This is a genomic window from Caldalkalibacillus uzonensis (genome assembly GCF_030814135.1).
Lineage (GTDB): Bacteria > Bacillota > Bacilli > Caldalkalibacillales > Caldalkalibacillaceae > Caldalkalibacillus > Caldalkalibacillus uzonensis.
The window spans coordinates 115,214-345,899 of sequence record NZ_JAUSUQ010000001.1 but is presented as its reverse complement, the minus strand read 5'-3'; the positions used below and the strand labels follow the sequence as shown (position 1 = coordinate 345,899).

The following is a 230,686-nucleotide window of genomic DNA, read 5'->3' as shown; positions in this document are numbered from 1 at the left end:
CAACTCCCCGTGTGGCCGAAACCCCGGCCGGCATGTTAAATGCCATCGGCCTGCAAAATCCGGGACTGGAGGCTGTGTTGGAGCAAGAGCTGCCCTGGCTGGCCCAGTTTGATGTCCCGGTCATCGCTAACATCGCTGGCTCAACAGTAGATGATTATGTTTATGTGGCTGAGAAGATCAGTACTGCTCCCAATGTGGCCGCCTTGGAGCTGAATATCTCTTGTCCCAATGTGAAGTGCGGGGGAATCGCCTTTGGCACTGACCCACACATTGCCGCCCAACTGACCAAGGCCGTAAAAGGAGTGTCCCAGGTGCCAGTTTTCGTGAAGTTGTCCCCTAATGTGAGCAACATTGTGGCCATCGCCACAGCTGTGGAAGAGGCAGGTGCCGATGGGCTGAGCATGATCAATACGCTGTTGGGCATGCGCATTGATTTAAAAACAAAACAGCCTATTCTGGCCAATGGGAGCGGCGGATTATCCGGGCCGGCGATTAAACCGGTAGCCATCCGCATGATTTATGAAGTCAGCCAGCATGTGTCAATTCCCATTATCGGCATGGGCGGCATCCAATCGGCCGAAGATGTCGTTGAATTTTTCCTGGCCGGGGCCTCCGCTGTGGCGATTGGCACAGCCAACTTTGTTGACCCGTATATTTGTCCCAAAATTATAGATGAGCTGCAGTCCTTGCTTGACCGGATGGGAGTTGAGTATATTCATGATTTAACGGGAATGGGGTGGAAACATGGGAGCGCGAAAGCTTAACCCGCTCATCGTGGCCTTAGATGTTGCTACTGGCGATCAGGCCCTTGATTTGGTTAAACGGATTAATGCCCCTGACATGTTTGTTAAAGTGGGCATGCAACTGTTTTATGCAGAAGGACCTGAACTGGTTCAAAAATTGAGAGAACGAGGGATCAACGTCTTTGTGGACCTAAAACTGCATGATATCCCCAACACAGTAAAAGGGGCTGCCCAATCTCTAGCCAAACTGGGGGTTAGCATGCTGACCGTCCACTGTGCCGGCGGACGGGCCATGCTGGAGGCGGTACAGGAAGGCGTGGAAGCAGGGTCTTCGGCAGCTGAACGACCGCTCATAGTTGGTGTAACCCAATTAACAAGCACCTCCGAGCAAATCCTGAATGAAGAGATTGGCATACCTGGAACTGTTGAAAAAGCGGTGCTCCATTATGCTATCTTAGCCCAATCATCCGGCATGGACGGTGTGGTCTGCGCAGCCAAAGAAGTGCCGCTTATTAAATCTACCTGTGGCACCTCATTTATCACGGTGACACCAGGTATTCGCCCGTTCGGCTGCGATAACCATGACCAGGCCAGAGTGGCCACACCGCGGGATGCACTGAGAATAGGCAGTGATTTCTTGGTTGTGGGAAGAGCCATCATCCAGGCTGAAGATCCAGTGGCAGCTTACCATAATATAATCAAAGAGATGAATGAGGTGAACTAACATGAAAGAAAAAATCGCCAGAGAGTTACTATCCATCGGTGCTGTCGAACTGAGTCCCCGCAAGCCCTTTATCTGGTCCTCCGGCATTGAATCGCCCATCTATTGCGATAATCGGTTGACGCTTTCTTATCCTAACTTAAGACAAGAGATCGCTGACGGTCTGGTTACGCTGATCAATGAACATTACAGCCAGCCTACTGCTATTGTAGGAACAGCCACAGCAGGCATTCCCCATGCTGCCTGGGTGGCTGAGCGAATGAACTTACCCATGGCATATGTCCGTTCCAAGGCTAAAAGCCACGGTAAACAAAATCAAATTGAGGGTGTAATTTCCCCTCAGGACAAAGTGGTTGTGGTGGAAGACTTAATCTCCACTGGCGGGAGTGCCTTGCGGGTGACTGAAGCGATCAGTCAGATTGGAGCGAAAGTACTGGGCGTGGTGGCCATTTTCTCCTATGAGTTGACACAGGCCAAACAAGCTTTCCAACAAGCAAATATTCCCTATGTCAGCTTAAGTGATTACCAAACCTTGCTTAAGGTGGCCAACGAAGAAGGGTTATTAACAGAATATGAATTATGTAAACTTAAAGAATGGAATCCACAGCTGCCCGTGTCACAAGGATCATGTTAAGATCCCGTTGACACGGGTTTCTGTATAAATTATGGACAGATTCTGCTATGATAAGAGAGAGAACAATCTGCTTATGGGAGTTAAATATTATGCGCTTGAAATGGTTTATTATTGCTTTCTGCATGGTTGTTTTGGCAACGGGGTGTTCCTTGTTTGAGCAAGAGAATACTCCTGGTGCCGAACAGCATGTTCAAGGGGAAACAGCAGAGCAAACCGGACAAATCCCAGCTGAACAACAGGCAGATGGTGCTGATGGGATTAATGAAAGCCCATCTGTCCCTCGAGAGCGGGAAGCACGATCAGTAGAGGAACTGCAGCTGATGGTTGTAGGGGATATTATGATGCATATGCCCCAAATCGAAGCGGGCAAAACGGCGGAGGGATACGACTTTTCTCCTTTTTTTGAAAAGGTTCAACCCGTTTTTGAGCAAGCTGACCTTGTTTTGGGCAATCTTGAAACCACCTTTGGGGGGCCTGAACGGGGCTACAGTGGTTATCCTTTATTCAGCGCCCCCGATGAGTTGGCTGAAGCCCTGAAACAGGCCGGTTTTGATGTGATCACCACGGCCAACAATCATTCCCTGGACAGTGGTCCACAAGGTCTCATTCGCACCATTGATACATTGGAAGCTGCCGGATTGCACGCTACTGGGACGTTTCGCTCCACAGAAGAACGGGCAGATGTCCTTGTCGTTGAGCACAATAATATCTCTGTGGCCGTTTTGGCTTACACTTACGGTACAAACGGCATTCCTCTTCCCGAGGGGAAAGAGTATCTGGTTAATTTGCTGAACGAGGAGGAAATGAAAACAGACATTAAGCGGGCTAAGCAGGAGGCAGATTTTGTCGCTGTCTGTATTCATTTTGGAGCTGAATATCAGTCTGATCCCAATGAAGAACAAATACAGTGGGTGGACAAACTGTTTGATTGGGGAGCCGATTTGATTTTTGGCAGCCATCCCCATGTTCTGCAACCTTATGAATTTCGGGAGTGGGTTCAAGACGGAACGTTCAGGCAAGGGGTGGTGATTTACTCCTTAGGCAACTTTATCTCCAATCAGAGGGAACATCCGCGGGATATCGGTGGTATATTGTCAGTTAATCTCACTAAAGTGGGGGATCAAGCACGGATAGAGGATGTTGATTTTATCCCCACCTATGTCCATCGTTATTGGCAGGACGGACAGCGGGCTTACCAGGTGCTGCCCATGAAGACCTTGGTGGAAGAACGCGCCTATCCCCAAATAAGTGAGGAGGATTACAACCAGCTGCACAACCGCTACCAACAAACGTTGGAACATGTCACACCTGCTGAAAAGATCATTAGAAGTGGCCCTGCCGAGTATTTAGAACATTAACGTCCTAGGCTGGGGAGAGCAGAACGATGATTGAGCACCCTTTACATATGGCTGTAGGCACCATATCCTCCAAAAAACTTGAATATCTTAACCTGACCCTGGGTCACCTCGGTTTGGAAGCTGAGCTTTACCCGGTCAATGTGAACAGCGGCGTATCTGAACAGCCCCTTTCCTCAGCAGAAACAAAAAAAGGCTCCCTTCTGCGAGCCAGACATGCCTTACAAGTTGTGAACAGGGCGAGTTGTGCCATTGGCATTGAGATCGGCTATGAACGAGACGAGCAAGGGCGCTACCATATTTTAGGATGGGCAACTATAATTGACCGTAAGGATAGACAAGTTGCTGCCCAGTCCCAGCCGTTCCTGCTGCCTCGTTACCACCACCAGATCTTAACTAAAGGGCTTCCCCTAGGGGAATTTGTGGATGACTATGTGCGCCAGAGCATGCCACACACTCAGCAGCAGTATATGGCCGCAATCATTCGTGACCGTAGACCGTTTATTAAGCAAGCCATTGAGGCTGCCCTGCTCCAATATGTAAACTATGGTCAATTTTTTGACAAATAAAAAACGATTAATGGCGGAGGAGGGGGGATTCGAACCCCCGCGACGCCATTCGGCGCCCTAGCGGTTTTCGAGACCGCCCCCTTCGGCCACTTGGGTACTCCTCCACTATCAATCAGTTTGCCTTGTGACAATCTATTATTATAGAGGATGAAGGCACATCTGGCAAGAGGGAATGAGTGACAACAGCCCTTTTTTAAACAGGCTCCCTCTTAAACAGGCTACCTCACCAGGGCAGGCATGATGAAGGAGCAAAGGTAAGCCAATGCCTGGATAACCGCTGCCAGTGGAAAAAAACCACTGGCACCAATAAATAGTGACATGGATAACCGGTTACTTCACACGTTGCTTGTTTGTTACAACTGATAGACTTTGCTGTATTTTTCTTCAAAGTAATCAATCAGGTATTTGGCGTTTAACTCTTCTCCGGTTACTTTTTTAATCAGCTCATTGGGCGTATACAGTTTGCCATACTGATGAATGTTCTCCCTTAACCACTCCCTGATGGGGAGAAACTCTCCGTTCTGCACCTTCTCATAAAAATCCGGCATGTCTTGGCGGATGGTGTGCAGGATTTGGGCTGCATACAGGTTGCCAAGAGAATAGGAAGGAAAATAACCAAAGCCGCCAAAAGACCAGTGCACGTCCTGGAGGACGCCCTGGGCATCATCGGGAGGAGTGATGCCTAGATATTCTTCCATCTTTTGATTCCAGACGGCGGGCAAGTCATCCACTTCAAGCTCACCCGCCATCAGCTCCTTTTCGATTTCATAGCGGATCATAATATGTAAGTTATACGTTAACTCATCTGCTTCCACGCGAATCAAGGATGGTTCCACTGTGTTGACAGCCCGGCCAAAATCCTCCACAGAAACATCTTGGAACTGCTCAGGGAAGAAGCGCTTTAAATCATCAAAGAAATAGGTCCAGAATTCAAAGCTGCGTCCCACCATGTTTTCCAGGAAGCGGGATTGAGACTCATGAATGCCCATCGAAGTGCCGCCGCACAAAATGGTTCCTTCAAACTCGGGGTTAACCCCCTGTTCATACAAGGCATGTCCGCATTCGTGGATGGTGCCGAATATCGCACTGCGCATATCGTTTTCCATATAGCGGGTGGTAATGCGCACATCGCCTGTGTTAAGACCAGTGGCAAAGGGATGGGCGCTCACATCCAGCCGTCCGGCTTCTAAATCATAACCCAGTTTGGGCAGGACAAATAAACTGAATGCTTCTTGTTGTTTAATATCAAACCGTTGGTGAAAGATCTCCGTACGCGGATGATTGCCTGAACTTTGAATGCGCTCCAATAAGTCTATCGTTTTTGTCCGCAAATCACCGAACAGTTGATCCAGTGTCTGAACCGTGAGACCAGGCTCATATTCATCAAGCAGCGCGTCATACGGATGATCTTTATAACCGTAATAATCAATAAACTTCTTATTAAAGTCAACGATTTTTTTGAGGGTCTCACGGAAAATAGAAAAATCTTTTTTTGTCTTGGCCTCTATCCAGACGTCTTGTGCTTGAGAGGTTAAGACCACATATGCCTGATACTCCTCTGGAGGTATTTGCTTTGACTTGTTGTAATGGCGTTTATATAACCTCACCTTGGCCCGCACTACTTCATCCAACTGAGCTTGGATGTCAGGATCACTTAATGTGTCTAAACATTTTCCCATCTCTGTGGATAACGAAAGTTGGAAAACTTCGGATGATAAGGTGCCGATCGCTTTGGACCGTAATGAGCGTCCTTTTTTGGGAGCGCCTGTATGCAAATCCCAGTTGGCCAGCGACAGCAGTTCCTTAAAGTGAGAAATTTTCTGATCCAGTTGCCCAAATGTTTCCAACGCTTTTTGCACATCGCCTTGACTCACGGCCAATTACCCCTTTCCTTCCAGGATATAGTTTCGGTTGTCAAAAGGTCACCTGTTCTAGTATAGCAAAAGGTGGAATCTGTTCTCAATTTATTGTACATTAGAAACGTCATCATATTTTCGGGGGAGTGGACATGTTGTCAGCTGCTCTAGTAGGGATTGGAGACGCCATAGTATTGTTGTTGTTTGTGTTTTTAGGTGGCATGGAGCACGGTATGACCGTGACCACCGGTTATGTACTCAGCACTGCCTGGCCTTTTCTCGTCACCTGGTTTGTGGTTGGTGGCGCTCTTGGGGTTTTCGGCCCCACTGTATTAAACCAGCCTAAACAAGCGTTTAAGACAGTGTCCTTGGCCTGGCTCTTGGCTGGTGTACTTGGTTTGGTCATCAGAGGTTTCTTAGAACAGGCTGTGCCGTCTTTGCCATTCATTCTGGTCACACTTGGCTTTAATTATGTTTTGTTGACTGGTTGGAGGGTGGCGCTGGCCTTTGTCCGCCATAAATGGAGCCACTAAATCTTGTACAAGGGAGCTTTGGGGGAAGTGATGAACAAAACGTTGTTAACTGATCTTTACCAGATCAATATGATGTATGCACACTTTAAAAATGGAAAGTTGAATCAACAAACGGTCTTTGACCTTTATTTCCGCAAGAACCCCAGTCAAAGCGGCTATGCCATCGCGGCAGGATTGGAGCAGGTTGTGGAATATATCTGCCAGCTGCGGTTTACTGACGAGGACATCGCCTATTTAAGGTCAGTGGAGCGTTATGATGAGGATTTTCTACAGTATTTAAAGCAATTAAGGTTTACGGGAGATCTCTATGCGGTGCCTGAAGGAACGGTTGTCTTTCCCCACGAGCCGCTGTTAAGGGTCAGGGCACCTATAGGGGAAGCCCAGCTCATTGAAACTGCCATTCTGAACATGATTAATCACCAGACCTTGATTGCCACCAAAGCCTCCCGGATTGTGGAGGCGGCCGGAGGGGGGCTGGTGATGGAATTCGGTTTGCGCCGGGCGCAAGGGCCTGATGCCGGGGTGTACGGTGCAAGGGCAGCATTTGTGGGAGGGGTCAAGGCCACGTCCAATGTGTTAGCGGGGAAAAAATTTGGCATTCCCATCAAAGGCACTCATTCCCATGCTTATGTACAAAGTTATCCGTCCGAGTATGACGCATTTCTAGATTTTGCCCGAACCTTTCCCCATAACTGCATTTTGCTGGTGGATACGTATGATACGTTAAACAGCGGGGTGCCCAATGCTATTAAAGTCTTTAAGAAAATGAAGGACGAGCTGGGGGATCAGTTCGTCCAGTTCGGCATCCGATTGGACAGCGGCGACCTGGCCTATTTGTCCAAAGCAGCCCGGAAAATGCTGGATGAGGCCGGTTTTGAAGAAGCACTGATTGTGGCTTCCAGCGACCTTGATGAATATTTGATCAGGGATTTGAGAGCGCAAGGCGCTCAAATTGATGCCTGGGGTGTAGGTACCAATTTAATCACATCCAAGGACTGCCCCGCCCTTGGTGGAGTGTATAAGCTGGTCGCTGAGGAAGAAGATGGCCGGTTGGTACCTAAAATTAAGGTAAGTGAAAACCCGCAAAAAATCACCAATCCTGGCTACAAAAAAGTAGTGCGTTTTTACGACCGGGATTCCAAACGGGCCCTGGTGGATTTAATCATGCTGGAAGAAGAGCCGATCCCAAGGAAAGCATTTATCGCTTTTGACCCTGTTAACACTTGGAAACGAAAAAAAGTGGAAAACTTTGAAACTAGGGAACTGCTTGTCCCCATTTTCAAAAATGGTGAACTTGTTTATGAGTTGCCTAAGTTAACCGAAATACAACGTTACGCCCAGCAAGAGAAAGAACGCTTTGCTCCTGAAATCAGGCGTTTGATCAATCCGCATGGTTACCACGTCGACCTCTCTCAAAAATTGTGGGAATTGAAGCATCGTCTGCTTTCAGAGGCTAAATAAACCGCAGCTCTTTTTCACCCTGTTCTTACTAGGGTCAATTCTAGAGGAGGGATAAGCGATGTCCGTCAAAGAGGTCTTGACTCGGTTAGTGGACAAAGCAAACGACAGTCCGGATAAGATTAAAAACATTAATGAAGTATTTCAATTTGAAATTAATGGACAACAGGTAGGCACCTTCCAAGTTAAAGTTAATGATGACAAAGTGGAAGTTGTGGAAGGAACACCATATGAAGCGGCCTGTGTGTTTGCCTTATCTGACGAACATTTTATCAGTTTGGCGGAGGGTAAGCTTAACCCCGCCATGGCTGTCATGACGGGGAAAGTAAAAATTAAGGGGGATATGTCCAAAGCACTTAAACTGCAAAACCTATTAAAGTGAACGGAGTCATATGTGAAAATGACCAAATACAAGGGATGAATCGTTCCTACACTTTTTGATGCGTATTGATCCACTCCAAAATGACATCAAACGGTTGGTTGTCCCGGGCCTTGTCAAAGGATTCAAAGGGGCAACCTTGTTTTTTAAGCCGGGTGGGGATGTTTTTCAGGGAAAATTGTTCGGGTCTTAAGCGGCTATCCACTTCATCCCAGTATAAAGGGGTGGCGACTAACGCTTCCGGATTGGCGCGGGGGGAATAAGGGGCAATAATGGTTTTGCCTGGCGCATGCTGAACATAGTCCACATACAGGCGGCCGCGCCGTTTTTTCTTTAAGCGTTCAATGGTGAACAGTCCCGGTTGCTCTGAGACCAGATAACGGGCCACAAACGAGGTGAACAAGCGCGTTTGGCCATAGGTGTAGGTTTTTTTTGGAATGGGAATGTACACTTGCAATCCTTTGTTGCCCGACGTTTTGATAAAAGAAGTAAGACCCAGTTTATCAAACAGCTTCTTCATGATCAATGCGGCCTTCACAGCGACATGAAACTGCTCCCTGTCAGGGGGATCCAAGTCAAACACAATTTCCGAGGGCTTGTCAGTCTCCACATGTTGAAAAGGAATGTGAAACTCCAGGGCCAGTTGATTGCCCAGCCAGATCAGGGTGGCTAAATTAGAACAAACAATGTAGTTTATCCCTTCATGGGTATCTGTCTGGATGAACTCAGGCGCATAAGCAGGGCAATTTTTTTGATAAAAGGATTCGCCTGTAATCCCGTGGGGATAACGGATGACGGTCAGGTGCCTGCCTCTCAGCCAGGGGAGCATATACTCTGCTGTATGTGATAAATAATACAGGTACGCCGATTTGTTTATGTCTCTGTCTGGCCAGACCAATTTATCCAGGCTGGTCAAATCAACTAAATAACCATCTAGGTTGACCGTCTGGCGCTGTTGATCAGCTTTAGCCATGTGCACTCCTCCCACTGAACATCCGTACGAAAACCGGCAAAACGGGGTTCCCGCAGCTGCTGTTTATAAACCTGTAAAAACTTGATATCCACGCATAGACTGGGCTCCATTGTGATCATGGACCGGGATTCGCCTGCTTTGTTCTGTTTGACGATCTCTACCAAAGCCCGGCGTTCAGTGTCACTTAAACCATGGGAAAATAAGCCCACCGGCTGTACCTCTTTATCCCGTAAGACGCCCACATGAAAATAGGCATTCTGTTTGTCGTAAGCGGTGATAAAGCAGGTGGCCAGTTTATAGTTTTTTACTTTGATCCAGTCGGTGGTGCGCTTTCCGCTCTGCCAGACGCTACAGCCCAGCTTGGCCACAATGCCTTCAGCATCTTCGGCCAGGACCAGTTCCCACAAGTGATCAGGCTGTTCATACACCTCTATCAAACGGAGAGAGGCATCTCTCGCACCGGGCTGGGACGGCAACAGAGGACCCAGCACCTGTTTCAGGTGTTCTTTTCTCTCAAGGTAGGGGCGGAAGCGGAGATCTTGATCTTGGTAATGCAGCAAATCAAAACAGATCAAGGTGGCCGGGTGTTTTTTTGCTGCACTGGCAATTTTTGGGAGAGAGCGGAAGCGGCCGCGCTGCTGGATTAAGCTGAAGTCCGCTCTGGCTGGGGAGGCCAGAATACACAACTCACCGTCCACAATGAGGGGAAGCTGATCTTTAAGTTGCGGAGTGAAGCGTAAGCAAGCATCCACAACCTCGGGAAAAAGCTCATTGTACAGCTTGCCGTTGCGGCTGACAATATGGATGCTGTCCACCGTCCAATACACCAGCGCCCGGTAACCGTCAAATTTAAGTTCGTACCGCCACTCTTCCCCGCGGGGAATGGTTGAGGATAACGCGGGCAGCATGGGCGAGAGGGAGGGAAGTGTGTGGGTGGAGGTGTTCATGATGTTTTAGCCTTCTTTTTGGTGGTGCGGCGGCGTTTGGTCTTTTTCTTGGTCTGCTCAATGCTTTCCTGCAGGGCATCCATCAAGCTCTTAATATCCGTTTCAGGCACTTCTTTGGCAATTTTGATTTCATCTCCGGTAATCTTGTTCTCAATGATCTCTTTTAGTTTGCTCCGGTATTCATCGGTGTACTGTTCAGGTTCAAACTCTGTTGTCAACTGGTCAATCAATTGTTTAGCCATGTTTAACTCTTTATCCTCAAGCTCCATTTCTGCTAGACCCGGAATATGCTCCACAGAGCGGATCTCATCAGGGTAATGGAGGGTTTCAATCACCAGTGCCCGCTGGTAGACCCGGATGGCGGCCAATTGTTCTTTGGCCCGTAAAATAAATTTGGCGATAGCCACCTTTTCTGTGTCCTCCATGGCCTGTTTTAAAAGGGCATAGGCTTTTTCTCCGTTTTCGGTGGGCCCCAGGTAATAGGAACGGTTAAAGTAAATGGGATCAATCTCTTTTAACTGGATGAAATCAATAATGTCAATCGTTTTGCTTTTGATGGCCGCTATGGCCTCCAGTTCTTCGTCACCGAGGACGACAAAGTGACCTTTATCATATTCATACCCTTTGACAATCTCTTCCTGGCTCACTTTTTCTTCGCAAACCGGACACACTTTATCATACTTGATGGGTGTATGGCATTCCTGATGCAACTGGCGCAGTTGGATTTGTTTATTATCCGTGGCTGCATAAAGTTTAATGGGAATATGCACCAAGCCGAAACTGATGGACCCCTTCCAGATAGTGTGCATGATCAAACGCTCCTTAACAGTTGTGGTTATCATTAGGGTCCCACTTGGTGTGCCGATCAATAAGTGTCAGGTTTTGGTTTTCAATTTCCTGACCAGTTCCTCTTGCGGGGTGACAAAAATGGTTTTGTGCTGGTCATAGATGACAAAACCGGGTTTGGCTCCTTTAGGTTTGCGCACATGTTTAACCAAGGTGTAGTCCACAGGAACCTGGCTCGAATCACGCGCTTTGCTAAAATAAGCGGCCAGGCTGGCAGCTTCTAAGAGCGTTGTTTCATTAAACTGCTGGCGGCGGATGATCACATGGGAACCGGGAATATCTTTGGTATGCAGCCAGGTGTCATGGGACGAAGCCAAGCGCGTCGTCAGATAATCATTCTGTTTGTTGTTCCGTCCCACCAGAATGGGGATGCCCTCAGAGGAGTAAAACGTCTCCGGCTTGGGCAGCTCCTGTTTGCGTTTTTTGCGGTGTTTGCCCCGTTCGCGGATATACCCCTGTTCAACCATCTCTTCCCTGATTTCCTCGATATCAGACCAGGATGCTTGTTCCAACTGGTGAAGGAGCGTTTCCAAATAAGCGATTTCTTCCTTGGTTTTAGTGAGCTGTTCCGCTGCCATTTCTCTGGCTGCTTTGGCTTTGTTATATTTTTTGAAGTAGCGCTGGGCATTTTCATTGGGAGCAAGCTCAGGGTCTAAAGGGATGGTGACGGTTTTGCCCTGTTCATCGTAATAATTGACCACTTCCACTTCGGTGGTTCCCCGTTCCACCTGGTGCATATAGGCGGTCAGCAGTTCGCCAAACAATCGGTATGTGTCGGCCTGTTCACTTTCCTCTAGTGTTTGTTCCAACTTGGCTTGCTTCTTTTGGTTTTTGGTGATTTCTGTTTTAAGGCGTTTGATCAGATCGTTGGCTGTCTGTTTAAGGCGGTCTTTCCTGGCTTTTTCTGTAAAATAAGCATCCAGCATTCTGCTTATTGTTTGGTAATGGGTCACTTGGCCCTTAACATGGGTCAAAGGAAACAGGTAAAAAAAGGTTTTTTGGTCGGTATCCACGATGACGGGGTCATAATGTCCCGTTTTAATTCGCTTGATCAGCCTGTTGAAACTTTCCCACAGTTGGTCCTGTCTGGGCAATCCGGCCTGATATACGATTTCTTTCGCTAAAAGGGGACTGATGCCGTTAAAGTGCTGGACAATCTGCCGGTCTATCTTACCTTGATTAAAATCCAACTTCCGTAAAAATAGCTCTTTGGTTACCTTAAAAGGGTTTTCTTTATCTTGCTCAGGCGGAGATACATAGGGCCGGCCGGGCAAAACGACCCGGTACTGGTTCACGGAGGGAGACAGGTGATTGATGCTGTCAATGATTTTGCCGGTTTCCGGGTCCATCAGGATGAGATTGCTGTGACGTCCCATCACTTCAATAATCAGCCGCTTCATATAGGTATCCCCAATTTCGTTCTTGGAACGGACATCGATCCAGACGATCCGCTCTGCTTCCGGCTGATGGATGCGCTCAATGATGCCCCCTTCCAAATACTTGCGCAACACCATGCAAAACATAGGGGCCTGCTCCGGATTGGGCAGTTGTTCAGCTGTTAAATGGAGTCGAGGATAAGTAGGATTGGCCGAAAGCAACAAGCGGTGGTTGGTGCCTTGGGCACGGATATACAGCACGATATCACGCTCAAAAGGTTGATAAATTTTGGTAATCCGGCCACTTTCCAATGATCTCATTTCTTGCAACAGGGCGTAAATCATCATTCCGTCAAATGCCATATGTTTTTTCCTCCCTGTTAATAATCCATTTCTTTATGGTAACATGCGACATGAGTCGAGGGCAATCCGGTACCAATGAAGGTTACAGACGGCTTGTTCCAACTTTTTATCATGTTTCGCCTCTTAGCCGAATAAAGTTAGCTTAGGACAAACTTAACAAGCTGTGGGGTGAAACGTTTGAAATGGTATGATCAGGATGAACGGGCGGTGGAACGGACATTACAAACCAGTTTGGAAGAGGGGCTGACTCAGAAAGAAGCAGAAAAAAGGCTGCATAAAGTGGGCTATAATCAACTGGAAGATGGGCAGCGCATTTCCGCCTTCGCCCTTTTGCTTGGCCAATTTAAGGACTTTATGGTGCTGGTGTTACTCATTGCTACACTTATTTCAGGATTGTTGGGGGAGTATACAGATGCGATCACGATCATCGCCATTGTGATCCTCAATGCCATTTTAGGTTTCATTCAGGAATTTAGGGCAGAAAAGTCATTACAAGCATTGAAAGAGCTGACAGCACCATCGGCGCACGTGATCCGTGACGGGGAACTGACCGAGATCCCGGCCAGAGAGCTGGTACCAGGTGATATTGTCTATTTTGAAGCTGGAGACCGTATTCCCGCCGACCTGAGGCTGTTTGAGACCAAGGGCGTTTATGTGGAAGAATCAGCCTTAACGGGAGAATCGGTTCCTGTCCACAAAGATGAACATATGATTGAGGGAGAAGAGGAGGTCAGCTTGGGGGACCAGCATAATATGGCTTTTATGGGTACACTGGTCACCCGCGGCTCAGGTCAGGGCATTGTGGTGGCCACGGGGATGGCCACGCAAATGGGCCAAATTGCCTCCTTGATTTCAACCACCGATTCGGTGCAAACCCCCCTTCAGCTGCGCTTAGAACAACTGGGTAAAGTGCTCATCTCTGTAGCCTTGTTATTGACTGCTGTTGTCGTGATTACAGGTATCTGGCACGGACATGATGCCTACAAAATGTTCCTGGCCGGGGTCAGCCTGGCAGTGGCTGCCATCCCGGAAGGATTGCCTGCCATTGTGACCATCGCCTTGGCACTTGGGGTTCAACGTATGATCAGGCGCAAGGCCATTGTGCGCAAGCTGCCCTCGGTGGAAACACTTGGCTGTGCCTCGGTCATTTGCTCGGATAAAACAGGGACGTTGACCCAGAACAAAATGACAGTGACTCACCTGTGGACAAACAATGAATTGATAGAAGTCACGGGAACGGGTTTTGACCCCTATGGCGAGTTTAAGTTGAACGGCAATCCATTATCCTTTGACAGCAAACCATATGTGAAACAGATGCTGGAGATGGGTGTGTTATGCAACAACGCCTTGCTGGAAAAGATGGAAGAGTCCGAAGGGGTGTTTAAGAAAAAGAACAGTTTCTGGGATATCACCGGTGACCCGACGGAAGGAGCTTTGGTGGTGGCTGGGGCGAAGGCCAATGTGTGGCGCGATGAGCTGGATCATGTCTATCCCAGGTTGGAAGAGTTTCCTTTTGACTCATCCCGGAAAATGATGTCCGTGCTCATCCGCTATAAGGGTGATGAACGCTATGTCATTACCAAAGGTGCGCCGGATGTCCTGATCGAGCGCTGCAATCATGTGTTATGGAACGGACGAATCACGGCTCTGACGCCAACGCTCAAAAAAGAGATTTTACAAGCTAACGAAAAGCTGGCTGAAATGGCGCTGCGCAATTTGGCCATTGCTTACAGGACGGTGTCAGCAGGTGAAACGGTCTCAACTGAGAAGGATGCTGAACAGCAGCTGATCTTTGTTGGTTTGTTTGGCATGATTGATCCGCCCAGGCAGGAAGTGAAAGAGGCAATTAAAGAATGCAAACGGGCGGGCATCAAAACGATAATGATTACAGGTGACCACCAAAAAACAGCGGAAGCGATCGCTTTTCAACTTGGCATTTTAAACCGGGGGCAGCGCTCTTTAACCGGCAGTCAGCTGGAGAGATTGAATGATGACCAGTTCCGTAAGATTGCCGAGGAGGTCACCGTCTATGCCCGTGTGTCTCCGGAACATAAGCTGCGCATTGTCAGAATGCTGCAGGACAGAGGTCATGTGGTGGCTATGACAGGAGACGGGGTGAATGATGCACCGGCCATTAAAGCGGCAGACATTGGCATAGCTATGGGGATTACGGGAACGGACGTGGCCAAGGAAGCATCGTCATTGATTTTAAGTGATGATAATTTTGCCACGATCAAAGCAGCCATTGAGGAAGGACGCAACATTTACGAAAACATCCGCAAATTTATCCGCTATATGTTAGCTTCCAATGTAGGAGAGATTCTGGTCATGTTTTTTGCCATGCTGATGGCGATGCCCTTGCCTCTGGTACCGATCCAGATTTTATGGGTCAATCTGGTCACAGACGGGCTGCCAGCCATGGCCCTTGGAGTGGACAGAGCGGAAGGCAATGTGATGCAACGCCCGCCCCGGGACAGGCGGGAAAGTATTTTTGCTAAGGGATTAGGCTGGAAAATTATTTCCCGTGGTTTTTTGATCGGGGTGACCACCCTGGTTGCCTTCTGGTACACGCTCGAGCAGCAGCCTGATGATCTGACCAAAGCCCAAACTATTGCCTTTGCCACGCTGGTCATGGCCCAGCTGATCCATGTTTTTGACTGCCGCAGCGAAAAATCCATTTTCAGCCGCAATCCGTTGGAAAATAAATGGCTGCTTTTGGCTGTGGGTATGTCCACCCTGATGCTAGTCGGCGTGATTCATATTGAGGTGATGCAACCGATTTTTAAAACGACAGCACTGTCTTTCGTGGAATGGGGATTCGTACTGGCTATGGCCGCTATTCCTTCAGTTATCTTGGGCTTTTCACACTTGTTTAGAAAACGGTAATCTCTTGTCAGGATAACATTAACTTTACAGAACCTCTCCTTTCTCACACTAACAGGCTGCTGGACGGCAAGCAGGCAGGAAGGGGAGGTTCCTTTTTTCACACTTGTAACCTTTTCTAAAATTGATTAGAATGTTGATTGGAAGTGATGTTAATATGAGAAGCATGACAGGATACGGGAGGCAGGAAGCGGTTATCGGGGACCTCAGGTTGACGATCGAGGTGAAGTCTGTCAACCACCGCTTCTGTGAAGTTTCCGTCCGCACACCTAAAGTCTTAAGCCAATTTGAAGAAGCCATTAAAAAGTGTGTCACCCGTCACATTCAAAGGGGTCGGGTTGAAGTGTACATTCACCTGCACACCGAGCAGTGGTCCGGGCGCCAGGTGAATGTGGACTGGGGATTGGCGGAAGCCTACTACCAAGCCCTGTGTGGCTTGAAAGAACGCTATGGACTTGCCGGGTCTTTATCCCTGAATGAGATGTTGCAGCTGCCTGATTTGATTACGATGGAAGAGAGCGGCGATATGGAGTCCTATAAGGAAGGGATTCTGGCCCGTGTCAGCCAGGCTGTTGACAAGTTAGTGGCCATGCGGGAAAAAGAGGGAGAAGCACTGGCCAGAGATTTGGAGCAAAGAAATCACACCGTCCTGGTTACGGTCGAGAAAATAGAAGCGTTCGCTCCGCAGGTCAAAGCCCGTTATCAAGAACGCATAGAGCAAAGGGTCAAGGAATTTCTTGATAACAGAGCTGAAGTGGATGAAAACCGTCTGTTAACGGAAGTGGCCATATTTGCAGATAAAGCGGATATCAGTGAAGAATGTACCCGACTTAAAAGTCACTGTCAGCAGTTTAAGCAGTTACTTGCCAGTGAGGGACCTGTAGGAAGAAAGTTGGAGTTTCTGGTTCAAGAGATGAACAGAGAAGTGAATACCATCGGTTCCAAAGCACAAGCCATTGAAATTAGCCAATGGGTAATCGAACTGAAAAGTGAACTTGAAAAAATACGGGAACAAATTCAAAACATCGAATAAAAAGGCTCGACTGTGAGCCGCAGGGGGTTAGTGGATGTCCATCCAATTAATTAATATCGGTTTCGGGAACATTGTTAATGCTAATCGCATTATCTCAATTGTCAGCCCAGAGTCACAACCAATCAAGCGTTTTATTAATCAAGCAAGGGAACGTCAGGCATTAATTGATGCCACTTACGGCAGGAGAACACGAGCGGTGATTATTATGGACAGTGATCATGTCATTCTCTCTGCCGTGCAGCCGGAAACTGTGGCTCAGCGCCTCAACACTACCCGTGAAGACATTGATGAAGAATAAATGTTGTTGGAGGTTATCATGAAAGAGAAAGAACAGGGACTGCTGATTGTCTTATCCGGCCCATCCGGAGTCGGGAAAGGCACGGTGTGTGCCGCATTAAGGAAGAGAGACATTCCTTTTGTCTATTCCGTTTCAGCCACCACCCGCCCTCCCCGGGAAGGAGAAGTGGATGGAGTCAATTATTTCTTTACAACCAAGGAAAAATTTGAAGAGATGATCAAACGGGACGAGCTTTTGGAATGGGCTCAGTATGTCAATCATTATTATGGCACACCGCGGCGGTATGTGGAGGAACAACTGAGTGCAGGGCGTGATGTGCTTCTGGAAATAGAGGTGCAAGGAGCCTTGCAAGTGAAAAAAAAGTTCCCTCATGGGATTTTTATTTTCCTTATGCCGCCTAGCCTGAAGGAGTTGGAACACAGAATTGTCTCCCGCGGGACCGAATCCCGTGACGTCATCCAAAACCGGATGGTTATGGCCCGGGAGGAATTGGAAATGATGAAGTACTATGATTATGTGGTGGTCAACGATAAAGTTGAATTGGCCTGCGACCGTATTGAAGCGATCATTTTGGCCGAACATTGTAAAAGGGAGCGCATGATGAAACATTACATCACGGCTTTAGAGGAGGAGAAATAAGATGCTGTACCCGTCCATTGATGATTTGATGAAAAAATTGGACTCCAAATACACGCTGGTCACGCTGGCTGCCAAAAGAGCCAGAGAACTGCGAGACAAAGGTAATGCTTACATAAAAAATCCAAAGTCTCACAAATATGTGGGAATCGCCCTGGAAGAAATTGTGGCTGATTACATTACCTATGAAAACAGTCACAATGAAAGTAAAAAATAAGTGTGCCGACAGCCGTAACAACCGTTAAGGTTGTTATTTTTTTAAGAAGAAATGGGGGATTCGTGTGGGAATCACAGGTAAAACCATCGTTCTCGGGGTGACAGGCGGTATAGCCGCTTATAAAGCATGTACCGTCTGCAGTCAATTACAGCAGAAAGGGGCCCGCATGCGGGTGCTTATGACCAAATCAGCCACCCGCTTTGTCCAACCCTTAACCTTTCAAACTTTATCCCATCATCATGTGTATATTGACACATTTGAAGAGCATGACCCGTCCGGTGTGGCCCATATTGACCTAGCCGATGAGGCGGATCTGTTTGTGGTTGCCCCGGCAACGGCCAATTTGATTGGCAAGCTGGCCAATGGCTTGGCTGATGATATGCTCTCCACCACGCTGCTGGCGACCCGGGCACCTGTGTGGCTGGCCCCGGCCATGAATGGCCATATGTACCAACATCCTGCAGTTCAAGCCAACTTGAACAAACTGAAGGAGAGGGGGGTTCAATTAATAGAACCTGGATCCGGATTGCTGGCCTGCGGCTATGTGGGCCAGGGGCGCATGGCCGAGCCGGAGGAGATCATTGCTGCCGTGGAACAGTATTTTATAAGTGGAGAGACGCCGGGGAAAAAACCTTATGAGGAGACGGTCAAACGCTGGTGGCAAGGCAAGCGGGTACTGGTCACAGCGGGACCAACCCAGGAACCGCTAGATCCGGTGCGCTATGTGTCCAACCATTCTTCTGGCAAAATGGGCTATGCTTTGGCCAACGTGCTAAGAAGAGTGGGGGCTCATGTGATTCTCGTCTCCGGCCCGACAGCCTTGGAGGTCCCGCCTGGTATCACTTGCATCCCTGTTGTTACAGCCCAGGACATGTATGAACAAGTGCTTCGCCACTATCCGTCAGTAGATGTGGTGATTAAAGCGGCGGCCGTGGCCGATTACCAGCCCCTTACCAGGGCCGATCAAAAGATAAAAAAAGATGCAGATGAGATGACAATCACCTTCAAGAAAACGAAGGATATCCTGAAAACCTTGGGAGAGAAAAAAGACGGACAAATCTTGATCGGTTTTGCTGCTGAAACCCATGATGTGGACGTTTATGCCCGTTCTAAACTGGAAAAGAAGAATTTAGATTACATCGTCGCTAACAATGTGTCTTCTGAAGGGGCAGGCTTTGGCTCAGACACCAATACAGTTACCATCTATGACCGTTGGGGCGGCAAGGTGGATGTTCCCCTGCTGCCCAAAGAAGAGGTGGCTTATCAGATTTTAAAGGTGGTGGCCGACCGGCATGGATCACCAAGGGAATGAAAAGCCGGCTGCGAACGGGGCTGTGGCCGAGGTGATTGTGGACGTGCCTGTTCTGGCTACTGACAAGCCTTATCATTACCGCATTCCCCCTATTCTGTCCGGCCGGGTCCAGACCGGGTCAAGAGTCGTTATCTCTTTCGGCCCACGGAAAGTGCAGGGCTACGTGATCGGGATAAAAACGGCCGAAACCGATCTGGATTCTTTAAAAGAGATTGAAGAAGTTTTGGATGAGAAGCCCCCTTTAACCAGTGAATTGTTGGCTCTTGCTGAGTGGATGAGCAAGAGATATGTCTGCTTCAGAAGTACAGCCATACAGGCGATGCTGCCAGGTGCTTTAAAAGCCAAGCCCACCAAGCAGGTGATTTACACTGCAAGCGGAGAAAAACGGGTGGTATACGGCTTGGAGGACCACAATAAGACCAAACATATCTCCTATGTCACCCTTTTACAACAAGAAGAGAAGCTCTTGCAGTTGTTGGAGGAGCTTCCCAAACAGGCCAGCAAACAACGGGCTGTGATTCATTATCTTGTGGGGCACAAGCATAAAATGAGATTGGATGAGCTCCTTAAGGCGTGCCAAACGACCAGAGCCACAGTCCAATCATTACAGGACAAAGGGATTGTCAAGATCACCAAGGAAGAAGAGATACGCGATCCGTACCGCGGGCGAGCGTTTGTCAAAACCGCCCCTTTGCCCCTGACTCCGGCCCAGGAACAGGTGTACCACCGCATTGTGCAAGCGATTGAGGAAGAACAGCACCAAACATTTTTATTACACGGCGTGACGGGAAGCGGTAAAACAGAGGTTTATCTGCAGGCTATTGCCCGCGTGCTAGAAAAAGGAAGAGAAGTGATTGTACTTGTTCCGGAGATTTCACTGACCCCTCAAATGGTGGAGCGTTTTAAAGGGCGTTTTGGCGAGCAGGTGGTCGTGGTGCACAGCCGTCTGTCTGCAGGGGAGCGGTACGATGCCTGGCGGAAGATCAGAGACGGCAAGGCCCGGGTGGTGATAGGTGCCCGTTCCGCCCTGTTTGCGCCTGTGGAAAGACTGGGCTTAATCATTATTGACGAAGAGCATGAAAGCTCCTACAAGCAAGAGGAAAGTCCCAGATATCATGCCAGGGACGTGGCTATTTTCAGAGCCCAGTATCACCAGGCACCTGTTATTTTGGGCAGTGCCACCCCCAGTTTGGAAAGCTACGCCCGGGCCCGGAAAAATATATATACCTTGCTGCCGCTCAAACAACGGGTGCACGGCCAAGGGCTGCCGCCAGTGGAAGTAGTGGATATGCGCCAGGAATTAGAGTCTGGCAACCGGACCTTGTTCAGCCGCTATCTGTATCATAAGATTGAAGAGCGTCTCCAACGGAACGAGCAGATTGTCCTGTTTCTCAACCGCAGAGGATTTTCAACTTTTGTCATGTGCCGGGATTGTGGGTTTGTCCTGCAATGTCCCCACTGTGAAATCTCCCTGACCTATCATAAAGTAAATCATACCTGCCGTTGTCATTATTGCGGTTATACGGAACAAACACTTTCGTACTGTCCCCACTGTCAGAGCAAACACATTCGTTTTTTTGGTACGGGCACGCAGAAGGTTGAGGAAGCATTGTCCCAGGCATTTCCGGGTATTCGCGTGATCAGGATGGATGTGGATACAACCAGGCGCAAAGGGGCGCACGAAAAACTGTTGAACGCCTTCCGCGAGCACCAAGCAGACTGTCTCTTGGGCACCCAAATGATTGCCAAGGGCTTGGACTTTGACAATGTGACTTTGGTGGGGGTCATTGCTGCTGATTCTTTGCTGCACTTGCCCGATTTCAGGGCAGCGGAACGGACGTTTCAGTTACTGACCCAAGTGAGCGGACGGGCCGGCCGGTACCACAAACCAGGAGAAGTTGTGGTCCAGACCTATACACCTGATCATTACAGCATCCGCTGTGCCAGCCAGCACGACTACCACACTTTTTATGAACAGGAGATGCGCTATCGCTATCAAAAGGGGTACCCTCCCTTTTATTATCTTAGTTTACTGTTGTTTACCCACGAGGACTTAACCTATTGCATCAAAAGCGCTGAGGAAGCTGCCAGCTGGCTTAAAGCAAGGTTGTCTAAAGAAAGTATTGTTTTGGGCCCTGTTGCTGCACCAATTCCCAGGATTAAAGATAGATATCGGTACCAGTGCATGATAAAATATAGAAACGAGCCAAAACTAAGTCAGCTGTTAATGGAACTGATGAATCAGATGCAACCACAAATTATTAAAAATCACTTGCAGCTTCAGATCGATATGGAGCCCCAGGCGATTCTGTAACCATAAGGAGTGAACAAAACTTGGCGGTACGTGCAATTGTGAAATATCCTGATCCCGTTTTACGTGAGAAAGCGGCTCTTGTGAAACGAATTGATGAGCGTCTGCATCGTTTACTGGACGATATGGCCGAGACGATGTATGATGCGGAGGGCGTTGGTTTAGCTGCCCCCCAAGTGGGCATTTCCAAGCGGATTTTTGTTGTGGACGTAGGCGATGAACATGGACTGCTTGAATTTATCAATCCTGAAATTATTGTGAAGGAAGGGGAACAGCTCGGCCCGGAAGGCTGCCTGAGCATCCCCGGTGTCAACGGTGAGGTGCGCCGGGCCCACAAGGTCAAAGTGCGCGCCTTAAACCGGAATGGGGAGAGCTTTGAATTGGAAGCTGAAGGTTTGTTGGCCAGGGCCATCCAACATGAATTGGACCATTTAAACGGAGTCTTGTTTATCGATATTGCCGAAAAAATTTATGATAAAAAGGATGATCAATCTTCCTCATAACCCTTTGCACAAGTGTGGTGATGAAAGGAGCAGCTGTAATGAGAATTGTGTTTATGGGCACACCTGATTTTGCTGTGCCCTCTCTCTCCATGTTAATTGAAGAAGGTTATGACGTAGCGGGTGTGGTGACCCAGCCGGACCGTCCCAAAGGACGGAAGCGCGTGCTGACCCCTCCTCCTGTTAAACAGGTGACTATCCGTCACCATTTGCCTGTACTGCAGCCGAAGACAATGAAAGAAAGCGGTGTACTGCAACAATTGAGGGAGTGGGCACCTGATTTAATTGTGACTGCCGCTTTCGGCCAGCTCTTGCCCACCGAGGTTCTACAGCTGCCCCCCATGGGCTGCATCAATGTCCATGCCTCGCTGCTACCCAAGTACAGGGGCGGCGCACCTATTCACCGCGCCATTATGAACGGGGAAGTGGAAACCGGCGTAACGATTATGTACATGGTGGAAAAGCTGGATGCAGGAGATATCCTCACCCAGGTCCGCGTTCCCATCCAGGATGACGATGATGTGGGTACTCTGCATGATAAGCTGAGTGTGGCAGGAGCTGAATTATTGGAGCAAACCCTGCCCCGCCTGGAAAAAGGGGAGCTCATCCCCATTCCACAAAATGAGGCTGAAGCCACGTTCGCACCGGTCATTAAAAGGGAAGATGAACGGATCGACTGGTCCCGACCCCAGCAAGTGGTTTATAATCATATTCGCGGTTTACGCCCCTTTCCGGTGGCCTTCACCACGTTGAACGGACAACCTCTCAAAGTTTGGAAAGCCGTTAAAACCAATGATGTTAAACCCGATATGGCACCGGGCACTATTTACCGCTTGGCCGAAAAAGGCATTGGTGTGGTGTGCGGAGACGGCGGTGGACTGTGCTTAACTGAGATTCAGCCCTCTGGAAAAAAAAGAATGACTGCCGCTGACTTTTTGCGGGGAGCAGGGGCTGAATGGCGTATTGGCCAACAACTGGGTAGTTAGACGCAGAAAAGTCCGATACATAGAACGGGGAGCCAAAATCATGGGAAATGCAAGAGCATTGGCTTTAGAGGCCTTAATCAAAGTGGAAAAACAAAAAGCATACAGCCATTTGGTGTTAAATCAGCTTTTAAGCCGGCATCCCCAGCTTGACCTTCGTGACCGCCAGCTGTTAACGGAGTTGGTCTATGGCACCATTCAACATCAGCGGCTTTTAGATTTCTATTTAGAACCTTTTTTGAAACAAGGGATTGCCAAGCTGGAGGGATGGGTGAAACAATTATTAAGGCTCAGCGTTTACCAACTTTATTTTTTAAACCGTATCCCCTCCCATGCTGTGGTCAATGAAGCTGTCAAGCTGGCCAAAAAACGGGGGCACCGTGGCATCCAGGGACTGGTTAATGGCGTATTACGCAATATGCTGCGGCAGCCGAAGCGTTCCCTTGATACTATTGTTGAACCTGTGGAACGCATCGCCATTGAAACGTCCCATCCTACCTGGCTGGTGGCGCGCTGGGTCCGGCAATACGGATTGGATACAGCCCGAGTCATATGCCGGGCGAACAATGAGCGTCCCGCCATGACTATCCGGGTTAACCTGTTGAAAGCGTCTAAGCAGGATGTGCTAAGCCGCTTAACGGCATCCGGTTACCGCGTCAGCGAAACATCTGAGGCTGAACAGGGGTTAAAAGTGGAGAATCCGGCCAAGTTAATGGACTCTCCCCTGTTTAAGGAAGGCTATTTTACCATCCAGTCAGAAAGTTCCATGCTGGTTGCTCCCCTTCTTAGTCCCCAACCTGGCATGAAAGTGTTGGATTTGTGTGCTGCGCCGGGTGGAAAAACCACCCATCTGGCCGAGCTGATGGCTAACCAGGGACGGATTGTGGCCAATGATGTGCATAAACACAAGCTGAGATTAATTGAAACAGCGGCCCGGCGGCTGGGTATCACGATCATTGAGGTGACAGCCCGAGATGGAACAGCTGTATCACCTGAAGAGTGGGGTACGTTTGACTGCATTTTGGTTGACGCTCCGTGCAGCGGTTTTGGTGTCATCAAACATAAACCTGACCTGAAATGGAATAAACGGCTTGAAGATATTGAGCAAATTAAAGAACTGCAGTTGCATTTATTGTCCAATGCGGCCAAACTGTTAAAGTCTGGCGGCCAGTTGGTGTACAGTACGTGCACCATTGACAAGGAGGAAAATGAAGGAGTAATTGAACGCTTTCTGGAGTATCATCCTCACTTTGAATTAGCTGGCGACATGCGGCAGATTTTACCCCAGGATTTTGGTTCAGATGGATTTTTTATGGTGAAATTGAGCAAAGCATGATAGAGTAACGGTAAAGCAGAAGGAAAAATTGAGGTGACCCCAGTGGAAGTAGCAATCAAGACACATGTTGGCAACATGAGAGAAGTGAATGAGGATAGTGCGGGTGTTTTCAAGCATGATCAGGGTGTCCTGCTGGCTGTTGTGGCCGATGGCATGGGAGGGCACCAGGCAGGAGATGTAGCCAGTAAAATGGCTTTAGATAAATTGCAAGAATTATTTCACCGTGCCGAACACGGTCAGGATGAGGAAGCTTGGAAACAGTGGTTAAGGGAGAGCATTGAAGCGGCTAACGCTCACATTTTCAACTATGCCCGGCAAAACCCGACTCACTTGGGGATGGGGACAACGCTCGTGGCGGCACTGTTGCTCAAAGATTGTTTTTTAATCGCCCATGTGGGAGACAGCCGTGCCTATCGCTATGTGAATACACAGTTGGAGATGTTAACGGAGGACCATTCTCTGGTCAATGAGCTGGTCCGTTCCGGTCAATTGGCACCGGAAGAAGCAGAATTTCATCCCCAACGACATGTGATTACCAGGGCGCTGGGTACTGCATCAGATGTTTGTGTTGATCTGGGGCGTTTTGATTATGTAGGGCAGGAACAGATTATGTTATGCTCTGACGGGCTGTCCGGTATGGTTGCCGAGCAGGAGATGAAAGAGATCCTGGACAGTTCCCGCTCTCTCGACGAGAAAGCCTCCCTGTTGTTACAAGCGGCCCTTGATGCAGGGGGAGATGATAATATCACTTTGATATTAGTCAGTCATCACGATGAAGCAGGCAGGGCAAAGTGAGGTGAAGGCAGGTGATTGGCAAAAAATTAGTCGGCCGTTACGAGCTGATCGAGCGGGTGGGCGGCGGAGGAATGGCAGTTGTTTACAAAGCACGGGACAGCCTGCTCAACCGGATTGTAGCGGTAAAAATCTTACGGCCGCAATTTTCAGGAGATGATGATTTCGTTGACCGATTCCGGCGTGAAGCTCAAGCAGCTGCCAGTCTTTCTCATGCCAATATTGTCAATATCTATGATGTGGGTATCGAGGATGATGTCCATTTTATCGTCATGGAGTATATTGATGGGCCGACACTGAAAGAGTATATTGACCAAAAGGGTCCGCTGCCGGTAGAGGAAGCGATTCATATCACCAAGCAGATCGCCGAAGCATTGGAGCACGCCCATCAAAACAATATTATTCATCGGGATATCAAACCCCACAACATCTTAATCGGCCCGTACAAACGGGTGAAGGTGACCGATTTTGGCATTGCCAGGGCAGCCACATCATCGACCATTACACATACCGGTTCGGTCATTGGCTCTGTTCATTATTTTTCACCTGAACAAGCCCGCGGAGGGGTGGCCGATCTAAAATCAGATATTTATTCCCTAGGGATTGTTTTATATGAGATGGTGACGGGGGAGTTGCCTTTTTCCGGTGACTCACCCATTAGCGTGGCGCTGAAGCATTTGCAGGAGCCGTTTACCGAGCCTCGCCAGCTTAATCCTCATATTCCCCAGAGTGTGGAGAATATTATTTTGCGCTCATTAGCCAAAGATCCCAGTCAGCGCTATGATTCCGCAGCGGAACTCATTCATGATCTGAACACATGTCTGAACCCGGAGCGTCTGAACGAACCCAAATGGGTCCCTGAACAAATAGATGTTGAGGATGAAGCGACCAAAATTGTACCGGCTATTAATGATGATCTGTTTGAGACCAAGGTCATGGAAAAACCGCTAAAAGAGGCCGGCGGAGAAAACGGTGATAAGCGGGGAGAAGAAAAAGAGGCCCCAAAGCGCAAAAAGAAACGGCGCTTATGGCTGAAGGTGGCCATGGCCACACTGATCATCTTACTGCTTGTTTTTGGAATTTATCAAGGGATGAAAATGTATCTGGCTGCCCAGCAAGTTGAGGTGCCCGATGTCTACAACCTCCCTGTTGAAGAAGCAACGGAACAGCTGGAGGCATTGGGTCTGGTGGTGGATGCTTCAGCGCAACGTTACCATGATGAAGTGGAAGAAGGGCATGTGTTACGTCAAAATCCTGTCGTAGGGACGGTCGTTAAAAAGGGGTCAACCGTTCGTTTAACGATCAGCCAGGGCAAACCCAAGATTGAAATGCCCTCAGTCATTAACCTGAATGAGCAGCAAGCCCGCAACATATTAAGAAATTTTACGGTTTATACAGAACAGGAACACCATGACGAGGTTCCCCAGGGCCACGTCATTTCCCAGGACCCTGAACCAGGGGAAATGGTGGTGGAAGGCGAAACAGACGTGCGTCTCGTGATCAGTAAGGGTAAACGTACCATTGAAATGCCTAGCTTGAAAGGTAAGAGTTTGGAGGAGGCCAAGGCCATTGCGCAAGACTATAAACTGATCATTAACGAGGTGCGTCAAGGTTATTCAGCTGATTATGCGGAGGGTCAAATCTATCAACAATATCCTTACGACCCAGGAATGGAAGTGGAAGAAGGCGCTAAAATAGATGTTTGGGTTAGCCAGGGACCAGAGGTCAGGCAAAAATCCCGTCAAATTACCGTTGCTCTCGATGACTCCGGGGACGATGATAAACCCGGACGTGGCAAGGGAAGAAAGAAAGATGAGGTCAAAGTGGAAATCCGGGTTCGTGATCATGAGGGAGAACGCAAGGCCTACGAGGAAAAAATCAAAGAGACCAAGACATATACCGTTGATGTTGTTGTTGCCCCCCGCCAATCAGCCTTAATTCAAGTCTATGTTGACGACGAACTTTACCATGAGGAACAGGTGGGATTTGACGATTAACACCAAGTCAATCACAGTAAAGAGCCAAGTAAGGGAAGGGAGGTTCTTGGCATGCTGGAAGGTCGCATCATTAAGGCACTGGCAGGCTATTATTATGTTCTTGATCAAAATAGAAATGTATGGCAATGCCGGGCCAGAGGCGTTTTCAAGAAAAAAGGCCTGCAGCCATTGGTGGGGGATGTCGTTCACTTCGAACCGGTTTCAGACCACGAAGGCTGGGTAACCCAACTTATTGATAGAAAAAATCAGCTCGTCCGCCCACCGATTGCCAACGTAGACCAGGCCCTGCTTGTTTTTTCAGTGAAAGAACCTTCATTCAGCCCCTATTTATTGGACCGGATGCTGGTCAGTGTGGAAAAAGAGCATATCAGGCCGCTGATCTGCTTTACGAAACTGGACTTGTCTGGGGATAAAGACGACATTGTGGATGAGATCAGTGTTTATCAAAAAATGGGCTATCCGGTCTGTCAAACGAGTAGTAAGACCGGTGAAGGGATGGAAGAGGTGTTAACCCTTCTCCGGGGAAAGATAACAGTCTTGGCTGGCCAGTCTGGCGTAGGCAAGTCCACCCTGCTAAACCAGTTATGTCCCCAAGCCCAGTTGGAAACGGGAACTATTTCGGACAAACTGGGGCGGGGACGCCATACCACCCGCCATGTAGAACTTCTGGAGCTGCCTGGCGGGGGGTTGGTTGCCGATACACCTGGTTTTAGCCAACTGGACTTCTCTGCAATCGAGCCAGAAGATCTGGGCACTTACTTTATAGAAATCAGGGCACATATGGACGCTTGTAAATTCAGAGGCTGCTTACACCATAATGAACCGGGCTGTGCTGTTAAACGTGCTGTAGAACAAGGGGAGATCGATTCCCGAAGATATGCCCATTATGTTCAGTTTCTGAAGGAAATTGAAGCGAATCAATACAGAAAGAGGTATTAACCATGATTAAGGTGGCACCTTCTATCTTATCTGCTGATTTCGCCAAGCTTGGTCACGAAATTGCCGATGTGGTTCAAGGGGGGGCAGACTGGATCCACATCGATGTCATGGACGGTCACTTTGTGCCCAATATTACCATGGGTCCGCTGGTGGTTGAGGCTGTTCGACCCTTAACCGCGCTTCCTCTCGATGTTCATCTCATGATTGAACAGCCGGAGAAGTATATCCAAGATTTTGTTAAAAGCGGAGCGGATGTGATTACCGTTCATCAAGAAGCTTGTCCTCACCTTCACCGCACCGTTCACCAAATCAAGGAGGCGGGCGTGAAGGCTGGGGTAGCTATCAATCCTGCTACACCGGTGGAAATGATAAAAGAAATCCTGGCTGATGTTGACCTGGTCTTGTTTATGACAGTCAATCCAGGCTTTGGAGGCCAGTCATTTATTTCTTCTGTTTTATCCAAAATTAAAACATGTTCCAAGTGGGCTGAAGAACGGGGGCTCAACAGCCTGTTTATTGAAGTAGATGGAGGTGTGAACAGAAAGACGGCTGCCTTGTGCCGTCAGGCCGGTGCTAATGTGCTTGTGGCCGGTTCTGCTGTTTTTGGTACAGACAACCGGCGGGAAGCGATTGACAGCATCCGTGGATCATCTCTTTGAAAAAGAACCTGTTCTAACTTTGGCAAGCATACATAAAAATAATCATAAGAGAAAAAGGCAACCTGTGACCGTGTAAAAGGTTGCTTTTTCAGTGGGGTGATGGGCAATACAGAGCGGCTGTCAACTTAGGCAGGGGGATTGAATATACTATGGGTGAATGGAGTAAGGAGGGGGAATGATGAAGTTCTATACCATTAAATTGCCTCGGTTTTTGGGTTCGATTGTTCGCGCGGTGATTGGTGTTTTCAAAAGGTAAAAAAGCACCTGAACGGTGCTTTTTTTCATGGGTTGATCATCAATAAGGACATCTGTTAAGCGCGCTGCACTTTGCCTGATTTTAAGGCTCTGGCACTGACATAGACACGCTTGGGTTTCCCATCAACCAGGATTCTGACTTTTTGAACATTGACGCCCCATTTGCGTCTCGTTTTGTTTTCGGCATGGCTTCGTTGGTTGCCAGAACCAGGTTTTTTCCCTGTAACATAACATTTGCGAGCCATATTTGCCACCTCCTCATGCTGTGCATCATCAATCAGCATTTTCATACTAGGTTATCTTAGCATAACCATGCTGCCTTTGGCAACTCGTGGACATGGTCCGGCAAGAATGGGATATTTCTGTGTGGGGAAGCTTTTAAAAAGGAGGGACATATAGTAAAATTGGAATAGCCGTTTGCACTGCATGACCGGCACTTTATCAATAAGGAGGCATTCTTCATGACTGTTGAAATTTCCACGCCATTAGGCCAGATCGATGTGGCTGTCGAAGTGATTGAGACCATTGCCGGTGGAGCGGCAATGGAGTGCTATGGACTGGTCGGCATGGCTTCTCAAAAATATATTAAGGATGGTTTGGCCGAATTATTACGGCGTGAAAACTTAAAAAAAGGTGTCGTCGTACGAGAAGAGGAAGATGGCGTCCATATTGATATGTACGTCATTGTCAGTTACGGCACCAAAATTTCCGAAGTGGCCCACAATGTGCAGTCCAAAGTCAAATACACTCTGGAAGAGATGTTGGGGCTTAAGGTTGAAAGTGTCAATATCTATGTGCAAGGTGTGCGCGTGATTAACGATTGAGGATACAGGCAGTGATGAAGTTAGGAGGATCATAGTGAAACAGTACAAGATTGACGGATATTTATTTGCTTATATGATTCGCCAGGGGGCAAAAAATCTTGAAAAGCATGCCAAGCAAGTGGATGCGTTAAATGTGTTCCCGGTCCCTGACGGAGATACAGGCACCAATATGAATCTTTCTTTTACAGCAGGTGTCAATGAAATGAACAAAGTTTCCACAGGGAGTGTGGCCCAGGTAGCCAAAGCACTGTCCAAAGGGTTGCTCATGGGAGCAAGGGGGAATTCCGGTGTCATCTTGTCCCAATTGTTCAGAGGATTTGCCAAAGGTGTGGAAGCGCTGGAGCAACTGACCGCCCAAGATTTTGTGGCAGGGCTTAAGCAAGGAGTTGAAACCGCATACAAAGCGGTGATGAAACCTGTGGAAGGCACCATCTTAACTGTGGCCAAAGATGCGGCCAGAGCAGCTGAGGAGAAAGTGAAGCAAACTGAAGATCTGACGGAACTGATGGAAGCTGTTGTGACTGAAGCCAAAGCCTCCCTCAAGCGAACCCCTGATTTACTTCCCATTTTAAAGGAAGTGGGTGTGGTAGACTCCGGTGGTCAAGGATTGGTCTATGTCTATGAAGGATTCTTCAGTGCCCTGAAGGGAGAAACAATTGCAGATGAAGCTGTTCAGGCAGAAGAAGCGGACGCTGCTTTCAGTGAGGACAAGGAAGCTCATGTGCACAATGAAGTGACCGAAATGATAGCCCAAGGTGTCCTGTCTGAAGAGGACATTAAATTCGGTTATTGTACAGAGTTTATAATTCGCCTGGACAACAAAAAAGGGCTAACCTTTAAAGAAAATCAATTTCGCAGCCAGTTAAATACATATGGGGATTCAATCCTGGTGATTGCTGACGATGAACTGGTAAAAGTACATATTCACGCTGAAGAGTTGGGCCATGTCTTGGGATATGCCCAATGCTTCGGTGAACTGCTGAACATTAAAATTGAAAACATGCGTGAACAATTCCGGGCCATGCAGGAGAGCGGTGGACGTGCTGAACCACAGGCCGCTTTCCCAGCAGAGCTCCCTTCTGAAACTGAACCGGCATACGGTATTATTGCTGTTTCAATGGGGGACGGAATTGCTGAGATCTTTAAGAGCCTGGGAGCTGATGAAGTCATTTATGGCGGGCAAACCATGAATCCCAGCACGCAATCGTTTGTGGATGTGATGGAAAGATTGCCAGCCAAACAGCTGATTTTACTGCCCAATAACAGCAATATTATTTTAACCGCCCAGCAGGCTGCCCGGTTGGTGGACAAGCAGGTGGTGGTGGTTCCAAGCAAAAATGTGATGCAAGGGATTGCTGCCCTGTTAGCTTTTAATCCGACCGCTGCCCTGGAGGAGAATGAACAGGGCATGACCGTAGCAATAGATCATGTTGTCTCCGGTCAAGTCACCCATGCCGTCCGTGATACAGAGATCGATGGTCTGAAAATCAAGAAAGGGCATTTTATGGGGATCAAGGACGGTCGCATTGTCGTTACAGCGGAAGAAGCCAGCGAGGCCCTGTGCCGATTGATAGAGCAGATGGTTAGTGATGAAAATGAAATTGTGACGCTGATCTATGGCGAAGATGTGAATGAAGCAGAGATTAAAAGTATTGAGGCCTTTATCGAGGAGCATTACCCTGACATAGAGGTTGAAATTCATGGCGGAGGACAGCCGCTGTATCCGTATTTGGTATCAGTGGAATAGGGTATTGGGCAGACAACCGTTCGACACGTGGGACTCAACACATTGGCTTTGATGATGACCAAAGCTTAGAGATAAACATTCCTATCAATGTGGTAGGAATGTTTCCATGTAGGGGGGATCATGATGAACTACCGGTCCGTGTTTGACATTATCGGTCCTATTATGATCGGGCCATCCAGCTCTCACACGGCTGGTGCGGCCCGTATCGGCCGTGCGGCACGGCGCATTTTTGGCCTTAAACCTGACTCAGCATACATCACATTTTACGGTTCTTTTGCCAAAACATATAAAGGGCATGGTACGGATATTGCAATTGTTGGAGGCCTGTTAGATTTGGATACCTATGACGAGGGCATTGTCCGTTCATTGGAGCTGGCCAAAGCCCAAGGAATTGATGTTCATATCCAGACGAGCGAAGAGGATGCGGATCACCCCAATACGGCTAAAATTGAACTAAGTAATGGAGAACAGTGGCTGGAGATTGTAGGTATTTCCATTGGGGGCGGATCAGTTGAGATTACTTCCGTGAACGGTTTTAAATTGCGTTTGTCAGGGCATCATCCTGCTTTACTTGTGCTTCATGAAGACAAATATGGGATGATTGCCCAGGTGGCCAATGTATTAAGCCGGCACAAACTCAATATCGGCCACATGGAAGTGGCTAGAAAAGCCAAAGGATCTGAAGCCTTAATGGCCATTGAGACTGACCAGTCTATGGGTGAGGATGTGCTGGCCGAAATCAAAGCGATCCCGTCAATCCTAGCGGTCACTAAGCTTGATCCCTGATCTGATTGTACCGTTAACCACGGCCGAACGCTTAAGGGCAGCCTCCATACGGTATTGAAGGTGAGGATAAAGGGGGAGGAAGACATGGCTATCTTTAAAACGGTGGCTGAGCTTGTTGAATTAGCTGAACGGGAAAACAAAAAGATGGCCCAAATCATGATTGAACAGGAAGTACAGATTTCGGGCAAATCAAAACAAGACATTATGGACAATATGGCCAAAGCTTACAGGGTGATGGAAAAGGCTGTTCAACGGGGGATTAATGAAAACATCAAGTCTCACAGCAGCCTGACAGGCGGTGATGCTAAAAAGCTTCATCGTTATATCCAGCAAGGGAATGTGTTGTCCGGCATTCATGTCTTGGAGGCAGTGATGGGAGCCATGGCCACTAACGAGGTCAATGCCGCCATGGGAACCATTTGTGCCACCCCGACGGCCGGGTCGGCCGGCATTGTACCAGGTTGTTTATTTGCTATGGCAGAAAAGTTGCAGCCGTCTTATGAAGATAAACTTTACTTTTTGTTTACAGCCGGGGCTATTGGTTATGTTATTGCCAACAATGCGTTTATTGCCGGAGCAACAGGGGGGTGTCAGGCAGAAACAGGATCAGCCACAGCCATGGCCGCAGCGGCCATTGTGGAAATGGCAGGAGGCACTCCCAGGCAGTCTGCCCATGCCCTTTCCATCGCCCTGCAAAATATGTTGGGGCTGGTCTGTGACCCTGTGGCCGGCTTGGTAGAAGTCCCCTGCGTGAAGCGCAATGCCATTGGTGCTTCGATCGCCATGGTGGCGGCAGATATGGCTTTGGCCGGCATTGAATTTATTATCCCGGCCGACGAAGTGATCGAAGCCATGTACAGAATTGGCAAATCCATGCCCCATGCGCTGAAAGAAACGGCGTTGGGCGGTTTGGCGGCAACCCCGACAGGAAAAGCACTGGAAAGAAAGATTTTTGGTGTGGAGTTGGTCAAAGAGTGAACAAACAAGACTGGACGGAGAAACAGGTTCTAAAACAACCAGTGACAACGCTGAAAGGAGTGGGAGAGGCGACGGCAGAAGACCTCTCCCTTCTTGGTATTGAAACTATAGAAGATCTTTTGTTTCATTTTCCCTATCGGTATGAAGATTATCGCCTCAGGGATCTGGCTGAAGTGGGCCATGAAGAAACCGTCACAGTGGAAGGGACCGTTCACAGTGAACCACTGCTTCGCTTTTACGGCCGCAACAAATCCCGCTGTTCCTTCAAGGTGCTGGTTGACCGTTATCTCATTACGGCTGTGATCTTCAACAGACCCTACGTTAAACGGCAGGTGAAAGTGGGACGGACCATCCGCCTGTCTGGAAAAATGGACAAGCATCGCCTGCAATTAACAGTCCAGCATTACCAGTGGACCAACAGGGCGGGCCAGAACGAGGAGGATGAAGGGCTGCTGCCGGTCTACTCCGTGACCGGCAAGCTTAAAGTGGCTCAGTTCCGCAAATGGATCAAAGCGGCTTTGCGTGATTATGCGGCTTTCATCCCCGAAATCCTTCCCCAATCTCTGCTTGAGCGCTACAAATTGCTATCCCGCTCCGCTGCTTTGCAACAATTGCACTTTCCTAAGGATTGGCAGGAAGGCAAACAAGCCAAGCGCCGTTTCGTGTACGAAGAATTTTTCTTGTTCCAATTAAAGCTGCAAGCTCTGAGAAAACGTCATCGTGAACAGGTCAAAGGTTTGGCCCAACATTATGACCACCAAAAAGTGGAACGGTTTATCCAATCGCTGCCGTTTAAGCTGACCGCTGCCCAGCATAGGGCTCTGGAGCAAATCTTGGACGATTTGCAAGCACCCTATGCCATGAACCGCTTGTTGCAGGGCGATGTTGGTTCAGGAAAGACAGCCGTTGCCGCTATTGCCCTGTATGCCTCTGTCAATGCGGGATATCAAGGTGCGTTTATGGTGCCCACAGAAATTTTAGCTGAACAACATTATTTGTCCTTAAAGCGATTTTTTGCCCAAGATAACATCCAACTGGCCTTATTGACCGGAAGTTCATCTTCCACAGAACGGAGGGAGATTCTGGCCGGTCTGCAACTGGGGACCATTGATGTTGTGGTCGGCACCCATGCGCTGATTCAGGAAGATGTCTTTTTTAAAAACCTGGGTCTCATTATTACCGATGAACAACACCGCTTTGGTGTAGAGCAACGGCGTCGGTTAAGGCGTAAAGGGGCCGCTCCCGACGTTTTGCTTATGACGGCTACACCTATCCCTCGCACCTTGGCCATCACGGCCTTTGGCGATCTGGACGTCACCGTCATTGATGAACTGCCGGCCGGGCGGAAAAAAGTGGAAACGTATTGGGTCAGGGAAGAGATGCTGGATCGGGTGTTCCGTTTTATGCAAAACCAAATTGACCAAGGGCGGCAAGCATATGTTGTCTGCCCCTTAATTGAGGAGTCGGACAAGCTGGATGTACAGAACGTGCTTGACTTTCATGCCGAGTTAAGCCAAGCCTTTCCCCAGTACCGTGTAGGTTTGTTGCACGGACGGCTGGGCTCCAGTGAAAAAGAGGAAACCATGCGCCGCTTTGCAGCAGGAGAGATTCATATTTTGGTCACCACCACGGTTGTTGAGGTGGGGGTTGATGTGCCCAATGCCACGCTGATGATTATTTACGATGCAGAACGGTTTGGCCTGTCCCAGCTGCACCAGCTGCGGGGCAGGGTCGGCCGGGGGGAGCATCAATCGTATTGCATCTTAATTGCTAACCCCAAAACAGAGACCGGCATTCAGCGGATGCAAATCATGCGTTCCACCCACGATGGTTTTGAAGTGGCTAAAAAGGATCTTGCCTTACGCGGTCCAGGTGACTTTTTCGGCACCAAACAAAGTGGCTTGCCCGAGTTTAAGGTGGCGGATATGATCCACGATTACCGAGCCTTGGAAGTAGCCCGTAAAGATGCCGCTGCTTTAATCAATCACCCGTCCTTTTGGGAGAAAGAGGAGTATGCCCCTTTACGTGCCTATTTAGAAGAGCAGCTGAGGGCTGAGGCTAAATTGTTGGACTAAGCAATGGTAAGCTCCAAGATATGCACAGGGAAAGAGAAGGAAAATTAAGGATTGCGATTTTCAGTTCACTACTATATACTACTATTAAGACCAAGTGCTAAATGAGGAGTGGAGTTGTGGTGGTGATAGGGGATGCCCAAACTATCGAAAAAAGAGCGACAAAACCAATTAGTTGAGCTGTTACATAAGAATCCATTTATGACTGATGAAGAATTGGCCCGACATTTTCAGGTCAGTGTTCAAACCATCCGTTTGGATCGCTTGGAAAAATCAATTCCCGAGCTGCGGGAACGAATTAAAAGCGTGGCTGAACAAAATTATGATGAGGTCCGCTCCCTTTTAGTGGATGAAGTGATCGGAGAGATCATCGATTTGCAGTTGGATAAAAGCGCCATTTCTATTTTGGATATCCGGGAAGAGCATGCCTTTACCCGCAATCAAATTGCTCGGGGGCATCACCTATTCGCCCAGGCCAACTCCCTGGCTGTGGCTGTCATTGATGACGAATTGGCGCTGACTGCTTCGGCCAATATCCGCTTTCTCAGGCCTGTGAAAGTGGGTGAAAGAGTTGTGGCCAAGGCCAGGGTGACTGAAACTAAAGCTGACCGGACCAAAGTTCGTGTAGAATCTTTTTGTGGCGAAGAAATGGTATTTTCAGGTCATTTTACTGTGTACCGGTCCACTGTGAATTCAACAAGGGAGGTTAGCCCACAGACATGAAGATTGCCATTGACATCATGGGGGGCGATTATGCACCGGATGAAATTGTCAAAGGTGCCTTACTCGCTCTTGATGCCTTTGACGACATCGAACTGGTCTTGGTCGGCAGGAAAGAAGAGATCACCTCTCGTCTCGGAGGGTGGACGGACCGGATCCAACTGGTCCACACTGATGAAGTGATTGCTGCTGATGAGGAACCTGTGCGCGCAGTGCGGCGTAAAAAGAATGCTTCTTTGGTGACATGCACCCGCTTGGTTAAGGAGCAAAAGGTACATGCTTGTATCTCAGCAGGCAACACCGGTGCTTATATGACGGCGGGTTTGTTGGTGACCGGACGGATTAAAGGTATCGAGCGTCCGGCACTAGCCACAGTGATGCCCACGTCAACCGGCAGTCCGGTTCTGCTACTGGATGTAGGAGCCAACGTAGAAGCCAAGCCGGCTCACTTAGTGCAATACGCTTGGATGGGCCATATCTACGCCAACCGGGTGTTGCATATACCTGAGCCCCGAATCGGGTTATTAAATGTGGGTACTGAGGAAACAAAAGGCAATGAATTGGTGAAATCAGCCTACGGCCGATTAAAAAACGAACCGCTGAACTTCATTGGCAATATTGAAGCGAGGGATATTCCCTCTGGAGGCGCTGATGTTGTCGTGTGTGACGGTTTTACTGGGAATGTAGTCTTGAAACTGACCGAAGGGGTGGCCGGTTCTATCTTCACCATGCTGAAAGAGGTGATGACTGCTACACCGGTACAAAAAATCGGTGCATTGTTGTTAAAACCGGGACTGAAAGGATTCAAAAAGAAAATGGATTACACCGAATACGGCGGTGCGCCGCTGTTGGGATTGGACGGCATTTGCATCAAAGCCCACGGTTCGTCCAACGCCAATGCCGTCAAAAACGCGATTCGGCAGGCAAGGGAATGTATTACACAGGATGTTGCCGGGCTGATTCGACATGAATTAGGGAAAGTGAGTGAGACATATTGAGCAGACAAGGGGTTGGCATTTTAGGAACAGGGTCTTTTCTGCCTGAAAAGGTTTTAACTAACCGTGATTTAGAAAAAATGGTAGATACGAATGATGAATGGATCCGTACCCGGACAGGGATCAGGGAGCGCCGGATTGCTGATGAACACATGGCTTCTTCCGATTTGGCTTACGAAGCAAGTGTCAAAGCATTGCAGCATGCTGGCATCTCTGCCGAAGAGCTGGATATGATCATTGTGGCCACTGTTACACCAGACATGTTTTTTCCATCAACAGCCTGCATTTTGCAACACAAATTGGGCGCACCTAAAATTGCCGCCATGGATCTGTCGGCGGCCTGCAGCGGATTTCTGTATGCTGTCTCCACCGCAACCCAGTTTGTGCAAAGTGGCATGTACCGTTACATTCTGGTTGTCGGAGTGGAGTGTCTGTCCAAAATTACAAATTGGAAGGACCGTAACACTTGTGTGCTGTTTGGTGATGGTGCTGGTGCCGTAGTGATTGGACCAACAGAGGAGGGGTTCGGATTTCTATCTTTCGAATTAGGGTCAGACGGAAGCGGGGCCGACCTGCTTAATCTGCCTGCTGGAGGCTCGCGTCTGCCAGCTTCTGCCCGGACGCTAGAGGAGGAAAAACACTTTATTTATATGAACGGCCAAGAGGTATTCAAGTTTGCAGTCCGTGTGATGGAGCAGGTCTCTGTTTCAGTGATTGAAAAAGCAGGCCTTTCCAAAGAAGATGTCCAGTTTCTGGTTCCCCATCAGGCTAACCTGCGCATAATTGATGCCGCCCGCAAGCGGCTTGGCTTAGGGGAGGAGCGGGTTGTGATTAATCTTGACCGCTACGGGAACATGTCCTCAGCCTCCATACCGGTTGCTTTAGATGAGGCTGTGCAGAACGGACGGATTAAAAAAGGAGATGTTGTTGTTTTTGTCGGTTTCGGAGGAGGACTAACCTGGGGAGGCAGCGTGATGCGCTGGAATATGTAAGTGAATATCATATTGCAATGATCTTCATCACGTTTAATTGTGTTAAAAGGGCTATCCAATTGAAAGATACAGAGAAAGGGGATTCAGTTGTGGGTAAAATCGCCTTTGTGTTCCCCGGGCAAGGGGCACAATATGTAGGTATGGGCAAAACATTGGCTGAACAATATGAAGCGGCTAGGAACATCTTTGCCTTGGCTGATGAAAGTTTGGGTTACTCGCTTTCAACGTTGTGTTTTGAAGGGCCTGAAGAAGAACTCCGTCTTACATACCATACCCAGCCTGCCATTTTAACGACCAGCATAGCCCTGTATGAGGTCTTAAAAACAGAAGCCCCCCGTCCAGATTATGTGGCCGGCCACAGTTTGGGCGAGTATTCCGCTCTGGTTGCAGCGGAGGCGTTGTCATTCGCAGATGCTGTGACCACTGTTCACAAGAGGGGTAAATTTATGGACGAAGCTGTTCCGGCAGGACAAGGAGCCATGGCTGCCGTGATTGGCGGGGACAGGGACGAAGTGCAGCGTATTTGTGAGGAGATCAGCTTGGAAGGAGATGCGGTCCAGCTGGCTAACCTGAACAGTCCTGGCCAAGTCGTGATCTCAGGCACCAAAGAGGGCGTGGAGAAAGCTTCACAGCTGATTAAAGAGCAGAAAAAGGCCAGACGTGTCATTCCCCTGGAGGTGAGCGGTCCCTTTCACTCTGACTTGATGAAACCTGCTGCCAGCCGGCTGGCCCATGCGCTGGAGAAGGTAACTATTCACAATGCTAAAGTGCCGGTGGTGACCAATGTGGAAGCAAGACCGGTTATGCTGGCCGAGGAGATCGAACATGCCTTGATCGAACAGGTATTTTCTCCCGTATTATGGGAAGACTCTGTGAGATGGATGATTGAGGCCGGTGTGGACACCTTTGTAGAAATTGGACCAGGGCAGGTTTTGGCTGGTTTAATTAAGAAAACGAGCCGTGATGTTTCGGTTTGCTCCGTGTATGATGAAGTTTCCTTGAAGCAAACATTGGAGGTGATCAAGTGAGTTTGTCTGGTAAAGTCGCACTGGTGACAGGCGGTGCCAGGGGGATTGGCCGGGCTATAGTCCTGGCTTTGGCCAAGGCAGGAGCTGATGTGGCCATCAATTATGCCGGCAGTGAGCAGGCGGCGAGCCAACTGGTTCAGGAAGTGGAACATCTGGGACAAAAGGCCATCGCGGTCAAAGCCAACGTGGCTGAGCAAGCGGCCGTCAACGATATGGTCAAACAAGTGATTGAAACCTTTGGCCGGCTGGATATTCTGGTCAATAACGCCGGCATTACCCGGGACAATTTGCTGATGCGCATGAAAGAAGAAGAATGGGATGCCGTCATCAATGTCAACTTAAAAGGCGTGTTTAACTGCACCAAGGCTGTCACCCGGCAAATGATGAAGCAGAAGTCGGGGCGGATTATTAACATCTCTTCCGTTGTAGGTGTGATGGGCAACGCCGGCCAGGCCAATTATGTGGCGGCCAAGGCTGGAGTAATTGGCCTGACCAAAACAACGGCCCGGGAACTGGCGGCCAGGGGAATTACGGTCAATGCCGTTGCTCCTGGTTTTATCCAGACTGATATGACTGATGTCCTGGGTGAAGAGATTAAAGAGCAGCTCTTAACCCAAATTCCCCTCGGACGCTTGGGAGACCCCGATGACATTGCCCGTGTCGTCAAGTTTCTGGCCTCTGATGATGCGGCCTATATCACAGGCCAGACGATCCATGTAGATGGCGGCATGGTCATGTAATTTTCGACACACATAGCCAGCTTTGATATGATATAATCACCTGGGGCAAACCCTTGAGAGGAGGTGAGAGAAGATGGCAGACACATTTGAACGGGTGAAAAAAATTATTGTTGACCGTTTGGAAGTGGATGAGTCTCAGGTTACGCCTGAAGCTTCCTTCAAGGATGACTTAGGCGCAGATTCTCTTGATGTGGTTGAATTGGTGATGGAATTGGAAGATGAATTTGACATGGAAATCTCCGATGAGGATGCAGAGAAAATCACCACTGTGGGAGAAGCTGTCGCCTACATAGAGTCACAACTGTAAAAGCTGAACCGGCTGATGTGATGATAAGTCCCGTTCTACAACGGGACTTCCCTTTCATTACGCACGGAACAGTTTGACCCTGTTGATATAGAGGTGAAAATAAAATGAATCGACGTGTAGTGATCACCGGGTGTGGTGTGATCACCTCCCTTGGTCAAGATATTAACAGTTTTTGGGATAATATCGTAAAAGGGAAATCCGGCGTTTCCAAAATTGAATCTTTTGACGCCAGCGAACATGCCACTAAAATTGCGGCCGAAGTGAAAGATTTTAACCCTGAGGATTATATGGACCGCCGGGATATTAAGCGGACGGACCGTTTTGTTCAGTTTGGTGTTGCCGCTGCCAAGCTGGCTTTAAAACATGCTGAGCTCACGATTACGGAAGAGAACGCTCATGATGTGGGTGTCTATGTGGGATCCGGCATCGGCGGATTAAAGACATGGGAAGAGCAGCATAAAGTGATGCTGAACAAGGGACCGAAAAGGGTCAGCCCGTTTTTTATCCCCATGATGATTGCCAATATGGCTTCCGGTGTAATTTCTATCGAAACAGGAGCCAAAGGCCCGAACAGCGCCTCCATGAGCGCCTGCGCCACGGGGACCCACGCCGTTGGAGATGCATTCAACATTATTCGCCGCGGCCAGGCCGAAGTGATGATAGCAGGAGGTACAGAAGCCACCATCACCCCACTTGCTTTTGCTGGTTTTAATGCTAACAAGGCGCTGTCTACCCGTAATGACGAACCGGAAAAAGCAAGTCGGCCATTTGATAAAGACAGGGACGGTTTTGTGATGGGAGAAGGGGCCGGGATTGTTATTCTAGAATCTCTTGATCACGCCCTAAAACGGGGTGCTTCCATTATCGCTGAAGTGGTGGGCTATGGCATGACGGGAGATGCCTACCATATTACCAGCCCGGCACCTGAAGGAGAAGGTGCCGCACGGGCCATGGCCATGGCCTTGAAAGATGCCCGGCTCAATCCGGAAGAGGTGGACTACATTAATGCCCATGGCACCTCTACACCTTATAACGATAAGTTTGAAACTATTGCTATCAAAACGGTCTTTGGTGAGCATGCTTACAAGCTGGCAGTCAGTTCCAGCAAATCGATGACCGGTCACTTACTGGGTGCTGCCGGCGGCGTGGAAGCAATTGTAACTGCTCTAGCAATCAGAGATCAAATTTTGCCTCCGACGATTAACTATGAAACACCTGATCCGGATTGTGATCTGGATTATGTGCCCAATGAAGCACGCCAAAGCAAGGTGAATGTGGCCCTTTCCAATTCTTTAGGATTTGGTGGACACAACGCCACCATCATTCTCAAGCAATACGAAGCCTGAGCAGTGAGGGAAAGGTATGGCGAAAAAAGAACAATTTGAAGCGTTCCAAAAGCGAATCGGGATTGCGTTTCAGGATGAGACACTGTTGGTGCAAGCCTTTACTCACTCTTCTTACGTCAATGAACATAAAAACAAAGCATACAAGGATAATGAGCGACTGGAGTTTTTGGGGGATGCGGTATTGGAACTGACCGTTTCCCAGTATTTGTACACCCACTATCAGACGATGAGCGAAGGGGAAATGACCAAACTGCGGGCGGCCATTGTTTGTGAGCCTTCTTTGGTCCAACTGGCCAATGAGCTCGAGTTCAGTAAACTGGTCCGCCTGGGCAGAGGCGAAGAGATGGCGGGAGGGCGGGAGCGTCCCGCCCTGCTGGCCGATGTGTTTGAAGCCTTTGTTGGCGCCTTGTACCTGGACCAGGGCCTTGAGGCAGTGGACGCCTTTTTGGCCAAATATGTCTACCCAAAAATTGATGCTGGCGCGTTCTTTAAAATTGTGGATTACAAGAGCCAGCTGCAGGAGTATGTTCAACACGATAACTTGGGTGAGCTCACTTACCAGATTGTCAGTGAAAAGGGACCGGCCCACAACCGTGAATTTGTGGCCAAGGTTTGTTTAAGCGGCAAAGATCTGGGCATGGGCACAGGCCGGTCTAAAAAAGAGGCTGAACAGCGTGCGGCCGAGCAGGCCTTAAAAAAATTAGGTGTTTGTTTTCAGTGAAAGAAGCGTTAAAATGTGTTTGACGCTTCTTTTTTCCGCTTTTATGTTATGTAAAGGAGGTCAGCCCATGTACCTCAAACGTTTGGAATTATACGGGTTTAAATCTTTTGCCGACCGGACCGAATTAGAATTCGTGCCTGGGATCACCGCCGTGGTCGGTCCCAACGGCAGTGGGAAAAGCAATGTTTCCGATGCCGTACGCTGGGTTTTGGGGGAACAGTCGGCCAAAACGCTGCGAGGTTCCAAAATGGAAGATATTATTTTTGCCGGAAGTGACACCCGCAAACCGATCAACTATGCGGAGGTTTCCCTCACCCTGGACAATACGGACCACAGTCTGGATATTGACTATTCTGAAGTGACGGTCACCCGCCGGGTTTACCGTTCCGGTGAAAGTGAATACCTTATCAATAAACAGCCCTGCCGTTTGAAGGATATCACTGAGCTGTTTATGGATACCGGCTTGGGCAAGGAAGCCTATTCCATTATCGGGCAGGGCCGGATTGAAGAAATATTAAGCACCAAAGCCGAGGACCGCCGCGGCATTTTTGAAGAAGCGGCCGGTGTGGTGAAATATAAAAACCGCAAAAAGGAAGCAGAACGAAAACTGGAAGAAACAGAAGCCAATTTAACCCGCATCCAGGACATTATTGCTGAAGTGGAAGACCAACTAGGCCCTCTGGAGGAACAAGCGGCTAAAGCCAGCAAATACAAAACCTTGAAGAGTGAGCTGACTGAAAAGGAAATTGCCTGCTATGTCTACTTAATCGAAACCTTGTATCAAGAATGGGAAGAGGCAAATAAACAACTTGAAGCCCTCAAGGCCGATGAACAAGTCCATACGGCCCAAGTGAACCAGCAGGAAGCGGTGTTTGAGCAACTGAAGTGGGAACTGAATCAAACGGAAGCTGATCTGGACAAGCTGCAGCAACTCTTGCTCACCGTGACAGAGGATGTGGAAAAGCTGGAGGCTCAAAGGGAAGTGCTCAGGGAACGGAAGAAAAACTTCTCTTCCAACAAGCAGGATATCTTAGATAAAATGAAACAGCTTAAAAAACGTCAGCAAGAGAGCGCTAGTGAATGGGAGAGAGAAAAGGAAAAGCTGGGGCTACTGGAAAAGGAAGTTCAGGCACTGGAAGAAAAGGTGCGGGAGCAGGAGGAGCAAGTTCACCAGCTGGCTGAACATGTGGAAGAGCGTCTGGAACAACTGAAAGGGGATTATATTCAGCATTTAAATGAGCATGCCTCGCTCAAAAACGAATACCGCCATCTGGAACGTACCATTGAGCAATACCAGCAGCGCCTGAGACGTTTGGAAGAGGAAAACAAACGTGACCTGAATGAGCGGGAAGCATTGTACGAGGCTTTCCAGGAGAAAGAGGACCAGCGCCAGGCCGTCCAAAATAAACTTGAACAGCTGAGAGAACGGTATCAAGCCTTACAGACCAATAAAAAAGATTTACAGGACAAGCTGAAAGAGGAGGAAGAAGTGTACCGCGGGCAGCTTTCCCGTCTGGAGCAGCTTCAAGCCCGTAAGCAATTTCTCCATGAGCTAAAAGAAGATTTCAGCGGCTATTTTCAAGGGGTTAAAGAGATTCTGAAAGCAAGGGACACCCGTTTGTCAGGCATTGACGGAGCGGTGGCGGAGCTGATTACGGTTCCCAAGAACTATGAGCTGGCCATTGAAGCCGCTTTGGGTGCCGCTCTGCAGCACATTGTGGTTCGGGATGAAGCCAGCGCCCGGGAAGCTATTGCCTACTTAAAAAAGCACCAACTGGGACGAGCCACGTTTTTACCCCGCAGTGTGATTCAAGGGCGTTTGATGCCCCGCCATCACCGCCAAGTGGTTGAACAAGGCCAAGGGGTCATCGGCTTGGCCAATGAACTGATTACAGTGGATGACACATACCGGTCTGTCATTGATTACCTGCTTGGACAGGTGATCGTCACCGGTACATTAAAAGAAGCTAATGAGCTGGCCAATCGGCTGGAGTACCGTTACCGGTTGGTCACCCTGGACGGTGACATCGTCAATCCTGGCGGTTCCATGACAGGGGGCAGTGTGAAAAAAAATAAAAGTAACCTCATAGGCCGGGAAAGGGAAATTGAGACACTGGAAGAGACGATTAACAAGTTGAAACAAACCTTACAGCAGGAAAAACAACACCTGGATAACACCTACAAAAAACTGCAAGAGATCGACGCTCAGCTTGAAGCTGTGCAGCAGGAAGGGGAACAACTGAAGGAGGAAGAGCAACAGTATAAGGAGACTCTCGCCCAGCTGGAATTTCAGAAAAAGCGGCTGGATGAAAAATTGGAGCTGTATGACCAGGAAAGTGCCGAGTATCAGCGCCAGCTGAGTGAAGCCAAAGCGCAGAAACAACAGACAGCCCGTAAATTGAGTGATCACCAGGAACAATCCAACTCCATAGAGGTGGAAATCAAAAAGCTGGAACAGCTCAAGAAGGAGAATGAACAAACCAAAGCGGCAACAAACGAGGAATTGACCCGTTTAAAGGTACAGTTGGCCGGCAAACAGCAAGAATATGAAGGGCTGTTGCGCCATGTCCAGCGTCTCGCTGTGGCTAAACAAGAAGTAGAAGATGAACTGGCTTTGGTCCAGGACAATCTGCTGCAGCTGGAAGGCAATCTTGGGGCCCAGCATACTAAGGAAGACGAACTGGAGCAGCTGGTTAAGGCCAAAAAGGAAGAGAAAGAAACTTTAAACCAACAAATTGAGTCATGCCGTCAGAAACGCAAAGAAAAGCAGCAAGCTTTAGAAGAGCTTGAAATTGAAATCAGGGAGCTGCGTAAAGTTTTAAAGCAGACGGAAGCTGGCATTCACCGTCTGGAAGTGAAGGCCAACCGGCTGGATGTGGAACTGGAAAACTATTTCACCATTTTACGGGAAGAATATGAGTTAAGTTATGAATTGGCCAAAGAACAATATGCCTTGCAGGCTGACTATCAGCAAGTGAAACAAGAAGTAGATCACCTAAAGGGGGAGATTCAGAGACTGGGAACAGTGAACTTGGGCGCTATAGAGGAGTATGAGCGCCTCTCAGAACGGCATTCCTTCCTCAAAAAGCAGGAGGTTGATTTACTGCAGGCCAAGGACACGTTGTATGGCGTGATTGAGGAAATGGATGGGGAAATGAGCAGGCGGTTTGAAGCGACTTTTAAACAGACACGGGAACATTTCTTGCAGGTTTTTCAACAGTTATTTGGCGGAGGACGGGCCGACCTGATTCTGACCAATCCTGAGGATTTGCTTTCCACCGGGGTTGATATTGTGGCCCAGCCCCCGGGGAAAAAACTGCAACACCTCAGCCTTTTATCCGGTGGAGAACGGGCTTTAACCGCCATTGCCCTGTTGTTTGCCATTCTGCGGGTCAAGCCGGTTCCTTTCTGCGTGCTGGATGAAGTGGAAGCGGCTTTGGATGAAGCCAACGTTTATCGTTTTGCCCAGTATTTAAGGGAATTCTCCCAGCAAACCCAGTTTATTGTCATTACCCACCGTAAAGGGACGATGGAAGGGGCTGACGTCTTGTACGGCATTACCATGCAGGAATCTGGGGTTTCCAAACTGGTTTCAGTGAAGTTGGAAGAACAAAAACAGATGGTAACCGCCTAGGGGCCCTCCCACCTGAATACTTCCGCTATCTAAAGCAAGACGTTTCAGTGCCACGTGCTTTTGGAACCACATGCTTCTTTCGAACAGGAGGATGACGATGAGTTTCATTAAAAAATTAAAAGAAAAAATTACCCAGCAAACAGAAAGTGTGACTAACAAGTTTAAAGAGGGGTTGTCCAAAACCAGAGATTCGTTCGCCGATAAAATTAACGACCTGTTAAGCCGCTACCGCAAAGTGGACGAAGAGTTTTTTGAGGAGTTGGAAGAAGTTCTGATCCAGGCTGATGTAGGTGTACAAACCGTGCTAGATTTGGTCGATGATCTCAAGATGGAGGCCAAACGGCAAAAAATTGAAGACAGCGAGGCTTTAAAACCGTTGATCATCGAAAAGTTTGTGGAGCTGCTGCAGCCCTCTGCCGAAAATCAGGAACTGAACGTCCAGGATGGCAGTCTGACGGTCATTCTTTTTGTCGGGGTGAACGGCGTAGGCAAAACCACCACCATCGGCAAAATGGCGCATATGTTTAAACAACAAGGAAAAAAGGTGCTGCTGGCCGCAGGGGATACATTCCGGGCCGGGGCTATTGAGCAGCTGGAAATTTGGGGAGAGCGGGCTGGTGTGGACGTCATCAAGCATCATGCTGGCAGCGACCCGGCCGCTGTAGTATATGATGCCATCCAAGCAGCCCGAAAACGGGAGATTGACGTGCTCCTTTGTGACACGGCTGGCCGCTTGCAAAACAAAGTGAACCTGATGCAGGAATTAAACAAAATTTACCGGGTTATTCAGCGGGAGATTCCTGAAGCCCCTCACGAGACACTGCTTGTTTTAGACGCCACAACAGGTCAAAACGCGCTGTCCCAGGCGAAGACGTTTAATGAGGCTACAGGTATCTCCGGCATTGTACTAACCAAACTGGACGGTACAGCGAAGGGCGGTATTGTCATCGCAATCCGCAATGAATTGGGCATCCCCGTTAAATATGTTGGCCTGGGAGAGAAACTGGATGACCTGCAACCCTTTGACGTTGAGCAGTATGTGTACGCCCTGTTCTCTGAGCTGTTTGAAGAAAGAGAGCAGCAGCCCGCAGAATGAGCATCACCTGGGACGCTAAGCAGGGCCTTGGTGCGGCTAAGATAAAGATGTGACAAGAAAAATACCTTGACAGAGAATGTCATATCAAGTATGATAAGATACTGTTAAGGTTACAAACTTGTCACCCCTTAACACTCCCTTTGGAGGGCCAAAAGAGGAGTTTGCTCATGCTGGAGAAGAAGACGCATCTGAACCTGCTGTATGATTTTTACCATCCACTGCTGACAGACAAGCAACGGCAGTATATGGAGCTGTACTACTATGACGACCTGTCCCTGAGCGAAATTGCCGAGCAGTTTCAAGTGAGCCGTCAGGCTGTCTATGAACACCTGAAACGGGCTGAAGAACTGCTCACAAAATACGAAGCCCAGTTGCAGCTGGCTGCAAAGTATGCACAGCGCCAACAACTGCTGGAACGAATGACAGGTTTGCTGGAGGAAAGCTCACCGGATAGGGAAGAACTGAAACGTCTGGTGTCCGCATTGAAAAACGTGGATTAGGAGGCGGCGCGTATGGCCTTTGAAGGATTAGCCGACCGACTGCAAGAAACGTTGCGCAAGATCAGGGGAAAAGGTAAGGTGACCGAAGCGGACGTTAAAGAGATGATGCGGGAAGTGCGTCTGGCCCTGCTGGAGGCGGACGTCAACTTTAAAGTGGTGCGTGACTTTGTCAATCGTGTCAAAGAAAGGGCTGTCGGTCAAGAGGTGTTAAAAAGCCTCACCCCTGGCCAACAGGTGATCAAAGTCGTTAACGAGGAACTGACTGCTTTGATGGGCGGGGAAAACGCCAAACTAGCTGTCAGCCAGCGCCCGCCGACCGTGATTATGATGGTCGGTTTGCAGGGGGCCGGTAAAACGACCACAACCGGAAAGCTGGCCAAATACTTGCAAAAGCAAAACCGTAACCCGCTCTTGGTCGCCGCCGATATTTACCGTCCTGCCGCCATAAAACAGCTGGAAGTGTTGGGTGAGCGGCTCAATGTCCCCGTTTTCTCTCTGGGCGACAAGGAAAGCCCGGTGGAGATTGCTAAAAAGGCGATTGAACAAGCCAAAGAACAGCACAACGATTATGTTTTGATTGATACGGCTGGCCGCTTGCATATTGATGAAACCTTGATGGGTGAATTGAATCAAATCAAGGAAGCGGTCAATCCTGAAGAAATTCTGCTGGTTGTGGATGCCATGACCGGTCAGGATGCCGTCAATGTTGCCCAAAGCTTTAACGACCAGCTGGATATCACCGGTGTTATTTTAACCAAGCTGGACGGTGATACGCGCGGTGGTGCAGCCTTGTCGGTCAAGGCTGTTACAGGGCAGCCTATTAAGTTTGTGGGGATGGGCGAGAAGCTTGAGGCTTTGGAACCCTTCCATCCCGACCGGATGGCGTCTCGTATTTTGGGCATGGGTGATGTGCTCACCCTGATTGAAAAAGCCCAGCAGGAAGTGGATAAGGAAAAAGCGAAAGAGCTGGAACGCAAGATTCGCAAGATGGAATTTACCTTTGATGACTTCCTGGAACAGCTGGAGCAGGTGCGCAACATGGGGCCGCTGGATGAACTCTTAGGCATGCTGCCCGGTGCAGGCAAAGTGAAGGGCTTAAAAGATCTTAAAGTGGACGAGAAAAAATTAAAACAAGTGGAAGCGATTGTGCGCTCCATGACCAAAGAAGAGAAACAAAACCCTGAGATTATCAATGCCAGCCGTCGCAAACGGATTGCCCAAGGCAGCGGCACCTCCGTTCAGGATGTGAACCGTCTGCTCAAACAGTTTCAGGACATGAAAAAAATGATGAAGCAGATGGCCAACATGGCCGGGAAAAAGAAAAAAAGGAAGGGCTTCAAGTTTCCCTTTAGCCCGTTTTAATTAATACTGCTTATCAAACTTGTAGTTTGTTAAATGATTAACTCTAATAACGCTAAAAATAATCATTAAGGAGGACATGAACATGGCAGTCAAAATCCGTCTGAAACGCATGGGTGCTAAAAAGAAACCATTTTATCGTGTGGTGGTGGCTGATTCCCGCTCTCCCCGAGATGGCCGTTTTATTGAAGAGATCGGCACCTACAATCCGGTCAGCCAGCCCGCTGAAGTGAAAATCGATGAGGAGAAAGCATTGAAGTGGCTGCAAAACGGAGCCAAGCCGTCAGATACGGTACGCAGCTTACTAAGCAAAGCAGGCGTCCTAGCCAAGTTTCACGAACTGAAACTAAAATAAGGCCGGTTTGAGGGGGCTAGAGCCGTGAAAACACTCATTGAAACGATCGCCCGCTCCCTTGTTGACCATCCCCAAGAAGTGCAAGTCACCGAAAAACAGCATGAGCAGGCAATTGTTTATCAATTAAGCGTTCATCCGGATGATATGGGCAAAGTGATTGGCAAACAGGGCAAAATTGCCAATGCACTGCGGACAGTGGTTAACGGGGCAGGCAGCAAACAGGGCAAACGCATCTATATTGACATTGAGTAGATCATGATGAGGACTCACAGGAAAGAAAGCAGGGTGAGTGATGACCAAGTACTACACAGTTGGCAAAATTGTAAATACTCATGGCATCCGCGGCGAAGTGCGTGTCATCACCGTTTCCGATTTTAAAGAGCAGCGCTATCAGCCTGGGAATACCCTGTACTATTTCGTCAATCACCAACAAGTTGATGGTAAGCCGCTCACGGTGGCCAGTCACCGCACACACAAGCAATTTGATTTGCTCACTTTCGAAGGTCACCACACCATTAATGATGTGGAACAGTATAAAGGGGGCTTGCTCAAAGTCCCGGAAGATGAACGGGAGCCCCTTCCTGAGGGAGAATATTACTTTGATCAAATCATTGGCTGCCAGGTGGTGACCGATGCAGGTGAGACGCTGGGCACAGTGGAGACCATCTTAACCCCCGGGGCCAATGATGTGTGGGTGGTTAAAGCACCGGGACGGAAGAGGGAGATCCTGATTCCCTATATAGAGGATGTGGTCAAAGAGGTGGATGTGGACCGGAAGCAGATTACCATCCATGTGATCGAGGGGTTACTAGATGAGTAAGCTCTCCATCGACATCCTGACCCTGTTCCCCGAGATGTTCAGCGGTGTCTTAAACAGCAGCATCCTGGGTAAAGCACAGGAAAAAGAATTGGTCCGCTTCCAGTTGATTAACTTCCGGGACTATGCCTCCAACAAGCATCATCAAGTGGATGATTACCCTTATGGGGGTGGCGGTGGCATGGTGTTGAAGCCGGAACCCCTTTTTTATGCAGTAGAAGATCGTTTGAGCCAGCTCCCGGCTCAGGTGAAACCGCGCATCTTGCTCATGTCCCCGCAGGGAGAACCTTACACACAAAGGAAAGCAGAGGAATTGGCCTGTGAGGATCATCTGATGTTTATCTGTGGCCATTATGAGGGTTATGATGAGCGCATTCGCCAATACTTAGTGACCGATGAGCTGTCTATTGGTGACTATGTCTTAACCGGCGGCGAGCTGGCGGCCATGGTGATCATTGACAGCATTGTCCGGCTGCGTGAAGGCGTACTTGGCAATGAATCCTCACCTAAGGATGACTCATTCAGCACTGGTTTGTTGGAATATCCCCAATATACCCGTCCCGCTGATTTTAGAGGCATGAAAGTACCTGAAGTTCTCTTGTCAGGCCATCATGAACGCATTAAGGAATGGCGCCACCGTCAGTCCTTGTACCGGACCTGGCAGCGCCGTCCCGATCTATTAGAGCACTATCCGTTATCCGAACAGGAAAAAGCTTGGCTTGCTGAATGGGAAAAAGAGAAAAAGCATTGAGTTCAAACGCTGTATATGCTAATATTATCCTTGTGGTGTTTTGCCCTGAACAAAGGCGGTCCGCTGCTAGCACACCTAGCATGAACGTCTGTTGAGGAAGGAGGGAATTGCAAATGCATCCTGTGATCCGTGAACTTGAAAAGGAACAGCTTAGGGAGGACATCCCTCAATTTCGGGCAGGTGATACCGTCCGCGTTCACGTTAAAGTTGTAGAAGGCCAGCGTGAACGTATTCAGGTTTTTGAAGGGGTTGTCATCCGCCGCCGGGGAACCGGCATCAGTGAAACATTTACTGTACGGAAAATTTCCAATGGCGTCGGGGTTGAACGTACTTTCCCGTTACATTCTCCGAAAATCGAGACGATTGAAGTTGTACGCCGTGGTAAAGTGCGCCGCGCCAAGCTTTACTACTTGCGCAAATTACAAGGTAAAGCTGCTCGAATTAAAGAAATTCGATAAGATCAGCAAAGGAGCTTGGTTGACAAGCTCCTTTTTTCGAACCGAAAAGAGCAAGGGGAGAATAAGATTGAGCCAATCATACGATGCTTTCAAGCAAGATGTGGAGGAGCATAACCCGAACTCCGGTACAAACTCAAGTGACGGGTTGTGGGAATGGGTAAAAGCGATCATATTGGCAGTGGGCCTTGCCCTGATCATCCGTCTGCTGTTATTTGCCCCTATCGTAGTAGATGGGGAATCGATGCTGCCCACTTTGCATGATAAAGAACGCCTGATTGTCAATAAAGCCGTCTATCTGTGGGGTGAGCCGAAGCGGGGTGATATTATCGTCTTTCACGCCACTCATGATAAGGATTGGATCAAACGGGTGATCGGCGAATCTGGCGATGTGGTGGAAGTGAAAAACGGGGTTTTATACATAAATGGCGAACAAATAGAAGAACCTTATCTTGACCCGTCAGCGGGCTTTATGATGCATGATTTTCGCGAGGTGGTCCCCGAGGGAGAATTGTTTGTTATGGGTGATAACCGTCCCAACAGCCGGGATAGCCGCAATATCGGGACAATCCCTATCAGTTCGGTTGTTGGCCGGGCCGAATTGGTGTTCTGGCCTTTGCAGGATATTCGTCTGGTCAAATAAGAGGTGAACAATGTGACTATTCAGTGGTTCCCAGGTCATATGGCCAAAGCCAAAAGACAGGTAACGGAAAAATTGAAACTGATTGATGTGGTTATTGAGTTACTGGATGCCCGTTTGCCCTACTCTTCACAAAATCCAATGATGGACGAGCTGGTTAAGGATAAACCACGGCTTGTTCTGCTAAACAAAGAAGACTTGGCTGATCAGTCCATCACCAAAGAATGGCTTCGTTTCTTTGAACAAAAGGAGTTTAAAGCGTTGGCCGTTGATGCCCAATCCGGTAAAGGTATTAGTGCTATTCCTCCAGCCTGTCAAGAGCTGGCTAGCCATATCATTAGGAAAATGAAAGACAAGGGGATGAAACCGCGCCCTATTCGTGCGCTGATCGTAGGTATTCCCAATGTAGGCAAATCTTCGTTGATTAATCGGTTGGCCAAGCGACACGTCGCTAAAACAGGGGACAGGCCTGGGGTGACGAAAGCCCAGCAATGGATCAAAACAGGAGGAGGGTTGGAACTGTTGGACACCCCTGGTATACTCTGGCCGAAATTTGACGACCAGTTGGTAGGATTTAAACTGGCTGCCAGCGGAGCGATACGGGATGAAATTTTGCCCAAGGATGAGGTGGCTTTGTTCGCTGTGGACTTTTTGCGCCGTGCTTATCCCCAACGCTTGGAAGAGAGGTATGCCTTAACAGAGCTGGGTGACGGTGAAACCGTTCAACTAATGGAGGAAATCGGGCGAAAAAGGGGCTGTCTCAAAGGCGGAGGCAGTGTGGACTTTGAACGAACCAGTGACCTCATTTTAAATGATCTCCGCTCCGGGAAGTTTGGCCCTGTTAGTTTTGAGACACCGCAAGATTTTGAGACCGAATGATATGTCCGCAGTGTTAGTGAAAATTGAAAGAGCGCCCTGCCCCTATGTACCAAAAGGGGAGGGCGCTAAATTAATGCTTAGGCCCGGCGAAAGACATACAAGACAACATAAGTTAGGAACCCAAACATGAGCGTAATAAAGAAGGCGTGTAGAATGGTGGCATATAGATCAAGACCAGAAAAAATGACAATTGCCCCGGTCACAATTTGTGCCACTAGTAGCCAAAACATGGCTACCGTAGAGTTAAACAACAACCGGTTATGGCGCCAGTTGCGGCGAACCAGGTACATAAACCAGCTAAATGCCAACAACAAGCCAAACGCGGCCACCCGGTGCAGATACTGTACTCCAGTTTGTCCGCTGAGATCTGCAGGGATCAGCTGACCATTACATAACGGCCATCCCTGACAGCCCATACTTGAGCCCGTATGCGTCACAAAGGCACCTAAGTAAACCACGATATAACTGAACACGAATAAAAATAACGCTCCGTATTTAACGGCCGGAGAAAAGCGGGCTGAAGGCAGACGGTCCCGTTTGCCTAAATGAAAAACATAACACAGTAAGACGTACAACGTGGCATAGGACAATAGAGAAAAACCGAAATGCAAAGCCATGACTGCTGATGACTGCCCGTAGACAACAGCAAGGGCCCCCAGAACTGACTGTAAAAGCAAAAAGAAAATGGCTGCCGCTGCTACCAATAAAACTTCCTTGTGCTTACGGTAAACAACAGCAGTTAAAATGGTAAAAATAAAAATAGTGATTCCCGCAATGCCTGTGACTAAACGGTGCGTATATTCCACAACAGTCTCAAAGGTTGGTTCTGAGGGAAAAAGTTGTCCATGACAAAGCGGCCAGTTTGGCCCACATCCATCACCGGAACCGGTCTTGGTCACAACAACCCCTGCTAAAATCACAAGGATAATACCTACGGTTGCTAAAATGCCAAGGATTTTTAATAGCTTGTTCATCACTGAATCACCTGTTCTCTGTCTTTATGAGCCTGTATCCGGTACAGAATCCCGATTGATGTTTACTGCCAGGTCATAATGGTGTAAACTTAGGGCATAGTGCTAAACACATTATAAAGCAAAAGTGGATAAATGTTAGAGCTTCACTTTTTAATTCACCTGATTGTCACAATTTGTAGAGGAATGACTGCTATTCCTTATTTTATAATAATCTTAGCAATAACGAAAATGTCTAACGTATATCAATCAGATCACGTTAATTCGGATTTGGAGGATTTATCATGGATAAAGCTGTAAAAAGTGTAAAAAAAGAGTATATCTCTCGCCATGTGATGGAGCCGGGTCCTCTAGCGGATCGCAAATTATCCGGTACATGGAAAGATTATGTGACGGTAACCAAGGTAGGGATCATTTTGGGCAACCTGCTGACCGTCCTGACGGGCATGTGGCTGGCTGCAGGCGGATTTGTGGGGTTCAGTCAGCTTTCACTGGCCCTCATTTTGCTCACTTTATTGGGAACAGCACTGATTATTGCCTCAGGAACCTGTTTAAACAATTTTATTGACCGTGATATCGACCAAAAAATGTTGCGCACCAAAAACAGAGCATTGGCTGAAGGGCGTCTGGATCCGAAAAATGTGCTGATAATGGGTTACATTCTGGCCGTTTTGGGAACAGTGCTGCTGTTGTTTGTCAACTGGGTAGCGACTATGATGGCCTTAATTGGACTGTTTTTCTATGTCGTTGTCTATACGATGTGGCTTAAACGGACACACCATCTGAACACTGTTGTGGGCGGTGTGGCAGGGGCCATGCCGCCAGTGATCGGCTGGACGGCAGTCACCGGCAGCCTTGATCCCGGTGCATGGGTTTTCTTTGCTTTCATGTTTGTCTGGCAACCACCCCATTTCTTGGCGCTGGCCATGAGACGCTGTGAGGATTACCGGGCAGCAGGCATCCCCATGTTGCCGGTTGTCAAAGGGTTTGGAGTGACGAAACAGCAGATCGTCTTATGGGTGGCAGCCTTGATTCCCACTAGCTTGTATCTTTACCTGGTGACCAACGTTGGCTGGAGTTATGTGTGGCTTGCTTTGGTTCTGGGCTTAGCCTGGTTGGCGCTGGCCCTGGCCGGCTTCTATATTAAAAAGGATATTTTATGGGCCCGGATCAATTTTGTGTACTCTTTAGCCTATTTATCATTGATGTGTATCGGTATCATGCTGTCCACCATTTAACTTTTTGCCATAAATAAATGACTTTTCATTGAAACTGTATTCCCTGTCCCTAAGCGGGCAGGTTTTTTTCTATCCTTGTGGATGTAAGATTTTATTCAAAAAGGCACACCATATGTACAAAGCGGATCAGGGTTTTAGATCAAGTAAAAGGGAGTGCCTTTATGCAAGTGCCAAAACGTTTACTCTATCTTTTGGGCGTGATACTGCTTCTCTCTACCTCCATTGTTTTGTGGCTGGGTGATGATGAAGGCAACCTGGCTGAAGAAGAGATACAACCTCAAATCAAGCAGAGTGAGAGGGATGGCATTTTGGCGGAGGACTTGGCTTTAACATCTTCCTTGTTTATTCAGCAGCTGGCCAAACAACTGGAAGAGTGGGCCAAATTGGATTTTTCCGGACAAACACTGACCAAAGAATTTGAACAGGAAATCAATGATCATCCCCACTTTAATTCCTTTGCTTTAATTAAAGATAATCGTGTTGTCATGCAGACAGCTCATTTTCCAGATGATCCATTTGCTGTGCTTGACTTGAAAACAAAAAAGGATCAATCCTTAATATACTCCGATCCTTACACCTCTGGGGAGAAACCATTCATGCTGATTGCCCGCCAAGATGATGATCACAAGCAATGGTTTGTAGGTGAAGTGGATTTAGCTTTTATTAAGGATTTTATTGGTGACATGGCTTCGGTAGCTGACGCCAATGGACACTTTTTTATTGGCGGGGAACAAACGGACGTTCAAGTGAAAGACAAGCAACAAACGAATATGAAAAACGAGCAGTCGGTACCGGAAGTGGGCTGGACGATTGTTGTTCAATCCCAGGAAAGCGACAGCCAGGACATGGAGGAGCATTATCGGGAAGGGGAAGTGCTTGTCAAATTTGCCAGTAAAGAAGCAGCAGACAATTGGCTCGTTCATCATCAGCAGTTTAATGTCCTGAAACGTTTTGATGCTTATTGTGTGTTGCGGCATCCTGAACAGTCCACAGCTGATCTGATTCAATATTTGCAAACAGACCCCCACGTGCAGAAAGTAGAGCCCAACTATATTTATACCAAGCAAGAACAGGCAGCGGGTAATGTGCCCAATGATGAATTTTTTGCCCCGTATCAATGGAATTTGTCTCAAATTAAGGCTGAGGCCGGCTGGGATATCACTGAGGGGGCAGAAAATGTGACTATTGCTGTACTGGATACCGGAGTTGAGGAACACCATCAGGATTTAGCGGCAAAGCTAGTGGACGGCTTTAATGTGATTGAGGAAAATGATGATTTTCAAGACCAGCATGGCCACGGGACACATGTGGCTGGTATTGCTGCAGCCGTGACCAATAATTTGACCGGTATTGCCGGAGTTTCCTGGCACAATACGATTATGCCCGTTAAAGTGTTGAATGAAAAGGGGGAAGGTGGCCTGTTTGAGCTGATTAACGGGATTATATGGGCCACTGATCACGGGGCAAAAGTGATTAATATGAGTCTGGGTGATGAGGAGCATTCTGATTTGCTTTATGATGCTATCCGCTATGCTTATGAACACGACGTTGTTCTTGTTGCTGCAGCAGGCAATGACAATGTGGATGTTCCCATGTATCCGGCTGCCTATCCGGAGGTATTGGCTGTCTCGGCAGTGGATCATCTAGAGGAAAAAGCTGTTTTCTCCAACTATGGGGATTACATGGATGTTGCTGCACCAGGTGAACACATCCCCAGTACATTTGTTAATGACCAGTATGTGTTTATGTCCGGAACATCGATGGCTGCCCCCCATGTGGCCGGATTAGCCGGCTTGATCCGCTCCCTTCACCCCGAACTTTCCAACCGGGAAGTGATGAATTTAATACGCCAGACGGCGGATGATCTTGGCCCACCTGGTCATGATCCCTATTACGGCTATGGCCAGATCAACGTTTATCAAGCTTTGGATCACCTGAGCAAAGGAAAATCCATTGTGGATCCTGATGCACAACAAAACGGGACACCTGAATCGATTCCACATGGGGAAACGCAGGAGCCCCTTCATCCTGTTCCTTTTGTCATCAAGTGGATTAACCGGTTGATCGAGTGGATCAGAACTTAAGTGACCGGCATTTATGTCATAGGTACTTGGGGGATGATGCGTCCTTCGATTCGTTCAAAGATATCATTCAAATCTCTGCCTGTGATGGTCAGGCCGTGATTTTTGAGGCCGATGACTGTCTGGGCAGGGTTTTCCGATTCCTGCACCAGTTGGGCCACCGTTTTGGCCAGTTCAATCGTCCCGCAGGGGTAATTGATTTCAGTGGCTTTTACCCCATCCATCCAAGCATGGATATGGACAATCGCCCCCACTTCAGGGTGCTGGCGGTAGATCATCCAATGTTCTATCGCATCCACTGAGGCCCGTTTAGGCTGAATCTGGGGAGGTACACTGATGAGCATTCCGTTACGCTCCTGATCATAACCCTTGATCAGCAGAATATCCTGGCCGACCGTTCTCAAATTGGCCTTATTGACCCCGCTGGCACTCATCCAGAAGGTATGTTCATCACGCCTGCTGCTTAAATTGCCGTAACTCAGCCCCCCAATCCCGTACAATTTTTGCAGATGGCGCAGGTCCCGTTCTGAAAGATACTCTTGAATGGGAAAAGGAGTAGGCAGCAAGTTCAGCTCGTCCAGTTTTTTGCCCGCTTCGTATATCTGCTGGGTGACTTGGTCACCATCCCATAACGTTTGAGGCAAATCCGGCTCAAAATAATTGTCAATGACTAGGTTGGAAGAAGCTAAAGGTTCCAGGCGCTGGTAGACCGATTGAAATAATTGTTTTTCTTCACCAAAAGTGTAAGTCAGACAGTAACACCCTTGTTCAGGAGTTATAAAATAGACCTTAATCTGGTCTTGGCCGTGGGCAATGCAAATCAGGTGATTAGCCAGTGTGCGAATCAGATAAGGATAAGCGCTTTTAAACATATCCCCGTTGTGATCTTCTAGTTCCAAAACGGAAACAACAAAGGTGGCCTGGGCCTGGCGGCGGAAAGGACGGGGACGTTCCGGGTCCACCAGGTTGAACACCAGCTTAATATCGTTTAAGGGCAAGTCCAAATATGTATAACCCTTGTGTATAAATTGGGATTTGATACCGTCTTTAAACCAGTCCATAAAATGACTGCGGTAGGTTCCGACAATACTAAAGTTCCTCATGCAGTGACCTCCTAGCTTGGTATAATTTAACATTACTATTAATGTAACCGTCCGGCTGTTAATTATTCATTATTTCACTTTGTGGCATACTAAAGACACATCAAGCAGGAGAAAGGTGATGATATGTATTACTTTATCGTCAACCAGACATCAGGCCACGGACGGGGCGGAAGGGTATGGAAACGTATTGCTGCCAAACTTAATCATGAATCTGTACCCCACAAAGTTTTTTTCACTGAGAAACCGGGACATGCCACCAGCATCGTGCAGCAGCTCATAACAGAATACGAACAACAATTGAAAGAGGAAGCCAAGCAAAGTAAACAAGCGAATATTGATGGCGTTATTGCAGTTGGAGGTGACGGGACGATTCAGGAGGTGGTTAATGGATTGATTGACCATCCCATTCCTTTCGGCTGTATTCCGGCAGGTTCTGGTAACGATTTCTTACGGGGACTTTTGGGAGAAACGAAAGTGGAACTGGCTTTGGAACGCATACTGAAACGCCGCACCCACTCCAGGGAAACACAACAGCAAAGGATTGATATTGTGCGCATCGGCCACAGAACATGCCTCACTGTGGTAGGGATTGGGTTTGACGGGCAAATCGCTAAAACAGCCAACGAGTCCAAGGTGAAAAAATGGCTGAATCGGGTTAAACTTGGCCGACTCTGTTATATTTTTAGTTTACTGCAAGTACTGGGCAAGTATCAACCGGTTGATGTGGAAATTACAATTGATGGAAAAAAACATTGCTTCAGCAATGTCTGGCTGATTGCTGTCGCCAATATGCCATTTTACGCAGGGGGGATGGCCATTTGCCCCCAAGCGAAATATAATGACGGCCGCCTCGATGTGTGCATCGTTCACAACTTGTCCCGCTGGCAGTTGTTGCGCCTGTTGCCATTGGTGTTTAGCGGCAGGCATGTATCCAAACCGGGAATTGATTTTTATTATGGTAAAAAAATAGAGGTAACGTCTGCGTCACCTCTGGTTGTCCATGGGGATGGAGAAATTGTAGGCGAGACACCGATTCAGGTCAGTGTCCAGCCAGATACTTTGCAGTTACTATAGGATGATCAACAAAGCGCTTCCTTATGGACTGGTGTTTGTCAGTCAATCCTATACTCATACTCGTACAGGGCGTAAAGCAAGTCGGCCACTTTTTTGGACATCCGCTTTAACAAGCGTGTCATTTTGTTGTTCTCCTTTCTGTCCGGATATGTTTTCTGAGCTGAAATTGTGCTGTGAAGCTTACAATGATTAGTGTTTACAATCAGCCCTCATCTATACGAGTGGTAAGACATTTTCATCCTGTACATGCTGCTGAGCAAATAAAAATGGCCTTTCCCGTTCAAGGAAAAGCCATTTTGTGCTTAGCTCATTCTGGAACGAAGCTTAATTTGGGATTTCAGAATCAGCAAGGCATCAATCGCAGCCTGGTGATGGACATGTTCTGTCAGTGATGTCATTTTGTCGCGGTCTCTGTGGTAGTTAGAGAGTGATTGGTCAATCAAATCCAATACCTCATCAATATGAAAGAGCTGTTTCATCATTTGATCACCCATCCATTAGGATTAACAACCCAGCCTGGAAAATATACGTCAGAATATTTTCATTTCCTGGGGAAGCGCAAAAAGCGCCTTCACTCTATCTGCTTAGACAATCTTTTCGGCACTTTTTAGCGTTATTTGTCATGTTGTCAGTATTCTATTTTCATGTCTCCCGGTTTAATTAATCCTTTGTGGCGTAAAAATGCGGCAATAACCAGGCTGATCACAGCAGGCCCAATAAAATGAAGCACCATAACTTTAAAGAAGACATCCCAGGTAAAACCCATTGCCGTGAAAGTCATGATTTGACCTACCAGGCCGCTGGTGCCCATCCCGGCCCCTTCCTTGACGTTCTCCATTTCCCACCACAAGGTGGCCACCGGGGCCAAGATAGCACCGGCTAATGTGGGGGGCAGCAGGATAAATGGGTTGCGTATGATGTTGGCAATCTGTAACATGGAGGTGCCTAACCCTTGGGCCAGCCAGCCGCCGATGCCGTTGTCTCTGTAACTGCAGGTGGCAAAGCCAATCATTTGGGCTGCACATCCCACAGTGGCTGCCCCGGCGGCCAATCCTTCCAACCCAAGCATAATGGCAATGGCTGCGCTGGAAATAGGGGCTGTCAACGCCAGGCCCATCAACACAGCCACCAAGATTCCCATCACAAACGGCTGTTGCCCCACAGACCAGTTAATCATTTCTCCAAAGGAACGTAAGGCCAGATCCAAATAGGGGCCGATGTAAAACGCCGTCACATACCCTGCCAGGATAGTGGTTAATGGGGTTATAATAATGTCCAACCGGGTTGACTTAGAGACCAGCTTGCCCAACTCTGTCCCGATGAGCGCTGCCACATAGGCTCCGGCAGGGCCGCCAAGCGGCATGCCGGCTGCGCCGCAGATCGCTGCAGCAAATAAGACCAGGGGAGGGGCGTTTAAACCATAGGCCACCGCCACGCCGATGGCCGGGCCTGTCAGATCCATCGCTAATTGGCCCATGTCTGTCAAAAAGGAAATGCCCAGTTGCTGACCGGCGGTACGGATAATTAATCCGATGATAAGGGAAGAAAAAAGGCCCAGTGCTGTGTAGGATAAACCCGTAATGACGTATGTTTTTAAAGACAGATCAATTCCTTTACGCTGTAAAAAAGAACGCACTAAAAATATCTCCTTCCGTTAAAATTCCTTTGATTTTTACCGAAAAAGTTGACAGAATTATCATATACCATTAAAGTCGAATAATACAATAGGTATTCTATAACTCAGGAGTGGAGGTTGAAAATCTTGATCGAAAATAAAAAAATTTGTTTTGTCGGGGCAGGTGCCATGGCCGAGGCCATCTTAAGCGGCCTGTTAGATCATAAGATTGTCAAGCCCGGACAAATCACGGTCACAAACAAAGAGGACCGGTTCCGTCTTGATGAATTGGTTTATAATTTTGGCGTTGTTGCTGACCGGACACAAACGTACAGCTCAATTCAGCAAGCTGATATCTTAATATTAGCCATGAAGCCAAAAGATATAGAGAAGGCCTTGCTTGATATCAGGGAATGGACCCGTCCTGACCAATTATTTTTGTCTGTAGTGGCCGGTGTTTCAACGGCCACCATATCCCATTTCCTTGGCCATGCTGCTCCTGTTATTCGAACCATGCCCAATACATCTGCTATTGTGGGCTTGTCAGCAACCGGCATGTGCCTGGGGGATCACGTCCGCGATGAACATGTCCGGCTGGCACGCACCATCTTTGAATCCATTGGACTTGTTTTTATAACAGAAGAAGAAAAATTGGATGCGATTACCGGTTTATCCGGCAGTGGCCCGGCTTATGTTTATTATCTGGTTGAAGCGATGATTAAGGGGGGCATGGATGTGGGCTTAAGCTACGAAGATGCCCGCAAGCTCACCTTGCAAACGGTTTTGGGGGCGGCGACCATGCTGAGTGAAACAGGTGAAGATCCTGCAGTTCTGCGGGAAAAAGTGACAAGTCCGAACGGGACGACAGCCAGGGGATTGGACACCCTGAGGAGTTATCAGTTTGAACAAGCGGTGCGTGAATGTATCCGGCAAGCGACTCAGCGCTCAAAAGAATTGGGACAAATGTTTTCCATACAAAAATGAATGATAGCTTATCTCAACTTACTCAAGCTGCGTATGCAGCTTTTTTAATTATGTTGAACCAATTTAGGCGTTAATCATATATTGGTAGAGAGGTATGATTGAGAGGTGAGGCTATGGCGGTTATTCAAGCAAATGCAAATGATGTGAGGCTCTTGGCACGATTGATGCGGGCTGAAGCTGAAGGTGACGGTGAACTGGGGATGTTAATGGTGGGTAACGTAGGTGTCAACCGGGTACGCGTGCGTTGCCTTGACTTTGTGGATATTAACTCAATCGAGAGAATGGTTTGGCAATCCCCCGGCGGATTTGAAGCCGTGCACTACCCATACTTTTACCAGAGAGCCCGGGAAAAGGAGATCCGTTTGGCTCAGCGCTGTATTAATGGCGAGCGTTTCCGTCCTGCAGAATTTTCACTATGGTTTTTCCGGCCAGAGGGTGCCTGTCCCGCGCAATGGTGGGGACAGTGGAATGCCGGCCGCTACAAATCCCATTGTTTTTACAGTCCCACCCAATCCGAATGTCCTGATGTGTATAGAACGTATTAGCGTAGAGGAGGTATGCTGATGTATTATCAAGGTTCACCCTATCACACACCCTATTTCCCTCATCCCACAAGTGCTCACCACAATCCCTATGGTCAAGAACAGTGGGGGAACCCGGCACCTGCAGAAAGCATGAACCGGCAGCAAGTTCCCCAGGTTCCGCAGATAACATGGCCGTTTTTAACCCCTGAAGGATTCCTTCCTTTGGAAGTATCTTACATCGAAAATATTTTGCGCTTTAACCGGGGTAAAATGGCCCGGCTGTACTTCACTTATGAAAACAATCCGGAATGGCCTGCCCAGGTGTACACGGGCCGGATTGAAGAAGCTGGCCGTGACCATATCATTATCAGCGATCCCGAAACCGGCAAAAGTTATTTACTACTGATGGTCAACCTGGATTACGTTGAGTTTGATGAACCGATTGAATATATTCCGCCCATGGTTCCCAGCCCGCCCATTGCCCAGCGCCCTGTTCCGCAAGTGCCGCGGCCCAGGATGTGATGTAGAGTATGATTTCCACCTCTTTTGTTCATCATGCTTAAAAAAGAATAATGTTTGCCATATTGCTGAGAAACCGTCGCTCCGGTTATGGATTGCGGCGGTTTTCATGTTAAGATGAAAATATCACACTTTGCATAAACCTGTTGGGAGGTTTGAAGATGAAAGAAACACTGACCTATCAAGCGAAAGAGAATGGCTTTATCACCGATTTGCCCTATGGCCAGCTGCATGTATCAAGTGATGCCCGCTATGGTTTTCGGCCTTATCAACTGCTGGTTTCAGCTGTGGCCGTCTGTAGCGGAGGTGTTTTACGCAAAATTCTACAGAAACAGCGCATGGAGATTGAGGATATCACTTTATCAGCAGAAGTGACCCGCAAGGAAGATGGTGCACAGGAAATTGAAAAAATTCACATTCATTTTGTGATCAAAGGCAAAAATTTGGATCAGAAAAAAATTGAGAAAGCATTGGCCCTGACCCGTAAAAACTGTTCCATGGTTCAGTCCGTCATAAACAGCATTGAGGTTACTGAAACCTTCGAACTTGTTGATTGAGGCCAAGATTAAACGCTTGTTTAAGGTGAGTGATCCCATCTAAACGGGGGAATGATAAAGAAAGTAAAGATCAGCAAAAGGACTGGCACCCATGGCTAAATATATCGGCTGTCATGTCAGCATCGCTAAAGGGTATCTGGCTGCAGCCAGACAAGCCCTCCATATCGGGGCCCGGGCTTTTCAGTACTTTCCCAAAAATCCACGGCAGCTGTCTGTTAAACACTATGATCAACAGGATGCCCGAGCTTGTGCGGATTATTGCCAGCAGCACAAGCTCAAGTCAATTGCCCATGCCCCTTATCCGCTCAATCTGGCTGCTCCGGATGTCACAAAAAGAAGAATGATCATCAAGTCGGTATTAAATGACCTGGATATTGCCCAGCACTGTGGCTCCATCGGTGTGGTCGTTCATTTTGGATGGTTCAAAGGAGATGATCCCTTAGAGGGTTACCGGCTCATTATAGAAACCTTAAATACTATTCTGGATCAGTGGGAAGGCGACGCGATGCTTCTCTTGGAAAACCAAGCCGGGCAGAAGGGGAAGATGGGAATGACATTGGAGGAGCTGGTCCGTATTAGGTCACTCACCGATTTTCCCCATAAAATCGGTTTTTGCTTTGATACTTGCCACGCCTTTGCCAGCGGGTTATTGACCTCCCATAATTGGCATGACCTGCTCAAACAGGGTGAAGCTCTCGGTTATTTTGAACATCTTTACGCCGTGCACTTTAATGATTCCGTTTATCCCGTGCAATCTTATCGGGACAGACATGCCAATATTGGCCAGGGGAAAATTGGATTGAGCACCATTCAAGCTATCTTGGAAACACCCCTTTTGGAAGACGTGCCTTTTATCTTGGAAACGCCGAAAGGGCCTGATGGCACACACCGCCGGGAGATTAGACGGGTCAAATCATTGAGCGAAAATTAATCAGTTGTTTAAAATCAGTGAGAAAGAGAAATATCTTCATATGTCTGGCAATGGACGCTGAAAGGGAGTGTAGCTGATGGCAAACAACCATTACGAACTGATTTTAATTGGCGGCGGCAGTGTCAGCTTTGACGGTTTGCAAGCGGCCAAACAGCTGGGTGTTGAACGCATCCTGATGGTTGAAAAGGAGAAAATAGGCGGCACCTGCCTTAACTGGGGATGAATGCCCAAAAAGGCTCTGGTTAGAGCCATGGAAGTGTGGGAGACCGTGAATAAAGCTGAAGTTTTTGGAGCAGAGGTGAAGCAAAAGCGGCTTAACTGGCAAAAAGTCATGCAAAGCAAAGATGAGTGGATTGGCAAGTTTGTAGGAGGCAAGGAACCCTATTTGTCCAAACAGGGGGTTGATCTCGTTTATGGAGAGGCCAAATTTATTGATGGCCAAACACTTCAGGTGGGTAGTAAAACATACACAGCCGACAAGATCTTGATCGGTGTCGGCTCTCGGCCTAACATGCCGCCTATTGAGGGCACTGAATATGCCAAAACAAATCGTGAACTGTTAACGTTACCAGAGCTCCCTGAATCACTGGTGATCATTGGCGGAGGGGTAATCGGCCTGGAGTTTGCTCACATCTACCATGCGGCCGGTGTGAAAGTGACAATCCTGCAACGGGGTAATGTGCTCCTGAAAGGACAGGACCGAGACAGCTCCGAGGAGATCCGCAAAATATCCGAAGAAAAAGGCATTGACGTGATGACTAACACCAATGTGCACAAGATCACCAAAGAGAGTGACCATTATGTTGTTCATTTTGAAACAGAGGGGGAAGGCCATACCCTTGAGGCTGACGAGGTGGTCATGGCGGCAGGCCGCAAACCGGACATTGAAGGCCTGGACTTAGACAAGGCCGGAATCGATTATGATGAAAATGGCGTTAAGGTTAACCCCTATTTGCAAACCGTTAATGAACGGGTTTATGCCGCCGGCGATTGCATTGGGGGCTTGATGCTGACGCCTGTTGCATCCTATGAAGCCAAGTTAGCTGTTCGTAACGCTTTCAGGGGCAACCGGGAAAAAGTGGACTACACTGTGATTCCCCACACAGTGTTTACCATCCCCCAGGTGGCCACCGTTGGTTTGACGGAGGATCAGGCCCGGGAAAAAGGAATTGATTATATCGTGCAGAAAACCCCGTTTAAACATAACGGCACAGCCATTTTACTGGGTGAAACAGACGGGTTTATCAAACTGATGTTTGAACGGCAATCTGGCAAAATCATTGGTGCCCATATTGTCGGAGTTGAGGCTGGTGAGCTGATACATCAGATAGCGATTGCCATGAAAGGAAATATGACTGTTTACGATCTGGCCAGTGTGGTCCAAGTGCACCCCACGCTCTCTGAAGGCCTGATTTTACTGGCCCAGAAAGCCGTCCAAGAGATCTCCGCACAATCAGTACGGTGACAGGCTAATGAAACATAACTGTGTTATGTTTGGGAGGGGAGTAAGTGGCAAAAAGAGCGGATTTTCATTGTTGTGCCACATGTATTCATTTTAAAGTGGAAAAAGGGCACAGCCATATCACCTACCGCTGTGCCCGCCTGGGTTATGAAACAAAACCAGCTTATCAATTTAACTGCTGGGAGCCAAAAGAAAATGTAAGACAGCTGATGACTAAGAGAGGGATTCGATAAGCTCAGCATTTCTGAGGCAAACGAACCTTGTTTGGGGCTGTTTAACGTCCTTCTAGAATCGCTTTGGCTGCGTCCAATCCTGAGACAACAGCCCCTTCCATGGTGGCAAAATAAGGTTGTTTGGTGTAATCTCCGGCCAGCTTTAAGCCTTGAACAGGTGTTTGCTGGCCCGGCCGCTGTTGATGATACCCTGTAGGTGAAAAGCTGTAAAAATCAGCGTGATGGGAAATGACTCTGAAATCACGGATGTGCGGTTTGATGTCCATGCCCAGCTTCTTCGCATCCTGGACAACAGTAGCCAACACCTCTTCAGGGCGCATGTTTAAAAATCTTTCTGGTGGCGTGAGGATAATGGATAAGCGCCCGGGCACATGTTTAAAAGTGGTGCGGGACTGTTCAGAGAAACTGGCCAGACATGTCCCCGGTCCGAACGTGGTCCGGTCTGTAGGCAAAGCGGGGCGGTCCAAGTCGATCTGAATCGTCACGGCAGGCATGGTCGGCAAGTTTAAAAACGGCTTAAACCAGCGATGCTCACTGAAAAGGGGCTTGAGCAATTGCTGCGCCTTGTCCATGGAAGTGGCCAGGACCACCTGATTGGCCCGCACTGCTTCATCCTTGAGCATAACGCCCACGACCTGGCCGTTTTCTGCAAGCAAGCGCTGTACCGGCGTCCCTGTGTACACTTTGCCGCCACGTCGTTCAATCGCTCTGGCGATCGGTGCACACATCACTTCTGTCATACCGCCCAGAAAGGCACCAATGCGCATCTTATAAAAGCGTGTCAAACCAGGGGCAAATAACCCGAAAAACGCCAATGCTGAATAATCTTTGACAGGCCGGAAGAAGAGACCGGTGCTGAAAGGAACAAGCAGATAATCGATGGCTGCCCGCCGCACGCCATATTTCTTGGCATAGTCATAAACACTGATATAATCCAGCTTGTTAGGGTTGAGGAAGAAATCTGTGTACCCTGCCACAAAGAACGGAATCAACGAAGCCTTGTCCAGGGGCGAAAGCAGATGGTTATTACCGATGAGACTGGCAATCATTTTCAGAGGCCCGTGAACAGGCGCAATACCGAACAAACCTGGCTCTTCGTGCTGAGGGGTTCGTATTTCCACCCGCTCTTCCCACCAAATAATGTCGTTCAGTTGTACACCTGCCCTGGCCAGAACGTGGGGCAGTGCTTGATAATAACCGATGTAGCGGTGAAATCCGGACTCCACCAGCATCCCATTTTCGTCCCAGGATGCGGTCCGGCCGCCAACCCAGTCACGGGCTTCAAACAGAACCACATCCCGTCCTTTTTCAGCCAGTTCCAAACCACAGCTCAGTCCGGCCAGACCGGCACCGATGATCACCACATCTGTTTTCATGTTCTCCATCCTGCCTGTCGTTTAATGAATTGCATATTTTCAAGCTGCTGCTTCGTTTCCGGTGTGCCCAACTCATAGATTTTTTCATAGATATGGTTAAGCACTTGTTCATATTGCTCGTTATCGGTCATCGCTTCTTCCTGCTGGAAGGGGAAAAAGGCATCAAAAAACGTGTCGCTGTCCTCCTCAGTCAATTCCATAAACAGATTGCGCAGTTCCACCATCTCTTCCTCCGTTGCTTCTATTTCGACTGCAAAGGTAGCCGGGTCCTTCTCATCTAAAATTTCAGCGGTTTTGGGGTGTACATAATACCGCTTTTTTGCCATAAGATTCAACTCCTGTGATATCCTTTTAGTGTGAGTGTCCCATATTTTGAACCAAAATATGCAAGTTAACTGCGGCGGACATCCTGTCGTTTCATCGTTGTTCAAAAGTGAAAAAGGATTTGATTTTCACACTTGATTCAAGTAGAATTAACTTTGTGTCCCAAGCAGAGGAAAGGAGGAACCAGACATGCGTGTTAAAGTCACACTTGCTTGCACGGAAACAGGCGACCGCAATTATATCACCACCAAAAATAAAAGAACCAATCCCGAGCGGTTGGAACTAAAAAAATACAATCCCCGTCTGAAAAGGCATACCTTGCACCGTGAAACGAAGTAAAAGCGGTGATGATGGACTTGGTGAACCCATAAGTTGTGTCCCATGCGACTTGTGGGTTTTTATTATGTTGGTATACACAGTCTGATTAATTGTATTATAATGGATAAGGATTCAGATCAAGTACAGTATGGATGATTAGGAGGTTTAAGATGAAATTGAGAGGGATTGTGATTTTAACCTTGGCTATCTGTTTGGTGGCTGCACCTTGGACAGCAGGAGCTGTTGAGCTGGGCACAGGAGGCCAAGATGCACTGTTACTTGCAGCCGGAGGAGGAAACAGCGGCGGTGAAGAAAGCGCCGGCCTCACGTTTACCGATATCAGCATGATTGTGATGATCATTCTGGCGACCGTCTATTTTGCCGCGCTGTTTGTGCAAGAATGGAGACAGGTGAGATAAGGTCACGGGACCATGGATGATCAACACATACAGCGTAAAGGGGGCGTTAGCGTGAACATTGTCTCAATTGAGCCGACGCCGAGTCCCAATGTGATGAAATTAAACCTGGATAGCTCATTGCCTGACGGGGTGTCCTATGATTTTTCAGTCGATACGAAGAGCCAAGCGCCGGACCATATTGGCCAGTTGCTGGAGATCGACGGGATGAAGGGTGTTTACCAAGTTAAGGACTTTATTGCCATTGAGCGCCATCCCAAAGCTGACTGGCGGGTGATCTTGCCCAAAGTGCGGCAAGTGTTTGGGGATGAGTCCATCGATGTTGAAACGATGATTGAATCAACCCAGCTGAGTGATGATGATACATTTGGAGGGGCTCAAGTCTATATCCAAACAATCAAAGGCATACCCATGCAGGTCAAGTTAACCACGCCCTCCCGTGAAAAACGGTATGCCTTGCCTCAGCGCTTTATGGATGCTGCGTTAAAGGTACAAAAAGCGGTCAGCAACCTTATTACGGACCGCAGGTGGGAAGAACAGGGCGTACGCTATGGGGATCTGGACGAGATTGGTGAGCAAGTGGTGGAAGAAATTAATGCCGCGTATGATGAGGAACGTCTGGAGCGCTTGGTTGAACAAGCAGTGGCGGATAGGGACGGCGGAATAGGAGAACAGACCATCTCTGCTCTAGAAGCGGCAAAGCGTCTGGACGATCCCGATTGGAAAAAGCGTTATGCGGCACTGGAACAGCTGGAGTTAACGGAAGAGGACATTCCGGTCCTGGCTAAGGCCCTTGATGATCCTAACATGTCTATTCGCCGTCTGGCCACTGCCTATTTGGGGGAAATCGGCAGTAAACAGGTTTTGCCCCTGCTTTACCGGGCACTGAAAGACAAATCAGCCGTGGTTCGCCGTACGGCAGGAGATGCCCTGTCTGATATTGGCGATCCTGAGGCGACAGAGCACATGATTGAGGCCTTAAACGACAGTAATAAACTTGTACGGTGGCGGGCTGCCCGCTTTTTGTATGAAGTGGGGGATCAGTCTGCTGTCCCGGCTTTAAGGGAAGCCCTCAATGATCCCGAATTTGAGATCAGTCTGCAGGCTAAGATGGCACTGGAGCGCATTGAGAAGGGTGAAAAAGCCGAAGGCACCGTGTGGCAGCAAATCACCCGCAGCATGGAGGAACAAAATCGCGATTAAAAAGGATTTTGTTCCTTTTCTTTTTTAACGTTTTTGCTATAATAGTAATTATCTAAATTTTAGACGAACATATAGAATAACGACTTTTATACGTTGGGAAAGGAGAAAAGCACAATGACAGACAAAGGATTACAGGACTTAAACACAAAAGATTTGAGACTGCGCAGCAAAGTCATCAGCGATCCGGTTCATCGAGCGCCCAACCGGTCCATGTTGCGTGCCGTCGGATTCAGTGATGAGGATTTTCAAAAACCGATGATAGGCATCGCCAGCACATGGAGCGAGGTCACCCCCTGTAACATCCATATTGATGAATTGGCCAGGAAAGCCAAAGAAGGCGCCAAACAAGCCGGTGGTGCTCCGTTAATTTTTAATACGATTACCGTCTCAGATGGTATTTCCATGGGGACAGAAGGCATGCGCTATTCCCTGCCCAGCCGGGAAGTGATTGCTGACTCCATTGAAACAGTGGTTGGTGCAGAGCATCTGGACGGTTTTGTGGCTATCGGCGGTTGTGACAAGAACATGCCTGGTTGTATGATAGCCATTGGACGTCTAAACTTGCCCAGTGTCTTTGTGTACGGGGGAACCATACAGCCCGGTAAATTAAACGGAAATGATATCGACATCGTCTCGGCCTTTGAAGGGGTAGGCCGATACAACAAAGGTGAGATTGACCGGGACGAGCTCCATCAGGTGGAATGCCACGCCTGTCCCGGTCCAGGCTCTTGCGGTGGCATGTATACGGCCAACACCATGGCTTCTGCCATTGAAGCAATGGGAATGAGTCTGCCTGGCAGCTCCTCTAATCCGGCCATTAGCCCGCAGAAGCGGGAGGACTGTGTCAAGGCTGGACAAGCGGTCATAAATCTGTTGGAAAAGGGTATTTATCCACGAGACATCATGACTAAACGGGCCTTTGAAAATGCGATCACTGTGGTGATGGCCTTGGGCGGCTCCACCAATGCTGTTTTACACTTGTTGGCCATTGCCCATGCCGTGGGTGTGGACCTTAGCCTGGACGATTTTGACCGCATCCGCCGCCGGGTGCCGCATATTGCCGACCTTAAGCCAAGCGGGCGCTTTGTCATGCAAGATTTGAATGATGTGGGCGGCGTTCCCGCTGTGATGAAAGAATTGCTGCAGGCCGGCCTGCTTCATGGAGATTGCTTAACTGTTACTGGTAAGACGCTGGAAGAGAATCTTGCTGAGCAACCCTCGCTTAAAGAAGGCCAAGAGGTTATCCGACCTCTGGAGGATCCCTTCCTTGAAACCGGTCCATTGGTGATTCTAAAAGGCAATTTGGCCCCTGAAGGCGCAGTGGCTAAAGTATCGGGGCTGAAAAAGAAAAAAATTACCGGTCCGGCCCGAGTGTTTGACACAGAGACGGAAGCGACGGAGGCTGTGTTAAACGATCAGATTAAACCGGGAGATGTGATTGTCATCCGTTACGCCGGTCCGAAAGGCGGTCCCGGCATGCCCGAGATGCTGTCCATCTCAGGCATTCTGATCGGAAAAGGCTTGGGCAAGGACGTTGGGTTGTTAACTGATGGCCGCTTTTCCGGCGGCACCCATGGCCTGGTTGTGGGCCATGTTGCGCCAGAGGCACAAGTTGGAGGCCCCATTGCTTTGCTAAAAGAAGGGGATATGATCACAATCGACAGTGAAAAGCAAGAATTGTCCGTGGCCGTATCCGAAGAGGAGTTTGCTGAACGGCGCAAACAGTGGCAAGCACCGCCCTTGAAGCACAGCAAGGGAATTTTGGCCAAATATGCCCGTTTGGTCTCTTCCGCATCCAAAGGGGCGGTCACCGACTAACCCTCGGTACCAACGAGGCTCGTTCTATCACCATAAGTCAAAAAGACCTTCAGGCGGGAGCAGCTGCGCTGAAGGTCTTTTTACTTAAAGCGCTTATTCAAATTAAAACCTGAAACGGTACAAATTTTCATAGAACGATTGCAGAAACTCAAAGAAGATTTTTTCGGAGGGGGCCGGCTCCCGCTTTTTAGGCGTAATCACACCGACGGTTCGAGTTACCTGCGGCTCTGCAATTCTCATTTTGACCGCCTCACGGGGAATGTTGTCCATCAGGGTTACCTCTGGCAGCAAAGCCACCCCCAGACCGGCGGCGACCAGTCCTTTGATGGTATCAATGTCCTCTCCTTCAAAAGCAACATGGGGTTTAAACCCAGCCTGTTGACAAGCATTGACGACAATTTCACGCAAGGTAAATCCGGCACGGAACATGACAAAAGGCTCTTTACGCAACTGGTCCAGGCGAAGAGCATCCTGATCGGTCAAGGGATGATTGGCTGGCAGAATAGCCATCATCTCCTCCGTGAAAAAAATATGGCCATTGACCAATTCATGATCGGTGGGCACGGGGGCGACAAAAGCCAGGTCAATTTCTCCTTTAACCACCGCTTTGATTAGGGTGGACAAAATGCCTTGCCTTAACTGGAAACGGATTTTGGGATGCTTGTCACGAAAAGCAGAGATCACCTTTGGTAAGGTATTGGCTGCCAAACTGTTGGGAAATCCAATGCGGATCACCCCTGATTCCGGATCCAAGAATTCTTTGACCTCCTGCACAGCTTTATCAATCTCTCTCAGGGCTATCTCAATATGTTCCAGGAACAGTTTACCCACTGGCGTTAGTTTCACATTGCGCCCCTCACGGATAAACAACTGAACACCAAGTTCGTCTTCCAAGTTGCTGATTTGCCGGCTGACCGCAGACTGAGCCACATGCAGGGCATCAGCGGCATGGGTGACGTGTTCCCGTTTGGCTACTTCGATAAAATATTTTAACTGACGCAACTCCACGCTCCCATCCACCTCCTCATTCATCTCACATTGAGATGGTTTATATCATTATTATATATTGAAAAGATAAATTGTGGATCTTACAATTTTAACAAACAGGATGGATAGACCAGGCTGTGTTATGCTCTTCTGAACGAGGAGGTGAAAACGATGGGCAAATCAATAGGGTACATAGCATGTACTTTACAAGAAAAGGGCAATGCTTAATAACAATCCATAACGCATATGCAGCTGTGCTGTTGATTTCATTGCTGGCATCATTTCGATTGGTTTTGATTTGCCGATAAATCCGCGAACGGCTTTCACAGCCGTAGGGATACTTAACAAAACCAGCAGAATCCAGAAGGATGCAGGACTAAATAAGACAAGGCCCAAGGCCCAGATATAGGCCAGGACAAACATCAAGCCCAGCAATTGGATGGCCTTCTCCCTGCCGACAATAATGGCTAAAGTGCGCCGTCCAGCAGACCGGTCTCCGTCCAAATCACGAATATTGTTGGCTAACAAGATAGCAGCAACCAAAATAGCAATAGGAATGGAAACCAGAAAGCTATACAGGGTGACTGTGCCAGTCTGGATATAAAAGGCCAGCAATATAATGACAGGACCCATAAACACCCCGGCTGCCAATTCACCAAAGGGTGAGTAGGCAATAGGATAAGGTCCCCCTGTGTAAAAATAACCAATAGCCATGCTGATACTACCGATTACTGCCACCCACCAGCTGCTGTTCATACAAATATAAACTCCTAACAAAACCGAAACGGCAAAGAGAATAATGGCCAGGTTGAGAATAACCTGGGGCCGGATTCCCTCACGCACAATGGCACCGCCAATTCCGACTGATTCCTTTGTATCCAGCCCACGCTTGAAATCATAGTATTCATTAAACATGTTGGTAGCCGATTGAATTAATATAGATGCCAAAAGCATGGCAGCAAACAAGCTCCAGTTGATCGTCGTTACCTCCAACGTTAAGGCAGTACCAATCACCACCGGAATGATGGAGGCTGTCAAGGTATGGGGGCGTAACAGTTTCCACCATACTCTCCAGTGGACAGGCTTGCGGCGCGATGAAAAAGAGGTCGGAGTAGTATGTTCAACACGCGGTTCCACAGTGATTCTCTCCTTAATCTAGCCCTAGTGTCTCTTAAAGTTTAGGAAAACGAATTCATGCTGTCAATACTTTCAACCGGAAAAGATATTGCCAGCTCCCGCCTTGTTGACAATTAAAGATGGGTAGGTGTATTCTGTAGTAAAATAGTTTGCCATGTGTTTACAGATGACAGTGATTATAGATGACAGAGTCGGAATATGGTGAGAGGAGAAGTTGTGGTGATCCGTCTGCAGCTAGATATACATGATCCACATGTGCAGGGGATGAAACATGCGCAAAAGACAAGGCGTCCGGCACTTGTCAGCCAGGTGATGCGCATCGGGCCGCTAGATCCCCTCTCTTTTTATGCCGCCGCCAGTGAATGGTTTCATGGCCAGCGTTTGTACTGGTCGGTGCCTGATGAGGAGCTGACGTTTGTTGGTTTGGGAGCGGCTGCAAAAATTGAATCTGTCGAACACACCCGCTTTAAAGATGTGACCAGAGAATGGGAGCAGCTAACGGCCAACGCCTTTGTACATGCCGAAGCTGAAGTGAGGGGAACAGGGCCTCTTCTCTTGGGAGGATTCTCATTTGATCCCCACAAGCCATCCTCCTCTCTTTGGAAAAACTTCAAAGCGGCTTCTTTCACTCTACCTCAATTTCTGCTGACCCGGATCAAGAATGAGACTTATCTAACTGTCAATTACTGTATTGATCCTGGGGATACATTGTCCGACACATGGGAGCAGCTCAACGGGTTAAAAGAACAGTTGATCCACCGCAGTATGTGTTTCAACCTCTCAACAAAGGACAAGCCGGTGGCAGTGAGCGTTCGTGAACATGGTCGGCAAGCATGGTTAAACAGCGTAGAACAGGCTATTGCTCAGATTGAGCAAGGTCTCTTACAAAAAGTGGTTCTGGCCCGCAGTGTGGAGGTGGAGAGTAAAAGTGCCTTTCACCCCGAACCCATACTTGACCGTTTGCGCCAAAGTCAAACGTCCAGCTATGTTTTCTCCATTGAAAAGGGAGAAAGCTGCTTTGTGGGTGCCACGCCTGAGCGTTTAATCAAAAAGAAAGGGGGTCATGTTTTATCCACATGCTTGGCCGGGTCAATCAAGCGGGGACAAACCCTAGAAGAGGATCTGGCCTTAAGCCATGCTTTGTTACATGATCCCAAAAACCGAATTGAACATCAGATTGTTGTGCAAATGATCAAACAAGCGCTTGGGGATGTATGCACAGTGGTGGATGTGCCTGGGGAACCGGGTATCTATAAAACCAACCAAATTCAGCATTTATATACCCCTGTTTGGGGACAAGCCAAAAAAAATGTCTCCCTGTTAAACATGGTTGAAGCCCTGCACCCCACGCCTGCTCTAGGTGGTTACCCACAAGCAGAAGCCGTCCGGCGCATCCGTGATTTGGAGAATATTGACAGGGGTTGGTATGCAGCTCCTATCGGGTGGATTGATTACCATGGGGACGGTGAATTTGTGGTCGCCATACGTTCCGCTTTAATCAGACATAGAACGGCAACTCTTTTTGCAGGCTGTGGTATAGTGGAAGATTCCGACCCCCAATCTGAATACGAGGAAACACTGATCAAACTGAAGCCCATGTTATTAGCATTGGGAGGGCATTGTGAATGAGGACGAACCAGGAAGCGTCTGTTTATATACATGCTTTTGTTGATCAATTATACCAAAGTGGTGTCCACCATGTGGTGATCAGCCCGGGATCCCGGTCAACACCTTTGGCCATGACTTTAGCGGAGTATGGCAATATGAAGCTGTGGGTTCATGTTGATGAACGCTCCGCCGGATATTTCGCCCTTGGCATGGCTAAGTCCTCAGGACATCCTGTCGCCCTCCTGTGCACATCGGGATCAGCCGCGGCCAATTATTATCCGGCCGTGGTTGAAGCTTTTTATGGGCGTATTCCTTTAATTGTCCTGACAGCAGATCGTCCCCATGAATTAAGGGATGTGGGGGCGCCCCAAACCATTAACCAGTCAGATATGTTTGCTAAGCATGTGAAATGGTTTATGGAAATGGCTGTACCTGAATCGTCACCTTCTCTTGTACGTTATGTACAGACGACTGCCAGACGGGCAGTGGCAGCCGCCTGTTCATCACCTGCGGGACCTGTCCATCTTAATTTTCCCTTCAGGGAGCCTTTGGTTCCCGATTTTTCTGCCCTTTCGGCTGCGGGTGGAGAGCAGGAATTACCGGTTACACCCCAAATTGGAAACGGGGTTGTTAGCTCAAGCCCGGCTGCCCTCTCTCAAGGACATGTGACAGAAGGAGTGAGAATGCTCCCTGAACAGGATGTGGAAGTGCTAGCAGACAAGCTGCTCTCCGCATCAAGGGGTATGATTGTTTGCGGACCGCTCACCAATACTTGTTTCCGTGAGGAAATGATTGCCCTTGCTGAACAGTTATCATATCCTCTTTTGGCCGATCCTTTGTCCAATTTGCGCAGTGGGGAACAGGCATCTCCTGTCGTGATTGATGCCTACGATGCCTTTTTGCGTGACGGCCTGGCGGCAAAAGCATTAAAGCCTGATCTGATTCTGCGTTTTGGGGCCATGCCCGTTTCCAAGCCTTACTTGCAGTTTGTCCAGCTTCATCGGGGCAGCCAGCATCTTGTTGTGGATGACGGCACAGCCTGGCGGGATCCTGCCCATTTGGCAACAGAGATGATTTATGCCGAACCAAAATGGTTATGTGAAGCGCTGTTAAGGGTTGTTAGCCAGCACCGGCCCGCTGGAGAGAAAGGGGGAGATTCCTCCCGTTGGTTATCGAAGTGGCAAGCGGTCAACCGGCTCACAAGACAGGCGATCAGGGAGGAAATGGAGCGGTTTGATGCTCTCTTTGAAGGCCGGGTCTTTGAGGAGTTGGCAAAACTCTTACCTGATCCTTCCCTTTTATATGTGGGCAACAGTATGCCGGTACGTGATTTGGACACATTCTTTCCTTCAGTGACAAAACAGGTGCGTCTCTTGGGCAACCGGGGGACAAACGGGATTGACGGCCTGATCTCTAGCGCCCTTGGGGCCAGCAGTGTGAGCAAAGAGCCGGTTGTGCTTGTGCTTGGTGATTTGTCTTTCTATCATGATTTAAATGGCTTGTTACCTGCCAAGCTTTACGACCTTGATCTGACCATTATCCTTGTCAACAATGATGGGGGAGGCATCTTTTCCTTCCTCCCCCAAGCCGGCCATCCGCGCTACTTTGAAACCTTGTTCGGGACTCCTCTGGGGCTTGAGTACCGCCATGCAGCCACCATGTATGGCGGTTCGTTTACCCGGATTGATTCTTGGCCAGCGTTCAGGGAAGCGTTCTCCTCGGCCGTTAGCAGCAAGGGTTTACACGTCATAGAAATACCCACAGAACGCAAGAGCAATGTCAACATGCACCACCGGATATGGCAAGCGGTCTCTGTCGCCATAGCTGATCGAATACCTAAGGTGGAAGATAAATGAAAATCGAGGTAAACGGCGTTCAGTATGACATTGAAGTGAAGGGTAATGGACCTGCCTTGCTTCTTCTGCACGGTTTTACTGGCAGTAAGCACAGCTGGGACCCTTTTATTCCTACCTGGAGCCGCTTCTTCACGACCATGGCCATTGACTTGCTAGGTCATGGCAAGAGTGATGCCCCTGAAGATGATAACCGTTACAGAATGGCTTATGTTGTTCAGGACTTATATGCTGTCCTGGAACAATTGAAGGTAAGCCAGGCCCATGTCCTGGGTTATTCCATGGGTGGAAGAGTGGCTATTGCCTTTGCGAGCCAATACCAACATAAAGTCAAAAGTATGGTCCTGGAAAGTACCTCACCAGGATTAAAAACAGAAGAGGAGCGGCTGGCCAGAAGGATTCAGGATCATGCTTTGGCCCGGGGAATTGAAGCGGAAGGTCTGGCAGCGTTTGTACACAAATGGGAAAATATTCCCTTGTTTGCCACCCAAAAAACGTTACCAAAAGCTGTTCGCAGGCATGTCCGCGAACAGCGTCTTAGCCAATCTCCGCTGGGCTTGGCCAACACTTTAAGGGGGATGGGAACCGGAGCCCAACCCTCCTATTGGTCCGCGATTAAGCGTTTTCACTTTCCGGTGCTAGTGCTGGCCGGAGCTCTGGACCACAAGTTTTGCCGCATAGCACAAGAAATGTGCCAGCTTATGCCTGAAGCTACACTGTCAATCATTGAGGAAGTGGGACACACAATTCATTTGGAAAAGCCGCATATTTTTGATAAAGTAGTTTTGGAGTATCTTTCTCAGCATCAGTAAGCTTTACATAACTAATAGACTGTGGACAAGGAAGGTGAAGACCATGAGTATTGAGTGGAAGAGACAGGGTGAGTATGAAGACATTATTTATGAAACCTATGAAGGCATTGCCAAAATTACCATTAACCGTCCGGAGGTACGCAACGCGTTCCGGCCGGAAACGGTGAATGAACTGATCCATGCTTTTACGGTGGCCCGCGACGATGCCGACATTGGCGTCATTATTTTGACTGGGGCCGGGGACAAGGCGTTTTGCTCCGGCGGGGATCAGAAAGTACGCGGACATGGGGGTTATGTAGGCGGAGATAAAATTCCACGCCTCAATGTCCTGGACTTGCAGCGCTTGATACGTGTCATTCCTAAACCAGTCATTGCCATGGTGGCTGGTTACGCGATCGGTGGGGGACACGTCCTCCATGTTGTTTGCGATTTAACCATTGCTGCTGACAACGCCATTTTTGGTCAAACCGGTCCCAAAGTGGGCAGCTTTGACGCAGGCTATGGCGCCAATTATCTGGCTCGTATTGTCGGCCACAAAAAAGCACGGGAGATATGGTATTTATGCCGTCAGTATAACGCTCAAGAAGCATTGGAGATGGGGCTAGTTAATGCCGTTGTTCCCCTTGAAAAACTGGAGGAAGAAACGGTTAAGTGGGCCAAGGAGATCCTGGAGAAGAGCCCGACAGCCATCCGCTTCCTGAAAGCTTCCTTCAATGCGGATACAGACGGATTGGCCGGGCTGCAGCAGTTTGCCGGGGATGCCACACTGCTGTATTACACAACTGATGAGGCCAAAGAAGGCAGAGATGCCTTTAAAGAAAAACGTAAGCCGGACTTCTCCAAGTTCCCCCGTTTTCCATAAGCCGATGGTGATGAATAAATGACTGAACAAACCATGCCGTTCTGGTTAAAACAAAGAGCCTTATTAACCCCGGGACGAACTGCTGTCGTAGGTGATGGAGAGCAAGTGACGTTCGGGGAATTAAACCAACGGGCACGCCGTTTGGCTTATTTCTTAGCTGGTTTGGGTGTGAGACGGGGCGACCATGTCGCCCTGTTAATGACTAACCGTCTGCTAACAGTGGAGCTGATTCATGCTATCAGCTATCTTGGTGCGGTCATTGTCCCGTTAAACACCCGTTTAACTCCTGCCGAATTGGCCTGGCAGCTGAATGATGTGGAAGCCTCTCTCCTTATCTATGATACTGCCTATGGTGACAAAGTAGAGCAACTGAAAGATGAAGTCTCTTGCCAGATCTGTGCTGACAGCCAGCTTGATGGCGTCAATGCCGGGCAGGTTGATGATCACCAGGTCAGCCTTGTGGAACACATTGCTCTGGATGATGTGCACACCATTATCTATACTTCAGGAACCACAGGCCGCCCCAAGGGGACTTTACTCACCTTTGGTAATCACTGGTGGAGTGCCATTGGTTCCTCCCTTAACCTGGGTCTTCATGCTGATGACCGCTGGCTGTGCTGCTTGCCACTGTTTCATGTCAGTGGCCTGTCTATTTTAATGCGCAGTGTCATTTGCGGAATGACCGTTGTTTTACATGATAAGTTTGATCCCCAGCGTGTCAATGAGGCCATTGGGCGGGACAAGGTGACGATAATTTCCGTGGTCACTGCTATGTTAACGGCCATGCTGGACACCCTTTCTACTGAGCGCTATCCAGAGCACTTGCGCTGCGTGTTGCTGGGTGGCGGACCGGCCCCTCTGCCCCTCCTTAAGGCGTGTGTCAGCCGCTCGATTCCGGTTTATCAGACGTATGGCCTGACTGAGACAGCCTCTCAAATTGTGACATTGTCCCCGGATGACATACTGGCTAAAGTAGGCTCGGCTGGAAAACCGCTCTTTCCTGCCCAATTGCGCATTGTCAGTGACGGACAAGAGATGGGAGCAGGACAAATCGGGGAGATCATTGTCAAAGGCCCCAATGTGACCAAAGGTTACTATAAGCGGGAGGATGCTACTGCACAAGCCATTCAGGATGGGTGGCTGTACACCGGAGATCTGGGCTATGTGGATGAAGATGGCTTTTTATATGTGGTGGACCGCCGAAACGACCTGATCATCTCCGGTGGTGAAAATGTGTACCCGGCTGAAGTAGAGTCTGCTTTATTGGCCCATCCAGACGTCAAGGAAGCAGGTGTGACAGCAGCCCCTGATCCTAAGTGGGGGGCAGTTCCCGTGGCTTTTATTGTCACAAGGGAGGGGGCCACACTGACAGAAGCAGAGTTGGTTGCTTACTGCACACAACGTTTGGCCCGCTATAAAGTGCCTAAAAAGATTTATTTTGTCAGCCAGCTGCCCCGCAATGCCTCCAACAAATTACTGAGAAGGGAGCTCCGTTCCCTCGTGCAGCAGGAAAGGCAGCCTGGGGCGCAAGGGTAGCTTCTGCCCGTATTTACAGGCCGATGATGATTGGATAAAATAGTTAGTAACCACTCTGGGCGTGATAAATGCCAATGCTTACAAATACCGGCGGGACAGTACGAGGAGGAGAGTCCGATGAAAACCTACCATGTGACTGTTTTTTCAAAAACAGGGGAAAAGCTTCTGGACGACACATTTGAAGCCAATGATGACCAACAAGCCAAGGAAATTGGGGAACAGATTTTAAAAGAAAAAAATTATTGGGAAGAGACCCACCGGGTTGTTTCACCGACAGGAAAGCTGCTCCTCTTCCACAGCTAAAAAGCTGGGTCAAGTCGTTCGTAAAGGAGTTGAAACGAAAATGCCTGCCACCCAAGGAATCCATCACGTTACTGCCATTGCAGGTGATGTGCATAAAAATGTGGCCTTTTACCGTGATATATTAGGGTTGCGGCTGGTCAAACAAACGGTCAACTTTGACATGCCTGATACGTATCATCTCTATTTTGGAGACCGGATTGGAAGTCCGGGCACCATATTAACTTTCTTTCCCTGGCCAATGTCTCCCAAAGGAAGAAAAGGGAACAGGGCAGGTTCACACCATTTATCTTTCTGTTTCTGTGGGAAGCCTGTCTTTTTGGCAGGAGCGACTGCAGTTACACGGCATCCAGGTTAAACGGGATGAACGCTTTGGCCGGGCCATGCTCTTGTTTACCGACTATGACGGCATTGAATTGGCTTTGGTCGAAACGGAACAAATGGTTTCCTTACAGGACTGGGCAGGGCAGGATGTACCCCATAAACATATCATCCGTCATATGTTCGGTGTCAGCATCGGTGTGCAGTCAGCCGACCCAACAGTGCAGGTGTTGCAGGAGGGCGGGCTTGGGCTATGAGCAACAGGACAGAGACGAGGAAGAGGAATTAAGCTGGAAAAGGGAATTGCAAGACCAAGGTCTGCTGGTTACTGATGTGCGTGACAGACAATACTTTAAATCCATTTACTTTCGTGAGCCTGGCGGAACCCTGTTTGAAATCGCCACCGACCCACCGGGCTTTACCTGGGATGAATCCGAAGAGAAGCTGGGGCAAGCCCTTAAATTGATCAATTTCAAATTTTTAACACTCTCATTCATTTGCTGAAAAAGTCAAGTTTTTATATTAAAAAACCCGCCTACAGGCGGGTTTATCTTTAATGTTTAATCGAAGAGATGAGCAATGATTGAAGGAGGAACCAAGAAATCAATTTCTTCATAAACCTCAACCAATTCATCGTGTGGTTCGGCAACCAAGTCGAGATTCATCCATTTTAATTCCTCGCTACAACTTGTTATTTGATTAGCAAGTTTTTCAGCTCTAATGACCGTAATGAAATCTTCTTTAGACGATCCACGATTGTTTTCAGCATACAATCTATCTATTTCTTCTGACGAAAAACCTTGTCTCATTAAGTAGATATCAACAACAAATCTTTTAATTTCATCTAAATAAGTCGTTTCGTTATTGTTAACTTTTTCTTTTAATTCACCAACAGTAAGAATATGAGTGCCTTCGAAAAATTCAATTGGATTAGCGTCTTCGTCAAACTCTTTCACAACAAATACTTCGAGTGCAACAGTATCATCAGAATGTTTTTCTACAAATGAAACCAATCTTGGGTCTTCTTGGATTGTCTCTTCTTCTGGCGTTCCTTCTTCAATTGATTTTTCATTGGTATCTGTTTCATCTACCACGATTTCTTTTTCTTCAGGCGTGTCAACAACTGCCTCTTCTTCATTTCCAGAAATAAAAATAACAGTACCAACGACTAATAAAATTATAGCAATTGAACAACCGATTATAATTGTCTTTTTCATAAAACCACTCCTTTTCAGTATAGCAAGACTCTGATATTTGGAATAGAGATTTTTATTACGCTCAAATAATAAAGTAACGTATCTAAGTATACACTCACACCACATTTTCCCAATATCCCAATTCATTTTTTAAACAGCTATATAATAAATTCAATAGTAAAAAGCCCGTATCAACGTGTGCGTGTGCGCCATTCTGATACGGGTTTTATTTATGCATCACTTATTTAACCTTATTTAATTTTTCAGTTCAGATTCAGAAGCTGGCTGGATGTAATAACCGTGATACTCCTTAACGGATCTGATCAGCATGCAGAAGAGGGTCATGCCAAACCCTGCCGTGGCCACAACGAATTGGTGGAAAATCAGCCCCATACTGCCAATAAAAGCTCCGAGTGACATGAAGAACGGCAGAATGGACGGATCCGGCATGTGGATCTTTCCTGGAGGTTCAGCCGGTATCAGCTGGTGACGGCCTTCCCTTTTTTCAATCCACCAGGCATCCAGTCCCCGAACTTTCGGTATTTGGGTAAAATTATACTCCGGAATAGGAGTGGGCAGAGACCACTCCAGGGTGCGCCCATCCCAAGGATCACTCTTAGCCACAGGTGCCCGTAAGGTGGTATAGATCACATTAATCATAAAGATGATTGTCCCAGCCGTCATCAAAAAGGCTCCAATCGTGCTAATAAAGTTGCCCCAAGCCAGGTTATAACCCTCGAGATAAGTAAAGTAGCGGCGGGGCATGCCCCACAATCCGAGAAAGTGCTGGATAAAAAAGGTGAGATGCAGGCCGATTAAGAACAGCCAGAAATTCCATTTGCCCAATTTCTCATTCAGTTTCCTGTTAAACATTTTCGGCCACCAGTAATACACACCGGCAAACAGGGATAAGGCTACCCCACCAACAATCACATAGTGGAAATGAGCGACAACAAAATAACTGTCGTGATACTGGTAGTCTGCAGACGGTACACTTAGCATCACACCAGTTACACCGCCCATGACAAAGGTAGGGATAAAGGAGAGGGCAAACAGGTTTGCTGTTGTAAATTGTATGCGTCCACCCCATAAAGTGAACAGCCAATTAAAAATTTTGATTCCTGTTGGCACAGCAATGGCCATTGTGGCTAGACCAAAAAAGGTATTTGCAAAGGGGCCCATACCTACCGTAAACATATGGTGCGCCCAAACCAAGAAACCTAAAAAGCCAATCAGTATGGTGGCAAATACCATGGATGCATAGCCAAATAATCGTTTTTTAGCAAATGTGCTCACAACCTCAGAGATAATCCCAAAGCAGGGAAGGATTAAAATATACACCTCAGGGTGGCCAAAAATCCAGAATAGATGCTGCCATATAATTGGATTACCGCCGGCGGCCACATTGAAAAATTGGGATCCAAAAATCCGGTCAAACATGATCAGGAACAAACCAGCTGTTAGCGGAGGGAAAGCAAACAGAATTAAAGCGGACGTGATAAAACTGGACCAGGTAAACAGGGGCATACGCATAAAGGTCATTCCCGGGGCCCGCATGTTAATCACAGTAACAAGGAAGTTTATAGCCCCCATCAACGTTCCTGCCCCTGATAGTTGCAAGCCTAGCACGTAATAATCAATTCCCGAGCCGCTGTACTCAGTGGCCAAGGGCACATAGGACGTCCAGCCAGCGGTTGGTGCACCTCCAATAAACCAGCTCAAGTTTAACATGATACCACCAAACAGAAATAACCAGAAACCTAATGAGTTAAGAAAAGGAAAAGCCACATCTCTGGCGCCAATCTGTAACGGAACGAACACGTTCATCAGGCCGAAGATCAGTGGCATGGCAGCTAGAAAAATCATGGTTGTGCCATGCATCGTCACAAGTTCATTATATGTAGACCCAGCCAGGAAGGTATTTTCCGGATACATGAGCTGAACGCGAATTAAAATTGATTCTAAGCCTCCAATTAAAAAGAAGAACCCTCCGGCACCAAAGTACATGATACCTATCTTTTTATGGTCGACGGTGGTCAGCCACTTCAGCAGCCAATATTTTTCATAGGGATGGGTATGTTCGCTCTGTTCCACATGAGTTTGCTCTTGCACAGTATTTTCCTCCTTCCTTGTACCTTAAGTATTTGGCAAATAGATGACTTTTAAACAAGAAAGCCACAAGCATGTGCCTGTGGCTTTTGAAACCATTCGTATGGAGGGAGAATGGGCAGTATAACAGATTTGCTCAGAATGGATGGAGCTGAATGCTTCCTCCCATTAATCTTCTTCAATTAACGGATAGACGCCATTTTCATCATGCACCTCTTTGCCAGTGACGGGCGGGTTAAAGACGCAAACCATGCGCATATCGGCGGTGGTGGCCCGCAGCAGATGCTTTTCATGGCCATCCAAAGCATATACAGTTCCCGGCATTATGGGATAGATTTCACCTGTTTTTTCACCGTTGTCATCCAAAACTTCCACTTCACCTTCACCTTCAATACAATAGACGGCTTCCAAGTGGTTTTTATACCAAATAAACGTTTCCGTTCCTTTTTTGATAATCGTGTCATGGAGAGAAAAGCCCATGCCGTCTTTCCTCAGCAAAAGACGGCGGCTGATCCAATTGTCGGTGGACACTTCCTGGTCAGTACCTATAATATCTTCCAGTCGCTTTACAATCATAGTCGTCGCTCCTATCTGTTTAGTGGTATTTGTGCGTTTGATTTCATTCTTTCTTAAGGGTTAACGACGGCTTGGATGCTTTCTTCAAGAATCGCTAAGCCGTGATCCAGTCCTTGGTCGTTGATGGTGAGGGGTGGGAACAGTTTAACCACTTCACCCGCCGGACCGGATGTCTCCATAATCAGTCCGCGTTTAAAGGCTTCCCGGCAAATCCTCTCGGCGAGCCCGTCTGTAGCACAAGCAATGCCCTGCATCAAGCCGCGTCCCCGTACTTCACCCTGCAGCCCGGGATAGTTGCTGACGATGGATTGCAGGAAGTGGTTAACTTTCTCGCTTTTTTGCTTGATCTTTTGTTCAAATGCAGGTGTCTTCCAGTAAGTAAGGGCTTCAGTGGCGGCAATAAAGGCCAAGTTGTTGCCTCGAAACGTGCCGTTGTGTTCACCTGGTGCCCAAACGTCTAACTCCGGTTTGAACAAGGTCAGAGCCAATGGCAAACCGTAACCGCCAATGGATTTGGACAGGCAGACAATGTCCGGCTCAATGCCGGCCGGTTCAAAACTGAAAAACGTGCCTGTCCGGCCACATCCAGCCTGCACATCGTCCACGATCAGCAGGATATTCCATTTGCGGCAGATCTCTTCAATTTTTTGCAGCCATTCAAAGCGGGCCGCATTAAGACCACCTTCCCCTTGCACGGTTTCCAAGATGATGGCTGCCGGAAGATCCAGACCGCTGCCGTTATCTTCTAACAAGCGTTTGAGATACTTAATGGTATCAAATTCAGCGCCAAAATAGTTGTCATAAGGCATAGTCACAGTGTAATTTAAGGGCACACCGGCACCCCGGCGTTTGAAAGTATTGCCGGTGACAGCCAAAGAACCAATGGTCATGCCGTGAAAAGAATTGGTAAAGCTGATTACGTTTTCGCGTCCGGTAACCTTGCGGGCCAATTTTAAGGCACTTTCAACGCTATTGGTGCCGGTTGGTCCGGGGAACATGACTTTATAGTTTAGAGTACGGGGTTTTAGAATCACATCGTGAAACTTTTTTAAAAAGGCTTCTTTGGCCTCGGTGGCCATATCCAGACTATGGGTAATACCATCATTTGCTAAATAATCGATCAATTTCTTTTTCATGCGCTCTTCATTGTGTCCGTAGTTTAAGGCACCGGCACCGGAAAAGAAATCGATGTACTCCTTTCCGTCCCGGCCCCATAATTTATGTCCTTTGGCTTTGGTGAAGACAGCAGGAAAACTGCGACAGTAACTGCGCACTTCAGATTCCAATGTTTCAAACACATGTAAAACTGAGCGATCCTTTTTAGTTTGCATAAAAGGTAAAAACCTCCTAATTGGTATTTAATTCAGTTTTTTTAAATGGTCCGATCTTAAACAACAGTTCACTTTCATGATCATCAGGGAATTGGTCTGTCTGAAAGCACATGGATACAGCGCAATAGGCATCAAAATCACGGGCTAATTTCCGGAATAAAGCTTGTGAGGCCTTATTAGAAGGGGAAATAGTGGTCTCTAAATAGCGAATATTCAGGCAAGACTGGCGCTGAAGGAGCGCCTGCAACATCTTTGTAGCCAAACCCTGTCCCCGTTGTGACTCACTTACCCCGACCTGCCAGACAAAGAGAGTATCTGGCTGTTTAGGATGGATATAAGCTGACACAAATCCAACAACGCTGTTGTCCATTTCAGCAACCACACACGTATCCTGAAAATTGCGACACAGCATCAGGTAGGTATAGGCTGCGTTGACATCAAGGACACCGGTCTCTTTAACCAATGACCACAGATCCGCTCCATCCTCGAGGCGGGGTTTGCGGAGAGTCGGCGTTAACACATCGGTTTGTACACTCATTCATTTATCACCATCTTGATTATTTTTAAATGATGGCCATCATTTGCGAACTTCGCCTTTCATGATACCCTGAAACGAAACAGCCGTCAAAAGCGGTAAGGAGACGTATGGCAGGATTATCTATCCTGAGCAGCTGTTTGAGAAGATTGGAAAAGGTTTCGTTTATATTCCCTTTAAATCGTCTTATTTCCTCTTGATTTTGGCCTGGTATATATTGGACTCATGAAGTAAACTTGTCGGCAACGGAACTGGCACCATAAGATTCAGGCTTGATTTTGGCCACATAGCCAACGGAGGTTACCCAGCCAACAACCTCTTGAATCAGTTGCCTGGTTTCCCCTTGCTTGCCAATATCAATGTGCACTTCTAAAGGCCAATCGCTCAGCAAAAAGAACAATCCACAGGCTTTCAGGGAATCGATCAGCTGTAAGCTTAGTTGCGTTTCCAGGTAAATGCGATGGCGAAGATCTGTCATTTTTTTCATGTTTCGTTTTTGATAGTAAAACCGGGCTCCCTTGCCTAAACGGTGAATGATCAGTGCTGTGACAAACAGGGTGGATGTTTGGTCCGTGTGGGAATCGGTGCCGATCACAACCTTATACTTCTCTTTTGGCTCTTCGTTTATAAAAGAAGAGATGTTTCGAACCATTTCCTCCAGAGACAAGGAACCTAATGATGGACTGATAAAGGACAACAGTGCGCACTCCCTTTCACTGCTTAGTCTAGTTTATGATTATTTTTTCCAAGCTGAGATTCCTCATGCTATTAAGGACATTCAGGATAAAAGGATCTTTGACAATAAGTTTACCATGTTTATGTTAAACAATTGTAAATCATGTGTGAAATTTTGACGCTCAGGGGCATAAAGTAGAGCAAGAACCGCTTAAATTGTCGAGGTGTGCAACAATGAAGATTGGTGTGGTCTCGGATACTCATGTGCCCAAGCGGGCCAAAGCATTGCCGAGTGCCTTGCTGAAGGGTCTGCAAGGGGTGGATTTTATCATCCATGCTGGTGACTGGCAGTCTTTGGAAGTCTATGAACGGCTAAGGCGAATCGCCCCTGTTGATGGTGTAGCAGGCAATGTAGATGGCGAAGAGATTGTCAGGCGTTTTGGACTTAAAAAAATATTAACTTTTGGTCCCTATCGGATTGGAGTGATTCATGGACATGGGGGAAAGAGAAAAGAGACAGCCAAACGGGCTTACGAGACATTTGCAGAGGACAGGGTCGATATCATTATTTTTGGTCACTCCCACATTCCTTATCTAAAAAAACGCCGGGGAATTCTGTTGTTTAACCCTGGTTCACCAACGGACAAGAGGCGACAGAAACTGTACTCCTTTGGCTATTTAGAGTTGCAAGATAAGATTGAAGCCAAGCACATTTTTTTCGCAGACCGTTCTTAGACTTTTCATATCAAGGGCAGGTTTCATAAAAAGGGATGGCCAACCGCGGCAAAGCGTATTATAATAGGACGGGCAAATATTTGACGGGGGTAATGCAGAAGTTCTGCCATTGCCGTGTAATATTTAATATAGTAAGGAGTAGGTTTTAATGGAACCAACAGCGTTATCTTTAGTGCCACCCATTCTTGCCTTGGCGATGGTGATTTTAACACGCCGGGTGCTGTTGTCTCTGGGTTTGGGGATTGTGGTTGGGGCACTAATGATTAATGACTATGCCGTATTGGCCAGTTTAAGTCAAATTGGTCACATTGTACTGAACATCTTTTATGTGGACGGTGGGTTAAACGACTGGGAACTTTATATTATTTTCTTTTTGTTTTTGTTGGGGATGATGGCCGCCTTAATCTCCTTATCTGGAGGAAGCAAAGCTTTTGGGGCATGGGCGATGGAGCGGGTAAAGACAAGGGTCGGCGCCCAGTTAACCACGGTTGTGATGGGGATTATTATTTTTATCGATGATTACTTCAACAGCCTGGCTGTGGGGCAGATCAGCCGTCCCTTAACGGACCGCCACCGCGTGTCACGGGCCAAATTGGCTTATCTGATCGATTCTACTGCTGCGCCTATCTGTATTTTGGCCCCGGTCTCCAGCTGGGGGGCTTATATCATTACCATTATTGGAGGCATTCTGGCTGCCCACAGCGTTGTGCAGTATGAAGCTTTGCAAGCGTTCATGATGATGATCCCCATGAATTTCTATGCCTTATTTGCCATCTTGTTGATTTTTGCTGTGGCTTTGTTCTCCCTTGATATTGGAGCTATGAAGCAGCACGAGACCAGGGCCATCGAAAAAGGTGAACTCATTGATCCGAACAAGGGCGATGTCCCCGGAGAACAGTCCGATCTTCCAGCCAGTGAGAAAGGAAGAGTCAGAGACCTGATTTGGCCGATTGGCGCTCTTGTTGTTGGAACTGTCTTTTTCATGATCTACACAGGGATTAAGCGGTCTGAAGGGGATGTCAGCCTGCTTTCTATTTTTGAAAACACGGATGTGGCCGCTGCTTTAGTGTCTGGGGGACTGATTGGGCTCATCGTTGCAGTCGTTTTAAATGTTACTAAACAGATTTCTGTCCGTCTCATTGGATCAGGCTTGTGGGCTGGAATAAAATCGATGCTACCGGCAGTGTATATTTTGATTTTTGCCTGGACCATTATTGAAATTATAGGAGAATTGGGGACCGGAACGTATTTGGCCGGATTGGTTGATGCCCATCTTAGCATCAGTCTCTTACCAGCTCTGTTATTTATTACCGCAGGAATTATGGCCTTTTCTACGGGCACGTCATGGGGAACATTTGGTATAATGCTGCCTATTGCAGGGGAGATTGCAGTTGTAACAGATGTGTCCATGTTATTGCCTTCACTGGCAGCCGTGCTTGCCGGGTCCGTTTTTGGCGACCATTGTTCTCCCATTTCAGACACCACCATTTTATCCTCTACAGGAGCAGGAAGCCATCACATTGACCATGTCATCACCCAGTTGCCCTACGCCCTGATAGTGGCAGGCATTGCGGTAGTGGGTTATCTGGTACTGGGTTTCACCGGCAGCACATTTTTCGGTTTGCTGTCTGCTTTGGCCGCTTTTGGTGTTGCGGTATTCATCCTGAAACAAACAACGGTCAAAACGGTTCGTACTTAGTGAGTTGAAATAATAATCATTATGTAAACTGACGATTTTTAAGCTGACATATAGCGGACAAAGCGCTATACTTTGGATAGATAGAGAGACCAGTTGAGAAAGGTTGAGTTTGCTTTGTCCGTTGATGTCACATCTGGTACGTGGTTACGCTATAAAGGCATTGCCATGGTGATCTTGGCTGCCAGTTTATGGGGGCTGTCTGGGACGGTCGCCCAGTTTCTTTTTCAACAGCAAGGAATTGATGTCAATTGGCTGGTTACTGTCCGTTTAGTCGTCTCCGGTGTGCTGTTGCTCCTGTTTGCCGCATGGCGCGGGACGGGGGAAGACATCTGGGTGGTGTGGAGGGAGCGGACTACAAGGATGCGGCTGATCATCTTCGGTCTGGTGGGCATGCTGGGGGTCCAATACACCTATTTTGCGGCCATCGAAGCTGGAAATGCAGCGATGGCCACGTTGCTTCAATATTTGGGACCCTTTTTCATATTTGTTTATGTGGCCCTGCGTTTATTCAGACTTCCTTCGCAGGCTGAAAGCATGGCTCTGATCTTGGCCATTGCGGGCATTTTTTTACTGGTGACCAATGGTAAAATAGGCCAATTAACCGTACCAGGCATTGCTGTTCTGTGGGGGGTGGCTTCTGCTTTAGCTCTGGCTTTTTACACGTTATACCCTGCAAAGCTGCTGGAGCGTTTTGGCTCTGCTGTAACTGTCGGATGGGGGATGGTTATTGGCGGGGTTGGAATTGGGCTGTTGAAGCCGGTGTGGCATGTCTCTGTCGGGGAATGGTCGCTGATGACTGTGGGTATGATACTCTTCGTCATCTTTTTTGGCACCTTGTTACCCTTCTTTCTGTATTTGGACAGTTTGCGTTTTATCAAGCCTACAGAGACAAGCTTGCTGGCCAGTGCAGAGCCTTTGGCTGCAGCTGTCTCATCCATTATCTGGATGAAAACTCCTTTCGGCCCGATCCAAGCTGTTGGCGGCTTGTTCATTATGGTGACTGTGATCATTCTTTCAGCCAGAACGGAAGGGGAGGTACAGAAAGATGAGCTCAATGCCTGACACGCCGCAATCTGGTTTAGAGAGCATCATTCACATTGGAGTGACAGGCTGGGGGGACCATGAGCTGCTCTACCCGGCAGGGACGAGAGAGAAGGATAAATTGAAAGTGTATGCCAGCCATTTTCCTGTGGTAGAAGTAGACTCCTCTTTTTATGCCATTCAGCCTCCGAAGAACTTTGAAAAGTGGGTTAATGACACCCCAGACCGTTTCGGTTTTGTGGTTAAGGCTTATCAGGGCATGACCGGCCATGCCAGGGGGGAGATCCCATTCTCCAGTATGAAAGAGATGTTTGCTGCCTTTAAAGAGTCGTTGAAGCCGCTTCTAGAAGCAGGAAAATTAAAGGCCGTTCTGTTCCAGTATCCGCCCTGGTTTGAGTGCAAACGGGAAAGTGTGGCCATTTTACGTGCTACAAAAGAACTGATGGAAGATATTCCTGTCGCCTTGGAATTTCGCCATCAAAGCTGGTTTACTCGCCAAATGGAAGCCAAAACACTGTCCTTTATGGAGCGGGAGGGCTGGATCCACGCTATTTGTGATGAACCGCAGGCGGGAGAGGGTTCAGTGCCGGTGATTCTGCGGCCGACCCATCCCCGGCTGACCCTGGTCCGTTTCCATGGCCGCAATGTGCAGGGCTGGAACAACAAGGGACAGCCCAATTGGCGGGATGTTCGTTATCTGTATCGGTACAGCCGGGAGGAGCTGCTGGAATGGAAAGCGAAGTTATTAAGGCTCGCCGCCCGGTCGGAAGAAGTGATTGTTCTGTTCAACAACAATTCGGGTGGTGACGCTGCACCAAACGCCAAAGAGATGATTGATTTGCTCGGCATTACTTATGCAGGCCTGGCTCCCAGGCAATTGGAGCTGTTCTGATCCTGCCATGCATAATCTCAGGCGGAGTGCAAACATTATTAGCACTGAGATGATGCAGGAGGAGTGATCAGCATGTACCGGGAAACCTTTGGTTTTCCATTCCCCTTTGGACAATACAATCCTGATGATGAACAGATCAAACAGCCCTATGATAGCTACGACATCTACGTTAACAAAGACTTTGTAGGCCGGAAAATGTTACTGAACCCCAATGACGATCTGTCGCTGATTGATGATCATTTGCGGGAAAATGGCTTTCAGCACTTTACGACTGAGTTGGACGGGGACCATTACTACATTAACGTTGAGAATGATGCAGAGGCTATGAAAATGAAGGAAAATTTAAATGTTTATTTGCAAATCCGCTAAAAAAAGTTTCTCTTCCTCTGGCACTTAAAAGGTCTATAATGGAATAGACTTGTTTCATGAGAAAGGGAGGTTAAGTATGGTTAAGGTACTGTTCGTCTGTCTGGGGAATATTTGCCGTTCTCCCATGGCTGAAGCTGTTTTTCGCCATAAAGTGAAAGAGGCAGAACTGGAGGATAAAATTTCTGTAGATTCGGCCGGAACCGGTCACTGGCATGTAGGCCAGCCGCCCCATGAAGGCACCCGCCGAATTCTGAGTGAGAACAAGATTAACCACACTGGCATTAAAGCCCGTCAGATCAGCACGAAGGATCTGGAAGAGTTTGATTACATCATCGCCATGGATGAGGAAAATGTCAGCCATTTGAAGCAGTTGGCTTTCCAGGAGCAGCATCCTAAAATCGTCCGTTTGCTGGAATTCCTCCCTGACAGTGACACCTTGAATGTCCCGGACCCGTACTTTACAGGAAACTTTGAGTATGTATATCAGCTGATTAATGAGAGTTGTGATCATTTGCTGCGCTATATCCGCCAGCGTGAGCAATTATGATACATACCATAAAGACTATTTTGCATGAGATGGGAGACACATCTCACCTGATTGATGTGCAGCCCGTTCCCGGTGGGGATATCAGTCAGGCCTTTGAAGTACGTACGGAGAATAACCACTGTTTTATAAAAATCAATAGGAATGCTGTCCCTGACTTTTTCCAAAAAGAAGCCTACGGACTGCAACAATTGCGCCAGGCAGGTGCGTTGTCTGTTCCCCAGGTGTATCATGTAAGTCCCTCATCAGCCGATCATGGATATATCGTCATGGAATGGGTCCCTACAGAGCCGGCAGCTGATAGTGAAACAAAGCTGGGGCGGGGACTTGCCCGTTTGCACCAGTACACCCATACCTACTATGGCTTGGCTGAAAATAACTATATTGGCAAGCTGCCACAACCTAATGGGTGGGAAAAAAGCTGGATTCGTTTTTTAAGTGAACAGCGTTTAGGATTTCAAACAAAATTAGCAGATGAACAGGGGATGCTCCCTGCTAAAAGGAAAGCAAGGCTGGAAAAGCTCTTAGACAGACTTGGGCAATGGGTTCCTGATGAGCGCCGGCCTGTTTTGCTTCATGGCGATTTGTGGAGTGGCAACTGGCTGGCAGGCCCTCGGGGAACACCTTATCTGATTGACCCGGCTGTCTTTTATGGGCAGCGGGAGTTTGAACTGGCCTTCACCGAACTGTTTGGGGGCTTTTCCCCACGCTTTTATGCTGCCTATCAGGAGGTACAGCCCCTTTCAGAACATTATGAGGATGTTCGCCCGCTTTATCAGTTGTATTACTTGCTTGTGCACCTGAATCTGTTTGGTGAAACCTACGGTCCGGCTGTGGATCGCATTTTAAGGCACTATGTGGGCTAGAGGAGGAGAGAGTGAGATGAAATATGTGATCATTACAGGCGCATCAAGAGGTTTGGGGGAAGCATTAACCAGACAACTGCTGCAGGAAGGGCATCATCTGTTTTGCATTTCCCGCCGTAAAAATGAAACCTTACTGGAAGAGGCACAAAAAAAGAATGTTGCCCTAGAATATTTTGAATATGATTTACAAAACCTGGATGGTTTAGAGAAACTGATGGAGCATATCTTTGACCAGATCGATTTGTCCCGGGCCAAAACCATCGCTTTGATTAACAATGCGGGGATCGTTGAGCCGGTTAAGCCCATTGAAAAATGTCCAACAGATGAGTTAACAGCCAACATACATGTCAACTTACTGGCTCCTATGGTGTTGACTTCTCTGTTTGTGAAACTGGCGGACCGGTTCAATGGGGATAAGCGCATTATGAACATCTCTTCCGGTGCAGGAAAGCGGGCTGTCCACGGCTGGAGCGCCTATTGCACGTCAAAGGCTGGTTTAGATCTGTTTACACGCTGCGTCGGCCTTGAACAGGAAGGACAGACCAATCCGGTTAAAGTATTGTCCGTTGCACCTGGCATTATCGATACTGACATGCAAACGAACATCCGTTCAACTCAGCAAGAGGACTTTCCAGATGTGGAAAGATTTATTGAGTACAAAGTCCAAGGACAGCTGATGTCACCTGCTTTTGTTGCTGAAAAGCTGATCTGTCTGTTCTTTGAGGAGCAGTGGCCTCAAGGAGGTGTCGTCGATATTCGGGATTACCTTTAGCTGACTGATAACAAAACGGTACTCGTCCTGCCAAAAGGATTCTAATGGAAATCTTGCAGTCTGGCCATAGGTATGGTACAATCTCCATGGACATTGGATAACCAATCGTAATCAAATAGAACTATGTGACTGACTCGATCAGGCATGAGTGAAAGCAGGTTGGAATGTGCAGACTAGAATCGATTCCAACTTTTTTCCTCATGCCTTTTTTATTGTTTATAACCTGTTAAAATCTCAAATGAGAGTCGTCATATCAGAGAGCTATTCTGAAAAGGAGAGGGATGTAAATGATGGCAGAAAGAAAATTTAAAGTGACGAGTGAGTCGGGGATCCATGCCCGTCCGGCCACTATCCTGGTTCAAACTGCGGGCAAATTTAACTCTGATATTAACTTGGAACACAATGGAAAAATGGTCAATTTGAAATCGATCATGGGTGTGATGTCCCTAGGCATTCAACAAGGGGCCGAAATTAAAATCACGGCACAAGGAGACGATGCAGAAGAGGCCATTCAAGCCATTGAAGAAATGATGAAAAACGAAGGGCTGGGGGCGTAATGTCACAAACAATTGAGGGAATTGCAGCATCTGCGGGTATTGCTATCGCCAAAGCCTTCCGTTTAGACAGTCCTGATCTTGCTGTAGAAAAGAGATTTGTTGATGATCCGCAAGCGGAAATTGACCGTCTTACAGCAGCCATTGACAGCGCCAGGACTGAGCTTGAGCAGATTAAAGCGCATACAGAGCAGGAAATGGGCAAGGATAAGGCTGCGATTTTTGATGCCCATCTGCTTGTGCTTGCTGATCCTGAGCTGATCGACGCTGTCAAAGGCAAAATCTCAACTGAACGGGTCAATGCAGAATTTGCCTTACACGATGTCGCGCACATGTTCATCGGCATGTTTGAACAAATGGACAACGATTACATGCGGGAACGGGCTGCGGATATCCGTGATGTAACCCAGCGGGTTTTGGGTCATTTACTGGGTGTTACCATCCCCAATCCCAGTTTGATCAATGAAGAAGTGGTGATTATTGCCCATGACCTGACTCCGTCTGACACGGCACAGCTGAACCGTCGTTACGTCAAAGGGTTTGCCACCGACATTGGCGGGCGTACTTCCCATTCAGCCATCATGGCTCGTTCACTTGAAATCCCTGCCGTTGTCGGCACCAAGGGAGCCACTGAGAAAATTGAAAACGGTATAACCGTCATCGTAGATGGCTTTGAGGGCAGGGTGATTATCGACCCCTCGCCCGAACAACTTCAAATCTATGAGCAGAAATGGCAAGACTATCTCAGGCAGAAGGCAGCGTGGGCCAAACTGGTCAATCAGCCCACCTTGACGGCTGACGGACATCAAGTGGAGCTGGCAGCCAATATCGGCACCCCTGATGACCTTTCCTCTGTCCTGGACAATGGGGCAGAAGGGATTGGGTTGTATCGCACCGAGTTTCTTTACATGGGCAGGGATCAACTGCCGACAGAAGAGGAACAATTTGAGGCGTATAAAACAGTTTTGGAGAAAATGAAGGACAAGCCGGTGGTCGTACGTACCCTGGATATTGGCGGAGACAAGGAATTGCCCTATCTTGATTTGCCCCAGGAATTGAATCCATTTCTTGGTTTCAGGGCTATCCGGCTCTGTCTGCATCAACAGGATTTGTTTCGTACCCAATTGCGGGCCTTGCTCAGGGCAAGCATCTATGGCAATTTAAAAATCATGTTTCCCATGATTGCTACCCTTGAGGAGTACAGACAGGCCAAAGCCATCTTAGAGGAAGAAAAACACAAGCTGGTTGAGGCAGGTGAGCAGGTGGCCGGGAACATTGAGGTGGGGATTATGGTGGAAGTCCCCTCAACGGCTGTCTTGGCCGACCGCTTTGCTCAAGAGGTTGACTTCTTCAGTATCGGCACCAACGACCTGATTCAGTACACCCTGGCTGCGGACCGCATGAATGAACAGGTTTCCTATCTCTATCAACCGTTCCATCCCGCTCTCTTGCGGCTGATTCACAACGTTATCCAGGCCGCTCATCAACAAGGAAAATGGGTTGGCATGTGCGGTGAAATGGCTGGTGATCCACTGGCCATCCCTATTTTACTAGGACTGGGATTAGATGAGTTTAGTATGAGTGCCACTTCCATTTTGCCTGCCCGAAATCAAATCAGCCAGTTAAGCAAGTCGCAGGTGGAAAACATGATAGAGCAAGTGCTTAATATGAATACCACTGAAGAAGTTGTCAGCTACGTAAAGGACAAATTTAAAATTTCCTGATTCCAATGCGTTCTGGGAAGGTGATTGACAATGTTTAAAAAATGGTTTGGCATTAAAAGCAAGCCCAGCGAAGAAACTTTAGTTGCTCCCTTAAGTGGACAAGTGGTTAGGTTGGAAGAGGTGCCTGATCCCACATTTTCACAAAAAATGATGGGCGACGGCATCGCCATTCAGCCGGATGAGGGAAAAGCCGTCGCTCCAGTTGACGGTGAGGTTGTGCAAGTGTTTCACACCAAACACGCTGTGGGCATCCGCTCCAAGGCTGGTGTGGAAATACTGATTCATATCGGGCTTGACACGGTCAATATGCAGGGAGAAGGTTTTGAGGCCCATGTCAAACAGGGGGATAAAGTGAAAGCCGGTGACCTGCTGATCACCTTTGATCTCGGTCTGGTTGAAGAGAAAGCGGCAAGTACGGTTACACCGGTGGTCATAACAAATGGAGGTCACGTTGAAAATGTGCAGCAAATCCACCATAATAAAGTTACAGCCGGACAACATGATTTGATCAAGCTCAAAATCAAGGAATAGCCATACGCCAATGGGGCTGCCTGCTTGGATAAGTGCGTCAGTCCGGCCAGGCGGGCAGGTCTCAAAAGGTAATTACAGCCCTCAATTGGACAGTCCGGTTGTCTCTTATAAGGAGAGGTGGAAGTGCGCAGATGCGGTCCAGATCTAACCCCCTAAAGATTAAAAAAATCCTCAATAACAATGCCGTTGTGGTCAAAGATGGTCATGAAGAAAAAATCGTCATGGGTGCAGGCATTGGTTTTCAAAAGCGGAAAAATGATATTATCAACAAAGAAAAGATTGAAAAAATCTTTGTCATGAAAGAGGAAAATGAAAAGTTTCAGGAACTGTTGCGCACCCTTCCTGAAGAGCACATTGCCCTTGCCGAAGATATTATTTCTTATGCTGAAAAGAAACTGGGAACCAAACTGAACAATCATATTCATATTGCCCTGACTGATCACTTGTCATTTGCTATTGACCGGATTGAAAACGGCATCAAGATAGAGAACAAGTTACTGAACGAGATCAAGGTCTTATACAAAAAAGAGTTTGAAATTGGCATGTGGGCCATAAGATACGTGAAAGATAAACTGAATGTCAACATGCCCCCGGATGAAGCAGGGTATATTGCCCTTCACATCCACACCGCCAAAATTCAGGACAGCAGCATGGAAAATACCCTGAGGCAAACAACCATGATTAATGAGCTAACCAGCATGATTGAACAAGAGCTGGACATTTACCTTGATCAAGAGAGCCTCTCATATCAGGGGTTAATTACCCATCTTCGTTTCGCCTTAATGAGAGCGGAAAGTGACGAACCATTTCACGCCATGGATCAAGACATGCTGGCGCTGATTAAAAATAAATACACACAAGAGTTTCAATGCGCCCAAAAGCTGGCTCAATATCTGGAAAACGAATACGGCATTATCTTTCCCGAGTCGGAAATTGGCTATATTTCCCTGCATTTGCAGCGTGTCGCCGACAAAGCATAATTACCACAGAATGATAAGGGATTGTGACCGGTGATTCCCGGGCAGGACCTGAAATATATAAGGGTAACAGGCCTGATTTTAAGGTGACCTTATATATTTTGGGTCTTTTTTTATTTCAGTTTAATATCCAAGATGTCTAGAGAGGGAGATACAACCATCAAACTGCAAGAACTAGCCAAACAACTATTGCCACTATTTAGAATAAATTTAGAATAAAATAGGCATAACAGGGTGAGACAACTCAACCTTCCGCACATACAATACGGTAGATTGAGAAATGACTGCTTGTGCGGAAGGGGAAGGTAGGGATGGTCAAAAAGAAACTAAAGCGGTTCAACAGGCAGCCGGCAGGCAAGTTTCAACATACGATGAAAATCGTCACTTCGGACAAGTGTGAAACTTGCCGGCAGTGTGAACGCGGCCTGGCCTACTTGGAAAAGATGTCCCAGCCAGGGGCTATAGGCTATGGTGTACCTTGTATCCTCACCAAAGGAAAAGCGTTTAAATAAGGATTTACATCAAGCGATGTTCATTGATGGGCATCGCTCTTTTGTACTTTGGGAGTGTCAGATTGTAACTGTGGCCGCGTTAATCATGTGCCATGAATAGTCCGTGGACCGATGAGTTAAGCTAATTTTAGCACAAAGAAAGGGGATGACCTGGATGGCCAGACGTAATCGGCGGCAAAATGGTAAAGGAAATGATCAAAATGGCTCAGCAACAATTGGCAAACCACCATAATCTCAACAAGAGGTAACTAAGCTCCAAACGATTTTTTGCGGTTCAGTTTTGTTTCCAATTGAACCATGAGTTTGGTTTTTGACAGTGAGTAAAGTGTTAAAGCACTCCAGATAAACATAAAGCTGATCAAATGAATTTTGCTAAACGGTTCATTGAAGACGAAAATGCCCAGACATAGTGTAATGGATGGGGCGATGTATTGGAAAAAACCAAGCATAGATAATGGAATTTTCCTTGCTCCTTGGGCAAACCACAACAAGGGAAGAGCAGTGGCCATGCCGGCCCCCGCCAAAAGCAGAGAGGTGCTGACAGAGCTGGCACCAAAGGAGCTGTTTCCAGCGTTGTGTAGCAACGCCACATATAATAAGGCTACCGGTAAGGTTAACAACGTCTCAAAGGCCAGGCCGATCATGGCATTTAGATTGGCTATTTTTTTGGCCAAGCCGTATAACGCAAAACTGAGGGCTAGTGATAAGGCAATCCACGGAATGGTGCCGTATTTAACAGTGATAATCAGCACGCCAATCGTAGCCAGGACAAATGACCAAGATTGCCAGAAGGTTAATCGCTCCTTAAGGACAACAATACCCAGTAAAACACTAAACAGGGGATTGATATAATAACCCAGACTGGTTTCGATCACCCGGTCATTGTTAACGGCCCAAATATAAATCAACCAGTTGGCGCTGATGACCACAGCGGAGGACATTAATGCAAGGGATTGCTTCCGATTGCGACAGATGGAGAGACATTCTTTCTTCAGTTGTGGCCACTTGGAGCTCACAGCCAGAATGAGGGCGACGAATACAAAGGACCATATGATCCGGTGAGCCAAAATTTCAAGCGCTGGGATGTTTTCTAACAGTTTCCAGTATAAAGGCAGCAATCCCCAAGCCGCATAAGCAGCTATCGCATACCATGCCCCAATGATGACTTGTTTTTGATTCTCCATGGCTAGTTACCTCGATTCACGAAATAATTTCTACCTCTCCATTATAGAGGGTTTCTAAAAAAAATAACAATTATTTTGCTTTAATGGGACTGTTGTATACATAAATTGATTTGTTGGCATTCAGCAGTTATTATTATCTCTTTTACAGTGGGGAGAGCATCATGAATAAATGGCTTTGTTGGCTCGGATTATACGCGTTAGTCTTATATTTGTCATATCATTATCGGGGACCTTTGTTAGCTTGGATTAATCAAGGGGATCTTTCACAGCTCCCCATGGTGTTCGTTCTGGCCACGTTTTTGTCTGTTTTCCCCGTTATCCCATTTACCTTGTTTGCCGGGGTGATGGGCGCCAAATACGGTGTTATCTTGGGAACGCTGATTAACTGGTTTGGGGCTGTCTCATCAGCCGCTATTTTCTTTTTCCTTGCCCGGTCCGCCTTAAGCAGCTACTTTGACAAAACCATTCAGCGATTTAAGAAGCTGGACAAGTTAACAGACATGATTGAAAAGAACGCCTTTGTGGCGGTGCTCTTTGTCCGCTTGGTACCGATTGTACCGACGCCAGTGGTTAACATTTATTCAGGCATCAGCAACATGTCTTTTGTTACCTATTTTGGGGCGACAGCCATTGGTCAGATTCCGGGGATGTTTGTGTATGCCTTGTGCGGTAAGCAAATGTTTTCCTCACCTTCAGTTTTGATGTGGACACTGGGTGGATATTTGCTTTTTATGCTGGCCGTATTTGGGCTTTACAGCTTGTGGTATCGTGGTAGACTGAAGGTAGCGGTAGATTAGGGACCTTGTACAAAAAACAAACTAAGTGGATGCTTTATTAAACGTAGGACCGAAGGCCATTCGGTCCTTTTTGTCTGTACACAACACGTTAAATATGGTAGAATGGAATCAATGGTTCATATAATAGAACTAAGTTTTATATAATGAAACTAAGGAGGGTGCCCATGATAAAAGTTATCAAACTTGATCATGTGCAGATTTGTATACCGGTTGGAGCGGAGGACAGAGCGCGGGCATTTTATACGGATATCTTGGGGTTCAAAGAAATCCCGAAACCCCAGTCATTACTCCCCAACGGGGGGTTGTGGTACAAAGTTGGGGATATTGAGCTGCATATTGGAGTGGAACCTTTTCAAAAAGAGCATTCCAAGCGGCATCCTGCCTTTGAAGTGGCCAATTTGGCAGAAGTTCGCCGTTATTTTGAAAAGCAAGGCGTGAAGACAAGAGATGAAACACCTATTCCCAATGTAGAACGGTTCTCCTGCTTTGACCCCTTTGGCAATCGTATAGAATTTCTTGAACGGAAACCTGGCCGGGTTGAAGAAGGGAAAAGAGATGTACAAAACCAGTTCGGGCGTAGTGCGGAAGCTTATGTCACCAGTGATATTCATGCCAAGGGAAGAGATCTGGCCAAATTAGTAGAGATTGCGGCAGTTACACCGCAGGATGTGGTTCTGGACGTAGGAACAGGGGGCGGTCATGTGGCCAATGCTCTTGCTCCCTTAGCCGCTAAAGTGATAGCAATGGATCTTACCCCTGAAATGCTGGAAGCCGCCCAACGTTTTATTAGTGCAAACGGGTATCAAAACGTCGATTATGTGCAAGGGGATGCTGAACAGATGCCGTTTGGCCCGGAAACTTTTGATGTGGTTGCCTGCCGCATTGCCGCCCATCATTTTCCCAACGTTCAAAAGTTTATAAACGAAGTTTTTCGTGTGCTAAGGCCAAGCGGACGCTTTTTGCTGGTGGATAATGTGGCAGCGGAAGACGATGAAATTGATCAGTTTTATAATGAAATCGAAAAACTCCGGGACTACAGCCATGTCCGGGCTTGGAAAAAGTCAGAATGGGTGCGCATGTTGGAGGAGAACGGTCTTGTCATTGAAGAATGTTACCGTTTTGCTAAAACGTTTGCGTTCGAAGAGTGGTGCAGCCGCATGAATTTGCCGGAGGAAGACAAAAGGGAATTGGCCGCTTTTATCGTGAGGGCGCCAGCACCTGTCCGCCAGAAACTGAAGGTTACAGCCGAAGGAGACCGGGTCACCTCTTTTGAAGGGGAGGCCGTGCTCATCAAGGCAGTTAAGCTGTCATGAGCTATAACAGGAGATATGTTAACGCAGATTATACCAAGGATTTTCTAATGAATACCCCTTCTAAAATTGTCCCCAATGTGTTAAACTGGGTGCAAACATATGTTTGTATTGGAGGATCACGAATGTCTCCTGTTTGTGAACCCCTTACTGCCAAGCAGGTGTTGAACCGGGTGAAGGCCCCTTCGATGCCGTTTGAATGGTCACTTAACCCGTACCGCGGGTGTCAGCATGGCTGCAGCTTTTGCTATGCGCGGGCCACCCACCGTTTTTTGGACTTGGAATGTGATGATACCTTTCAACACTACATTTTATATAAACAGAATGCAGTGGAAGCATTGACGGAGCAACTGAAACGCATGGCCGGTTTCAGCCGTACTTTGAAACATCTCGGCACAGTGGCCATCGGGACAGCGACCGACCCTTACCAGCCATTAGAAGGCAAGTTGCAACTGACCCGCAAGTGTCTGGAAGTTTTAGCCCGTTATCAGGTACCCGTCAGCATTACGACCCGTTCGCCCCTTATTTTGCGTGACATTGATATACTTAAAACCTTACCTGTGGTGTCTATCAATTTCAGTGTCAATACGATGCAGAGACATATTTGGCGCATGCTAGAGCCTGCTTCACCCCATCCCCGGCAGCGTTTGGCCGCAGTACGCCGGTTAAGCCAAGCAGGATTGCCAGCCGGTATTTTCTTGGCCCCGATTGTTCCCTATTTAACGGACCGTCCCCGGGATTTGCGGGAGGTCATTGCCTCTGCAGCGGAGCATGGGGCACGGTTTGTCATGCCTTCCTATCTCAGGCTTACCACTCCCGAGGTTAAAACGTGGTTCTTGCAGGTCCTCAAACAGCGGGAGCCTTCCCTTGTCCAACGTTATGAAGCACTTTACCGGTACGGGCGTCTTCCAGACCGCTACCGGGAGCGTATCGACCGGCAGATTAACCAGTTGCTTGAACACTACGGTTTTTCGCGGGAACGTGCATCAGAAGACACTAGCCGGGAGGCGCTGAACCAAGAACCGCAACAGTTGTCTTTCTCTTTTTAAGTGGATAGCAACCGCCTTAACATCCGAAAGTTTACACAACCTCATCTTGCTGACAAGCAACCATTATAAACATTAATAAAATAATCCCTAGTAATTTTTTAATCATCCTTGTTCACCGTCTTTCCATATTTCTTCATAAACTATTATAAACTACTATACGTTAACCTATAATATGCTTAGAGAGTCTAGCCGAAAGATCAACTGGACTTGTAGAGTTAGTATAGTTTCATGGACACATTTTAGTTAAGTCCCTTACAATGAAAAAGAGAGGATGTGTCCAAAAAACGAACTACGCAGGAACTATTAAAAAATTAAAAAAATACCTTATATATTTGTTCATTATTGAAAAATAATTACTTAGGGGAATTGATTTGTAGTTCGGAAGAAGTTCTAGGATTTGAAAAGATGAGAGTGAAACATTCTCTCCTATTCATCACTGGTAAACTTTGTAACCCATAGAGCGTTTGGAAACTTTATGGCAATTATTTGGTAAATTAAGAAAGTAGACCAAATAGAATGGTACTTGGGTGGCCGTCTTATCGAAATTTATTCATATACAAGTACAAGGAGATGTTCGATATGCCCTTGGTGATTGTAAAAGGTGATCTGCTCCAGTCTGATTGTGATGTGATTGCCCACCAGGCCAATTGTTTTTCTTCCATGGAAGCGGGCATTGCCAAACAGATTAAAAAGTTGTATCCTCAAGCCTATGAAGCTGACCGGGATTTCCCGTATCCCCCAGAGCAGCGCTTGGGAAAAATCTCAGTCGCTAAAGTAGCTGCAGACCGTTATGTGGTCAATTTGTATGGGCAATTCCACTATGACGGGCCTGGTCCTAAAACTGATTATGCCGCACTTGAGTCAGCACTGACCGAGATGTTTCGTTATGCGTATGAGGGTCTAAGCAACCCTAAATTTGGTGTGCCATACAAGATAGGTTGCGGTCTGGCCGGTGGGGCCTGGGCTAATGTTTCTGAGATCTTGGACCGGGTTTCAGATCAATTTAATCAAACCATCTATGCTTACAAATTAGAGTAGGTGATCACCCATGGATATTCTGTCTCAAATTGCGGAAGAAAAAATCCGCGAGGCGATAAAAAAAGGGGAGTTTAACAACCTGTCTGGGCAAGGCAAACCGTTAAATCTGGAAGACTTATCCCGGGTTCCGGAAGATCTCCGGGCGGGTTATAAGCTGCTGAAAAATGCGGGTGTCCTGCCTGAAGAGCTGCAACTGAAAAAAGAGCTGGTTAATCTGGAAAGTTTGATCGAATGTTGCTATGATGATGAGCAAAAAGCGAAGCTGAAAAAAGAACTGAACGAGAAGATGCTCAGATTCAACCTGCTCATGGAAAAAAGGAACAAAACCGGCTCAACTGCTCTGCAAGCCTATCAAGGCAAGATCGACAACCGTCTTAAATAGAAAAAGGGAAGACGGCCACGATCCAATAGGGCTAGATGGTGTGACTGACAAAAGTTCAAAAGGTACTGGCCTGGAAACAACAGTTGAACACACAAATTAATAAAGGGTGATTCAATGTCAACCAATTGGTTAAAGTGGGCCCAGGGGGCTGGGCAGATATCGGTATCATGTGTACAAAATTTTTATTCAGTGTGAGTTGGTCGGCGGGGTGGCTGAGAGCGGTCTGGAAACACAGAATGTCCGTTTTTGTGGGGAACATGAACTGCCCCCATTGTCTGTAGAGCGAACACCCCATCCCAGTTGAATTATTATTTGAATATTATAAGAGCCCTGGCAAACCACCGCTCGTGGAGTAAGAAAGGAGAGTGACCATGTTTTATTACCGGATTGATAAAGAGACCGAGCTGCGCATCCTGGAATTGAGATATGCAGAAGCGCTTTTCCAGCTGACAGACAGCTGCCGGGACTATTTGCGGGAATGGCTTCCCTGGGTGGATGCGACACAGTCTCCTGAGGATACCAAATCTTTCATCCGTTTTAGCCTCAAACAATTTGCTGAAAACAACGGCTTTACAGCAGGCATTTTTTACAACGGTCAGATCGCTGGTACGATTAGTTTTCACAGCTTTGACTGGGTTAACAAGTCCACCAGTATTGGCTACTGGCTAGGAGAATCCTTTCAGGGTAAAGGTATGATGACCAAAGCAGTGAAGGCTTTAGTGGACTATGCCATCCTGGATCTGGGTTTAAACCGGGTTGTGATCAAGGCGGCGGTCAATAACCATAAAAGCAGAGCCATCCCTGAACGTTTGGGTTTTGTCCAGGAAGGCATCGAAAGAGAAGCTGAATGGGTCAATGACCGCTTCCTGGATCTCGTGGTGTACAGCATGCTCGCTAAAGATTGGAGAGAGAAGCAATGACCACTTTGTACCATGTTGGCCGCATCCATTCAGCAAATGCCTGCGTTGGATGGTGTTAATGAAGCCCTCGAAACAGCAGGTTTGAAAAATAACATAACATTTATTATGTAAACTAAAAAGCAAAAAAGCCCTAAAACAAATAGGGGAAAATAAAGCTGCAGATAAAAAACAGAATGGACGCCACAAAAAAAGGGCTGACCGTGATTGTGTATTTTTGTAATCGTTCCTCATATACGCCCCGTGTTTCATGTTGTGTTTCCAGTTCGGCTCTCTTAGAAAAAAAATCTCCGCTGACAGCATAAAAGGCGGCCACACCGATGGCCACTCCGCCAACAAAAAACATGGTGTGAGACCAAGGGAGACCAATCTGGCGGGAAAGGAGAAAGGTGATGAGGGATAAGATCATGAGATGAAGTAATAGAAAAGCAGCATATTTTTTCACAACTTGTTCACCTCATCACTAAGGTATCATGTTCAAGCCCGTTGCTCAACGATTTAAAAAGTTGATGTGATCGGGACATACACCGATGACAGGGGAGAGCCAAAAATCATTTTGGAGAAAAACCTGACTCAGCAATAATCACAAAAAACCATGGTTTTTAGGCCATGGTTTTTCGCTGTCATAGGTACTGGATGAGGACGGGTTAAGCGTATTTTTCAGATCTAAAATGTTCTGCAGGTGCACAGAAAAACGCTACAGTGTCCTGTTTCGGATGATAATAAACGATCAGCAGGGTAGGCTGCAACCTTACTTTACCTGCAGCCAAGTAAAGGCCAAGGTCAAAATCCAGTAACTCCATCATCGTATGCTTGTGCAGCTCCTGTTCAGACAACCCCAGCTGGACAAATTCACGCGAAACCTTTTCCGGCTTGTCTGTCAACAGTTTAATATACGCTTTTCGTGAGCTTTTATCAAGCTTAGGTTCCCACCATGTTGTTCGTGGTTTATGCTTGTGACGGATTAAATAGTCATACTTCATCAGCCCTTCAATGACCTGCAGGCGCCGTGTGCGGCGCTGAGTGAGGAATTCGTAGAGGCGGCGGAACAAATCTTCTAACTGATGTCCAATTTTGGCCCAGCCCCGGCTGTCCCAGTAGTCGCCAAATTCCTGAAAAAAGTCAAATGGAGTGTCAAATTCGTACTGTGTCAGGTATTTCACCGTATGATCCATCCGGTGAGCATTCCAATACTTTTCCAATACATCCTCTACACGTTTAATGCGCACAATATCATCAAAGGGAAGAACATTGTTTTGCAAAATTTCATATGGCGCGTGATCCATATAAACATAACCATGATCGCTGGCCCGTTCACGCAATCCTGTTCCACGCAGCATTTTCAGAAAACCAAGCTGCAATTCATCCGGCTCCAAGGCAAACACGTCATTAAAGGTTTTGCGGAAAGAATTGTAATCTTCCTCAGGGAGACCGGCAATCAGATCAAGGTGCTGGGTGATTTTTCCTCCATCTCGAATCATGTTAACATTCCTGGCTAATTTCTTAAAATTTTGCTTGCGACGGACCAACTCATTGGTGATATCGTTGGTTGACTGTACCCCGATTTCAAAGCGGAAAATGCCTTCCGGGGCATGCTCATTCAAAAACTGGATGACTTCGGGGCGCATGATATCAGCCGTAATCTCGAACTGGAAGACGCATCCCTGGTGGTTATCAATCAAAAATTGAAACATCTCCATGGCATAGTCACGTTTAATATTAAACGTCCGGTCCACAAATTTAATCAGCTTGGCACCGTTCCGGATTAAAAACAGTAACTCTTCTTTCATGCGGTCAATATTGAAATAGCGGACACCAACTTCAATTGATGAGAGACAAAACTGGCAGCTGAACGGGCATCCCCGGCTTGTCTCTACGTAAGTGATTCGTTTGGCCAGATGAGGCAAATCCTCCTCAAACCGGAAAGGAGAGGGGATTGTATTCAGATCTAGCTTGGGCCTAGGTGGATTGATTACCGGACGGCCCTGCTTGTTCCGATAAGCCAGACCAAACACCAAATGATACTTTTGACTGCTGTGGATTTCCTGCAGCAAATGCTTAAAAGTTTCTTCACCTTCTCCGACAACGATGAAATCCACCTCCGGAATACGCTCCAGCCAATAAGCAACGTCATAGGATACCTCTGGACCGCCCAAGACAATCTTCAGCTCTGGTTTTACTTTTTTGAGCATCTTAATCACTGGGATTGTTTGCTCAATGTTCCAGATGTAGCAGCTGAATCCCAGCACATCAGGCGTCTGGGCGTACAGGTCAGTGACAATACTCATGGTCGGCTCTTTAATCGTATATTCTTTTATTTCAACCGGGAATTCCGGTTCGGCAAAGCTTTTTAAATAACGCAAGGCCAGACAAGTGTGGATATATTTGGCATTTAATGTGCTGACGATCACTTTCATGTAAATCCCTCTATTCCCTTCTAGAAATGAGAATGCACCGTCTTCATTAAGTATAAGCCCAATGGCCAGACGGCGCAAATAGAGGGTTCTGTTAGGCATTCGCCTTATGATTGGAGCTGATTGATTTTTCTTTTCATTTCCTCTACGGTTAAGCCGTGAAACGTGGGAAATCCTTCTTCCAACAAAGCGATGGTTCTGCCCTGAGGGTCCAGCGGGTATACCCCTTGCCACACCCCGACCACATAATAATGGCGTGTGGTGTCACATTGTTTCAGAAACAACACATAGTCCACTGAATCAGCCAAAGGGCCAGGATACACTAAGTTTATCGGATCCTCAGGGGGAGGAAGAGGTTCAACACCCGGACGAACAATCTCCACCCTGCGGGAACCTGGACCGTGTATCACCTCTTTAACCTCAAAACTCTGATAGAAGATCACCAATTCGCCATCGTTTACTTTTTGATTTGTGGGTTCTTGTTTCGGCTCTTCCCTGGGTGTGCCGTAAACAATGAGATCAGCTTGATCCACCAATGCTTGTGCATTGGGCACTTTTGCAGTCAATTTCTCAAGATCGATGTTAGCCGGCTGCTGAGCAGCTACTACGCCGATCACAAGACTGGTGATGACCCATACAATCGTGAGCATGCAAGCAACATAACGACTCATAATCAACTTCCCACCTCGTTTAATCATCCCTTGTTCTTTATTCTTACATATCGTTCCTATTCCTGCGTCTTCTTATTCCTTTTCAAATCGAATATGGTAAAGTAGGTATAGAATCATACGGGCAAAGGGTGAAACTAGATGGGTAACGCAGATCGAGTTGATGAACTTTTCACATTAAAAACAATTGCCGAAACGTTAAACCAATGTGTCGACCTGGATGAGATGTTGCCAAGCGTTCTTGAAAAGCTGCTGCAAGTCACTGAACTGAAGACAGGATGGATTTTTCTTGTCAAGGATCGGCCTCATTATTCATGTGTGGCAGATCACTGCCTTCCTCCGGCTCTGGAATAGGAGAACAAAAAGCCCATGCGCCACATGTCTTGTTGGTGTCTGGACAAATTTTGGTCCGGGCAATTGCAGCAGGCTGTCAATATCATGGAATGTAAACGGCTGGAAGATGCGGTGACTTATCAGTGGGGAGATACCCAAAATTTGACTCATCACGCTACGGTCCCATTGATGGCAAGCGGCAAACGCTTTGGCTTGCTCAACGTTGGCTCTCCGGGCAAAGAACACTTTACAGAAAAGGAATTGACGTTATTACAATCGGTTGCGTTTCAAATCGGTACGGCGGTAGAGCGAATTAATTTGTTCGAAGCCCAGAAACAACGGGCGGAATATTTTGCTCAACTTGATGAACTGACCCGGGTCCTCTGGAAAATAAACAATATAAGGGTATTACCTGAAAAAGTGGTACAACATATTGCCCGCCATTTTCAATGGCCTGTGATAAGTTTGTTCCTCATAAAAAACCAACAGCTGCGCTTGGAAAGCCTTTTTTATAAAGGAGAAGCAGTCGTTACAACCAAAATCGATCATAAGCTTTCTCTGACCAATGCTCACGTCATCAAATCAGCTCTGGAGCAACAGAACATCGCCCTTGGGCAGGAAAAGCTTGCTTTTCTGCCAGATGTAAGAGAAAAAAACACGTGGCATGCCGCAGCTGTTCCGCTGATACTGTCGGATAAACCCATCGGCTTGCTGTATGTAGCCCAAACAACGGACAACCCGCTTTCCGAAACGGAAAGAGACGTCCTTAAAGCGTTGGGAGATCATCTTTCTTTGTTGATCGAAACGATCCGTTTGCATGAGCAGAAGCAGGAAATGCTCCTTGTTGAGGAACGAAACCGGTTAGCCCGGGATTTACATGATTCGGTTAATCAGAAGCTTTTTTCGTTATCCCTTATGGCCCGGGGTGCCAAAGAATGCCTGCCTACCGATCCTCAATTAGTGGGCGAGTCACTGGAAGAAATCCAAACATTGTCCAAGGAAGCCTTGGCTGATATGCGCTCTCTCATTTGGCAACTCCGACCTGCCAACGTGGAAGCAGGCATTATGACTACCCTCAAACAGTACGGGCAAAAAATAGGACTAAAGATTAATGATCAAGTAGAAGGGATCGCCCAATTGCCACGCCGTGTAGAAGAAACATTGTGGCGGATTGGTCAGGAAGCACTTAATAACATCAGAAAACATGCCAGAACAAACGTAGCAACCATTAAATTAACGATTGATAAAAAACAAATCAGACTGAGTATCATCGATGATGGATGCGGCTTTAATCCTCATGCTGTTGATGGGAATGGCTATTCGCTGGGCTTAACCAGCATGAAAGAAAGGGCAGAAGAGGCAGGCGGTTCTATTCATATTTACAGCCAGGAAAACAAAGGCACTAGAGTGCATGTGAGCATACCATTAAAGCAGGATGGGGGAAGAGAAACAAATGAAGATTAAAGTGTTGTTGGTAGACGATCATGCCATTGTGCTTAAAGGATTAAAGTTTTTTCTGCAAACCCAAAGGGATATTGAAGTGGTGGGAGAAGCGCGAAACGGAAAAGAAGCTATTGCCAAAGTAGAGAAGTATCAGCCTGACGTTGTGCTGATGGATCTGATTATGCCGGAGATGGATGGGATTGAAGCCACGCGGAAGATTAAGGAGACGTATCCGCAGGTCAAAGTGATTGTCTTAACCAGTTTCTCCGATCAAGAATACGTATTGTCCGGTATTAAAGCGGGAGCAGAAGGATATCAACTTAAAGATGTGGAGCCTGATATCTTGGTAGAAGCGATCAAAAAAACGGTTAGCGGGGAAAAAGCGCTTCATTCTCAAGTGACCCATCAACTGGTGACACATGTCACCTCCCAGGAAGAATCAGCAGTGAAATTTTCAAGTTTAACACCCAGAGAAAAAGATGTGCTGTACCATATCACATTGGGCAAAAGCAATAAAGAGATTGCGGCGGATCTCAATGTAACAGAAAAAACGGTAAAAACACATGTTACACGTATTTTGGCCAAATTGGAGTTGCATGACCGCACGCAGACCGCAGTGTATGCAATTAAGCATAAATGGTTTGGCCATCAACAATGAGGTATTATTGCTAAACTGAGACTATAGTCTGAATCTGACATGAGGAAAGGCCTTACATTGGAGTGAGACCTTTTTTGTATTTTAAAATCAACCGCTTGCCCGACGCTAAAGAATCCCTCCGTTGTTATAATTCCAGTGACAGTAAAAATAGAGGTTAATTGCCGTCAATCACGGAGGGATTAACATGTATAATCCAACAGATCATGAGTGGGTTTTAAAACAGTATATGGACGACGTCCGTTACAATGCGAACCATGCGTGGAAGTATAAACACTTGAGCAAAGGGAGTCAAAATCGTTTCTGGTCTTTGATTAAAATAATCAAGCGTCTGTTTAAAAAATCACCTTAATATGTTAATCATTTGGGGGAAAGCTTTGAATTGTCTTTCTTTATTTAAAGAGGTTGCAAAAATGAAAAAGTCCTGGTATATTATCTCTTGCGTTGATTTTGACAGATTATATTTGTGGCCCGTTAGTGAAGTGGCTTAACAGACCGGCCTTTCACGCCGGCATTCAGGGGTTCGAATCCCGTCAGCTCCGCCATCTAGAATTTGTATATAATTAAATCATTAATAAATTGTGATGGGCTGTAGCCAAGTGGTAAGGCAACGGGTTTTGGCCCCGTGATGCGCTGGTTCGAATCCAGCCAGCCCAGCCAACGAGCGGGTGTAGTTCAGTGGTAGAACTCCAGCCTTCCAAGCTGGTAGCGTGGGTTCGATTCCCATTACCCGCTCCATTTCCTTCCATGGGAGCTATAGCTCAGCTGGTTAGAGCGCACGCCTGATAAGCGTGAAGTCGGTGGTTCAAGTCCACTTAGGCCCGCCATTTTTAGTCGATAATTACCTGTTGAGTTTGTTTTGTTATCCAATTTTGAGGGTGTAAAAAAGGTGTTGCAAAAACAGAATAAACGTTGTATACTAACACTTGTCCTTAATGAGCCGTTAGCTCAGCTGGTAGAGCATCTGACTTTTAATCAGAGGGTCGAAGGTTCGAATCCTTCACGGCTCACCATTATTTACAATGTGCGGGTGTGGCGGAACTGGCAGACGCGCTAGGTTCAGGGTCTAGTGCCCATTACGGGCGTGGGGGTTCAAATCCCTTCACCCGCACCATTTACACTGTTTATCATAAACATGATGAGCGGAAATAGCTCAGGGGTAGAGCACCACCTTGCCAAGGTGGGGGTCGCGGGTTCGAATCCCGTTTTCCGCTCCATTTATCACAAAAATATAACAAGCGCCCTTAGCTCAACTGGATAGAGCGTTTGACTACGAATCAAAAGGTTGGGAGTTCGAGTCTCTCAGGGCGCACCATCTTTCGGGAAGTAGCTCAGCTTGGTAGAGCGCCACGTTCGGGACGTGGAAGTCGCAGGTTCAAATCCTGTCTTCCCGACCATTTTTTTCTTTTCTATTCTATGGTTATTTTTTAAATTTTAATTTGGCGGTGTAGCTCAGCTGGCTAGAGCGTACGGTTCATACCCGTAAGGTCGTGGGTTCGATCCCCGCCGCCGCCACCATTTTACCCATTGATTATCATGATGAAAACGCGGAGGAGTACCCAAGTGGTTGAAGGGAGCGGTCTTGAAAACCGCCAGGGGCTTCGCGGCCCGCGGGGGTTCGAATCCCTCCTCCTCCGCCAGGAAGCATTTATATCCTGATTTAACCATCGTGGCCCGTTGGTGAAGTGGCTTAACACACCGGCCTTTCACGCCGGCATTCAGGGGTTCGAATCCCCTACGGGTCACCATTGTGGAGGGGTAGCGAAGTGGCTAAACGCGGCAGACTGTAAATCTGCTCCCTCTGGGTTCGGCGGTTCGAATCCGTCCCCCTCCACCATAACCTTAAGCTTTACATATTGTCTTAATTGACATGACTCCGTTTTTACTTTGATTAATCCTCTGAACTCTATTCAGAGGGTTTTTTGTTTTTTCAAATATTTTTGTTCTCATGACCTGGGAGTGAGTGATACAATTATTTTCATGATCTTACTTTTTTAACTTATTTTATAGTTCTTGTTCATTAAATAATCGAAACTTTTTTGCTGTTTGAAGCGTCTTATTATTGATAGTAGTGGTATAGAAAAAATCATAAAGTAACGGGGGTTTTCATATATGTATATGTCTGTCAGTCGGATGAGACCCAACACGTTTCGCTGTTTAGTTTGTGCTCTGGTGGCTATTATCGTTGCTTCATTATTACTGACTTCAACCATTTTTGCGGATGAACAAGTGAAATTGGAAGTAAAAGTGGGATTCGGCGGTGTGTACAAGCCTGCCAGCTGGGTTCCTGTCCAAGTGAAAGTGACCAACATGGGTGAAGATATTGAAGGAGAAGTCACCATTGATATCCCTGGTGACTTTGGCGGAGTCTATTACCGGCCTGTGGCCATTTCCCAAGGTACCACCCAAATGGTGTCGTTGTATGTGCCCGGCGACTATTTGTCTGGTGCATCTGTCCGCTTGGTGCAAGAGGGGAAGGAAGTAGCCAAAACCACCTTGAGCGGACCATCTTTGTCAGGTGAAGCCATTTTAATCGGTGTGTTAGCCGAAGATCCGAATACGGGCAGCTTTCTGGAAAGCTTGCCTAAAGACATCTTTCACAGTTCTGTTCGGGTTGTTGCTTTAAATCGCAGTGACATACCTGAAAGGCCCATCTTTCTTGATGGCCTTGATGTGATCGTGATTAATGATTTTTCCCGTGATCAGCTCACTTCTGCCCAAGTTGAATCGATTCAGGAATGGACATTGAATGGCGGCCTGCTTGTCCTGGCTGGAGGGCCACATTACGATAAACTTCCTGATAGGCTTAAAGATATTTCTCCTGTAAAGGTAAATGGGACGGTGTCTTTAAAAGAACTGCCAGGTTTGGACACCGATATAGCTGACAATATACCCCTTCAAAGACCGCTGACGATCAGCCGCACTCGAGAGGTTAAGGGACAAGTTGTGGTTGAGCAAGACGAGAATCCCCTGTTTGTCCTTGGACCAGCTGGGCATGGGCATGTCCTGTATGTTGCTTATGATCTGGCCGGGGAGTTTATCAACGCTGGGGAGGGGCATCAACATGTGTGGGCTGAGCTGCTCAGCAGAACAGTGGTGACGTCTGCTGGATACGATGCAGCGAAGATGGATCCTTATGATCAGTACTGGTCATTGCTGCAGGCTGCTGAACGCATCCCGTCATTGCAGCTGCCTGACTTAAGCACGATCAGTGTTCTGTTTGGACTGTATATCGTCCTGGTCGGTCCAGTCTTATACTGGATCTTAAAGCGTCGGGACAAACGGGGCTGGATGTGGATGATTGTGCCCGGCGTTGCCTGCCTGATTGGCTTGGTTATCTTTTTCTATGGCAGCATGGAGCGTACGCAGAATGTGCTTGTCCATCAAGTCGGCATCCTTGATCTTCAACAAACGGAGCAGGCCCAGCTGACAGCGGTGTCAGCCATCTTTGTTCCCAAGGGCGGCGATTACCATCTGCGCTATAACGAAACGGGAGGCGTAAGGGCTGCCATTGACAGTTATTACCGTTCATATCCGCCTGCGGACACCAACCGTGATGTCTGGATCACCCATCCTCCCCAACAAGCTGACATTGTATTTAAAGATGTTGAATACTGGTCATTGCGAAAAGCCTTGTTTGAAACGTCACTGCCGGATATCGGTCATTTTGAATCCCAGTTTGTCTTTCAGGAAGGGGAAATGAAGGGCACTGTCACCAATCACACATCTTTAACCATTTATGATGCCAAAGTGGTAAGTGGGACCAGGGTGCATGATATTGGCACACTGGAGCCTGGTGAGTCACAAGAAGTGTCTTTTACATATAATCCGGCCCAGTCAGGCAGGGACGTATTTCCGCCAGTCGAGCGTCTGCTGCCAGATAGCATCAAAACAAACGTGCCTCAGCACAACTATTATTCAACCAGAGAATATTTGATTCTGGATATGTTCAATATGCACCGTCCGTTCTCCATGATGACTGACCCATTTATGATTATTGGTTGGACAGATGTTGACGTGATTGACTTGGAAATAGCGGACCATTCCTATCAAACCGATTCCCTGCTGCTCGTCAAAGCGGCTTTAAATGTGCTTCCTGCACCTGATGGGTCTGTGTTTGTTCCCGAAGGCGTCGTTAGTCCCGCTCTGGTCGACAGTGACGACACTGTGGAGCATTCAGGGGATGGTTACGTCATCCGACGAAATGGGGAACTGGTCTTTGACATTAAAGTGGAACATCCCCATATGACCGTAGAGCCAGAGGAGATTTATCTGCGTACCTGGAGTCATGACAACCCACAGTTTACAAGAGAGATTTATAACTGGAAAACAGAAACCTATGAACCATTGGATGAGGTGCTTGATCAGCACACTTTGGTAGTGAAGAAGCAGCCAGATTACCTCTCCGAGGAAAACATGATACGGATCCGTTTATCCAGTTCACAAGATTTCCAACATATTGGGATACCCAGAATCAGCTGGCAGGGACAGGTGGTGGAGTAAATGATTAAACTTGAGCAACTAACCAAACGGTTTGGAAAAACAGAGGCCTTAAAAGGCTTGTCACTGGAGATCCAGGAGGGGACTGTTTTCGGGTTTGTTGGACCCAATGGGGCTGGGAAATCGACCACCCTGTCCATCCTGGCTACTTTATTGGCTCCCACCAGTGGAAAAGCCTTTATCGGCGGATTTGAGGTGACGGAAAATCCCCGGGAAGTCCGCCGGTTGATTGGTTACATGCCTGACTTTTTTGGTGTTTATGACAATCTTAAAGTGGAGGAATACCTCGATTTTTACGGGGCCAATTATGATATTCCCGTACGGGAGAGAAAAGAGATCATCCCCAAACTGCTTGAGCTTGTCAATTTAATCCATAAACGGGAAGCTTATGTAGACAGTTTGTCCCGGGGGATGAAGCAGCGTCTGGGTCTGGCCAGATGCCTGGTGCACAATCCACAGGTCCTGATCTTGGATGAGCCGGCTTCAGGCCTTGATCCCCGGGCCAGGGTGGAGCTGAGGGAGATTTTAAAAGAGTTGCGCAACATGGACAAAACGATTTTAATCAGTTCACACATCCTGCCCGAATTAGCTGAAATGTGTGATCAGATCGGGATTATAGAAGGCGGGGAATTGGTGACGGTAGGAACCATGGAAGAGATTAATCTGAAGATAAATGAACAAAAAATCATCACTATCCGCTTGTTAAACGGGTGGGAGGAAGTGATTCAGATGTTAAGCAGCCATCCCTTGGTCACGTCGGTCAGGCGAGTGGATGATCGTATTGAGGCTGGTTTTAGTGGTTCCGATGCTGAACAGGTCCAGCTTCTTGCCGAGCTGATGAAGAGGGGATACCCTGTTGTGGCTTTTAGTGAAGCCCAGGGAAATCTGGAGGAAATCTTTATGAAAATTACGAAGGGGGTGGGATCATGAATGTCTTTAAGCGATTACACAATCCGATTCTGGTCAACGAGCTGCGCTTAAGAATGCGGTCGGGACGGGCGCCAGTGGCCATTACGCTTTACCTTGCTGTTTTGGGCGGGATTGTTTTTACCTTTATTTATCTGATGACAGGGGATCAAACCTATTTTAATCCCCGGGCTTCACGGGAATTGTTCATGATGCTCACCATGCTGCAATTTGCCTTAATCGGTTTTGTGACGCCAGGGCTGACAGCAGGGGTGATCAGTGGCGAAAGGGAGCGGCAAACGTTAGATATCCTGCTTACCACCAATTCATCGGCATCGAAAATTATCTTGGGAAAATGGCTGTCCTCCCTCAGTTTTATGATGTTTCTGGTGTTGTCCTCAATTCCGCTCTACAGCATTGTCTTTTTATACGGAGGCATTTCTCCCCAGCAATTAGTTAAAGTCTTCTTGTTGTATTTAATCACCATGTTTGCTGTGGGCAGCATTGGCATTCTGTTCTCCACCATGTTTAAACGGACAGGTGTCGCCACTGTTTTTACCTATGGTTTTATTTTTGTTTACCTGGCCGGCACGTTTATTGCTTCAGTTGTCATACAGGAACTGGCTTATCGTTCCGCGCAGGGTTATCCACCCCAAAATGTGTTTTGGGCTGAATTTTTTCAGAGTATTAATCCGTTATTCCTCATGTTATATGTTTTTGACATTGGACCGCTTAGTGACAGGATGGGTCCTCCAGGGTCTTTCGGTGGTGCAGGCCCCCAATTTGCCTTGCCTGTGGATCCGTATGTCCTGTATCTGATGGTGCTGGGCGGAATGTGCCTGATCTGTTTATTGCTGGCCATCTACTTCATTAAACCGGTACGCCCATCGCTCAGGTTAAAGAGGTGAGAACGTGTTTACACGCCGGGAAGATGAACTTTACCGCTTATTGTCCCCGATTCGGAAGCGGTTGATTTACCGTTTGATCTGGAACATCAGCTGGCGGGTGATCCCTGTGGCGCTTGGTTTGGGGTGTGGGATCCTTGTGCTTTCCCGTGTGATTCCCCTTACCCAGGCCAAGCTGTTCCTGTGGCTGGTGGTGCTGCTGTCTGCAGCAGCCGTCTTTATGGCTACCTGGACACAGCGTCCCACTTATCGTCAGGCGGCCAGGGAAGCAGATCAACGGGGCTTAAACGAGAGCGTGATGACCGCTTGGCAATATGGTGCTGATCCGTCCCCTATTGCCCGGCAACAAAAGAAAGATGCCATTGAACAACTGCGTCATCATCTGCCGGCCATACTGAAACAGATGCCTGTCTTGAAGGTGGCCGGCACACGGTTGATTGTGTCTGGCAGTTTACTGGCCACTTTGATGCTGCTCATGGTTTTACCCAATCCCATGGATGATGTGCTCTACGAACGACAAATCACCCAAGAGGCCACTGACGAGGCCACACAGAAATTAGAAGAGGCCAAGCAAGACATCAAGCAGAGCGGACAATTGACAGCGGAACAGCAGGAGGACCTGATCCAAAAATTAGAAGATCTTCAGCAGCAGTTGCAGGAAAGGCAATCTCTCTCTGAAAACATAAACAATATAGAGCAAGCAAGCACAGAGCTGGCTGCTCTAGCCGACAGGGAGAGACTGAGACAGGACGCCCTGCAACACATGTATCAAGCTGTGCAACAAGCAGCGGCCAACGCTCAGCCCGTCGACATGGATGTGCTTCAAGGGGCATTATCAGCTGAGCAGCTGGAGCTCTTAGCAGAAGAACTCAAAGCATTACAAAACAGGTTGGAAGCTTTGGCAGCAGAAGGGCAACAAGCCAATCAGAACGCCGTCACCGACCTGCTTCAGCAACAGCTTAGCCACTCTGGTCAGTTTGCGGCTCAAGCGGCTCAACTTGCCAGCCAGTTGAGTGAGGCTCAAACGGTGCTGGCCCAGGCACAGCAGCTCTTGGCCGGAGAGGTGACTTCCTCCGGCACATGGGCTGCCAACCCCTCCCAGCCGGCAAGCCAACAAGGGGGAAGTTCCGCTTCACCCCCTTCTTCAACTTCCGGACAGCCTGGCTCCGGGTCAGCAGGCAGCGGGCATGCCGAACAGCAAGGCCAAGGCAATAGCCAAGGTGAGGGGCAGTCTGGTTCGACCGGAGAAGGGACCGCTCAGGGATCCGGCACTCAAGGGTCCGGAGGGGGAGCAGGCGGAGGAGGAACGGGGGGCAGCGGATCAGGACCAGGGGGAAGCGGTGCCGGTCTGGGTGCTGGGTCGAGGCAACTTGTTTCTGTGCCCAGTGAACGTATCGCCGGACAGGGTGACCACCAAGCCACCATTGGCGGGCCAACGGGAGAGGGTGAAAACGGAGAACGGTTGACCCGGCAAAGTTATGGGGCATCTGGAACGGTGACCCCTTACCGGGAGGTTTATCAGCAGTATGAGCACTATGTCCGGGAACAGCTTCAGTCCGGACATATCCCCCCTGCTTATGAGGACGTGGTTAAACGGTATTTCAGCCAAATCGAACCGTGAACAAACGAACAAATTCAAAAAGAGACAATAAAATTACAAAAATCAAAGGAAGGCGTTAAATATGCAAGCGGAAACAACGACGGCTTATTTTGGAGAGTACAGATCCATCATTGACCAGGTTCGTCAGGAAATCGGAAAAGTAATTGTTGGTCAAAAGGACGTGATTGAACACTTATTGTGGGCGGTGTTCAGCGGGGGGCATGCCTTGTTTGAGGGGGTGCCTGGCCTGGGAAAGACGCTTCTGGTCCGCACGTTGTCTCAAACATTTGATATCTCTTTTAAACGCATTCAATTTACCCCCGATCTGATGCCTGCCGATATTGTGGGCACGAACATCATTCAAGTGAATAAGGAGGGGCAGCAGTACTTCAAGTTTCAACCGGGACCTGTCTTCGCTCACATTGTCTTGGCCGATGAAATCAACCGAGCCACACCCAAGACCCAGAGTGCCCTTTTGGAAGCGATGCAAGAGCGTACCGTTTCCATCGCCGGGCAAACAAGGAACCTGCCTGAGCCTTTTTTTGTGTTGGCCACTCAAAATCCTCTGGAACAGGAAGGCACGTATCCTTTGCCAGAAGCTCAACTGGACCGTTTCTTGCTCAAAATTGATGTCCCTTTTCCGGCTGCAGAGGAGCTGAAGGAGATTATCAGGCGAACAACGATGGGCAGAAATCCGGAAGTCTCCCGGATCACCAGCGGAGACACGATTCTAGAGATTCAACGGGCGGTGAACGACATCCTTGTGGCCGATGAAGTACTTGATTATGCCGTCAAAATGGTCATAGCCACCCACCCTGACTTAACCCCGGTCCCATCCGTACAGCAGTATGTGCGGGCTGGGGCCGGACCAAGGGGGTTGCAAGCCCTGATTAAACTGGGCAAAGTTCGCGCTTTTTGTGACGGGCGTCTGCATGTTGCCTACGCCGACATTCGGACAGTCGCCTGGCCTGCCCTGCGTCACCGCCTGTTGCTTAATTTTGAGGGGGAAGCCAATGGGGTGCGTACGGACCAGCTCATCACCGACATCATTGAAGCGGTGAAAACAGAATGAATGAAGCGCCTGTTCTTGATCCAGACTTTTTGCGACGCTTGGAGCAGATGAAGGTGCTGAGCAGGAAAATGGTGAGCGGCAGGTGGGCTGGAAAAAGACGTTCCCGCTTGTTAGGCCAGTCAGTCGAGTTTGCCGATTACCGTTCTTATACGCCTGGTGATGATATTCGCCGTCTGGACTGGCATGCTTACGGCCGGCTGGGCAAGCTGTTCTTAAAAACATACCTGGATGAGCAAGAGCTGCACATTTCATTGTATATTGACAGCAGCCGGTCCATGGCCTTTGGCCGCCCGCACAAGTTTCAGCGTGCAGTGGAATTATGTGCTGCGATTGGCTATTTGTCTCTCCACCATTTTGACCGCGTGTCCGTCTATGCTTTTGATCAGCAAATTAAAGCCAAACAGCGCAACCTGACAGGTAAAGGACAGGTCAGGGAGTTGTTTCAGTTTTTGCAGTCCTTAAATCCGGCACAGGAAGGGAATTTGAACACAGCCCTTGCTGATGGCCGGGCGGTTCATGGCCAGCCAGGCCTTGCCATTATTTTCTCAGATTTTTTATTTCCGAACGGTTATGAAGAGGGTATCCGCTTTATCCAAGCAGCCCGTCAAGAAGTGATTCTTGTTCACCTGCTCTCACAACACGAGCGGAACCCCGGCCTTGAGGGGGATTGGCGGCTGATCGACAGTGAAACGGGAGAGGGAAAGGAAATCAGCTTAAACCCGCGGGTCCTAGGCCGGTATAAAGAGGCAGTCAGTCTGTTTCAACAGGAGATCGCTGCCTTTGCTTTCAAACGCGACATGTTATATGTGGATGTTCACACGGAACATTCCCTCGAACATACCATTTACCGCGTGTTCAAATCAGCAGGGATGTTAGGCTGAAAGGAGGGGAACCTATGCAGTGGCTTGGACTTCAACACTTGTGGGCAGTGGCATTGATCCCGATCATTCTCCTCCTGTATTTGCTGAAGCGGAAATACGAGAATGTGGAAGTATCCAGCACCTTATTGTGGGAACGCGTCTTACAGCATCAGCAGGCCAGCCGCCCCTGGCAAAAGCTAAAGCAAAATATATTGCTTTTTTTGCAACTGTTTGTAGCTATGCTGTTAATTTTAGCCCTATTAAAACCTGCTATTCCCAAGGGAGAGGTCTTGGCTCCCCATACCATCGTCGTCCTTGATTCTTCAGGCAGTATGTTGACCAGGGAGGGAGAGACCACGCGTTTTGAGAAGGCTACGGAGGCCGTGCAAGGGCTGGCTGAAGGCGTAAGTGCCGCACACACACTTACCTTGATCGAAGCAGGGAGGGAGCCAGTGGTTCACCTTTCCCGCGCCGAGGATCCTGACGAAATTTTGCAGAAATTGAAGGAATTAAAGCCCCGTCCTGGCACAAGTAACTACAGCGCTGCCTTTAGCCTGGCCAAAGCGATGGCAGAGCAAGAGCCGGACACTGCGCTGATCTGGATTGGGGACGGAAGCAACAGCTTGGGAAACAATAGTTTGATGAACGACCGCCATATGTTCACCTTTGACCCCAACCGGTTTCAGCATATCCCAGTTGGAAAAGAGAGTGAAAATGTGGCTTTGGGCACCTTCGTCACGCAGGAGCGGGAAGGGAAGATAGAAGGTTTAATCCGCATTGATCATCACGGACACCAAACCATAGAGGGAAAAGTGATGCTGTTTGATGCGGCCGGGCAACAGATTGGTGTTTTTCCATTTACGGTTGAAGGGCAGGAGAGCTATACATTGCATCTTCCCTCCTTGCCCCCGTCACCCCTGTACCACGCCGTGGTAGAGGCTGATCAGGATGCACTGGAAGCGGATAATCAATTGTGGAGCATTCCTTTTCGGCAGCAAGAGATTCGCGTGGCCTTGGTCTCCCCACAGCCCAACTATTTTGTGATCCAAGCGCTCAGTCTCCATCCCCACATTCAGCTTGATAAACTGTCGGCACCTCCTGAGGATCTCCAGGGATATGACATTTGGATCTTTGATGAAGTGGTGCCTGACGTGCTGCCTGAGGGGCATCTCTTCTTGATCAATCCTGCTGAAGAGTCCTCATGGCTCTCTGTGAGCGAAGCCCAAACGCTGAGCGCTGAGTTAAACATCCTTCACCCTGACCATGACATCCTGAACCATGTCCATTGGCAGGATGTGTACATCAGTGATGCCCGTTCAATAGCGCTCAATGGACTCCAGCAAAACCTGGTGCAAGCGGGAGATCTTCAACTGTTATCTGCCGGGGAGATTAATCACAAGCGGGTGGTTGTGCTAGGTTTTGATTTAACCAAGTCCGATCTTCCCTTGCGGCCATCTTTTCCCATATTGATCACCAATATATTAACCTGGCTGTCCCCTGTGCAATCCTTGCCTATTGCTGACAGTTATCCAGGGGAACAGACCGTGATTCCGTTTGTAGCCGGTTCAGAAAACAGAACGCTGACCGGCCCCGATGGATCCAGAACCACACTGCCGGATCACATCGATCCTGTGGTGGTGCAGATCCCCGAACTGCTTGGCCTGTACACCGTGGAAGAGGAAAAAGACGGGCAACGCAACGTACGGCACTTTAGTGTGAAGCTGCCGGACAGTGAATCCAATATTGCCCCCCAAACGCTTTACGTCACACAGGATGCCACCTCTCTGGCAAACGAAAATGGGGAGCTTGAGTCCGAGAAAAGGGAAGGCGATGCGTCTGGGGAAGGGGAAACTGTGGAAGATAACCATGAACCCTATAGTCAGATCCGCTACCAGCCCCTTGTTTTTTGGGTGGTTCTGGCTGCTTTACTGTTGGCCTGTTTAGAATGGGGGGTGTATGTGCGTGGCTATTAGTGTCCATTCCGCGCTGTATCTGCTGTTGTTTATCCCCGTTCTGCTTTTGCTGACTTGGTGGTGGAAAACACAAACCAGGGTGCAAGGTCCAAAAAAGTATATGATCCTGCTCACGCGTCTCGTTTTGTTTACCTTGCTTATTAGCGTATTGTCCGGACTCCATGTTTTATTTCCCGTTTCAGGTGAAACAGTGGTATTTGTCGTCGACCGTTCGGCCTCCATGCCAAATGAGGAGCGCATCTTTACTTTTTTACAAGAAGCTGTGGACAATAAGCAGGAAGAGGACCAGTTTGCTATCGTTTCCGTTGGCCAGGAAGCTGTGATTGAACAGCCGCTGACCAATCGTCAGGAACTTGCTCCATTGGGAGCTGTCATCAACCCCCATGCCACCAACTTGGCGGAGGGTGTCCGGCTTGCTTCAGGGCTTATCGGCAGTCAGGACCGGGGCAAGATTGTGCTGGTCACTGATGGGTTAGAAACGCACGGCGACGTTACTCAGGAGATTCAGTGGGCCAAAGAAAGGGGCATTGTGGTTGAAGCGATGTACCTGCAGCAGGACATAGAGGAGGAAGTTTTGCTTTCTGCGCTGCACTTGCCTGACCGCCTGCATTTGAACGAAACATTTACTGTCACAGTTGAGGCAGAAAGCACGGTAACGACGAAAGGCACACTCCGTTTGTATGAAAGGTCAAGCCTGGTCGCCGAGCAGGAAGTGGACATTGATCATGGGATCAACCGCTTTGCCTTCCAGCTTAAAGCTGGAGGAGAAGGTTTCCAACGCTACCGGGCCGAACTAGAGGCCGAACAAGATACCATTGCAGCCAATAACCAGGCTTTTGCCTTTACTCAGGTGGGCGGAAAACCCCGGATCTTGGTGTTGGAAGGCCACCAGGGAGCTGCGCACAATGTCGTTCAAATCCTGCAAGCGGGTGATTATGAAACGGAGGTGCGTCTTGCCAGCCAGATCCCGCAGCAATTGGAGGATTTAAAGCAATATGCTACGCTTATCCTGGCTGATGTAGAAGCCCGTTCACTGACACCGGCGGATATGGAGCGCATCCGTACCGCTGTGCGTGATTTGGGTATCGGTTTGGTCAAGACTGGAGGTTCCAACAGCTTTGGGCTGGGCGGATGGTTTTCCACTCCCATTGAAGAAGCGCTGCCTGTAGACATGGATCTGAAGTCAAAGGAGAAACTGCCCTCTTTAGCTCTCAGTCTGGTCATTGATAAATCTGGAAGCATGCAGGATGGCTTTGCCGGCCTGACCCGCATGGAACTGGCCAAGGAGGGGGCGGTCAGGGCCACTGAAATGTTGTCAGAGAAAGACCAAATTGGGGTCGTGGCTTTTGACAGTGCCCCCTGGGAAGTCGTTGAGATGCAACAGGCAACCGATTTAGCGACTGTACAAGATCAAATCCGCAGTATTTATGCTGACGGAGGCACAGACATCTTCGCTGCACTGGAGTATGCATTTCATACCATCAAAGATACTCTGACCCAGCGCAAACACATCATTTTACTGACAGATGGCCATTCCGGACGGGACGATGATTATGTCGGACTGCTGGCGGCGATGAAAGAACTGGGTATTACAGTCTCTACTGTGGCTGTGGGTGCTGATGCCGACATTCAGCTGTTGGAACAGATTGCCGAAGCAGGCGGGGGCCGGCATTACTTTGTCACTGACCCGGAAAGCTTACCCCGGGTGTTTACAACAGAAACTGCGTTGGCCAACCGCACATTTATTGTTGAGAAAACCCATATTCCGCTGCAAACGGGAGGATTTGACTGGGCAAGTTTGTCAGGCGATGTTCCTTCTCTAGCAGCGTACATTGCCGCCACCCCGAAGCAAACCGCTGAAGTTGTCCTCACCAGCACAGACGGCGACCCAGTCTTGTCCCGCTGGCAATATGGATTGGGCAGGGCAGTGGCGTGGACCAGTGATTGGGAAGGTCAGTGGGCACCGCAATGGGTGAATTGGACGGGGCTGCCATCCTTTTGGAACGAGCTGGTACAGTGGACATTACCTCAAGCCACACCCGGTGGTTGGACTATCGAAACAAAGGTAGAAGGCCTGACGGCAAAAATCACCGTCTCCCTTCCGAGTGATAGGGCCATGCCCGGTGAGCTTGAGGCCGTTGTGATTGACGACAGCTTGAAGAGACAGGCTGTTCCGCTCAAACCCGTTGCACCTGGTCAGCTGCAAGCTGCCTTTGATGCCTCAGAAACAGGCACCTATCTGATTCATATTCTCCAGCGGGAAGGGGAGCACATTGTGGCCAGCGAAACGGCCGGACTGTCCGTGTCCTACTCTCCGGAGTACCGCTTGTTTGATCATGGGGAGCAGCAATTGCGCACCTGGGTTGAAGCGGCGGACGGACGGCTCATTGCCTCAGGGGAAGAGGTCTTTCGAGGAGATTTGCCTCTGAAATGGGAGTCTCAAGATATCTCCACATTCTTGCTCATCCTGGCTGCAATATTATGGCCCATCGATATTGCCTTGCGCAGACTTCATTTTTCCCTGCACTTGGTTGAAAAGCTAGGGACCAAGTTGCGCAGGAAGCCAGAAGCAACGTGGCATGCGCCTGTCTCCAACTCATCTGCCCGCCCGGCCAATATATCTGCTCCCTTAATAAGCAGAGGCGGACTTGCCAAGGCTGAGCAGAACCCAATGACGTCTAAAGGGACACAGCCAGCTGCTGAACAATCCCAATCCGCTTCAGCTGAAAGTGATCCATTCACTCGTCTGCTTGAGGCCAAGAAAAAGATACGGCGCCGATAAGTTGTGACACAGCTATCACAGCTGTGTTTTTTTGTTTTATAGGGACTAAGGTACAATCTTGGAGAGTGTAATGCCCGTATAATAAGGTAACGTGCAATCAAGTGTGAGCAGTTCGTATGTTTTAATTATCTGTTGTTAGGAAGTGACAATAATATGAGCGTAGATGGAACGTTCGGGCCTTTAAACAAACCAATTGTTGGTGTTTTTGTTTTTCCAAAACAAATCAAAAAGCTAAATAAACAAAAACCCCATTACAAGTATGTTGAACTGTCAAAGGCCAATTTGACAGCACAGACCACTTTATATTTCTTTTGCCAGAGGGATGTGGATGATGAACTTGACAAAATCAAAGGCACCTATTTCGACGCGGAAGAAGGAAAATGGAAACAGCGCTATTTTCCATTCCCAGATGTTTTATACCGGAGAACAGACAGCCTGAATAGACCCAAGTATGTTAAATTGCGCCAAAAGATAAATGAGTATGGGATTAAGCCACTCAATTACCTTGAAGGCTTTAATAAGTGGGACGTGTATCAGCATTTGTCCCAAGACTCCTCAGTCAGTTCCTATGTACCAAAAGCCATCCTTTTTAAAGATCAGGATGATCTGAAAAAAATGTTGGATCGCTATGATAGCATTTATGTTAAACCGCGCCGGGGAGGCCGGGGCAGAGGTGTGATGCGCATAACCAAGCTGGGACAGGACAACTTTGAAACCCGGTCCTTTGCAAGGCAAACAGTGATCCGCCGGGGTAAAACCCTGGCAGAACTGGCTGAACAAATCCGTGAGGCCTATAAAGGGCGCAAGGTTATTGTGCAACAAGGGCTTGACTTGATCGAATACAAAAACAGAATCGCTGATGTCAGAGCGGAGGTACAAAGAAACGGCAAGGGTAAGCTTGAGATCGTAGGGATTACCGTACGCCTTGGCAGAAAAGATTCACCAATTAGCACGCACGGCTCCAGTTTTCCATTTGAATATTTCTTCAAAAAAAGATTGGGCTATTCCAAACCAGCATTGTTAGCACTGAAAAGAGAGGTCACTCAATGCCTGGTTAAAATTTATCAAGCGGTTGAAAAGGTATATGGTCCCTCGGGGGAGATTGGGATCGACCTTGGGCTAGATAAAAACGGAAAATTGTGGTTTATTGAATGTAATTCACGCTCAAGAAAAGTTTCATTGCGCAAAGCATATGACATACAAGCAGTCCGGAGATCGTCACTTTATCTTTTGGAATATGCCAAATTCATTGCAGACAAAAAATAGTCAATGTAATTGAAACCAGGTCTATATTTGGCCTGGTTTTTATGCACTCGCCCGCCCCTATGATCATAGACTAAAGGTGAGTTACGGAGGATAAAGAGACAGGAGGCGTTACTTATGGCGTATCCATACGATTACATGGGTCATCACTATACTGGAATCTCTCCAATGCTTCCGTCTGCGGACCCCTATGTTTATCAAGTTTTGCAATCCTTGGTTGGGCATCGCGTGGTTGTTCAAACCACACAGGGTTCCGTCAGGGGCATCGTCACCGATGTAAAGCCCGATCATGTTACCCTTAATGTCCACCATACATTGTTCTTTATTCGCACACAGCAGATTGTTTGGGTTATGCCCCAGGTGGCTTTTCGGCAAGATTACCATCAATCCCAACATACAATGACAGCAGAAACATAATTAATTGTTGGCATCAGACAAACTTGACCGCTCATAATCATAATTACTGTAAGTGTGAGTGATTATGGGAGGGATCACCATGTTTAAACGCATTAACAAGCTCGCGATTGAACTGCCTGTTCCTGACCATCCCGATGCAAACGCTGCCGCAGCAGTACAGGAACTGTTAGGCGGACGGTTTGGTGAGATGTCCACCCTGAACAATTATTTATTTCAGTCTTTCAATTTCAGGCAAAAAAAGAAGTTGAGACCTTTTTATGATTTGGTGGCCAGTATTACGGCGGAAGAAGTGGGCCATGTGGAGCTGGTTTCTTATACAATCAACCTGATGCTGACCGGAACCACTTTTCCTGGCGATCCAGATATTGCGCCGATGCGTAACGCTGTTGACAAACGTAACACCTATCACTTTATTGTCAATGCCCAAACGGCCCTTCCTGGTGATTCAATGGGAAAAGCTTGGAATGGGGATTATGTTTTTAACAGCGGCAACCTTTTGCTGGATCTGCTGCACAATTTCTTCCTAGAATGCGGTGCCCGAACCCACAAAATGCGGGTATATGAAATGACGGATCACCCGGTGGCACGGGAGTTGATTGGTTATCTGCTTGTACGCGGCGGTGTTCATATTATGGCCTATGCCAAAGCGATTGAAATCATCACCGGTGTCGATATGACTAGAATGCTCCCCATCCCTAATCTGGAGAATCGTGTGTTTGAAACAGCACGAAAATATGAAGAGCAAGGGGTTCACCGCCGTTTATATACGTTCAGTGATACGGATTATAAGGATATTGCCCTGATCTGGAAAGGGAAACATCCCCTCGATGGCAAACCATTAGAAGTGATTCAAGGGACACCTGAAGGAGCACCGATCCCTGATCTTGAAGCATTGCCAGAAGAATTTGCTCCTGGTATTTCTAAAGAAGACTTCATTGAAATAGCCAAGCGCTTGCAGCGTTCAGCCGGCTTGTGACATGACGTTTTTTAAGTTTGCATGTCCCCACGATTCTTAGTGGGGCTTTTTTATTTGTTATAATGGGTTACAGCTGAGCTTAGATGGAAATGATTGGACAAAATTAATCCGTAACAAGTGTTGTTATTTTGATATAATATTAATACCAAGGAAATAGGGCTGCAGTCAGCCTGACAACATCTGAGTTTAACAGCGAGAGGAGGGCAACGCTGTCCAACCAGTTGACAGCTTAACCTGAAATTGTTTGCAATTATCAAAAAATTATGTATCGGTATCGTTCTTGTTGCTGTTGTTGTCTTGTTGACTATCATTGGTTTTGTCCAGTATTGGGCGTCAACGGAACAAGGCAAGCTGCCGCCCAAAACCGCTGTGATATTGCATGCCATCAATCACAATTTGGTGACGCTTGATATGAGTCCTCCCCGCATACTGGCCAATAAAGGGAGTTCAATGTTAGACAAATTTGATCAACAGATTCCTGTTTCAGATGGGACAACCATTCCCGTGCGTATTCACCGTCCCTCTGGAGAAGGGCCCTATCCTATGATTCTGTATTATCACGGGGGCGCTTTCCTTGAAGGTTACGGCAGTATTGACACCCACGAAAATGTTACCCGTTCACTTGCCGTCCAGACCCAAAGCGTTGTCATTTCGGTGGGATACCGGGTGGCTCCCAGTTATACGTTCCCGACAGCCATCGAAGACAGCTATGAAGCTCTTCTGTGGGCAGTGGAAAAAGCGGAGGAACTTAACGGGGATCCGAACCGCATCGCCGTGGCAGGAGACAGTGCGGGCGGCAATATCGCCACTGTTGTGGCCGCCATGTCCCGTGACAGGCAGGGGCCTGAACTGAAAGCGCAGGTTTTGCTGTATCCGGTGACCACATTCCAGGAAGTATCTCTTCCTTCACGGGAATTTTATGACAGCGGCTATTTTTTGCTGTCACGCCAGGTGATGTATTTGGCCCGTGAAAAATACACGCCGCAAGAAGTGATGTGGTTCAGTCCCTATACATCGCCCCTCCATGCTGAAGATCTTTCCGGTTTGCCTCCAGCATTGATCATCACGGCTGAATTTGACCCTCTCCGCGACGAGGGAGAAGCTTATGCTGAGCGTCTGTCCGAGTTCGGGGTAACCGTGGAGGCAATGCGTTACAGAGGTGTGATGCACGGCTTCATCTCCTTTTATGAGGTGATGTACAGAGGCAAGCATGGGTTAAATGAGACAAGCTCCTTCTTGCGCAGAGCCTTCTATGATAAACTTGAAGCGAAACCTTATCAGCTGCAGGTGATCGATCCTCCCCTCGGTATGGCCAAAGTGAGGGATCAGCTTGAGGCTTATGCCTTTGCCGCTTACCTGCTGGGTAAAAAGGTGAGTTCAATCTTACACCGCTAATAACACGTTAATCAGGAACGGAACGCCCACATAAGATGGGCGTTTTTTTGGAATAATCCTGGAACCAATATGGAACCCTATCTTAAAATGAGATTAACTTTAAACCCATCGATGTAAGGTGAAGAGAGTGAACATCATGATTCGTCACGCCGTCATCTGGAGTTGCTGCCTGCTTGTGTTAGGACTGTGTGGATCTCCCTCCATCACTCAAGCAGTCTCTCATGCTGATCCTGTTGCAAATTCTTATTTAACCATTACTGTCAAGTCTTCCCCTACTGCACACTTTTCCACGGCCCTTATCATCGAGCACCCCCGTTGGGTTGATCGTTTTCGGAACCGCTCCTTTCAGCGTGCTTTACGAACCTGTGACCTCCCGGCAGCTTACCTTACCCTTTACGCTGATGGGAAAACAACCCATTACCTGGCTGATGAGCAAGGCTACGTCTTTGACGTCACAGGTCACCAACTACTGCAGGTTAGTACTGAGACCCGCAAACTGCTGCATTCTTATATCCATTTATTAAGCCAAAAACATTACGGCGAACCGCTCATGTGGGAAGAGGTACAATCTTTGCTCCCCCGCAAAGCGGTATTTGACATTATTGATCTCGATACAGGGTTGCGCTTCCGGGCTCAGCGCCGGGCAGGAAGCCGACATGCAGACGTACAACCCCTCACTTATCACGATACCAAGATAATGAGAGAGATTTATCAGGGAAAGTGGAGCTGGAAAAGAAGGGCAATCCTTGTTAAAATCAATAACCGCTTTATTGCAGCATCCATGCATGGAATGCCGCATGGCAGAGGCGCCTTAAAAAATGGCTTCCCAGGCCACTTTTGCATTCACTTTTTGGGCAGCACAACACACCGCACTAAACGGGTAGATCCCACTCACCAGGTTATGGTTCATAAAGCGGCCGGACATTTGGCGGATTACTTGGACAAGGCCGATCCATACGAACTGGTGGATATTTTTATCCTGGCTCTTAACCAGCAGGATGAGTACTTACTCAAGCAGTTACTTCCATCAGTATTAAAAGATGATAAGGCTGCCATCCGTAACACATTGACAGAGCTCCATTACGTGACCAAGATTTCCACATTGACAGAAGAACCTGCGCATGACCTGCTGTTCATGCAAATCCCTGTCAAGGTCCAATTGTACTGGAAGGACCGTGGCAAAGAAACAAGGGAACTTATCTTTACCCTTCAACGTCATTCGCCGGTGGAACGGTGGAGCGTAGAGTGTGACCTATTCAGTAAAGAAAATTAGTATAAATCCATATTTGCCTCCCTTTCCATTTTTGTTCTGCTTCATAAACTGTTAGTACAAGGGGTTTTATGTTTAAGGACATCATGGAGAAGGGAGGAGAAACAGATGAAAAGAAAAAACCCGCTTTTTGACAATATTGAACAACAAACCAATGTGGATATGGGCGAGATCATTAAACTGGCTAATTCGTTACAAAAAGCAAATTTAAAAGATGAAAAAACAATTCGCAAACTGATTGCCAAAATATCCCGCATGGTTAATATCCCGGTCTCCAAGGACAAAGAGGAGTTTATCGTTAAGGCCATCATGAACGACCGAATTCCCAAAAGTTTGCCTGATCTGCTGAAAATGTTCAATTCGCCTCGCAAATAAGTTGCTGCGCTGGCCATCGTGGTCAGCGTCATTTTTTATGCCCTGATGTGTAGGTCTCATTCACCATATTTGCGAAAAATTTAAATAAGAGGTGCAAAATAAGCGTAGATAGGTTAACATGATAAGAGAGTCGTTTTTTACACTTTAAAGTTTGTTAAAAGGAGAACGTTAATGAAAGAACTTCGCAGCTTTGGATGGTATGCGGCCAGGATCTCCCCCCATCTTCCCCGGGAAGCTTTCCAGCCTGTGCCTGGGAGATTATGGGGTGGCGCCGTTTACCTCACCATTATCATGAGTAGCATCTTATTGATTACCATTGTGGATCTTCACTGGTGGATCAATGTGCTGTTGGCTTTTGTGTTAGGTTTCAGTTTCGCCGGTATTGGTTTTTTGGGGCACGAGATTTTGCATGGTTCAGTGGTCAGGACACCTTGGCTCCGTAATGTACTAGGCGCCATTGCGCTATGGCCATTGTGCACGGGGCCAAAATTGTGGAGGAAATGGCACAACATCGAACACCATGTTCATACTCAACATGAGGAGACAGATCCCGATGCCTGGGCCAGTTTGGAGCAGTTTTATCAACGTCCGTATATGAAATGGGTCTATAAATTACCCATGTGGTTTCGTTCAACGATCAGCTTTACTTGCTTTTCCCTGACCTTCACTGTCCATTCGTTACGTATGTTTTTCCGCTATGTCCGGGAATTTAAGCAGAGAGCCAGGCTGAAGGTGATTACGCAATTGGTTCTGCCTTGGTCAACATGGATTGGGTTATTAGTCCTGATTGGATTTGAAAAGTGGCTGTTTGCTTTTTTGATACCGCTGTTAATAGCCAACTTCATCCTTATTGCCTATATCTCAACAAACCACCGCCTTAATCCGCTGGTGCCTGTTAATGACCCTCTGGCTAACACACTCACCGTTACCGTTCCCAAATGGGTAGACGTGCTTCATTTTAACTTTTCTTATCACACGGAACATCATTTGTTCCCTGCGATGAATCCGAAGTACTATCCCTTGGTTAAGAAAGAGATCAAGAAGAGATGGCCGGACCGCTATCATGAACTGTCGCTCTTCAAGGCATTGCTCACATTGTGGAAAACACCGCGGATTTATTACAAAGCCAAGGAATTAATCGACCCGCACCGCGGCCATGTGTACGGTTCACTAGGCAATGGCCTTGATCCTAATCAGATCAAAGTAAAAAAGCTAAAGTAAACAATTGCCCTCTGTATGGAGGGCTGTTTATTATCTCCATCACTTAACCAGTTTCAAAACATTTAATTTTTTTGTGTCACAAAATATCCACCTTAACCGTCATAGTATTGAAAAGATATGACGAAAGGAGCTTTTTGATGACGCAAAAGAAAATGTCTGTAACAGATATCAACTGGGATGTAGTGGTGATAGGCGGGGGATTATCAGGACTAACCGCTGCTTGTATTCTTGCGCGCTCTGGAAAGAAGGTTTTAGTTCTGGAAAGATCAAAACATTTGGGAGGCCGGGCTGGCACAACTGAGAAGGAAGGGTGCTTTCTCAATCTAGGGCCTCATGCTCTTTACAAAAGGGGAGCCGGCAGGAAAGTGTTGAATGAGTTGGGCATCTCCCATCCGGGCGGCACTCCGGCATTGAAAGGAACATTAGTTGACCGGGGCCGAACATTCAGACTTCCCCTAACACCTCTGTCCTTACTGTCAACCTCTTATTTCACATGGAAAGAAAAGAAAGAAATGATCCGTCTGATACTTCTGTTACCAAAGATAGCAGCCAAAGTTGCAGAGAATGAAAATTTACAGAGCTGGGCCGAGCGGGAAATATCATCGCCAAGGGTTAGAGATTACGTTTACTGCTTGTGCAGACTGTCCACTTATTGCAGCAACCCCGAACTTGTCACTGCCAGGATCGTTCTGGAACAACTAAAGCTTTCCATGCATGGCGTTTTGTATGTCAATGGGGGTTGGCAGCAAATTGTTGACGGTTTGGCAAAGCGGGCCATGCAAAGCGGGGCCACTATTCTGAACCAACATCAAGTGACAAGCATCAATGGTGCTTATCCTGAAATAACTGTCGGTGTTTTGAATGACAAAGTGATCACAACAAAACATGTACTTTCAACGATTTCTCCTGCTCACACATATGAGTTACTTCCGGCAAAAGAAAAGGAAGCATTGACGGTGCTCAACCAATTCAAACCCGTATTTGGGGCAAGTTTGGATATTGTATTCAACCAATTGCCTTCTCCACGTATTTCATTTGCTTTATGTATTGACCAATCCCTTTATTTCTCCAATCATTCCAGTGGAGCTAAATTGGGTAGGCATAAGCATCAAATGGTGGTTCATGTTTACAAATATTTAGATGTCAACGAAGAATACGAGCCTGTAAAAATAAAGAAAGAACTGGAGGCGTTTCTTGATCTTCTTCAACCAGGTTGGCAAAAAGAGGTGATCACCAGTCGTTTTCTCCCACGTATGCTTGTCTCTCATGCTTTACCTGACAATAATACAAAAGAACGGCTGAATGAGTTGCAAGTTCTAGATAGGGTACTTCCCGGTCTTTATGTTGCAGGAGACTGGTTAAGTGATAAATATATGCTGGCTGATGCAGCTTTATCAAGTGCAAAACAGGCAGCTTTAAGTATAATTAAAGATAGCACACGGAGGGGAGGTGTGGTTTATAGACATTCAGGAACTTTATAAGCGGTACCAGCCGCTGCTATTTTCATTAGCGTATCGCATGTTGGGAACAGTGACAGATGCGGAAGATATGGTACATGATACATTTCTGACACTGGAAAAGATAAGGACTGAGAAAATAAAAAATATCCGCGCTTATTTGTGCAAAGTCATTACCAATCGCTGTTTAGATTACTTAAAGTCAGCAAATCAACAACGGGAGGTATATGTTGGCCCCTGGCTCCCTGAACCTCTGGTATTTCGGGATGAGGAAACCAACCCACTTGATTCATTAGTTAACGCAGATTATATTTCTATTGCTTATTTAACGATTATGCAAAAATTATCTGGGGTGGAAAGAGCGGTATTCATTTTAAGAGAAGTATTAGATTTAGATTACAAAGAAATTGCAGACATTGTAGAGAAAACGGAAACGAACTGTCGTAAAATCTTCAGCAGAGCAAAGCAAAAAATAGCGGCCGAAGCTCCCGATCCGGTTATTAATTATGATGCTGACAAGCAACTTTTAATGGAGTTTGTAAGGGCTGTAAACCTAGAGGATAAACAAAATCTTCTCCAGCTGCTTTCCGAAGATGTGACCTTGTATTCTGACGGAGGAGGAAAAGTATCAGCAGCTATCCGTCCTGTTGTCTCATCACATCGGGTGATCATGTTTCTGTTAGGTGTAAAGAGACAAACACCTGTTGAATTCCATTTTTCAATAGAAAATATAAATGGAATTCCCGGAATTGTCAATTATGTTGGTGATAAGGTGCATAGTGTGATTAGTTATAAAGTACTAAACAATCAGATAAAAGAAATATATATTATTATGAATCCTGACAAATTAAATCATATTTAGGGAACATGTGAGAATGGATCAGTTATCTATACCCTCTGTAGTAAATTGAAACGAAAGGTTTATAAGAACAGAAGAAGGTGGTTGGTCATCGAAGTTCAAAAACGCAACTTAAGCATTATGTGGTTTGCCAACTTTTTAATCGCCGGTAGTTTAACCATGATTCTGCCATTTCTATCTTTGTTGATCGATACAATGGGAACATATACTGAAGCGCAAGTACAGCGCTGGGCGGGATTGGTGTTTGGCGTGACCTTTGTCACTGCTTTTTTATTTTCTCCTGTATGGGGGCGTATCGGGGACAGATATGGACGGAAGATTGTATTGATCATTCTTGGCTTTGGGGTTTCCTTGTGCCTTCTGTTAATGGGATTGGTTCACTCTGTATCTTTATTATTTATTGTGCGTTTATTTATGGGCTTGTTTGCCGGGTTTATACCCATGGCTCAAGCCTTCATAGCTGCACAGACACCCAAGGAGATTGCTGGCCAAACCCTAGGGAGCTTACAAACAGGCAATGTATCCGGTGCTTTACTGGGCCCCCTAATCGGTGGTCTGTTGGCTGATTGGTTTGGTTTCACTTATACGTTTATACTGACCTCAGTGGCAACCTGTATTGCTGCTTTGCTTGTTGTGATTGGTGTTCAAGAGGTGCGGGTGGCTTCCACCTCCGAAAAAGATAATAAAAAGTACAGCATGCGTGAGGTAGTCAAATACATCGTCACTACACCGGTCTTATTGACAATGATGCTGATTGCCATGCTGGTCCATGTGGCTCACTTCGCGATTCAGCCACTGCTCGCCTTATATGTCAGTGAATTAACCGGACCGGAGAACTTGGCTTTCTTGGCAGGTATGGCCTTCTCAGCCGCTGGCTTGGGCAATTTACTGTTTGCCAGACAGTGGGGAAAGATAGGAGATCGCTTTGGCTATGAGAAAATACTAATCATACTTATCATCCTGACGGCTGTGGTTTATCTGCCCCAGGCTTTTGTAACGTCTGTTTGGCAATTGGTTATCTTGCGGTTCCTGCTCGGGGCGACGATCGGCGGCATCATTCCCTGTCAAACGGCCTATGTCCGGCAAGTGGTACCATTGTCTATTCAGGGTGAAATACTGGGCTATAAGCAAAGTTTCCGTTTTCTGGGGAATGCGCTGGGTCCTGTGATTGGTGGATTGATCGCTGCCTATTATGGGATACCGGTTGTCTTTTATGTGACGTGCGGGCTTTTCATTATCAGTGCCTGTGTTTTGTGGTTCATGGAGCACCGGGAAGCAAAAACGGTCTCCGAACATTATAAATCTGTATGACTTAAAATTTCTCAACTTGGAAGGATATTTTTTTCTTTTTCCCGAAAATGTACTAATAATTAAAGCAAGGGGCAATGCCCTTTTTGATGAATTCACTCCATTCAGAAGGGAGTGCCCACTCACAATGTCCCTACCCTGGGTTTCATCACTCATAAACCACTTAAATGACATTACTACAAACAATCATTTTATCCTGCGTCCTGGGCAGGTGTTAAAGGGCAGGATCATTCAGCTTTTGCCTCAGCAAACAGCCTGGGTCCAACTTGGGAAGTTCAAGGTGTTGGCCCGCTTGGAAGTTCCCCTGAGTACAGGTCAAAGCGAATGGTTTCAAGTCCAAGCAGTATCGAGGCCTGTCATTTTAAAATTAATCCACGATTCTTCCTATGATACCACTCCACGCCGGAATACGGACCAGGATTGGCAGCCCTTGCTACGTTGGCTAGGGATCTCTGACACGCCCTCAAACCGCCAGTTAGTTCAACTTTTTGTTTCCCATCACCTTCCTTTAAATCGCTCAGTGTTCCAACAAGTACAAGAGACCCTGGCACTGGTCGGGCGAGGAGAGAAGCAGCAGCAGGCTGTGCTGTTGGCCCTGCAGAATGGTTGGCCACCAAGTCCTGGTATTGTTCGTGCCATTGACATGTTTCTTCACCAACCAAATCTAAAAGAGTCCATTGCTCAATTAATGGGGATGGTGGGGGAGGATGAACGTGAGGTCTTGCAAGCACTGTTGTTCCGCTTGCCTGTACACCAGTTTAGTGCAGGACAATTAAAAGATTATTTCCAACGGTTATCTTTACATCTCCCAACAAGTGCTGCACAAGAAACCGCTCCCAACCAACTGACCTTATCAGTACTTCTACAGAACTGGATAAAAGATACCACGTTAAACCAGTCTGCCCGTAAACAGGCTGAAAATATTTTGTACCAGTTGGCAGGACAACACCTATTAATGCAGGGAGATTCTGCCTTGCCCGTATCCTTCATGGTGTTTCACCTTCTCGTCCGCCAACACGGACGACCCGACTCAGTATATGGGGAACTGCAAGGATATACAAACCAAAAGGGCAAGATTAGCTCCGAGCACTGCCGATTGTTAATATATGTTAACCTGCAACGCCTAGGGGAAACATGTGTGGATGTACAGGTGCAAAACCGGTGGGTATCAATTAAGTTGTTCAATGATCTTATCCAACAAAGCTGGCTGGACCAATACAAACCTGCGATTAAAAAAGGTTTGGCCTCCCATCAATACAAGCTCTCCAGCCTGGTGGCCAAAGAGTGGCAAGTTTTGCGCCGTGCACCGGATCAAGCAAAACCGTCCCTCATTTGGGGGCACTATCAAGGAGTTGATATTCGCATATGAATAGAGAAAGCGAACCGCTTAAAAAGGCTGTGGCATTGCAATATGATTCTGAGCAGCACGATGCACCTGTCGTTAAAGCAAAAGGAACTGGACTCGTTGCAGAGCGAATCATTGAACTGGCCAGCCAACATGGTATACCCATCTATGAAGATCCTTCCTTGGTAGAGCTGTTAAGTAAACTTGAGTTGAATGAGCAAATTCCGGAAGAAATTTATGCGGTCATAGCTGAGGTTTTGGCCATGGTGTATGAACTGGAACAAAAAGCAGTATCTCGGTCAGCACCCTGAACAAACATAAAAAGCTCAACGGCGTTAACACTAATGACAAACGAAAGGGATGATTTTCATGAAGCTGAGACCACTGAAAGGAATCCATCACGTATCTGCTATCACGGCCAATGCCAAGAAAAATTACGAGTTCTATACCAAAACACTTGGCATGCGTCTGGTGAAAAAGACCATCAATCAGGATGATCCTTCGGTTTATCATTTATTCTATGCGGATGAAAGGGGAAATCCAGGTACCGACTTAACGTTTTTTGAAATCCTCAATGCCGGACAAACATACCAGGGGACGAACAGTATTTCGGCTACATCATTACGTGTGCCAGATGATGAGTCACTGCAGTATTGGCAGAACCGCTTTGAACAGCTTGGGATTGAACACGATGAAATCTCGTACCATAGCGGTCGGGCAACACTAGCATTTCGCGATTTTGAAGGGCAACGCCTGGTCCTTGTTTCAGATGAAGACAATGTGGGTGTGGCAGGGGGAAGACCGTGGGATAGAAGTCCTGTTCCTCAAGAATATGGAATTGTCGGCTTGGGGCCCGTTAAATTGACCGTCTCCAGCTTTGAGCTTACCGCCAAAATGTTAACTGATGTATTAGGTTTTCGTGAAGCAAGGACATATCCGTCCGTTATAAGCGGGGGACTAGATATTCAAGTGTTTGAAACTGGAGAAGGGGGGACAGGGGCAGAAGTTCATCTGGAAGAACGCACGGATCTGCCACGTGAAAGCCAAGGGCGCGGCAGTGTGCATCACGTGGCCTTTCGGGTTGAAGACGGAGAGGAACTTAAGCACTGGGCTGAACTGCTGAAAGAATTAAGAATCCCCAATTCGGGCATTGTCGAGCGCTATTATTTTAAATCCTTATATTTTAGAGAACCCAATGGAATATTATTCGAATTAGCCACTGACGGCCCAGGTTTCGAAGTGGATGAGCCGTTTGATCATTTAGGTGAACATCTGGCCTTACCCCCTTACTTTGAAAATCAACGGGAACAAATCGAAGCCATGTTAGAGCCTTTGAACACTAAACAATCACCGGTAAACCAAAAGTGATGATTGCCAAGCTTTTTCAGCTTAATCAAAAAAATTGGATAGGATGAAAGCATTTTGCCAATAGTATGAAGCAGAATGTACTCAAAATAAACCAGCGAAAGGAGAGTGTAAGTGATGAAAGTGTTGGTCGTTGGAGCAAAGGGGCAGATTGGCCGGCATCTCGTTCGCTTATTAAGCAACAGCGAAGAACATGATGTCCGTGCGATGGTCAGAAAAGAGGAACAAGCGGTGACCTTTAGAGAACAAGGCGTAGAAACCGTCGTAGCCAATTTGGAAGGCAGCGTCGAGGAAATAGCGAAAGCAGCAGAGGGATGTGAAGCAATTGTTTTTACGGCGGGATCGGGTAGTCATACAGGGGCGGATAAAACGATACTTGTCGATCTTGACGGAGCAGTGAAAACGATAGAAGCAGCCGAACAGGCAGAAATCAAACGGTTTATTATGGTCAGCGCTCTTTCTGCCCATATCAGGGAGAAATGGTGGGAGGGGATTAAGCATTACTTTGCAGCAAAGCATTATGCAGATAGAATGCTGATGTCCACTCAGCTCAATTATACCATTATCCGCCCAGGTGCCCTGCTTAATGAACCGGGAACAGGAAAAATTTCTGCCGGGGAAGAACTTGAGAGAGGATCGATTCCACGTGAGGACGTCGCAGCCACCATTGTTGCAACACTTAACGAGGAGCATACCTTTAGGCGGGGTTTTGATATTATATCAGGTGAGACACCAATTGCTGATGCATTAAAAAATATATAAACATGCACAAAAAAGTAAATCCTGGTTTTTCAGGGCTTAGCTTTTTAATGCCCCTTTTAGAAATAATTGACACATATACTTTGTTAACAACATGAAACAATAATGGTAAATCAAATATCAAAAAAAGGGGCATTGATCATGAGCAAAAACTGGATACCTTTATACGTTGCCAGCTTACTTTTACTGAGTATTGTTGCCTGTACCAATGCAGGTGATCAGGCACAAGATTCAAGGATTATTGATGATGCCTATATTGAAGGCCTGCAGGCGAAAGAAGAGCCATTGGCTTCCGAGGGGCCGCTTGGCCAAATATCAAGTGAAAGTACAACAATACCCAGTGACCAATTTCCTCATACGAAACCTGTTCAAATTCAACATGCCAAATATGACTTCATCATTGTTGATGGACAACATGCGGATATTCGGCTTACTCGCGAAGATATTGCCCGGTTACTCCCTGAAGAAATCGCCCGATTAATACCAGAAGGTGCAGAACGGCTGACACCAGAACAGGTTGCTCGGCTGGTCCCAGAAGGTACAACAAGGCTGACACCGGAAGATATTGTACAAAGACTGCGACAAGGTACGCCACAGCAGCCACCACAAGCGCCCGCACAAGAGCAGCCTGAGCAGCGTGAACAGCCGGAAACCACAACTCAGCCGGAAGTAGCAGAGGGTGTAAGTGAGATTGAAGCCCGAGTCATTGAATTAACAAATGCTGAAAGAAGAAGGAATGGATTGTCAGACTTGCAAACGGATGCAGCTTTGAATCGCGTTGCGCGCGAAAAGTCCAATGACATGCAAGCCAATCATTATTTTTCCCATACTAGCCCTACTTACGGTTCACCGTTCGATATGATGAGAGACTTCGGTATCTCGTTTAATGCAGCAGCCGAAAACATTGCCCAGGGTCAGCCAACTCCTGAGGCCGTTGTTCAAGCATGGATGAATAGTGAAGGACATCGAGCCAATATTTTAAATGGAAATTTCACGCACATTGGTGTGGGCTACAATGAAAACGGTCATTACTGGACACAAATGTTTATCAGTAAGTGATTATCCTGATGAAAAAGTCACTTCCAAAAGGAAGTGACTTTTTCATGACAACGTTAACATTAATTCATTTATTTAGTTTGAACGTTTAGAACATAAAGAGGCAAGTGCCTGCTGATATTCTGCTCGAAGTCTTTCCACCAATTCGGCAACGGGCAGCACCTCTTTAATGGTACTGACCCCTTGTCCCGCGGACCAGATGTCTTTCCAGGCTTTTGCTTCAGACTGGTTCAGTTTGGAAAAGTCGACGGTTTCCTTTTTGTTCAAATGTGCGGGATCAAGCCCTGCTCTGACAATACTGGGAATGAGATAATTGGCTTTCACTCCGCTGAACGCATCAGTATAAATAAGATCTTCCACGCTGGATTCTATTAGCATTTTTTGATAATCTGAGTTGGCAAAACTTTCGTGCGTGGCAATAAAACGCGTTCCCATGTAGGCAAAATCTGCACCGAGTACTTCTGCTGCCAAAATATCTTGGCCGCTGGAAATACAACCGGCAAGAATAGTGATACCGTCCCAGAATTCCTTAACTGCACCCATAAAGGCCATGGGGTTAATTGTTCCGGCATGCCCGCCAGCCCCGTTGCAGACGAGGATAAGTCCATCAACCCCTTTTTCGGCTGCTTTTCGGGCATGAACAAGGTTGGCCACATCCGCAAAAACAAGCCCGCCATATGTATGTACAACATTGACAACAGGGGCCGGGTCACCCAGAGAGGTAATCACAATCGGAGGCTGATACTTTTTAATCAGTTCTAAATCTTCTTCATAACGTTTGTTCGTGCGATGCACGATAAGATTAACTGCCCAGGGAGCCACACGCCGCTCCGGATTTTCCCGGCGTGCTTTTTCCAGTTCTTCAATTATGTTTTGCATCCAGTCCTCTAAAATATGTGCCGTCCGGGCATTGAGCAAAGGGAATGAGCCAATGATGCCAGCTCTACAACTTTCAATGACCAATTTGGGACTGGAAACAAGAAACATGGGAGCCGCGATCACGGGCAACACCGTCTGGCCGGCAAGCTGTGGAGGAAACCTTTTTACCATTTTTCTCACCCTTCAAAACATTTTGTGATCATATATATGTCTCACTTTACCTTAAATGCCTCTCAATTGCATCTGTTTTGCCCCCTGTTCCTCCAAAAATTCCATTCTAATGATAGATCAGCTATAATACAATCACAGCTATAATGCTCAATATTCTCCTTCGTGAGTAATGAAAGTGGAAACAGTATGATAAAGTTATACGGTGGGTGAATGAAGATATGGCTTTTGGCATCAACAGAAAAGAGTTAGACATTTGGAAACACAAGGTTGCAAATGGGGAAATTGCTTTTATTACTCATTATTGGGTTCACCCTAAGTACCCTCATATTAAAACAGTGACCAAAGTCGGTTGTGCAGACATAGACAAATTGATTGTCTGGGGTAATAAGGAAGGTTTAGCCCCCGAATGGATTGACCGACATCCAAGATATCCACACTTTGATCTGATTGGAGAAAGACAAAGGAATATATTATATAAATACCATCAGTATGAGCAAATCGAACGCTTTAACATTTAAGTTTTATTATACGATTTCTTACATAGAGGTTTGTTTATATAAATACTTTAAAAACTGAATATTTTTCACCCATGAGGGGGGATGTGTTGACATTCCATTTGATTATGATAAGCTTAAGTAAACTAAATATTAGATATAACCACTAGGGGAGCCGAATCAGGCTGAGATTAAGGTGTTTAGCCTTAGAACCCTTTGAACCTGAACTGCATCATAGCAGCGTAGGGAAGTGGTTGATGTAAGATATATGTATACAAGCCATGTATTTTACGATTAACCACTTCTCGATTAAGAAGTGGTTTTTTAATTGCTTTATATGAGAGAAAGAAGGTGTGTGTATGAATGAAGCCTATTCATCAATAAAAGAAAAGGTGAGGGATTTTATATTACAGGATCAAGCTTCAGAAGAAGAATTCAATCAGTTGGCTTTGTCTTTGTTTGCTTTTCAATATGAGCATAATCAGGCTTTTCGGAAATTTTGCCGCAAACGCAGGGTATCCCCTGTTTCCGTCAAACACTTTACCGAGATACCAGCTGTACCGATTAACGCTTTTAAAGAAGCCATTTTGTCAGCTTGTCCGATAGAAGAAGCGGAAGCAATTTTTATGACCAGTGGGACGACGAACCCAGCAAAAAAGGGGAAACATTATCATCGGGATTTAGACATTTATGATTTGTCGATGCAACGTTACTTTAAACCAAATATCTTGCCGGATAGGGAACAAATCAAAATGGCCATTTTATTCCCTCCTGAAGAAGATATGCCCAATTCTTCTTTAGCTCATTATTTAAGGCTGGCGCTAGATATGTTCGGAACTGAGGATAGCCGCTATGTGGTTCAGAGTAACCATTTTGATTTGGACTTGCTTATCGATATGTTAAGAGCGAGTGAGCAAAAGGATGAGCCTGTCCTTGTGATAGGAGCGACCTTTTCATTTATTCATTTTTTAGATCATTGTAAACAAGAGGGATTAACCTTTAAGCTGCCTCAAGGAAGCAGGGTGATGGATACCGGGGGAGCCAAAGGACGGTCCAGAGAGATTTTGCCGCACCAGTTTAAGCAAGAGATGAGCATCTTATTCTCCATACCTGAAGCGTATTGTGTTAACATGTATGGCATGACAGAATTAAGCTCCCAGTTTTATGACCAAAACCTGTATCATGCAGTTAACGCAGATCATACCGCCAATCAGACCGAAAGTGTGAACAATGTAAAGGTACCACCTCACTGGGTTAGAACCTTGGTGATCGATCCAGTTACTTATAAACCTAAACCTTGCGGTGAACAAGGCATTATTGTCCATTATGATCTGGCCAATCTCAACTCGGTTCTAGCCATCATGACAGAAGATATGGGCAGATCTACACTGAACGGCTTTGAACTGTTGGGCAGGGCAACAGGAGCTGAAGCAAAGGGATGTTCTTTGGCCGTAGAGGAGTTCCTTGCGTCAAGACAGATGTAGTTATTTTTTATAGGTGTCGCAGTCAAAGGGGAGACAAGCATGAGTCCGACTATAGACTCTTTTTATTTGCCTTGTAATCTGCCAGAGGATCTGCAGCGATCGTTAGCAAGAAAAACCCTTGTATTTTCTCATCACGGGAAGGACATTTCCCTTCAGGTGCCTCAGTTAACACCTGAACAGCTGAAGTTGATTATGGAGCAGATTAAAGTTAATCGTGAACGTGGGTTAAAGCGGATGAGGGTCAATGATATCATCGAGGTCATTGATGAGGCTGTACAATCATGGTTAAACCCGCAATTTGAGCTTAGACAAATGGCTGAGGAATATCTCCCGGTCATCACAGGTTATAATTCAGAAATGATCAGACTGTTTTTAACAAAATACTTACGCTTATTTCGCAAGGAAAAACTCCAACGAATGGTGGAGGAAGATTTCCCTAACCCGTTAATCCTGGATGAATTTAGGCCCAGAAAAGCAGGGGGATTGCTTAAAGCTTATGGGCCACAGTGTACCACTCACATTTTCTCTGGCAATGTTCCCGCACTTCCCTTGTGGAGCATGGCTGCTGGAATGATTCTAAAATCGGCGACACTGGGAAAGGTCTCTTCAGCTGAGCCTTTATTTCCTGTGCTTTTTGCCCAAACACTTGAAAAAATTGAACCCAAAATGGCCGCAACGTTGGCCATCGTGTGGTGGAAGGGCGGCCAAGCTGAACTGGAGGAGATTGCTTTTAAAAGTTCAGAGGCTGTTATTGCCTATGGCAGTATGCATACAATCCAAGCGGTCAAGGCCAGAGTTCCTCATGATGTAAGGTTTGTGCCCCATGGACATAAAGTAAGTTTTGGACTTATTACCAATGAGTGCTTAGAAGGGACGACAGCATGGGAAACAGCACATTTGGCAGCTCACGATGTTTCCTGGTTTGATCAACAAGGCTGTTTATCTCCCCATGTCTTCTATGTCGAAAAGGGCGGGAAAATTTCTCCCAGGGATTTTGCCCGTATGTTAGCTCAGGAAATGGATCGATTTCAATACAAAATGCCCCGTGCCCAGTTAACAGAAGTGGAAAACCAAGCGATTTTATCATTCCGCTCAAAAGCAGAATTCCAAAGCTATTCTTCACAAAAAATTGAGTTGTTAGTGAGTAAGGGAGACACCTCCTGGACCGTTCTTTACAATGAAGAAAATGATACGGAAGCCTTCTTTCCTTTGTCTGTATTAAACAGGGTTGTCACGGTTGTACCATTAGACGATCTGGATGATCTCCCGCATAAAATCAAGGGGATCCGCACATTCGTGCAAACCGTTGGTGTGGCCTGTGGGCCATCTAAATTCAGGTCTGTCATTCGAATGCTCGGTGAAAGCGGCGTTAACAGGATTTGTGCCTTAGGTAAAATGACGGAACCCCAACCGGGTTGGCATCATGATGGGCGACTTCATTTAGCTGATTTGGTCAGGTGGTGTGATGTGGAGGGATCAGCAGAAAACATGATCGACCGGTATGATCCTTACAGGGATTAGTGAGGAGCGGTAGTGATGGAAGTAGTTATCAATGATGTCAGTTTATGCTTTCAAAAGGAAAAGCCAATTCTTAAACATGTGAATGCAAAGATTGATTCACAAGAGTTTGTCAGCATGATAGGGAAAAGTGGCAGTGGTAAAACAAGCTTACTAAAAATGATTGCGGGACTGATGAGGCCAACTGAGGGTGAAATAGAAATTGGTGGAGAGAAGGTAGACAGCCCCAGAGACGAAGTCACCTATGTTTTTCAAAAACCCGTGCTGTTAGAATGGAGAACTCTGCTTGAAAATGTTTTGCTGCCTTATGAATTACAGGGACATGTACAAGAAGAACAGCTTTCCCGGGCTAAAGAAATACTAGACTTAGTTGGTCTGAGTCAAGATATGGATAAATATCCCCATGAATGCTCTGGTGGCATGTTGTCCAGAGTCGCCTTGGCAAGAGCATTAATCACGGAACCAAAGATACTGCTTATGGATGAGCCCTTTGCTGCTTTAGATGCCCTGACTAAAGAGCAGATGCAGCACGAGCTTGAGCGTCTGTCTCAACAATTTAAACCAACCACCATATTTATCACTCATGATATTCAAGAGGCTGTATTGTTATCTGACCGTGTGTTTGTTTTAGGGGAGCGGCCGGCTCGTATTGTGGCCGAATACGCCATCCCGTTTGACCGTCCCCGGCATCATGAACTAAAGTTTGAACCACAGTTCACCCAGCTTGTTCGGGAATTGTACCAGGAAATTGAAAGAGGGAGTGCAAGATGAAAAAACCCTCTTTTTACTCACTTCTTCTTTTTGTAGGCATTATTGGGATATGGGAATGGATTGTTTATGCTTGTCAAATACGCCCGCTCATATTGCCTGCTCCATCGGCCATATTTGCCCAATTAATCACTCAGCTATTAAATGGATATTTTTGGCCACATATTTGGGCCACACTGCTTGAAATTATAGGGGGATTTATCCTTGGATCGATAATGGGCATCGGCTTAGGATTTCTAATTGCCCAATCAGATACCGTACGCAATATCATCCAACCTTACCTTATTGCCTCTCAGGCGATGCCTAAGTTGGCCTTAGCTCCACTGCTCGCCACCTGGTTTGGCTTTGGCTATGAACCTAAGATCATCATTGTGGCCCTTATTTGCTTCTTTCCATTATTGGAAAGTACCATCACAGGGCTCACCTTTGTCGATCAAGAGAGGCTTGAACTGTTTCGTTCTCTGCGGGCAAGCAAAAGGCAAACGCTCTTAAAATTACGCTTGCCTACGGCTGTCCCATATATTTTTTCAGGCCTGAGAGTGGCTGTTGTTTTAAGTGTTGTGGGCGCTGTGGTCAGTGAGTTTGTCGGGGCCAACAAAGGCTTGGGTGCCTTGATTATTTCAGCGCAATACGATACAACGTTAATCTTTTCCGCTTTCATTTTATTAACGCTCATGGGGTTATTCCTCTATGAGGGAATCCACTGGACTGAAAAGCTGCTGTTTAAAAAATATCATCACTCAAGGAGAGAATGGCGATGAAACACATGTTATTGAAAAATATAGTGATGTTACTGGTCATGATTAGTTTACTTTCTACGTTAGTGGGATGCAGTCAAACCAGCCATCAAGAACAGGAACTTGAATCATTGAAAATGGCTTCATGGAGCCAGCCTATCGTAGAGCAAAGCAATTTATTTGTGGCAGAGGAGAAGGGTTGGTTTGAGGAAGCAGGACTTGATTTCGAATATGTACCTGGGGCTGGCGGTGGTGATGCCATCAAAAATATCATAGCCGGTAATGCGGATATCGCCTTTGCCAATGTAGAGGCAGTTCTTCAAGCTATGGAACAGGGAGAAAAATTGAAGATCATATATAACATCTATCCTGAGAATGTCTTTAATCTCGTATCTTTAAAAGAAAGCAACATCACCAGTGTGGAAGATTTGCGTGGTCAAGATGTGGGTGTATACAGCCTTAGCAGTGGAACTTATGATAATTTAAAAGTACTGCTTTATTCAGCAGGTATGACCGAAGAGGATATCAATGTTGTTCCTGCAGGGGTATTAAACTTTGGACCACTCATGAACAAGCAAGTTGTCGCTACGGCAGCTACGGATACAGGTCTGTATGATGCTTTGCAGCAGGGTTTGGGGGAAGTGAATGTCATCGAAGTCAAAGATGTGCTCAACACCCCAACGGACGTTTTTGTGGTGACGAAAGAGATATTTAATCAAAAAAGAGATTTGTTAGTCCGCTTCCTTCAGGTGTACAAAGATAGTGTTAAATATACGCTGGAGAATCCGGAGGAGGCAGCAAAAATAGCGGCAGACTACGCGATTGATGGTCAAGATGAGCAGCGCAACCTGGACATAATCAAGATCCGTAATGAGACGTCAATCAATGATGAAATGAAAGATAAAGGCCCGGGCTGGTTAGATGTCGAGATTTTTAAACAAGTGGAGGAGACCTATCTAAACATCGGTTTACTTGAAAAGCCTGTAAATGTAGCAGAAATCGTCACAAATGAATTAGTGAAAGAACTGAAATAATAGCTGATCAAGAATTGGTAATAAAAAAATGGGATGAGAAGTGGGTGATGGCATGAATCTATCCTTAAAAGGAAAGGTTGTGCTGATTACAGGATCCAGCCGTGGAATTGGGGCGGCCATGGCTGAAGCCTTTGCCCAGCAGGGCTCTATTGTGATCATTAATTTCCTGAAAAATAAAGAGAGAGCAGAGCAATTGGCCCGCCGTTTTATGGAAACCTACCATACAGAAGTGATGGCTTGTCAGGGAGATGTGACGGATGAGAAAGATATGGAAGAAATGATCCAGCAAATCGTTGATGAATTCGATGCAATCGATGTTGTCGTTAATAATGCCTTATATGAGTATACTTTTGATCCTGATCAAAGAAAGATGGCCTGGGAGCTTGCTTGGGAGGATTATCAGCATCAGATTGATGGCTCTCTAAAAGGGACGTACAATGTATGCAAACATGTCATTCCGATTATGAAATCGAAAGGCTTTGGACGCATTATTAATATGGTTTCAGATCTTGTCTATAAGCCAACTGTACCCTATCATGATTACACGACAGCTAAAGGAGCCCTACTTACTTACTCTCAAAATCTGGCTGCTGATCTTGGGCAGTTTGGGATTACTGTCAATTGTATTGCACCGGGGCTTGTATACCCTACAGATGCAAGTCGAAAAACGAAAGAAGAAGTAAAAGAAGCGATTATTGCTCAAACCCCTTTGCGCAGAATTGCCCGGCCTGAAGATGTGGCAGGAAGTGCACTCTTTTTTGCTAGTGAATGGTCCCGGTTTGTGACAGGTCAATGCTTAATTGTGGATGGCGGGCTAGTATTCAAATAATCATAATGTGGTCGTATGTCGAAACCAAAGAATGTGATTTTTAGTTTACCTTCGGACTGATCGAGAAGTATAAATTTTATGTGAACAAAAAATATATTCCGTCTGTGAATGCAGGAGTCAGAGAAGCACTTGAGCAATATTCGAAACAAATTGAGAAGGAATGTTGAAGAATGAAATTGTAAAGGCAGCAGAGGATCCGTTGTTTTTGGAAAACATGAAAAGCATTTAGGTATACTTGAAAGTGTACTTACCCCGATTATTATGGTTTTTCTCACAAAGAACTCAAGGAAACAATACTTGAGTTCTTTTTTGGGGCTTCAAAATCATTCCCTAACATATTAGTTTAAATTGTATAGTTAAGAATAATTTGCAAAATGAACATTTATTATATAACATATGATATATATCATATGTTATATAATAAAAGATATAGATATACAAAAGGGGAGACCCAACTTGCCACCTAAAAAAAGGTTTTCCAGAGAACAAATTATTGATACGGCTTTTGAAATAGCCAAGGTAGAAGGTATTGATGCCATAACGATCAGAAAAGTGGCTGAGAAAATGGGGAGCTCCATTGCTCCAATTTACGTCAATTTTAAAGATGTCGATGAACTCATACAGGAGGTAATTAAAAAAACATTTCATAAAAGCAGGCAAATATTGATGGAACAGAATACCGGAAGTCCGTTTCGTGATATGGGGATCGCCAGCCTGCGATTTGCTAAGGAGTACAGTGTGCTATTTAGAGACCTGGTCATGAAACAGAACGATTATATGAAGCGTTATGACCAAGAACTGGGTAACGACCTTGTGGAACAAATGAAAAAGGATTCAGATCTTGAAGGCTTTACTGACGAAGAACTGATGGACATTTTATTAAAAATGAGGATTTTTCAAACGGGGCTTTCCGTCATGGTTGCCAATGGATTACTTCCGGAGGATTTTACTGAAGAAAAGGTGACAGAGATTTTAGAGAGTACAGCAACTGATATTATGGATGCTGCCCGTCTGCGTAAAGAGGCCATTTATAATGACCATCAGAGGAAATGAATGAAGCAAAAAGCATCCATTTCACTAAAAGCAATGATATCAATTCAAAATGTTATCATAAACCATATAGGGTCTAGGTTAGACTAAAACAGAGGAGGCAAAAAAAATGAAACATATATTTCAACAAGGAAAAGAGAAGAGCAAACCAACATTTTTATTGTTACATGGGACGGGAGGAACTGAGCGAGATCTTTTACCACTTGCATGTATGATAGATTCTGAAGCTTCCGTATTAAGTGTCCGCGGGAATGTGCTAGAGAATGGAATGCCCAGATTCTTTCGGCGTTTAGCAGAAGGGGTGTTTGATGAAGAGGATTTAATATTTCGGACAAAAGAATTGTATGAATTCCTTGACCAAGCTGCCAAAGAATATGGGTTTGACCGCAATAATCTCATAGCCATCGGTTATTCGAATGGGGCTAATATTGCAGGAAGTTTATTGTTCCATTATGAGAAGGCGTTAAAAGGGGCGATTCTGCATCACCCGATGGTTCCTAGGAGAGGAATTGAGCTGCCAGATCTTACTGGTATGCCAATATTTATTGGCGCAGGGAAAAATGATCCGATTTGCCCTCCAGAAGAATCACTTGAGCTACAATCTATGTTAGAAAAACAAGGTGAACAGTACACGTTCATTGGGAAAATTACGGTTATCAGCTCACTCAGACTGAAGTACAAGCGGCAGCAGAATGGTATAGGAAACATTTCAAGTAAGAAGAGTACATAAGTAAAGTCATTTTACATGTGTAAAGAGAGTTCAGTTGTCATGGACGTGAGTGGAACAGCCGCCACGAAGGCAAAAGTGATTTTGGAGTGGCCGGTTCGAGTTCTATCTGACCGACCCGGCCGATGCGTGTCTCAGAAGTTACTGTCACACGCAATTCTTATTCCCCTTTGCTGCTTCGGCGATTTATTCCTCGCTCACATCATCAGCAAATTCCAAAATCTTCTTCAATCTTTCTGTTGCCCCCATCACTTTTTGGATCTGAGTGTAAAAAGTCGTGATCTGGGTGAATGGAAAGGGAATTGGTAGGTTCAAACCGAGACACCAGAACAGTTTAATCTTGACAATATTGGGGCATACAAATACAATAAAAACATACTTATAAGTATATAATTATAATATTGCTGAACATAATGATGGAGGATGCAGAGTGAAATCTTCTGAACAAATATTACAGGCGGCTTTAGATCTCGCCAACCGTTATCCATACGACAAAATTACTTATGCGGACATTGCCAGAGCAGCAGGAGTGCATTGGACGACTGTACAAAGATACTTCGGAAGTAAAGAAGAAATGAGAAGAATATTAAAGCAACAACAAACGGAGAACAATCCTCGGCTTGCAGATACACGCACCAAAATTTTAGAAGCTGCCGGCAGGGTATTTGCAAGGTACGGGTATAATCGTGCCACACTGGATCAAGTAGCCAAGGAAGCAGGAATGACCAAAGGAGCCGTATACTGGCATTTTTCAAGTAAAAGTGATTTATATCTCGCCCTTTGTGATCGCAGTCTGAGGCAGCTCCTTCATGAACTTCCTACACAGTCCCAAGATATTTTTACCTCATCGGCTCCGCAGGACGCTTTAAGCACGCTGCTGGCATCACAATTTGAAATGTGCGAGCAAGGCGATGGAGAACGACCGATGCTTTTCCTTGAGTTTGTTTCGAGCAGCCGGGAACCAGCGGTCAAGAAAAAACTATGTGCATCTTTTTCAAAACTGTTTGAACAGACTGCGGACATTCTGGCAGAGTTGAAGCGAAAACAGCTTATCAATTCACAAGTTGATCCCCATGCATTATCCGTTACGTTTCATGCTCTGATCAATGGCATTGTCTTGATGTGGTTAATTGCTCCAAATCAAATTTCGTTCAAATCTCTGTCAGCAGACGTTTCAAAAATATTATGGTATGGGATCCAACCTGAGCAGCAATAGCTCCAAAATGCCCGTCAATAACGGGCCTTTACAACATCCTTAACATACTAAGAAGTATGTCATTATCACATTGGGGCGAGGGGTGCAAGCTGATGAATCAATTGAAAAGAGGGATGAAGATGTTGATGATATTTTTTGTGTTTGTTGCCTTAATGGGAGGACTGTTTTTATACAACCAGTACAAATTTAAACAAGCTGAAGTTCAATATCCGCCAAAGGGTCAGTTTGTCACTGTGGAAGGAATTAAATTACACTATATCACAAAGGGGTCAGGAAAACCCATTGTGTTTCTGCATGGAGGTATTCTTAACGCCAATGATTTTGAAAAAGTAATGGAAATCGCTGCAGAACAGGGGTATCACGCTATTGCGTTTGACCGTCCGGGATATGGATACAGTGAGAGACCCCAAACTGAAGAAGTAACGCCCGCTGTTCAAGCCCGACTTATACACGGTGCGCTTAAAGAGTTAAGAATTGAAAGACCCATTCTCGTTGGACATTCATGGAGCGGAACCATGGTGCTCACATATGCCCTTTCCTACCCGGATGATATTTCCGGTATTGTTACATTGGGAGCTGCTATGTATAAGGAAGGCAATCCAGCAGAAAACGGGGATCCTATATCTGCCCTGGTCACTACTCCTGTCATCGGAGAGATCATGCTGTATACCTTGTTAAGAAGTCCGTTGGGAACACTCATGACCGAACAGATGTTAAAGGCAACTTTCGCCCCTGAAACAGTGCCTGCTGATTATCGTCAGGCCACTCTCGCCCTTTGGCTTCGACCGGGCCAGTTTAAAGCCAACCGGGAAGATGTTCTGGCCTTTCCGCCTGCTTCAGAAGAAATGAGTATCCGTTACAAAGAAATTAAACATCCGATGGTCATAGTCGTTGGAGACGATGATCCATTTGGGACAAAAGAGCAGGCTTTTCGGCTGAAAGAAGATATCCCGCATGCGAACCTTTTGGTGCTTCCTCATGTTGCACATATGATTCCCCAGAATCACCCGCAACTTGTAATAGACGCTATCAACACGCTTATTGAATAACGTCTGAAGGAGGGAAGAAAAAGAGAGGCCAGTCGCATCAGGCTAAACCCGCCTTGCATCACCCTGTTGTTGCGCTAGGGATCAAAGAGTGGCACAGCATCAAACGGGATCCCCGGGAATGGATGATGCTCTTGCCCTTATTGGTGCTTTTAGTGTATCCAGTCATCAATGCTGTCACTAACCCAGAAGGGTTCCGCACACTGCTCTCTGATTCACGGCTTCAAGTATTGGCCGGGAGGAAAAAGCAGTGTGGTTGTTGCGAACCCTTCCTTTGAGCGGCATACAAATTGCCTTGGGGAAAATATGGATTCATTGGTTATTGCCATTTTTCGTGGCAGTGGTGCTGGAAATCGGCATTGGTATTTTTCTTAATTGGTCCTGGCTTTGGATGTGTGCAGGGATCGTGACCTTCGCTTTCATCTCCCTTGGCATGGCGAGCATTGGCTTATGGGGAGAACCATTGGTGCAAAATACAATCCGGAAAATCCTCAACAGCGATTGGAAACAGGTACAAGTTTTCTCCTGTTAGCGTGTAACCTTATTTATTTTTTGATTATCGCTGGTCCAGCGCTCATGATCTTAATGCCTGTCAAGTATGCGCCCTTTTTCACTGATCTGTCAGCACAGGGGCAGGGATTTTTCGGCCTTACTCATCAGTATGATCATGACCATGAAAGCGGCATACGAGGCTGCAGTCGTCATGATTGGTGTTTTCATGTTGGTCGGCATTATTGGCACTGTGACATGGGCCTTGTTACGGTTAAGCGCCAAGCGAATTGATGAGGGCATTCAAATCACCCTCGTGGACGGAAAATCCGGAAAATCTTTGAACGGTTCTTTATTCAAATAATGGTCATTTTATTAATCATGAAAGTGAGTAAACAGAATTGTGAAGTTCCCGATCAAATGCACCTTTAATTAAATTATGGTGCAAAACAGATTCAATCAATTTGGCGGTTTCATAGGCTGCTCTGTAATCCAGCGTTTCTTCCTTACTATGCTCGTTCATATAGCCCACGGACAGGTTGACAGAGGGGATCCCTTTTTCAGCAAACACTTTTGCATCACTTAAGCCTCCTGCGGTCATCCTCCAATCATACATGCCACATAATGCATCTGCCTGTTCAAACAGATGACCGTAACTTTGCGGACAAAACGGAATCATGCCCCCATAAGAAATTACAATATCCCGGGTTCCCCTTCGGTCAGCCACAATGGCAGCATCTGCATCCTCTATAAAGTGAGGGTCAATCTGCTTGGAACCGATGCATCCTGTTTCTTCTTTTACTGTAAAAGCAATTTTGAACGTTCCGGCAAAATTGGTCCGCTGGATGCGGGATAAAACTTCCAAAATAACTGCAATTCCAGCCCGGTCGTCAGCACCTAAGATACCTTCTGAACTGAAGAGTTGAGTACCGTTTTCAATGATTGTCCGTCCGGGCTTAATATCTTCATATATATCCATGTGTGCAGAAATCAAGACGGTCGGACCTTCACCACAGTAGAGGTATGCCAAGAGATTTCCTGCATGGTCGACATAAGTATAATCTGTCAGTTTTCTTAATTTTCGTTGCAGAAACTGTCTGATCTCACGCTCATTTCCGCTGCTTCCTCCGTGTTTTAACAACTCAATGACCCGTTGCTTAAATTGCTCTGCCTCAAAGTAGAGTACTTTTTCTTCTGACTGCTTGACTTGATACAGCCGTTCACCCATATCCAATAACTTTGATATTTCACCCTGCTGATAAAAGAATGATACTCTTTTCCCCTCAAACCTCACTTTCAATCCTTGGGGAAGGCAAGCCTTAATGGTGCTCATCTGCTGAAAGGACAAGCATTTTTTTAAACGAACATAGGCGCAACCCCTGTCATGCCCGTCACAACTATACACCGTATATATTCCCAGTTCATTTAGCCAGCGCACGATGCCACGCATATAAGGATCAATGTCCTGCAGGGGAAGCTCTTCCTTCACCGGATAAACAATTGTTTCGCGTCCCCGTCCCTGAGTGTGTTCAGCAGCTTGTTCCAGTGCCTGTATCCACGCACGTTCAGTGACAGGTTCCTGGTCTAAATCATGGCAGCCTGCCAGAGTCAATGCTTGGTTAAGAAACATGGTATTGGTGTTGTGTCCTACTTTTGCTTGATCTAAATCGGCTTTCTCAAACCCATGGCGGGCCAAAAGTGTGGTCCAATTGCTCATCTCAGCCAGCTCCTTTCGTTTTGTTGCTTTTAGTCTACCTTAAGTGCTGTGACACTCTGTCACAGTGCAGCAGGAAATGTACAGGCAAGTGGAGAAGATAAATATACGGTAAAAGAAAGGGGAACGATGATGGAAGCCACTGTTGAATATTTTCCTCATCGGGAAGAAAAGAGATTAAGACAGCAATTGTCCGAGGCCAAAAGAAAGAGGAACAAAGAGGAAGAAGCTAAAATTAAAAAACAGCTTGTACGTCTTTATCTATTTCATGGAGAAAATTTTAAAATGGCTGAGCAGCCAGATCCCGAACAAGCTGAAAAATATTTGCGCAAAGCACTTGCTTTAGATCAAAAACACCCGGTTGCCCACTACCGGTTGGCCCATTTGCTGTACAGAAAAAGAGAATATGCCGAAGCGATTCATCACTTTAAGAAAGCCCTCGATGGAACGGATCAGGAACAGCTGGACGAAACACAAGTTTTACTCACGCAAATGTTTATGGTCAATTGCGGGATTTTCTTAGTTAAGGAATCAGTGGGAGAGATTGAGTTCATCCAAAACAATGCTTATGCACAATACAATTCCGCTCTCATTGAGAAGTACAAAAGTGAAATCCTTGTGACCAGTGCAGATATGCTGGAAAGAATGCTTTACCGGAAAATTTCCCCTGACGGAAGTGAAGTTATTTCAGAGGATTATTATAACGAACTGTACGACTACCCCGAAGCAAATCAAGTACTTTTATCTATCAGCGATGAAGGATATGAAGTCGCATTTGCAGGGAAACGAAAAAAACTGGAAAAGACATCATTTTATGTATTGTTCATACTTATACAAGCGGACCGTTATATGACATACGAAGATATAAAGGTGCAACTGTTTGACAAGTATTTTGAACAGGAGAGATCTGAAGCGAGCATCCGGCAGACCATTAGGAGGTTAAAAGAACGGCTTCCATTTTGGGAGCAAATGATCGAATCACAAATCATAGATAATAAGATAGGAAGAAGGAGAAAATCGGGGCTTACTTACCTGATCTTATGTCGCGCGAGTGATATCTTGCCGGGGAAAGAGGCATAATGCATCCAAATACTATCCCGCTCAAGGAATAAAGTTCATTTATCCCTGTTGGTATTGCAGATTTAAGACAGATGGTATCCATGCCGCTTACGGGTTTAAGGCGGTACTGTTAATAAAAAGGAGGAGTTAATAATGAGTAATGTACCACCATTAAAGCCTGCAAAAATGGAGCTTAATATGGCCTGCATATCACATGGACACAAGCGGTGCTGGCTATGTATAACCCGATTCAGTACACAGATAAACAAATGTACAAGTGGAGCTAAAAAAGAGTTGTCAAAGTGTCGACAACTCTTTTTATTTCATCCAAACCTCTGCCCATTTTTGAAATTCATTCATCATGGGTTCCAAAGCCTTCCCTTTTTCCGTCAATTCATATTCAATTCTTATGGGTACTTCATCATACACCCGTCTAACCACAAGGCCTTCAGCTTCTAGCTCTTTGAATCGTTCTGCAAGCATCTTATCACTTATGTTTGGAATAAGATGAGATATATCCTTAAATCTTTTGGGACCATTCATTAATACGCGAAGAATCAAACCGGTCCAACGTTTGCCTAATAATTGAAACGCTGCTTCAAATTTGGGACACAAATGAAAATCTTCCTCCATTTGTTACACCTCACTGATTATAACTTGACAAAGCTAAGGTAATTATAACATAATGATATTAACGTTATTTACTAACCATTGGTTAGTAAATAAAAAAATTATAGCTATAGTGATATGGGGAGGTGTCAGGTGGTAATTAGCAGTTGACAGCAGGTCGGGGAATCATTCAGTCAGAAGATCCGTTGCCGTGGGAAACGGTACATAGTTTGCAGTTATGGAGACAAGTTAAAGGGGATTATAATATGGGAATTCTAAGGAAATTATTTAAAAAATTAAATGCAAAGGAGACAGAAGCTATGACAAAAGTTAAATTAGCGGTTATTTATTACAGTTCAACAGGTGCAAATTACCAATTAGCACAATGGGCTGCTGATGGTGCCAGAGAAGCTGGTGCTGAAGTAAAACTGCTAAAAATAGCTGAGACAGCTCCTCAAGCAGCGATTGAATCAAACCCAAGGTGGAAGGCTCATCTTGAAGCAACGAAAGATGTGCCTGAAGTATCGCTGGATGATCTTGTCTGGGCCGATGCCATTATCTTTAGTGTGCCAACCCGGTTTGGAAATGTACCTTCTCAAGTCAAACAGTTTCTTGATACAACGGGAGGACTTTGGTTTGAAGGAAAACTTGTGAACAAAGTTGTCAGTGCAATGTCCTCAGCTCAAAACTCTCATGGAGGGCAAGAACAAACGATACTGTCTCTTTATACAACGATGTTCCACTGGGGAGCCATTATTGCAGCTCCAGGTTATACAGATCAATCCATCTTCGTTGCAGGTGGTAATCCTTATGGAACCAGTGTGACTGTGGATCAAGATGGAGATATGCAGGAAGACGTAGAGCAAGCAGTCAAACACCAAGCTAAACGTACAGTTACAGTAGCAGAATGGGTGAAAAACGGTAATCAATAAAAATCAATTAAAAAGCATAGAGTTAAAGGTCAAGTTAGCCCACAAAGGGTATGCTTGGCCTTTTTCTCGTGAAAAGAACCATTGACATATTGATCTGCTTTGTATGTTTGTGGTAAAGTAAAATAAGTAAATCAATAAATCATATTATACTACTATGAATAAATGTTATTGTTTTATTTGTGAGGTGGATATCGTTGCAACTTAAGGTAGAGAATAGCCCGTTTAACCAGGAGCAGGTGGATCTGCTGAACCGTCTTTTACCAAAGTTCACGGAAGAACAAAAAATGTGGTTATGCGGATATTTGACTGCGCTCAATCAAACGGCAGCGTTAACAAAAGCCCAACCTGTTTTACAAAACAACCCGTCAATATCTGTTTCCACAGAAATTTCTACAGCCGCTTGCTTAGAAATCACAGTTCTGTTCGGCTCTCAGACTGGAAACGCCAGAAGGTTGGCTGAAAAGCTGACCGAAAAGTTAAAGGAACATGGGTTTCAGATCACATGTTCCGCCATGGATGATTTTAAGCCTCAGAAATTAAAGAATGTTCGGATTTTGCTGATTGTGGTAAGTACCTATGGGGAAGGGGACCCACCGGACAATGCCCTGTCTTTCTATGAGTTCCTGCACAGCCGAAAAGCACCGTGTCTGAAAGAACTTCAATATTCCGTTCTAGCACTGGGAGACAGTTCCTATGAACATTTCTGTAAAACGGGCCAGGATTTTGATAAACGCCTGAAGGAATTGGGTGGTGAGCAGCTCTATCCGCGCACCGATTGTGATGTGGATTTTGAAGATCCTGCTCAGGAGTGGATGGAAGGGATTCTGCGTACCTTACATGAGATGCCAGAGAGCGCCTCTGCTATAACGGCAGCCACTGTATCCGCCGGAAGCCCAGCACCTGGGCCGTCTCCAGCCTTGCTGGCGTCAGGGACTCCACCAGTCACAGACCAGCCTGTTTATTCAAGGTCTCATCCTTTTGAGGCTGAAGTGCTTGACAATTTGAATCTGAACGGTCGTGGATCGGACCGGGAAACCCGTCACCTGGAACTGTCCATTGAAGGATCTAATCTTCAGTATGAGCCGGGGGATTGCCTGGGTATTTATCCGCAAAATCAGCCCATGCTGGTCGATACTTTGATCAATGTTATGGGCTGGCATCCTGAAGAGCTGGTACCGGTGGGCAAAGAGAGGGGGGAGTGCCCGCTGCGGGAAGCGTTGCTCCGCCATTATGAAATAACGGTATTGACCAAGACAGTGCTGGAGCAAGTGGCACAGCTTTCTGCCAATCCTGGGCTGAAAGAGCTTCTGAAACAGGGCAATGAAAAAGCTTTCAGGGCTTACGTGGAAGGGCGGGATTTATTAGATTTGGTTGAGGATTACGCTCTTTCTGGTATCCCTGCCCGCGACTTTGTACCCATGCTCCGCATGATTCCTCCTCGTCTCTACTCCATTGCCAGCAGTCCAAAGGCCAGCCCAGAGGAAGTCCATCTGACTATCCGGGCAGTGCGTTACCATGCCCATGGACGCCAACGCTTCGGTGTCTGTTCGGTATACTGTGCCGAGCGTGTCCAGCCAGGGGATACCCTTCCGGTATACGTTCACCATAACCCGGATTTCAAACTGCCGTCCAATCCGGATACACCGGTGATCATGATCGGGCCAGGCACCGGTGTCGCTCCTTTCCGGGGATTTCTGGCCGAACGGGAGGAAATTGGTGCCAAGGGGAAAACATGGCTGTTTTTCGGTGACCGTCATTTCCGCACAGACTTTTTGTATCAGCTGGAATGGCAGCGCTGGCTAAAGGAAGGGGTGTTAACAAGAATGGATGTCGCTTTTTCACGCGATACCGACAGCAAGGTATACGTGCAACACCGCATGCAGGAAAAAAGCAGGGAACTTTTTGAATGGTTGGAGGAAGGCGCCCATGTATATGTTTGTGGTGATAAGCAGCGCATGGCCAAAGATGTCCATGCTGCCTTGATTGACATCCTCGAGGGGGAAGGGGGCATGAGCCGGGAAGAAAGCGAGGCTTATCTGACCCGAATGCGGCAGGAAAAACGTTACCAGCGGGATGTATACTGAACTCCAATCCGGACCGAAAGGAGCGAGAGGCATGTCACAAGATCGTTTTGTCCCAACCCAAAGCAGTACGTCCAGTAAAGCGCAGGATGGCCCGCCCGGCGAAATGGAGCGTATTAAGCGACAAAGCCGCTACTTGCGGGGGACCATACTTGAGTCCCTCCAAAACCCGATTACCGGAGCCTTGTCTGAGGAAGATGCCAAGCTGTTGAAATTCCACGGCAGCTACCAGCAGGATGACCGGGATCTGCGTGATGAACGCAGGCGGCAGAAGTTGGAACCTGCTTATCAATTTATGGTACGTGTGCGGGTGACTGGGGGTGTTGTCACACCAGAACAGTGGCTGGTGATGGACCGTCTCGCCCAGCACTATGCCAACGGTTCTCTACGGCTGACGACAAGGCAGGCCTTCCAGTTACACGGCGTTCTGAAGTGGAACTTGGGCCAGACCATCAATGCAATCAATGAAGCGCTCTTGACAACACTGGCCGGTTGCGGTGATGTCAATCGCAATGTTATGTGTACACCCAATCCCTACCAGTCGGAGATTCATGCAGAAGTTTATCAATGGGCCCAGCGGATCAGCGAGCACCTTTGTCCGAGGACGAAGGCGTACCACGAGATCTGGCTCAATGGCGAAAAAGTGGCGGACAGCCGCGAGGAAAATGAAGATGAAGAGCCTATCTATGGACCGCTGTATTTGCCGCGCAAATTTAAAATCGGCCTGGCAGTTCCTCCAGCTAATGATGTGGATGTCTTTTCCCAAGATTTAGGCTTTATTGCCATCATTGACCAAGGTCAACTCAAAGGATTTAACGTCGCGGTGGGGGGTGGTTTGGGGATGACTTATGGTGATCCCAAAACCTATCCCCAACTGGCAAGGGTGATTGGCTTTTGCCCGGCAAACCGGATCGTTGACCTAGCGGAAAAAGTGGTGATGATCCAACGGGATTACGGAAATCGTTCCGACCGTAAATACGCCCGGCTTAAATATACCATTGACAGGCGCGGAATCGAGTGGTTCACTAAGGAGCTGAACCAAAGACTGGGTTGGGAACTCGACACGACCCGCCCATATCATTTTGAACATAACAATGACCGCTACGGCTGGGTGAAAGGAACGAACGGCCGGTGGCATTTGACGCTCTTGATCCAAAACGGCCGGATTCAAGACTGGGACGATTATCCCTTGATGACTGGCTTGCGGGAAATAGCCAAGATCCATACTGGTGATTTTCGGCTCACGCCAAACCAGAATCTGATCATCGGCAACGTGACAAGCCGGAAAAAGCGTGAGATCGAAAAACTGGTCAAGGAATACAAACTCACCGATGGCAAGCACTATTCAGCATTACGAAGGAGCTCCATGGCCTGCGTGGCATTGCCCACCTGCGGACTGGCCATGGCCGAAGCGGAACGGTACTTTCCCACGTTGCTGGAGAAGCTGGAGACAATCATGGAAGAGGCTGGTTTGCGGGAAGAGGAGATTGTTATTCGCATGACTGGCTGTCCTAACGGATGCGCTCGGCCGTATTTGGGGGAAATCGGGTTCACAGGAAAGGCTCCTGGCAAATACAATTTGTATCTGGGTGCGGGCTTTGCAGGGGCCCGGCTCAATAAGCTTTACCGTGAAAATATCGGGGAAGAAGAAATTGTGGAGACCTTGAGACCCATTCTCCACAGGTATGCGCAAGAACGAAAGCATGGCGAACGTTTTGGTGACTTTGTCATTCGGGCAGGTTATATTCAAGAAGTGCAATCAGGACTAGACTTTCATGAGTAGGTTTAAATGTAAACCGTATTTAAGGCCCTTGCCGTGTGCGAGTGTACACAGGCAAGGGCTGCTTGCATGCTTATAGCTCATCAAAGCCGTTGACATCTGATACTTTGCTGTACTGTCTGGACTTCTGCTCGAAGAAATCACTTTTGATACTGTTGGCATCTGCATAGGCTTTGATCCAGGGCAGCGGGTTTGTCCGGTATCCCTCAAACGGGCGGTCAATCCCCAACTGGTTCACCCGTTTGTTAGCGATAAATTTGATGTATGCTTCCAAATCATCCATGTCGATGCCTTCAATACGGTCACCGATGATGTAACGTCCCCATTTGATCTCCAGCTCTGCCGCCCGGCGGAACGTTTCCTGGACGAAACGGGACGTTTCCTGGTTATTCAACTCGGGATATTCCTGGAGCAATGCTTTGAAGATATTGGTGAACAGGTAGACGTGCAGTTGCTCATCCCGGTTGATGTAATTGATCATTGTCGATGTAGAGACCATTTTTTGGTTATGAGCCAAATTGTAGAAAAAGCTGAATCCGGAATAAAAATTAAGGCCTTCCAAGACAACGTCCAAGACGATGGATTCCATGAACGTCCGGGGCGTGGGATGATCGGCAAAGCGTTGATACCCCTCAAAGATGAAAGCATTACGCTCTTTCAGCATCTCATCATGCTTCCAGTAGTCAAAGATTTCATCTTGTTTTTGTTTGTTGACCACACTGGAGAGGATGTAGGAATATGATTGATTATGAACCACTTCCTGAAAAGAGAGAGTGACCATTAAGGCCACCAGGCTTGAATCGGTCAGGAAATCAGCCACGCGCAAGGAGTAGTCGGTTTGAATGCTGTCCAATGAGGCCAGCAAGCCAATGATTTTATTGAACGCATCCCTTTCATCAGTTGTCAATTCTTTATATTGGCGGACATCATGGGCCATGTTGATCTCAAAAGGGGTCCAGAAGTTGGCCAACATATTTTTATATAAAGGATATGCCCAAGGAAAGCGGACATCATCCCAGTTTAAGACATTGGAGCTTTTGCCATTAATAATACCTGTCGAAGCGTTAGGGGCGTCAAGGTCATACAGGGGACGTTTGTGTAAGGTATTCATCTGTAGGTATCCTCCTCACATCGTATAGTACGGCTTTTCAACACTTTGCGACAGATTAGGCTTCGCAACTGTCACAGCCTTCAACTTCAACAGCGGTAGAGCGGACGTAATAGGTGGATTTTAACCCGGATGACCAGGCGGCCAAGTGCAAATGTAATAACGTTTTCGCTTTAATATCATGACGGACATACAAGTTGAAGGAGATGCCTTGATCGATGTGCCGGGCCCGGGCCGCATTTTGCCTGATGCTCCACTCCTGGTCAATGTGATAGGCCGATTTGTAATACCAGGCTGTCTCAGCTGAAAGATCAGGGGCCGTCACAGGAATTTTATAATTTTTCTTTTCTTCGACATATTCCCGTTTGAAGATGGGGTCGATTCCTGCTGTAGAGCCGGCAATAATGCTGGTAGATGAATTGGGGGCTACAGCCAGCAGGTACCCGTTGCGTAGTCCATACCGCTGAACATCTTTTAGCAGGTTCCTCCAGCTCCCGTCCGTATAGCCTCTCAGTTCAAAGTACCGGCCAGTTTGCCAGTCTGATCCTTGAAAGAGCTGATAAGCTCCTTTTTCTTTGGCCAATGTCAGGGAAGCTTTGATGGTTAAGTAGTTGATCTGTTCATAGAGCTGATCCGCATATTGAACGGCTTCTTCGGATTCCCAGCGGATGCCCTTCATGGCCAGCAGGTGATGCCAGCCAAACGTACCCAGACCAATCGCGCGGTATTTACGATTTGTGAGCTGGGCTTGCGGCACCTCTATATTGTTAAGATCAATGACGTTGTCCAACATGCGCACCTGGATGGGAATCAAGCGTTCCAATACATCATCTGTTACCGCCCGGGCCAGGTTGATGGAGCTCAAGTTGCACGCGACAAAATCACCAGGGTTTTTGGTTATGATGATTTTGCCGTCGCGTGTTGTTTCTTCCTCTACAACGGTGGGAGACATGTTTTGCATAATTTCTGTGCACAAGTTACTAGCGTAAATCATACCTGCATGTTTATTAGGATTCAGGCGGTTGGCTGCATCGCGGTAAAACATGTACGGTGTGCCGGTTTCCAGTTGGGATTTCAGAATGCGTTTAAACACCTCGATGGCCGGGACTTTTTCCTTGCTTAAACGGGGCTCGTTGACGCACGCCGCATACTTCTCTCTGAAACTGCCCCGGCCCGGCTTCTCGTCATAGAAATCTTCCAAGGACCAGCCCATCACTTGGCGCACTTCATGGGGATCAAACAAATACCAGTCTCCCCGTTTTTGCACTTGTTCCATAAACAGATCAGGTATGGAGCAGCCGGTAAACAGATCGTGGGTGCGGAAACGTTCGTCCCCGTTGTTTAACTTGGCATCCAGAAAATCAAAGATATCTATGTGCCAAACGTCCAGATAGACAGCAATAGCACCCTGCCGCTGACCCAGCTGATCCACACTGACTGCCGTGTTATTCAATTGTTTCATCCAGGGCAATACACCCAGTGACTTGCCTTTAAAGCGGCGAATGTTAGAACCCCGGCTGCGGATCTTGCCCAGATAAATGCCTAATCCTCCGCCGTTTTTGGACAAAGTGGCTGCATCCGTGTTACTGTCATAAATGCTGCGTAAAGAGTCTTCCACCGTATCGATAAAGCAACTGCTCAGTTGCCCTTTTGCTTTACCGGCATTGCTCAGTGTAGGCGTAGCCACAGTCATGTACAGATTGGATAAGGCCCAGTAAGCTTCTTTGACCAACTTCAGCCGCTGGTGACGGTCCTCTCCCATCATCAGGTACATGGCAATGATCATCCACCGTTCTTGGGGAAACTCCATGATTTGATCGTCATAATTGCGGAGCAGATAGCGGTCGGCCAAAGTTTTAATCCCGATGTAGGTGAAGAGCTTGTCCTTGTCAAAATCAATCATTGCGGCTAATTCTTCCATTTCTGCTTTTGAATAGGCCGTCAACATCTCTGGGGCGTAGAGACCTTCCTCTGACAAGTCATGGATTAACCGATACAGGGCATGTTGCGGATATTTAACCGGCTGGTTTGGATCCATGGCCAGTCCCCTGTGTTTGATCACCTTCGCGTAAAGCATGCACAGATAAAAAGTGGCAGCCACATAGGTCCAATCTGGCTCTTCACCAGTCACACGTTCTAAAGCAGATAATACCAGATGAGTCAGCAAATGTTCGTCTGTCACGTCGGAACGACGTTCCAGCCACCGGTGTGCCTTGTGTTCATATTCCTGAAAGTCAAGGTGAGGGAAGCGGTTTTTTACTTGGGATAACCACTTCTGCAAACGTTCCAAACTCTCTTTTTGATCATACCCTTCCCAACCCTTTTCTTTCTGTTCTCTTTGCATCACAGGAAGATTCAATACACTCACTCCTTCTCCTTGTTTTTAAGCCCGAAGATTGACAATAAAAAAACCCTTTCTCAACGGAGAAAGAGTGAAAACGTCACAGGCCACAAAACCGGTTGAAAAAAATAAACAAGCACAAAAAATGTGGATGCAAATCATGAAAGCACAAGCCAATAAAAGACCAGTTTTGTATCACAAACTGGCTTCTTCCGGATTTGTGACACGCTTCCGTTTTCTTCTCTCAATCCCCGAAGAGACAGAAAACATAAGGTAAAGGCAGGTCTCCTGACTTATGTTTCATCCTACTCTGAGCCTTCCCATAGGTACTCTGCACAAGGGAGAGTGAGCCTACAGTGGTTGTTCTCATTTCGTCCACAAATACAGTTGCGGGCCAGTTCTGGATTCTCACCAGATTCCCTATTAAGCCTCCTCAGGCACCTTTACCCGAGCCTATTCAATTGCAGGTACAGAACCAGGAAACACTTCAAATACTACATATTGATTTTATTAAGAAAAAAATACAATATGTAGTATAGAACAAGCATACCTGCTGGATAATGAAATGTCAACTTATTTTTGCCAAATCTTTAAAAGCACCCATAACACCGTTTCTTCTGAAGGTCATCATGCCACTTCAAATCCTGCCAGCAAAGCCGAAGGCAGTACCCAGTACACCGACCACCGGAATGCCTGCTTGAACCGCTTCAGGAAAACATCTTCTTTTCATTTTGCAGACCGTCGCGCGGTCCCACTTCACAAATCCGGATCATCTGTATGCCTCCCCGTTTTCTTTATTTTTGGACAGATGAACATTTTATATCAATGATATGGTATAAACCGACTTTTGACGAATATAAATATCGGAAACCGGGGGCATAGGGGGGCTTTCATGAAAGCAGAAAAGGAAAAGTTGCCGCTGGAAGGCATTCGGGTTTTGGAAGTGGGAACCCTGCTGGCTGGTCCGTTTTCAGGACGTTTGTTATTGATACTGGTGGGCATCGGGGCCGCTGTTTATCCCCATGCGGTACAACGGATTTTTAGTGCCAGAAGTGAAGCGACCTTGAAACGATCGCTGTGCAACATGGCCTGGATGCCGTTTATCACAACAGGTCTTGTCTTCCTGATCGGTTTGATTGGCATCAAAGCTTTTCCAGGTCTGGAGAACCAAGAATCGGAACAGCTGGGGGGCATAATGGCCAGCGCCATTGCCAATGAGCTCATCCTGTTTTATTGGGCCATGATTTTGCTGTTTGGGGGTATTGTGGCCGCTATTGTATCAACCGCTGATTCTGCTCTGTTAAGTCTCTCATCTATGGTGTCCAAAGACATCTATGGCCGCCTGGTCAACCCCCAGGCTTCAGACCAAACCAAAATCATGGTCGGGCGTGCCACAGGTGCCGTGGTGGTCTTCATTTTACTGATTATTGCCTGGTATCAGCCGGCTACACTGTATGAGATTTTTATCTTGAAATTTGAAGTGTTGATTCAAGTGGCCCCAGCCTTTATTTTAGGATTATACTGGAAGCGTCTTCATAAGCATGCGGTCCTGCTGGGCATGTTAGCAGGAGCAGGGCTTGCCGGTTACATGACCATCACCGGTTTAAGAACACTATTAGGTTTTCACAGTGGATTATGGGGGTTATTAGTTAATGTGCTGATCTGTGTGGTGGGCAGTTATCTGTTTACGCTGAGTGCCAAGGAACAACAACGTTCGGAAAAAATCATGTCCGTTTAAAAAGGAATGAGTCATATACAGGTTTAAAACTAAACATCTATATATCTGTAGTGTAGACCGTTCGTCTACAAGTCTGACAGTTGCCGTGACAGGCAACCGTTTTTTTTTAAAGCCTCTAGCTCTTTTTGGCATTAAATTTGCATTATTGTTGATGAACAGAACAGTCATGAAAGTAGGAGGAAAAGATATGGATTCGCACCACCGTCTGCTTGTTCAATATATTCAACAGGAACACCTGGACCGGTGTGGGGAGGACGTTGTCGAGAGCCTGAAGGGTGCTGTGATTGACGTGGTGGGTGCCATTATCGCCGGGGCCCATACGGAAGCTGCCCAAATAGCGTACGAAATGGCCGCCAGCCAGTGGGCGGAGGGGCCTTGCTCTGTCATGATTTTCGATCGCACGTTCTCATCAACAGGGGCCGCTTTCGTTCATGCCGTTATGGCCAATGCTCTGGATATTGACGATGGGCATCGTCTGGTCAAGGGACATCCCGGAGCAGTGATATTTCCTGCTGTGTTCGCTGCAGGGGAAGAGCAAGGGGCTAGTGGAAGGAACTTGTTGACAGCTCTGTTGATCGGATATGAGGTAGGCATCAGGGCGGGCATCCTCGCTCACCAATTACGGCCGGAGTATCACTGCACAGGATCCTGGGGATCCATTGGGGCTGCGGCAGGGGTCGCCCGGCTGATGAGACTCTCTCCCTCAGCCGCCGCTCATGCCCTGGGTATCGCAGAATATCATGGCACTTATTCTCCCATGATGAGGGGGATCGATCACCCTTCCATGGTTAAGGATGCCATCGGATGGGGCAGTTTGAGCGGTATCGCTGCTGCTTTGTTAGCCGCTCAGGGATTTACCGGTATTCCGTCTCTCTTTTCCTGTCCTGAAGCCAAGATGCTGCTTGATGAATTGGGAGAATATTACCGGATCCGGGAATTGTACTATAAACCTTATGCTTGTTGTCGTTGGGCCCATCCAGCTGTCGAAGGCGTAAGATTTATCAAAGAACACTATCAGCTTTCTTTTCAGCAAGTGGAACGTATTGTTATTCACACTTTCAAGGAAGCGGCTTGCTTGTCCAGACGGCCACCTGCTAACACAGAGGAAGCCCAGTATAATCTGGCCTTTCCCGTCGCTGCCTTTCTGGTTTGTGGAGAGGTGGGGCCACGGCAGGTATTGGCAGAATTGAATCATCCGGCCATCCTGGAATTGATGGATAAGCTGAGCGTTCAGGTCAAACCGGAGTTTGACCAGCAGTTTCCGGCAAAAACCATGAGCCAGGTAGAGATTATGACAAGAGACGGGAAACAAATGGCTTCACCGGTCATGCAAGCCAGGGGAGATGTTGACAATCCAATGCCTATTAATGAGCTCAAGGAAAAATTTCTGTGGCTGACCTCTCCCTGTTTAGGTGCAGAACATGCTGAAGATCTCCTTACGCTCCTGACTCACCTGGAGGAACTGGAGGATATCAAGTGCCTAAGCAGATTTTTCTCTCGTTTGGTTCAGAGTAGGGCGCAGACAATGAATAAATAATTTGTCCAGTAAGTTGCTGTTGGCACAGAAATTGCTAGATTTAAAGTTGAAGGCCTATCTTTCAGATCATGGGAGGGAATGGATCAATGCAAGAACGACCGATTCATTTTTACAGCGATGGGTACAAATTGGAGGGCACCCTCTATTTACCTGATGATTATCAAGAAGGTGAGAAACGTCCCGCCATTATTCCCAATTCCGGCTACCAAGGGTTCAATGAATTTTATCCCCGTCTTTTTGCCCGTTATCTGACAGCGGCAGGGTATGTCTGCTTGGGATTTGACTACAGGGGCTTTGCCCAAAGTGAGGGGATTCCGGGACGGGTGGTACTGGACGAACAAGTGGAAGATATCATCAATGCCGTGACCTATCTTCGGGCTCAGCCGCAAGTGGATCCTGAACGGATCGGCCTGATCGGCTGGGGTATGGGGGCAGCCAATGTGATCCGTGTGGCCGCCCAGGATCAGAGGGTGAAAGCGGTCGCCGCGTTGAACGGTTTTTATCATGGGGAACGCTGGTTAAAATCGGTTCACTCGTATGTGGAATGGCGCAAAATTTTACACATGGTGGATGAAGACAGGCTCAAACGGGTTTTGACGGGTCAATCCCTTCTCGCTGATCCTTTTATTCATTATCCTCTGGATCCTGATACTGATGATTATGTTCAGAAGGAATTGGCACCGCTTTCAGCATTCGGTCAAAAAACCACTATCCAATTTACGGAATCTATCATCCGCATGAATGCTGAGAAAGTGGTTCAAGACATTGCTCCCCGTCCTCTGTTTATTGCCCATGGCAGGGATAATGCCCTGCATCCGGTGGAGGAAGCCTTATCTCTCTGTGAGAAAGCCCGGGAGCCCAAACGTTTATATCTGATTGACGGGAAGCACAACGACTTTATGTATCAGGATCATCCAGTATTTCTTGATTTGGTGGATGCCCTGAAAGCGTTTTTTGATGATTGCTTAAGAGAGCATGATAACTGTAAAAATATTTTGACCTGCTGACAAAATATTTTGCTTCGAGCACGCATTTGGAAAGGAAGTAGAAACATGTCCATTTACCATCCTCTGTTAGAAGGAGCCATTGAACTTCACTGCCATGCTGATCCCAGCTTGTTTCCACGCAGACAAACCGATTGGGAGCTGATCGAAGATATCAAACAGGCCAATATGGCCGGCGTGGTGATTAAATCTCATGAATCCCAAACGGTGGACAGGGCTTCGCTCATTCGCATGAAGGAACCTGGGCTTCACGTTTACGGCGGACTGGTGCTCAATTATTTCACAGGCGGACTGTCACCAACGGCTGTAGATTGCGCCATCCGCCTGGGGGCCAAAATGATTTGGATGCCCACCTTTTCGGCAGCACAGCACCAATGTCACTTTGCTAAAAAAAAGACTCGCTTCTTCAACAGTGACAAGCCTCTTGTTCATCCGCAAGAAGGGATTCGCATCTGGGATGAGAACAGAAAACTATTACCGGAAGTGCATGAGATTCTTTCCTTAATCGCTGATGCCGGCATTATATTGGCCACCGGTCATTTGTCTGCAGAAGAGGTACACGCACTGGTCGGTGCGGCCAAGGAACACAAAGTGGAAAAAATTTTGATTCAACATGCTGATCTAGGCATTGCACCCATTCCGTTGGAGCAGCAAATCACCTTGGCCAAGCAGGGGGCTATAATTGAAAAGTGTTATTTGGCCGTCAGCGAGGATTTTAATGATTTGACCATCGAACAGATGGCTGCAAGTATCCGCCGGCTTGGCCCCTCCGCTTGCGTACTGGTCACTGATTACGGACAGGTCCACAACGTGCCTGTGGTAGAGGGGTTAAGCCAGTTTGTCGAAAAACTGCTCAAAGCTGGGATAAAGGAGAATGACATTGAGACCATGATTGTTCACAACCCGCGCCGGCTATTGGGGATTGAAGATGCCTTCCCTGGGGAATAGGCTCAGAAAGAACCCGGGGATATTTCACGCGATCAAAGGCTACTAAAGGGGGATGAGACCGATGGATGCCAAGATAATCGAAGAGCTGTCCCGCATTATGTCAAAGGAACGCATTCTGCAGAATGTGGCTGACCGGTACTCATACAGTTTTGATGCTTCCTTTGGCGAATATCTTCCCGATGTGGTGGTGCAGCCCCAGAGCACTGAAGAGATCAGCCAACTTCTTCAGTTGGCTAACCGGTATAAGATTCCCGTTTACCCCCGGGGGGCAGCCACCTCCTTAAGCGGTGGTCCTCTTCCGGTACAAGGGGGTATGGTCTTGGACATGTCCCAAATGAAGGAAAAATTGATCATCGACAAGGAGAATTTGTTAGCGATTGTCTCCCCGGGGGTGATCACGGCGGATATTCACCAGAAAGCCGAAGAAGTGGGGCTGTATTATCCTCCCGATCCTTCCAGTTCCCACGTGTCGACCATCGGGGGGAATCTGCTGGAAAATTCAAGTGGTCCAAAAGGGCTGAAATACGGGACGACAAAAGATTATGTCATCGGTCTGGAGGTGGTCACGCCTACAGGGGAGATCATGCGCACCGGAGGAAAGACGGTCAAGAACGTCACAGGATATGATTTAACCCGTTTGATTGTCGGTTCAGAAGGAACTTTGGCCGTGGTGACAGAGGCAATTTTAAAATTAATCCCCAAACCGCCTGCCCGAAAAACCATGATGGCCACTTTTAAGCGTTTGGTCGATTCGGGTTATGCCATCACACGTATCCTCCAATCTGGGATTTTGCCCTCTGCCCTGGAGATGATGGACCAATATTGCATTCAAGCGGTTGAACATTACCGGCCGTCCGGTTTGCCGGTGGAGGCTGAAGCCCTGATCATCATTGAAGTGGACGGACATCCTAAGGCCGTGGAGGAGGAAATCCATACATGTGCCGAGATTTGCCATCAACATGATGCTCTGGAGGTTAAGGTGGCCAACAATGAGGAGGAACGGCAAACATTGTGGCAGGCACGGAGGATGGTTTCGCCGGCGATTTCCAAGTTAGGGCCAACAAAAATTTCCGAAGATGCAACGGTACCGAGAAGTAAAATTCCCGACATGATGGAGCACTTGAGGAAGATACGTGAAAAATATCAGTTGAACTTGGTGGTTTTTGGCCATGCTGGAGACGGAAATTTGCACCCGAACATTCTCACTGACAAGAGGAACAAAGAAGAGATGAAAAGGGTGGAAGATGCGATTGGTGAAATCTTTGAGGCGGCGTTGGCCCTTGGCGGCACCCTTTCCGGTGAGCATGGGATCGGGACATTGAAAGCCCCTTACCTGAAGAGAGAATTAGGAGAAACAGGTGTGATCATGATGAAAAAGATCAAAGAGGCCTGGGATCCGAACCATATTTTAAATCCGGGCAAAATTTTTCCCCAACCGGGCCAAAACAAGGTGGTGTTAACATGAGTGATCCAGCCCGTCAATTGTACGAACGCGTCCATGCTGACACCAACCAATGTATTCAATGCGGTTATTGCCTGCCATCCTGTCCCACATACACATCCATGGGCAAAGAGTCAGCGTCTCCCAGGGGACGAATTAATCTGGTGAAGATGGCGGCAGAAGGGAAGATTCACGTCACCAACGATTTGGCCGAGCCCCTGGATTTGTGTCTCGGCTGCCGGGCCTGTGAAGTGGCTTGTCCTGTCAATGTTCCCTACGGTCATATTCTAGAGGAAGCCAAAGAGGCAATCGCCCAGGCACAGACGGCTGAGTCTTTGACATGGAAAGAAAAAGGGAAACGGTTTGTGTTGAAGCATGTGTTTCCTTATTACAAACGTTTGCAAGGACTAGGCTATTTGATGTGGTTTTATCAAAAATCGCCCTTACCTTTTCTATTAAGAAAAACGAAGTTGTTGGAAACAGTGTCCGAACCGTTGGCCTGGTTTGAAAAAGCCCTGCCTGCAGTCGAAAATCCCTTAAAAAAACCCAAACGGGGAGGAGTGATTCCGCCTGAAGGCCAGAAAAAAGCCCGGGTAGCTTTGTTTACCGGATGTATCACCGATACCCTCATGTCCCGGACCAACCGGCTGACCATTGAGTTGTTGAGCAAGGTGGGTTGTGAAGTGGTCATTCCTCCTCAACAGACCTGTTGTGGTGCACTCCATGCTCACCAGGGAACGACGGAAATGGCCAAGGCGTTGGCCAAAGCCAATTTGGCCGCCTTTGAGGCCGTGGAAGCCGATTATTATGTGAACAATGCCGGTGGATGCGGGGCCATGTTGAGGGAATATGACCGTCTGTTGGCGTCCGACGAAGACTGGGGGCTGCGGGCGGAACGGTTTGTGGCCAAGGTCAGAGATATCAGCGAACTTTTGGTCCATTTTGGTCCCCTCCCATTTCAAAAAAAGATAGAAGGGGTTATCACCTATCAAGATTCCTGCCATTTACGCAACGTCCAAGGCGTGTTCCAAGAACCCAGGGAGCTGCTCAGGTCCATCCCCGGTGCTCGCTTTGTCGAGTTTACAGGCAGTGAACGCTGTTGTGCCTCAGGAGGCATTTACAACCTGTTACATTATGATGAATCGATGGCCATTTTGGAGGAGAAAATGGGCTCTGTTCAGCAGTCACAGGCTCAAGTTATTGTCACCTCCAACCCAGGCTGCTTGTTGCAGATGCGTTTAGGTGTGTTAAAGTTTGGTCAACCGGCCAAGATGAGAGCGGTCCATCTGGTAGATGTCCTGGCGGAAGCCTGCGGGTTAACGGAAAAGGAGGTATAGGCATGCGTCTGGCAATGGCTCAAACACAACCGGTTTTAGGAGATGTTCAGCACAATCTGAAACATCTGTTGCAAACGATGGAGATCCATCAGGGGAAAGCCGATCTGCTCATCTTTCCCGAGTTGTCCCTCACCGGCTATATGCTGCAAGAAAAGGCTTATGAGGTGGCTCTGGCACTGGATGCCACGGAGATGCGTTTAATCAAAGAGGCCAGCCGGGATTTGAACATGGGGGTCGTTTTCGGTTTTGTGGAAAAAAGTGATGATGACATCCTCTACAACTCGGCCGCCCTGGTTCATGAAGGCCGGTTAATGACCGTTCACCGTAAAGTGTACCCGGTCACCTATGGGCTTTTTGAAGAAGGGAAGGTGTATGGACGGGGCAGGAAGGTGACAGTCGTCCCATTTGGAAACTTTAAGGCCACCCTATTAATTTGCAATGATCTGTGGCATCCGTCATTGGTTCAGCTGTGTGCCTATCGTCATGCCTCCTTGCTGATCGGCCTGGTCAACAGTCCCCAAGGAGGGCTAGGCCAACGTTATTCCAGTGCCGAAGGATGGGAACGGGTTGGCCGGTTTTATGCGACGATCTATGGTTGCTATGTCGTGCTCGTTAACCGTGTGGGAGTAGAAAAGGGTGTGTCATTTTACGGGCGTTCCCTGCTGATCGATCCCTTTGGCCAAATAGTGGAGAGCTGTCCTTTTGACCAGGAAGATTATAAAATGGTCACGATTGACAGAAGAGAAGTGTTTGAGGCTCGCCGCCTGTTACCTACAATGCGTGATGAGGACCTGCTTTTTACACGTTCACAATTGGAAAATCTTTCTGGCACACAGGTTTGATCTAAAAATTTGGACTTGACCGTCAAAAGGGCGCTGAACAATAATGAGGTAAACCAATAGGGGAAACTCCTGGCGAGGGTCAGGAGTTTTTTGGCATTATATCATCTCATGTTTCATTCTGCTTCAAATGGCAAATCTGTCATGGCAAGGAGAATAGTTGATGATCCAACTTTTTCGCTCGAAACTGACCAAACGGTATATCTTTATTACCAGCGTGGTGATTTTTGCGACGCTCGCCCTTTTGTACGGGATTACCACTCAGGTAATGAAACAGTCTGTACAGGAACAAATTGAGTACCGGGATGAATTAATTGCCCACACCTTGAGCAGCCGGATCAATTTTACGCTGGGAAGCATGATTCAGGATTTAAGGCAGGCGTCCTTATTTCTGTTGAACAAGAATGCGGCGGCCCATGAGGCATTTACGGCGGAGATGGAAAGGCGTATTGCAACGGAACCTTTGTACCTTTTCATCCTGTCATTTGATGCCCAAGGACATATTGTCCAAAGCATTCCAGGAACCTCATTTGATCAAGCTGTCGTTATCGGCCATATCCATGAACGGTTATCCTGGAGCAAAACTTATCATGTTTCGCCGCTCATCTCATTGCCAGATGGAACGCCGGCCATTGCCGTGGCCCATCCGGCGGTTGATGAAGATGGAACATTTGAAGGAGGGGTGGTCGCCTTTTTAAATCTTAACGTTTTGTCTGACCATCTGAACAAGCTGAAAATAGGGGAAGAGGGGGTTAATGTCCTCATTGACCGTCAAGGCCATGTTGTCGGACACAGTTCCCCCCAGTGGATTGGAACGAACATACACCAACACCCGTTGGGTCAACATTTGTACCGTGACCGTTACGGGATGTGGCAGGGCGAATTGTTCGGTGAACAAATGGTTGCTGCCTACCGACCGCTTCGCTGGGGCGGCATGGGCCTGATTGTCGCGGAGCCTTTTGAACAAGCCATGGTTCCTGCCCATCAGCTCAGAAACGTTTTATTTAAAGGATTTTTTGCGGTTTTATTGATTGGTATTGTCTTGAGTACGGTGTTAAGCCTCAGGGTGTTACACCCCATCTTGCAACTCATCCGGCAGGTGAAAGAATATCAGCGGAATGAACGCAAATGGTTCACACCCTTAAAGACAAAAGACGAGATCGAAGCATTGTCTGTCACCATGGGCAAGATGGCCAATGCTCTGAGGGAACAGGAAAGACGCCTCTTTTATATACTGGAGTCCGTCCCATATGGGGTCATTACTACGGATCAGCACGGGAATATTATCACATTTAATAAGGGTGCAGAGAAACTGACGGGATTTTCCAGAGATGAAGTGCTGGGACGGTCCATATTTACGTTGCCGCTCAAAGAGAGAAAGGAAGAGTTTGTATCTTGGAAAACATTAAAGGAAGGCAAAGCATTTGATGAGGTGGAAAGCTATATCTATGATAAACATGGGTATAAACGGGACGTCCGGATCTATGCCTCCCGCTTCCGGGGGGAACATGAGGAGTTACTCGGCACCATTGTGATCATGAGGGACGTCAGTGACATGAAGAAGTTGGAAGAATACGTGCGCCAGAGTGAACGCTTGGCCTCTTTGGGACAACTGACAGCAGGGATCGCTCATGAGATTAAAAATCCGTTGAGCATTATCCAGGCAGCGGCAGAGGCGCTGCAACTGGAGTTGACAGAATCCCCCCGCCAAGCTTCCCCTATTGAAGAATTGGTCAACGACATATTAGAAACCACTCACAGGATGAATCAGTTATTGATCCATTTTTTGAAATTAACCAAAGAGGAAGACAATGGTGAAAGGGAACCGGTGAGTCTTGTTTCTGTTTTAAATGAGCTGTTGCATTTATTAAGAAAACGGTGCAATGACCAAGATATTGAAGTTGTCAAGGCTTATGAGCAAACGGGAGCTTGGGTCCATGCCCGGCGTAACGGCTTGGTACAGGTGTTTTTAAATATTATTTTGAACAGCCTGCAGGCGATGGGACACGGAGGCACACTCAGTGTGCAGCTTAGGGATAAGCATGATGAATGGTTAGTTGAAATAAAAGACACGGGAAAAGGCATCCCGCCTTCACAGTTAAAATGGATTTTTACCCCCTTCTATTCCACCAAACGGGAGGGTACCGGGCTGGGTCTGGCCATTGCCCATGAAATTGTCACCCGCCATAATGGGAGGATTTGGGCTGAAAGTGCAGAAGGACAGGGTACCACCATGTTTGTGCAGCTGCCTAAAAGCAGAGAGGAGTGGGACGATGAGACGCCTTCTGATTGTTGATGACGAAGTAAAGTTATTGCGCATTTTAAAAGGAGCATTACAAAAGAAAGGGTACAGGGTGGAAACGGCTGCCACTGGAGCAGAAGCAAGACGGAAAATGGCGGCGCAACCGGCTGACATCGTATTTTTGGATTTGATGCTTCCCGATGTCTCCGGATTGGAACTGTTAGAGGAATGGGTCTCCCTTTACCCCCATAAATTTTATATCATGATGACGGCTTATGGAGACATTGAAAGTGCCGTGAGTGCCATGAAAGCAGGGGCCTTTGATTACATGGTCAAACCGGTGCAGCTGGACAACATCCAACTGGTCATTGACAAAGCTTGTGAATGGCTGCAGATGAAAGAAGAAAACCGACAGCTCAGAGAAAAATTAAAGAGCTTGGAGTCTGCTCCTCTTGTTGGAACAAGTCCAGCCATGAAAAGCATTATCCAATTAGTGGAACGGGTGGCCAATACGGATGCCAATGTGTTGATTCAAGGAGAAAGCGGGACCGGCAAAAGTATGATTGCCCGTTTGATTCACCTATGGAGCGGCCGTCAAAACGGACCTTTTATTTCTGTAAACTGTGCGGCGATTCCTGAGCAGTTGTTGGAGAGTGAGTTGTTCGGTTACGAAAAGGGGGCTTTCACAGGGGCTACAACGAGCCGTCCCGGTAAATTTGAGGCCGCTGACGGGGGAACGATTTTTCTGGATGAAATCGGTGAGGTCAACCCTGCCCTGCAAGCGAAATTATTGCAAGTGACACAGGACAAAACTTTTATGCGGCTGGGAAGTAACAAAACCAAAACAGCGGATGTCCGGCTGATCTCGGCCAGTAACCGGGATTTGAAGAAAATGGTGGAATCAGGAGATTTCAGAGAAGATTTGTACTACCGCTTAAATATCGTGGATATTCATATTCCGCCGTTGAGAGAAAGAAGAGAGGATATTCCCGTTTTGGTGGAAACATTCCTAAACAAGCAGCGCCATAAAAACGGGATCGATTACAGCATTTCTCCTGAGCTGATGAATGTCTTGACGGAATATGACTGGCCGGGAAATGTGAGGGAGTTGGAAAATGCCATCGAACGGGCTGTCATCCTATGCCGCAACCATCAGCTGTCCGTGGAGGATTTTCCCCGTGAGGTCAGGGAAAGAAAGGATGAACCATCTTCGCTTCCCCCTATTTCCCTGAAAAAAGATAAATCCCTGCCCGAACTGCTGGAGGAAATGGAAAAACAATTGATTATGCAAGCGTTGGACGAAACCGGGGGTAAAGTAGCGGAAGCGGCCAGAAAACTGGGGATTTCCCGGCAAAACCTGTTTTATAAGATGAACAAATACTTCATTAATTGAGTGCTTAACAGAGCGCCAAAGGTCTAGGGGGCGCTCTGGTCTGCTTTGATCATACGAAATGTGTGCCAAAACGTTTGTGTGTAAAAAAATTTTTACGCTCTCGTCCACTTTTTTTGCGGTTACAGCTCCCCAGACGCCTTTTCTGGGGCTTTTTTTTGGCATGGATTTTGCTTGTTAATTCTTGAGAGCGTTTTCAGGGGGCGGGAGAAGGAAAGCTGGCCATTATCATGAACAAGGAGGGAGCAAGGATGGATATTATCTCATTTGTCATAGCCAATTGGGAGGAACTCATTCAACTGACCTGGCAACATATCAAGCTCGTGGGCTTGGCTGTTGGGGTTGCGGTTTTGACCGGGGTTCCGTTCGGGATTTACATCACTCAGCGGGAACGACTAGCCCAATTGGTGCTGTCAGTAGCTGGAATGATCATGACCATACCGAGTATTGCTCTGTTTGGCATTATGATTCCCATTTTATCCATCATTAACAGGGGAATCGGTTTCTGGCCCGCTTTTATTGCCCTGGTCCTGTATTCCCAGTTGCCAATTATCCGTAATACGTATGTGGCCATCAAAAATGTGGATCCCAACATACGCGATGCCGCCATCGGCATGGGAATGACAACCAGAGAACGGTTGTTCAAGGTGGAAATTCCCATTGCTCTGCCTGTCATTATGGCTGGAGTGCGTGTGGCTGTCGTATTAACCATCGGCATTGGGGCCATCGCCGCTTATATCGGGGCAGGGGGACTGGGGGTTTACATTGCCCGCGGCATTTCCATGAGTTATCAAACCATGATCCAAGTGGGTGCTATTGCTGTCTCTTTGTTGGCCATTCTCTTTGATCTTGTGCTGGGATATGTCCAAAAATCACTGGCACCCAAAACCGTAAAATCTTAGGACAAGTCTTAAGTCTTTACAAACAGGGAGGAAGGTGAATGTTGTGATTTTCTTTAACCAAGTGACGAAAATTTACGAAAGTGATGACAAAAAGGTCACAGCGGTGGATGGCGTCACCTTACGGGTGGAAGAGGGGCAGATTTGTGTCTTTCTAGGTCCGTCAGGTTGCGGAAAGACCACTTTGCTGCGGATGGTGAACCGCTTGATTCCCATCACCAGCGGAAGTATTGAAGTGAACGGAAAGGACATCCATGATGTCCACCCGATCGAATTGAGGCGAAATATCGGATATGTGATTCAACAGACCGGTCTGTTTCCCAATATGACCATTGAGGAAAACATTTGTGTCGTTCCCAAACTTCTGGGTTGGGACCGGGTGAAAATGAAACGGCGGTACATTGAATTGATGGACATGATGGGACTTGACCCTGAAGAGTTCCGGAACCGGTATCCCTGGGAGCTGTCAGGGGGACAGCAACAGCGGATCGGTGTGGCCCGGGCCCTCGCAGCCGATCCCCCTGTCATGCTGATGGATGAGCCTTTCGGCGCATTGGATCCCATCATACGCGACCGCTTGCAAAATGAGTTTTTACGCATTCAAAAGGAGGTTAACAAGACCATCCTCTTCGTCAGCCATGATATCAATGAAGCTTTGAAGCTGGGCAATACCATTGCCATCTTTAATGCCGGCCAGCTGATGCAGCATGGGACGCCTAACGAGATATTGTCCCAACCCCGTAATGATTTTGTGGCCCAATTTGTCGGCCAGGACAGAGCGTTGAAACGGCTCAGCCTGTTAAAGGTTCAGGATTTGGTGAGTAAAATTGGCCATTATGCCAAACGGCAAGTTCATGCCCCATCCTCAAGTCCAACGGTGACGCTGGAGACGGATCTATGGACCGCGTTAGCCCAACTGTTAGCGTCAGAAAGCGGAATGGTGGAAGTCAAAAGGGAAGATGGGACATCCATGGGCTGGCTCAATCTGAAAGATTTTGATCACATAACGGGAGCTGGTGCTGGTTCAATTGAGACAGCAGCTAAGTAAAGGGGGGATAGCATGAGAGAGCAAATGGTCGAACAAACAGTACGTCTCCTTTTAATCGGTGTTTTCGTCCTGTTTTTGAGCTGGGCGTTTGTGGAAGGGGCCTTTCAATATATGCTGGACAATACCACTGTCATACTTCATCTGGCCCTTCAGCATTTGCAATTGGTGGGCGTATCGGCGCTATTGGCCATTATCTTTGCTGTACCAGTCGGGATTGTTGTGACCCGGCCCCGATTCAAGTTTCTGGAATGGTTTGCTGTTAATTTTGCCAATATAGGCCAAACCGTTCCCAGCCTGGCCATATTGGCCTTGGTCATGAGCTATCTTGGCCTGGGCTTCTACACGGCCGTGTTCGCTTTGTGGATCGCCTCCCTGTTACCTATCTTGCGCAATACGATCACAGGGATCAAGCAAGTGGATCAAGCGGTTCTTGATGCCGGAAAAGGCATGGGCATGACAGCAAGGCAAATTTTGTGGAAGTTGGAGTTGCCCAACGCAGCTTATGCCATTTTTGCCGGGATCAGAACCTCGATCGTCATCAACGTGGGGACAGCAGCCCTGGCCTTTTTAATCGGGGGCGGCGGACTTGGAGATCTGATCTTTACTGGCATTGCCCTGCACAACACAGGCATTATGTTAGCCGGTGCCTTGCCGGTTACCTTCTTGGCCCTCACCCTTGATTATGTGCTAGGTAAGCTTGAAACAGTCATGATTTCCAAAGGTTTGCAACGCACCACAGATGCGGTGTGAAAAAATCATAAACAAACAGTTCAAGGAGGTATCACAAAAATGAAAAAGTGGAAGGGTATCTTTTGGCTATGCTTAGTAGTGGTGAGTTTGCTCCTATTAAGTGCTTGTGGTTCGAGCGATTCGAATGCTTCGGGAGATCAAGGGGGATCAAATGATGCAACTCCTCAGGCCAGTGACGATGGAGGTTCAAAAGGCAGAGTGGTTGTAGGAGGAAAAGATTTTACCGAGCAGCAAATTTTATCTAAAATCACGTCCATATATTTGAAAGAAAAAGGGTATGATGTGGAAGAAGTAGGAAGTATGGGCAGCGCAGTGGTGAGAAGTGCGCTGGAGAATGGACAGATTGATGTGTATTGGGAGTACACCGGAACAGCGCTCGTCATTTACCTGGAACAGGAAGCGGAGTCTGATCCGGAACTTGCTTATAACATTGTCAAGGAAACGGATGAAGCTAACGGACTGGTTTGGATGGATAAAGCAGACTTTAACAATACCTACGCGATTTTGATGAGACGTGATCGTGCTGAAGAGTTGGGGATTCAAACCATTTCTGAGTTGGCTGCATTTGTGAATGAACAGCCGAATGAGTTAACCTTTGCGACCAACGCGGAATTTAGCTCCAGGGAAGATGGACTGCCAGGCTTACAAGCGGCCTATGGGTTTGAATTCCCGTCTTCCAAAGTGATTCGCATGGATTCCGGATTGCTGTATAATGCCCTGCGGGATAATCAGGTGGATGTCTCCGTCGGCTTTGCCACCGACGGCCGGATCAAAGGCTTTGATTTGGTGGTTTTGGAAGATGACCAACTGTTCTTTCCTGCCTATAATGCCGTTCCTGTCATCAGACAAGCTGTGCTGGAAGAAAACGAGGAACTGGCAGAGCTGTTGAACACCTTGGCCGACCACTTGGACACTGAAACGATGGTTGAGTTAAATTACACGGTGGATGTCGAGCATAAGGATGTGACGGAAGTAGCCAGGGAATGGCTCAAGTCTGCAGGATTGATCGATTAACAACATTTGAACTTCTCTTCTCTGTCTTGACCCCCGCCAGGTTACAGGCGGGGGCTTTTTTGCCGTTGCTTAGGGATCTTTGCTCTTATTGTATTCTTGTGTGCGATCCCCGTCATATGACTAAGACCTTTTTCTCCAAAAAAACAATCGGCAAGCAATATTATTTCAGGTAACATGTTATAATAGAAGCATAAGTCATTCAGGTCTGACAAGATGAGGATCAGAAAAATATGAGTGAAGAGGTGTCCTTTAATGATTTTAGGTATTAACCCATACTTAGTCTTTGATGGTAATGGACAGGAAGCAGTAAAATTTTATGAAAAAGCATTGGATGCAAAAGTTCTTGGCATTCAAACATTCGGAGAAATGGGGGGAAATTCAGAATTAAATATCCCTGCTGAGGCGAAAGACCGGATATTACATGCGCATTTGAAAATCGGCAATACTGATCTTATGATTTCTGATACATTCCCGGGGCCCCACAGTCAACCCCATCAAATTGGCTCTCAAGTCACCATAGCCCTCACTACGGCCAATGTGGAAAAATCAAAAGAAGTATTTGCCAAGTTAAGCGAAGGTGGTCAAGTCCTCATGCCACTTCAAGAAACTTTTTGGAGCCCTTTATATGGACAAGTAACAGATAAATTTGGTGTAACCTGGCATGTTTCAACATACGTTGCAGATCATAGCTAAATGGTTAAAATGATTTTTTATGCAAGGACTAGACAGTCTGATTGGCAGGAGGGGGTAGCGGGTGCCTACCATAAAAGATATTGCTGAAATGGCCAATGTATCTCGGACAACGGTCTCACGCGTTTTAAATAATTCAGGATATGTGAGTGAGGAAGTAAGGAAACGAATATTAAAAATAATAGAAGAAACTGGGTATGTTCCAAATGAGCATGCCAAGTCTTTACGAACGAAACAGACAAAGGTCATTGGCGTTATTTTACCGAAAATCAGTACGGAAACATCGAGCAGATTGGTGAGTGGAATCGATGAAGTGCTAGCCAAAGAAGGTTATCAAATTTTACTTGCCAACACAAATTTACAGAAAGAAAAAGAGATCGAATCTATAAACCTTCTAAAAGTTCGGCAAGTTGACGGGATTATTTTAACAGCTACCAATATCAACAGGGAGCTTGTACGTGAAATCAACCAACTCAACATTCCGTTTGTCGTTATTGGACAAGAGATACCGGGTGTCTCAAATGTACTATATGATGATTATCATGCTGCAAGAGAGATCACAACGATGTTTATTGAAAAAGGGCATAAAAAAATTGCGTTTATTGGCGTTGACGAATCTGACAGGGCAGTAGGGTATTGGCGAAAAAAAGGATACTTGGACGTGATGGCAGAGCATGGCTTTGCTGTAGAAGAGGCATGGGTCCAAAAAGGCGTCTTTGATATTCAATCCGGATACGAAGCCATGAAGCGGATACTAGAACATGCCAAAAACCGTCCAACTGCTATTTTTGCTGTTACTGACCGGTTGGCAATCGGTGCCATGCAATATATGAAAGAAAAGGGTTTTTCCATTCCGAAAGAGATAGTCGTTGCGGGAATCGGGGCATCCGAATTATCAAAATATGTCACACCAACTTTGACAACCGTCGACTATCAAAACGAAAATGCTGGCCGTGAAGCGGCAAAGCTTATTTTAAATCATATTATAAAAAAGGATCAATCGACAAAAAAAATCATATTAGATTATAGACTAATAATTCGAGATAGTGTATAATGTGTGTGTAATCGATTCCATATTATTTTTAGGTGATGTGGAATCGATTACACATCGTGATTATTAAATGATGATTTTATTTATTTTTAATAATATGGAATCGGTTACATAATTGAAAAGATGTTGAAAAAGGAGTGAATAAGATGTCAGAAAACCGGCAGATTGCTCAAGAAATCATTGAAGCGGTCGGAGGAAAGGATAACATTGTGTCAGCGGCTCACTGTGCGACAAGATTACGTATGATGGTTAAGGACAAAGAGAAAATTGATTTACAAAAAGTAGAAAATATTGACAAAGTGAAAGGGGCCTTTTTCAATTCCGGTCAATTTCAAATCATCCTTGGCACAGGGACAGTGAATCGGATTTACGACGAAGTTCGCCAGTTAGGAGTTACTGGTACAACAAAGGCTGAACATGCAAAAGAAGCTGCTAAAAGTGGAAATGCATTTCAACGGGCGGTTCGTTCTTTTGGTGATGTCTTTGTTCCGATTATTCCAGTTTTAGTAGCCACAGGTTTATTTATGGGCTTACGTGGTCTGGTGATGCAAGAAAAAATCTTAGCATCTTTTGGATTAACGCCCGATCATATTTCAGAAAACTTCATTCTCTTTACTCAAGTGTTAACAGATACTGCTTTCATATTCCTGCCTGCGCTTATTGCCTGGTCAACATTCAGAGTGTTTGGTGGTACATCGGTCATCGGTTTAGTACTGGGATTAATGCTTGTTAGTCCGGCGTTGCCGAACGCGTGGGCGGTGGCAGGAGGAGATGCACAACCGATTATGTTCTTAGGGTTTATCCCCGTATTAGGTTATCAAGGTTCTGTTCTCCCCGCCTTTATCGCTGGAGTGATAGGGGCTAAGCTTGAACAAAAAATTCGCAAACGTGTCCCGGAAACGTTAGATTTAATTTTAACGCCATTCCTGACATTATTGGTCATGATTATACTCGCTTTATTTGTCATTGGTCCTGTGTTCCATACTGTAGAGGAATTGATTTTAGCAGGGACAGTAGCTGTTTTAGAATTACCGTTTGGCTTAAGCGGCTTGTTCATCGGATTTGTGCATCAAATTATCGTTATCACAGGTGTTCATCATATCTTTAACTTACTGGAGATTCAGTTATTAGAGAAATTTGGAAGTAATCCGTTCAACGCAATTATTACATGTGCCATTGCGGCCCAAGGGGGCGCTGCTTTAGCAGTCGGACTAAAAACAAAATCTAAGAAACTAAAAGCATTAGCTCTGCCATCCTCTTTATCAGCCTTCTTAGGCATTACAGAACCTGCTATTTTCGGGGTGAATTTACGATATGTCAAACCATTTATTATGGGGTTAATCGGAGGGGCAGCAGGAGGATTTGCCGCATCGATTTTCGGACTCAAAGCAACAGGTATGGCGATTACCGTGATTCCTGGTACTTTATTGTACTTAAATGGTCAAATCTTGTTATATCTTTTCGTCAATCTCATTGCGATTGGTGTGGCCTTTGCCCTAACATGGACATTTGGCTATACGGAAAATTTGAAACAGCAAATTGAAAACGATAGCAAAGCGGCATAATCAAAGCGGGAAAAGGCGAGTCATGTACTCGCCTTAAAAAGTGCAACGCTTTGTGGTCACGTTTAGCCGCTTCTGTCAAAGGAGCGATGCTCGCGTTACCGAATTCGGCTCAAGTGAAAGGACAATTGACCAAGAAATCATCATAGCAAGGAGTGTCAATCATGATCATCGTCAATTCGGAACGTGAAAAAGAGCTATTCAGTCAAGTGTACGATGAAATCAACAAATATAAAGATATTGTGTGCAAAGACCCATTTCGGTTACATTATCATATCATGCCGCCGGTGGGTTTATTAAACGACCCGAACGGATTTATTCACTTTCATGGCGTTTACCACCTGTTTTATCAATGGAACCCGTTTGATACAAAACATGGATCAAAATTTTGGGGACATTATACATCTGCCGATCTCGTTCACTGGGAGCATCAGCCGCCTGCCTTAGCGCCTAGTGAATGGTATGAAAAAAATGGCTGTTATTCAGGAAGTGCGATTGAACATGAAGGAAAGATGTTCCTTTTTTATACAGGTAATGTAAAAAATAGAGAAGGAAACCGTGAATCGTATCAATGCTTAGCGATATCCCAGGACGGGATTCATTTCAAAAAAAAGGGGCCAATTATTCGTCTTCCTCAAGGATATACGGCTCATTTTCGTGATCCGAAGGTATGGAAAAAGGGCGAGACATGGTATTTAGTCATTGGGGCACAAAGTGAGAAGGAAGAAGGCAGGGTCGTGCTTTACTCATCCAAGGATCTGTACACATGGAAATATTTAGGTGCTCTTGCCGGTGGAAATATGAATGGTCTTGGGGAATTCGGCTATATGTGGGAATGTCCGGACTTGTTTGAACTCGATGGACAAGATGTTTTGATTGTTTCTCCCCAAGGATTACAGCCAAAGGGATATTCGTATAATAATCTTTATCAAACAGGTTATTTTGTTGGAAAAATGGACTATAAAAATATAAATTTTGAGCATGGTGAGTTCATAGAATTGGATCGTGGCTTTGACTTTTATGCTCCGCAAACAACGTTAGATGAACAAGGAAGAAGAATCTTAATAGGATGGATGGGGGTTCCGGAGGAAAATGAAGCTTATCACCCAACCATCCATCATCGGTGGATCCATTGCATGACCATACCGCGGCAACTTAAATTAAAAGATGGCAGACTTTATCAAAAACCTGTCGATGAATTACAAATGCTTCGGGAAAAAGAGGTAACCTATCCCCATGTACAAATCGCTGGAAGGGCAATAAAATTGGAGCAGGTCAATGGAAAAGCCGTTGAGATGATCCTCGATTCAATGCACTTTGCTACAGAAAGCCTTGAAATTTCATTTAAGGGACATGCCCGTTTCATTTACGACCCTGTTAAAAAACGGGCTACGCTTGAACGAAAAAGTCTAAAAGAAGACAAAATCGAATCCAGGCATTGTGAAGTGCCCTCTCTTCATAAATTACACATTTTTTTAGATACATCTTCCGCCGAAATTTTTCTAAACGATGGAGAAGAGGTTTTTTCATCAAGGATATTTGGAGATGTCGCCGATGAATCCATTGTTTTCTCTTCAAAGGGAAAGGTCACGTTCCGCTTGAAAAAGTGGACATTAAGGAAGATCTTTGAATAAGGGAGAAGCAAGCGAGTGTTTTAGTGTATACCCCTCGGGTAGAAGGTCTTTAAATCTCAGGAATGAGAAAGAATTACCAGAAGGCCTGACTTCAAATGGAACACCTGTGTGTTCCATGGGCTATGAGATGGCGTATTGGGGCGCAGAAGGCCGATATCTTAAATTTCGCTGTTCCCATGCTACGGGAAAAGTGGATTGCCCTCATGATAAAACCAAAATTAACCATGGAAATCACCATTGAGGTCTTAGGGTGAGTTACTTCACAGCTCCCCAATAAGCCACCGTACGCCTTGCGGTGTAGTTGCCTTTTTAAGCACTGGTGTTGCAGCACCGGTGCTCGTTTTTTTATGTAACTAATACCAGTCTTATGCAAAAGACTCCAAAGAAGAAGAGTGTAGAAATAGCTTATTATCATACTAACCTGATCCCGAAATTTGGCATGACTAAAATATATTTATGAAGAACCGATATTAATAGTGAAGGTACTTGATATTCCATAAAAATTCGTGTGCTTTCCTGAATAGCCGGAAAGAAAAGGAGGGTAACATAGCTACCAATTTGATGTCTTGTATTTTGATGTCCTGTATTTATCTAAAAATATCAAGTATTAGTCTAAGTTAGGGACAGAGTCTAATTGACAGGAGGTTTTGAAAAAATGTATGTAGCCGATTTTGTAAGAACTCTAATCGAAAAGAGAAATGTGGGAGCAGGGATTTATCTCATACTCAATATACTTCTTGTTATTTTTCTTTTCGGTGGTTTTGACCATCCTCAAGGTATAGTTACCGGTTTATTCATTTACGCACTCTCTCTCACAATTGCCCTATCTCCTGTAGGTGAATGGGTTCTTCGTAAGCAACTCGGTTGTAAGCCACTTGTAAGGCGAGAGCATATTGAAAGACTACAGCCACTATTTGAAGAAGTAAAGGAAAGAGCTAGAGCTTTGGATCCATCTATTCCACAAGATGTGAAGCTATTTATTTCCAATGATAATGAGCCTAACGCCTTTGCTACTGGCAGAAAAACAATCTGTGTGACAAAAGGATTCTTACAATATTCAGATGAGCAAATCAAAGCAACTTTAGCTCATGAATTTGGCCACTTGTCAAAGAAGGATACGGATCTCATATTATTCATTTCGGTTGGAAATTTGATTGTGGCAACTATTTTTGTTATTTATCGTATAATATTCTATATCATTGGCTTTATGGCAGGTGCTGTTTATAGAAGCTTAGCCCCGATTATTATCACAATATTTGTTGACCTAATTCTGGTGGGTTTAATTTGGATATGGACAAAAATTGGAACTCTTCTTGTCATGCATTCAAACCGGCAAAATGAATATTTTGCCGATGATTTTGCACGTCGCTGTGGCTATGGTGAGCACTTGATATCAGTATTGGATAGCCTGAGCCAACATGATCAAAGTTCCGGAAAAGGACTGTGGGCAAATTTAGCTGCTAGTCATCCTGATGCTGACCAAAGAATAGCGAGATTAGAAAAAGTTGTTGCAGCAAATGTATGAAAATGAGAAGAATTTCTCCTTATTAACATAACGCGTCAAACATTATTATCCATTTCTTTCACAAAGAACTCAGGGTAACAATCCTTGAGTTCTTTTTTGGAATGATTCTTTCATCTTACATAGTACATACGTTTACATAGGTGATGCTTCAGAAATAACAGCAGGGCTGGAGGAAACAGAGCATCCGCGTCGAACATACAAAGATAAATCAATAAACACAGAGGTGACCAGTGTTGAAGATGCTCGTCGTGGAAGATGAAGCGAAAATCATGGATAATATATGCCACTATTTTCGCCGGGAAGGATGGGAAGTGTACCCTGCGGAGGACGGATTACAAGCGATGCAAATTTTCACAACTCACCAGCCTTTTGATATGGTGACTCTGGATTGGATGCTTCCTGAGAGAGATGGTCTGGAAGTATGCCGGGAGATTCGTGCCCGATCGACGGTACCCATTATATTTTTGACTGCTAAAACAGATGAAATTGATAAACTGTTAGGGCTGGAATTGGGGGCCGATGACTATATAACCAAGCCTTTTTCACTCAGAGAACTGGCCACCCGCATTAAGGTGATTTTACAGCGTGTGCAGCCTGACGGCCATGTCCCACATCCCGTGGCCAGGGGCACTTCCTCCGCTGCAGCTTCACAAGCCAAACAGGGCGTTCTGGAACGGGGCGAGCTGCGTATCCTGAGGGATGAACACCGGGTGATCCTGCATGGTCGTGAATTAGCCTTGACACCAACCGAATTCGTTGTCATCTGTCTACATTTTTGGTTTTTCCCACGACTTAGCTCAAGCTTTTGATCCCACAGGGGCAGCCCTCCTTCCGGAAAAGCTGGCAGCGGGTGAAATGATCCTTTCGGACGTGGCCGCCGACAGACTAGGAGTTGAGGAAAACGAAATTCCCCGTTTTTTCAACTCGATGACGTTCAGATAGACGATGATCTCTCACTTTTTCACCTCCAGTAACCCATTCCCGTGAACTTTGGGCATCTGATGTTTGAATGAATTGGGCAGCAACTTGCCGGTTATCTCTTTCTTGTGGTGAAATTTGCACATGCATATATTTGAACTCACCATTTTTTTCAACGGGTAACTTACTGAATGGTTTCCATTTTACTTTAAATTGACCTTTTAAGCGGATTGGCTCCTCAGCTTGATCGCGAACCATCCGAGAAGCGCTGCCCAGCCCAATCCGCCCGCATAACCGGCAATACTAATCAGCAGAACACCAAGCGAAAATCCTCCCAGTATGGACCACATATCCGCATAAAACTGGAAATCGACGATAATGCCTGCATCCAGTTTGAGTAAATCTCCCATGACACCCCTCAGTTGCATGAAAAGCTGACTTATCCTGTAACCCAGACATTGAACAGCGTTATGCCACTCATTTTGTTGCCAAAAGTACAAAGGGAGCAATAACAGAAACAGGATGGAATTTTGACAACAGTTATGCCCGTCTGCCGGAATCATTTTTCAGCCTTGTCAACCCAACCCCTGTACGCGCGCCGAAGTTGATTATTCTCAATGATTCGTTAGCAACGTCCCTAGGTTTGAATCCCGCTGCACTGAGGACGGAAGACGGCGTAGCGGCATTTGCTGGAAACAAGATTCCGGAAGGGGCTGTACCGCTTGCACAAGCATATGCAGGACACCAATTCGGGCATTTTACGATGTTAGGGGACGGACGGGCCGTGCTGCTTGGCGAGCAAATGACACCCCAAGGCGAGCGTTTTGATATTCAGCTAAAGGGTTCAGGCAGAACACCATATTCCCGGGGTGGGGATGGCCGGGCGGCACTGGGGCCGATGCTGCGCGAATACTTAATTAGCGAAGCGATGCACGCACTTGGCATTCCGACCACTCGCAGTCTAGCCGTGGTGACAACCGGTGAGTCAGTCATCCGCGAAACCGACCTGCCCGGTGCCATTCTGACCCGTGTAGCTGCCAGTCATCTGCGTGTCGGCACTTTTCAATACGTTGCAAATTGGGGCACCATTGAGGAACTCCGAACACTCGCTGATTATACGTTACAAAGACATCTTCCCGATATTGAAGCGGATGAGAATCGATATCTTTCGCTGCTTAAGGAAGTAGTCAGACGTCAGGCCGAGCTCATCGCCAAATGGCAGCTGGTCGGTTTTATCCACGGTGTGATGAACACCGATAACATGGCCATCAGCGGAGAAACGATTGATTATGGTCCTTGTGCTTTCATGGATACTTATGACCCGGAAACCGTGTTCAGTTCCATTGACATTCACGGTCGCTACGCCTATGGAAATCAGCCGCCAATGGCTTTGTGGAATCTGGCCAGATTCGCTGAAGCGTTATTGCCGTTGCTGCATGACAATCAGGAGCAGGCCGTCCAAATAGCCCAGGATGCGATTTCAGACTTTACTAAGCATTTCCGCCGCTATTGGCTCGCGGGCATGAGAGCAAAACTGGGAATTTTTAATGAAGAACCAGAGGATGAATCCTTAATTGAGGGACTTCTCAGTATGATGCACAAGCATCGTGCGGACTATACGAATACCTTTCGTGCATTAACTTTTGAAAAGCTGGAGGATGCGGCCCTTTTCAGACTACAGAATTTGCAGAGTGGCAAAAACAGTGGCAGGCGAGACGAGACAGGCAGCCTGAATCGAAGGACGCCTCGCAGCAGTTGATGCGTCACTCTAATCCTGCCGTCATTTCACGTAACCACCGGGTAGAAGAGGCACTAGAAGCGGCAGTGAATCAGGGAGACTATAGCGTGCTGGAGCGGCTTTTAAACGTTCTTTCACAACCGTACGCACACTCTCCTGAACAGGAGGAGTACACCACATTGCCTGAACCGTCAGATCGTCCTTACCGAACCTTTTGCGGTACCTAGAAACTAACAATGTATGATTTTTGGACAGCTAATAGAGTGGTATATATAAGAGTGGCATATACATCACTCTCTTTATACGAGACTCTCCCTCAATACATTATGGTTTATCTCGCTCCTTTTTATTGTTCCTATAATCCACAGATGGATAGTGAGATCAAAATCACAACATTGTGCGTATGTGATAAAATAATAGTCGGAAACATGGATAAAGATCGGACAAGTAAGGAGCTCTCTTATGAATTATTGTGCAATAATTGGTGATATCGTAGGTTCCAAAAACATCAAAAACCGAAAAAAGGTTCAGGAACAGTTTCAATCTGTAATACAAATGGCCAATGATCAATATGACGCTTATATAGCCTCGTACTTTACAATAACGCTGGGGGACGAATTTCAGGGATTATTATATACTCCGAGTATATGTTTTGACGTTATAGATTTTATCAAGGAAAAAATGAAACCGGTGGATCTGGTGTTTGGTATCGGCGTCGGCTCAATGGAAACGAGTTTCTCTAAAACGGTAGCGATTGGATCGGATGGTCCAGCGTATTGGTATGCGAGGAAAATGGTTGAAAAAGCCAAATTAAAAAAACCATCAATATGTTTTTTTTCGGATTCTCCTGAGGATGAATTGATCAATGCCTTAATCCTGTTTACAGAAGCTTGTACACAGTCACAAACAAAAAGACAACAGGAGGTTGTCGGTTTATACAAAGAGCTTGGCTCTCAATATAAAGTAGCAGAAAAACTAAAAATCAGTCAGAGTGCTGTCAGTGTGACTTTACAAAAAGCACTTTTCAAAGAGATTGAGCATAGTCAAAAAGTGATCAAGCGTTTTTTAGAAGAAAAATGGGCATAAAAACGCTCATTGGCAAAAAATAAACGCTACAGTTTATTGTTGATGATGATAATCTCTGGAATTTATTATTTATTTTTTACATTGGTATAAGGAAATGGGGAAAATGTCTGAAATATTGATTATAAGTCTGTTTCTATTGAGTCATGTTTTGGCAGATTTTTATTTTCCGACCGATAAATTGAAAAATATGGGTAACAGCAATCTCAGCATTTTGTGGCACTCAACGACCTTTTTGCTTTGCTCTCTCATATTAACGAGTGCTTTTTTTAATCTGACCCTTTTCGCCGTTATCCTCATCATTGCTGTTTTTCATTTTGTCATAAATAAAATTAAAATCAGCTTTCCTAATGACCATAAGCCTTTAACGTCATTATTATTGTTGATATCCGAGCAGCTGGCCCGTATTGTCATCATCGTCGCTGCGTATCCTTTTCTGACAAACACGGAGCTAAACGCGTGGGCTAATAGGGTTATAGGGTATGTGATGATGTATTACCCGTTTTTGGAAGCAGTCAATCATATCAATCTTTTGGCTTATATCGTACTTGTTGCAGCAGCGATGTTATTTTCGATAAGAGGGGGGACGGAATTGTCCCTGTTGATCATTAATTTACCCAATGAAAAAACTGACTATAATCCAAAGGACAAAACAGGGCCAATCATTGAGCAGCTCGGTCGGAATGAAGTTGCCGCAACAACTGAGATTTATGATCGTAGCGACAATTTTGAAGATCATCGCAAAGAAGAACTTAAAAGATATGGAAAAGTAATCGGAAATATTGAAAGGCTCATCATTATCTTTGCCATGCTCATCAATCAATATCAATTAATTGCACTCTTGGTGGCAATTAAGTCTATTGGACGCTTTAAGGAACTGAATAATAAAACAAGTGATTATTACATTGTCGGCACTTTTGCCAGTTTTTCAATCGCCTTTTTGATTGGTTTCATCCTTGTTTCCGTAAGAAGTATGCTCTTAGGGTAGGGACTATGAGTAAGGGATTAGCACTTTCTTGAAAGTAAAGCTGAAGAGGAATTAAATATCTCTAAACAAAAAATCGAACGTAAAATTTCAGAGCTTAAACAAATTAAAAAGTTGAACATGGAAGAAGATAATACAGTAGTAAGATACTTGTTAGAACAGTTACCTGAATATCACAAAAGATTAGAAGATGAATTGAAAATTTATTATCATTTTATAGAAGACGTAATAAATAAATTAAAAAATATTGAGTTTGTACTTAATGTTCAACCTATTAATATTAATATCAAACCACTCCAGGATGAGATATCACGTATAAATCATGAAAAACTCTCGAAGATCCAAAAGAAAAAATAGACAAATTAAAAAAACAACAGATATTTCTTGAACATAAGAAGTTGGCTAGTAGAGTAAAGGATAAGATTATGAAATATTTAAAATCACTCAAGTGGCATGAAAAATGTAGGAACGCAAAACTCCCGCGTCAAGCTTTAACAAATAGGATAACATTATTATTCATTAGTTTACATAATATATATTATCGGACTCAACTGAAAAGCTTTAAGTGGCCTTTATTTGGGGTCACTTTTTCCAAATTAATATTAATATTTGTTTTTTGCATTCCTAACTTTTGCGTTCTATGCTATTGGTCCAATCTAACTTCAGTTTTTTTATTCTAAGCTAAATTCAGCTAGGCGCAATACGATTTGATCTTCAATTTGTTTCATTTCGGATGAGTCTCCTGTAAAGTTATTGATCATAATTATTGAGAAAATCAGCCAGTGATCATCTCGGGTTGTCACATATCCAGATAGAGATGATTTTGTTGTTAACGCCCCGGTTTTAACGTGTACTTTTACCAACTGCCAATTTCTTTTAATTTTTAATAAGATGTTAACTGAGCATAACAAGTTGGATCCTCCACACTCACTCTGGCTCTATAAGCAGGGGCACCAAGCGGAATCTCTCCTTAAACTTTAATCAAGTTTTTATCATGCTCGTCACACAACAGAAATAATCTGGCGTGTTTCTTGTTTTGATGTATGAGCAAAGTTCAATATGTTTACATCCGGATAGACATCTACAATCACTGTTCCCGCCTGATATTTTTCATCCGGAGCCAAAGTGAGGGCAGAAACCTGAGCACCGGCCCAACCTGTTTCATTACAGGTATAAGGGAAATATCACCGTAGTGGGAGAACAGAATTTCGCCTGTGCCCCCTTCCGTATAGTAACTGCGGCGATTACATACTTCAAATGTGTTTCATAAACGACCATTATCCTTTCCAACTTTTTGGTTTTGTATAGAGTATCTCCAGTTAAAAATTTGAGTATTAATATTTAATTTTCTCTTTCCTTTTTCCTATGCTTTTTGTATAATAAGAACAAACGTTCTGGAACATATATTCCTGGAACATACGTTTTGTTTAGTGAGGAGGAAATTCAATGATTGAATGGAAGGGTTGCTTAGTTTCTCACTCTGGTTGGTGGCGTTAACAATTCTCAGTTTCATTTTTAAGGGGGAGACGGTTTCCGAATAAAACATAAAATCCCCCTCCTCCCCGTCCATTCCTCTTCTCCATTACAAACAATGGTCGAAACACGGATAGTCCAATGTTAAAATAATAATGATGCTAGAGTTTGGATACTAAAGGAGATGAAAGTATGGACACGAAAGTGTATAAAGCCTTGACCATCGCTGGCTCAGATACGAGTGGAGGAGCAGGCATCCAAGCCGATCTTAAAGCTTTTCAGTCCCGCTACGTATACGGTTTGACAGCACTGACCACAATCGTGGCACAGGACCCTGACCGCAATTGGTTCCATGCTGTCTACCCTCTTCCCGCAGAAACAGTGCAAGCACAACTAAACACGGTGCTTTCCGGCATTGGTGTTGATGCTGTAAAAACAGGTATGCTGCCGACCTCTGAAATCATCGAACTGGTCGCTGAAACTATTGACCGTCATCAACTTGACCGTGTTGTTGTTGATCCAGTAATGGTATGTAAAGGGGCTGACGAACCTGTTAATCCTGACGCTGCTGCCAGTTTAAGGGACGTGCTTGTGCCAAAAGCAACCGTTGTTACGCCTAATTTGTTTGAGGCCGCACAGTTGAGCCAACGCCCTGCTATTAATTCCATCGATGATATGAAAGAGGCAGCAACAATCATTCATCAATTAGGCCCCCGTTACGTAGTCATCAAAGGCGGAAAATTAAAAAATGATAAGGCAGTTGATCTTTTGTATGATGGCCAGTCTTTTGAACTTTTGGAGTGGGACCGGGTGGATACGGCATATACTCACGGCGCCGGTTGTACATTTGCAGCCATCATTGCTGCTGAGCTGGCTAAAGGAGCTTCTGTTAAGGTAGCTGTGCATCAAGCCAAAAAATACATTACACTGGCTATCCGTCAAGGATTTAAGTTGAATCAATATGTTGGCTCTATTAACCATCTTGCTCTAAATAATTCCTCACATGCTTGAAGCATTGCACAACATGCCAAACTGTTCAATCCACCCATGACACGGTAGCGTCAGGGTGGAATATTTTTTGTTTTGTCCATCAAAGTAAGTGGGTTGAAAGGAGATTCAGCTTGGTTGCCTCAACACATGAATCATTTGGCCTGATGTGGGGCCTGCTGACTATTATGTTTATGCAATCATCGGGTACGCTCCCTTTTACTGATCCTTTAAGTTATGGTTTTTTTCTCATTTTAGTGCTCATAGGCAGCATTTTTCCCGATATTGATAAATTCCGCTCCCGGTTAGGACGCAAGTTGTGGTTTCTGTCTGCCTTCATCAGTGTATTGTTTAGCCACCGTGGGTTCACCCATTCCCTGCTTTTTATTGTTATCATGGGAGTTAGCAGTTTGTGGGTTACACAGGCTTTAGATGTCCATCCTGTTTATGCGCTGGGTTGGACCCTTGGCGTTGCCTGCCATGTGGCAGGAGATTTTATGACCAAGGGAGGGGTGGCTTTATTATATCCTTATAAAAAACGATTTGCCTTTCCCCTCTCCATTCGAACCGGCAGCTTAACTGAACGGGGAATACTCTTTGTTCTTGTTATGATCAATCTCTACTTGTTTTTGTTACTGTTAACAAATATAAAACTGCCTGTCATAAATCTGTTTGTCGTTCCATAGAGTTGTGATAAAATGTGTTTTGTGTGACTAGTTTTGGTTAATTATGTTGGAAGGGAGACTCTTCTACATGTCATTACTTGAAGCGCTCATTTTAGGAATCGTTCAAGGCATTACAGAGTTTTTGCCCATCTCAAGTACGGCTCATATTGTCATTACTTCTTTGCTGCTAGATTTGCCGTTCCCAGGTCTGGTTATGGAGATCTTCTTACACTTGGCATCTGTGCTGGCTGTCATTATTTATTTCCGCCGCGATTTAGCCCAAATCATTACAGGATTTTTTGCTTTCATACGTTACCGTTCTCCTCATGATAAAGTTTCGTTTATATTCAGTATCTATATTATTATCGCCACGATGATCACTGGAGTGTTAGGTGTGATTCTGACCGATTTTATCGCAGAATCTCTAAAAACCCCCCCTGTTATTGCCATTTCATTAGTTGTGACAGGAAGTTTGCTTATTTTTATAGAACGTTTTCATCGCTACGGTAATAAAAATGAAGAAACAATGGGCTTAAAAGATACCTTTGTAGTTGCCTTGGGCCAAACGCTAGCCGTCATCCCTGGCATCTCCCGTTCAGGTGCCACTTTGGTTGCTGCCTTATGGACAGGATTAAACAGGGAAACAGCTGTACGCTTTTCGTTTTTGCTGGCTATTCCCGTTATTTTAGGCTCAACTGTATTACTGGTGAAAGACTTCGAACCGGGATTGGTTAATGAAATTGGTATTATCCCGTTGGTCATTGCTTTTATTGCTTCCTTTATCTTCTCCATCATCGGGATCATTTGGTTAATTGATTTCTTGAAAAAAAGCCGTCTGATTTACTTTGCCATCTATTGTTATATCCTGGCTGCCTTTGTTTACTTCTACCTTGATCGTTCACTGATTATTGATTTATAACTATGGTTAAAGAATACCCGACCGGCGGGCCGGACGTATACTTTACCTACGTGCGTAGGTCATCGTTTCCATACAATGATAACAATATAATTAGCCCAAAGAAAAAGCTGACTCTTTGTTGCGGAGCCAGCTTTTATTTCAAGCAAAAACATTTTTCGTCTAAGTCAGTATCCGGTGTTTTTGAATAACTTACTGGGTAGAATAGACTTCAGTATCTACCGAAATAGGTTCTTCAATACTGATATGACCAGCCAGTGTTTCTTGTTTTTCTCCATCAACCAATAATTGAATCTGTTCAATACCGTCGACTTGGGCGAATGTCTGCAACAGTGTTTGGATCGCAAATCCTTCTGCACTTGAACCAAAATAAACACCTTCATGCATGGATACATCGATAACTAAGGTCGAACCTTCCAATCTCATATCATTCAGACTAAAATTTTCCCACAGGGCAATGGCCTTATCTGTCTGTGGATGTTGTAAATGATCCCAAACGGCGCGCATTTTCCCCTCTTCGTCTTCAAACATCACTTCATGTTGCTCTTCGACTAATTCTAACAAGTCTTCATCCGTATAGTAAAAAGTCATGGTCACAATTTCACCCTGTTGTTCGTTATTGCCGTTCTCGGCTTCATCCTGTTCTTCTGTACCAGCTTCCTCTTCACTTGATTCGTTTGCTACAGTTTCTTCTTCTGTTTCCTGGCCCGTTTCTTCTGCATCTCCTGCTCCCGTTTGCGTATCGATTGTTCCCTGGCCACAGGCAGCCAAGACCAGTACCATCATACAAGCGGTGAAAAAGAGCAACTTCCGTCTGCTTTCTCTATTCATTTTGTCTGTTGCCACTCCTTTGATTTAATGTTGTTTTTTATATCTCTGTTGTTCTTTTTTCAACTTATCTGGTGTTACATCTCTTCCTGTTGGGTCAATCACTTTTAAACCCATTAAATTACTTTTGAATGAAGAACGGAAGGACTGGATATATTCTTGGCGCAGCTGAGCTTGCTCTTCCTTCTCCTCTGCTGTTAGCCCTTTTTGCTTTGCTTTTTGTGCCAACTGGTTAATCCGGTCTAGTTTTGCCTTGGATAGCATATCGATCCCCTTTGCTTAAGAATGTCCATATTATTACAGTAATACTTTTAAATGATTTCGTCAATCGATAATCCACATCACTCGAACTTACGTTTGTATTCGTCCCTTACATTTGATATAATATCTCATAAGTATACATAGTTAAAACTTACCATCTTCATTCGTCCAGTTTTCTTGTGTGCATTTTATTTCTTGGTATTGAGGTGAAAATTGATGTCCACATTATCCAAACGCCAAAAGCTGATCCTGGATTTTATTAAAAAGGAAGTGCGGGAAAAAGGGTATCCTCCATCAGTCCGTGAAATCGGTGAAGCAGTAGGATTGGCTTCCAGCTCTACTGTCCATGGTCACTTGTCCCGGCTCGAGAAAAAGGGATATATACGCCGTAATCCCACCAAACCCAGAGCCATTGAAGTTTTGGACGATGACATGCGCACCCAGCCTCAACCCGAATCGATTAGCACCACTTATGTGCCGGTGATCGGGAAAGTCACAGCGGGACAACCCATCACAGCAGTGGAAAATATTGAAGAATATTTTCCACTGCCAGATAAATTTGCCACTGACCCCAGTGAGTTGTTTATGCTCGTTGTCCAGGGTGACAGTATGATTGAAGCGGGTATCTATGACCGGGACTATGTCATTGTCCGCAAACAAAATTATGCTGACAACGGCGATATTGTCGTGGCTATGACTGAGGAAGATGAGGCTACTGTAAAACGGTTTTTCAAAGAGAAAAATGTGATCCGCCTACAGCCGGAAAACGCTGCACTGGAGCCCATCATCCTTAAAGACGTGACCATCTTGGGTAAAGTAATCGGGGTTTTTCGCCATATTCACTAAATAAACCGCAAAACGATGAGGGGAACAGCACTGGCTGTTCCCCTTCATTGTTAATATTGGGTCATGTATTGATCTCTTTCCCAAGGATGGACTTGAGTTCTGAACATATCCCATTCGATTTCTTTGGCCTCAACAAAGTGTGTAAAAGCATGTTCACCCAATGCATTGACGATCACTTCATCTTGTTTCAGCTCATCAATCGCTTCTTTTAATGTGGATGGTAAGCTTTCAATACCCGCTTCAGCACGATCTTGTTCATTCATGACATAAATATTACGGTCTGTGGCCTCTGGTAAAGGCAGCTTGTTCTTGATACCGTCCAAACCAGCGGCAAGCATGGCCGCCAGCGCTAAGTACGGATTGGCAGCAGGGTCAGGATTACGCAATTCCACACGGGTGCTCAATCCGCGTGAAGCAGGAATACGAATCAACGGGCTGCGGTTTTTGGCAGACCAGGCAATGTAGCACGGCGCCTCATAGCCAGGAACCAAACGTTTATATGAGTTGACAGTCGGATTGGTAATGGCAGCGAATGCTTTGGCGTGTTTTAAGAGCCCAGCCAAAAAATGCTTTGCAGTTTCACTTAAACCCAATGGATCGTTTTCGTCATAAAAGGCATTCTCATTGCCGCGGAATAAGGACAGATGGCAGTGCATGCCAGACCCGTTAATACCATAGATGGGTTTGGGCATAAAAGTGGCGTGCAAACCGTGTTTCCTGGCGATTGTTTTAACCACTAATTTAAAAGTTTGGATGTAATCTGCAGCTGTCACAGCATCAGCATATTTAAAGTCAATTTCGTGCTGGCCTGGCGCCACTTCGTGGTGAGAAGCTTCTATTTCAAAGCCCATTTTTTCCAGGGTCAATACAATATCCCGGCGGCAGTTTTCACCCAGATCAAGGGGTGCCAAGTCAAAGTAGCCACCGTCATCATTGACGTCCAATGTAGGTTCTAAATTTTCATTGGTCTTAAACAGGAAGAATTCCGGCTCAGGACCAACATTCATCGTTGAAAAGCCCATATCCTGAGCTTGTTTAAGCACCCGTTTCAATACGCCGCGCGGATCTCCGGCAAAAGGTGTACCGTCCGGATTATAAACATCACAAATCAAACGGGCCACCTTACCTTCATCCGTAATCCAGGGGAAGATCATCCAGGTATCCAGTTCAGGATACAGATACATGTCCGATTCTTCAATACGGACAAATCCTTCAATGGATGAACCATCAAACATCATTTTGTTGTCCAGTGCTTTAGGCAGCTGGCTGACGGGAATCTCTACGTTTTTAATGGTTCCCAACAAGTCCGTAAACTGGAGACGGATAAAGCGGACATTTTCCTCCTCTGCCATTCTTAAAATGTCATCTTTGGTGTAGTTCTTAGTCACAGCAGGTTCCCCTCCCTAGTGATGATGAATCTATTTTTAAAAAATAGAACACAGAAGAAATGAGCGAAAGGATCAGGACCGGAAAAAGCGGGACAATTCCCCTTGGATGAGGGACGCTTTTTCTTTTGATAAGCCGCTTAATAACTCCTGTTTTAGCAATCTGTGAACTTCTTCGTCTGTCAAGTCACGCTTCTTTTTCTTGTTTTCAGTTTCTTCCGGTACCAGATTGGCTTCAGGCGCTTTTTTATTTTCGTAAATCGCCTTAATGCCAGCGATATTGACTCCCTGGTCAATTAACTCTTTAATCTCCAACAAACGGTCAATATCGTTTAAAGAAAAAATGCGCTGATTTCCTTTATTGCGTGCAGGCTTGATTAATCCCTGCTCTTCATAATACCTAATCTGCCGGGCGGTTAAATCGGTCAGCTTCATCACAATCCCAATGGGAAAAAGGGCCATATTGCGACGAATCTCTTGGGTCATCAAGATCGCCTCCACTATATTAAAATCCAAGCCCTTGTTAAAAAATTGTTTGAATCTTTAACCTATCCCTAGTGTACGTGAAGTAAACTATGTTGTCAATATGATGTTAAGTATTTTTACATAAAAAGAGTCCAAGTGTTGGACTCCAAAAATCTAAATGTTTAACAAATCTTTTTCCAATAGCTCGTTAAGCGCTGTAAGGATGCCGATCTTAACATGCTCATAGGTCAAACCGCCCTGGACAAAACCTAAATACGGGGGGCGCAACGGGCCATCAGCTGAAAGCTCAATACTAGCCCCTTGGATAAAAGTGCCTGCTGCCATAATAATCTCATCCTCGTATCCGGGCATTGGGCTGGGGTAGGGAACAACATGAGCATTAATGGGAGACGCTTTTTGGATCCCCTGGCAGAAGGCAATTAATTTTTCCCTGGAGTTAAATTGGATGGATTGAATCAAATCGGTTCTTTTTTCATCCCATACTGGGGTGGTTTGAAATCCTAGATCTGCCAGTAAAGCGGAGGAAAAGATGGCACCTTTTAATGCCTCTCCCACGATATGTGGGGCAAGAAACAGGCCTTGATACATCTCGGGAAGCGTATTCAGATTAGCGCCTCCTTCTAAGCCAATGCCAGGTGCGAACAGGCGGGTGCCTACCCGTTCGATCAGTGTTTGTTTGCCAACGATATACCCTCCGCTGCGAACCAAACCACCCCCGGGATTTTTAATCAATGAACCAGCCATGATATCCGCTCCGACCTGAGTCGGTTCCCGCTCCTCCACAAATTCACCGTAACAGTTATCAACAAAAATGATCACGTCAGGTTTAACCTTCCTGACCAGGGTAATCATGTCCTGGATCTGGTCAATGTTAAATGAAGGACGGTCCGCATACCCCCTTGAACGCTGTATGCCGATCACCTTGGTCCGTTCGGAGATGACCCTTTGAATACCCTCCGGGTCAATTTCACCTTCTTTCGTCAAGGAAACCTCCTGATAACCAATGCCAAAGTCGGCTAAAGAGCCTGGCACAGGTGATCCTTCAGCTGCCTGTCCAATCACCTGCTCCAGGGTGTCATACGGCTTACCAGTGATATAAACCAGTTCATCACCCGGTCTTAACAGTCCAAACAGGCAGGTCGCGATGGCATGTGTGCCTGAAATAAGTTGGGGACGCACAATAGCGGCCTCTGTATGAAAGATGGTGGCGTAAACTTTTTCCAGTATCTCCCGCCCCATATCATCGTAGCCATAACCCGTACTGGGCGCAAAATGATGATCCCCTACTTCATGGTCACGAAAAGCATGCAGAACCTTCCATTGGTTCAGTTCAACCGTGCGCCGAATCTGATCCAACACTGGCCTGATTTTGGCTTCTGCTTGTTCCACGTAAGGTTGCAATTGTTTGCCGTAACTCAGTTGCTCATAAAGGTTCATGTGTTCCTGTCTCCTTGCTAACTGTATCATATTGCCAATTATCGGATTTGATAGGAGGCTAGTTTTTCCTGTAACGGGTGATGAGCCGGTAAATACAAATGAAGTCGGTAGGCTTCCTGTTCATCATCCCAGTCAAGTCGCTCCACAAAGCCTGCCTGTCGCAGTTTGGGAATGAGATGGGCTTCACTGGCAGGAAGCAGCAGCTCATGAAGGTGCATCTCTTGTTTCAAGACAGTTTCAATACATGCCCTCACCTTCCGGCAATCGTCAGCATGAAAGGCGCTAATGTACAGATCTTCTGGACGCACCAGAAGATCAGGAGCTGGGGGAAGATCTCTTTTATTATAAATCCGCACAACGGGAATATGTCCGGCCTCAAGCTCCGTTAACAAGGACTCCACCACTTCAATCTGATCCTGATGATCCTCATCATGGCTGTCAATCACATGCAGGATCAGATCTGCCTCTCTGACTTCTTCGAGTGTGGAGCGGAATGCAGCAACGAGCGTGGTGGGCAGATCCCGAATAAATCCGACGGTGTCGGTTAACAGAACGGTGTACCCAGAAGGTAACCGCATTTGCTTGGTTAATGGATCTAAAGTGGCAAACAGCTGGTTCTCCGTATATGCCTCTGCTTGGGTTAATTGGTTAAGGAGAGTTGATTTACCGGCGTTAGTATAGCCCACCAGAGCGACTTGAAACAGATCCCGTTTTTTGCGCCGTGCCCTATAGCGTCCCCGGTGAGCCACAATCTTGTCCAGTTCATGCTTAATATCCCGTATCCGGCGGCGGATATGACGGCGGTCCATTTCCAGTTTTGTCTCACCAGGACCGCGGGTGCCGATGCCGCCTCCGAGTCGGGACAGCTCCGTTCCTTTACCCACGATACGGGGCAATAAATAGTTCAACTGAGCCAGTTCTACCTGTAACTTCCCTTCTTTAGACCTGGCCCTGAGGGCAAAAATGTCCAGAATCAGCTGAGTGCGGTCAATCACTTTGCAAGGTAGCAGGCGTTCAAGGTTGTTAACCTGGCTGGGTGACAGCTCATCGTTAAAGATGACAAGATCTGCTTCGTGGTTCTCAACCAGCTCGTCCACTTCCAGCACTTTCCCTTTACCGATGTAATAGGCGGGGTCAACCCGTTCCCTCTTCTGGATTACCGTACTCACTGCCTGGGCCTGTGCTGTTTCAGCTAATAAAGAGAGCTCATGCAATGAGCTCTCAACTTCCCGCTCATGTTGATGGGGTAACAGACAGCCAACCAATATGGCCTTTTCGTCCATTCTTTTCTTCAGTCCTTTATAAGTCATTATCCTTTATCGTATCAAAACTGGGCTGTCTTTGCTAGTTGAAGTAAGTATTGTCTTCCTGCAGGATAAAATCTTCAGCAGAGAGTGTCATTAACTCTTCACGGGTATGGGGCTCAGAAGACAGCATCCGCACAGCATGTTCCCTGATAGCCCGCTCAATCACATTGCGTACAAAACGGGCGTTGCTAAAATTATGAGGGTTAAGCCGCATATGCTGTTCCAGGATCAGACGCAGCTTTTTCCTGGCCGGAGCCGTCAACCGGTATTCCCGGTCTTCGGCCATAATGTCAGCAATGGCTAACAGTTCAACAATGGTATAGTTTTTAAACTCCAGCATAATTGGGAAACGGGATGGCAGCCCTGGATTGGAAGACAGGAAATAATCCATTTCCTGGGGGTATCCGGCCAAAATGAGGATAAACTGATCCCGGTAGTCCTCCATGGCCTTAACCAGGCAGTCTATGGCTTCTTTGCCGAAATCCTTGTCTCCTCCCCTGGCTAATGAGTAAGCTTCATCAATAAACAAAATCCCCCCCAGTGCCTTTTTAACGGTCTCCCGTGTTTTTTGTGCCGTATGACCGATATATTCCCCAACCAGATCTCCCCGCTCCACCTCCACAAGATGTCCTTTACTCAGTACCCCGATGTCCTGGAACATCTGGCTTAAAATCCTGGCCACTGTTGTCTTTCCAGTGCCTGGGTTTCCTTTAAAAATCATATGCAAGCTCTGAGATGTGGTTTTTAAACCCATCTCTTTTCTTTTTTGGCTGATATATAACCAAGCGTAAATTTCATAAATAAAGTCTTTCACATTCTCTAAGCCCACCAAGCGCTCAAGCTGTTTCATGGCCCGTTCCAAAACCATATGCTTTGGAGACTCAGAGACAGACGTGCGCTGATAGACGGCTTGTGATTGGTGCACCTGCTGGGACGCTGGCATAAATTTTATATTGATATGTCCTCCGTCGTGACGAATTACAGGCTTAGACACAATCGGTCACCTCTCCTGTGTCAATGTATAGTATCATACGCAGGAGCCCAGACAATGGTGACTCAAGGGCATAGACACTAGAATGGTAAAGTAATGTGGTATAATAGGGATTTGGTGAGGTGATGATGTATGCAATTAAAGCTGGAACGCATTGAGGACAAAGTGGAATTTTTTGAGGCAACCGACATAAAAACACTGGAGAAAAAATTGACGAGCAAATTGAGAATAACAAAGCACTGCTGTTGGAAGTCCATTCTGTCCAACATCAAGTGGCTTTTGACCCGCGCACTGGCCAGCCCTTGTATAGTGCTGTGGTTCATTTTAAAGCAAAAAAGTAAGAGATAATGCTACAGAGTGAAACGGACATGCCGCAATTCCCATCCTGCTTGCCGGTACGCTTCGGCAAGCCCTTCTTCTTTAATGGCTTGTTTGGTCACCTTTTTCAGTCTGAGACTGTAAGTGCTTCCCTGTTGTAACGGAATCCGGCCAGCTTGAAGCGATATGTTATTGTTCCATCTCCCGCTGAATACCTTCCACCATCTCTTTCAGTTCGTCATCTACAATCTCAATTGTCAAATCATAAAACTCAAACGGATCCTCTTTTATATTATTTAACTTTTGCAGGTAACGTTTCACTTCATGGCGAAGCTTTTTAACGTTAATCCCATAATGATAATCCGGATAGGACTCTAGCTTACTCAGTCCGCCCTCAAACAGTAATTTGGCCCCCTCAACGTTATCCCAGCGAAAATGGTACAAACCCACGGCTACTTGAATCAAACCCTGATAGAAGGAATAACATCCTTCCTCCAGCCACAATTCCTCCAGGACATCATGACACTCATAGTAATCCCTTTTAATGTTAAAATAGTACAGATATAAAAGGTATAAATGATGGTAGGCCATTTAGTATCCCTCATTTTAATTTCAACAATGGTGTTAAGTAATAATACCCCTATCTCACTATAACATGACGTCTATGCATCAACACACCTAGTAATACACTGATGAGTGTCAGCAATACAGCTCCCAACCATTGGAAGGTCAAAGAACCTAAGAGCAAGCCCAGCAAACTAAAACTTGGCGTAAGAAAGTATAATACTGTCTTTTGATACGCCTTGGCGATATTTTTTTCTTTCCACGGGTAAGTTTTCAAATAGGGATGCCTCATCATCTCTTTCCAAACCACGCTGATGAAGTAAACAAGACAAATATAAGACAACAGCCATAATCCCCATTTTAACCAAAATGGCAGCAAAATGATCGCCGCTCCCAAAATGAGCATCAATTGAATATACATCATAACATAAGCATCGTTCCTTAACACTGTTTTACTGAACAACTCCACCAGCATATTCACTTGATTGATCTTTGTGATTGGGAATCCAGACTTAGGGAACCATTTTAATTTTTTAAATAAGCGTCTTTCTTTTTTGAGGTTGAGATAAGTTAACCCCGTCTGCTCAGCAATGCCAACTAAGATGGATATTTTACCATTGCTGTGTTTTATTTCTCTGGCGACATCATCTCTAAACATCGCGAAACTGTTCAGTTTGCTGAAGATTTGGAACAGTAATATCGAACTTAATACACCGCTCAAGCATAAATTGAACCATGGTACAGCATGAAAAAAGAATGCGGTACCGAGAATGCTTACAGTGATCAATCGGATGGATATCCGCTTTAATGCGTTCGGCCAGAACTTGCCTTCTAACGGGATACGCTGTTGGGCCAGTAATGCATTAGGTTTAAGCAAAAAAATGACTAAAGCGAATATAATCAGCTGTTCTGACGAAAATCCCTGATAATGGAGCAAATACGGGGCCAAAATAAGCATGACTGTCATGGTTTGTAAAAAAATAACCAGCAAAGAGTAAAGCATTCCTCTTAGTCGAATCTCCCTCAACCAGTGGCTATGTTGAAGCAAAAATAACTGATCAGCTTCCTTGACAAATGTTCTAACCAAGCCTTTTGAAGTAAATATGAACAACAAAATAACTATGTATTGAGGAAGAATCGACTCGGCCCACACAGCTTGTTTATGCCAAACAGTTAAATAGTGGTGTCCGAACACCAAGGACACGGGAATTATGACGTACAGCCAGACCACCCAGTCGATGGCCGTTTTCCAAGCTTTAATGACGCTACTCCACTCGTATTTTAACCGGTTAAAATATAATTGTTTGGCCGTCATACACACTCACGACCCTGCAAGCGATCAAAACACTCATACAGAGAACCTTGACTAAGACCTGCTTGTTGACGTATGTCAGTTAAGGTGCCCTGTGCAATCAGCCGCCCTTGATCAAGCAGCACAAAGCGATCGCATACTTTTTCAGCGGTATCCAGAATATGGGTAGACATTAACACACCGGCCCCTCGTTGACAAGCTTTATCGATGTATTCCAGCAAAGTTTGAGTTGCCTGTGGATCCAATCCGACAAACGGCTCGTCGAAAATATACACATCGGCCTCAACCAGAAAAGCCAGGATAAGCATTAACTTTTGCTGCATACCTTTAGAAAAATGTTGGGGCAGCTCGTGCTTCACGTGTGCCATTCTAAACGCATGCAACAGCTCCTCTGCCTTTTCTGCATAGGTGTCCTTTTTCATTTCAAAAGCAGCAGCAGCTAACTTCATGTGTTCCCACAGTGTTAATTCATCATAAAATATTGGTTGTTCAGCGACATAACCGTAATGGCCGTTTTGACCCCCGAAATGAATGGCAGATTTGTGGTGTTTAAGCAAACCGAGCACGGTGTTGATTGTCGTACTTTTTCCTGCCCCATTTCCTCCAATCAGCCCCACCCATTCGCCTGATTTTATGGAAAAACGAATATCTTTTATAATCGGTTCTTTATCAGAATATCCAGCATAATCAATGTGTACAGATAATACATGATTCATTTCCGTTTCACCTACCATAACCTTGAAATTATTTGCAATACAACCGTCACTCTTTTATAATTTAGCACTAAAAATTAGCATGTTTTTATACTACCAGTATATAATAAAAAAGAGCAGCGGTGTTGCCGCACCGATGCTCAAACTGGCAACTATCCCGCAAGAAGTGCGGTGGCCTTTGGGCAAGTGTTAAAGTAACCTACCCTCAGCCTCCAACAGGGTGGGTTACTTTTTATTCTATTTATAATAAAAAATCTGATTGCGAATAAATCATGTAATTCTTGATTCCCATTCTATTGTGCATTTTTAAGAGTATGCTTAAGTACTTTTCCACCTGGATTTCTGGGCAGTTGGGAAAGAAATTCTATTTTCGCCGGCACCTTATAATCTGCCAACTTTTCTGACACAAACTCCTTTATATTATCTTCTGAAAGCAGTTTATTATTAGTGACAACAAATGCTTTTACCACTTCTCCATATATGGGATGAGGAATGCCAATGACTGCCGCTTCCAAAATGTCCGGATGTTGATGAAGGACATTTTCGACTTCAATGGAGTACACTTTTTCCCCACCGCGGTTAATCATGTCTTTTTTCCGGTCTAAAATATAGACAAAGCCATCTTCATCAATTTTTGCCATGTCCCCAGATCGCCAATAGCCCTCAACAAAAGCTGCTTTGTTGGCCTGCTTGTTTTTCCAATAACCCCCAATTACCATTGGACCCTTAATTAGTAATTCTCCTTCTTCTCCTAATGGTTGCTCCTCTCCATCTTCATTCACAATTTTAAGTTCAGCTCCTGGGACCGGTTTACCCACAGATGCTAACTTACTGTCATCATACTTCTGGGGCATTATCGTGGTTGGTGACGATGTTTCTGTTGCACCGTAACAATTATGAAGATGTGCATGGGGAAAGTATTTTCTCAATTTGAATATTGCTTCTGTAGGCATTGACGCCCCGCCATAAGCAATACAAGTCACTGAACTATATTCATGAAGCCTGAACTGCTCTGAAGACATCATCATAATATAAATAGAGGGGACATTAAATAAAAATGAAATTTTTTCTTTTGAAATCAACTCCAGAAATGGATCTGTTTTGTACCTTCTCATTAAAACTGAGGTCCCTCCTACTCTAACCATGTGTATAAGTTGGCCTATTAATCCTGTGACATGGAAAAGAGGGACAGCAATCAGTGTTTTTGTGAGCGCATTTGTTTTTAATACATTCTCATAACTAAGCACACTATGAATAACGCCTAAATGTGTTCCCAGGGCCCCTTTAGGCAGGCCTGTTGTCCCAGAGGTATACATAAGGAAAAAGGGATCATCTTCATGAACACTGACCGTATCCAATTGACTTTGCTGCTCTAACTGCTTGAATGACAAGTAATCTGAACTTGTTTCTTTTCCTATTAAGAAATAGTGAGCATTTAATTGATTGACTTCATTTTTTAAAGTATTCATTTTCGGCACAAATTCCTCATCCACAAAAATAGCTTTAGGTTTAGAATTAAGAATCATGTGCTTTAATTCCTTCTCTTGTAATCTGGTGTTCAGAGGAACCAGTATAGCCCCCAAGCGAGCACAGGCAAACACAATTAAAGCAAACTCGATACTATTTCCAAGCAACACAGCTATTCTGTCTCCTTTAAAAATGCCGTATTGCTTTTGTAAGTTTCCAGCAATATGTTCAGATCTCACCCAAAAGTCGCCGTAACTTAATCGATGATCATTTGATACTAGAGCCACTTTATCTTGATATTTTTGAGCAGATTCAAAAAGCATATCAGCAATATTGCCAGGTCTCTCAGGATAAACATAAACGTTCCTGCCAAAATGAGTTTCTAAGTCCATTTTCATCATTCATCACCCCTTCTTTTATCATATTTGCTAATCTCCAAGAGACGGCAGCCATGTTGATAGGAAAGGTACAAAACTTAAGATTATAAGATTGACAAAAAGTACGATGACAAAAGGAATAATTGCTTTTGTCAATCTTTCTAACTTGATCCCCGATATTTGCGAAGCGACAAATAAGTTAATGCCTACTGGTGGAGTAAACATGCCCATGGCAAGGTTAACGACCATAATAATGCCAAAATGGACAGGGTCAAGACCTAGATTAACGGCCAAAGGAAGCAGAATGGGAACAAAGATTAAAATGGCCGCAGCAGCTTCTATGAACATACCAGTAATCAACAAAAGAATATTGACTAAAAAGATAAACGCAACCACACTGGTTGTGGTACTTAAGAAAGCATCAGAGATTAGTGAAGGAACCCCAAGGCGGTTTAATATAAAGCTAAACAAGCCTGCAGTTGCAATAATACTCATCACAACAGATGTTGTTACCGCCGCACGCTTAAGAATATCAAATATGTCTTTTAACTTAATTTCACGATAAATTACAAAACCCACAATAAATGAATAGGCAACCGCAATGACTGCCGCTTCAGTGGGGGTAAAGACACCGCCATAGATACCACCCAACACAAGAAATGGCATAAACAAAGATAAAACAGCTTTGCGAAAAGCATGGATTAAATCTTTAAAACTTCTTTTTTCAACCCCAATGTAACCTCTTTTTTTGGAGATAAAATAAGCAGTGATTATCAACGAACAACCTACAAGAATTCCTGGAATAATTCCAGCTAAAAACATATCTCCTATTGATTGCTGAGCCGCAATCCCATACAAAATAAGAGGAATGCTAGGGGGGATTATGACACCCAATGCACCTGAGACAGCTTGGTTGGCAGTGGCAAATTGGGGACTGTATCCTCTGGCAATCATCGCTGGTATTAATATTGCTCCGATTGCCGCCGTTGTAGCAGCACCTGAACCTGAGATGGCTGCAAAAAACAAGGAAGTTACGATCGCGACCATGGCCAGACCACCTGTGATATGTCCGACCAATGCAGTGGCAAAGTTAACAAGACGCTGAGAAATACCTCCCGATTCCATCAAGTACCCGGCCAGAATAAAAAAAGGTATGGCCATGAGGGGAAATGAATTGATCGAATTAAACATCTGTTGGACAATAATCTTCAAGGAAGTTAAGTCTCCGAACCAAACTGTAATGGTCGTAGCCAAACCTAAAGAAATGGAAATAGGAACACTTAAAGCCATGAGAATGAGTAAGCTTATAAAGAGAAGCGTAATCATGTCTTATCTCTCCCGCCTGATAATTCCTCTATTATTAAAACGATAGAATTGAGAAAAATTAATAAGCCTCCTATAGGCAGGGCCAGCATTGGCCAGAACATAGAAATTCTTGTGCTTGGTGCTGTCTGTGAGGATACAGCTTGTGCCATATCCCAACCGAAAATAACTAAAACAACAGCAAAGATGAACGACAACATGTAAACAGCGATTTTAATCCATTTTCGTAACGTGTGACTAACTATATCTGGAAGTAAATCTACTGAAATTAACATCCCTTTTCGATAAGCATAAGCCATACCCAACAAAGTCATCCAAATCATTAGAAACCGAGACAGTTCCTCAGAAAACGTTAATGAGTTCCCCACAACAAATCGGGCAAAAACCTGCCAAAAGATAAGTATGCTCATAGTAGCTAACATGACAGCTAATGACCAACCTGTGAATTTATTAATTAGATCTATGCACCTAATGTAGTATCTTGCAATTGATCCCACATCAACTCACCTCCTGAAGGATTATGCCTAAGAGAATGGTAGTTGGTATTTACCATTCTCTTAGGTTTTTAAAAATACTTAATATTCGTAGTTAATAACTTTTTCAATCATCTCTTCCCCTACCTCTGGAGCCCATGTTTCAATCACTGGCTGTACAGCTTGTCTGAAAGGCTCAAGGTCTGGTCTAGTGACTGTCATACCTTTCTCTTCGAGTTCATTTATGAGTTCTTTCGTTAACTCAGTACTCACCTGTCTTTGATAATGAGTTGCAATAGCGGCAGCTTCCAATATGGCTTCCTGATCCTCTGGTGAAAAGGAGTCAAACAACTCTTTACTCATCATAAGTGGTGCAGGCGAATACACATGCTGGGTCAAGTTCAGATAGTCTTGAACCTCGTAAAATCGGACATCATAGATTGTCGGGATAGGGTTTTCTTGACTATCTATAACTCCTTGTTGTAATGCTGTATATACTTCTGGCCAAGCCATAGGTGTTGCATCAGCTCCCAAAGCAGTCCAAGTATCAACCTGGACTTGGCTTTCTTGGGTTCGGTGCTTAATTCCTTTTAAATCATCTGGATGGTTAAGCGGCCGAACGCTGTTGGTGTTATGTCTGAAACCGTTTTCCATCCATCCCAACACTTTTACATTCACTTCCTCTTCAATAAGCGCTGCTAACTCTCGCCCAATTTCTCCATCAAGTACAGCGTATACATGCTCCTCATTCTCAAATATATAAGGTAGGTCAAAAAGGAATAGTTCCTTGACAAAGCCACCTAGAGGTCCTGTAGAAGAAATACCTGCATCAATCGTGTTAATACTCATTCCCTCAATGACTTCCCTCTCTCCTCCTAAGGCATTGTTATAATGAGGATTTATTGTTAAACGCCCATCAGTTAATCTTTCTAACTCTTCCCCAAATTTGTGAATTCCCGCCGCATGGTGGGAATCAGGTCCAAGTGGCAAACTAACATCAATGACTCGTGTAGTCTCATTAACATTATCATTAGTAGTTTGAGCATTTTCACTACCCTGCTCTGAAACACTGTCACTTCCGCACCCAGTAATAATTAATGCTAATGTGAGGATTAAGGTTAGAAAATAAGTTTTCCTAAAGTAGCGTCTCATTGTTTGACCTCCTCTTTTTCATTTTTAAATAAAACACCGAATTCTTTATTATTGTTAAGCGCTTCCAAAAATTCACCACGAATCCCCATAGCTCCATCTTCAAAAATCCTATAATCCATTTTCTTTAGATCGGGAGAGATGACAGGAGTAAACCCCATGTGAGCTAGAATATCTTGTTCTATATCGATGCCTGGTGCAACTTCTGTTAACATTAGCCCCTGAGGAGTTAATTTAAATACAGCCCGTTCTGTAACATAAATTACTTCTTGTTCATTTTGCAGCCCTACCTTACCGCTAAATGTAATGTGACCCACATCATTAACAAATTTTCTCAACTTTCCTTCATTTAAAATATGCAGCTTTCCCCCTTGTATATCCACCTTCAGTCCTCCAGTGGTAAACGTTGAGCAAAAAACTACTTTTTTTGCATTCTGGGTGATGTCAATAAATCCACCACAACCTACCGTGCGTGTCCCGAATTTACTCACATTAACATTGCCATGACTGTCAATCTCTGCTGCTCCCATAAAGGTGATATCAACCCCCCGTCCATTATAAAAATCAAACTGGTATGCATGTTCAATGATGGCATCTGCATTTATAGTTATACCAAAATCAGTTCCTCCCATCGGAATACCACCAATTGTTCCCGATTCTACTGTTAAAATAATGTCATCTAGAATACCTTCTTCACTTGAAACAGGGCCGATGGTGTCTCCCGGAATTCCGGTTCCCAGATTAACTACAGCACAAGGATGCAACTCTTTAACCGCCCTCCGCCCAATGACCTTACGGACATTTAGGGGTATCGGTTTAATCACGTCGACCGGAATCCGTAAATCCCCGGAATACCTGGGATCAAAAAATGTGCTTGAAGTCTGACGGTGATTGTTAATAGGATCTTTGGCAATGATGACATGATCAACAAATACCCCCGGAATGACGACTTGTTTTGGATGCAAAGTCCCATATTTCGCATAATGTTTAACTTCAACGATGACAGTTCCTCCGTATCGTTTTGTGGCTTGAGCAATAGACAAAGCTTCTAGCTTTAATGCTTCGTCCTCCATGGTGACATTTCCAAATTCATCTGCTGTAGTTCCTCTTAAAACACATACATCAATCGGTATTTCTTTATAGAACAGATATTCTTCATCATCAATAGTCAATATATCGATCAATGCTTCAGACTCCTTGGCTTTGTCGTTGATTCGTCCTCCTTCAATGCGGGGGTCAAGAAATGTGCCCAAACCGACTTTTGAAATATTTCCAGGTTTACCGGCTGCCATAGCCCTAAATAAGTGGGTCAACTGTCCTTGGGATAGACAATGCGCTTCAACTTCATTATTGTGAATTAATTTTCCCCATCTGGGCGCAAGCCCCCAATGGGAACCAATAATACGTTTTACTAAACCCTTATGTGACAAATGTTCAATTCCATTTACTTTATCACTGTGGCCCGCAGCATGGATCAAAGTCAAATTTTTTGGATTTCCGTGACTTAAATAGTGATTCTCTAATGTTCTTAAAAACGTTTCACAAGCACCTATCAAAGTAAATCCACACAAAGCAAGGGTCATATTATTTTTTATGAGGCTAACAACCTTTTCTGGTGGTAATCGTTTGTCGTACACGTAACTTTCCTCCTAGATAGCAGACTTGATGATTTTTCCAGACTTTTCATAAATATAGAAACCACGACCGGTTTTACGTCCTAAATTACCTGATTCAACCATCTTCTTTAACAGTGGACATGGCCGGTACTTCGAGTCACTATAGCCTTCATACAATCCTTCCATTGTTGCTAGCAACACATCTAATCCGACAAAATCGGCCAATGTAATAGGTCCCATTTTGTGATTCGCTCCAAGTGTCATCGCCCTGTCAATGTCTTCTGGTGAGGATCCTTCCATTACACAATAGATTGCCTCATTAACCATTGGAATTAAGATTCGGTTGACAAGAAATCCTGGATAATCGGGACATTTTACAGGCTCTTTACCAATGGAATAGATAAATGATACACACGATTCATAGGTGGCTTGTGATGTTATTAAGGAAGGAATCACCTCAACCAGTTTCATGACCGGCGCTGGATAGAAAAAGTGTAACCCGATTACTTTCTCAGGCTGCTTCGTGACAGAACCCAAGGCAGCTATTGACAGTCCAGATGTATTTGAGGCAATAATTGTATTTTCAGCTACTCTACTGTCCACTTCTCTGAAGATTTCCTTTTTAATGTTCATTTCCTCTGGGACCGCTTCAATGACCAACTCTGTTTGACAAACAGAATCAAGCACCACCGATCCGTTTATTCGCTGTAATGTTTGCTCGGCATGTTCTTTTGAGCATTTCCCTTTTTTCTGTTTGCGCTCCAGATTATTTGTTATGTTGTCTAGAGCCAATTGCAAACGTTCGCTACTGATGTCAATCAACTGAACAGGATATCCCGCCTCGGCAATAACTTGAGCAATACCGGATCCCATTAACCCACTTCCTATAACTGACACTTGATTAATTCCGGATTCACTCGTTCTACCGTGCTTCACTTTATCTAGTTGAAGGCTCATAAAACCATACCTCCTCCTACATTGATCACTTCTCCGGTGATGTAAGATGCATGGTCAGAAACTAAAAAAGCAATGCAATTGGCTACATCTTCCGGTTTTCCTGCCCTGCCCATTGGGATCTTCGATATCATCATTTCCCACACTTTTTCTGGAACTCCTCTTGTCATATCTGTGTCAATGAAGCCCGGACAAATAGCATTGACAGTAATATTTTTTTTGGCCAATTCTCGAGCAGCCGTTTTTGTTATGCCTACTACTCCGGCTTTAGCAGCAGCATAATTGGCTTGCCCAATATTGCCTAACCAGCTGGCGGAAGAAATATTAACAATCCTTCCATATTCTTGTTCTCTCATGATGACGCTGGCGGGCTGCATTGTATTAAAAACACCGTTTAAATTGACCGCAATCACTTCACTCCACTGATCTTGTGTCATCTTGTGTAACATAGCATCTCTGTTAATACCGGCATTGTTAATCAAAATATCTAGATGACCATGTTTGCGTACGGTAGAATGAATGAGCTCCCTTGCCTCATCAACATTAGCAACATTGCATAAGAAAGCTTCTGCTCGCCCCCCATTTTGTTTGATGTCTGTAACAGTGTCTTGAGCTCCTTCCTTGTTGACATCACTGACAACAACATAGGCCCCCAGACTTGCCAGTTTTTCAGCAATACCTTTTCCTAATCCCCTTGCAGCACCTGTTACGATGGCTACTTTGCCATTAAGCGTTATCATCCAGTCACATCCCCTCTAGCGTATTTTGCTTATTGCAGACTATATAATCTGTTAAATTATTCCATTTCGAATATTGTTGCTATACCCTGACCGCCTCCAATACACATGGTGCAAATGCCCTGCTTTAATTGACGTCTTTTTAACTCTTCCAATAGCTTAATGGTAATGATGGCACCAGTAGCTCCAATTGGATGTCCTAAAGCAATGGCTCCGCCATTGACATTTACTTTATCTGGATCTAGCTCAAGATCTTTGATAACTGCAACGGCTTGGGCCGCAAATGCTTCATTAAGCTCGACAAGATCAATATCATCTAACGTTAAACCCGCTTTACTAAGTACCTTTCTTACAGCCGGTGCAGGACCAATACCCATAATTTCTGGATCAACCCCCGCCACCGCTTGTTCTCTAACAACAGCTACAGGTTTAATGCCAAGTTCTTCTGCTTTTTCCCTGGACATCAATACCAATGCGGCTGCACCATCATTGATACCTGATGAATTACCTGCTGTTACAGTGCCGTTTTTTTCAAAAGCGGGCTTAAGTTTAGCCAGCTTTTCTAAACTGGTTCCTCGGCGAGGATGTTCATCTTGATCGAAAATGGTGACATCGCCTTTGCGACCTTTTACTTCAACAGGGACGATCTGTTCCTGGAAATACCCATTGTCTATGGCATGAATAGCTTTTTGAATACTTTCAAAGGCAAATTGATCCTGCTCCTCTCTACTGATACCAAATCGTTTGGCTACAATTTCTGCTGTAACTCCCATGGCATAGTGACCAAATGGGTCTGTTAAAGCTGTTAACAAACCGTCCTCTAATTGATCATGACCAAATCGATAGCCATAACGCCCCTTGCGAATATAATATGGATATTGATCCATGTTTTCCGTCCCACCAGCAACCACCACGTCAGCATGACCGGTCTGAATTAGCTGCACAGCGCTGTTAATTGCTTGTAATCCCGATCCGCATAAGCGGTTAACCGCATAGGCGTTACTACTGGTAGGAAGTCCAGCTTTTAGGGCAACCATCCTCGCGATGAAAGCATTTTCAGCAATTTGCCCCACACAGCCGATAATAACCTCATCTATTAATCCAGCTTCAATTTCCGAACGTTTAAGTGCTTCTTTGACTGTAATGGCCCCTAAATCTGCAGCATGAACATCCTTTAAGCTGCCCCCCATTGTCCCGATAGGTGTTCTAGCGTACCCAGCAATAACAACATCCTTCATCTTTGTTCCCCTTTCCAACATTATTTTTTTCTGACTGCTCCACTACTTTCCCTTAGTACTAACGAAGGTTCTAAAATAATTTTTTGGTGGCTCACCTCCTCTTTTCTGGTAATATGGTTGAGAAGAAGTTCACATCCCAGTTTGCCGATCTCGTATTTTTGGACATCGACAGTAGTTAATGGCACTCTAAAGTCCTCCGAAAAATCAATATTATCAGATCCGACTATTGAAATATCACCTGGGATTGTATAACCATTATCAAGTAGTGCTTTAGCTGCACCAAAAGCCATTAAATCACTGGCGGCAAAAAAAGCAGTAGGAATTGTGCGAGAAGTTTGCATTAACTTAGTGATTTTTTCATAAGTCTTCTCCATGCTATATTCTCCATCGATGATCCAGGAAGGATTGACAGGAATGTTATGACTTGCTAACATAGCTTGGTACCCTTTTTCCCTTGATTTGCTGTTTTGACGGTTACCACCGATGAAGCCAATCTGTGTATGCCCGAGTTGTAGAAGATGTTTAGTAGCTATCTGTCCAACTTTATAACTATCAACACAAACAAGGCTACCTGTATAGTTTTCGGGGGCACGATTTATAAGAACATGTGGGATACCTTCTTTTTGGACCAGTTTAAGAGCCTTGGAATTCAAATCATCAATTGTAGCCAGAATAACACCGTCTACGCCCTGGTCTATCATAGACTCCAATAATAGGTATTCTTTCTCTTCATCATCTCCAGTAGTACAGAGCATCACATTATAACCCTCATTTATAGCGTTGTCCTCAACCCCTTCTAACATCAGCGGATAGAACGGATTGGTGATTTCTGTCACTGTAATCCCTATGATATTGCTTTCTTTTCTTTTTAAAGAACGAGCTACTCTGTTGGGACGGTATCCCAAGTCTTCAATGGCTTGTTGAACCCGTTGCTTTAAATCATCGCTTACATATTTTGATTTATTGATAACTGCAGAGACAGTTGCCACTGATACTCCAGCCTTTCTGGCTACGTCTTTTATCGTTGCCATCCCCAATCTTACACTCCTTTTCCAGTTAAACGATTAGCTAAACGATTAGCTAATCGTTTAACTGAATTATAAACGATATTCCTATACTTTGTCTAGAGAAAAATAATATTTTTTGTTTTGTTTATAAAATTTATTTATTTTGATCGTATTAACATTATTTTATTAATTCTAGTTAAATTCATCATAATTTAAGATTATGTCAACTAAAGATGCCCTGACTTTGTAGAGTTCAGGGCATAAAAACATAGTCTATACGCTTAAGCTTTAAAGAGACATAGATGTTTACTCAAAACATGCGTACATTCTCCGCCTACTACTCAACCTCTGTTTCCTGTCCAGTTGCAGATTCAGCTTCTTCATCGTCCGTTTCAGCTGCTTCGTCGGAGCCCGTTTCACCCCCTCCTTGCTGACGCTTCCAATCCGCCAGTTGCTTTTCAATCTCCGTCATCATCCGGCCTGCTTGCTCCCATTGCCCTGCTGCCATGGCGTTCCGATAAGACTCAAACAGATCAGCTAATTGTTCCACCAAGGATTCGGCAGTCACGATCAATGGTGTTTGCTCGTCTTGCCCAGGTTGTGCTCCATCGGGCCGGACAGCCCCTGCTTCCATTTCCACTAGACGTTCAATCGCTTCTGCAAAGGTGTCTTCCATCACAATGTAATCCTGGTAAGCAACAATGATCTTGCCTACTTCAGGCAAGGAGCTGCGAGAATCGGATTCAATATAGACAGGCTCGACGTAGAGAAGTGTATCCTCTATGGGAATCACCAACAAATTGCCTCTGATGGTCCGTGAGCCGCCTTGGGACCAAAGATTTAATTGTTGAGAGATATAAGGATCTTGGTTTATCCGGTTTTCAATCTGTTGCGGTCCGTACACGGTCCGTTGTTTGGGAAAACGGTACAAGAGCAGTTCACCATAATTTTCTCCATCATTCCTGGCAGCCAACCAGGCAATCATGTTTTGCCTGTTATTTGGGGTGAATGGCTGCATGAGGATAAATTCTTCCCGCTCCTCATCGGGAAGCTGCATGGTAATATAGTAAGGTTCCATGATAATGTCTTGATCATAATATTTCTCTGTAGGAAAGGCCCACATATCCTCCCGGTTGTAGAACACTTCCAAATCACTCATATGATAGGTTCGAAAGATCTCTGCCTGATAGGTGAACATATTAACGGGGTAACGGAAATGGGCCTGGATATCCTCTGGTATCTCTTCGGTAAACAAATCCGGGAAAATGTTAGCATATGTTTGCCACAACGGATCATCTGGGTCAACAACATAAAAATGCACTTCACCAGTGTAGGCATCCACAACTGCTTTGATCGGGTTGCGGATATAATTGAAGCCTGCTCCCACCGGTTCAGCATAAGGGTATTGACGGGTTGTCGTGTAAGCATCTACAATCCAGATCAGAGTACCATCATCACGCACCACAATGTACGGATCTTGATCATACGTCAGGAAGGGGGCAATGGCGTTAAGCCGCTCCATAATGTTCCGCTTTCTGAGCAGTTGACTCTCTTGGTTGATCAAACCGGAAATAAAGATACGCGGTGATCCTTCCTCCCAGGCATAAATAAAACGGTTGAGCCGGGTCATGGGAATACCTGTATCGGCTGTATAGCGGTAAGTGACGTTGGATTCTCCTTCAGGATAATTAAACTCATCCACTTTTGTGTTAATAATGACATGGGGATATACCTGCTCCCCAAAGTAGATCTGCGGCCGGGTTATCTCCGGACTGCCTTCAGGGGGCAGATTTTTAACCAAAAATTCCGGCTGACCCTGAGGCGTCACTTCATTCACATGACTGGCGGCAATACCGTATCCATGTGTGTAGCGCAGCGTCCGGTTCACCCATGTTTGGGCCTGGGAAGGCAATTGATCTGTGTTTAACTCCCTGGCCCCAATAAACACTTGCTGATATTCCCCATCAATCATATAGCGGTCTACGTCCACATCATTAAACTGGTAATAGGTGCGAAATGATTGGATCTGGTTATAGACATCAAGGAGAGGTCTGGCGTCATTAATGCGCACATTATCCAAAGTAAGGCTGTTTCTCTCCACCAAATCCCCAGAGATTGTCCCCGTGCCCGGATGAACCTGTTGGTTAATGTTATCTAAGCCATACGCTTGCCTGGTAAAAATTAAATTATGTTCAAGATAGGGTTCTTCACGGTGAAACTCGTTGGGCGTGACCATAAATTGCTGCACGCCCCATGCTGCCAGTTGGCCGAACAATAATACAATCACGTACAGTGCCGGACCGGCCACTAACAAGCGCCAGTTGCGCCTAGATAAACCGGCAATGACAGCTAAGGCAGAGATAATCGGCAAGGCAGCAAGCACGTAGGCCAAAGGAATATTAATCACAGCGTCAGTGTAGCTTACGCCATAAACCACACTCTTCTGTTGAAAGCCATTTATGGTATCGCTTAAGAGCGTATCATAGCGACCCAAAAAATGTTTGGCCCCCAAAACCACACCGAATAACAGCACGCTCAGCATGAGCTGCACTCTGGCTCCCCAGTCTGTCCAATACAACTTTGATATCCCGTAGGCACTGCCTTGAATGATTAAAATGACGACAATCAAGCCTAAGAGTGAACTGACAACAAAATTCCAGAAAGGCAGGGTATACACATAGAAGGCTACGTCATGACCGAAGACGGGATCACTCACCTGAAAAGGAACCTGATGCTGGTAAGTTAAAAATCTTTCCCAGCCTAACCCCTGCACAATGCTTGAACCTATCAAGCCATATAAAAAGGACAGTCCCCAGCTGCTGAGGAAAAACAGCTTACTGTGACGAAACACAAACGGTAATTCATCCGGTTGAAAGTTGCGCACATATGCCCGCCTGATGCCCAGCAGAGTCAAAAACAGCGTACAGCTAAACAACAGAAAGCCAACAGCAAACAAGAGTATCCGTGCTGAAAAAATAGTAACAAAAACATCGCTAAAACCCAATGAATCCATCCAAATATATTCGCTTACTAAAGCAATCCCCAGATCACTCACGATAAACAGTATAATGAGAAGTACAACTACACCGGTCCAGAATGTTTTTTTCTTATTCAAGTTTAGTTTTGGCTTAAAATCTTCATTATGATAAACTTTAAACTTCAAAGCACTGCTTCCCCCTGTTCCCCCAGTAATGACTGAGCAAAAAATTTAAAGCCCTCCCCTCCAGAGCAGGAGTATAGGAAGGCTAACAATGTCATATCATTGGATTAACATTGTATCAGCACTCTTCCGGCTTGCCAGCATCATCAGCCGTACGGAATGAAGTGCCGCAACCACAGGTGACAGTTGCATTAGGATTGTCAATGGTGAACCCGCCACCCATTAAATTTTCTTTATAGTCAATTTTGGTCCCAGCCAAATATTTTTTGCTTTCAGCATCCACCACAATGGTGATGCCGTGTTGTTCAAATACGTCATCGTCATCATTTTTTTCTGTGTCAAAACCCATGCCGTAAGTAAACCCGCTGCATCCACCATAGGTCACACCGATCCGCAGATATGGGCTTCCTTCTTCCTGGGCCAGCATTTCTTTAATTTTGGCACTGGCGCTTTCCGTAATGGTAATCATCTCAACATCCCTCCTTAAGGAGTGCTCTGTAATTATTATATCGCGACAACCCAGCAGACACAAGGTACGTTCTTCATTACCCCTCTGCGTCAATCTCTCCCGGCTCAATATGTATCTGCTTAAAAATATGATAAAATATGAACCACAAGAGGTTGTGTTTTAGATACACAACCACTATGATTAAGCGAGTTCTATTTTTATCCTGAGTGAAAGGGTGAAAAACGATGGATCTTTTAAACAATAAGAAAAAGGGCAAATCACAGTTTACTATCCTGAATAATGACTCAACTGATGGACATGGCGGATTTGGTGTAGGCACGTTGAGTTTAAACGATGTTTCTCCTGTCATCATTGATGTGGATCATGAAACAGCATATGTGGATATGGGCGCTTTACATGCCAGAAGTGAAGTGGAAAAACGGATTAAATTTCTCCCCAATAAAGATGAGGTACCGGGTGGCCGTCCTTACTGGGTGGTATGGGTCACAGTGGACCGTAATGAAGATGGCCCCTATTATGCGGGAGTGGCTGCTTGCGAGATGACGGTTGACAAGGAAGCACGGCGCGGATATAAAAATTTGGCTGAACATGTCAACAACATGGATAAAGCGATCAAACGCAAAATTGTAGTCTCCCATATGGATGACAAGTCCAAAAAGATCCTGAAAGAATTCTTACAAGGCCATAACAAAGAGATGTGGGAGCGCGCCAGTGAACAGCTAAAGCAAGAGTTGGAAGCTTAGCTTATTTTTTACCTTAAGTGGTGAGAAAACACCAGAGTAAGGCAGGCCTGTACCATATGCTTGTCTGCTACAAATAGAAAAACCTTTGAGTCCATGCCTCAAAGGTTCTTCTTATCTTAATCAAGTTTTACTGATCGTCATTGTAACATTCACTCTGTAGACCCATTTAAGCCTCATGGGCTTTGTCATATAAGGCGTGCAGCTTGGCAATAATGCTCTCCATGTCATTGTCCTCAATTTCATGACGCTGGACAATGCCTACAATCTTACCATCCTTTAGTACAGCAAAAGAAGGGGACGAAGGCGGATAACCTTCAAAATATTCACGGGCACGGGCCGTCGCTTCTTTCTCTTGTCCGGCAAAGACGGTAAACAGGTGATCAGGCTTTTTGTCATAGTTTAATGAATGAACGGCTGCAGGACGGGCCAATCCGGCAGCACAGCCGCACACAGAGTTGACGACAACCAGTGCCACACCTTTAGCCGATTGGAACGCTTCGTCCACTTCTTCCGGTGTTTTCAACTCGACAAACCCGTGACGAGTTAACTCTTCACGCATGGGTCGGATCATGAGATCCATCTGGTTTTGGAAAAACATATTCATAGACTCAAGACCTCCTTTATTCACCCTGATTGGCTTTTTATTTTTCCTGTTCGGCTTGCAGGGATACGGGACGGGCTGGTGTAAAGGTGGAAATGGCATGTTTATACACAAGTTGCTGTTTTCCTTCAGAGTCGATCACAATCGTGAAATTATCAAAAGCTCTAACAAAACCTCTCAGTTGATAACCATTGACAAGGTAGACTGTCACGGGGATATTCTCTTTGCGGATTTGGTTTAGGAAGAAATCCTGAATATTAATATTCTGTTTCATTTTATAATGTTCCTCCTCATCTTAGTCCTTCTTTAATTTATTCTAGACCATTTGCCATTTTCCTGCCACATAGTGGATAATATTTTTGACCAGGGCAGGGAATTGGTGATGATCTATCACTTCAAACCAGCGGATTTCATCCATGCGTCGAAACCAGGTAAGCTGCCTCTTGGCGTACCGCCGTGTGTTGCGCTTAATCAGTTCCACGGCCTCATCCAAAGTCAATTCATCCTCCAAATAGCGGACAATCTCTTTGTAGCCGATGGCTTGCATGGCTGTGGATCTCCTCGGTACGCCCCGGTTTAACAACTGCCTCACTTCCTCAACCAAACCTTGTGCTATCATGTTATCGACCCGCTGATTGATGCGTTCATACAGTTTTTCCCGCTGCATGGTTAAGCCAATCATGATCAGGTCATAAGGTGAAAGGCGGTGCCAATCTTGTTGATAATGGGCCATGCTTTGCCCTGTTGTCTCAATAATTTCCAGCGCCCGTATCACCCTTCTGGTATTATTGGGATGGAGCTCTTTCGCGTAGGACGGATCCCGCTTTTGTAATTCCTTGTGTAAAGCCTCTTTACCATGTTCGGCCAAAAACCTTTCCCAATTCTCCCTCAGCCCGGGATCATACTCTTCAGCAAAATGAAAGTCATGGGTGACGGCCTGAACATAAAGACCTGTGCCTCCGACCAGAATGGGTATACGTCCCCGTTCATTAATCTCCTTGATGCAAGACTTGGTTAAGCTCTGAAACTGGGAAACTGAGAAGTCCTCGTCAGGTTCAAGGATATCGATCAGATAGTGGGGAATCCCTTCCTTCTCTTCCTCGGTAATTTTGGCGGTGCCAATATCCATACCTTTATACACTTGCATGGAATCCCCTGAAATGATCTCCCCCTTCAAAGCCTTGGCCAATTCAATACTCAGTCTTGTTTTTCCGACGGCTGTAGGGCCGACAATGGCCAGTAATCTATATTTATCCATCGTAACCGGCCTCCAATTCAATGATGCCAAACCAATGGGAGGCATGAGGACGCACAATGGGTTTGAAACCCAATGCCTCAAAACGCGGGCTCTCCCGGGAATCTTTTAGGACAATGCGCTTTTTGGCCACCCGCTTGGCCTCTTCAATGGCACTTCTCTGTAATTCTTCGTAGTTAGCCAGCCGTTTCAGTGGTGCGATTCCCATTGAGCGGTGCACCGTTTGCTCAAACATAGGGTCAAAGTAGACCACGTCAAACTGATTATTGGCACATTGTTTCAGGAAAGAGAGATGATGATCGCAAAACACCGCAATGCGTCTCATTGCCTCGTTAACTGCTTTTTGTTCAGTCTCTCTTGTTCGCAGCCCGTCCTGAACGATATAGGCTAACACCGGCACTGACTCTACGCCGACAACCCGTCCTTTCTCTCCAACCAGATAGCTGGCCACAATGGCATCGGAGCCCAATCCAAGGGTGCAATCCAATACGGACATCCCCTCTTCTAGCCCTGCGGCTTTACCCAGGGGATCTTCTTCTCCGCGCAATAGACGCCGGATCCGCAGCATCGCTGAATTAGGGTGAAAGAAAAAAGGTTGCTGCTCTCCATCACAGAAGACACATTTCATCCCTTCTGTTGTGATCAAAACAATGTGATCCGCCTGGTGAATGTGACACAGGGCCCGGATCGAGTAGGATCTGCGGCGGACAAAGGGAAGACCCAATTCCTGGGCCACGTGTCTCGCCTTTGATTCGAGATGTTCCTGCTTTCGTGCTGTGGTCACTAGCATGATTACATCACTCTTTTAAACATTTTTTCGATATCATATTTAGTGAGTAAAACGGTAATGGGTCGTCCATGGGGGCAAGTGAAGGGATTGGAACTCTGGCGGAGTTGTTCAAGTAAGGCTTCCATTTCTGCTCTGGTCAGATACTGGTTGGCTTTAATGGATTGTTTACAGGCCATCATTTTAGCTACTTCGTCCCTGAAATAAATCCACTCCAGTTTGCCCTTGTGTCGGATAACAGTATCAATGATCTCTCGAATCAAAATTTCCTCTTCCCCCTCTGGAAACCAGGCAGGGTGAGAGCGGACTATATATGCATGGTGCCCAAATTCTTCTAAAAATAGACCTATTTTCTTCAACATGTCTTGATGCTTATTGATCAAGGCAGCTTCGCCAGCCGTAAATTCCAAAACAAGCGGAACGGCCAAATCTTGACTGACCCGCTCAGGCTGATTTAATTTTTTGGCAAAATGTTCATACCAGATTCGTTCTTGTGCGGCGTGCTGATCAATCATGTACAATCCTTGTTCATTTTGAGCTAAAATGTAGGTGCCATGAAGCTGGGCTAACGGATACAACAAGGGGATTTTGTCAGCCGATGTCTCTTGTTCTGGGTCAGCTGCCGATGCTGCCGATTGATCCGGTACTGTGGCTTCTGTCTGTTGTTCGATTGATTCGTCCGAGGTTTGCGCTTGCTGATCATATTGAGACAGTTGGTCATGGACTTGCTTGTGGTCATGGATCTGACCAACTGTACCAGCAGGATGACGAGTACCGTGGCTTGCTTGTTGGTCCTCTCTGTCACCTTGGGCTGACTGATCCTCCTTCTGCTCTGGCAAACGCAGGTTGAATGTTTGCTGGACCGCCTGTTGCTGATGTTGTCTCCGCCTGTTCCCACCTGACAAAGGGGCAGGAATCAGGCTTTGTTCCTGCAAAGCCTTTTTGATCTCCCCTTCCAGCCAGCCCAGCAACTCTTTTTCCTTGCTCAGCCTGATCTCCAATTTCGACGGATGAACATTGACATCCAGCAAACTGGGATCCATTTTCAAATCGAGGACAACCACAGGGTAACGATTGACGGGCAACAGGGTATGATAAGCTTGCAAAACCGCTTTATGGATACCTGGATGCTTGACATAGCGACCGTTAACGATCACAGTCAGGTAATGCCTGTTGGCCCGGGTCAGATCCGGCTTGCTCAATAAGCCCTCTGCTTCAAAATCAAGATGGGTGGCCTGAAAGGGGATCATCTGTCTGGCAGCCTGATGCCCGTAGATCCCAGCTAAAATGTGCAACCGGTCTCCATTGCCACTGGTTGAGAGCAGTGTTCGGCCATTGTGTAGCAAACAGAAGGAGATGGCGGTGTGGGCCAGGGCCAAGCGGTTCATCCAGTCGCTGATATGGCTGAGCTCTGTATGCAGTGTTTTTAAATATTTATAGCGGGCGGGCGTATTGTAAAACAGGTCTGTCACTTCCACCACGGTTCCCTGCCGCAGAGGGGCATCTTCAACACTTGTTACCTGTCCCCCTTCCAAACAGAGACGTGTCCCTGCCTTTTCCTGCCCATCCCAGGTTTGCAAGGACACCTTGGCCACAGCAGCTATGCTGGGCAAAGCTTCACCTCTGAAACCCAGTGTGTGAATACGAAACAGATCACGCTCTGTTCTCACTTTGCTGGTGGCGTGCCGCTCAAAAGCCAACTGACTGTCTTGACGAGACATACCTATGCCATTATCCGTCACTTTAATCTTTTTTAATCCCCCATCCTCTACTTCCACCTTAATCACGGTACTCTGTGCATCAATGGCATTTTCTACCAACTCTTTCACCACGGAGGACGGGCGTTCCACTACTTCTCCGGCTGCAATTTTGTTGGCCAGTACCTCATTCATCACCTGAATGCGAGTCATGTTCTCCCCCCTTTGCCTTTCAGCCGTTGTTGCAAGCGGTAGAGGGTGTTCAATGCTTCCAGGGGTGTTGTGTTAATTAAATCCAGTCCTTCAATCTCAGCGAGAATCTTCTTTTGCCACTTTGGTGTTTGCCTGGTCCCTTCTTGCTGCTCCTCCTCTGCAAATAAAGAAAGTTGGACAAGCTGCCCGGCCTCGCTAACCTTGGAATGTTCTGTACCTAGAGCAGCCTCCCCTTTAGATTCCAGCACCTCTAAAATGGCGGCAGCCCGATTAATCACATGTTCAGGCATACCTGCCAGCTCGGCTACGTGGATGCCGTAACTGCGGTCCGCCTTGCCCTCCAATACTTTATGTAAAAACGTGACACGTCCTTCATGTTCCGAACAGGCCACATGCACATTTTGAACCCGCTCCAGTTGGTACTCCAGATCTGTTAGCTCATGATAGTGGGTGGAGAATAAGGTCTTGGCCTGCACATGGTCATGAATGTATTCAATCACGGCCTGGGCCAGGGACATGCCGTCGTAAGTGGCGGTGCCCCGGCCGATTTCATCCAGTAAAATAAGGCTGTTTGGCGTGGCCTGGGTTATGGCCCGTTTGGTTTCCACCATTTCAACCATAAACGTGCTCTGCCCGCCAACTAAGTCATCGGCTGCACCAATCCGGGTAAAAATTTGATCAAAAATGGGCAGTGTAGCTTCTTGTGCAGGGACGAAGCAGCCCATCTGGGCCATGATCACAATCTGGGCCAGCTGGCGCATGTATGTGCTTTTACCAGCCATATTGGGGCCGGTAATCAGTAAAATTTGGCGGTCACGATCGTTCATATGCACATCATTAGCGACAAACTCCCCGCTGGGCAAGACCTGTTCCACCACAGGATGGCGTCCGGCTTGAACGACAAGTTCACCGTTGTGACTAAAGGCAGGACGAACGTAATGATGTTGTTCACTCACCTTGGCAAAGGAACACAAACAGTCAAGCTGGGCAATTGTCTGGGCCAGTTTCTGCAAGCGCTCGGTGTAAGTTTTGACCTGATGTCGCAACTCGCCGAATAGCTGATGCTCTAATTCAAGCGCCCTTTCACTGGCGTCGAGGATCATGGCTTCCTTTTCTTTCAGCTCCGGCGTAATGAACCGCTCAGCGTTGCTCAGGGTCTGTTTGCGTTGGTAACGTCCCTCATCAAGGAGGTGAACATTGGCTTTGGTCACCTCAATATAGTAGCCGAACACCTTGTTATATCCCACTTTTAATGACTTGATCCCTGTTCGTTCCCTTTCTTTCAGTTCCAGCTCGGAAATCCAGTGCTTTCCCTCCCGGCTGGCCTGATTCAGCCGGTCCAATTCTTCATGATATCCTGGCTTGAAGATGCCCCCTTCTTTAATGGTGGCCGGTGCATCTTCTGCCAGGGCTTTATCCAACAAAGTGACCAACTCCGGGCAGGGGTCAATCTGCTTGATCAAAGGCTGTATGTCAGCAGCCGGCAATTTGGAGAGCTGCCCCACAAGATCAGGCAACACCTGTAATGAACGTTTCAATTGCAACAAGTCCCGTGGGGTGACATTGCCAAAAGCTACCCTGGCTGCTAAACGCTCCAGGTCATACACATCTTTTAAAAGCAACATGATCTCCTCACGGACAAAAGGGTCATTGACCAAGATCTCAACAAGATTTAAGCGCTGTTCAATTAGCTCCCTGTTCAACAAGGGACGCATCAGCCATTTTTTTAGCAGCCGCCCTCCCATCGCCGTACAGGTTTTATCAAGGAGCCATAATAATGATCCTTTTTTGCTCCGTTCACGCAACGTTTCGAGCAATTCAAGATTGCGCTTGGCATGGGCATCCAATGCCAAAAAGGCCTGGGTCTCATAATAGTGGAACGGTTGCAGGTGATCGATCATCTTTTTTTGGGTGTCCAGTAAATACCCATACATCAGACCCAGCGCTTCGCTGATCGCTTCACCGGCAGATGATGCCTGTTGATGCTTCAACCATTCTGAGCTGTTCACTTCAGCGAGTGAGCTAGGTTCCCGCACAGTGACAATTCCCGGATAGTGTTGCTTCAGCCCTTTGATTTCGTCTTGACTGAAGGCTGTGGAAATGATTACCTCTTTGGGTCGAAAATGGCTTGTCTCCTCAAGTAACAATTCCCATTCCGATATCTTTGTACCGGTTACTTCTCCGGTGGACAAATCGCAGCCTACGACAGCATACTCACCATGTGTTTTCGTCAAAAACAGCATGAAATTGTTTTCGTCATCAGCCAGCATGCTCTCTTCCATTAACGTTCCCGGGGTAATGACGCGAATCACTTCCCGTTTAACAACCCCTTTGGCCTCTTTAGGGTCTTCCACCTGCTCACATATGGCGACTTTATGTCCTTGGTCGATCATCTTTTTTATGTATTGATTTGCTGTATGATAAGGAACGCCACACATCGGGATCTTTTCACCGTTTTTTCCTGCTGGGCGGCTGGTTAACGTGATCTCTAGAATTTGGGCTGCCTGCTGGGCATCCTCAAAGAACAATTCATAGAAATCTCCTAGGCGAAAAAACAAAAAAGCATCAGGATATTCTTTTTTAATCGATAAATATTGCTCCATCATCGGTGTATATTGTGCCATGGCTCTCCCCCATTAAACTAGGATCCTTCGTCTTGATTATAACATAGATCAGTCTAGGATGGAGACAGCCGCCATGCTTTGCGAATATCCTGATACTCTTCCCAGCGGTAGTTGGATTCAATCAGTTGATAGAATTGATCCAGTTCTTCTTGGTAAGACCCATAGGAAGGACAACGGTGTATGAGTTCCTGCCAAAGTTGCTCAACAATCCCTCTGCACTTGTCCTGTTCACCATGGTAAAAATCCATTTGCACCTGGGGGTTGTTAAGGGGCATCCAAACCAGATTTTGATAATCATTGGCCAGCACTTTGGCCAGACAGACAACCCCTTTAGTCACCCGTGGACGTACCAGCCAGCTGGGGGGTGAGCGGTACTCAAAACCCCCGTGATACTGTTCACGTACATCTCCTATAAACCCATACTTTGGACGGCGGGAAAGGGAGGTAGTACTTTCAAATAAAAACAAAGGCAAGGTAATATAATTGTCCAAAGTACGGACCAGACGCGTATTGAGCGGAACCCCGCTGAAATGGATATGTCCCCCTATGGGAAAGCCTTTCAGTGGTTTTCCGCCCGCAAGCCAATGAATGTCAGGATTGTTGATTTTTCGGGCAGCCAAACGCATGCACACATAAATGTTTTTAAACAGCTCCAGGGGATCAGCGCTTTCTTTGGGTCTCAGCTCCGCTATGGGATGCTTGTTGCGCTGACCAGGAATCCAAATGGCATCGTGACCTACTCTGCCCTGCTTGGGTAAATAGTTGGAAGCCAGTACGTACTTTCCGTTACGATGCCTTAAAATAAACTCCAAATCGGCCCCCACAACAGGTTCAGCATGCTGATCAAATTCTTTTCTTTGCTTGTCAATCAAACGGGTTAATGCTTCTTTACAACTGGCAGGAATATGGTTGGTAATGCGGTACACACGGTAGCGGGGTTTAATCGGGAAAACACCGAGATCGACAACCCCCAAGTCGTACCCTAAAGCATATAGACATCGTAAAGCCAACTGCCGGGCCTTCCTGACATCCCGAGTGTAGGTATTCAATGGTAAGGAACGAAAGCGCCATCGTTCTTTGGATTGGGTATTTAACAGTGGTTTGTTATCCTCTGTCCCTTTGCCCGTTTGCCAAAGACCGAAACACTCCCACTGGCAAATGGCAAAGCGTAATAGCTTTTTTGGCCGGTGACTCTTATCCCTTGCAACAGGAATGCCGTTGAGGTGTAAAAGATTTTGTTCCAGGTCTTTTTCTGCTTCAGTTGCAGGAGGTACATATAAACGAAGTTCAAAAGCTCCAGGTGTATAGCGATCGACTTGATCAAGATCAACAGTGACATTGGGAATGGATAGGTCTTCCACTCTGACGTTCATATAGTGACGAGCTCCTCTACTTTAGAAGTCGATCAACCCTCCTACCCTTCAAAATATGCACCCCCTATTGAAAAAGTGAGGAAAGAAAAATGGAGGATAAACCCTCCACTTAACATAATGTTTATTACGTTAATCCAACTCGTCGATGACGATATCAGGATCTAATTCTTCAAAGTCCTGATCGTCGTCAAAGGTAAATTCCTTGTCATCCAATCCGTCACAACCACCGGGGCATACCATGACACACACCTTGGTTTCACCGATCACTTCCACTAAAAACTCACGTTCCACTTGAACAAGTACAGAATGGCCAGAGTTAGAAATTGTCGCCTCACAAGCTGTTGGTTGCTGAGTCGCTCTGGCATCGACCTGCAGTCCGTTATCCAGATAGTTTTTATCCATCATGGTTAACGGAACCTGGTCTGCATAACTGACTGTTTCTGTTGCCACTTGTGTTTGTGTGTTGTTGTTGTATGAGTACCAAATGTTAATGTCATAAGAACCACTTACTTCAACTGTGTCTCCCTCTTTGGTAGCTGTATAGTTATGATTAATAATCCAACATCCCAGGATGTTGGTGGGAGAGTGAGATGGAGTAATGGTGTGAGTAGCTTGAGTAAATTTGCGACCTCTACCACAAACAGCTTTGGTGACAATCTCACGGCATTGAATATCTTTTTCTGTTTGAGACATTAACGCTACCTCCTCCATACATCGCGTTCAGTTAATTGTATGCATGACAATCGTCTATGGTGCAAAAAAAGGCACCGAATTTCGTTGCGAAATCCGGTGCACTTTCCATGAGGTATTTGATGTCATCGGCTATATGGCTGCAAAGAAGAGTTTCCTGTCAGGACTTAGCGAAGCGGACAGGAGAGATTGGGCCCGCCCCCTGTCTCGCCTTTGAGCACGTCACCGCCAGTCGATTCAATAATTTTATCGGTTACGGTATTAGAAATGACATTGGTCACCAGCTGCAAGAGATCATTCACATCTTTCTGCGACTGCTTAAACTCTTGCACGACGGGGATCTGATCCAGCTCTTCGTGCAGTTTCTCCAATTTAGCTTCCGTTTCTTCCAAAGCCTTACTTTTTTCATAATGTTCATAGTGAACAGCATGCTTTTGCAAGCGCTTGATTTCCGCAATTAACTGCTGGACTTTGTCATTTTTTTTAATTTGTTGCTCAGCACGC

Annotated in this window: 225 protein-coding genes, 13 tRNA genes, 4 pseudogenes and 2 riboswitches (2 of these 244 cut by a window edge); of the genes and pseudogenes, 178 read left to right on the top strand and 64 right to left on the bottom strand. The window is 46.3% G+C overall.

Features of this window, described 5'->3' with window-relative positions; all coding sequences use genetic code 11:
- The 5 genes from J2S00_RS01785 to J2S00_RS01765 all read left to right on the top strand — a co-directional run.
- Window positions 1-764 carry the 3' portion of a dihydroorotate dehydrogenase gene (locus J2S00_RS01785; RefSeq protein WP_307334793.1) on the top strand. 181 nt of this gene lie to the left of the window's left edge, so only the last 764 of its 945 coding nucleotides appear in the window; the start codon falls outside the window, past its left edge; it ends in the stop codon at window positions 762-764.
- Window positions 745-1,467: an orotidine-5'-phosphate decarboxylase gene (gene pyrF / locus J2S00_RS01780; RefSeq protein ID WP_307334791.1), complete on the top strand. Its 723-nt coding sequence runs from the start codon at window positions 745-747 to the stop codon at window positions 1,465-1,467. Before J2S00_RS01785 ends, pyrF begins: the two co-directional genes overlap by 20 nt.
- A gap of 1 nt (window position 1,468) precedes the next feature.
- Window positions 1,469-2,098, top strand: a complete 630-nt coding sequence (gene pyrE, locus J2S00_RS01775) for an orotate phosphoribosyltransferase (RefSeq protein WP_307334790.1) — start codon at window positions 1,469-1,471, stop codon at window positions 2,096-2,098.
- A gap of 89 nt (window positions 2,099-2,187) precedes the next feature.
- On the top strand, window positions 2,188-3,456 hold the full coding sequence (locus J2S00_RS01770) for a CapA family protein (protein WP_307334788.1): 1,269 nt from the start codon (window positions 2,188-2,190) through the stop codon (window positions 3,454-3,456).
- Between the two features lie 26 nt (window positions 3,457-3,482).
- A complete protein-coding gene (locus tag J2S00_RS01765; RefSeq protein WP_307334786.1) occupies window positions 3,483-4,022 on the top strand; it encodes a DUF84 family protein in 540 nt (179 codons plus the stop codon).
- 11 nt (window positions 4,023-4,033) lie between these two features.
- On the opposite strand, the gene J2S00_RS01760 is transcribed toward J2S00_RS01765, so the two are convergent.
- Together J2S00_RS01760 and J2S00_RS01755 are read right to left on the bottom strand one after the other, a co-directional pair.
- Window positions 4,034-4,126: transfer RNA gene (locus tag J2S00_RS01760), tRNA-Ser, on the bottom strand.
- 249 nt (window positions 4,127-4,375) lie between these two features.
- Complete coding sequence (locus J2S00_RS01755; RefSeq protein WP_307334784.1) at window positions 4,376-5,902, bottom strand: carboxypeptidase M32; 1,527 nt, start codon at window positions 5,900-5,902, stop codon at window positions 4,376-4,378.
- 131 nt (window positions 5,903-6,033) lie between these two features.
- Between J2S00_RS01755 and J2S00_RS01750 the strand changes: the two genes are divergently transcribed.
- Genes J2S00_RS01750 through J2S00_RS01740 form a run of 3 tightly spaced genes read left to right on the top strand, consistent with a single transcriptional unit; the run spans window position 6,034 to window position 8,251 of the window.
- Window positions 6,034-6,411, top strand: coding sequence for a DUF3054 domain-containing protein (locus J2S00_RS01750; protein ID WP_307334782.1), 378 nt, complete (start codon window positions 6,034-6,036; stop codon window positions 6,409-6,411).
- 30 nt (window positions 6,412-6,441) lie between these two features.
- Window positions 6,442-7,872 carry a nicotinate phosphoribosyltransferase gene (locus J2S00_RS01745; RefSeq protein WP_307335212.1) on the top strand — a complete coding sequence of 477 codons (1,431 nt, stop codon included), beginning with the start codon at window positions 6,442-6,444 and terminating at the stop codon, window positions 7,870-7,872.
- Window positions 7,873-7,930: 58 nt separating this feature from the next.
- Window positions 7,931-8,251: an SCP2 sterol-binding domain-containing protein gene (locus J2S00_RS01740; RefSeq protein WP_307334780.1), complete on the top strand. Its 321-nt coding sequence runs from the start codon at window positions 7,931-7,933 to the stop codon at window positions 8,249-8,251.
- A gap of 46 nt (window positions 8,252-8,297) precedes the next feature.
- Here the strand turns inward: J2S00_RS01740 and ligD (J2S00_RS01735) are convergent, their stop codons facing one another.
- The 4 genes from ligD (J2S00_RS01735) to J2S00_RS01720 all read right to left on the bottom strand — a co-directional run bounded on the left by ligD (J2S00_RS01735) (window position 8,298) and on the right by J2S00_RS01720 (window position 12,753).
- Complete coding sequence (gene ligD / locus J2S00_RS01735) at window positions 8,298-9,221, bottom strand: non-homologous end-joining DNA ligase (protein WP_307334778.1); 924 nt, start codon at window positions 9,219-9,221, stop codon at window positions 8,298-8,300.
- The gene (gene ligD / locus J2S00_RS01730) at window positions 9,182-10,168 is read right to left on the bottom strand and encodes a non-homologous end-joining DNA ligase (protein WP_307334776.1); all 987 of its coding nucleotides are present in this window, start codon (window positions 10,166-10,168) and stop codon (window positions 9,182-9,184) included. Before ligD (J2S00_RS01730) ends, ligD (J2S00_RS01735) begins: the two co-directional genes overlap by 40 nt.
- Complete coding sequence (gene ku / locus J2S00_RS01725) at window positions 10,165-10,977, bottom strand: non-homologous end joining protein Ku (RefSeq protein ID WP_307334774.1); 813 nt, start codon at window positions 10,975-10,977, stop codon at window positions 10,165-10,167. The genes ligD (J2S00_RS01730) and ku overlap by 4 nt, the downstream gene beginning before the upstream one ends.
- 66 nt (window positions 10,978-11,043) lie before the next feature.
- Complete coding sequence (locus J2S00_RS01720) at window positions 11,044-12,753, bottom strand: Rqc2 family fibronectin-binding protein (RefSeq protein ID WP_307334773.1); 1,710 nt, start codon at window positions 12,751-12,753, stop codon at window positions 11,044-11,046.
- A 168-nt stretch (window positions 12,754-12,921) separates the two neighbouring features.
- Here J2S00_RS01720 and J2S00_RS01715 point away from each other — a divergent pair, with 168 nt between their 5' ends.
- From J2S00_RS01715 to spoVM, 15 genes are all read left to right on the top strand, one after another.
- A complete protein-coding gene (locus tag J2S00_RS01715; RefSeq protein WP_370875806.1) occupies window positions 12,922-15,639 on the top strand; it encodes a calcium-translocating P-type ATPase, SERCA-type in 2,718 nt (905 codons plus the stop codon).
- Between the two features lie 130 nt (window positions 15,640-15,769).
- The gene (locus J2S00_RS01710; RefSeq protein WP_307335210.1) at window positions 15,770-16,669 is read left to right on the top strand and encodes a YicC/YloC family endoribonuclease; all 900 of its coding nucleotides are present in this window, start codon (window positions 15,770-15,772) and stop codon (window positions 16,667-16,669) included.
- 34 nt (window positions 16,670-16,703) lie between these two features.
- Window positions 16,704-16,967 (top strand): extracellular matrix/biofilm regulator RemA, encoded by a 264-nt coding sequence (gene remA, locus J2S00_RS01705; RefSeq protein ID WP_307334769.1) that lies wholly within the window; start codon window positions 16,704-16,706, stop codon window positions 16,965-16,967.
- A gap of 18 nt (window positions 16,968-16,985) precedes the next feature.
- Window positions 16,986-17,606, top strand: a complete 621-nt coding sequence (gene gmk / locus J2S00_RS01700) for a guanylate kinase (protein ID WP_307334767.1) — start codon at window positions 16,986-16,988, stop codon at window positions 17,604-17,606.
- A gap of 1 nt (window position 17,607) precedes the next feature.
- Window positions 17,608-17,820, top strand: a complete 213-nt coding sequence (gene rpoZ, locus J2S00_RS01695; RefSeq protein WP_307334765.1) for a DNA-directed RNA polymerase subunit omega — start codon at window positions 17,608-17,610, stop codon at window positions 17,818-17,820.
- Window positions 17,821-17,884: 64 nt separating this feature from the next.
- The gene (coaBC, locus tag J2S00_RS01690; protein WP_307334763.1) at window positions 17,885-19,132 is read left to right on the top strand and encodes a bifunctional phosphopantothenoylcysteine decarboxylase/phosphopantothenate--cysteine ligase CoaBC; all 1,248 of its coding nucleotides are present in this window, start codon (window positions 17,885-17,887) and stop codon (window positions 19,130-19,132) included.
- Window positions 19,113-21,446: a primosomal protein N' gene (gene priA, locus J2S00_RS01685; protein ID WP_307334761.1), complete on the top strand. Its 2,334-nt coding sequence runs from the start codon at window positions 19,113-19,115 to the stop codon at window positions 21,444-21,446. The genes coaBC and priA overlap by 20 nt, the downstream gene beginning before the upstream one ends.
- Before the next feature lie 20 nt (window positions 21,447-21,466).
- Window positions 21,467-21,946 (top strand): peptide deformylase, encoded by a 480-nt coding sequence (gene def / locus J2S00_RS01680; RefSeq protein ID WP_307334759.1) that lies wholly within the window; start codon window positions 21,467-21,469, stop codon window positions 21,944-21,946.
- 38 nt (window positions 21,947-21,984) lie between these two features.
- On the top strand, window positions 21,985-22,929 hold the full coding sequence (gene fmt, locus J2S00_RS01675) for a methionyl-tRNA formyltransferase (RefSeq protein ID WP_307334758.1): 945 nt from the start codon (window positions 21,985-21,987) through the stop codon (window positions 22,927-22,929).
- Between the two features lie 40 nt (window positions 22,930-22,969).
- Complete coding sequence (gene rsmB, locus J2S00_RS01670; RefSeq protein ID WP_307334756.1) at window positions 22,970-24,262, top strand: 16S rRNA (cytosine(967)-C(5))-methyltransferase RsmB; 1,293 nt, start codon at window positions 22,970-22,972, stop codon at window positions 24,260-24,262.
- 42 nt (window positions 24,263-24,304) lie between these two features.
- Window positions 24,305-25,057, top strand: coding sequence for a Stp1/IreP family PP2C-type Ser/Thr phosphatase (locus tag J2S00_RS01665; protein WP_307334755.1), 753 nt, complete (start codon window positions 24,305-24,307; stop codon window positions 25,055-25,057).
- Between the two features lie 11 nt (window positions 25,058-25,068).
- Complete coding sequence (gene pknB, locus J2S00_RS01660) at window positions 25,069-27,051, top strand: Stk1 family PASTA domain-containing Ser/Thr kinase (protein ID WP_307334754.1); 1,983 nt, start codon at window positions 25,069-25,071, stop codon at window positions 27,049-27,051.
- A gap of 51 nt (window positions 27,052-27,102) precedes the next feature.
- Entirely contained in the window at window positions 27,103-27,990 is an 888-nt protein-coding gene (rsgA, locus tag J2S00_RS01655) for a ribosome small subunit-dependent GTPase A (RefSeq protein WP_307334752.1), read from the top strand.
- A 2-nt stretch (window positions 27,991-27,992) separates the two neighbouring features.
- The gene (gene rpe, locus J2S00_RS01650; RefSeq protein WP_307334750.1) at window positions 27,993-28,649 is read left to right on the top strand and encodes a ribulose-phosphate 3-epimerase; all 657 of its coding nucleotides are present in this window, start codon (window positions 27,993-27,995) and stop codon (window positions 28,647-28,649) included.
- A gap of 175 nt (window positions 28,650-28,824) precedes the next feature.
- Complete coding sequence (gene spoVM / locus J2S00_RS01645; RefSeq protein ID WP_307335208.1) at window positions 28,825-28,905, top strand: stage V sporulation protein SpoVM; 81 nt, start codon at window positions 28,825-28,827, stop codon at window positions 28,903-28,905.
- 55 nt (window positions 28,906-28,960) lie between these two features.
- Here spoVM and rpmB read toward each other — a convergent pair whose 3' ends face one another.
- Entirely contained in the window at window positions 28,961-29,149 is a 189-nt protein-coding gene (gene rpmB / locus J2S00_RS01640) for a 50S ribosomal protein L28 (protein WP_307334748.1), read from the bottom strand.
- Window positions 29,150-29,365: 216 nt separating this feature from the next.
- Between rpmB and J2S00_RS01635 the strand changes: the two genes are divergently transcribed.
- From J2S00_RS01635 to ylqF, 24 genes are all read left to right on the top strand, one after another.
- The gene (locus J2S00_RS01635; protein ID WP_307334746.1) at window positions 29,366-29,728 is read left to right on the top strand and encodes an Asp23/Gls24 family envelope stress response protein; all 363 of its coding nucleotides are present in this window, start codon (window positions 29,366-29,368) and stop codon (window positions 29,726-29,728) included.
- Window positions 29,729-29,801: 73 nt separating this feature from the next.
- Window positions 29,802-31,475 (top strand): DAK2 domain-containing protein, encoded by a 1,674-nt coding sequence (locus J2S00_RS01630; RefSeq protein ID WP_307335206.1) that lies wholly within the window; start codon window positions 29,802-29,804, stop codon window positions 31,473-31,475.
- 123 nt (window positions 31,476-31,598) lie between these two features.
- Entirely contained in the window at window positions 31,599-32,261 is a 663-nt protein-coding gene (gene sdaAB / locus J2S00_RS01625; protein ID WP_307334744.1) for an L-serine ammonia-lyase, iron-sulfur-dependent subunit beta, read from the top strand.
- A gap of 90 nt (window positions 32,262-32,351) precedes the next feature.
- Window positions 32,352-33,239 (top strand): L-serine ammonia-lyase, iron-sulfur-dependent, subunit alpha, encoded by an 888-nt coding sequence (gene sdaAA, locus J2S00_RS01620; RefSeq protein WP_307335204.1) that lies wholly within the window; start codon window positions 32,352-32,354, stop codon window positions 33,237-33,239.
- Complete coding sequence (recG, locus tag J2S00_RS01615; RefSeq protein ID WP_307334743.1) at window positions 33,236-35,314, top strand: ATP-dependent DNA helicase RecG; 2,079 nt, start codon at window positions 33,236-33,238, stop codon at window positions 35,312-35,314. The genes sdaAA and recG overlap by 4 nt, the downstream gene beginning before the upstream one ends.
- A gap of 132 nt (window positions 35,315-35,446) precedes the next feature.
- On the top strand, window positions 35,447-36,034 hold the full coding sequence (fapR, locus tag J2S00_RS01610; RefSeq protein WP_307334741.1) for a transcription factor FapR: 588 nt from the start codon (window positions 35,447-35,449) through the stop codon (window positions 36,032-36,034).
- A complete protein-coding gene (gene plsX, locus J2S00_RS01605) occupies window positions 36,031-37,029 on the top strand; it encodes a phosphate acyltransferase PlsX (RefSeq protein ID WP_307334739.1) in 999 nt (332 codons plus the stop codon). The genes fapR and plsX overlap by 4 nt, the downstream gene beginning before the upstream one ends.
- On the top strand, window positions 37,026-38,018 hold the full coding sequence (locus J2S00_RS01600) for a beta-ketoacyl-ACP synthase III (protein WP_370875805.1): 993 nt from the start codon (window positions 37,026-37,028) through the stop codon (window positions 38,016-38,018). The genes plsX and J2S00_RS01600 overlap by 4 nt, the downstream gene beginning before the upstream one ends.
- Window positions 38,019-38,107: 89 nt before the next feature.
- On the top strand, window positions 38,108-39,046 hold the full coding sequence (gene fabD / locus J2S00_RS01595; RefSeq protein WP_307334738.1) for an ACP S-malonyltransferase: 939 nt from the start codon (window positions 38,108-38,110) through the stop codon (window positions 39,044-39,046).
- Window positions 39,043-39,786 carry a 3-oxoacyl-[acyl-carrier-protein] reductase gene (gene fabG / locus J2S00_RS01590; RefSeq protein WP_307334736.1) on the top strand — a complete coding sequence of 248 codons (744 nt, stop codon included), beginning with the start codon at window positions 39,043-39,045 and terminating at the stop codon, window positions 39,784-39,786. The genes fabD and fabG (J2S00_RS01590) overlap by 4 nt, the downstream gene beginning before the upstream one ends.
- Window positions 39,787-39,859: 73 nt before the next feature.
- A complete protein-coding gene (locus J2S00_RS01585; protein WP_307334734.1) occupies window positions 39,860-40,093 on the top strand; it encodes an acyl carrier protein in 234 nt (77 codons plus the stop codon).
- A 104-nt stretch (window positions 40,094-40,197) separates the two neighbouring features.
- The gene (gene fabF, locus J2S00_RS01580; protein WP_307334733.1) at window positions 40,198-41,439 is read left to right on the top strand and encodes a beta-ketoacyl-ACP synthase II; all 1,242 of its coding nucleotides are present in this window, start codon (window positions 40,198-40,200) and stop codon (window positions 41,437-41,439) included.
- Window positions 41,440-41,455: 16 nt separating this feature from the next.
- The gene (gene rnc, locus J2S00_RS01575; protein WP_307334732.1) at window positions 41,456-42,160 is read left to right on the top strand and encodes a ribonuclease III; all 705 of its coding nucleotides are present in this window, start codon (window positions 41,456-41,458) and stop codon (window positions 42,158-42,160) included.
- Between the two features lie 67 nt (window positions 42,161-42,227).
- Window positions 42,228-45,794, top strand: coding sequence for a chromosome segregation protein SMC (smc, locus tag J2S00_RS01570; RefSeq protein ID WP_307334730.1), 3,567 nt, complete (start codon window positions 42,228-42,230; stop codon window positions 45,792-45,794).
- 97 nt (window positions 45,795-45,891) lie between these two features.
- Complete coding sequence (ftsY, locus tag J2S00_RS01565; protein WP_307334728.1) at window positions 45,892-46,890, top strand: signal recognition particle-docking protein FtsY; 999 nt, start codon at window positions 45,892-45,894, stop codon at window positions 46,888-46,890.
- Between the two features lie 167 nt (window positions 46,891-47,057).
- On the top strand, window positions 47,058-47,390 hold the full coding sequence (locus J2S00_RS01560; RefSeq protein ID WP_307334727.1) for a putative DNA-binding protein: 333 nt from the start codon (window positions 47,058-47,060) through the stop codon (window positions 47,388-47,390).
- 12 nt (window positions 47,391-47,402) lie between these two features.
- A complete protein-coding gene (gene ffh, locus J2S00_RS01555) occupies window positions 47,403-48,752 on the top strand; it encodes a signal recognition particle protein (RefSeq protein WP_307334725.1) in 1,350 nt (449 codons plus the stop codon).
- Between the two features lie 82 nt (window positions 48,753-48,834).
- The gene (rpsP, locus tag J2S00_RS01550) at window positions 48,835-49,104 is read left to right on the top strand and encodes a 30S ribosomal protein S16 (protein WP_307334724.1); all 270 of its coding nucleotides are present in this window, start codon (window positions 48,835-48,837) and stop codon (window positions 49,102-49,104) included.
- A gap of 24 nt (window positions 49,105-49,128) precedes the next feature.
- Window positions 49,129-49,356, top strand: coding sequence for a KH domain-containing protein (locus J2S00_RS01545; protein WP_307334723.1), 228 nt, complete (start codon window positions 49,129-49,131; stop codon window positions 49,354-49,356).
- 40 nt (window positions 49,357-49,396) lie between these two features.
- Window positions 49,397-49,924, top strand: coding sequence for a ribosome maturation factor RimM (rimM, locus tag J2S00_RS01540; RefSeq protein WP_307334722.1), 528 nt, complete (start codon window positions 49,397-49,399; stop codon window positions 49,922-49,924).
- Window positions 49,917-50,672, top strand: coding sequence for a tRNA (guanosine(37)-N1)-methyltransferase TrmD (trmD, locus tag J2S00_RS01535; RefSeq protein WP_307334720.1), 756 nt, complete (start codon window positions 49,917-49,919; stop codon window positions 50,670-50,672). Before rimM ends, trmD begins: the two co-directional genes overlap by 8 nt.
- A 113-nt stretch (window positions 50,673-50,785) precedes the next feature.
- Complete coding sequence (gene rplS / locus J2S00_RS01530) at window positions 50,786-51,130, top strand: 50S ribosomal protein L19 (protein ID WP_307335201.1); 345 nt, start codon at window positions 50,786-50,788, stop codon at window positions 51,128-51,130.
- A 67-nt stretch (window positions 51,131-51,197) separates the two neighbouring features.
- On the top strand, window positions 51,198-51,770 hold the full coding sequence (gene lepB / locus J2S00_RS01525) for a signal peptidase I (protein WP_307334719.1): 573 nt from the start codon (window positions 51,198-51,200) through the stop codon (window positions 51,768-51,770).
- 12 nt (window positions 51,771-51,782) lie between these two features.
- Window positions 51,783-52,646, top strand: a complete 864-nt coding sequence (gene ylqF / locus J2S00_RS01520; protein WP_307334717.1) for a ribosome biogenesis GTPase YlqF — start codon at window positions 51,783-51,785, stop codon at window positions 52,644-52,646.
- A 77-nt stretch (window positions 52,647-52,723) separates the two neighbouring features.
- On the opposite strand, the gene J2S00_RS01515 is transcribed toward ylqF, so the two are convergent.
- Window positions 52,724-53,620 carry a COX15/CtaA family protein gene (locus J2S00_RS01515; protein WP_307334715.1) on the bottom strand — a complete coding sequence of 299 codons (897 nt, stop codon included), beginning with the start codon at window positions 53,618-53,620 and terminating at the stop codon, window positions 52,724-52,726.
- A gap of 281 nt (window positions 53,621-53,901) precedes the next feature.
- On the opposite strand from J2S00_RS01515, the gene cyoE reads away from it, so the two are divergent.
- Together cyoE and J2S00_RS01505 are read left to right on the top strand one after the other, a co-directional pair.
- Window positions 53,902-54,855: a heme o synthase gene (gene cyoE, locus J2S00_RS01510; RefSeq protein ID WP_307334712.1), complete on the top strand. Its 954-nt coding sequence runs from the start codon at window positions 53,902-53,904 to the stop codon at window positions 54,853-54,855.
- 161 nt (window positions 54,856-55,016) lie between these two features.
- A complete protein-coding gene (locus J2S00_RS01505; RefSeq protein WP_307334710.1) occupies window positions 55,017-56,939 on the top strand; it encodes a S8 family peptidase in 1,923 nt (640 codons plus the stop codon).
- 11 nt (window positions 56,940-56,950) lie between these two features.
- On the opposite strand, the gene J2S00_RS01500 is transcribed toward J2S00_RS01505, so the two are convergent.
- Window positions 56,951-58,039, bottom strand: a complete 1,089-nt coding sequence (locus J2S00_RS01500) for a class II aldolase/adducin family protein (RefSeq protein ID WP_307334708.1) — start codon at window positions 58,037-58,039, stop codon at window positions 56,951-56,953.
- Between the two features lie 123 nt (window positions 58,040-58,162).
- Between J2S00_RS01500 and J2S00_RS01495 the strand changes: the two genes are divergently transcribed.
- Entirely contained in the window at window positions 58,163-59,113 is a 951-nt protein-coding gene (locus J2S00_RS01495; protein WP_307334706.1) for a diacylglycerol/lipid kinase family protein, read from the top strand.
- A 302-nt stretch (window positions 59,114-59,415) separates the two neighbouring features.
- On the opposite strand, the gene J2S00_RS01490 is transcribed toward J2S00_RS01495, so the two are convergent.
- A complete protein-coding gene (locus J2S00_RS01490) occupies window positions 59,416-59,592 on the bottom strand; it encodes a hypothetical protein (protein WP_307334704.1) in 177 nt (58 codons plus the stop codon).
- Between the two features lie 149 nt (window positions 59,593-59,741).
- Window positions 59,742-60,749, bottom strand: coding sequence for a PTS sugar transporter subunit IIC (locus J2S00_RS01485; protein WP_307334702.1), 1,008 nt, complete (start codon window positions 60,747-60,749; stop codon window positions 59,742-59,744).
- A 126-nt stretch (window positions 60,750-60,875) separates the two neighbouring features.
- Here J2S00_RS01485 and proC point away from each other — a divergent pair, with 126 nt between their 5' ends.
- The 8 genes from proC to J2S00_RS01445 all read left to right on the top strand — a co-directional run bounded on the left by proC (window position 60,876) and on the right by J2S00_RS01445 (window position 65,938).
- Window positions 60,876-61,712, top strand: a complete 837-nt coding sequence (gene proC, locus J2S00_RS01480; protein WP_307334701.1) for a pyrroline-5-carboxylate reductase — start codon at window positions 60,876-60,878, stop codon at window positions 61,710-61,712.
- Window positions 61,713-61,825: 113 nt separating this feature from the next.
- Entirely contained in the window at window positions 61,826-62,257 is a 432-nt protein-coding gene (locus J2S00_RS01475) for a cell wall hydrolase (protein ID WP_307334699.1), read from the top strand.
- Between the two features lie 18 nt (window positions 62,258-62,275).
- Window positions 62,276-62,758: a spore coat protein GerQ gene (gene gerQ, locus J2S00_RS01470; protein WP_307334698.1), complete on the top strand. Its 483-nt coding sequence runs from the start codon at window positions 62,276-62,278 to the stop codon at window positions 62,756-62,758.
- Window positions 62,759-62,916: 158 nt separating this feature from the next.
- Entirely contained in the window at window positions 62,917-63,312 is a 396-nt protein-coding gene (locus J2S00_RS01465) for an OsmC family protein (protein ID WP_307334696.1), read from the top strand.
- 91 nt (window positions 63,313-63,403) lie between these two features.
- On the top strand, window positions 63,404-64,243 hold the full coding sequence (locus J2S00_RS01460) for a deoxyribonuclease IV (RefSeq protein WP_307334694.1): 840 nt from the start codon (window positions 63,404-63,406) through the stop codon (window positions 64,241-64,243).
- A 76-nt stretch (window positions 64,244-64,319) separates the two neighbouring features.
- A complete protein-coding gene (locus tag J2S00_RS01455; RefSeq protein ID WP_307334692.1) occupies window positions 64,320-64,466 on the top strand; it encodes a hypothetical protein in 147 nt (48 codons plus the stop codon).
- Window positions 64,467-65,708 carry a dihydrolipoyl dehydrogenase family protein gene (locus J2S00_RS01450; RefSeq protein ID WP_307334690.1) on the top strand — a complete coding sequence of 414 codons (1,242 nt, stop codon included), beginning with the start codon at window positions 64,467-64,469 and terminating at the stop codon, window positions 65,706-65,708. It begins immediately after the preceding gene.
- Between the two features lie 44 nt (window positions 65,709-65,752).
- Window positions 65,753-65,938, top strand: a complete 186-nt coding sequence (locus tag J2S00_RS01445; protein ID WP_307334688.1) for a hypothetical protein — start codon at window positions 65,753-65,755, stop codon at window positions 65,936-65,938.
- Window positions 65,939-65,979: 41 nt separating this feature from the next.
- Here J2S00_RS01445 and J2S00_RS01440 read toward each other — a convergent pair whose 3' ends face one another.
- Window positions 65,980-67,314 carry a hydroxysqualene dehydroxylase gene (locus tag J2S00_RS01440; protein ID WP_307334687.1) on the bottom strand — a complete coding sequence of 445 codons (1,335 nt, stop codon included), beginning with the start codon at window positions 67,312-67,314 and terminating at the stop codon, window positions 65,980-65,982.
- Window positions 67,311-67,640, bottom strand: a complete 330-nt coding sequence (locus J2S00_RS01435; RefSeq protein WP_307334686.1) for a hypothetical protein — start codon at window positions 67,638-67,640, stop codon at window positions 67,311-67,313. The genes J2S00_RS01440 and J2S00_RS01435 overlap by 4 nt, the downstream gene beginning before the upstream one ends.
- Before the next feature lie 187 nt (window positions 67,641-67,827).
- On the opposite strand from J2S00_RS01435, the gene rpmG reads away from it, so the two are divergent.
- From rpmG to ilvD, 4 genes are all read left to right on the top strand, one after another.
- Window positions 67,828-67,977: a 50S ribosomal protein L33 gene (gene rpmG, locus J2S00_RS01430; protein ID WP_307334685.1), complete on the top strand. Its 150-nt coding sequence runs from the start codon at window positions 67,828-67,830 to the stop codon at window positions 67,975-67,977.
- 149 nt (window positions 67,978-68,126) lie between these two features.
- Window positions 68,127-68,375 carry a hypothetical protein gene (locus tag J2S00_RS01425; RefSeq protein WP_307334683.1) on the top strand — a complete coding sequence of 83 codons (249 nt, stop codon included), beginning with the start codon at window positions 68,127-68,129 and terminating at the stop codon, window positions 68,373-68,375.
- Between the two features lie 51 nt (window positions 68,376-68,426).
- Window positions 68,427-69,575, top strand: coding sequence for a conserved virulence factor C family protein (locus tag J2S00_RS01420; protein WP_307334681.1), 1,149 nt, complete (start codon window positions 68,427-68,429; stop codon window positions 69,573-69,575).
- A gap of 114 nt (window positions 69,576-69,689) precedes the next feature.
- A complete protein-coding gene (ilvD, locus tag J2S00_RS01415; RefSeq protein ID WP_307334680.1) occupies window positions 69,690-71,393 on the top strand; it encodes a dihydroxy-acid dehydratase in 1,704 nt (567 codons plus the stop codon).
- A gap of 102 nt (window positions 71,394-71,495) precedes the next feature.
- Here ilvD and gltC read toward each other — a convergent pair whose 3' ends face one another.
- Both gltC and J2S00_RS01405 read right to left on the bottom strand, forming a co-directional pair.
- Window positions 71,496-72,401 carry a glutamate biosynthesis transcriptional regulator GltC gene (gltC, locus tag J2S00_RS01410; protein WP_307334678.1) on the bottom strand — a complete coding sequence of 302 codons (906 nt, stop codon included), beginning with the start codon at window positions 72,399-72,401 and terminating at the stop codon, window positions 71,496-71,498.
- A gap of 183 nt (window positions 72,402-72,584) precedes the next feature.
- The gene (locus tag J2S00_RS01405) at window positions 72,585-73,517 is read right to left on the bottom strand and encodes a 1,4-dihydroxy-2-naphthoate polyprenyltransferase (protein ID WP_307334677.1); all 933 of its coding nucleotides are present in this window, start codon (window positions 73,515-73,517) and stop codon (window positions 72,585-72,587) included.
- A 198-nt stretch (window positions 73,518-73,715) separates the two neighbouring features.
- Here J2S00_RS01405 and J2S00_RS01400 point away from each other — a divergent pair, with 198 nt between their 5' ends.
- The 9 genes from J2S00_RS01400 (at window position 73,716) to J2S00_RS01360 (ending at window position 81,313) form a co-directional block, all read left to right on the top strand.
- On the top strand, window positions 73,716-75,146 hold the full coding sequence (locus tag J2S00_RS01400) for an isochorismate synthase (protein WP_307334675.1): 1,431 nt from the start codon (window positions 73,716-73,718) through the stop codon (window positions 75,144-75,146).
- Window positions 75,143-76,981 (top strand): 2-succinyl-5-enolpyruvyl-6-hydroxy-3-cyclohexene-1-carboxylic-acid synthase, encoded by a 1,839-nt coding sequence (gene menD, locus J2S00_RS01395; protein WP_307334673.1) that lies wholly within the window; start codon window positions 75,143-75,145, stop codon window positions 76,979-76,981. The genes J2S00_RS01400 and menD overlap by 4 nt, the downstream gene beginning before the upstream one ends.
- Window positions 76,978-77,790, top strand: a complete 813-nt coding sequence (gene menH, locus J2S00_RS01390) for a 2-succinyl-6-hydroxy-2,4-cyclohexadiene-1-carboxylate synthase (RefSeq protein WP_307334671.1) — start codon at window positions 76,978-76,980, stop codon at window positions 77,788-77,790. Before menD ends, menH begins: the two co-directional genes overlap by 4 nt.
- A 43-nt stretch (window positions 77,791-77,833) precedes the next feature.
- Window positions 77,834-78,652, top strand: a complete 819-nt coding sequence (gene menB / locus J2S00_RS01385) for a 1,4-dihydroxy-2-naphthoyl-CoA synthase (RefSeq protein ID WP_307334670.1) — start codon at window positions 77,834-77,836, stop codon at window positions 78,650-78,652.
- Window positions 78,653-78,670: 18 nt separating this feature from the next.
- Window positions 78,671-80,188 carry an o-succinylbenzoate--CoA ligase gene (locus tag J2S00_RS01380; protein ID WP_307334668.1) on the top strand — a complete coding sequence of 506 codons (1,518 nt, stop codon included), beginning with the start codon at window positions 78,671-78,673 and terminating at the stop codon, window positions 80,186-80,188.
- A 117-nt stretch (window positions 80,189-80,305) separates the two neighbouring features.
- Window positions 80,306-80,491, top strand: coding sequence for a YhzD family protein (locus tag J2S00_RS01375; RefSeq protein WP_307334666.1), 186 nt, complete (start codon window positions 80,306-80,308; stop codon window positions 80,489-80,491).
- A gap of 40 nt (window positions 80,492-80,531) precedes the next feature.
- Complete coding sequence (locus tag J2S00_RS01370; RefSeq protein ID WP_307334664.1) at window positions 80,532-80,846, top strand: VOC family protein; 315 nt, start codon at window positions 80,532-80,534, stop codon at window positions 80,844-80,846.
- Window positions 80,791-81,066, top strand: coding sequence for a VOC family protein (locus J2S00_RS01365; protein ID WP_307334662.1), 276 nt, complete (start codon window positions 80,791-80,793; stop codon window positions 81,064-81,066). The genes J2S00_RS01370 and J2S00_RS01365 overlap by 56 nt, the downstream gene beginning before the upstream one ends.
- The gene (locus tag J2S00_RS01360) at window positions 81,056-81,313 is read left to right on the top strand and encodes a VOC family protein (RefSeq protein WP_307334661.1); all 258 of its coding nucleotides are present in this window, start codon (window positions 81,056-81,058) and stop codon (window positions 81,311-81,313) included. The genes J2S00_RS01365 and J2S00_RS01360 overlap by 11 nt, the downstream gene beginning before the upstream one ends.
- 56 nt (window positions 81,314-81,369) lie before the next feature.
- On the opposite strand, the gene J2S00_RS01355 is transcribed toward J2S00_RS01360, so the two are convergent.
- The 6 genes from J2S00_RS01355 to J2S00_RS01330 form a co-directional block, all read right to left on the bottom strand.
- Window positions 81,370-82,026 carry a hypothetical protein gene (locus tag J2S00_RS01355; RefSeq protein ID WP_307334659.1) on the bottom strand — a complete coding sequence of 219 codons (657 nt, stop codon included), beginning with the start codon at window positions 82,024-82,026 and terminating at the stop codon, window positions 81,370-81,372.
- A gap of 234 nt (window positions 82,027-82,260) precedes the next feature.
- Entirely contained in the window at window positions 82,261-84,012 is a 1,752-nt protein-coding gene (locus J2S00_RS01350; protein WP_370875817.1) for a cytochrome c oxidase subunit I, read from the bottom strand.
- Between the two features lie 270 nt (window positions 84,013-84,282).
- On the bottom strand, window positions 84,283-84,690 hold the full coding sequence (locus tag J2S00_RS01345; RefSeq protein WP_307334657.1) for an ectoine synthase: 408 nt from the start codon (window positions 84,688-84,690) through the stop codon (window positions 84,283-84,285).
- Between the two features lie 53 nt (window positions 84,691-84,743).
- Complete coding sequence (ectB, locus tag J2S00_RS01340; protein ID WP_307334656.1) at window positions 84,744-86,021, bottom strand: diaminobutyrate--2-oxoglutarate transaminase; 1,278 nt, start codon at window positions 86,019-86,021, stop codon at window positions 84,744-84,746.
- A 16-nt stretch (window positions 86,022-86,037) separates the two neighbouring features.
- Entirely contained in the window at window positions 86,038-86,559 is a 522-nt protein-coding gene (gene ectA / locus J2S00_RS01335) for a diaminobutyrate acetyltransferase (protein ID WP_307334655.1), read from the bottom strand.
- Window positions 86,560-86,779: 220 nt separating this feature from the next.
- Entirely contained in the window at window positions 86,780-87,253 is a 474-nt protein-coding gene (locus J2S00_RS01330; protein WP_307334654.1) for a ribonuclease H-like YkuK family protein, read from the bottom strand.
- A gap of 212 nt (window positions 87,254-87,465) precedes the next feature.
- Between J2S00_RS01330 and J2S00_RS01325 the strand changes: the two genes are divergently transcribed.
- The 14 genes from J2S00_RS01325 (at window position 87,466) to J2S00_RS19865 (ending at window position 98,695) form a co-directional block, all read left to right on the top strand.
- Window positions 87,466-87,966 carry a metallophosphoesterase family protein gene (locus J2S00_RS01325; RefSeq protein WP_307334653.1) on the top strand — a complete coding sequence of 167 codons (501 nt, stop codon included), beginning with the start codon at window positions 87,466-87,468 and terminating at the stop codon, window positions 87,964-87,966.
- Window positions 87,967-88,114: 148 nt separating this feature from the next.
- Window positions 88,115-89,665: a Na+/H+ antiporter NhaC family protein gene (locus J2S00_RS01320; protein WP_307334652.1), complete on the top strand. Its 1,551-nt coding sequence runs from the start codon at window positions 88,115-88,117 to the stop codon at window positions 89,663-89,665.
- A gap of 165 nt (window positions 89,666-89,830) precedes the next feature.
- Window positions 89,831-90,727 (top strand): DMT family transporter, encoded by an 897-nt coding sequence (locus tag J2S00_RS01315; RefSeq protein ID WP_307335197.1) that lies wholly within the window; start codon window positions 89,831-89,833, stop codon window positions 90,725-90,727.
- The gene (locus J2S00_RS01310) at window positions 90,711-91,598 is read left to right on the top strand and encodes a DUF72 domain-containing protein (RefSeq protein ID WP_307334651.1); all 888 of its coding nucleotides are present in this window, start codon (window positions 90,711-90,713) and stop codon (window positions 91,596-91,598) included. The genes J2S00_RS01315 and J2S00_RS01310 overlap by 17 nt, the downstream gene beginning before the upstream one ends.
- A 72-nt stretch (window positions 91,599-91,670) precedes the next feature.
- On the top strand, window positions 91,671-91,967 hold the full coding sequence (locus tag J2S00_RS01305) for a hypothetical protein (RefSeq protein WP_307334650.1): 297 nt from the start codon (window positions 91,671-91,673) through the stop codon (window positions 91,965-91,967).
- A gap of 76 nt (window positions 91,968-92,043) precedes the next feature.
- Window positions 92,044-92,514, top strand: a complete 471-nt coding sequence (locus J2S00_RS01300; protein ID WP_307334648.1) for a low molecular weight protein-tyrosine-phosphatase — start codon at window positions 92,044-92,046, stop codon at window positions 92,512-92,514.
- A complete protein-coding gene (locus J2S00_RS01295) occupies window positions 92,511-93,377 on the top strand; it encodes a fructosamine kinase family protein (protein WP_307334647.1) in 867 nt (288 codons plus the stop codon). The genes J2S00_RS01300 and J2S00_RS01295 overlap by 4 nt, the downstream gene beginning before the upstream one ends.
- Window positions 93,378-93,393: 16 nt before the next feature.
- Window positions 93,394-94,149 (top strand): (S)-benzoin forming benzil reductase, encoded by a 756-nt coding sequence (locus J2S00_RS01290; protein WP_307334645.1) that lies wholly within the window; start codon window positions 93,394-93,396, stop codon window positions 94,147-94,149.
- 290 nt (window positions 94,150-94,439) lie between these two features.
- Window positions 94,440-94,706 carry a phosphocarrier protein HPr gene (locus tag J2S00_RS01285; RefSeq protein WP_307334643.1) on the top strand — a complete coding sequence of 89 codons (267 nt, stop codon included), beginning with the start codon at window positions 94,440-94,442 and terminating at the stop codon, window positions 94,704-94,706.
- Window positions 94,706-96,427 carry a phosphoenolpyruvate--protein phosphotransferase gene (gene ptsP / locus J2S00_RS01280; protein WP_307334641.1) on the top strand — a complete coding sequence of 574 codons (1,722 nt, stop codon included), beginning with the start codon at window positions 94,706-94,708 and terminating at the stop codon, window positions 96,425-96,427. The genes J2S00_RS01285 and ptsP overlap by 1 nt, the downstream gene beginning before the upstream one ends.
- Before the next feature lie 30 nt (window positions 96,428-96,457).
- Window positions 96,458-96,958, top strand: coding sequence for a PTS sugar transporter subunit IIA (locus tag J2S00_RS01275; protein WP_307334640.1), 501 nt, complete (start codon window positions 96,458-96,460; stop codon window positions 96,956-96,958).
- A 131-nt stretch (window positions 96,959-97,089) separates the two neighbouring features.
- Complete coding sequence (locus tag J2S00_RS01270; protein WP_307334639.1) at window positions 97,090-97,938, top strand: PRD domain-containing protein; 849 nt, start codon at window positions 97,090-97,092, stop codon at window positions 97,936-97,938.
- Window positions 97,939-98,246: 308 nt separating this feature from the next.
- Window positions 98,247-98,447: a hypothetical protein gene (locus tag J2S00_RS01265; protein WP_307334638.1), complete on the top strand. Its 201-nt coding sequence runs from the start codon at window positions 98,247-98,249 to the stop codon at window positions 98,445-98,447.
- A 167-nt stretch (window positions 98,448-98,614) separates the two neighbouring features.
- Entirely contained in the window at window positions 98,615-98,695 is an 81-nt protein-coding gene (locus J2S00_RS19865) for an alpha/beta-type small acid-soluble spore protein (RefSeq protein WP_370875816.1), read from the top strand.
- Here the strand turns inward: J2S00_RS19865 and rarD are convergent, their stop codons facing one another.
- Window positions 98,696-99,631 (bottom strand): EamA family transporter RarD, encoded by a 936-nt coding sequence (rarD, locus tag J2S00_RS01260; RefSeq protein WP_307334636.1) that lies wholly within the window; start codon window positions 99,629-99,631, stop codon window positions 98,696-98,698. It abuts the gene before it with no gap.
- A 233-nt stretch (window positions 99,632-99,864) separates the two neighbouring features.
- Between rarD and J2S00_RS01255 the strand changes: the two genes are divergently transcribed.
- From J2S00_RS01255 to J2S00_RS01225, 7 genes are all read left to right on the top strand, one after another.
- Window positions 99,865-100,428: a TVP38/TMEM64 family protein gene (locus J2S00_RS01255; protein ID WP_307334634.1), complete on the top strand. Its 564-nt coding sequence runs from the start codon at window positions 99,865-99,867 to the stop codon at window positions 100,426-100,428.
- Between the two features lie 164 nt (window positions 100,429-100,592).
- Entirely contained in the window at window positions 100,593-101,741 is a 1,149-nt protein-coding gene (locus J2S00_RS01250; RefSeq protein ID WP_307334633.1) for a methyltransferase domain-containing protein, read from the top strand.
- The gene (locus J2S00_RS01245; RefSeq protein ID WP_307334631.1) at window positions 101,738-102,787 is read left to right on the top strand and encodes an SPL family radical SAM protein; all 1,050 of its coding nucleotides are present in this window, start codon (window positions 101,738-101,740) and stop codon (window positions 102,785-102,787) included. Before J2S00_RS01250 ends, J2S00_RS01245 begins: the two co-directional genes overlap by 4 nt.
- Window positions 102,788-103,366: 579 nt before the next feature.
- Window positions 103,367-103,825, top strand: coding sequence for a macro domain-containing protein (locus tag J2S00_RS01240; protein WP_307334629.1), 459 nt, complete (start codon window positions 103,367-103,369; stop codon window positions 103,823-103,825).
- 10 nt (window positions 103,826-103,835) lie between these two features.
- Entirely contained in the window at window positions 103,836-104,207 is a 372-nt protein-coding gene (locus J2S00_RS01235; RefSeq protein ID WP_307334627.1) for a DnaJ family domain-containing protein, read from the top strand.
- A 169-nt stretch (window positions 104,208-104,376) separates the two neighbouring features.
- Window positions 104,377-104,511, top strand: coding sequence for an NUDIX hydrolase (locus J2S00_RS01230; protein WP_307334625.1), 135 nt, complete (start codon window positions 104,377-104,379; stop codon window positions 104,509-104,511).
- Window positions 104,512-104,578: 67 nt separating this feature from the next.
- Window positions 104,579-105,127: a GNAT family N-acetyltransferase gene (locus tag J2S00_RS01225; RefSeq protein WP_307334624.1), complete on the top strand. Its 549-nt coding sequence runs from the start codon at window positions 104,579-104,581 to the stop codon at window positions 105,125-105,127.
- Between the two features lie 130 nt (window positions 105,128-105,257).
- Here the strand turns inward: J2S00_RS01225 and J2S00_RS01220 are convergent, their stop codons facing one another.
- From J2S00_RS01220 to J2S00_RS01210, 3 genes are all read right to left on the bottom strand, one after another.
- A complete protein-coding gene (locus tag J2S00_RS01220) occupies window positions 105,258-105,569 on the bottom strand; it encodes a hypothetical protein (RefSeq protein ID WP_307334622.1) in 312 nt (103 codons plus the stop codon).
- Between the two features lie 202 nt (window positions 105,570-105,771).
- Window positions 105,772-107,541, bottom strand: a complete 1,770-nt coding sequence (locus J2S00_RS01215) for a B12-binding domain-containing radical SAM protein (RefSeq protein WP_307335195.1) — start codon at window positions 107,539-107,541, stop codon at window positions 105,772-105,774.
- Window positions 107,542-107,645: 104 nt separating this feature from the next.
- On the bottom strand, window positions 107,646-108,209 hold the full coding sequence (locus J2S00_RS01210) for a hypothetical protein (protein WP_307334621.1): 564 nt from the start codon (window positions 108,207-108,209) through the stop codon (window positions 107,646-107,648).
- Window positions 108,210-108,347: 138 nt separating this feature from the next.
- On the opposite strand from J2S00_RS01210, the gene J2S00_RS01205 reads away from it, so the two are divergent.
- The 38 genes from J2S00_RS01205 (at window position 108,348) to J2S00_RS01020 (ending at window position 140,304) form a co-directional block, all read left to right on the top strand.
- Window positions 108,348-108,560 carry a hypothetical protein gene (locus J2S00_RS01205; protein ID WP_307334619.1) on the top strand — a complete coding sequence of 71 codons (213 nt, stop codon included), beginning with the start codon at window positions 108,348-108,350 and terminating at the stop codon, window positions 108,558-108,560.
- Between the two features lie 84 nt (window positions 108,561-108,644).
- A complete protein-coding gene (locus J2S00_RS01200) occupies window positions 108,645-110,003 on the top strand; it encodes a sensor histidine kinase (RefSeq protein WP_307334618.1) in 1,359 nt (452 codons plus the stop codon).
- On the top strand, window positions 109,993-110,640 hold the full coding sequence (locus tag J2S00_RS01195) for a response regulator (protein WP_307334617.1): 648 nt from the start codon (window positions 109,993-109,995) through the stop codon (window positions 110,638-110,640). Before J2S00_RS01200 ends, J2S00_RS01195 begins: the two co-directional genes overlap by 11 nt.
- Before the next feature lie 582 nt (window positions 110,641-111,222).
- Window positions 111,223-111,297 (top strand) — tRNA-Gln (locus tag J2S00_RS01190).
- A 4-nt stretch (window positions 111,298-111,301) separates the two neighbouring features.
- A tRNA-Gly gene (locus tag J2S00_RS01185) sits at window positions 111,302-111,375 on the top strand.
- A gap of 11 nt (window positions 111,376-111,386) precedes the next feature.
- Window positions 111,387-111,464, top strand: a tRNA-Ile gene (locus J2S00_RS01180).
- A 110-nt stretch (window positions 111,465-111,574) separates the two neighbouring features.
- A tRNA-Lys gene (locus J2S00_RS01175) sits at window positions 111,575-111,650 on the top strand.
- A 13-nt stretch (window positions 111,651-111,663) separates the two neighbouring features.
- Window positions 111,664-111,751, top strand: a tRNA-Leu gene (locus J2S00_RS01170).
- A 28-nt stretch (window positions 111,752-111,779) separates the two neighbouring features.
- A tRNA-Gly gene (locus tag J2S00_RS01165) sits at window positions 111,780-111,854 on the top strand.
- Window positions 111,855-111,875: 21 nt separating this feature from the next.
- Window positions 111,876-111,952 (top strand) — tRNA-Arg (locus J2S00_RS01160).
- A gap of 5 nt (window positions 111,953-111,957) precedes the next feature.
- A tRNA-Pro gene (locus J2S00_RS01155) sits at window positions 111,958-112,034 on the top strand.
- A 44-nt stretch (window positions 112,035-112,078) separates the two neighbouring features.
- Window positions 112,079-112,155, top strand: a tRNA-Met gene (locus J2S00_RS01150).
- 31 nt (window positions 112,156-112,186) lie between these two features.
- Window positions 112,187-112,277 (top strand) — tRNA-Ser (locus J2S00_RS01145).
- 31 nt (window positions 112,278-112,308) lie between these two features.
- Window positions 112,309-112,385 (top strand) — tRNA-Glu (locus J2S00_RS01140).
- Window positions 112,386-112,389: 4 nt separating this feature from the next.
- A tRNA-Tyr gene (locus J2S00_RS01135) sits at window positions 112,390-112,474 on the top strand.
- Between the two features lie 296 nt (window positions 112,475-112,770).
- Window positions 112,771-115,140: a DUF8726 domain-containing protein gene (locus J2S00_RS01130; RefSeq protein WP_307334615.1), complete on the top strand. Its 2,370-nt coding sequence runs from the start codon at window positions 112,771-112,773 to the stop codon at window positions 115,138-115,140.
- Window positions 115,141-116,067, top strand: coding sequence for an ABC transporter ATP-binding protein (locus J2S00_RS01125; RefSeq protein WP_307334613.1), 927 nt, complete (start codon window positions 115,141-115,143; stop codon window positions 116,065-116,067).
- The gene (locus J2S00_RS01120; RefSeq protein ID WP_307334611.1) at window positions 116,064-116,951 is read left to right on the top strand and encodes an ABC transporter permease; all 888 of its coding nucleotides are present in this window, start codon (window positions 116,064-116,066) and stop codon (window positions 116,949-116,951) included. Before J2S00_RS01125 ends, J2S00_RS01120 begins: the two co-directional genes overlap by 4 nt.
- A gap of 4 nt (window positions 116,952-116,955) precedes the next feature.
- On the top strand, window positions 116,956-118,569 hold the full coding sequence (locus J2S00_RS01115) for a DUF1542 domain-containing protein (protein ID WP_307334609.1): 1,614 nt from the start codon (window positions 116,956-116,958) through the stop codon (window positions 118,567-118,569).
- Window positions 118,570-118,630: 61 nt separating this feature from the next.
- Window positions 118,631-119,620, top strand: coding sequence for an AAA family ATPase (locus tag J2S00_RS01110; protein ID WP_307334607.1), 990 nt, complete (start codon window positions 118,631-118,633; stop codon window positions 119,618-119,620).
- A complete protein-coding gene (locus J2S00_RS01105) occupies window positions 119,617-120,501 on the top strand; it encodes a DUF58 domain-containing protein (RefSeq protein WP_307334606.1) in 885 nt (294 codons plus the stop codon). The genes J2S00_RS01110 and J2S00_RS01105 overlap by 4 nt, the downstream gene beginning before the upstream one ends.
- 14 nt (window positions 120,502-120,515) lie before the next feature.
- Entirely contained in the window at window positions 120,516-122,453 is a 1,938-nt protein-coding gene (locus J2S00_RS01100) for a vWA domain-containing protein (RefSeq protein ID WP_307334604.1), read from the top strand.
- Window positions 122,443-125,235: a VWA domain-containing protein gene (locus tag J2S00_RS01095; protein WP_307334601.1), complete on the top strand. Its 2,793-nt coding sequence runs from the start codon at window positions 122,443-122,445 to the stop codon at window positions 125,233-125,235. The genes J2S00_RS01100 and J2S00_RS01095 overlap by 11 nt, the downstream gene beginning before the upstream one ends.
- 153 nt (window positions 125,236-125,388) lie before the next feature.
- Entirely contained in the window at window positions 125,389-126,501 is a 1,113-nt protein-coding gene (locus J2S00_RS01090; protein WP_307334599.1) for a YheC/YheD family endospore coat-associated protein, read from the top strand.
- Window positions 126,502-126,615: 114 nt separating this feature from the next.
- Complete coding sequence (locus tag J2S00_RS01085) at window positions 126,616-126,915, top strand: YuzF family protein (RefSeq protein ID WP_307334597.1); 300 nt, start codon at window positions 126,616-126,618, stop codon at window positions 126,913-126,915.
- A gap of 79 nt (window positions 126,916-126,994) precedes the next feature.
- Window positions 126,995-127,891 carry a manganese catalase family protein gene (locus J2S00_RS01080; RefSeq protein ID WP_307334594.1) on the top strand — a complete coding sequence of 299 codons (897 nt, stop codon included), beginning with the start codon at window positions 126,995-126,997 and terminating at the stop codon, window positions 127,889-127,891.
- 240 nt (window positions 127,892-128,131) lie between these two features.
- Window positions 128,132-129,286, top strand: coding sequence for an alpha/beta hydrolase (locus J2S00_RS01075; RefSeq protein ID WP_307334593.1), 1,155 nt, complete (start codon window positions 128,132-128,134; stop codon window positions 129,284-129,286).
- A 127-nt stretch (window positions 129,287-129,413) separates the two neighbouring features.
- The gene (locus J2S00_RS01070) at window positions 129,414-130,559 is read left to right on the top strand and encodes a hypothetical protein (RefSeq protein WP_370875804.1); all 1,146 of its coding nucleotides are present in this window, start codon (window positions 129,414-129,416) and stop codon (window positions 130,557-130,559) included.
- A 105-nt stretch (window positions 130,560-130,664) separates the two neighbouring features.
- On the top strand, window positions 130,665-130,931 hold the full coding sequence (locus tag J2S00_RS01065; RefSeq protein WP_307334591.1) for a stage VI sporulation protein F: 267 nt from the start codon (window positions 130,665-130,667) through the stop codon (window positions 130,929-130,931).
- A 171-nt stretch (window positions 130,932-131,102) separates the two neighbouring features.
- The gene (desB, locus tag J2S00_RS01060) at window positions 131,103-132,152 is read left to right on the top strand and encodes a Delta(10) desaturase DesB (RefSeq protein WP_307334589.1); all 1,050 of its coding nucleotides are present in this window, start codon (window positions 131,103-131,105) and stop codon (window positions 132,150-132,152) included.
- 137 nt (window positions 132,153-132,289) lie between these two features.
- Complete coding sequence (locus tag J2S00_RS01055) at window positions 132,290-133,633, top strand: phytoene desaturase family protein (protein ID WP_307334587.1); 1,344 nt, start codon at window positions 132,290-132,292, stop codon at window positions 133,631-133,633.
- Between the two features lie 37 nt (window positions 133,634-133,670).
- Complete coding sequence (gene sigJ / locus J2S00_RS01050; RefSeq protein ID WP_307334584.1) at window positions 133,671-134,471, top strand: RNA polymerase sigma factor SigJ; 801 nt, start codon at window positions 133,671-133,673, stop codon at window positions 134,469-134,471.
- Window positions 134,472-134,552: 81 nt separating this feature from the next.
- On the top strand, window positions 134,553-135,779 hold the full coding sequence (locus tag J2S00_RS01045; RefSeq protein ID WP_307334581.1) for an MFS transporter: 1,227 nt from the start codon (window positions 134,553-134,555) through the stop codon (window positions 135,777-135,779).
- A gap of 124 nt (window positions 135,780-135,903) precedes the next feature.
- Complete coding sequence (locus tag J2S00_RS01040) at window positions 135,904-137,145, top strand: TP0910 N-terminal domain-containing protein (protein ID WP_503128580.1); 1,242 nt, start codon at window positions 135,904-135,906, stop codon at window positions 137,143-137,145.
- Window positions 137,142-137,432 carry an EscU/YscU/HrcU family type III secretion system export apparatus switch protein gene (locus tag J2S00_RS01035; RefSeq protein WP_307334575.1) on the top strand — a complete coding sequence of 97 codons (291 nt, stop codon included), beginning with the start codon at window positions 137,142-137,144 and terminating at the stop codon, window positions 137,430-137,432. The genes J2S00_RS01040 and J2S00_RS01035 overlap by 4 nt, the downstream gene beginning before the upstream one ends.
- 58 nt (window positions 137,433-137,490) lie before the next feature.
- Complete coding sequence (locus tag J2S00_RS01030; RefSeq protein ID WP_307334573.1) at window positions 137,491-138,489, top strand: ring-cleaving dioxygenase; 999 nt, start codon at window positions 137,491-137,493, stop codon at window positions 138,487-138,489.
- 114 nt (window positions 138,490-138,603) lie between these two features.
- Window positions 138,604-139,248: an SDR family oxidoreductase gene (locus J2S00_RS01025; RefSeq protein ID WP_307334571.1), complete on the top strand. Its 645-nt coding sequence runs from the start codon at window positions 138,604-138,606 to the stop codon at window positions 139,246-139,248.
- A 138-nt stretch (window positions 139,249-139,386) separates the two neighbouring features.
- Window positions 139,387-140,304, top strand: a complete 918-nt coding sequence (locus J2S00_RS01020) for a CAP domain-containing protein (RefSeq protein WP_307334568.1) — start codon at window positions 139,387-139,389, stop codon at window positions 140,302-140,304.
- A gap of 72 nt (window positions 140,305-140,376) precedes the next feature.
- On the opposite strand, the gene J2S00_RS01015 is transcribed toward J2S00_RS01020, so the two are convergent.
- Window positions 140,377-141,351: an NAD(P)H-dependent flavin oxidoreductase gene (locus J2S00_RS01015; RefSeq protein ID WP_307334566.1), complete on the bottom strand. Its 975-nt coding sequence runs from the start codon at window positions 141,349-141,351 to the stop codon at window positions 140,377-140,379.
- Window positions 141,352-141,569: 218 nt separating this feature from the next.
- Between J2S00_RS01015 and J2S00_RS01010 the strand changes: the two genes are divergently transcribed.
- The 14 genes and pseudogenes from J2S00_RS01010 to J2S00_RS00945 all read left to right on the top strand — a co-directional run bounded on the left by J2S00_RS01010 (window position 141,570) and on the right by J2S00_RS00945 (window position 153,107).
- On the top strand, window positions 141,570-141,869 hold the full coding sequence (locus J2S00_RS01010) for a hypothetical protein (protein WP_307334564.1): 300 nt from the start codon (window positions 141,570-141,572) through the stop codon (window positions 141,867-141,869).
- A 134-nt stretch (window positions 141,870-142,003) separates the two neighbouring features.
- A riboswitch (TPP riboswitch) is annotated at window positions 142,004-142,111 on the top strand.
- Between the two features lie 93 nt (window positions 142,112-142,204).
- Window positions 142,205-143,329: a LuxE/PaaK family acyltransferase gene (locus J2S00_RS01005; protein ID WP_307334563.1), complete on the top strand. Its 1,125-nt coding sequence runs from the start codon at window positions 142,205-142,207 to the stop codon at window positions 143,327-143,329.
- A gap of 156 nt (window positions 143,330-143,485) precedes the next feature.
- Window positions 143,486-144,850, top strand: a complete 1,365-nt coding sequence (locus tag J2S00_RS01000; RefSeq protein WP_307334561.1) for an acyl-CoA reductase — start codon at window positions 143,486-143,488, stop codon at window positions 144,848-144,850.
- 15 nt (window positions 144,851-144,865) lie between these two features.
- Window positions 144,866-145,618 carry an ABC transporter ATP-binding protein gene (locus J2S00_RS00995; RefSeq protein WP_307334560.1) on the top strand — a complete coding sequence of 251 codons (753 nt, stop codon included), beginning with the start codon at window positions 144,866-144,868 and terminating at the stop codon, window positions 145,616-145,618.
- The gene (locus J2S00_RS00990; RefSeq protein WP_307334557.1) at window positions 145,615-146,376 is read left to right on the top strand and encodes an ABC transporter permease; all 762 of its coding nucleotides are present in this window, start codon (window positions 145,615-145,617) and stop codon (window positions 146,374-146,376) included. Before J2S00_RS00995 ends, J2S00_RS00990 begins: the two co-directional genes overlap by 4 nt.
- Complete coding sequence (locus J2S00_RS00985; RefSeq protein WP_307334554.1) at window positions 146,373-147,386, top strand: ABC transporter substrate-binding protein; 1,014 nt, start codon at window positions 146,373-146,375, stop codon at window positions 147,384-147,386. The genes J2S00_RS00990 and J2S00_RS00985 overlap by 4 nt, the downstream gene beginning before the upstream one ends.
- 52 nt (window positions 147,387-147,438) lie before the next feature.
- Complete coding sequence (locus J2S00_RS00980) at window positions 147,439-148,215, top strand: 3-oxoacyl-ACP reductase (RefSeq protein ID WP_307334551.1); 777 nt, start codon at window positions 147,439-147,441, stop codon at window positions 148,213-148,215.
- A 456-nt stretch (window positions 148,216-148,671) separates the two neighbouring features.
- Window positions 148,672-149,268 carry a TetR/AcrR family transcriptional regulator gene (locus J2S00_RS00975; protein WP_307334548.1) on the top strand — a complete coding sequence of 199 codons (597 nt, stop codon included), beginning with the start codon at window positions 148,672-148,674 and terminating at the stop codon, window positions 149,266-149,268.
- Between the two features lie 106 nt (window positions 149,269-149,374).
- A pseudogene (locus tag J2S00_RS00970) lies at window positions 149,375-149,982 on the top strand (alpha/beta hydrolase).
- A 440-nt stretch (window positions 149,983-150,422) separates the two neighbouring features.
- A complete protein-coding gene (locus J2S00_RS00965) occupies window positions 150,423-151,208 on the top strand; it encodes a TetR/AcrR family transcriptional regulator (protein ID WP_307334546.1) in 786 nt (261 codons plus the stop codon).
- 92 nt (window positions 151,209-151,300) lie between these two features.
- Window positions 151,301-152,257, top strand: a complete 957-nt coding sequence (locus J2S00_RS00960) for an alpha/beta fold hydrolase (RefSeq protein ID WP_307334545.1) — start codon at window positions 151,301-151,303, stop codon at window positions 152,255-152,257.
- A gap of 53 nt (window positions 152,258-152,310) precedes the next feature.
- Window positions 152,311-152,532, top strand: a complete 222-nt coding sequence (locus J2S00_RS00955) for a hypothetical protein (RefSeq protein WP_307334543.1) — start codon at window positions 152,311-152,313, stop codon at window positions 152,530-152,532.
- The gene (locus J2S00_RS00950; protein WP_307334540.1) at window positions 152,505-152,786 is read left to right on the top strand and encodes a hypothetical protein; all 282 of its coding nucleotides are present in this window, start codon (window positions 152,505-152,507) and stop codon (window positions 152,784-152,786) included. The genes J2S00_RS00955 and J2S00_RS00950 overlap by 28 nt, the downstream gene beginning before the upstream one ends.
- Before the next feature lie 129 nt (window positions 152,787-152,915).
- Window positions 152,916-153,107 (top strand): hypothetical protein, encoded by a 192-nt coding sequence (locus tag J2S00_RS00945; protein WP_307334537.1) that lies wholly within the window; start codon window positions 152,916-152,918, stop codon window positions 153,105-153,107.
- A gap of 15 nt (window positions 153,108-153,122) precedes the next feature.
- Here the strand turns inward: J2S00_RS00945 and J2S00_RS00940 are convergent, their stop codons facing one another.
- Complete coding sequence (locus tag J2S00_RS00940; protein ID WP_307334535.1) at window positions 153,123-154,460, bottom strand: M20/M25/M40 family metallo-hydrolase; 1,338 nt, start codon at window positions 154,458-154,460, stop codon at window positions 153,123-153,125.
- A gap of 129 nt (window positions 154,461-154,589) precedes the next feature.
- Between J2S00_RS00940 and J2S00_RS00935 the strand changes: the two genes are divergently transcribed.
- On the top strand, window positions 154,590-155,537 hold the full coding sequence (locus J2S00_RS00935; RefSeq protein ID WP_307334532.1) for a tetratricopeptide repeat protein: 948 nt from the start codon (window positions 154,590-154,592) through the stop codon (window positions 155,535-155,537).
- 297 nt (window positions 155,538-155,834) lie between these two features.
- On the opposite strand, the gene J2S00_RS00930 is transcribed toward J2S00_RS00935, so the two are convergent.
- Window positions 155,835-156,149 carry a winged helix-turn-helix transcriptional regulator gene (locus J2S00_RS00930; RefSeq protein ID WP_307334530.1) on the bottom strand — a complete coding sequence of 105 codons (315 nt, stop codon included), beginning with the start codon at window positions 156,147-156,149 and terminating at the stop codon, window positions 155,835-155,837.
- Between the two features lie 242 nt (window positions 156,150-156,391).
- On the opposite strand from J2S00_RS00930, the gene wrbA reads away from it, so the two are divergent.
- The 3 genes from wrbA to cysI all read left to right on the top strand — a co-directional run bounded on the left by wrbA (window position 156,392) and on the right by cysI (window position 160,921).
- The gene (wrbA, locus tag J2S00_RS00925) at window positions 156,392-157,057 is read left to right on the top strand and encodes an NAD(P)H:quinone oxidoreductase (protein WP_307335191.1); all 666 of its coding nucleotides are present in this window, start codon (window positions 156,392-156,394) and stop codon (window positions 157,055-157,057) included.
- Window positions 157,058-157,251: 194 nt separating this feature from the next.
- Window positions 157,252-159,141 (top strand): assimilatory sulfite reductase (NADPH) flavoprotein subunit, encoded by a 1,890-nt coding sequence (locus J2S00_RS00920; protein WP_307334528.1) that lies wholly within the window; start codon window positions 157,252-157,254, stop codon window positions 159,139-159,141.
- 31 nt (window positions 159,142-159,172) lie between these two features.
- Window positions 159,173-160,921 carry an assimilatory sulfite reductase (NADPH) hemoprotein subunit gene (gene cysI / locus J2S00_RS00915; protein ID WP_307334525.1) on the top strand — a complete coding sequence of 583 codons (1,749 nt, stop codon included), beginning with the start codon at window positions 159,173-159,175 and terminating at the stop codon, window positions 160,919-160,921.
- A gap of 70 nt (window positions 160,922-160,991) precedes the next feature.
- Here the strand turns inward: cysI and J2S00_RS00910 are convergent, their stop codons facing one another.
- The 3 genes from J2S00_RS00910 to J2S00_RS00900 form a co-directional block, all read right to left on the bottom strand.
- Window positions 160,992-162,029 carry a ribonucleotide-diphosphate reductase subunit beta gene (locus J2S00_RS00910; RefSeq protein WP_307334523.1) on the bottom strand — a complete coding sequence of 346 codons (1,038 nt, stop codon included), beginning with the start codon at window positions 162,027-162,029 and terminating at the stop codon, window positions 160,992-160,994.
- A 55-nt stretch (window positions 162,030-162,084) separates the two neighbouring features.
- The gene (locus tag J2S00_RS00905) at window positions 162,085-164,370 is read right to left on the bottom strand and encodes a ribonucleoside-diphosphate reductase subunit alpha (RefSeq protein ID WP_307334520.1); all 2,286 of its coding nucleotides are present in this window, start codon (window positions 164,368-164,370) and stop codon (window positions 162,085-162,087) included.
- Between the two features lie 258 nt (window positions 164,371-164,628).
- Window positions 164,629-164,827: riboswitch (cobalamin riboswitch) on the bottom strand.
- Window positions 164,828-165,004: 177 nt separating this feature from the next.
- Window positions 165,005-165,127, bottom strand: coding sequence for a hypothetical protein (locus tag J2S00_RS00900; protein ID WP_307334517.1), 123 nt, complete (start codon window positions 165,125-165,127; stop codon window positions 165,005-165,007).
- Between the two features lie 132 nt (window positions 165,128-165,259).
- Here J2S00_RS00900 and J2S00_RS00895 point away from each other — a divergent pair, with 132 nt between their 5' ends.
- The 20 genes and pseudogenes from J2S00_RS00895 (at window position 165,260) to J2S00_RS00800 (ending at window position 187,825) form a co-directional block, all read left to right on the top strand.
- Window positions 165,260-166,105, top strand: coding sequence for a sodium:solute symporter family protein (locus J2S00_RS00895; protein WP_307334514.1), 846 nt, complete (start codon window positions 165,260-165,262; stop codon window positions 166,103-166,105).
- Between the two features lie 187 nt (window positions 166,106-166,292).
- Window positions 166,293-167,642 carry an MmgE/PrpD family protein gene (locus J2S00_RS00890; protein WP_307334511.1) on the top strand — a complete coding sequence of 450 codons (1,350 nt, stop codon included), beginning with the start codon at window positions 166,293-166,295 and terminating at the stop codon, window positions 167,640-167,642.
- 86 nt (window positions 167,643-167,728) lie between these two features.
- Complete coding sequence (locus J2S00_RS00885; RefSeq protein WP_307334508.1) at window positions 167,729-168,649, top strand: alpha/beta hydrolase; 921 nt, start codon at window positions 167,729-167,731, stop codon at window positions 168,647-168,649.
- Between the two features lie 45 nt (window positions 168,650-168,694).
- The gene (locus J2S00_RS00880) at window positions 168,695-169,594 is read left to right on the top strand and encodes a DUF6282 family protein (RefSeq protein WP_307334505.1); all 900 of its coding nucleotides are present in this window, start codon (window positions 168,695-168,697) and stop codon (window positions 169,592-169,594) included.
- A 61-nt stretch (window positions 169,595-169,655) separates the two neighbouring features.
- Window positions 169,656-171,059: an FAD-binding oxidoreductase gene (locus J2S00_RS00875; RefSeq protein WP_307334502.1), complete on the top strand. Its 1,404-nt coding sequence runs from the start codon at window positions 169,656-169,658 to the stop codon at window positions 171,057-171,059.
- Window positions 171,056-172,372 (top strand): (Fe-S)-binding protein, encoded by a 1,317-nt coding sequence (locus J2S00_RS00870; protein WP_307334499.1) that lies wholly within the window; start codon window positions 171,056-171,058, stop codon window positions 172,370-172,372. Before J2S00_RS00875 ends, J2S00_RS00870 begins: the two co-directional genes overlap by 4 nt.
- A gap of 2 nt (window positions 172,373-172,374) precedes the next feature.
- A complete protein-coding gene (locus tag J2S00_RS00865; protein ID WP_307334496.1) occupies window positions 172,375-173,214 on the top strand; it encodes a nitrilase-related carbon-nitrogen hydrolase in 840 nt (279 codons plus the stop codon).
- A 160-nt stretch (window positions 173,215-173,374) separates the two neighbouring features.
- Window positions 173,375-175,507, top strand: a complete 2,133-nt coding sequence (locus J2S00_RS00860; protein ID WP_307334494.1) for a PAS domain-containing sensor histidine kinase — start codon at window positions 173,375-173,377, stop codon at window positions 175,505-175,507.
- Window positions 175,485-176,846 (top strand): sigma-54-dependent transcriptional regulator, encoded by a 1,362-nt coding sequence (locus J2S00_RS00855; RefSeq protein ID WP_307334492.1) that lies wholly within the window; start codon window positions 175,485-175,487, stop codon window positions 176,844-176,846. Before J2S00_RS00860 ends, J2S00_RS00855 begins: the two co-directional genes overlap by 23 nt.
- A 248-nt stretch (window positions 176,847-177,094) precedes the next feature.
- Window positions 177,095-177,745 (top strand): ABC transporter permease, encoded by a 651-nt coding sequence (locus J2S00_RS00850; protein ID WP_307334490.1) that lies wholly within the window; start codon window positions 177,095-177,097, stop codon window positions 177,743-177,745.
- A gap of 34 nt (window positions 177,746-177,779) precedes the next feature.
- Complete coding sequence (locus J2S00_RS00845; RefSeq protein WP_307334485.1) at window positions 177,780-178,790, top strand: ABC transporter ATP-binding protein; 1,011 nt, start codon at window positions 177,780-177,782, stop codon at window positions 178,788-178,790.
- 12 nt (window positions 178,791-178,802) lie between these two features.
- Window positions 178,803-179,540 (top strand): ABC transporter permease, encoded by a 738-nt coding sequence (locus J2S00_RS00840; RefSeq protein ID WP_307334483.1) that lies wholly within the window; start codon window positions 178,803-178,805, stop codon window positions 179,538-179,540.
- Window positions 179,541-179,579: 39 nt separating this feature from the next.
- Window positions 179,580-180,554, top strand: a complete 975-nt coding sequence (locus J2S00_RS00835) for a glycine betaine ABC transporter substrate-binding protein (RefSeq protein ID WP_307334482.1) — start codon at window positions 179,580-179,582, stop codon at window positions 180,552-180,554.
- Window positions 180,555-180,806: 252 nt separating this feature from the next.
- Window positions 180,807-181,247, top strand: coding sequence for a VOC family protein (locus J2S00_RS00830; RefSeq protein ID WP_307334479.1), 441 nt, complete (start codon window positions 180,807-180,809; stop codon window positions 181,245-181,247).
- A gap of 61 nt (window positions 181,248-181,308) precedes the next feature.
- A complete protein-coding gene (locus J2S00_RS00825; protein WP_307334477.1) occupies window positions 181,309-182,298 on the top strand; it encodes a LacI family DNA-binding transcriptional regulator in 990 nt (329 codons plus the stop codon).
- Between the two features lie 143 nt (window positions 182,299-182,441).
- Window positions 182,442-183,860 (top strand): sucrose-specific PTS transporter subunit IIBC, encoded by a 1,419-nt coding sequence (locus J2S00_RS00820; protein WP_307334475.1) that lies wholly within the window; start codon window positions 182,442-182,444, stop codon window positions 183,858-183,860.
- 161 nt (window positions 183,861-184,021) lie between these two features.
- A complete protein-coding gene (locus J2S00_RS00815) occupies window positions 184,022-185,491 on the top strand; it encodes a glycoside hydrolase family 32 protein (RefSeq protein WP_307334472.1) in 1,470 nt (489 codons plus the stop codon).
- A 49-nt stretch (window positions 185,492-185,540) separates the two neighbouring features.
- A pseudogene (locus J2S00_RS20015) lies at window positions 185,541-185,726 on the top strand (transposase); the annotation flags it as partial.
- Window positions 185,727-186,146: 420 nt separating this feature from the next.
- The gene (locus J2S00_RS00805; RefSeq protein ID WP_307334470.1) at window positions 186,147-187,016 is read left to right on the top strand and encodes a zinc metalloprotease HtpX; all 870 of its coding nucleotides are present in this window, start codon (window positions 186,147-186,149) and stop codon (window positions 187,014-187,016) included.
- Between the two features lie 239 nt (window positions 187,017-187,255).
- The gene (locus J2S00_RS00800; RefSeq protein WP_307335189.1) at window positions 187,256-187,825 is read left to right on the top strand and encodes a response regulator transcription factor; all 570 of its coding nucleotides are present in this window, start codon (window positions 187,256-187,258) and stop codon (window positions 187,823-187,825) included.
- A gap of 76 nt (window positions 187,826-187,901) precedes the next feature.
- Here the strand turns inward: J2S00_RS00800 and J2S00_RS00795 are convergent, their stop codons facing one another.
- Entirely contained in the window at window positions 187,902-188,192 is a 291-nt protein-coding gene (locus tag J2S00_RS00795) for a hypothetical protein (protein WP_307334468.1), read from the bottom strand.
- On the bottom strand, window positions 188,156-188,497 hold the full coding sequence (locus J2S00_RS00790) for a hypothetical protein (protein ID WP_307334466.1): 342 nt from the start codon (window positions 188,495-188,497) through the stop codon (window positions 188,156-188,158). Before J2S00_RS00790 ends, J2S00_RS00795 begins: the two co-directional genes overlap by 37 nt.
- On the opposite strand from J2S00_RS00790, the pseudogene J2S00_RS00785 reads away from it, so the two are divergent.
- From J2S00_RS00785 to J2S00_RS00770, 4 genes and pseudogenes are all read left to right on the top strand, one after another.
- A pseudogene (locus J2S00_RS00785) lies at window positions 188,443-189,899 on the top strand (protein adenylyltransferase SelO). The gene J2S00_RS00790 and the pseudogene J2S00_RS00785 overlap by 55 nt on opposite strands.
- A gap of 235 nt (window positions 189,900-190,134) precedes the next feature.
- Window positions 190,135-190,758 carry a SatD family protein gene (locus J2S00_RS00780; protein WP_307334464.1) on the top strand — a complete coding sequence of 208 codons (624 nt, stop codon included), beginning with the start codon at window positions 190,135-190,137 and terminating at the stop codon, window positions 190,756-190,758.
- Between the two features lie 103 nt (window positions 190,759-190,861).
- Window positions 190,862-191,743: a DUF3307 domain-containing protein gene (locus J2S00_RS00775; protein WP_307334461.1), complete on the top strand. Its 882-nt coding sequence runs from the start codon at window positions 190,862-190,864 to the stop codon at window positions 191,741-191,743.
- 117 nt (window positions 191,744-191,860) lie between these two features.
- Window positions 191,861-192,097 carry a hypothetical protein gene (locus tag J2S00_RS00770; RefSeq protein WP_307334457.1) on the top strand — a complete coding sequence of 79 codons (237 nt, stop codon included), beginning with the start codon at window positions 191,861-191,863 and terminating at the stop codon, window positions 192,095-192,097.
- 314 nt (window positions 192,098-192,411) lie between these two features.
- Here the strand turns inward: J2S00_RS00770 and J2S00_RS00765 are convergent, their stop codons facing one another.
- Window positions 192,412-192,651, bottom strand: a complete 240-nt coding sequence (locus tag J2S00_RS00765) for a D-alanyl-D-alanine carboxypeptidase (protein WP_307334455.1) — start codon at window positions 192,649-192,651, stop codon at window positions 192,412-192,414.
- A gap of 754 nt (window positions 192,652-193,405) precedes the next feature.
- Between J2S00_RS00765 and pdxK the strand changes: the two genes are divergently transcribed.
- The 3 genes from pdxK to J2S00_RS00750 all read left to right on the top strand — a co-directional run bounded on the left by pdxK (window position 193,406) and on the right by J2S00_RS00750 (window position 195,784).
- Window positions 193,406-194,224 carry a pyridoxine/pyridoxal/pyridoxamine kinase gene (pdxK, locus tag J2S00_RS00760; RefSeq protein ID WP_307334452.1) on the top strand — a complete coding sequence of 273 codons (819 nt, stop codon included), beginning with the start codon at window positions 193,406-193,408 and terminating at the stop codon, window positions 194,222-194,224.
- Between the two features lie 110 nt (window positions 194,225-194,334).
- Window positions 194,335-194,886, top strand: coding sequence for a metal-dependent hydrolase (locus tag J2S00_RS00755; protein ID WP_307334450.1), 552 nt, complete (start codon window positions 194,335-194,337; stop codon window positions 194,884-194,886).
- 67 nt (window positions 194,887-194,953) lie between these two features.
- A complete protein-coding gene (locus tag J2S00_RS00750) occupies window positions 194,954-195,784 on the top strand; it encodes an undecaprenyl-diphosphate phosphatase (RefSeq protein WP_307334447.1) in 831 nt (276 codons plus the stop codon).
- Between the two features lie 189 nt (window positions 195,785-195,973).
- Here the strand turns inward: J2S00_RS00750 and J2S00_RS00745 are convergent, their stop codons facing one another.
- Together J2S00_RS00745 and J2S00_RS00740 are read right to left on the bottom strand one after the other, a co-directional pair.
- On the bottom strand, window positions 195,974-196,612 hold the full coding sequence (locus J2S00_RS00745) for a GerMN domain-containing protein (protein WP_307334446.1): 639 nt from the start codon (window positions 196,610-196,612) through the stop codon (window positions 195,974-195,976).
- A gap of 24 nt (window positions 196,613-196,636) precedes the next feature.
- Entirely contained in the window at window positions 196,637-196,873 is a 237-nt protein-coding gene (locus J2S00_RS00740) for a DUF896 domain-containing protein (RefSeq protein ID WP_307334445.1), read from the bottom strand.
- Window positions 196,874-197,086: 213 nt separating this feature from the next.
- Between J2S00_RS00740 and lexA the strand changes: the two genes are divergently transcribed.
- Window positions 197,087-197,716, top strand: a complete 630-nt coding sequence (gene lexA / locus J2S00_RS00735; protein ID WP_307334443.1) for a transcriptional repressor LexA — start codon at window positions 197,087-197,089, stop codon at window positions 197,714-197,716.
- A 50-nt stretch (window positions 197,717-197,766) separates the two neighbouring features.
- On the opposite strand, the gene glnA is transcribed toward lexA, so the two are convergent.
- The 5 genes from glnA to spoVK form a co-directional block, all read right to left on the bottom strand.
- Complete coding sequence (gene glnA, locus J2S00_RS00730; protein ID WP_307335187.1) at window positions 197,767-199,068, bottom strand: type I glutamate--ammonia ligase; 1,302 nt, start codon at window positions 199,066-199,068, stop codon at window positions 197,767-197,769.
- Window positions 199,069-199,176: 108 nt separating this feature from the next.
- On the bottom strand, window positions 199,177-199,587 hold the full coding sequence (locus tag J2S00_RS00725; RefSeq protein WP_307334442.1) for a MerR family transcriptional regulator: 411 nt from the start codon (window positions 199,585-199,587) through the stop codon (window positions 199,177-199,179).
- 153 nt (window positions 199,588-199,740) lie between these two features.
- The gene (locus J2S00_RS00720) at window positions 199,741-201,024 is read right to left on the bottom strand and encodes a methionine gamma-lyase family protein (RefSeq protein ID WP_307334440.1); all 1,284 of its coding nucleotides are present in this window, start codon (window positions 201,022-201,024) and stop codon (window positions 199,741-199,743) included.
- Window positions 201,025-201,062: 38 nt separating this feature from the next.
- Window positions 201,063-202,334, bottom strand: coding sequence for a GTPase HflX (gene hflX, locus J2S00_RS00715; RefSeq protein WP_307334435.1), 1,272 nt, complete (start codon window positions 202,332-202,334; stop codon window positions 201,063-201,065).
- Window positions 202,335-202,368: 34 nt separating this feature from the next.
- On the bottom strand, window positions 202,369-203,328 hold the full coding sequence (gene spoVK, locus J2S00_RS00710; RefSeq protein WP_370875815.1) for a stage V sporulation protein K: 960 nt from the start codon (window positions 203,326-203,328) through the stop codon (window positions 202,369-202,371).
- A 126-nt stretch (window positions 203,329-203,454) separates the two neighbouring features.
- On the opposite strand from spoVK, the pseudogene J2S00_RS00705 reads away from it, so the two are divergent.
- Window positions 203,455-203,663: pseudogene (locus J2S00_RS00705) on the top strand (YrzA family protein).
- A gap of 166 nt (window positions 203,664-203,829) precedes the next feature.
- Here J2S00_RS00705 and J2S00_RS00700 read toward each other — a convergent pair.
- From J2S00_RS00700 to erpA, 14 genes are all read right to left on the bottom strand, one after another.
- A complete protein-coding gene (locus J2S00_RS00700; protein WP_307334430.1) occupies window positions 203,830-204,231 on the bottom strand; it encodes a DUF309 domain-containing protein in 402 nt (133 codons plus the stop codon).
- Between the two features lie 49 nt (window positions 204,232-204,280).
- On the bottom strand, window positions 204,281-205,519 hold the full coding sequence (locus J2S00_RS00695) for an ABC transporter permease (protein WP_307334427.1): 1,239 nt from the start codon (window positions 205,517-205,519) through the stop codon (window positions 204,281-204,283).
- Window positions 205,516-206,232, bottom strand: a complete 717-nt coding sequence (locus J2S00_RS00690; RefSeq protein WP_307334425.1) for an ABC transporter ATP-binding protein — start codon at window positions 206,230-206,232, stop codon at window positions 205,516-205,518. Before J2S00_RS00690 ends, J2S00_RS00695 begins: the two co-directional genes overlap by 4 nt.
- 290 nt (window positions 206,233-206,522) lie before the next feature.
- Entirely contained in the window at window positions 206,523-208,094 is a 1,572-nt protein-coding gene (locus tag J2S00_RS00685) for a class I adenylate-forming enzyme family protein (protein ID WP_307334422.1), read from the bottom strand.
- A gap of 30 nt (window positions 208,095-208,124) precedes the next feature.
- Window positions 208,125-209,399 carry a TRAP transporter large permease gene (locus tag J2S00_RS00680; protein ID WP_307334419.1) on the bottom strand — a complete coding sequence of 425 codons (1,275 nt, stop codon included), beginning with the start codon at window positions 209,397-209,399 and terminating at the stop codon, window positions 208,125-208,127.
- Window positions 209,396-209,893, bottom strand: a complete 498-nt coding sequence (locus J2S00_RS00675) for a TRAP transporter small permease (protein WP_307334417.1) — start codon at window positions 209,891-209,893, stop codon at window positions 209,396-209,398. The genes J2S00_RS00680 and J2S00_RS00675 overlap by 4 nt, the downstream gene beginning before the upstream one ends.
- 78 nt (window positions 209,894-209,971) lie before the next feature.
- Window positions 209,972-211,021 (bottom strand): TRAP transporter substrate-binding protein, encoded by a 1,050-nt coding sequence (locus J2S00_RS00670; protein ID WP_307334414.1) that lies wholly within the window; start codon window positions 211,019-211,021, stop codon window positions 209,972-209,974.
- Complete coding sequence (locus J2S00_RS00665) at window positions 211,018-212,655, bottom strand: acyl CoA:acetate/3-ketoacid CoA transferase (protein WP_307334411.1); 1,638 nt, start codon at window positions 212,653-212,655, stop codon at window positions 211,018-211,020. Before J2S00_RS00665 ends, J2S00_RS00670 begins: the two co-directional genes overlap by 4 nt.
- A 12-nt stretch (window positions 212,656-212,667) precedes the next feature.
- Entirely contained in the window at window positions 212,668-213,591 is a 924-nt protein-coding gene (locus tag J2S00_RS00660) for a 3-hydroxyacyl-CoA dehydrogenase family protein (RefSeq protein WP_307334408.1), read from the bottom strand.
- Window positions 213,588-214,328, bottom strand: a complete 741-nt coding sequence (gene fabG / locus J2S00_RS00655; protein ID WP_307334405.1) for a 3-oxoacyl-ACP reductase FabG — start codon at window positions 214,326-214,328, stop codon at window positions 213,588-213,590. The genes J2S00_RS00660 and fabG (J2S00_RS00655) overlap by 4 nt, the downstream gene beginning before the upstream one ends.
- A 56-nt stretch (window positions 214,329-214,384) precedes the next feature.
- Window positions 214,385-215,563: a thiolase family protein gene (locus J2S00_RS00650; RefSeq protein ID WP_307334404.1), complete on the bottom strand. Its 1,179-nt coding sequence runs from the start codon at window positions 215,561-215,563 to the stop codon at window positions 214,385-214,387.
- Between the two features lie 20 nt (window positions 215,564-215,583).
- Window positions 215,584-216,594, bottom strand: coding sequence for a LacI family DNA-binding transcriptional regulator (locus J2S00_RS00645; RefSeq protein ID WP_307334402.1), 1,011 nt, complete (start codon window positions 216,592-216,594; stop codon window positions 215,584-215,586).
- Window positions 216,595-216,907: 313 nt separating this feature from the next.
- On the bottom strand, window positions 216,908-219,733 hold the full coding sequence (locus tag J2S00_RS00640) for a UPF0182 family membrane protein (RefSeq protein ID WP_307334399.1): 2,826 nt from the start codon (window positions 219,731-219,733) through the stop codon (window positions 216,908-216,910).
- Between the two features lie 115 nt (window positions 219,734-219,848).
- Window positions 219,849-220,199 carry an iron-sulfur cluster insertion protein ErpA gene (gene erpA, locus J2S00_RS00635; RefSeq protein WP_307334396.1) on the bottom strand — a complete coding sequence of 117 codons (351 nt, stop codon included), beginning with the start codon at window positions 220,197-220,199 and terminating at the stop codon, window positions 219,849-219,851.
- A gap of 224 nt (window positions 220,200-220,423) precedes the next feature.
- On the opposite strand from erpA, the gene J2S00_RS00630 reads away from it, so the two are divergent.
- Window positions 220,424-220,942, top strand: a complete 519-nt coding sequence (locus tag J2S00_RS00630; protein ID WP_307334393.1) for a YwhD family protein — start codon at window positions 220,424-220,426, stop codon at window positions 220,940-220,942.
- A 166-nt stretch (window positions 220,943-221,108) separates the two neighbouring features.
- Here the strand turns inward: J2S00_RS00630 and J2S00_RS00625 are convergent, their stop codons facing one another.
- The 9 genes from J2S00_RS00625 to J2S00_RS00585 all read right to left on the bottom strand — a co-directional run.
- The gene (locus J2S00_RS00625; RefSeq protein ID WP_307334391.1) at window positions 221,109-221,546 is read right to left on the bottom strand and encodes a BrxA/BrxB family bacilliredoxin; all 438 of its coding nucleotides are present in this window, start codon (window positions 221,544-221,546) and stop codon (window positions 221,109-221,111) included.
- A 37-nt stretch (window positions 221,547-221,583) separates the two neighbouring features.
- Window positions 221,584-221,817: an RNA chaperone Hfq gene (gene hfq, locus J2S00_RS00620; protein ID WP_307334388.1), complete on the bottom strand. Its 234-nt coding sequence runs from the start codon at window positions 221,815-221,817 to the stop codon at window positions 221,584-221,586.
- A 42-nt stretch (window positions 221,818-221,859) separates the two neighbouring features.
- Window positions 221,860-222,801 carry a tRNA (adenosine(37)-N6)-dimethylallyltransferase MiaA gene (gene miaA / locus J2S00_RS00615; protein WP_307334385.1) on the bottom strand — a complete coding sequence of 314 codons (942 nt, stop codon included), beginning with the start codon at window positions 222,799-222,801 and terminating at the stop codon, window positions 221,860-221,862.
- Window positions 222,794-223,588, bottom strand: a complete 795-nt coding sequence (locus J2S00_RS00610) for a class I SAM-dependent methyltransferase (RefSeq protein WP_307334382.1) — start codon at window positions 223,586-223,588, stop codon at window positions 222,794-222,796. Before J2S00_RS00610 ends, miaA begins: the two co-directional genes overlap by 8 nt.
- 2 nt (window positions 223,589-223,590) lie before the next feature.
- Window positions 223,591-225,495, bottom strand: a complete 1,905-nt coding sequence (mutL, locus tag J2S00_RS00605) for a DNA mismatch repair endonuclease MutL (RefSeq protein WP_307334379.1) — start codon at window positions 225,493-225,495, stop codon at window positions 223,591-223,593.
- Window positions 225,492-228,119 (bottom strand): DNA mismatch repair protein MutS, encoded by a 2,628-nt coding sequence (gene mutS / locus J2S00_RS00600; RefSeq protein WP_307334377.1) that lies wholly within the window; start codon window positions 228,117-228,119, stop codon window positions 225,492-225,494. The genes mutL and mutS overlap by 4 nt, the downstream gene beginning before the upstream one ends.
- 53 nt (window positions 228,120-228,172) lie before the next feature.
- Entirely contained in the window at window positions 228,173-229,492 is a 1,320-nt protein-coding gene (locus J2S00_RS00595; protein WP_307334375.1) for a putative amidoligase domain-containing protein, read from the bottom strand.
- 129 nt (window positions 229,493-229,621) lie between these two features.
- Complete coding sequence (locus J2S00_RS00590; RefSeq protein WP_307334372.1) at window positions 229,622-230,185, bottom strand: outer spore coat protein CotE; 564 nt, start codon at window positions 230,183-230,185, stop codon at window positions 229,622-229,624.
- Window positions 230,186-230,349: 164 nt separating this feature from the next.
- On the bottom strand, window positions 230,350-230,686 hold the 3' portion of the coding sequence (locus tag J2S00_RS00585; RefSeq protein WP_307334370.1) for a YlbF/YmcA family competence regulator. 98 nt of this gene lie beyond the right edge of the window; 337 of the gene's 435 nt are visible here — the last part of the coding sequence; the start codon falls outside the window, past its right edge — the gene reads right to left on this strand; its stop codon occupies window positions 230,350-230,352.

What these genes read in the sequence shown, in the direction of transcription:
- pyrF (WP_307334791.1), top strand. Translation starts at nt 745, where the DNA reads ATGGGAGCGCGAAAGCTTAACCCGCTCATCGTGGCCTTAGATGTTGCT.
- pyrE (WP_307334790.1), top strand. Translation starts at nt 1,469, where the DNA reads ATGAAAGAAAAAATCGCCAGAGAGTTACTATCCATCGGTGCTGTCGAA.
- J2S00_RS01770 (WP_307334788.1), top strand. Translation starts at nt 2,188, where the DNA reads ATGCGCTTGAAATGGTTTATTATTGCTTTCTGCATGGTTGTTTTGGCA.
- J2S00_RS01765 (WP_307334786.1), top strand. Translation starts at nt 3,483, where the DNA reads ATGATTGAGCACCCTTTACATATGGCTGTAGGCACCATATCCTCCAAA.
- J2S00_RS01745 (WP_307335212.1), top strand. Translation starts at nt 6,442, where the DNA reads ATGAACAAAACGTTGTTAACTGATCTTTACCAGATCAATATGATGTAT.
- J2S00_RS01740 (WP_307334780.1), top strand. Translation starts at nt 7,931, where the DNA reads ATGTCCGTCAAAGAGGTCTTGACTCGGTTAGTGGACAAAGCAAACGAC.
- ligD (WP_307334778.1), bottom strand. Translation starts at nt 9,221, where the DNA reads ATGGCTAAAGCTGATCAACAGCGCCAGACGGTCAACCTAGATGGTTAT.
- ligD (WP_307334776.1), bottom strand. Translation starts at nt 10,168, where the DNA reads ATGAACACCTCCACCCACACACTTCCCTCCCTCTCGCCCATGCTGCCC.
- ku (WP_307334774.1), bottom strand. Translation starts at nt 10,977, where the DNA reads ATGCACACTATCTGGAAGGGGTCCATCAGTTTCGGCTTGGTGCATATT.
- J2S00_RS01720 (WP_307334773.1), bottom strand. Translation starts at nt 12,753, where the DNA reads ATGGCATTTGACGGAATGATGATTTACGCCCTGTTGCAAGAAATGAGA.
- J2S00_RS01710 (WP_307335210.1), top strand. Translation starts at nt 15,770, where the DNA reads ATGTTGATTGGAAGTGATGTTAATATGAGAAGCATGACAGGATACGGG.
- remA (WP_307334769.1), top strand. Translation starts at nt 16,704, where the DNA reads ATGTCCATCCAATTAATTAATATCGGTTTCGGGAACATTGTTAATGCT.
- gmk (WP_307334767.1), top strand. Translation starts at nt 16,986, where the DNA reads ATGAAAGAGAAAGAACAGGGACTGCTGATTGTCTTATCCGGCCCATCC.
- rpoZ (WP_307334765.1), top strand. Translation starts at nt 17,608, where the DNA reads ATGCTGTACCCGTCCATTGATGATTTGATGAAAAAATTGGACTCCAAA.
- priA (WP_307334761.1), top strand. Translation starts at nt 19,113, where the DNA reads ATGGATCACCAAGGGAATGAAAAGCCGGCTGCGAACGGGGCTGTGGCC.
- fmt (WP_307334758.1), top strand. Translation starts at nt 21,985, where the DNA reads ATGAGAATTGTGTTTATGGGCACACCTGATTTTGCTGTGCCCTCTCTC.
- rsmB (WP_307334756.1), top strand. Translation starts at nt 22,970, where the DNA reads ATGGGAAATGCAAGAGCATTGGCTTTAGAGGCCTTAATCAAAGTGGAA.
- rsgA (WP_307334752.1), top strand. Translation starts at nt 27,103, where the DNA reads ATGCTGGAAGGTCGCATCATTAAGGCACTGGCAGGCTATTATTATGTT.
- rpe (WP_307334750.1), top strand. Translation starts at nt 27,993, where the DNA reads ATGATTAAGGTGGCACCTTCTATCTTATCTGCTGATTTCGCCAAGCTT.
- spoVM (WP_307335208.1), top strand. Translation starts at nt 28,825, where the DNA reads ATGATGAAGTTCTATACCATTAAATTGCCTCGGTTTTTGGGTTCGATT.
- rpmB (WP_307334748.1), bottom strand. Translation starts at nt 29,149, where the DNA reads ATGGCTCGCAAATGTTATGTTACAGGGAAAAAACCTGGTTCTGGCAAC.
- J2S00_RS01635 (WP_307334746.1), top strand. Translation starts at nt 29,366, where the DNA reads ATGACTGTTGAAATTTCCACGCCATTAGGCCAGATCGATGTGGCTGTC.
- J2S00_RS01630 (WP_307335206.1), top strand. Translation starts at nt 29,802, where the DNA reads ATGATTCGCCAGGGGGCAAAAAATCTTGAAAAGCATGCCAAGCAAGTG.
- sdaAB (WP_307334744.1), top strand. Translation starts at nt 31,599, where the DNA reads ATGAACTACCGGTCCGTGTTTGACATTATCGGTCCTATTATGATCGGG.
- fapR (WP_307334741.1), top strand. Translation starts at nt 35,447, where the DNA reads ATGCCCAAACTATCGAAAAAAGAGCGACAAAACCAATTAGTTGAGCTG.
- plsX (WP_307334739.1), top strand. Translation starts at nt 36,031, where the DNA reads ATGAAGATTGCCATTGACATCATGGGGGGCGATTATGCACCGGATGAA.
- J2S00_RS01585 (WP_307334734.1), top strand. Translation starts at nt 39,860, where the DNA reads ATGGCAGACACATTTGAACGGGTGAAAAAAATTATTGTTGACCGTTTG.
- fabF (WP_307334733.1), top strand. Translation starts at nt 40,198, where the DNA reads ATGAATCGACGTGTAGTGATCACCGGGTGTGGTGTGATCACCTCCCTT.
- rnc (WP_307334732.1), top strand. Translation starts at nt 41,456, where the DNA reads ATGGCGAAAAAAGAACAATTTGAAGCGTTCCAAAAGCGAATCGGGATT.
- smc (WP_307334730.1), top strand. Translation starts at nt 42,228, where the DNA reads ATGTACCTCAAACGTTTGGAATTATACGGGTTTAAATCTTTTGCCGAC.
- ftsY (WP_307334728.1), top strand. Translation starts at nt 45,892, where the DNA reads ATGAGTTTCATTAAAAAATTAAAAGAAAAAATTACCCAGCAAACAGAA.
- J2S00_RS01560 (WP_307334727.1), top strand. Translation starts at nt 47,058, where the DNA reads ATGCTGGAGAAGAAGACGCATCTGAACCTGCTGTATGATTTTTACCAT.
- ffh (WP_307334725.1), top strand. Translation starts at nt 47,403, where the DNA reads ATGGCCTTTGAAGGATTAGCCGACCGACTGCAAGAAACGTTGCGCAAG.
- rpsP (WP_307334724.1), top strand. Translation starts at nt 48,835, where the DNA reads ATGGCAGTCAAAATCCGTCTGAAACGCATGGGTGCTAAAAAGAAACCA.
- rimM (WP_307334722.1), top strand. Translation starts at nt 49,397, where the DNA reads ATGACCAAGTACTACACAGTTGGCAAAATTGTAAATACTCATGGCATC.
- trmD (WP_307334720.1), top strand. Translation starts at nt 49,917, where the DNA reads ATGAGTAAGCTCTCCATCGACATCCTGACCCTGTTCCCCGAGATGTTC.
- rplS (WP_307335201.1), top strand. Translation starts at nt 50,786, where the DNA reads ATGCATCCTGTGATCCGTGAACTTGAAAAGGAACAGCTTAGGGAGGAC.
- J2S00_RS01515 (WP_307334715.1), bottom strand. Translation starts at nt 53,620, where the DNA reads ATGAACAAGCTATTAAAAATCCTTGGCATTTTAGCAACCGTAGGTATT.
- cyoE (WP_307334712.1), top strand. Translation starts at nt 53,902, where the DNA reads ATGGATAAAGCTGTAAAAAGTGTAAAAAAAGAGTATATCTCTCGCCAT.
- J2S00_RS01505 (WP_307334710.1), top strand. Translation starts at nt 55,017, where the DNA reads ATGCAAGTGCCAAAACGTTTACTCTATCTTTTGGGCGTGATACTGCTT.
- J2S00_RS01500 (WP_307334708.1), bottom strand. Translation starts at nt 58,039, where the DNA reads ATGAGGAACTTTAGTATTGTCGGAACCTACCGCAGTCATTTTATGGAC.
- J2S00_RS01495 (WP_307334706.1), top strand. Translation starts at nt 58,163, where the DNA reads ATGTATTACTTTATCGTCAACCAGACATCAGGCCACGGACGGGGCGGA.
- J2S00_RS01490 (WP_307334704.1), bottom strand. Translation starts at nt 59,592, where the DNA reads ATGAAACAGCTCTTTCATATTGATGAGGTATTGGATTTGATTGACCAA.
- J2S00_RS01475 (WP_307334699.1), top strand. Translation starts at nt 61,826, where the DNA reads ATGGCGGTTATTCAAGCAAATGCAAATGATGTGAGGCTCTTGGCACGA.
- gerQ (WP_307334698.1), top strand. Translation starts at nt 62,276, where the DNA reads ATGTATTATCAAGGTTCACCCTATCACACACCCTATTTCCCTCATCCC.
- J2S00_RS01465 (WP_307334696.1), top strand. Translation starts at nt 62,917, where the DNA reads ATGAAAGAAACACTGACCTATCAAGCGAAAGAGAATGGCTTTATCACC.
- J2S00_RS01460 (WP_307334694.1), top strand. Translation starts at nt 63,404, where the DNA reads ATGGCTAAATATATCGGCTGTCATGTCAGCATCGCTAAAGGGTATCTG.
- J2S00_RS01455 (WP_307334692.1), top strand. Translation starts at nt 64,320, where the DNA reads ATGGCAAACAACCATTACGAACTGATTTTAATTGGCGGCGGCAGTGTC.
- J2S00_RS01450 (WP_307334690.1), top strand. Translation starts at nt 64,467, where the DNA reads ATGCCCAAAAAGGCTCTGGTTAGAGCCATGGAAGTGTGGGAGACCGTG.
- J2S00_RS01440 (WP_307334687.1), bottom strand. Translation starts at nt 67,314, where the DNA reads ATGAAAACAGATGTGGTGATCATCGGTGCCGGTCTGGCCGGACTGAGC.
- J2S00_RS01435 (WP_307334686.1), bottom strand. Translation starts at nt 67,640, where the DNA reads ATGGCAAAAAAGCGGTATTATGTACACCCCAAAACCGCTGAAATTTTA.
- rpmG (WP_307334685.1), top strand. Translation starts at nt 67,828, where the DNA reads ATGCGTGTTAAAGTCACACTTGCTTGCACGGAAACAGGCGACCGCAAT.
- J2S00_RS01425 (WP_307334683.1), top strand. Translation starts at nt 68,127, where the DNA reads ATGAAATTGAGAGGGATTGTGATTTTAACCTTGGCTATCTGTTTGGTG.
- ilvD (WP_307334680.1), top strand. Translation starts at nt 69,690, where the DNA reads ATGACAGACAAAGGATTACAGGACTTAAACACAAAAGATTTGAGACTG.
- J2S00_RS01400 (WP_307334675.1), top strand. Translation starts at nt 73,716, where the DNA reads ATGGTGAGAGGAGAAGTTGTGGTGATCCGTCTGCAGCTAGATATACAT.
- menD (WP_307334673.1), top strand. Translation starts at nt 75,143, where the DNA reads ATGAGGACGAACCAGGAAGCGTCTGTTTATATACATGCTTTTGTTGAT.
- menH (WP_307334671.1), top strand. Translation starts at nt 76,978, where the DNA reads ATGAAAATCGAGGTAAACGGCGTTCAGTATGACATTGAAGTGAAGGGT.
- menB (WP_307334670.1), top strand. Translation starts at nt 77,834, where the DNA reads ATGAGTATTGAGTGGAAGAGACAGGGTGAGTATGAAGACATTATTTAT.
- J2S00_RS01380 (WP_307334668.1), top strand. Translation starts at nt 78,671, where the DNA reads ATGACTGAACAAACCATGCCGTTCTGGTTAAAACAAAGAGCCTTATTA.
- J2S00_RS01375 (WP_307334666.1), top strand. Translation starts at nt 80,306, where the DNA reads ATGAAAACCTACCATGTGACTGTTTTTTCAAAAACAGGGGAAAAGCTT.
- J2S00_RS01370 (WP_307334664.1), top strand. Translation starts at nt 80,532, where the DNA reads ATGCCTGCCACCCAAGGAATCCATCACGTTACTGCCATTGCAGGTGAT.
- J2S00_RS01355 (WP_307334659.1), bottom strand. Translation starts at nt 82,026, where the DNA reads ATGAAAAAGACAATTATAATCGGTTGTTCAATTGCTATAATTTTATTA.
- J2S00_RS01350 (WP_370875817.1), bottom strand. Translation starts at nt 84,012, where the DNA reads ATGTACTTTGGTGCCGGAGGGTTCTTCTTTTTAATTGGAGGCTTAGAA.
- J2S00_RS01345 (WP_307334657.1), bottom strand. Translation starts at nt 84,690, where the DNA reads ATGATTGTAAAGCGACTGGAAGATATTATAGGTACTGACCAGGAAGTG.
- ectB (WP_307334656.1), bottom strand. Translation starts at nt 86,021, where the DNA reads ATGCAAACTAAAAAGGATCGCTCAGTTTTACATGTGTTTGAAACATTG.
- ectA (WP_307334655.1), bottom strand. Translation starts at nt 86,559, where the DNA reads ATGAGTGTACAAACCGATGTGTTAACGCCGACTCTCCGCAAACCCCGC.
- J2S00_RS01325 (WP_307334653.1), top strand. Translation starts at nt 87,466, where the DNA reads ATGAAGATTGGTGTGGTCTCGGATACTCATGTGCCCAAGCGGGCCAAA.
- J2S00_RS01320 (WP_307334652.1), top strand. Translation starts at nt 88,115, where the DNA reads ATGGAACCAACAGCGTTATCTTTAGTGCCACCCATTCTTGCCTTGGCG.
- J2S00_RS01315 (WP_307335197.1), top strand. Translation starts at nt 89,831, where the DNA reads ATGGTGATCTTGGCTGCCAGTTTATGGGGGCTGTCTGGGACGGTCGCC.
- J2S00_RS01310 (WP_307334651.1), top strand. Translation starts at nt 90,711, where the DNA reads ATGAGCTCAATGCCTGACACGCCGCAATCTGGTTTAGAGAGCATCATT.
- J2S00_RS01305 (WP_307334650.1), top strand. Translation starts at nt 91,671, where the DNA reads ATGTACCGGGAAACCTTTGGTTTTCCATTCCCCTTTGGACAATACAAT.
- J2S00_RS01300 (WP_307334648.1), top strand. Translation starts at nt 92,044, where the DNA reads ATGGTTAAGGTACTGTTCGTCTGTCTGGGGAATATTTGCCGTTCTCCC.
- J2S00_RS01295 (WP_307334647.1), top strand. Translation starts at nt 92,511, where the DNA reads ATGATACATACCATAAAGACTATTTTGCATGAGATGGGAGACACATCT.
- J2S00_RS01290 (WP_307334645.1), top strand. Translation starts at nt 93,394, where the DNA reads ATGAAATATGTGATCATTACAGGCGCATCAAGAGGTTTGGGGGAAGCA.
- J2S00_RS01285 (WP_307334643.1), top strand. Translation starts at nt 94,440, where the DNA reads ATGGCAGAAAGAAAATTTAAAGTGACGAGTGAGTCGGGGATCCATGCC.
- ptsP (WP_307334641.1), top strand. Translation starts at nt 94,706, where the DNA reads ATGTCACAAACAATTGAGGGAATTGCAGCATCTGCGGGTATTGCTATC.
- J2S00_RS01275 (WP_307334640.1), top strand. Translation starts at nt 96,458, where the DNA reads ATGTTTAAAAAATGGTTTGGCATTAAAAGCAAGCCCAGCGAAGAAACT.
- J2S00_RS01270 (WP_307334639.1), top strand. Translation starts at nt 97,090, where the DNA reads ATGCGGTCCAGATCTAACCCCCTAAAGATTAAAAAAATCCTCAATAAC.
- J2S00_RS01265 (WP_307334638.1), top strand. Translation starts at nt 98,247, where the DNA reads ATGGTCAAAAAGAAACTAAAGCGGTTCAACAGGCAGCCGGCAGGCAAG.
- rarD (WP_307334636.1), bottom strand. Translation starts at nt 99,631, where the DNA reads ATGGAGAATCAAAAACAAGTCATCATTGGGGCATGGTATGCGATAGCT.
- J2S00_RS01250 (WP_307334633.1), top strand. Translation starts at nt 100,593, where the DNA reads ATGATAAAAGTTATCAAACTTGATCATGTGCAGATTTGTATACCGGTT.
- J2S00_RS01245 (WP_307334631.1), top strand. Translation starts at nt 101,738, where the DNA reads ATGAGCTATAACAGGAGATATGTTAACGCAGATTATACCAAGGATTTT.
- J2S00_RS01240 (WP_307334629.1), top strand. Translation starts at nt 103,367, where the DNA reads ATGCCCTTGGTGATTGTAAAAGGTGATCTGCTCCAGTCTGATTGTGAT.
- J2S00_RS01235 (WP_307334627.1), top strand. Translation starts at nt 103,836, where the DNA reads ATGGATATTCTGTCTCAAATTGCGGAAGAAAAAATCCGCGAGGCGATA.
- J2S00_RS01225 (WP_307334624.1), top strand. Translation starts at nt 104,579, where the DNA reads ATGTTTTATTACCGGATTGATAAAGAGACCGAGCTGCGCATCCTGGAA.
- J2S00_RS01215 (WP_307335195.1), bottom strand. Translation starts at nt 107,541, where the DNA reads ATGAAAGTGATCGTCAGCACATTAAATGCCAAATATATCCACACTTGT.
- J2S00_RS01210 (WP_307334621.1), bottom strand. Translation starts at nt 108,209, where the DNA reads ATGAGTCGTTATGTTGCTTGCATGCTCACGATTGTATGGGTCATCACC.
- J2S00_RS01205 (WP_307334619.1), top strand. Translation starts at nt 108,348, where the DNA reads ATGGGTAACGCAGATCGAGTTGATGAACTTTTCACATTAAAAACAATT.
- J2S00_RS01200 (WP_307334618.1), top strand. Translation starts at nt 108,645, where the DNA reads ATGGAATGTAAACGGCTGGAAGATGCGGTGACTTATCAGTGGGGAGAT.
- J2S00_RS01195 (WP_307334617.1), top strand. Translation starts at nt 109,993, where the DNA reads ATGAAGATTAAAGTGTTGTTGGTAGACGATCATGCCATTGTGCTTAAA.
- J2S00_RS01130 (WP_307334615.1), top strand. Translation starts at nt 112,771, where the DNA reads ATGAGACCCAACACGTTTCGCTGTTTAGTTTGTGCTCTGGTGGCTATT.
- J2S00_RS01125 (WP_307334613.1), top strand. Translation starts at nt 115,141, where the DNA reads ATGATTAAACTTGAGCAACTAACCAAACGGTTTGGAAAAACAGAGGCC.
- J2S00_RS01120 (WP_307334611.1), top strand. Translation starts at nt 116,064, where the DNA reads ATGAATGTCTTTAAGCGATTACACAATCCGATTCTGGTCAACGAGCTG.
- J2S00_RS01110 (WP_307334607.1), top strand. Translation starts at nt 118,631, where the DNA reads ATGCAAGCGGAAACAACGACGGCTTATTTTGGAGAGTACAGATCCATC.
- J2S00_RS01105 (WP_307334606.1), top strand. Translation starts at nt 119,617, where the DNA reads ATGAATGAAGCGCCTGTTCTTGATCCAGACTTTTTGCGACGCTTGGAG.
- J2S00_RS01100 (WP_307334604.1), top strand. Translation starts at nt 120,516, where the DNA reads ATGCAGTGGCTTGGACTTCAACACTTGTGGGCAGTGGCATTGATCCCG.
- J2S00_RS01090 (WP_307334599.1), top strand. Translation starts at nt 125,389, where the DNA reads ATGAGCGTAGATGGAACGTTCGGGCCTTTAAACAAACCAATTGTTGGT.
- J2S00_RS01085 (WP_307334597.1), top strand. Translation starts at nt 126,616, where the DNA reads ATGGCGTATCCATACGATTACATGGGTCATCACTATACTGGAATCTCT.
- J2S00_RS01080 (WP_307334594.1), top strand. Translation starts at nt 126,995, where the DNA reads ATGTTTAAACGCATTAACAAGCTCGCGATTGAACTGCCTGTTCCTGAC.
- J2S00_RS01065 (WP_307334591.1), top strand. Translation starts at nt 130,665, where the DNA reads ATGAAAAGAAAAAACCCGCTTTTTGACAATATTGAACAACAAACCAAT.
- desB (WP_307334589.1), top strand. Translation starts at nt 131,103, where the DNA reads ATGAAAGAACTTCGCAGCTTTGGATGGTATGCGGCCAGGATCTCCCCC.
- J2S00_RS01055 (WP_307334587.1), top strand. Translation starts at nt 132,290, where the DNA reads ATGACGCAAAAGAAAATGTCTGTAACAGATATCAACTGGGATGTAGTG.
- sigJ (WP_307334584.1), top strand. Translation starts at nt 133,671, where the DNA reads ATGTTGGGAACAGTGACAGATGCGGAAGATATGGTACATGATACATTT.
- J2S00_RS01040 (WP_503128580.1), top strand. Translation starts at nt 135,904, where the DNA reads ATGTCCCTACCCTGGGTTTCATCACTCATAAACCACTTAAATGACATT.
- J2S00_RS01035 (WP_307334575.1), top strand. Translation starts at nt 137,142, where the DNA reads ATGAATAGAGAAAGCGAACCGCTTAAAAAGGCTGTGGCATTGCAATAT.
- J2S00_RS01030 (WP_307334573.1), top strand. Translation starts at nt 137,491, where the DNA reads ATGAAGCTGAGACCACTGAAAGGAATCCATCACGTATCTGCTATCACG.
- J2S00_RS01025 (WP_307334571.1), top strand. Translation starts at nt 138,604, where the DNA reads ATGAAAGTGTTGGTCGTTGGAGCAAAGGGGCAGATTGGCCGGCATCTC.
- J2S00_RS01020 (WP_307334568.1), top strand. Translation starts at nt 139,387, where the DNA reads ATGAGCAAAAACTGGATACCTTTATACGTTGCCAGCTTACTTTTACTG.
- J2S00_RS01015 (WP_307334566.1), bottom strand. Translation starts at nt 141,351, where the DNA reads ATGGTAAAAAGGTTTCCTCCACAGCTTGCCGGCCAGACGGTGTTGCCC.
- J2S00_RS01010 (WP_307334564.1), top strand. Translation starts at nt 141,570, where the DNA reads ATGGCTTTTGGCATCAACAGAAAAGAGTTAGACATTTGGAAACACAAG.
- J2S00_RS01005 (WP_307334563.1), top strand. Translation starts at nt 142,205, where the DNA reads ATGAATGAAGCCTATTCATCAATAAAAGAAAAGGTGAGGGATTTTATA.
- J2S00_RS00995 (WP_307334560.1), top strand. Translation starts at nt 144,866, where the DNA reads ATGGAAGTAGTTATCAATGATGTCAGTTTATGCTTTCAAAAGGAAAAG.
- J2S00_RS00990 (WP_307334557.1), top strand. Translation starts at nt 145,615, where the DNA reads ATGAAAAAACCCTCTTTTTACTCACTTCTTCTTTTTGTAGGCATTATT.
- J2S00_RS00985 (WP_307334554.1), top strand. Translation starts at nt 146,373, where the DNA reads ATGAAACACATGTTATTGAAAAATATAGTGATGTTACTGGTCATGATT.
- J2S00_RS00980 (WP_307334551.1), top strand. Translation starts at nt 147,439, where the DNA reads ATGAATCTATCCTTAAAAGGAAAGGTTGTGCTGATTACAGGATCCAGC.
- J2S00_RS00960 (WP_307334545.1), top strand. Translation starts at nt 151,301, where the DNA reads ATGAATCAATTGAAAAGAGGGATGAAGATGTTGATGATATTTTTTGTG.
- J2S00_RS00945 (WP_307334537.1), top strand. Translation starts at nt 152,916, where the DNA reads ATGATCATGACCATGAAAGCGGCATACGAGGCTGCAGTCGTCATGATT.
- J2S00_RS00940 (WP_307334535.1), bottom strand. Translation starts at nt 154,460, where the DNA reads ATGAGCAATTGGACCACACTTTTGGCCCGCCATGGGTTTGAGAAAGCC.
- J2S00_RS00935 (WP_307334532.1), top strand. Translation starts at nt 154,590, where the DNA reads ATGGAAGCCACTGTTGAATATTTTCCTCATCGGGAAGAAAAGAGATTA.
- J2S00_RS00930 (WP_307334530.1), bottom strand. Translation starts at nt 156,149, where the DNA reads ATGGAGGAAGATTTTCATTTGTGTCCCAAATTTGAAGCAGCGTTTCAA.
- wrbA (WP_307335191.1), top strand. Translation starts at nt 156,392, where the DNA reads ATGGGAATTCTAAGGAAATTATTTAAAAAATTAAATGCAAAGGAGACA.
- cysI (WP_307334525.1), top strand. Translation starts at nt 159,173, where the DNA reads ATGTCACAAGATCGTTTTGTCCCAACCCAAAGCAGTACGTCCAGTAAA.
- J2S00_RS00910 (WP_307334523.1), bottom strand. Translation starts at nt 162,029, where the DNA reads ATGAATACCTTACACAAACGTCCCCTGTATGACCTTGACGCCCCTAAC.
- J2S00_RS00905 (WP_307334520.1), bottom strand. Translation starts at nt 164,370, where the DNA reads ATGCAAAGAGAACAGAAAGAAAAGGGTTGGGAAGGGTATGATCAAAAA.
- J2S00_RS00895 (WP_307334514.1), top strand. Translation starts at nt 165,260, where the DNA reads ATGAAAGCAGAAAAGGAAAAGTTGCCGCTGGAAGGCATTCGGGTTTTG.
- J2S00_RS00890 (WP_307334511.1), top strand. Translation starts at nt 166,293, where the DNA reads ATGGATTCGCACCACCGTCTGCTTGTTCAATATATTCAACAGGAACAC.
- J2S00_RS00885 (WP_307334508.1), top strand. Translation starts at nt 167,729, where the DNA reads ATGCAAGAACGACCGATTCATTTTTACAGCGATGGGTACAAATTGGAG.
- J2S00_RS00880 (WP_307334505.1), top strand. Translation starts at nt 168,695, where the DNA reads ATGTCCATTTACCATCCTCTGTTAGAAGGAGCCATTGAACTTCACTGC.
- J2S00_RS00875 (WP_307334502.1), top strand. Translation starts at nt 169,656, where the DNA reads ATGGATGCCAAGATAATCGAAGAGCTGTCCCGCATTATGTCAAAGGAA.
- J2S00_RS00870 (WP_307334499.1), top strand. Translation starts at nt 171,056, where the DNA reads ATGAGTGATCCAGCCCGTCAATTGTACGAACGCGTCCATGCTGACACC.
- J2S00_RS00865 (WP_307334496.1), top strand. Translation starts at nt 172,375, where the DNA reads ATGCGTCTGGCAATGGCTCAAACACAACCGGTTTTAGGAGATGTTCAG.
- J2S00_RS00860 (WP_307334494.1), top strand. Translation starts at nt 173,375, where the DNA reads ATGATCCAACTTTTTCGCTCGAAACTGACCAAACGGTATATCTTTATT.
- J2S00_RS00855 (WP_307334492.1), top strand. Translation starts at nt 175,485, where the DNA reads ATGAGACGCCTTCTGATTGTTGATGACGAAGTAAAGTTATTGCGCATT.
- J2S00_RS00850 (WP_307334490.1), top strand. Translation starts at nt 177,095, where the DNA reads ATGGATATTATCTCATTTGTCATAGCCAATTGGGAGGAACTCATTCAA.
- J2S00_RS00840 (WP_307334483.1), top strand. Translation starts at nt 178,803, where the DNA reads ATGAGAGAGCAAATGGTCGAACAAACAGTACGTCTCCTTTTAATCGGT.
- J2S00_RS00835 (WP_307334482.1), top strand. Translation starts at nt 179,580, where the DNA reads ATGAAAAAGTGGAAGGGTATCTTTTGGCTATGCTTAGTAGTGGTGAGT.
- J2S00_RS00830 (WP_307334479.1), top strand. Translation starts at nt 180,807, where the DNA reads ATGATTTTAGGTATTAACCCATACTTAGTCTTTGATGGTAATGGACAG.
- J2S00_RS00820 (WP_307334475.1), top strand. Translation starts at nt 182,442, where the DNA reads ATGTCAGAAAACCGGCAGATTGCTCAAGAAATCATTGAAGCGGTCGGA.
- J2S00_RS00815 (WP_307334472.1), top strand. Translation starts at nt 184,022, where the DNA reads ATGATCATCGTCAATTCGGAACGTGAAAAAGAGCTATTCAGTCAAGTG.
- J2S00_RS00805 (WP_307334470.1), top strand. Translation starts at nt 186,147, where the DNA reads ATGTATGTAGCCGATTTTGTAAGAACTCTAATCGAAAAGAGAAATGTG.
- J2S00_RS00800 (WP_307335189.1), top strand. Translation starts at nt 187,256, where the DNA reads ATGCTCGTCGTGGAAGATGAAGCGAAAATCATGGATAATATATGCCAC.
- J2S00_RS00795 (WP_307334468.1), bottom strand. Translation starts at nt 188,192, where the DNA reads ATGGTTCGCGATCAAGCTGAGGAGCCAATCCGCTTAAAAGGTCAATTT.
- J2S00_RS00790 (WP_307334466.1), bottom strand. Translation starts at nt 188,497, where the DNA reads ATGATTCCGGCAGACGGGCATAACTGTTGTCAAAATTCCATCCTGTTT.
- J2S00_RS00780 (WP_307334464.1), top strand. Translation starts at nt 190,135, where the DNA reads ATGAATTATTGTGCAATAATTGGTGATATCGTAGGTTCCAAAAACATC.
- J2S00_RS00775 (WP_307334461.1), top strand. Translation starts at nt 190,862, where the DNA reads ATGTCTGAAATATTGATTATAAGTCTGTTTCTATTGAGTCATGTTTTG.
- J2S00_RS00770 (WP_307334457.1), top strand. Translation starts at nt 191,861, where the DNA reads ATGGAAGAAGATAATACAGTAGTAAGATACTTGTTAGAACAGTTACCT.
- pdxK (WP_307334452.1), top strand. Translation starts at nt 193,406, where the DNA reads ATGGACACGAAAGTGTATAAAGCCTTGACCATCGCTGGCTCAGATACG.
- J2S00_RS00750 (WP_307334447.1), top strand. Translation starts at nt 194,954, where the DNA reads ATGTCATTACTTGAAGCGCTCATTTTAGGAATCGTTCAAGGCATTACA.
- J2S00_RS00745 (WP_307334446.1), bottom strand. Translation starts at nt 196,612, where the DNA reads ATGAATAGAGAAAGCAGACGGAAGTTGCTCTTTTTCACCGCTTGTATG.
- J2S00_RS00740 (WP_307334445.1), bottom strand. Translation starts at nt 196,873, where the DNA reads ATGCTATCCAAGGCAAAACTAGACCGGATTAACCAGTTGGCACAAAAA.
- lexA (WP_307334443.1), top strand. Translation starts at nt 197,087, where the DNA reads ATGTCCACATTATCCAAACGCCAAAAGCTGATCCTGGATTTTATTAAA.
- glnA (WP_307335187.1), bottom strand. Translation starts at nt 199,068, where the DNA reads ATGGCAGAGGAGGAAAATGTCCGCTTTATCCGTCTCCAGTTTACGGAC.
- J2S00_RS00725 (WP_307334442.1), bottom strand. Translation starts at nt 199,587, where the DNA reads ATGACCCAAGAGATTCGTCGCAATATGGCCCTTTTTCCCATTGGGATT.
- J2S00_RS00720 (WP_307334440.1), bottom strand. Translation starts at nt 201,024, where the DNA reads ATGAACCTTTATGAGCAACTGAGTTACGGCAAACAATTGCAACCTTAC.
- hflX (WP_307334435.1), bottom strand. Translation starts at nt 202,334, where the DNA reads ATGACTTATAAAGGACTGAAGAAAAGAATGGACGAAAAGGCCATATTG.
- J2S00_RS00700 (WP_307334430.1), bottom strand. Translation starts at nt 204,231, where the DNA reads ATGGCCTACCATCATTTATACCTTTTATATCTGTACTATTTTAACATT.
- J2S00_RS00695 (WP_307334427.1), bottom strand. Translation starts at nt 205,519, where the DNA reads ATGACGGCCAAACAATTATATTTTAACCGGTTAAAATACGAGTGGAGT.
- J2S00_RS00690 (WP_307334425.1), bottom strand. Translation starts at nt 206,232, where the DNA reads ATGAATCATGTATTATCTGTACACATTGATTATGCTGGATATTCTGAT.
- J2S00_RS00685 (WP_307334422.1), bottom strand. Translation starts at nt 208,094, where the DNA reads ATGAAAATGGACTTAGAAACTCATTTTGGCAGGAACGTTTATGTTTAT.
- J2S00_RS00680 (WP_307334419.1), bottom strand. Translation starts at nt 209,399, where the DNA reads ATGATTACGCTTCTCTTTATAAGCTTACTCATTCTCATGGCTTTAAGT.
- J2S00_RS00670 (WP_307334414.1), bottom strand. Translation starts at nt 211,021, where the DNA reads ATGAGACGCTACTTTAGGAAAACTTATTTTCTAACCTTAATCCTCACA.
- J2S00_RS00660 (WP_307334408.1), bottom strand. Translation starts at nt 213,591, where the DNA reads ATGAGCCTTCAACTAGATAAAGTGAAGCACGGTAGAACGAGTGAATCC.
- fabG (WP_307334405.1), bottom strand. Translation starts at nt 214,328, where the DNA reads ATGATAACGCTTAATGGCAAAGTAGCCATCGTAACAGGTGCTGCAAGG.
- J2S00_RS00650 (WP_307334404.1), bottom strand. Translation starts at nt 215,563, where the DNA reads ATGAAGGATGTTGTTATTGCTGGGTACGCTAGAACACCTATCGGGACA.
- J2S00_RS00645 (WP_307334402.1), bottom strand. Translation starts at nt 216,594, where the DNA reads ATGGCAACGATAAAAGACGTAGCCAGAAAGGCTGGAGTATCAGTGGCA.
- erpA (WP_307334396.1), bottom strand. Translation starts at nt 220,199, where the DNA reads ATGATTACCATTACGGAAAGCGCCAGTGCCAAAATTAAAGAAATGCTG.
- J2S00_RS00630 (WP_307334393.1), top strand. Translation starts at nt 220,424, where the DNA reads ATGGATCTTTTAAACAATAAGAAAAAGGGCAAATCACAGTTTACTATC.
- J2S00_RS00625 (WP_307334391.1), bottom strand. Translation starts at nt 221,546, where the DNA reads ATGAATATGTTTTTCCAAAACCAGATGGATCTCATGATCCGACCCATG.
- hfq (WP_307334388.1), bottom strand. Translation starts at nt 221,817, where the DNA reads ATGAAACAGAATATTAATATTCAGGATTTCTTCCTAAACCAAATCCGC.
- miaA (WP_307334385.1), bottom strand. Translation starts at nt 222,801, where the DNA reads ATGGATAAATATAGATTACTGGCCATTGTCGGCCCTACAGCCGTCGGA.
- J2S00_RS00610 (WP_307334382.1), bottom strand. Translation starts at nt 223,588, where the DNA reads ATGCTAGTGACCACAGCACGAAAGCAGGAACATCTCGAATCAAAGGCG.
- mutL (WP_307334379.1), bottom strand. Translation starts at nt 225,495, where the DNA reads ATGACTCGCATTCAGGTGATGAATGAGGTACTGGCCAACAAAATTGCA.
- mutS (WP_307334377.1), bottom strand. Translation starts at nt 228,119, where the DNA reads ATGGCACAATATACACCGATGATGGAGCAATATTTATCGATTAAAAAA.
- J2S00_RS00595 (WP_307334375.1), bottom strand. Translation starts at nt 229,492, where the DNA reads ATGAACGTCAGAGTGGAAGACCTATCCATTCCCAATGTCACTGTTGAT.
- J2S00_RS00590 (WP_307334372.1), bottom strand. Translation starts at nt 230,185, where the DNA reads ATGTCTCAAACAGAAAAAGATATTCAATGCCGTGAGATTGTCACCAAA.